This is a genomic window from Acinetobacter sp. YH12208 (genome assembly GCF_013418055.1).
Classification (GTDB): domain Bacteria; phylum Pseudomonadota; class Gammaproteobacteria; order Pseudomonadales; family Moraxellaceae; genus Acinetobacter; species Acinetobacter pseudolwoffii.
Map to the genome: position 1 here is coordinate 1 of NZ_VPCT01000007.1, position 178,249 is coordinate 178,249.

Consider the following 178,249-nt stretch of genomic DNA (forward strand, 5'->3'; position numbering starts at 1 on the left):
TGTACACGGTGCACTGGGTTATGTATCGCCTTTTGAGTTTGAAGCAATGTACTATGATAAGATTAATCCGTTAGGTCAGGTGGCCTAACTTAAATAAAAAAGTCTCCGACAAACCCGGTACGGTTCAAATCTTGCCAATTATTTCTAAATAGCCCGCTACCTTGAAAACAATCTTTAAATCTATGTCCATCTTCATTTCTATTTCCATACATTAAAATCCAATACAGGATTAAATCGTAATTAAGGGAGACTACTGTTCTAAATTGTTTTGTAAATTGATATAGCTGAGGTAATTGATCCGCGATATCAGAATGTTCACAATGAACTTCCTTCACCACTTTAATAAGAGCTTCTTTTATATTTTCGTAAGCTGAATCAATTTTTTGATCAATTATTCCCAAATGCTTATTTACTAACTTCGCATGCCAAACCAATCGTAAAATTAATTCAAAATCAGATGTATCAAACTCAATAAAAAGTTTAGATATATCCTCATTAAAAAGTCTTAATTTTTCAGCCTCTTCTTTTAAAGAATCAAAACGAAATTTTTGATGCAAAGCAACACTCGCCCCATTACCAATAATTAAATTGCCATTCTCATAATCATCCTTAATTTCAGCCCAGTCTTTGATTGCATACTCAAAACCATCATTCATAGTTTATTCTCAAAATTTTCTTATTAGTCAGATAATAATCAATTTAAGATTGGAACAAAATCAATTTCCAAGTACAATACTGCGCTAGTCGAGGGATGCTGCGACGTTTTACAGGCACTAAATGTAAAATCGCTAGGCTCGACCATCGGTCAGACATTCGTTCTGATCAACAACGGCATCCGCGAACAGAACGATCCAATCTATTTTTTCCTAGGAGATCCTGATGAACGCGGTTACTGCTTCATTTACAGATTACAAAGTTGCTGATATTTCACTTGCTGATTACGGCCGTAAAGAAATTAAACTTGCAGAAGCTGAAATGCCAGCCCTAATGGGTCTGCGTAAACGCTATGCTGCTGCTAAACCACTTGCTGGCGCGAAAATTCTCGGCTGTATCCACATGACTATTCAAACCGCTGTTCTTATTGAAACACTGGTTGAATTGGGCGCTGAAGTTCGCTGGACTTCATGTAACATCTTCTCTACTCAAGATCACGCTGCTGCTGCAATCGCGGCTGCGGGTATTCCTGTGTTTGCCTGGAAAGGCGAAACTGAAGAAGAATACATGTGGTGTCTTGAACAACAGATCAATGTCAATGGCACGCCTTGGGATGCCAACATGATTCTTGACGATGGCGGTGATTTAACGCTACTTGTTCATGAAAAATACCCAGAAGTGATTGCTAAAATCCACGGTGTCACTGAAGAAACAACGACAGGTGTTCAACGTCTGTATGAAATGCTTCGTGATGGCACTTTAAAAGTTCCTGCAATCAACGTAAACGATTCAGTAACGAAATCTAAAAACGACAACAAATACGGTTGCCGCCACTCACTCAATGATGCCATCAAACGCGGTACAGATATGCTTTTATCTGGCCGTCGTGCGCTTGTAATTGGTTACGGTGACGTAGGTAAAGGTTCTGCTCAATCACTTCGTCAAGAAGGCATGATTGTACGCGTCACTGAAGTTGATCCAATCTGCGCAATGCAAGCATGCATGGACGGTTACGAAGTTGTTTCTCCATACAAAAATGGCGTACAAACTGGCAAGAAAGAAGACGTGAATCTTGATCTTCTTCAAAACACTGACCTGATCGTGACTACAACGGGTAACTACCACGTGTGTGACTCAGCAATGCTTGATTCATTAAAAGCGGGCGCTGTTGTATGTAACATTGGTCATTTCGATACTGAAATTGATACAGCTTACCTACGTGGCTACAAGTGGGTTGAAGTGAAACCTCAAGTACACCAAGTGTATCGTTCAGAAAATGAAAATGATTACCTGATCCTTCTTTCTGAAGGTCGTTTGGTAAACCTTGGTAATGCGACTGGTCACCCATCACGTATTATGGATGGTTCATTTGCCAACCAGGTATTGGGTCAAATGCATTTATTCGCTGAGAAATTTGCTGATCTTCCAGAATCTGAAAAAGCTGCGCAAATTCGTGTAGAGCTTCTTCCTAAGAAATTAGACGAAGAAGTCGCTGCTGCAATGGTTGCAGGTTTTGGTGGTGTTCTGACTCAATTAACTCAAGAGCAAGCGGATTACTTAGGCGTTGCTGTTGAAGGTCCGTTTAAATCTGAGACTTATAAATACTAATTGCCCTCACCCCATCCCTCTCCTGAGCGTGCTTCAAGCACAGCTTTGAAGTTCAGCGCAAGAGAGGGTGAATCTCTCAAGCCATTTACATGACAAGCTTAAGTTTGGTATGTAAAGAATTTGAGTCAAAAGCCTGCGTTATTCAGTAATGGATACTCCTCTCCTGAGCGAACTTTAAGCACTGCTTTAAAGTGAAGCGCAAGAGAGGACAGGGAGAGGGTGAAAATTAAAACAGTATTTATAAAAAAAAGGATTTCAACATGTCTAAGCAAATTCCAATTTCATTTGAATTCTTCCCGACCAAAACTGATGTAGGTGCGGAAAAACTCAAAGTGGTTCATCAAGAACTACAATTGCTCAATCCAGAATTCTTCTCTGTGACCTATGGTGCAGGCGGTTCAACTCGTGAACGCACCCTGTCTACCATCAACGATTTTAATGGCAAAGGTGCACCGGTTGCCCCTCACCTGTCATGTATCGGCGATGATAAAGCGCGTATTGCAGAACTGCTTGATCTGTACAAATCACAAGGCATTGACCGTATTGTTGCCCTCCGCGGTGACTTGCCATCAGGTCAGGTTGGTTTGGGTGAATTACCCTATGCCGCTGATCTGGTTCGCTTTATCCGTGAATATTCAGGCGATCATTTCAAGATTGAAGTCGCAGCTTATCCGGAAATGCATCCTCAGGCAGAAAGCTTTGATCAAGACATCCAGCACTTTGTTGAAAAAGTACAAGCTGGTGCCAATGCAGCATTAACCCAGTTTTTCTTCAATCCAGATGCTTATTTCTACTTTGTAGAGCGCATCCAGAAAGCCGGAATTGATATTCCTGTGGCGCCGGGCATTATGCCAATCACCAATGCCAGCAACCTGATCCGCTTTGCGGACGGTACCGGTGCCGAGATTCCACGCTGGATTCGCAAGCAACTGGCAACCTATGGTGATGATACTGCCAGCATCAAAGCCTTTGGCCACGAAGTTGTGGTTAAATTCTGTGAGCGTCTACTTGCAGGTGGCGCACCAAGCTTGCACTTCTACACCATGAACACCACTGATCCTACACGCCAACTTGTAAAAGACTTAGGTCTAGCATAAGTTTTTAGGCTGCATTGATCTCACCCATTTTCTCCCTTTGAGAGAAACACAAAGAGGGTGTAAATGCAATGCAGTCTTGTTTTGTTCCATCTGAGAGTAATCCTTACATGCCACGTTTTTTTATTGAAGCAGACTTAAATGTTGATACTACGGTTGAGTTAACGGAAACCGTTTTTCATCATTGGGTAAAGGTATTACGCGCTCAAGCGGACGAAGCCGCGACCCTGTTCAATGGACAGGGTGGCGAATATGAAGTGACCTTAACTGAGGTTGCTAAAAAATCAGCCACAGTATCGGTCAATGCATTTAATCCCGCCAATCGCACACCCAAGTTCCAGGCCTTGCTCGGTCAGGTGATGAGCAAAGGCGACCGCATGGATTATGCGATTCAAAAAGCTGTGGAATTGGGCGTTTCCGAAATTCAGCTGCTGACTTCGGATCGTTGTGAAATGCGCTTGAAGTATGATCGTGACCAGAAAAAACTGGATCACTGGCAAGGGATCGCGATTGCAGCATGTGAACAGTGTGGACTGAATATTGTGCCTAAAATTTTAGCACCAATATCACTTGAAAAATGGTTGGAAACCGAGCTACCCAAGACCAAACTGGTTTTGGCGCCCAATAAAGATGAAACAGATGTACTGGCAGATGCGACCCTGGATATTGCCCTGCTGATTGGCCCTGAAGGCGGTCTCAGTGAGGCAGAAATTACAGCAGCAAATGCAAAAGGTTTTCTAAACTGGTGTATTGGTGAACGCGTACTACGTACCGAAACAGCTCCTGTCGTGGCCCTTTCAATTTTGAACTATAATCTCTAGTTCATCAGGCCAGTAAAAATTTGTCTTTAATTTTGTTGATTTTTATTCCTAAGACCTCTAATCTCGACGAAAGAATAATAACTATTGATGAGTTAATTTTACACATTTCCTGGAGTTTTTTTATAAGAACAATACATAGGGAAAAACGTTTAGGATGAATACAGGCATTGAATCACATGGTTGATAAGCAAGACGACTATATCCAGCAGCATTTGCATCATGCCCAGATTGCGAACACACTTCGCCATAGTCGCTATTTTTTAATCAGTATAATGGTGATTTGCCTTTATATTTTTTGTATTTATCACCTTCAATATCGTCCTTCCAATACCTATTTTAATACCTGGTTTATTCTGACCGAGCTACTGGTCAGTATGTGCTGGTTGATGAGCACACTTTATTTTAAGCCTGAACAATATGATTTGAAAGGCGCACATCGCTGGTTACAGATTCAGAGTCTTGCTGTCGGGAGCTGTATTGCTGTCGGTATTTATACAATTTATTACTATTTGCCGCAGGCCAATCCCGCATTCGAAGATATTGAAGCACTGACCTTGTCTGCTCTGCTCCTGATTGTGACTCAGGCATTTGGGCTGACCTATCTGACCCAAAAACTCAGTTATTTCTGCCTGGTATTTTTACCCTCTTTATTCCCTTTTTTATTGTCGCAAATTTATCATGTCAGCCTTTCCAATCCCTTCTTCGGTCTGGCCTTAAATTTTGCGGTGATTGTCATTCTGCTGTGTGCCAATAGTAGTTATCGTATTCATCGCCGGACATCGCGCTTGTATGCAGAAAACAGTCTGCTGGTTAAAAATGCCGAACAGCAAGTGGTCTGGACTGATGAGCTGTGCCAGCAACTGCAAACTGAAGTCAATAAATCCAAAGATATTGAATTACAGTTACAGCTCAACAATCAACTGCTGGAACAAAAAGTACGGGAACGTACCTATGATATTGAACAGATTAATTATCATTTGAAAAATCAGCAACAGAACCTGGATCTTGCCCATGAGATTGCCGGCATTCGCCCATGGGACTGGAATATCAAAGACCGTCTCATTACATTAACCAATCATAAAGATGAAAAAATTCTGCGTGATTCCAAAGATCATCATCTGCAATTAGAGCATCTGATTCACCCTGATGATCTGGACTATTTTAAGCGCAACATGAAACAGCATTTACGTGGTCAGATTGAGCGTTATGATGCCACTTACCGGATTCTGCTCAGTGATGGCAGCTGGAACTGGGTGCATGATATTGGCCGCGTGATTAGCCGTGATCCTAAAAATAACAAACCTTTGCGAATGGTAGGTATTCGTCGTGATATTCAGCAGGAACGTATTTCTCAAGAACATTTAAAACTGGTTGCCAGTGTACTGGAACAGGCCGCGGAAGGGATTTTTATTCTCAATCCTGAACTGTATTATATTGATGTCAATCCTCACTATGAATACCTGAGTGGCTTTGAGCGTGAGCAGATCATCGGTAAGTCTTTATTCGATCTTGTGGCACAAAATAAAGCTGAACAGCGCAGTAACCATGCCAGTATTATCAAACAGCTTCAAAAGATTGGCTCCTATGATGGCGAGGTATACGCCAAATTCATGTCGGGCAAACAATCCGCCTTATGGTTACACATCAATGCCGTCACCGATGATGAAGGCCGGATTACCCATTATGTCGGGATTGTCTCGGATCTGACCGAACGCAAATTACAGGAACAGCGCCTGTCTTATCTGGAAAATTATGACCCACTGACCGATTTACCGAATCGTTTCTATTATAACTATCAGCTGCATCAATATCTGGTCTCGCAAAAAGATTCCATTCAGCAGATGGCCGTGATTCGCCTGAATATTGATCGCTTCCGTCCATTAAATGAATATCTATCCAATAATGGCGGGGATGAACTTTTACGTCAGGTCGCGCAGCGCCTGCGCATGAACAATGCAGAAGCCTTATTTGTGGCGCATCTGAATGGTGATGATTTTGCGATTATCTATGAGATTTCACATATTCGCCCTTCAGTACAGCGACACTGTGAACGCATCGCTCAGGCATTTACCACTCCATTTAATATTTACGGTCAGGATTATGTGATCACGCTTTCCATGGGCGTGGCATTTTATCCAGATCATGGTCGTCAACTCGATTATTTAAACAACTGTGCCGAACAGGCCCTGAACGAAGCTAAAAATCTGGGCGGCAATACCATTCACTTTTATTCTAATCAAAGTGATGGCCTACAAGAAACGGGGATTTTTCTGGAACGGGATTTGCGTAAAGCCATCCAGAATCACGAGCTGATTGTTTATTATCAGCCAAAAATTAATTTCAGTGATCAGCGCATTTATGGCTTTGAAGCCTTGATTCGCTGGAATCATCCCGAAAAAGGCATTATTCCACCCGGCTTGTTTATCCCTTTAGCCGAACAGACCAGCCTGATTTCAGATATTGGCCGTCTGGTCATCCAGCAGACAGCCAAACAGATCCGCCAATGGAATAATCTGGGCTTTAATCATATTTGTGTATCAGTCAACGTCGTGGCGCAGCAATTGCGCCGCGGTCAGTTACTCGATGATCTGGATCAGGCCATTGCCGATAACCAGATTTCAGGTGCCAGTCTGGAACTGGAAATTACCGAATCGTCTTTAATTGAAAATTCGGAAGCAGTCAAAAACCTGCTGAACGAAATCAAACAGCGACAGATCCATATTGCTCTGGATGATTTTGGCACGGGGTATTCATCCCTATCCTATCTTGCTGATTTCCCGATTGATACCCTAAAAATTGACCGCAGTTTTGTGTCCAAGATTGGTGAAAACAAACAGGAAGCCATTGTCAGTGCCATGGTGGCGATGGGTAAAGCCATGGGGATGACCGTGGTCGCGGAAGGCATCGAGACTGAAGAGCAGTTAGCATATCTGCGTGATTTAGACTGTGATATCGCTCAAGGATATTTATTCTCCAAACCGCTGCCAGAAGAGGAAGCCACTGCGTATTTGACACAAAATATGACCAACGATTCTTATACTTATCAAGTCTAAGTTTATACCCTACCCCAATAAGATTGTTGGAAAAACGGCCGTCTTTGGCTGTGCGAACTGGCGAACAAATGGTATATTCGGGGACATAAATAAATTTTTTACCCGCTGACCGGGTAATCTTTACAACGATCGAGAGACTGATGGACGAACAATCTTTAAAGCAACAGGCCCTTTACTATCACGAGTTTCCTACCCCGGGGAAAATCAGCGTTACACCAAGCAAACAATTGGTCAACCAACGTGACTTAGCCCTTGCTTACTCGCCTGGCGTAGCTGCACCATGTCTTGAGATTGAACGCGATCCTTCAACTGCTGCATTGTATACCGCACGCGGTAATCTGGTCGCTGTAGTGACCAACGGTACTGCGGTGCTGGGCCTGGGTAATATTGGTCCTCTGGCTTCTAAACCAGTCATGGAAGGCAAAGGCGTATTATTTAAAAAATTCGCCGGTGTTGATGTATTCGATATCGAAATCGCTGAAAATGATCCAGATAAAATTGTAGACATTATCGCATCCTTAGAGCCGACTTTTGGCGGGATTAACCTTGAAGATATCAAGGCGCCAGAATGCTTCTACATCGAGCAAAAACTGCGTGAACGCATGAATATTCCGGTATTCCATGATGATCAGCACGGTACTTCAATTATTGTCGGTTCTGCGTTACTGAATGCCCTGCAAATTAATGGCAAAAAAATTGACGAAATCAAGATTGTGGCATCAGGTGCGGGTGCAGCAGCGCTATCTTGCTTAAATCTGCTGTGTGCTTTGGGCGCTAAAAAAGAAAACATCATCGTTGCCGATTCACGTGGTCTGCTGACCACGCATCGTGAAGGTCTGGATGAATCTAAAAAAGCGTATGTACAAGACATTGAAGCCACTCAGCTTGGTGATGTGATCGCGGGTGCAGACATGTTCCTCGGTCTTTCTGCTGCCGGCATCCTGACCAAAGAAATGGTTAAGGTGATGGCCAAAGATCCGATCATTTTCGCACTGGCGAATCCGGATCCAGAAATTCTGCCTGAACATGCACACGAAGTTCGTGATGATGTGATCATGGCCACTGGCCGTTCTGACTATCCAAACCAGGTCAATAACGCACTTTGCTTCCCGTACATCTTCCGTGGGGCATTAGACGTTGGTGCAACCACGATTAACGAAGAAATGAAAATTGCCTGTGTACATGCAATTGCGCGTATGGCACACGTCGAAGCGGATGCTGCAACTTATGGTGAGAAATCGGCATCATTTGGCCGTGAATACCTGATTCCGGGTCCACTAGATCAACGCCTGATTCTTGAAATCGCGCCTGCAGTGGCACAAGCAGCCATGGATTCGGGTGTAGCAACACGTCCAATTAAAGATTTCTCGCATTATCGTCAACGTTTGTCTGAGTTTGTCTATAACTCGGCATTCGTGATGAAACCGATCTTTGAACAGGCAAAATCGAATCCTAAGCGTATTGCCTATGCGGAAGGTGAAGACCTGCGTGTACTTCGCGCCGTTCAAATTGCAGTCGATGATGGTTTGGCGATCCCTATTTTGGTCGGTCGTCCAGCCGTGATTGAAGCCAATATCAAAAAATTGGGTCTACGTCTTGAAGATGGCGTGAATATCACGATTGTTGATCAGGAAAAGAATCCGGATTATGAGTTGTTTGCAGACGATTATTACCAGATCATGCAGCGTAAAGGCGTAACGCCTGAATATGCACAGCGTGAAGCGCGTCGTCGCTCTACCTTAATTGCATCGATGCTGGTCAAACATGGCATGGCAGATGGCATGCTCTGTGGTACTTATTCAAGCTACGACATTCATCTGGACTTCGTCAGCAACATCATTGGCAAAAAAGAAGGTCACAACACTTTCTTTACCCTAAATGCCTTGATGCTTGAAGATCGCAACCTGTTCATTGCCGACACCTATGTCAACACCAATCCAACGGCTGAACAGCTGGCGGAAATGACCATTCTGGCTGCTGAAGAAGTGCGCCGTTTTGGTATGACCCCACGTATTGCCCTGCTTTCTCACTCAAGTTTCGGTTCAGACCAGCATGATGCCAGCGCGCAAAAAATGCGTAAGGTATATGACATCCTGTCTGAAATAGCGCCTGAGCTGGAAGTTGAAGGTGAAATGCACGGTGATGCTGCACTGGATGAAAATATTCGCCAGTTTGCCTTCCCGAACTCACGTTTTAAAGGTTCTGCAAACTTACTGATCATGCCGAATCTGGATGCTGCCAACATTTCGTTTAACTTGTTGAAAGCAACTTCAGGCAACAACGTGACGATTGGCCCAATTCTGTTGGGTGCTGCGAAGCCGGTACATATCTTGACTCCGACTGCGACTACGCGTCGCGTGGTGAACATGACTGCACTTACCGTTGCAGAAATCCAGCAAGCGGAACAAGACGCACTTTAATCCAATGACAAGATAACGACGCATCCGCCTCGTTTCTTAACTTGAGAAAACCTCTATTCTGTAGCATGATGCTTGTAAGAATAGAGGTTTTTTCATGCAAGTTTATTTAGTAGGCGGTGCAGTTCGGGATCATTTGCTCGGACACCCCTATCACGAAAAAGATTATGTGGTCGTTGGTGCAACTCCGGCGCAAATGCTTGACTTAGGCTATCAGCCCGTAGGCAAAGATTTTCCTGTTTTCCTACACCCCAAAACAAAAGAAGAATATGCACTGGCCCGTACCGAACGTAAATCCGGCACCGGTTATCATGGTTTTGACTTTCATACCGATATCAGTGTGACCCTGGAACAGGATTTGATCCGTCGTGACCTGACCATTAATGCCATGGCGATGGATGATGCCGGTCAGATTTATGATCCTTATGGCGGTCAGCAAGATTTGAATAACCGGGTGCTGCGTCATGTTTCCGATGCTTTTGTCGAAGATCCATTACGGGTGCTGCGAATTGCCCGTTTTGCGGCCCGCTATACCAGTGCAGGTTTTGTGATTGCGGATGAAACTTTAGCACTCATGCAGCGCTTGACGGAATCCGGTGAATTGAATGCATTAACACCGGAGCGGGTCTGGAAAGAAACTTCACGTGCCTTAACAGAACGTCATGCTGATGTGTATTTTGAAGTATTGCGTCAATGTGGCGCTTTAAAAGTCTTATTTCCTGAGATAGATGCCTTATATGGTATTCCGCAACGCCCTGAATATCATCCGGAAATTGACTGCGGCATTCACACCATGATGTCCTTGCAGCAGGCGTGTCGTCAAAACTATAGCCTGGATGTACGTTTCGCCGTTTTAGTGCATGATTTGGGCAAAGCATTAACCCCGGTTGAAGAATTACCGCGGCATATCATGCATGAAGAACGTGGCATCAAGCCGGTCAATGATCTGTGTGATCGCTTAAAAGTACCGACCTATACCAAGCAACTGGCGTTGGCAGTATGTAAAGAGCATCTGAAATGTCATCAGGCATTTAATCTCAAACCCGGTACTTTATGGCGATTATTGCAGCGTCTGGACGTTTTACGTCGTCCCGAGCGTGTCGAAGCTTTTGTACAGGCCTGTGAATGTGATTCACGTGGCCGTTTAGGACTGGAAGATCGTGCCTATCCACAAGCACAATATGTACTTGATGCCATGCAGATAGTACGTGCCATTAAAGCACAAGACCTGCCTGCCGATATTCAAGGCCCGGATATTGGCGAAATGCTGATTGAACGGCGTATTCAGGCACTGGGTGAACTTAAAGCCCAACAAACTGTATCTATTGAATAAAGACAAAGCACCCGAGGGTGCTTTTTTATTGCTTCAATCATTTAGTGCAGAGACCCAGCCCTCTAAAGAGCTTAAGGAAAATCAAATCCCGATCAGGAAATATCCGCCGGAAAACTAATCACTTGCTCCAGTTTCATCTGATTGGTCGCGATCATGAGCAAGCGGTCAATTCCCAAAGCAATCCCTGAACATTCCGGCATATTCGGTAAAGCCGCCAGTAAATACTCATCAATAGGCATAACATGCAGCCCAAGTCTGGCCCGCTCTGCATTATCCGCCTCAAAGCGTGAGCGCAAAACTTCGGCATCAATCAGCTCATCATAGGCATTAGCCAATTCTAAACCTTCGATATACAACTCAAAACGTGCAGCGACCAGTTCCCCATCTTCATCGATTCGGGTTTTCGCCAGAGAGGCCATTTCAGGCGGAAAATCGGTCAGGAATACTGCTGTATCAAAACCGAGACTTGGCTCCACCATATGTGAAAATAACAGGTCGATATAGCCGAGCCGATCCTCACCCAAATCCAGATTTAGACCGACACGGCGACAGCAGTCTTTCAGTTCCTGCAAGGTCGCTTGCAATGGATTAATATCCAGACGATCCATAAAGGCATGTTTATAGCTCAAAATGGTTGGACGGATTTCAGCAAAACGTGCTTTAAGCGTCACATTAAGCAGATCGGCTACTTCGAACATCAAATCTTTTAAGCTAAAGCCCGGACGATACCATTCCAGCATGGTAAATTCGCTATTGTGCTTACGCCCATGCTCATCATCACGGAAGACTTTACAAATCTGGTAAATAGGCCCGCTGCCACTGGCCAATAAACGCTTCATGGCAAATTCAGGTGAGGTCTGTAAATAATGCGTATGTGCTTTAGCCAGTACATGACGCTGCGCCTGTACTGAAGCCAAATGCACATCGGTCACACCGGCTTGAGATAAAATTGGTGTTTCGACTTCTAATACATCCCGCTCAGCAAAAAATTGACGGATTTGTGCATATAAGGTGGCACGTGCACGCATGGCATTCAGGTCACACGTCGGCTGATAAGTGCTATTCATGCTTTTGGCCCACCATGTGCAGCCCATTCACGACGCAGCGGATAGGTTTTTCTTAAATGATCAAAAGCCTGCTGATCCACTTTGCCATCCTTGACACAAGCACGCAGATTTTGATCATCACGGGCAATATCATAAATTTGCGTTAAATATTGCTTTAGCACCATTTTTAAATCCTGATTTTGGAAAAACTGCTCGCAGACCGGAAGCTGGGTTTCGAACTGTTTATGTGCTGCAAAAGCAAAAGTTTGACAGAAAGCGTCATAGATCATTTGAGTACCACGCGCCTTGCCTTCCAGGCTATAACCGGCAATATGCGGCGTCACCAGCGTCAGCAGATCCAGAAGCTCTGCTGAAATAACCGGTTCGTGTTCAAAAACATCTAAAATCACGGTTCGTTGTGTCGCTTTAAGATCCTGGATCAGGGCGGCCTCTTCAATCACTGGCCCACGTGCAGAATTAATCAGAATTGCATCAGGCTGCATTTGCGCCAATGTAGCCGTATTGAATAAATGGTAAGTTGGATAAAGACCCGTTTGAGTTAAAGGGACATGAATCGAAATCGCATCTGCTTGCTGCAACAATTCATTAAATTCAACTTGATCAACCTGCGTTCTTTGAACCAAAGGATCATAGCCAATCACGCGCCAGCCCAAAAGTTTTGCCATATAAACCAGACGGGTTCCAACATTACCCAAACCGACTATACCCAGGCTAAATGTTGCATTGGCATCTACTAACTCAGGACGTACATGCAGTAATGCGGTAATGACATATTCAGCCACAGCTTGTGCATTACAGCCGGCTGCATTGCTCCACTGAATCCCATGCTGTTCCAATGCAGCAATATCCAGATGATCTGTACCAATAGTGGCACTGCCTACAAACTTGATCGAACTATTCTGTAGCAGTGCTTCATTGACCTGAGTCACTGAGCGTACCAATAATGCATCTGCATCCTGAACATCCTGTGCCATTAAGCTACGGCCTGGACAATGACGAATGTCTGCAAATTCAGAAAAGAAATAATCGGTAAATGCCAGATTTTCATCTGCGACAATTTTCATAATGAGATCCATATGATGCTTGGGCATATGATAGCGCGTTGATGTCTCTGACTCTATATTTGGCACATGCGTCCATTTTTCAAGTTTTAAGCTATGAGCTGGTTATTGATGAATAAAGTATTGAATCATTGCTGCCTAAAAAGAAAAAACCCCAATCTTTCGACTGGGGTTTTTAGAATTTGGCGGAAGCGGTGAGATTCGAACTCACGGAGGACTCACACCCTCGTCGGTTTTCAAGACCGGTGCATTAAACCGCTCTGCCACGCTTCCTTGGCCGCCATCATATAAATAAATCGGATTTTTGGCAATAAAATTTAGCAAAACTTTTAGCAAAAGCTGTTCATTCAGTTAAAAATCAGTCGAAACAAAAGCTGAAATGTATTTTTATTTAAAGAAGTTAATACTTAAACGATGCCAAGAGGTATTTAATTCAAGATAAAGCAACGACATGAATCAGAATTAGCTTGATAATGAATATAAAAATAAAGGCATAAAAAAACCCAGTCAATTGACTGGGTTTTTAGAATTTGGCGGAAGCGGTGAGATTCGAACTCACGGAGGACTCACACCCTCGTCGGTTTTCAAGACCGGTGCATTAAACCGCTCTGCCACGCTTCCATGGCCGACATGATATAAACAAAAATCACGCTTGGCAAATATTTTCATGCTTTCACTGCATCAATTGCACAAAATAAAATCAATTCCATTAATTTGCTGAATTTTCTGGTTTTTCATAACGAATTGAATTGATGAACCAGCGTTTCTTTCCAGAAGGTGTCAGCACTTCAGCCTCATCATCTACCTGCTTGCCCAACAACGCACGTGCCATGGGCGAACTGATCGAGATATGCTGCGGATGATGATCATAAATTTCATCGACTCCAACAATACGTAAATTTTTCTGCTCGCCTTCTTCATTTTCAATCTCGACCCAAGCTCCAAAATAGACCTTGCCTTCCTGCTCTGGAGAAAAATCGATGATTTTTAGCTCTTCAAGACGCTTGCCTAGGTATCTGACCCGGCGGTCAATCTTACGCAAAATTTGCTTGTTATATTGGTAATCGGCATTTTCCGAACGGTCGCCGAGACTCGCTGCCCAGTTCACTTTTCTGGTGATTTCCGGACGCTCTTCATGCCAGAGATTCTTAAGTTCTGCCACCAATTTATCGTGTCCACCACGGGTGATTAAGTTGGATTTCATACGTCGTGCTGATCAAATTTTCAGTGTATTAACTTACAAACAGCTTATTTTGTTTACCATTTCAAAACAATGAAAAAATTCAAAAAAAATCACATTATATTTCAGCATCTTAAAATTATTTTTAATAATAATTTGTGTACAAAATTTGACAATCGTTTTTTAGATCATTAATATGCCACCTACTTCCGGAAATGCTTACTTTTTAATCTATGTAGTTTTTCTACATAATGATGCGTAAATCTCTTGTCATTTTGAATGACGTCATGACTGCCCAACCCTTATTGAATTTATCAAACTGTTAAAATTTCTGGCTATGTTGGCTGTGATTTTTAGGGCATAAATTACTTGTAGCGGAGACAACATGCACAGTAGTTCATCCACTGGGTCGAGGCTTTGCCTACGATCTGTAATTTCTTCTCTCCCTTTGAAAGCACTTGTACTGAGCACTGCATTTATTCCCTTTCACAGTATCAATGCAAGTAAGACCACACTTCAGTTTGATCATGTGGTCAATAGCAATAAGCTGACCGTGGTTGCAGTCGAAAATCCGACCACCGTATTTCAGGATGGACAACATCTGCATGGCTTCGGTTATGACCTGGTGCGCAACTATGCCAACAGTCTGAATGTGAAACTGGATTTTAAAATTGTCCCGAATAATGCCACTGCACTGCAATGGGTTGCTCAGGGCAAAGCCAATCTGGCCATGACCACCACCGATTTAGGTGAAATTGAAAATAAGCGCCTGACTTCATTCTCCGCCACCTGTGGTGATCAGTCTATTTTGGTGAGTAATGGCTTGAATACCAATTTAAATCTGGTATTTAAATCTGCCACAGATCCCTTGAGCCAGACTGCTAGTGCTTTTATCTGTAAAGGCAAACAAAGTGGTGCCATCAAGCAGCTTGCTTCATTTTATAATCAGAATGTGGTGAAAGAGGAATCTTGGACAGCCATTCAACGTGATTTGAGCAACCGGTTACCGATCTATAAAGCAAGCTTTAAACAGACAGCGCAGCAATATGATCTAGATTGGCATTTATTAGCTGCCATTGGTTATCAGGAATCTTATCTGAAACCGAACTCAGTCTCTCCGACAGGTGTTCGCGGTTTGATGATGCTGACCAATAGCACTGCTAAAGCAATGGGTGTGAGCAATCGTACCGATCCAGCCCAAAGCATTCAGGGTGGTGCCAAGTATTATGATCAAATGCTGAGCCGCTATGAGCATATTCCTTATCCAGATCGCAACTGGTTTGCACTGGTCGCTTATAATATGGGCCCAGGTGCAGTGAATCAGTTACAAAAACGCATTCAGTCACAAGGCAAGAATCCAAATAACTGGGTCAACCTCTATGCCTACCTGGATCAGAATAAAGCCAATAACGGCCGCTATCGTCAGGCAGTACAATATGTAACCCGTATTCGTGCTTATCTGGAACACATCAAGACCACACCACAATTGGTGAATATCTAAGGTCTGATGAGCTGGATTTTATTCTATCCGGCGATAAAAAAGCTTACCTCAAAGGTAAGCTTTTTTTGTGCTCATTTCAGCTGATGTTCAGCAAAATTAAGCTGTCGTATTTTCAAGTACTTTCTTGAATAGATCTTTTTGTTCCTGACTCGGTTTGGCAGTTTGAAGTGCCATCAATTGAGACATATCACCCTGTACTTTGATTTTACCGGTCATAAATGCCTGCATGGCTGCGGCCATATCAAACTCCAGAAAAACTTTACGTAACGTTTCGCCGTCCATATTCAAAGTCGTTTTGGCATTTGAAGACAAACCTTTTTTAATTGCTCCACCATCTAAAGATAGTTCAGTATTACCTGTAGTGTCCGCTACAACCAAATTAATCGCCAGGTTCGCCAAAGCTGGTGGCAAGTTTAAATCACCAGCTTGCGCAGTAAGTGTTTCTACAGTTGAAAACCAATCATCAGTTAAAAAAGCAGGCATGATCTTTCCTCAAATTATTTGTTCATTTGTGTCGACTATCCAGACGACATCATGTTGAAGCTATTATGCTCGTGCTTTGTTATATCATGATCATTAGCGCAAAGGCTAACGAATTTTGTACGCGTCGTTCAATTTTTGTAGTTCTATTTTTATTTGTTTTTCATACAGACATCAACCCGAAGGCTGATATCTGTGTGCTGAAATTATTCTGCGGCAAAGCCCAGATTGACCATATTAATCCGGCGTTTCTCGCCTTCCAGCGCTTCTTCAGTCGAACAGCTGTCTTTGAAGTCAAATTCGCGCTGGCTGTCCAGCACTTCAAAGTCAAACAATTCACGATCGACCAGCTGTGATGGCGAGACATTTTGCAATGCACCAAAAATACTGTGCAGACGTTTTGGATGTGCCTTATCCCAATCACGTAACATGTCATTGATAATTGCGCGCTGCAGGTTCGCCTGAGAGCCACATAAATTACATGGAATAATTGGAAATTGACGCATTTCTGCATATTTGATGATGTCTTTTTCTTCCACATAAGCCAGTGGACGAATCAGAATGTTCTTTTTGTCAGAAGACAACAGTTTTGGTGGCATGGCCTTCAAGCTGCCGCCATGGAACAGGTTCAGGAAGAAGGTCGCCAGAATATCATCACGGTGATGCCCCAGCGCAACCTTGGTCGCACCAATTTCCTGGGCAAAGCCATACAAAGAGCCACGGCGTAGACGCGAACAGACGGCGCAATAAGTCTTACCTTCCGGGGTCAACTTTTTGGTGATGCTGTAGGTGTCTTTTTCCAGAATGTAATACGGAATGTTATTTTCTTCTAAATAACGTGGTAATACATCTTCCGGGAAGCCTGGCTGTTTCTGATCCAGATTCACTGCCACGACATCAAAGTTGATCGGTGCGATACGCTTGAACTGCAACATGATATCTAACAGGGTGTAACTGTCTTTACCACCTGAAATACACACCATGACCTTATCGCCTTCTTCAATCATTTTGAAGTCACGAATGGCATGTCCGACCTGGCGACGCAGCTTCTTTAACAAACGATAGTAGGCTGAGCTTGTTGGCAGTTCAGGTTTGAAATTAAATCCTTGTTCGGACTCAACTGGCGAGTACATAGACGAGATTCACCCATAAATAAAAATACCGCGCAATTTTAGCCGATTCAGGCCCGCATCGCATCAAAAGAATTTATTTTCATGCAAATGTCATATTAGTTTCATTTTCATGTTTTATTTAGATTGATATATTGAACGTTTCAGTTCAATTAATCAGCAAGATGCCTAGTTTTTGGACTTTTCCACAGTTGTCCACAAAAGCTGTGGATAACTTTGTGGATTGAAACGCACTTGACAAGTTCTTCGTCTCAAAAGATAAGGCTTTTCTTTAAATTGATCACTTTTTAACCAATTTAATTATTAATAAAAATCAACTAGTTAAACCTGTCAACCCTAAGGTTTTAAATTAAATCATATTTTTTTTTCTAACTCTAAAATGTAAAAAATGGCTTGCACTTACAAACTCGTTTATAAATGCAGCGTACAAGTCTTTCCATTCCGTAATTTTTTGTTAAACTCATCATTAAATTTTTCTCGATTGTGTTTACCTAATATAAACAATGAAAATAAATTTGCGTGTTTTGGGGTGTCATGGGATCAGTGCTGTGCTATTGGCGAGTTGTTGCCAGTTGGTCTATGCTGGTCAAACCATTTATCAGTTGCGCGATAGCAATGGCAGCACCTTATTAACCAATAAGAAAAGTCGCTATAACCATCTTCAGGTTGAAAAGAAGACCTATTATCCAGACAGTAATATTCATAGTTATAGCAATTGGGGTTCCAGTGAAGCTTCGGTCTTGCCGAGCTATAGTAGAAATAAAAATGCTTATGATTCGATTATTCGCCAGGCAGCGCAAACCTATGGTGTCTCTGAAGGCCTGATCAAAGCCGTGATGCATACCGAGTCCGGTTTTAATGTACAGGCTCGTTCTCCAGTCGGTGCACAAGGCCTGATGCAACTCATGCCGGCGACAGCACGTCGTTTTAATGTCAGCAATGCCTATGACCCGCAGCAGAATATTATGGCCGGGGCCAAATATCTGGCCTGGTTATTGAAACGCTTTAATGGCAATACTACCTTGGCACTGGCAGGTTATAATGCCGGCGAAGGCAATGTGGCCAAATATAAGGGTGTGCCACCTTTTCGTGAAACTCAGGACTATGTCCGCCGTGTCAGCAGCCGTTATCAGAACTTGTACGCACAGGGACTGGGCAGCACCAGTGGTACATATACCGCTTCTTCTGATACTGGTCGTGTCATTGCCAGCTCTGCCAATTATTCAACTGAAACCACGACGGCGTCCAATGTTCAGGCAGCAAAATATCAGCGTCAGATCATTGCACGAGCAGATGGTAGCTTCACTGATGCACCGATGGGTTCTTATGCCACTGCCAATGCGACAGCATCTGCAAAAATATATTTAAGTGAGTAATTTTGAAACAGCTTTGTTTTTAAAGACCTATCTTTCAATATGGACAAAAAACATACTGTTTTTTTGTAGCGAATTGCTATTTTTTTCTTGAAATCTTATCGATTTCACCTCATATTGATTTCAATGATTTACATTCAATAATCAGATTATTTTTCTGTAATAAGAGGATTTCTCAATGATGCGGATTGGTTTGTTCTTGCTAACCAACCTCGCGGTACTGGTTGTAGCTGGCATTATCTTGTCACTCTTCGGTGTCGGTAGTTACCATGGCGCAGGTGGCTTGAATCTAGGCAACCTGTTGGTCATCTGTTTCGTGTTCGGTATGGTTGGCTCAATGATTTCCCTGTTCATGTCTAAATGGATGGCGAAAAAGACCACGGGTACTGAACTGATTGACCCGAATGCACCTCGTAACCAAGCTGAAGCCTGGTTGCTCCATGAAGTTGCACAACTTTCTCAGCGTGCAGGCATTAAAATGCCGGAAGTGGGTATTTTCCCATCTTATCAATCCAATGCCTTTGCCACTGGCTGGAATAAAAACGATGCTTTAGTAGCCGTATCGACTGGTCTGCTTGAGCGTATGAACAAAGACGAGCTTCGTGCAGTATTGGCGCATGAGATTGGTCACGTCGCCAATGGTGATATGGTCACTCTGGCACTGATTCAGGGTGTTGTGAACGCCTTCGTCATGTTCTTCGCACGTGTCGCGGGTGATTTTATTGACCGTAACGTTTTTGGTCGTGAAGAAGGTGAAGCACCGGGTATTGCCTATTTTGTAATTACCATCGTACTGGATATCGTATTCGGTATTCTGGCGTCGTCGATTGTGATGTGGTTCTCCCGTCAGCGTGAGTATCGTGCCGATGAAGCAGGTGCGCGCTTGGCAGGTAAACAGGCTATGATTTCAGCATTATTGCGCTTACAGGCAGAGTCTGAAATGCCAGATGCCATGCCGAAAGAAATGAAAGCATTTGCGATTTCTGCGGGTAAAGAAGAAGGCTTTAGCCTTGCTGCCTTGTTCCAGACGCATCCAAGCATCGAACAACGTGTTGCTGCACTACAACAGCTTGATTGTGCTTAAGTAATACTATTCATTGATTGAAAAAAGCCTGCACTTGCAGGCTTTTTTATTGGATTCAATTATTCATTATTTATATAGGCCTTTATGCGCTAATCCACTGATACAACGCCATCGCACCCCACCCAATCGCAAAAACAAATAGAATCAGGAACAAGGCGCCTAAAATATCCGGGATATGAATCCAGATCCAGGCCACTACAGGATTGCGCCAAAATGCAGATTGCTGCTGTTTGCGTTCCAGGCTTTCATGCAAAAAAGGGTGTACCACATGTCGATCACTGTGAATCTGATATTCTTCACGAATATGAACATGCACCACATCAAGCGCCTTGCGACTGGGACGAATAAAAATATCAAAAATGGTGCCTGCCACCGGAATAAATCCAACCACCGCATCCATCACCGCCAGTTTCATGACCGGATTCAGCTTGGCACTCGGCACCCCAATCTGTTTGGCCTTATGAATGGCATAACAGGTCAATACAAAACCGGCGATATCTCCAGCGACCGGAATCGTACTCAGCGCAGCATCTGCCCCTACCCCTTGCTTGGTAAATGGAATACGTACCACTGAATCCATCATGTTGGCAAACTTGGCCAGATCACGTTCCAGACGAATGACCTCTTGTTGACTCAGTTTTGTTTTTTGTCCAGGCTCAGGCATATGTGATTCCAAAAATAGGGCTGACTTTCATCAGCATAAATTATTTTGAGACCAAAGTTGTAGCAATCTGTGAATTAAAACAATAATTTGGAAGCAACAAATAGATAAATAATCACACCGGTGGCATCACAAATAGAGGTCACCAAAGGTGCAGAGGCACTGGCCGGATCCATCTTAAACTTGTTCAGAATAAAAGGTAGACTCATGCCGATCAGGCAGCCCATCAGCACAATGCCGAGCATACTGATCGCCAGAACCACAGCCACCATGATATCCCCTCGGACATAACCCAACACCGAGACAGCCAGTGCCATGGTGCCACCCAGACACAACGCCACCAAGGTTTCCCGGCTGAGCAGGCTAAACCAGTCTCTAAATTCTACATCACCAGTGGCCAAAGCACGCACCATCAAGGTCGCCGACTGCGAGCCGGCATTACCACCACTGCCCACCAGCAATGGCAGAAAAAAAACCAGAACAATATGCGCGGCAATGGTCTCTTCATAATGTGCAATGCCAATGCCGGACAATAGACTGCCAAAGACCAGAATCACCAGCCAAGATACGCGTTTCTGGTACAATGTAAAAATAGGCGCAGTTTTTAAACTTAACTCAGTTAAGGGCTCAACCGCCCCTGACTTTAAAATATCCTCGGTGGTTTCGGCTTCCATGATGTCCATGGCATCATCATAAGTGACAATTCCAAGAATTTTTTTATGCTCATCGACAATCGGCAAAGCCATAAAATCATAATAGGTTAAAGTTTTTGCGACGTCTTCTTGGTCATCCCCAATCTTGGCGTAAATCACATCTCTTTGCATGATCTCGGCAATGCTGGTTTCAGGACTGGCCTGAATCATCTGCCTTAAAGAGACTACCCCGATCAGCTGGTCCTGCTCATCAACAATATAAATCAGATACAGGGTTTCCTGATCTGCGGCCACCACACGCAACATTTGGATAGCGTCATGAATCGACAGATCCTGATGCAAAGAAACAAAACTGGAGCTCATCAGCGCACCAGCAGTCCCTTCAGGATAAATCGCCAGATCTTTTAGGGTTTGCCGACTCGCTTCGGACAATTTTGCCATGAGCTGCTGCTGCAGCTGTGGAGAACATCGTTTATAAACATCGACAAAGTTGTCCGAATCGAGCGCATTTAAAATCGCAATAATCTGTGCGACCGGTAATTGCTCAGCCAGACTGACTTGTTGGCTGAGTGGCATAAACTCGAATACCCGGCTCGGTTCTTTGAGTTCCTGAAAAATCCGGATCTGTTCTTCTAACTTCAAACCTTTTAAAATACTGGCCTGATCGGCGACATTCAGCTCATTTAATAAGCCAATCGCCATAGCATGGTTTTCAGAACGGATCTGTTGTTGAATATGCTGTATTTTTTCTGAAATTTTCGGCATAGGCAGTCCATGGTTATAAGCGCAAAGGCGTGGATTTTAGCATCATCCTCCGAACATTACCCCTGCTCTCAGTGCATCTAAATCATCACAGCCGGATTGAGTCAGGCTATTGATTGTTTTTCTGAGCGCACGATCATGAATCAACCGGTTCTTTTTTAGCCATTAAACTTCGAATCATCACATACATAAAGGGAATAAAAATTAGCACCAGCACGGTTCCGAAAATTACGCCGCCGAATACACTGACACCAATTTCCTGACGGCTTACCGCACCTGCTCCCGTGGCAAAGACCAGGGGTAAAATCCCGGCGCCAAAAGCCAAGGAAGTCATCAGGATCGGACGCAGACGCAGGGAAGCACCTTCCAATGCTGCCTCCACCACCGATTTTCCCTGTTGCTGTGCCAGCGAAGCAAATTCCACAATCAGAATGGCATTCTTACAGGACAAGCCAATGGTGGTCAGCAAGGCAATCTGGAAATAGATATCATTCGGGAAGCCAGCCAAATAACTGAAAATAATATTGCCGCCAATACCAAGAGGAATTGCTGACATTACCGCCGTTGGAATACTCCAGCTTTCATACAATGCGGCCAGACACAGGAAAATAAAACCTATCGAAATCAGATACAGCCAGATGGCCTGATTATTGGACTGTTTTTCTTCAAAGGATAAACCGCTCCAGACCACATCTACACCGTCCTGTTCAGCAATCAGCGCCTCTACATCCTGCATGGCCTGACCGGAGCTGCTGCCTTGAGCCCGATCTGCTTCCATCTGTAGTGCGGTATAGCCCATGAAACGGTTGACCACTTCCGGACCACCACTCCAGTCCACTTGCGAGAAGTTACTAAAAGGCACCATTTGATTCTGGTCATTGCGGACATGCCATTGTGCCAGATCTTCCGGCTTGGAACGAAATTCGGCATCGCCCTGCATGATCACCCGTTTAATCCGGCCGCGATCAATAAAGTCATTGATATAACTGCCACCCCAAGCGCTAGATAAGGTGCTGTTAATTGCCGTTTGGGTCAGACCATTGGCCATGGCCTGTTTTTGGTCAATATTGACGCGTAGTTCGGCTTTTTCAGGATTAGAACGTTTACCCAGATTTTCAAAGCTTGCATAATTGCCAGCCTGAGCTTCCAGTGCCTGAAATTGCTGTTCCAGATACTGCCGGCCATTACCATTGATATCCCGAATCCAGAAATCCAGACCATCGGTTTGTCCCAGACCATTGACTGACGCTGGCATGGATACATTGATTTGTGCATTAGGGTTACTTTGAAAATGCTTCAAAGCCCGTTCACGAATCGCGGATGCGGTATTGTCCTGACCGGAACGTTCATTCCAGTGTTTTAATGCCACAAAACCGGTGGCCAGATTCTGGCCAGTTCCCGAGAAATTGCGGCCATAACGAATCATCACCAGACTGACATTGGCCTGTTCCTGATCCAGAAAATATTTACGAACCTCTTCTCCGACCTGAATGGTATTTTTCATCGGAGCACCTTCCTGCACTTTGATTTGCAGGCTTAAAATCCCCTGATCTTCACTCGGCAAAAAACTGGTTGGCAAAGCACGGTAAAACAGTGCAAAGACACAGATCAAGCCGGCAAAAAGCAGTAAACAAATGACCTGATGCTGAATCGTGACTTTGGAAAGATGCAGATAACGATACTTTAAATGATCCAGCTTCTGGTTAAACCATGCCGCCCATTTTGCCGGTTTCGGATTCGGTTTCAGAATGAGCGCACACAGTGCTGGGGTTAGAATCAAGGCCACCAATAAGGATAAGGACATGGCCGCAACCAAAGTGATGGAGAACTGTCGGTAGATCACCCCGGTAGAACCGCCAAAGAACGCCATCGGAATAAAGACTGCGGTTAGAACTAAGGTAATTCCGACCAATGCCCCACTAATTTCCTGCATGGACTCTAACGCCGCCTCTTTGGCAGACAAATGCTGTTCATGCATCAGCCGTTCCACGTTTTCTACCACCACAATCGCATCATCAACCAATAGACCAATGGCCAGAACCAAAGCGAATAAAGTTAAGGTATTGATACTCATGCCCAGTGCATAAAGCACCGCCATGGTTCCCAAAATCACCACCGGCACCGTTACGGTAGGAATCAAAGTAGCACGCCAGTTCTGCAAGAAAATGAACATCACCATGATAACCAGAATGATCGCTTCGATCAGGGTTTTGACCACCTCTTTAATCGACTCTTGTACAAAGGGCGTATTGTCTCGTGGATAGGCAATTTTATAGCCTTCGGGCAATTGCTGGGAAATACGGGCAACTTCAGCTTTAATCAAGTTTGAGGTGGCAATGGCATTGGCACCTGAGGCCAGAGAAATCCCAAGACCTGCCGAAGGATAACCATTATTGGTGCTATAAGACTGATAACTTTCAGCACCAAGTTCGACCCGTGCAATATCTTTTAAATAAATAAAACTACCGGCACGATCCGATTTGACAATAATATTCTGGAATTCTTCAACGGTTTTTAGACGGGAACCCGAGGTGACTTTAGCATTCAGGTATTGTTCATCCACTGCCGGCAAATCCCCAATCGCGCCCGCAGCCACCTGAGTATTCTGAGCTTCAATGGCGGCACGAACATCGCTTGGCATCAGCTTATACTGTTTGAGTTTTCCTGGATCCAGCCAGATCCGCATCGCATATTGAGAACCAAAAACATCAACTTCACCAATGCCTTCAATCCGGGAAATGTCCTGCTCCAGATGTGTCATCAAGTAATCAGAAAGTTCAATATTGTTACTGCGACCGGACTCATCATACAGGCTGATCACCATATGGGTATCGCCGAGAGATTTAAACACGTTAACGCCCTGGCGTTGGACATCTTCCGGTAAACGGTTCAATACCCCATTAATCGCATTTTGTACCTGAACCTGTGCTGTATCGGGGTCGGTACCATTTTCAAAGCTGATGCTGACCCGGCTGCGCCCTGAAGAATCACTATTCGAACTAAAATACAGTAAATGGTCAATCCCTTTAATCTGCTGCTCCAGCACCTGGGTCACGCTTTCTTCCACAGTTTCCGCAGAAGCGCCACTATAGGTTGCTGCCACCGTTATCCGTGGCGGGGCAATGTCCGGATAACGTTCCACTGGCAGGTTCATCACTGCGAACAGGCCAATCGCCATCACGACAATCGCCAATACCCCAGCAAAGATCGGGCGGTGGATAAAAAATTTAGACAGCATAAGTCCGAGTCACTTTTTAATTAAAGAGGGATGAATTTAGACCAAATACGAGCAAGCTATATCTAAATATTCAGTGACATAGCAGTAGAATGCAAGAATTAAACACATAATAACTGTGATAAAAACCAATCATGGAGAAATTATGGATGATCTCACTTGAATACTTTCTTGAGGTTGCCATTTCCTATTTATTAATAGCATTTTTCCAAATAAAAAACCCTGCAGATGCAGGGTTTTTTGGTGAATCAATTCAGCAGATTAAGCACTGAACTGGTTCATTGTGTTTTTAGCGTCATCACCAGCTTTCAATGCATTGTCACCAGCGAAGATTTCTTTGTGGTCATCACCGATGTCAGAACCAGCCATTGCCTGGTGTTTAACACATGCGATACCGCCGCGGATTTCTTTACGTTGTACGCCAGCAACATAAGCCAACATGCCTTCAGAACCGAAGTAACCTTGAGCAAGTTCATGCGTAGAAAGTGCAGCTGTGTGGTAAGTCGGAAGTGTGATCAAGTGATGGAACACACCCGCTTCACGCGCAGCATCTGCTTGGAAGGTACGAACTTTTTCGTCAGCTTCAGCAGCCAGTTCAGTTGCATCGTACTCAGCGCTCATTAACTTAGCACGGTCGTAAGCAGAAACGTCTTTACCTTCAGCAACCCAACGGTCATACGCTTGTTGACGGAAGTTAAGCGTCCAGTTGAATGAAGGTGAGTTGTTGTATACAAGTTTCGCATTTGGAACTGTTTCTTTCACACGGTTTACCATGTGAGCGATTTCAGCAACGTTTGGTGTCGCAGTTTCGATCCAAAGAAGATCCGCACCATTTTGCAAGCTGGTTACACAGTCAAGTACAACGCGGTCAATTTGCGTGCCTTCACGGAACTGGTACAAGCCAGAAGCAAGACGTTTAGGACGGTGAAGTTTGCCATCACGTTTGATCAGGATTTCATCTTCTTGTGCATCAGCGATATCAATTTCAGATGTTTCCAAGTAGCTGATATATTGAGAAGCGATGTCGCCTGGCTCTTTAACCACTGGGATTTTTTGAGTCAGGTCAGCACCTTCAGAGTCAGTACGTGCAACGATGATACCGTCGTCAAGACCCATTTCAAGGAATGCATAGCGAAGTGCGTGGATTTTCGCGATGAAGTCTTCGTGTGGCACAGTTACTTTACCAGCTTGGTGACCACATTGTTTCGCGTCAGACACCTGGTTTTCGATTTGTAGTGCACATGCACCCGCTTCGATCATTTTCTTAGCTAAAAGATAAGTCGCTTCTTCGTTACCGAAACCCGCATCAATGTCCGCAATAATTGGCACAACGTGAGTTTGGAAATTGTCGATTTGTGAAGTCAATTCAGCTGCTTTAGCAGTGTCGCCTGCTTCTTGTGCTTTTTTAAGTGCACGGAACAAGTCGTTCAATTCTTTCGCGTCAGCTTGACGTAAGAATGTGTAGATTTCTTCGATCAATGCAGGAACAGAAGTTTTTTCGTGCATAGATTGGTCAGGAAGTGGACCAAATTCTGAACGAAGTGCTGCAACCATCCAACCAGAAAGGTAAATGTAGCGACGTTCAGTCGTACCGAAGTATTTTTTGTTCGCAATCATTTTTTGTTGTGCGATGAAACCATGCCAGCAACCTAATGATTGAGTGTATTTGCTAGAGTCTGCATCATAAGCAGCCATATCACGACGCATAATTGCCGCGGTATATTTCGCAATGTCTAAACCAGTTTTGAAACGGTTTTGGATTTGCATACGCGCAGCATCTTCAGGACTGATGTCTGCCCAAGTGTTACCGAATTTCGCTTTCAATTCGCGGATTGCATCAATCGCTGTTTGGTATGTAGTCATGATATTTTCCTGTAATAATATTAGGATTTTTCTGCAACGAACCGTTCAAATCACACCCTCAGTAACTTGTTTAGATTTTCGCCGGTCCGTTGGGATAGCTAAAGATTAGTGGGCTTATGAAAATTAATCCAATAGTCTGCAAGAATCTTCAGTATTTATTTAAAAAATGAGTAGATGAAAGTCTTAGTATAATCCTGTGATGTTAAAATAAGATATTGTTTTATTTTATATTTTACTAAAATAAAACTGATCGTTTTTCACTCATACTGCTTAAAAATACTTCATTAGACTTAAGTCTGGGCTTGGCTCAAATCCACTTTTATTAAAAAATAATCATGATTTTGAATTATTTCTTAGGCTGAAGCATTTATCAAGATAGCATACTTTTCACGCAATTATTCACGCACTCACACCTGTATTTTTAAAGTTTAAAGCTTGGTTATGGAGCTGTTGATCTGCATACATGAAAATACTGAATCTTTGCTTAGCCCGTGCTTCTACTCAGTCGAATAAAATCGTTAATTATTCAGCTTAAACCTGCATAAATTCCCTAGATTTTATCTGCTTTATCATGGCTTTTTTTTCATCGGCGCTTTACACAAAGCCCGGCAGTTATGGCATAATCAGCATAATTTCTTGTATTTATTCTCGGTATTTCTTTTATGAATCTGGAGCGGGTCGATCTCAATCTATTAATTTATCTTGATGTACTTCTTCGCGAAAAAAATGTCACCCGTGCAGCCGAACAATTGGGCGTTACCCAGCCTGCCATGAGTAATATTTTACGCCGATTACGCAATTTATTTAATGATCCTCTCCTGATCCGTTCTTCTGAAGGCATGACACCCACAGAACGTGCACTTGAGTTACAGCCACGTATCCGGGATGCGCTGGCTGACTTGTCCATGATTCTGGAACCGCGTACCGAGTTCCGTCCTTATACGTCAAATCGTGTCTTCCGGATTATGACCTCGGATTATGCCGAAGCGACACTGGTTCCTCGGCTGGTCAAAGCCTTACGTTCAGAAGCACCGAACGTGGTCTTGGACTTTCTAACCCCGAGTGATGTGTCTTATCGCGACATGGAACAAGGCAAAGTTGATCTGGCGATTAACCGTTTTAATGAAATACCGCAAAGTTTTCATCAGGTTCTGGTCTGGCGTGACAGTTTTTCCTGTTTATTAAACAATAAACACCCCGCTGCAACCAACCTGAACTTAAAAAGCTATCTGGATGCACAGCATATCTGGGTCTCTAAAACCGGTATGGGTGTCGGCTTTGGGGTCAACCCGGAGAAACAGGCCGGTTTAGGCTGGATCGATCAGGCTTTGGAACGTATTGGCCAGAAACGTAAAATCTCGGTCTTTACCCGTCATTATCAAATGCCAGGTTTATTGGCCTCCAATGTCGATCTGGTGGCAACCCTGCCTTCACGGATCGCACGCCTGCAAGCCAAGAATCATAATTTAATTCTGAAAGATCCACCATTTTATATTCCCGAATTTGAACTCAAAATGGCATGGTGCCCTCTATTGCATCATCACCCTGCACATCGCTGGTTACGTCAGCTGATTTTGTATGTTGCGCGTCAAATGATTGAGGAAGAAAATCGTGAATTCCTGAGCAATAATTCTCAATTTTCACACTATTAAACTCAAATTCTTCTAAATTCTTATTTTTTAAGATTATACTTTGAAGGCTTGAGAGGTAGTTTTTACACCTCAAGCCTTTTTTTGTGTTAAAAATATCCCAAGATACTATTCATCCACAGGTGGATTTGTGAGCCTCTTACAAAATATCGTGATTATCTTAATACTCATCGCGGGGGCCGGTTTTTTATCTTTAACAGAAATCGCCCTCGCAGGTGCCCGTAAAGTCAAACTGAAAATTCTGGCTGAATCGGGTGAACATCGCGCTCAAAAAGTTTTAGATCTACAAGAAAATTCTGCTGACTTCTTTGCAGCCTCTCAAATCGGTTTAAATGCAGTCGCCATTCTTGGCGGTATTTTAGGTGAAGGAGCCTTCCGTCCTTATATTTTTAATTTTGTTTCCCGCTTTTACCAGGGTCCTTGGGCTGAAAATATTAGCTTTGCACTTTCCTTTACTGTCGTCACTTCTTTATTTATTCTATTTGCAGACTTGATGCCGAAACGTCTGGCCATGATTGCGCCAGAAAAGATCGCAGTCTCGGTCATTGAACCCATTCAGATTTTCATTAAAGTCTGTAAGCCTTTGGCCTGGCTCATTAATGTTATTGCCAACATGCTGTTCCGTCTGTTTAAAGTAAATACCATTCGTGATGATAATATTACCTTTGATGATATTTCCGCAGTGATGGATGCAGGTGCACAGGCTGGCGTACTGCAAAAACAGGAACATCATTTCATTGAAAATGTATTCGAGCTGGAAGAGCGTAATGTACCTTCGAGTATGACTACCCGTGAGAATGTGGTGTTCTTTACCCTAAATGAACCAGAAGAAAGTATTCGGCAAAAGCTGGCGGAATATCCCTATTCCAAGTTTCTGGTGTGTAGCAATGACATCGACAGTGTGATTGGTTATGTCGATGCCAAAGATATTCTGGTGCGGATTCTGAATAACCAGTCGCTGCTACAGTTAAATGAAAATACCATCCGTAATGTCCTGACCATTCCGGATACTTTAACTTTATCGGAAGTTCTGGACCGTTTTCGCTCGACCAAGGAAAAATTTGCCGTCGTCATTAATGAATATGCGCTGGTAGTTGGGGTGATTACCCTCTCCGACATTATGATTACCGTGATGGGCGACTGGGTGACACCAATTGAAGCCGATCAGCAAATTATTAAGCGTGACAATAATTCCTGGTTGATTGAAGGCAGCACGCCAATTGAAGACATGAAACATGCGCTTGAAATCGACTCAATGCCAGATGAGGAAAATTACGAAACACTGGCTGGTTTTATGATGTTCAAGCTGCGTAAAATTCCGCGTCCTGCCGATACCGTCATTCATGCCGGTTATAAATTTGAAGTCGTCGATGTCGATCATTTCAAGATTGACCAGTTGCTGGTGACTCGGATCATTGAAATCAATCCATTAATTCAGGAAGAATCAGAATAATCTGATTCTTCTTCTATTTTAAAATAAAAATCATAAGGATAGAGTGATGTCCATTTCTGCGCTATTGGCTTGTTTTAGTTTTTATTCAGGACTGTATTTAATCTATTTCTTTTTTGCTCAACAACAAAATCCGCTGTTCTTGTTTTTAGCGATCATTTTATTGATTTTTGCTTGCATCATTACCCCTTATGGTTACCAGCGTCACCGTGGCCATTATGACCGAACCATGAGTTGGGGACAGTATTTGGCCATACCTTTGATTTTATGGGGACGACTATTTATCGTTCCTATCAGTTTTATTTTAAGTTTGTTTTATTCAAACCAGTAAATTCAATCATAAAAAAGCACCTAACGGTGCTTTTTTACATCTATTGAGGTGCTTAGATCTTTGTTAACAATGCATCTAAAACAGCTTGATAGTGAATCTGGATATCATCTTCTAGAATCTTGTAAGCATTGTCGAACTGCACCATAGGCCAGCCTTCTTTCCAGAATGGAAAAATATTATGCAGGTCATGGGTAACAATCGCATCTTCACGCAGAATCGCTTGTGCAATCTGGGACAGCACTTGTGCCGTTTCAGCGCCATCAATCGCCATATAGTCGATTCCGCGCGCTTTTAAAATACGGACGCGGTCTTTTTTATAACGGATTTTTTTGATTTGTGCCGTATTCAGGCCCAAAGCCAAAGATACCGCTTCGACAAATTTGTCTTCAAATGACTGATTCAATGCCACTAACGCTTCTTTATGCGCTTCCTGACGACCAGCTTTACCACCCTGACGAATCACTTCTTTCGCCTCAGTATTTAGTTCATCCTTTTTCATGCTTTGCAGGATGTCTAAAATTTCGATGTCGCTTAACGCCTCAGGAGATTGATCAGTCATAAACTGTCCTTAAAAAAATAAATCTTGAATCGGCTATTTTCGCATAATTCGTGGCTAAAAAACTAAAATCTTCGTGATTAAAGCAATGATAAGCGCTGAAAATGGATTTGTCCTGTGATTCTGCGTCAAATCGACTATAGTGCCTGTGTCTATTTCTGAATCAATCTCTGGATGATGCCCACTACCCAAGTGACTTTGTTGCTGCAGCAACTTCAACAACAGTATCCGACTGCATTTAAAGGCAATTACCTGTTCTATAGCCAGATCAAAATCCGTGGGATCTGGGATAAAGCCAAGCTTTTGATTCCCTGGGTCTTGGCGGCCATGATTTTTATTCCCGTCAGTTTGATGTTCGGTGACGTCATAAAGCAATCTTTTGTGCAAGTGAGCGAATTTCAGGCGCAAAGTTATGCCATTTTGGCGATACTGTTGTTCCTGATGTTGAGTCTCACCTTAATTCTGCAACAGGTTCAGCATTCTTCTTATTCGCTATATCAGTTATTACGCCATACCCCAATCAAGATGGCTGTGGTGATTATACTACAAACCTTAAATCTGTTTTTTGTACAAAGTAGCCTGCTGATGTGGAGTTTATTCTTTTTTGGAGTCAGCTTTGGCTTTATCCGTTTTTATCGGGAAAACTTGTTCCGGGAAAACAGCCAAAATACTGAACATTATCAGTTGCAACAATTACGTAGAATCTGCTTCTGGGCTTATAAACAGACCTGTATGCTTCGACTAAAATTACGTTTTTGTTCAAACAATCATCCTCAGCATGCCGAACTAAAACAGCAATTAAATCACTATGCCGAGTTATATATCCAACTGCTGAAACATGAGCATCAATACTGTAAAACCATCAAGCATCTGGATGTCGACAGTTATCTGGACGAGAACTCATAGTTCGCTCTATTATTTTGATTAGCCATCTTGAATATTTCTAATAAGGGGCCTTAAAAACAGATTGATCTGCTAATTTTTTAGAGAGAAGCCACGGAATTGCTTGAAAAGAAAGCAATCATTTAGAAATGTGCTTGCCAAGCTTTATTTCGTCCTCTATTATTGCGCACATGCCCGAGTGGTGAAATCGGTAGACACAGGGGATTTAAAATCCCCCGCCCACAAAGCGTGCCAGTTCGAGTCTGGCCTCGGGCACCATTTTAATCTTTATTAAAATGGTGCAATAGAAAACCCAGCATTAGGCTGGTTTTTTTGTGCCTGAATTTTATTCTTTTAGCGCGAAATCCTCATGTCAGAATTAAAATACTTCGATCTCGCCACATTACAATTACGCCATCCAGACGCTTTTTTCCTGAAGCTGCGTTATAGCCGCTTCAAATTTAATGCCCTGCAAAATCTCCAGTTTGTGATCGCGATTAATTTACTGTCTCTTTTAATCTGCGTGGCCTGTAGCATCAGCTCAGTACTTCTGGAATATTATTTTTTCAAGAATGCCACAATCGCCTTTAATGTCACATTGATCATGTTAATGGCCCTGCTTTATCCCTATATCTGCTATGCACAATATCAGGCGCAATTCAGCTCCAAAGCCTATAGTCAGCGCTTGCAGAACTGTCTGTATCTGCAAATTCCGATTTTTCTGGTTTTATTGCTGAATCTGTATGTAATTCATTCAGATATGCTGGTGATCATCAGCATGATCATTTTAGCGCTTTCCTCTTTTGGCGCTGTCACCTTAGAACCTTTATTTAAAAGTTCTTGTAGTGCGATTGATCAGATCAAACTGCAAAAACTGCGGCAGCTGGCCTTTTGGGCCTACCAACAGTCCAGATCCAAAACACCGCAACCGATTCAGGACCAGTCAAATCTGCAGGCTTATTACCAGAATCTTTATCAGCAATGCATGCATGAAGAGCAAAAATTACTCAGCTCGATTCGCTTTAAAAACTTTAAAGACTATTTCTACAGATAATAAAAAACCCTGCAGTAGCAGGGTTTTATCGATCACCATTCACGGTTGGTAATCAGCTCTTCCATTTCAATCTCGAACAACCCGTGCTCTTGCACCACCATCATCATGGCTTCAGCAATATAATCTGCAGCGGTATCATCCAGAGATGAGTCCAGATCTTCAAACTGCGGTTTCATGGCATTAATATCAGCAACGGTCAGATGGGCAAGCTGGTAAATTTCTTGATCTGACAAAGTTGATTTAGCGACTTTTTGGGCAAAATGTTCGATGTGCTGTTTGATTTCAGCAACCAGAATATCGGGATAATACGCATCATCGAACATGGGGAGAAGTAAATCTGCAAACATTACAGGCACTCTAAAAGATGACAATTTAATCTAAGCGTGCCTATATAGCATATTGTTGCCTGAAAGCCAAACAACATTGCCAGATGCTTACTTTCCCGCCATCAATGTCTACGCCATCTGCATGGCTTGCCAGACTTTAATCGCATCCGCTGTCGCTTTCACATCATGTGCCCGTACCATACAGGCGCCCTGCTGAATACTGAGCAAATGTGCTGTTGCCGACCCCACCGCACGCGCCTGTGGTTCTGCGCCATCTAAAACAGCCCCAATAAAACGTTTCCGTGATAAAGCAGATAAAATCGGATAACCCATTTCTGTCAATTTATAAAACTCTTGAAGCAGCTTGAGATTTTGCTGGGCATTCTTGGCAAAACCAAAACCCGGATCAATCATGATATTTTCGGCTTTTACTCCTACATCCAATGCATCCTGCACACGTTGAGATAGTTCGCCAATCACCTCGGTAGTGACATCCTCATATTGATCCAGATTGTTCATGGTGGTCGGCTCACCACGCATATGCATAATGATTACCGGAATATTCAATTCAGCGGCTGTTACTAAAGCATTGGGGCGGGTCAAAGCACGGACGTCATTCCAGATATGCGCTCCGGCCTGAACCGCTGCACGAATCACTTCTGGTTGTGAAGTATCAATCGAGAGAATAACATCATGTTTTGCTAAGGCTTCAACCACAGGCACCACGCGGCGGATCTCTTCCTCTACGTCTACCACAGCAGCACCCGGACGGGTCGATTCCCCGCCGATATCAATTACGGTCGCACCTTCAGCCATCATCTCCAGCGCACGTGCAACTGCATCTTCTTTTTGATTATGCCGACCACCATCACTAAATGAGTCGGGGGTGACATTGAGAATTCCCATCACATGCGGCTGAGATAAGTCCAGTTTTAACTCACCAAATGTCCATACATGTGGTCGTAAAGGCATCAGCTGCATGTTTCCATCCTCGTTCACAATAATTCGAATATTGTCTTATGGATAGAGCAATAAAGCAAAGCTCGATAAGACATTTGCCCATTAGTTTTGAGTTAAATATAGCATTCAGGAAATTATCATAAAAATGACTGACATAAAAAAACCACCCGAAGGTGGTTTTTTATTTAACTTAGTTGGCTGGCAATGGCGGTGGCGTCAACGGGCCATCATCTGGGGTTACATCAATCACAGGATTTTCTGCAACATAGACTTTTGGCGGTTGAGGCTCACGACCTTCCATAATGTCACGGATTTGATCACGATCAATAGTTTCCCATTCCATCAAGGCTTTGACCATCGCATGGGCAATATCTTTTTTACTTTCCAAGATATCGCGTGCGACTTTATATTGCTCATCCAGAATTCGGCGGATTTCACGATCGACTTCTAACTGGGTCGTTTCAGAAATACTGCGGCTACCAATACTGCCCATAAACGATTGCTGTGCATCTTCTTCATAGACCATGACGCCCATTTTGTCAGACATACCGTATTTGGTCACCATCGCACGTGCCATTTTAGTTGCACGTTCGAAGTCGTTTGAAGCACCTGTCGACATTTGGTTAATGAAGACTTCTTCTGCAATGCGACCACCAAACAAAATAGAAAGTTCATTCAACATTTTGTCTTTATAATGGCTGGTTTGGTCAAATTCAGGTAGCTGCCAGGTCACGCCCAATGCCCAGCCACGCGGCATAATGGTGACTTTATGCACAGGGTCTGTACCCGGCAAACTTTCAGCAACAATCGCATGACCTGCTTCATGATAAGCCGTCGCACGACGCTCTTCATCACGAAGTACCATCGATTTACGCTCAGGACCCATATAAAGCTTGTCTTTTGCATCTTCAAAGTCATGCATATCGACAGTGTTTTTGTTACGGCGTGCAGCAAATAAAGCAGCTTCATTCACTAGGTTGGCCAATTGCGCACCCGAGAAGCCCGGTGTACCACGTGCAAGTACTTTAACATCGACCCCTGTGACTGAAGGCAATTTTTTCAAATGCACATTCAGGATTTGTTCACGACCCTTAATGTCTGGCAAACCAACCACAACTTGACGGTCAAAACGGCCTGGACGAAGTAATGCTTTATCCAGTACATCTGCACGGTTGGTTGCAGCAATCACGATAATGCCTTCATTGCCTTCAAAGCCGTCCATTTCCACCAGCATCTGGTTCAGCGTCTGCTCACGTTCATCGTGACCACCACCCGTACCTGAACCACGGTGACGACCGACTGCATCAATCTCATCAATAAAGATGATACATGGTGCATGACGTTTTGCCTGTTCGAACATGTCACGCACACGCGATGCACCAACACCCACAAACATTTCCACGAAGTCAGAACCTGAAATACTAAAGAATGGCACTTTAGCTTCACCGGCAATGGCTTTGGCAAGCAAGGTTTTACCTGTACCTGGAGGACCGACCATCAAAACACCACGTGGAATACTTGCACCGAGACGTTTAAATTTGGTTGGGTCTTTCAGGAAGTCGACAATTTCAACCACTTCTTGCTTGGCTTCATCACAACCGGCAACATCGACGAAAGTGACTTTAATCTGGTCTTCAGACAACATTTTGGCTTTAGACTTACCAAAACTCATTGGGCCGTTTTTACCACCTGCACCGCCACCCATGTTGCGCATAAAGAACATGAATAACAAAATGATTAAAAGCACAGGGAAACTTGCAATAAGCAACTGCATGAGCAAGCCTTGACGTTGTGGTGCTTCACCTTCGACCACAACATTATTTTTAATGAGGCTTGGCATCAGCTCAGGATCCTGAACTGCCGGACGAATACTTTCAAACTCTGAACCGTTTGATTTTTCGCCACGAATTCTTTCGCCGTCAATAACAACTTGTTTAATTTGGCCAGCATTGACCGCGGCAACAAACTCTGAGTAGTTCATTGTAGTCGGTTGATTGCGGTCACTGACGTTGCTGAAGATTAACACCAGCACACCCAGTATTACGAGCCACAATACGGCATTCTTAAAAAGATCGCTCAAAGCTTTATTCCCATTCCAATCTAATTTGATCATGCCCTGTTCAGGGTGACCTTAATACTTAAGCTGTAAATTAACTTACAATTATCTGAAAACGTACAAAATGCACAATTTTTAACGACTTGGCAAGTAGACTTATTTTAAAGCCTTCTTGCGTCCCTGCCCGATCAGGAAAACTTCTTTAGAGCGAGCACGTGATGCCAAGGGTTTAGATGTTTTCAGAATATCAAAACTATCAACCACTTGCTTACGGAATTCATCAAAACCTGAGCCTTGGAAAACTTTTACCACAAATTGACCTTTGGGGCCTAGCACCTTATTGGCAAAATCCAGTGCAAGTTCACACAAGTAAATCTGACGCGGTTGATCTACAGCCTTATTACCTGATGTATTGGGGGCCATATCTGAAATTACAACGTCTACAGTACGACCATCTAAAATTTCTAGCAGTTTTTGGAAAACTTCTTCTTCACGGAAGTCACCTTGCAGAAAAGTGACATCTGGTAAAGCATCCATTGGTAAAATATCAGATGCAATCAATAAACCCTTATCGCCAACAAGTTTACCGGCAATCTGTGACCAGCTGCCTGGCGCTGCGCCCAGGTCGACCACAGTCATACCAGGTTTAATGATTTTATACTTTTCTTGCATTTCTAAGAGCTTATATGCTGCACGCGCACGATAGCCTTCCTTTTGTGCCTTTTTCACATAAGGATCGTCTAAATGCTCTCTCATCCAATCACGACTACTTTTAGATAACTTTTGGTTGGTAATGCGTGTAGCCATAACTCTCTAAATAAAAAAATGTCTCATTATTAATTGTACGTGAAAAAGACTTATTTTGCAGTATACATGTGTATCTAAATCTAAGGCTTTTGCTCTCTCCGTGGACAGATTGAATATGATTATTTCCTGATAATTTACAGCGTTTATTTTTTGCTTTTGCTATACTAAGCCGTTTTAAAATTCAGGTTATCTCTCATGGCGGCTTTATCTATTCAGGAACGTAAGCGTTTACGTCAAATCGGACATACACTTAACCCAGTCGTGATGCTAGGTGACAAAGGTCTGACGGAAAATGTCATCGAAGAATTAGCGCGTGCTTTAAACGATCACGAACTGATTAAAGTTAAAATTGTCGCTGAAGATCGTGAAGCGCGTGCAGCGCTGATTGCTGAAATTTCAGAAGCGACTGGTGCTGAAGTGGTTCAAACTATTGGTAAAATTGCACTGCTTTATAAGAAAGCGGCAAAACAGAACCAAAAATTGTCCAATCTTGTTCGTTTCGCTCATTTGTCTAACTAAGTACAGGACTTATGGCAAGTTACGAACTTAGCGCATTTGATCGCCGTTTTCAGGCCATCTCTCTGGTTGCTGCCATTGAACAGCAAGGTCCATGTAGTTTAAATGTGGGCTTCTGGATCCGCGATCCCAATCATTACATCCTGTGGCCAGACATGGTAGCTGCACATCCCCGTCAGGATTTCTTGTGGGAACAGACCTGCTTTGAAATTTTTATTGGGGTTCAGGGTGAAGATTTTTATCGTGAGATTAATCTCTCCCCTTCTCAGGCCTGGCAGGCTTATCAATTTGAAGAATACCGCTATCCTGAAGATATGCCACCACAAGCTGCAGATGATATTGAGCTGAATCAGCTCAAACGTACCCATTATGGTCTCAATGTCAGTGTGGATCTGACCGATTTTATGGCAACACATAAACTCAAATGGGAAAACTTGTTCCTGGGGTTATCTGCTGTTTTAAAAACCTCGCAAGGTGACCAGTACTACGCGATGCAGCATAGTAGTCCTCAGGCAGATTTTCATAATAAACGTGACTGGTTGCATGTATTTTAGATCAGTCAAACCTGTATATCCTCTGTCTGAATCTGTAAAAGACTGATAAAACGTGAGACTTGAAGTCTCACGTTTTTGTTTGTCTCTAGACAAAGTAGTTAGCTGTGTATGGTTATTTTGCATTTTCTTGTTTTTGAACATCTTAGAGTAGCATTTTAATGAGGTAACTGATGCTGGCTCCGAATGGCTTTCACTGCAGCATAAAGAATAAAAGTAAAAGTGAGCACCATGAGCAGAATAGTCCCCAAAACCAGCCCCAGTACTTCCAAACATAATACGATCACACCCAGATAAAGTATGTGCCCCAAGCCGCTTTCCAGATTAAGCAGCATAATCAATATCAATAAAACAAGCACACCTACCAAATAATGCTGTGGCATCGTAACCCCTTCTGATTATTATTGTGAGTCCGTTTTGCTACATAAAGACAAAGGAGAACATGTGATTGTTCTCCTTTTAAAGAGCAGCCTTTCAACGCAGCTTAACTTTTCAGCTCAGGCTTTTTGTCTGAGCTTTCTGCTTTCCCCACCGGCTTGACTTTTTTCAGCACTTCAATAGTGCTGTCTTTAGAACGTTTTAAGGTATCGGTCAAATGCTCTTTATGTTTGGTCGAAATCTGACTGACATCCTCTTTCAGTTCCTTGCCCAGACTGGACAAGTCTTCGATCACTGCATTGAATTCTGTTTTGATAAAGCTCTTCAATTCAGTTAATTCTTTTTGTGAACCGAAGATCTGCTCCTTTAAAGTGTCAATTCGCTGCAACACCTCCTGCTTAAATTGGCGCAATTGTTCCTGTACGGTATCGGTCAATTGCTTGGCTTCAACTTCAAGCTTTTCTTTACTTTCTTCGATGCTTTCAAGTGCTTGATCTTTCGCCTCTACTGCTACTTTTTCAAGCTTCTCGGCAGTTTCTGCCACGACGCTCGGGCTGGCTTTTTTGGATTGGGTAGATTTTGATGCTGTAGTCATTTGTCTTGTTCCTATTGTTATATTGACTGAGCTATATTAGTAGACTTGATAAAATTTAAGATTTGATTTGTCTGACAATTATTAATTGCTTACATTTTTTCATCCTGTTTACAAAACAGACTTCCATTCAAAAAGCAAGGCATTTATCTTATACTTTCGCTGCAAAGCCATTGGACTTCAAGCATCATTCTGCGTATAATGCCGTGTTAAGTTCAAGCGAGCAGACATAGGAGGGTAGGTTTAAAAATTAGCCTTCCTTTTTTTTCGTCTTCTCGCTTTTTTACAGCCTAAATTTCAGGAGCTTTGGTTTGAGCACCCCAGCAATTTTAGCCCTTGCCGACGGAACTATCTTTAAAGGTACTTCGATTGGCGCATCGGGTAGTACGACTGGTGAAGTCGTTTTCAACACTGCCATGACTGGCTATCAAGAAATTTTGACTGACCCGAGTTATGCACAGCAACTTGTGACACTGACTTACCCGCATATCGGTAACACAGGCTGCAATGAAGAAGACGCTGAATCAGGTCGTATTCATAAAGTTTGGGCCAACGGATTGATCATTCGTGACCTGCCTTTATTGCACAGTAACTTCCGTTCAACCCAATCATTAGCTGAATATTTGGTACAACACAATGTTGTGGCAATTGCGGATATCGACACGCGTAAATTGACACGTATCCTACGTGACAAAGGTGCGCAAAATGGCTGTATCCTTGCTGGCGAAAATATCACTGAAGCAGAAGCGCTTGAAAAAGCACGTGCCTTTAGCGGTTTAAACGGTTTAGACCTGGCAAAAGAATGTTGCGATCCTGAGGGCTTTGAGTGGACTGAAGGCTCTTGGGCATTAGGCAAAGGTTTCTCTCAACCTGAACTTAAATTCCATGTTGTTGCATACGATTACGGTGTCAAAACCAACATCTTACGTATGCTCGCAGACCGCGGTTGTAAACTGACTGTGGTGCCTGCGCAAACTCCTGCTGCTGACGTACTTGCTCTGAATCCAGATGGTGTGTTCCTCTCGAACGGCCCTGGCGATCCAGCTGCATGTGACTACGCAATTGAAGCTGTAAAAACAATTGTAGAAACCACTGAAATTCCAGTATTTGGTATCTGTCTGGGTCACCAGATCCTTGCACTTGCAAGTGGCGCCAAAACACTAAAAATGCCTCACGGTCACCACGGTGCCAACCATCCTGTGCAAAACCTTGAAAATGGTACAGTGATGATTACTTCTCAAAACCACGGCTTCGCAGTTGATGAAAGCAACCTGCCGGATGTATTGCGTGTAACGCATCGCTCACTGTTTGATGGTACTAACCAAGGTATTCATCGCACAGACAAGCCTGCGTTCAGCTTCCAGGGTCACCCTGAAGCAAGCCCTGGTCCACATGACTGCGCACCATTGTTCGATCATTTCATCGAACTTATCGAAGCATCTAAGAAGTAATTAAGGAAGCATCATGGCTAAACGTACTGACATTAAAAGCATCTTAATTATTGGTGCGGGTCCGATTGTCATCGGTCAGGCATGTGAGTTTGACTACTCAGGTGCTCAAGCATGTAAAGCCCTTCGTGAAGAGGGCTACCGCGTTATTTTGGTCAACTCGAATCCGGCGACCATCATGACCGACCCTGCAATGGCAGACGCAACGTATATCGAACCGATTACCTGGCAAACTGTTGCACAAATTATTGAGAAAGAACGCCCAGACGCAGTTCTTCCCACCATGGGCGGTCAAACTGCATTGAACTGTGCCCTTGCCCTTGATGAGCACGGCATTCTAGAAAAATACAATGTTGAATTGATCGGCGCGACCAAAGAAGCGATTGAAAAAGCTGAAGACCGCAAACTCTTCGACCAGGCAATGCGTAAAATTGGTCTTGAATGTCCAAAAGCAGATATTGCCGAGTCAATGGAAGAAGCTTTAACTATTCAAGCACGCTTCGGCTTCCCTGTGATTATCCGTCCATCATTCACGATGGGTGGTTCAGGCGGCGGTATCGCATATAACCGTGAAGAGTTCATTGAAATCTGTGAACGCGGTTTCGATCTTTCTCCGACCAAACAGTTATTGATTGATGAATCTTTAATTGGCTGGAAAGAATACGAGATGGAAGTTGTTCGTGACAAAAATGACAACTGTATCATCGTATGTACCATTGAAAACTTTGATCCAATGGGCGTGCACACCGGTGACTCCATCACTGTTGCGCCGGCACAAACGCTGACAGATAAAGAATTCCAGTTACTTCGTAATGCATCTTTAGCTGTACTTCGTGAAATTGGCGTAGAAACAGGCGGTTCAAACGTTCAGTTCGGTATCAACCCGAAAGACGGTCGTATCGTTGTGATCGAGATGAACCCACGTGTTTCTCGTTCTTCTGCCCTTGCATCTAAAGCAACGGGTTTCCCGATTGCGAAAATCGCGGCGAAACTGGCTGTAGGTTATACCCTTGATGAGTTGAAAAATGACATCACGGGCGGTACAACACCGGCTTCATTCGAACCTGCGATTGACTACGTTGTAACGAAAATTCCTCGCTTCAACTTCGAGAAATTCCCGCAAGCAGATGCAACTTTGACGACTCAGATGAAATCTGTCGGTGAAGTCATGGCCATTGGCCGTAACTTCCAGGAGTCTATGCAAAAAGCGCTTCGTGGTCTTGAAGTCGGTGCTTCTGGCTTCGATGAAAAAATCGAAATCGGTGCTGAAGGTGCGAAAGATAAAATTCTTCAAGAACTTAAAGTGCCAGGTCCTGAGCGCATCTGGTTCATTGGTGATGCATTCCGTCACGGCTTTACACTTGATGAAGTATTTGCTGCAACCAATATCGACCCTTGGTTCCTGATTCAAATCGAAGACATCATTAAAACTGAAGAACAGATTAAATCTTTAGGTTTTGGTGATTTGAACGCGGACAACATCCGCAGCTTCAAACGTAAAGGTTTATCGGATCTTCGTATTGCAGACTTGATGGGCATTTCACAAAAACAATTCCGTAAACACCGTTGGAACCTGGGCGTAACCCCTGTTTACAAACGTGTCGATACATGTGCTGCAGAATTCGAATCTGATACAGCATACATGTACTCAACTTACGATGAAGAATGTGAAGCAAATCCATCAACGCGTGACAAGATCATGGTGATTGGTGGCGGGCCTAACCGTATTGGTCAAGGCATCGAGTTCGATTACTGCTGTGTACACGCAGCGCTTGCAATGCGTGAAGATGGTTATGAAACCATCATGGTCAACTGTAACCCTGAAACGGTTTCTACAGATTACGACACATCAGACCGTTTGTACTTCGAACCAATCACATTGGAAGATGTGCTTGAAATCGTACGTATCGAGAAGCCTAAAGGCATTATCGTGCAGTACGGTGGTCAAACACCTTTGAAATTGGCTCGTGCTTTGGAAGAAGCCGGTGCGCCAATTATCGGTACATCTCCAGACGCGATTGACCGTGCAGAAGACCGTGAACGCTTCCAGCAAATGATTCAGCGTCTGCAACTTCGTCAACCGAACAACAGCATTGTAAAATCTGCTGAAGAAGGTATGGCTGAAGCAGCGAAAGTTGGCTATCCACTCGTTGTACGTCCATCATACGTTCTTGGCGGTCGTGCCATGGAAATCGTGTATAACGATGACGAATTGAAACGCTACTTACGTGATGCAGTTCAAGCATCAAACGAAGCACCGGTTCTTCTTGACCGCTTCCTTGATGACGCGATCGAAGTTGACGTGGACTGCGTATCTGACGGCAAAGACGTTGTGATTGGCGGTATCATGCAGCACATTGAACAAGCGGGTATCCACTCTGGTGACTCAGCATGTTCGATTCCTCCTTACTCGCTTTCTCAAGAAGTACAGGACGAAATGCGCCGTCAAACTGTTGCAATGGCAAAAGAACTGGGTGTAATCGGTTTGATGAACGTTCAGTTTGCAGTAAAAGGCACTGACGTTTACATTCTGGAAGTGAACCCACGTGCATCACGTACTGTACCGTTCGTTTCTAAATGTATCGGTGAGTCTTTAGCAAAAGTTGCTGCACGTTGTATGGCAGGTCAATCTCTAGAATCTCAAGGATTCACTAAAGAGATTATTCCTCAGCACTTCTCTGTAAAAGAAGCGGTGTTCCCATTCAACAAATTCCCGGGTGTTGACCCAATCCTTGGCCCTGAGATGAAATCGACTGGCGAAGTCATGGGTGTTGGTAAATCATTTGGTGAAGCGTTCTATAAAGCTGTATTAGGCTCGAACGATCGCTTACCAGGTAAACCAACTGAAGGCGAAGTAAAACATGCGTTCCTGTCTGTTCGTGATTCAGATAAGCCGCATGTCGCGCGTATCGCTCAGCAACTGGTAGACTATGGCTTCAAGTTGCTTGCAACGGGTGGCACATACAGCGTGATTACTGAAGCGGGTATTGCATGTGAACGTGTGAATAAAGTAACCGAAGGCCGTCCTAATATCGTGGACCGCTTGAAAAATGGCGAAATTCACCTCATTATCAATACATCTGAAGGTAAACAGGCTCAGCAGGATTCGTTCTCGATCCGTCGCTCTGCGCTACAAGGTAAAGTGTATTACACGACCACCTTGAACGGTGCTGATGCTGTATGCCAAGCTTTAGCAATCAAATTGCCAATGGATGTATATCGCTTGCAAGACCTAACTAAAGGTTAATTAAGTTTCCAAGAAGTCCCGCTACCTTCTTGGTGGCGGGCTTTTTTTTATTTATAGATTTTATATCTTTCAACTGACTTTTGAGGGACAACATGCAACGTTATCCTATGACTCCTGAAGGCAAAATTGCCTTAGAGAAAGAATTACATCAACTGAAAACCGTTGACCGTCCTCGTATCACGGCTTCGATTGCGGAAGCACGTGAACACGGCGACTTAAAAGAAAATGCAGAATATCACGCAGCGCGTGAACAGCAAGGCTTCTGTGAAGGCCGTATCCAGGACATCGAAGGGAAACTGGGCGCTTGCCAGGTCATTGATGTGAAAGAACTTGAGCAATCAGGTCGTGTGGTTTTTGGTGTGACAGTGACAATTGAAAATCTGGATACTGAAGAGCAAAAAACTTACAAGATTGTAGGCGATGACGAAGCAGACTTTAAGATCAACAAGATCTCTGTGAACTCACCAATTGCACGTGGTCTTTTGGGTAAAAACGAAGGCGATGATGTGAAAATTACGACACCAAATGGTGAAGTTGAATACGAAATTGTGAAAGTTGAATATATCTAAGCTTTAGATATTTACAACAATTAAAGCCCCTCAATTGAGGGGTTTTTTATTATCTTTTTAATTGACCCATGGTCTTTGCCATATTCACTTTCCCTGATTCTTGAAGCTTTGTAATTACATTACGAAAATCTTTTTCTTCTCTATTCTGACTCAATTTTGATTTAGCAATTATTTTTTCAATTTTAATTTCAAATGCAACCAAGTGATTGAGCATTTCCATCAAATAATCTTTTGGAGCATCTGACATTTTCCAAGCATTTTCCCCATTAGTGATACTTTCATGCTGTTTAGTAAGTTGACCTAATACAGCAAGCTTAGTTTTCTGATCTTGAAAAAATTTAATCTCTCCATTTATGTGCACGACTTGATAATTCCAAGTAGGTACTTTTTTATGATCTTCAAATTTCGTTGGATAATAGTTTGGTGAGATATAAACATCCTCAGCTTTAAAAATGTATAGAACCTGATTATTAACAATTGAATTTTTAAAAAGTGTGTTTTCCAATGAAATATGACCTCTCAGTGTTTTTTCATCGATTAATAGTAGAGGAATATGTTCAGCAATTAACCCAGTTTGAGTCTGAGCTATCAAAGATGCTAGAGGATATTCATTAATTATTCTTGTTATTTCTTCAAGTCTATCTTCTCTAAATTCTGTTTCAACAAACATAGCTTTTCCATTCTTATAATGCACAATTAATATAAAGGTTTTCATTCAGGATGTAAGTTTTTAATTGGTATATAATGATCAAAATCTTCTCCTTTTATTTCATCATGTCTCAAAAGCTGATTAACTCCCCTGTCAAACACTGGTGTGAGTTCGAATTCATCTCAAAAACGGTGAAGAATCCAAATATTCATATTAAGGGAAACTATTCTTACTATTCTGCTTATTGGGATCAGGGTTTTGAGCGTTGCGTGGTGCGTTATCTACATGACAAGCCCTCTACCCCAGATAAACCCATTGATCAGCTCTATATCGGCAATTTTGTCTGTTTTGGCGCAGAATGCGTGATTATGATGGGTGGTAATCAATTACACCGTACCGACTGGATTTCAGCCTTTCCCTTCGATACACGCAGTTTTGTGCCTGCTGGCGATACATTCATTGGCGATGGTTGCTGGATTGGCTCTCGTGCCATGATTATGCAAGGTGTAACGCTTGGCGAAGGTGCTGTGGTGGCAACAGGTGCCGTGGTCACCAAAGACGTTCCATCATACGCAGTGGTCGGTGGCGTGCCTGCCAAAATTATTAAATATCGTTTTCCTAAAGCAGATATAGAAAAACTGCTTTCTCTTAAGCTCTATGACTTAGATGAAAAGCAGTTTTTAAAAATGCGTGAGCAGTTGCAAACGGATGATGTTAGATCACTGCTACATGCCTTTACTGCGCTTGAATAAAAGGGATTAACGCCAAACTCCGCTGTTTATATTCGTCGATTTTATTATTCTTAAGCCAGTTTATATTCAAATAACTTAAACGCCATTCATAATAAGCCAATCCTACATCTCTATAGCTGATCTTAAGTACGGTCTCCTTCTGATCATCACAATAATTATTCTTTTTATCTTTCATATCTTTGTAGCAGGAAAGTCGATTCTGGTATTCGTAAAAAGGTAAATGCTCGAAGACCAGTTTTGTCTTTCCTTTTGGAAGTAATTGAATAAACTGTGCATTCTGTTCACCTGCATCATTTGAAACCCAGCCATGAATTAAGGCAATAGCATAACTATGCCGATTGAGTGGGTATAAGGCAGGATATATAAATTCTATACCACTCTTATCCTCTTTAAGCGCATAAACCTGTTGATACGTGGTTAGATCCCAATAATCAATGATTTGATATTTTCCAAGATTTTTTGAAAGCTGAATAATTTGTAAATTTTCATCAATTAAATAATATTTTTCAGCTTCAGCAATTTTAACTACCCAAAGTTTTGCATCACTCTCATCACAACTAAATTTTACTTTTTGACAAATTGATCTTATTTCTGCTTTGGAAATATTTTTTTCTTTAAAAGGAAGTGACTTAATTGAATCTGCAGCAAAAACAGGTAAAGCAATAAAGAAAATCAGAGTTGATAGTATTAAATTTTTAATCATCATACATATTCTTGTTATTTGTTTTATTTTAACTATTGTAGTGCTTTTCAGATTTTCCACCAACATCATCATCAAATATCAGACATAAAAAACCCCACTCAATCGGAGTGGGTTTTTTCAGAATATGGTGGCTATGACGAGACTTGAACTTGTGACCCCCGCATTATGAGTGCGGTGCTCTAACCAACTGAGCTACATAGCCTTAAACTGTGCGCGCATTATGAGATTTTCTTTAAAGAGCGTCAACCCCATAATGCACTGTTTGATCAAAATTTGTTGAAGTGAGCCGATAAGCCGGGTTCTGTCGTGAACGATCATTCCTCTAGGCGCACAATCACTCATGCGCTCAAGCGACCTACCCGAATCCAGCATGGGCCATGCCTAATGGATTCCTATTTGGTCTTGCTTCCGGTGGGGTTTACCTCGCCATGAACTGTTACCAGCCATGCGGTGCGCTCTTACCGCACCCTTTCACCCTTACCTCCGATTCCGATTGCTCGAAAACATAATGAAGGCGGTCTTCTCTCTGCTGCACTTGCCGTCGGTTTGCACCGCCCAGGCGTTACCTGGCACCTTGCCCTATGAAGCCCGGACTTTCCTCCCCTGCTTCAATCACGGAGATCTCCACAGCAGCGATCGTCTGGCTCACTTCGAGCGGCATAGTACCAAATATCGCAACTAATTGCTTGATGTTTTTTGAGCAGTCAGTTTTTCATACTTGGCTTGCAGCTGTTCCTGCGTTTCCGCATGGTTCGGATCCAGTGGAATACAATCCACCGGACAGAACAGCTGACATTGCGGTTGATCATGATGTCCGACGCACTCTGTACATAAATCTGGATGAATCTCATAAATGAGTTCACCCATATAAATGGCCTCATTCGGGCATACAGGTTCACAGACATCACAATTAATACATTCATCGGTGATATATAAAGACACGCTACCAACCTTGTTGAAGTTTACGCTCGAAGGCAGCAACCACGTTTGGTGGTACAAACTTGGTCACATCACCTCTTAATCGAGCAATTTCACGCACCAAAGTGGATGAAATAAAAGAATATTGCTCTGAAGGGGTTAAAAATACCGCTTCAAAGTGGGAGTCCAGCTGACGGTTCATATTGGCCAGCTGAAATTCATACTCAAAATCGGACACTGCACGCAAACCACGCAGTACAGCCGTCGCTTTTTGTTCACGAAAGAAATTGACCAGCAAACCATCAAAACCTACAAATTCAACATTGTCCAAATGACTCAATGACTCTTTTGCCAATGCAACACGCTCTTCCAGACTAAATACCGGATTTTTATGATGACCGATGGCAATCGCCACAACGACCTCATCAAACATTCGCGCTGCGCGGGTTACCAAATCAATATGTCCATTGGTAATTGGATCAAAAGTCCCCGGATAAATCACACGAGTTTTAGACATCCATTTGTACTCTGTTTGTTATGTAGAATCTTATTTTAGCAAAAACTTGTTTTTTTGGTGAATAATCCTCATTAATTTAAAAAACTTCACCTTATTTCTAGTTGCGGTACAATAGCAGCACGTTTGGAAGTATCAGATTATGGCGAAAGCATCTATTGTAGTAAAAAAAAATAATGGCGGTACCATTGCACTGAATAAACGTGCCCGCCACGATTATTTTATTGAAGAGAAATTTGAAGCGGGGCTGTCATTAAAGGGCTGGGAAGTCAAATCAATGCGTGCCGGTCGTATGACCATTGTAGAAAGCTATATTACCTTTAAAAATGGTGAAGCTTTCCTGTTTGGTGCGCAAGTTCAGCCTTTGCTGAGTGCTTCAACACACGTGGTGCCTGAAGCGACCCGTACCCGAAAACTGTTGTTGAATCGCCGTGAAATTGAAAAGCTGATGGGCGCGATTAACCAGAAAGGTTATTCCTGCGTGCCACTGGCCTGTTACTGGAAAGGCCCACATGCCAAGCTGGAAATTGCACTGGTCAAAGGTAAGCAGCTCCATGACAAACGTGCCACTGAAAAAGACCGTGACTGGCAACGTGATAAAGCGCGAATTTTCCATAAATAATGGATCAATACTTGAATATAAAAACCTCCAGCATGTGGAGGTTTTTTTATCACTGACTAAGCTGGATGATTTAAGCGCGCCAGTGTCAAAGCAATATATTCGCCAAACCAGAGCGCGGTTTTTAAATCCCCTTCAGGTGGGGTGACTTCTACCGGTGCATTGTCCGACTGGGTCATCAACCCCAAAAAGCTCGACATACGATTCAGATCAGTCACGGCACGACCTGTCGGCATCAAGGGCAAACCGCTCCACAACATACCATGCTGCATCGCAAACAGGTTGATTTGCTGCAACACTGCCAGTTTGTCGCCACTAAGTCCGCCACCATTGGTAAAAGCTGCTGCCAGTTTGCCCTGCCAGCTACGCGCCAGCCAGCGCTTGGAAGACTGCTCCATAAACAGCTTCATGGCAGAGGTCAGGCTCCCCATATAGGTCGGACAGCCAAAGACAATCGCATCTGCGGCATCTAGCACATCCCAATCAATATGTTCGACATTCATCATATGCACCTGAACACCGGTTTCCCGTGCACCATCGGCAATAAAATTTGCCACTTTAGCCGTGTGTCCATAAGGACTGTGATAAACAATCGCAACAGATTTGGAAGATAGGGACATAATGCTCAAAAGCCAAAAAATTCAGTTAAGTTTAACATTTTCATGCCATAAACACGAATGTCGCCATACGACCCGTTTTAGGCTCACGGCGATAAGAAAAATATTCATCTGCTTGACGATAAGAACACTGATCCCCGCCCAATACGGTATGTATCCCATGTTGCTGCAAGATATAGCGCGCAATCGCATACAGGTCGGCATAATATTTACCTGGCTGTTCCCCGGCCTGAAATGCACTATCCAGTTCAGGATATTTACTGCAAAAAGCCACTTTTACCTCTGTGCCAATTTCAAAACAGGGCTGACTGATCGCCGCACCAAGCCAGGCCCAGGTCGGCGGAGTCTGCATGGCCGCAATGGTATTTTCGACAATACCACCGGCCAGACCACGCCAACCGGCATGCAAATTGGCAACTTCCGTACCATCGGCATTACCTAACACCACCGGCAAACAGTCTGCGGTCATCATCATCAAAGCATGCGCTTTGCGCTGCGTCACCAGACCATCGCCGACCAATGCCTGAAAAGTTATCTGTTCATTAATGCTATGACAGATGGTGCTATGGGTCTGTGTCATCCAGGTAATTTTATCTACGCCAAAGGCAGCGAAATCTTGCAATAAAGCCATACGATGCTGTTGTACCCGCTGCGCATCATCCTGCACATGCAAGGCCAGATTAAAACCTGCAAGCTCAGGCTGCGTGGATGGCTGTACTTTCGCATGATGAACGCGGGTCTGACCCACATACACACCTTGTGGAAGTCCTGGTACAAATTGCATCTCGATTCCTTGCTTTGACGCGAGCTAAATAAAAAAATTAATAGGCTTTGTTTTCGGTGCGCAGCACTTCAATCAGATTGGCAAAATCTTCCGGCCACGGCGCTTCAAAGGTCATTTCTTCTTTGCTACGCGGATGGGTCAGACCAAGTTTTGCTGCATGCAAGGCCTGACGTTTAAAGCCACGTAAAGTATCATCTAATAATTGTGATGCACCTGCCGGCATACGTACACGCGGCATATACACCTGATCACCAATCAGACCAAAGCCAATATAGCTAAAATGCACACGAATCTGGTGGGTACGACCGGTTTCCAGACGGGCTTGAACACGGGTGAAATGCTGGAAACGCTCTTTGACGTTATAATGGGTGACCGCATCTTTACCACCCGGAAGCACGGTCATTTTGACACGATCGACCGGATGACGTTTGATTGGCTCATCAATCGTACCACCGGCAATAATATTGCCATACACCACCAGATCATACAGACGATACACTGATTTTTTCTCAAGCTGTTTGCTAAGAGAGAACTGTGCTTCCAGATTTTTCGCTACGACCAACAGACCACTGGTGTCTTTATCAATACGGTGTACCAGACCGGCACGTGCCAGTTCAGCCGATTTTGGATAATGATGTAACAAAGCATTCACCAAAGTACCCGATGTATTGCCTGCGCCCGGATGCACAACCATGCCGACAGCTTTGTTAATGACGATAATGTCATCATCTTCATAGATGATGTCCAGTGGAATGTCTTCTGGCAGGCTGCGTGTTTGCGCTTCAAGCTCAACATTTAAAGTCAGGGTTTCAAAACCATCACTTTTAAATTTCGGCTTAACCGGTTGACCATTCACCAATAAATTGCCATCTTTAATCCATTGCTTTAATTTTTCTCGAGAAAAATCACTCCAGACCATCGCGGCAATCTGGTCGATCCGTTGTCCGATATAAGTTTCATCCAGTTGAAATTGCAACGATAAACGTGTTGCAGTTGCTTCTGAAGTATGGTTATCTGCATCCTCAGAATCTTCAAGTAAATTGAAATCAGTATCAGGGATATTAGAATTGGAAGATTGTGCTTGACTCATTTGCTCATTCAGACAAAAGTGGTTTAATAGTGCAATTGTAGCTCATTGCCCGTATTAACAGAGGAATTTTTATGTCGCTACCACATTATAAAATGACAATGCTTGCTGTGACATTAGGCATTGCATCGGCAATGGTAGGCTGTAGCAGTAATCCAAAAAAAGAAGTCGTGGATAAAGGTCCGGAATCTAGCGAACAGGTTTATATTCAAAAAGCACAGAAAGCGCTAGATCGTAATCAATATACCGATGCAGCAAAACAGTTAGAGGCGCTGGAAACTTATTTCCCGACCAGTCAGTATGCCCCTCAGGCGCAGCTTGAACTGTTGTATGTAAAATTCCAGCAAAAAGATTATGAAGGTGCGGTTGCACTGGCAGAGCGTTTTATCCGTCTGAACCCGCAACATCCAAATGTCGATTATGCTTACTATGTACGCGGTGTCGCCAATATGGAACAGAACTATAACGGCCTGCTGCGTTATACCTCACTGAAACAATCGCATCGTGATGTCAGCTACCTGAAAGTAGCTTACCAGAATTTTGTTGATTTCATTCGCCGCTATCCGTCGAGTACCTATGCAGTCGATGCCGCACAGCGTATGCAGTTTATCGGTCAGGAACTGGCTGAGCATGAAATGAATGCGGCACGCTTTAATTTAAAACGTAAAGCCTATCTGGCTGCGGTTGAACGTGCACAATGGGTGGTGGAACATTATCCACAAACCCCTCAGATTCCAGAAGCACTGGCAACGATTGCCTATGGCTATGATCAACTGGGTGATAAAGCAACCTCTCAGCAATATGTTGATGTGTTAAAGCTGAATTATCCAAATCTGGTGAAATCTGATGGTACGGTCAACTTGCGTGCAGCACGTAGCGAAAGCAGTTTCTTTAACCGTGCCACACTGGGTATTTTTGGTAAAGAAGCCAAGACTGTAACCGACAACAATGCACAATCGGATACGCCAGAAACTGAAAAGCGCAGCATCACCAACCGCATTTCATTTGGTTTGCTGGATCGTCCTAAAAATACCGAAGCAGAGCAACCTGAACCGACTGCCGAATAAGCCGACTGTCACAGGTGCATTTTCTTTAAGGGCAAGGTATCATACTTGCCCTTTTGCTTTGTCCCGGCCAGGCTTGAACAAATCGTGCAAAAGGTATACAAAGGAAGTTAAAAAGAATTGACCTGAATCAGTTCAATCCTATTGATTCAATCACTTAAACCTTAGATACGCAGCACGAGAAGCTCAGCAGATTATGGCAATTCCTCAACATACGATTGATCAGATTCTCGATCGCACCGATATTGTCGATGTGATTGGTCAATTCGTGAAACTGAAAAAAACTGGCCGTACCTATTCGGGCTGCTGTCCTTTCCATCAGGAAAAATCGCCCTCTTTTCACGTCTATCGTGACAAACAATATTTTCACTGTTTTGGCTGTCAGGCCAATGGCAACGCCATCCGTTTTTTAATGGACATTGGTAGCCGTAATTTCGTCGAAGTGATGAAAGACCTGTCCAGTCAGACCGGCATTGAACTGCCAAAAGACAATACTGACTCCAATAAATTAAAATACAAACGGGAATCAGCCAAACCGAAAATAGTCGCTGCGACCAAAGTTGAGAATACGCAAGCTCCGCAACGCCCAGCACAAGAATATTCTGTGTCGGATGCTTCTTTTGATCCATTTGCAGAGTTTCAGGCCTCCGAACAGGATTTCTACGGCGACCCTTTTGCTGCTTTTGAACACATGCCAATGGCCGAAGTTCAGCAAGACGGCAACTTATACGACCTGCTGGAAAATATCGCGCAGTTTTATGAACGCCAGTTACCCAACAGTTCCAGTGCACAGCAATATTTCAAGCAACGTGGCCTGACTGCAGAAACCATTGCCTATTGGCGCTTAGGTTATGCACCTGAAGACTGGCAACATCTGGAAAAAGCCTTTCCTCAGGATATTGAAGGCCTGAAACTACTGGGGCTGATTCGTACCAGCGACAGTGGCCGTGATTTTGACCTGCTACGTGAACGGGTGATTTTCCCGATTCGTGATACCAAGGGTCGTGTGGTCGGCTTTGGTGGCCGTGCGCTCAATGACGAGATCAAGCCCAAATACATCAATTCGCCAGACTCTGAAGTTTTCCATAAGAACCAGTTGCTTTATGGGCTGTATGAAGGCAGAAAGCAGAAAGCCCAGGAATGGCTGATGGTCGAAGGCTATATGGATGTGATTGCATTGCAGCAATACGGCATTCATGGCGCAGTCGCGACACTGGGAACTGCCAGTAATACCGACCATCTGAACATTCTGTTTAAGCAGAACAACCGGATTACCATTGCCTTTGATGGCGATGCTGCCGGTCAAAAAGCCGCACGCCGAACGCTGGACATTGCCCTGCCATTACTCAGTGATGGCCGTGAGCTGAAATTCTTTGTTTTGCCTGCTGACCATGACCCGGACTCCTTGATCCGCCGTGAAGGCATCGAAAACTTTAGACGCTTGCTGGATCAGGCGCCGCTGATGTCGGACTTCGTGTTTGCCCATCTGACCCAAAATCAGGACATCACCACCCCTGAAGGTAAAAGTCAGGTCATGGGTGAACTGAAAAACCTGACCGAATTATTGCCTAAACATGGCTCATTCCGCTATTTGCTGCAGCAATTTTTCCGCGAGAAACTGGGCTTTAACCGTAAATGGCAACCCAAGGTCAATACCGATGCATCCTTAAGTTTTAGCACCAAAATTGATGCTGAAGAATATGTGATTGCAATTTTGATGAATCATCCCTATTTGTATATTCATTTTGAACCCTTGCGTGCGCTGGTGGCGGAAGATCAGCTGCTGTTTAAAATCCTGAATATTCTGAATGTGATTTTTGATGACCTGCCGGATGATCCTGAACTGTCGATCTATTATGTTTTGGGTGCCTGTGCAGTACATCATCATGAATTACAGCATATTCTACAACATGCCAATGTGAGTGATTATACCTCTTCGCCTGAACAGGCCGACAAACTGGCGGCAGACTTCTCGACCAAGCTGCAATATCAGTGTCTGAAAAACAAGATAAAATCGAAAAAATTTAGCAGCATTGCAGAAATGAAGAATCTGAAAATGCAGATTTACGAAATTGATAAAAAACGCTCCATGACCTTATTGGACGATTAACAGTTTTAAATCGCTTCAAATAAAAATAAGGCGTTTATCTCTAAACGCCTTTCTTCAAAATAGCTATTGTTAAAGAGCTCGCTAATGTTTGGTCTTGCGGCGTGTATCAACTACCTCTTGCAAGGTATCGCGCATCATTTCAAAACAGCTTGGATCTTCCGCCTTGGCCGCCTCACGCAGCACAATAGAAGTCGGATGTAAGAGTTTCTGTGTCAGGCGGTGCGAAAACTCAGCCATAACCATTTCTGCTTTTTCACCCTTGGCAATACGTTGCAGCGCCAATGCCAGTTCTTCCTGCCGCAACTCTTCACCATGGTCACGATAAGCATGAATGGTGGCCCCGGCCTGCTTGACCTTTTGCTGGGTCATCAGTTCTGTTGCGAGCTGATTCACCATAACTTCGGCTTCAACCGCAGCCTGACGACGATGCGCCAGATTTTCCTCAATCACGCTTTGCAGATCATCGACGCCATACAGATATACCCCATCAAGTTTTTCAACTTTAGGATCGATATCACGTGGCACGGCCAGATCGACTAACAACATTTGCTGGTAACGGCGTTTTTTCAGTGCCGCTTTGATATCTGCAAAATGAATCACCTGATGCAGACTGCCGGTACAACTGGAAATCACATCGGCGCGATGCAGATTGTCTGCCAGCTGGTCAAAGTCAATAATTTCTACTTCTACCCGATGCGCAATTTCCTGCGCCAGAATGTCTGCACGTTCTCGGGTACGGTTACAGATAATAATCTTGCCCACACCCATTTCTGCGAGATGCTTGGCGACCAGACTGTTCATCTCCCCGGCTGCTACCACCATAATGGTGAGCTTGTCTGGATGACTAAATACCTGTAGGGCCAACTGTGCAACCGCATAGCCCATCGATACCGCATGGCTGCCGACAGCAGTCTCGGAACGAACCCGTTTGGCCGCATAAAAGGCATATTCAAAAATTCGGTTTAAACTGCGTGACACCGTCTGGGAGTCTTTGGCAAGAGAAAGTGCATTTTTGACTTGTCCCAGAATCTGCGGTTCACCCAGCATCAGTGAATCCAGACCACTGGCGACACGCATCAAGTGCGTCACGGCTTGGGCATTTTCATAACGATAGACATGATTTTGCAGTTGTTTGACATCCACCCCATTTTTTTGGGCGAGCCAGTTCAGCACCATGTCGACATTGTCAGACATCGCGTAAACTTCGGTTCGGTTACATGTAGACACCACCACCATGTCGTTTAATTCAGGGTGTTGGCTTTGCTCGGCAAGAATGGCACTTAACTTTTCAGGGTTAAACGCAACTTGTTCCCGCAGTTCTACAGAGGCAGTTTGATGGTTGACACCCAATGCAAAGAAAGACATATCAGGTCATCATTTCAATAAATTTATGCTATTGTGCAATATCGGTGTCATAAAAAGCATTACTTGGATCAAGAAAAATTGCGTCAAACAATCAGCCGTATCAACGGCCCTACAATTAAGCAATATTCTACCACATTCCTATTGGTGGGTAGCATGGCTTCAACTGCTCATCTTTATGCAGCGGAAGCAGTTTACCATGCAAATCAAAATTATGATGCCATAAAACAAAGTATGATGGCCGAGTTTGCCATTGCCGCACATGACATTCCGACTGCTTTGCACAACTATACGGTTCTGGCAATCAAGAGCAATTCCACCACGGTCAAGCAGCGTGCACTGAATGTTGCATTGGAACATGATGATTTACAGGCAGCCCTCGATATCTCGACCCACTGGGTGGTACAGGAGCCGCAGGATGTCCCCGCTTTATTTTATTTATCCCATATTGCCCTGAAAGCGCATGAGTATGAGCTGGCGGCAGAGACCTTAGAGAAAATCCTGCAAATTGATGACAGTGCCGATCTGGAAGAAATTCTCGCTGGGATTTCACCTGAAGGCACAGAAGACCGCAGCTATCTGATTCAGGCTTTAAGCACCACCAAAGCCAGAGACAATCCGTCTATTCTGGTGCTGGTGGCCGGTCTGGAAGCACAAAATGGTCAGCTGGAACAGGCTTTAAATACCATTAACCGTGCTCTAAAAAAACGTCCGAATGCGACTGGTTATATCCTGATGAAAGCCAATCTGCTGAATGCTCTTGGCGATCCAGAAGAAACCCTGCAATGGTATGAAAAATCCAGCCGTAAACACCGCAATAATCTGGATGTGCGTCTGGCCGAAGTCAAATATCTGGTCAAGCTGAACGAAGCGACTTTGGCGCTGAAAAAACTGCAAGACATTCTAAAAAAATGGCCAACGGCTGAAGAAGCCCTGTTCATTGCCGGACTGACCAGTATTGATCTGGAAGAATACGAGAAGGCCGAAAAACATCTGGTCGAACTGCGTTATTCTGCGCAGTATCAAAATGAAGCCTATTATTATCTGGCAGTGAATGCTGAACGCAAACAGCATTATGAAACCGCCAAAGCCTATTATCGTCTGGTCGATGGCAGTCTGTACACCGTCTCGCGTCGTAACATGATCTCGATTTTTGCCCAGCAGGATAAGCTGCATGATGCGCTGCGTTTCTTGACTCAGGAACGGGTGAATTATCCGCAACATGCCAGCTTTTTATATCTGGCCCAGGCAGATATTTTAACGCGTATGCAGAATAAAAAAGCCGCGATCCGCCTGCTAGAAGAAGCCAGCAAAAACCTGCCGGATGATCCGGAACTGGTTTATGCGCAAGTGCTATTGCTAGATCCACATCAGGATCGCAACAAGCTGGATGAATTGCTGGCAAATTTACTCAAGATTGAACCGAATAGTCCGACCTATCTGAATGCCTATGCCTATACCCTGGCAATGCAGAACCGGCGTCTGGAAGAAGCGCGCCGCTATGTCGAACAGGCACTGGAATATGCACCGGAACAGGCTTCCATTCTGGATACTTATGGTTATATCTGTTATTTACAGAATGACTTTGCCACGGCTGCAGATGTCTTATACAAAGCATATCAACTCAATCCAAGCGTGAAGATTGGTGTACGTTATGCGCGTTCGTTGTACATGAATGGTGATATACAACACTTCCATCAAGTGTTACAACAATTACAACAAAACCATCCAAATGACCCCGAATTAAAACAACTTAATTCGCTATTGTTAGCACCACAAAACCAAACGAGTTAATTCTTTTATGCGCAATTTAAGCCAATTGGGCTGCTGTGCCTTTGCAGCAACTGCTTTATTCTTAACTGGCTGTCAGCAGATGATCAATCCGCAAACGCCAGTGACACCTTCTGTACAGGCAGATAATCAATTCCAGCTGCAAGGTAAAATTGGTGTGCGCACACCGCAACAGACCGGCAGTGCATTCTTTACCTGGGTACAACAGCAAGAAGAATTTGATATTGAGCTGAGTGGTATTTTAGGTGTGGGCAAAACCCAGATTTCCGGCACGCCCGGCCAAGTCACATTAAACAGTGCTAAAACAGGTGTGATTCAGGCGGCAAGTGCCGAAGAATTACTGCAACGCGCCACAGGCTGGCAAGCACCGATCAGCTATTTAGTGGACTGGGTACAGGCCCGCCCTGCGACAACGACTGCCAAATTGCAAAAAGATGATACACAGCGGATTAGCCAGATTATTGAACAGGGCTGGACGGTCGATCTCAATTACAATGCGCAGGCCAAAATGCCAAACCGCTTGATTTTAAAGCAGTCACTTGAAAATGGCGCGGAAAACCGTATTACAATGATCATTGAAAACCGTTAATTGACCTGATGTTAGCCCATGATGATTCGTGTTCCCTCGCCTGCTAAACTGAATTTGTTTTTACATATTACCGGTCGCCGTGAAAATGGCTATCACGAGCTGCAAAGCATTTTTCAGCTGATTGATCTGTATGACTGGCTGGAGTTTGAACAAACAGATAATCAACACATCCAGATTGAAGGGCTGGCCTCCGTCGACCTAGAACAGAATTTAATCTATCGTGCGGTACAACTGTTGAAGCCCTATGCTCAAACACTATCCGGACTAAAGATTCGTCTGGAAAAAAATATCCCGATGGGTGCTGGACTCGGGGGCGGCTCGTCTAATGCAGCCACCACCCTGATTGTGCTGAACCAGCTCTGGCAGTGCGGTTTAAATATCGAGCAACTGGCAGATCTCGGAGTCAAGCTGGGTGCAGATGTACCGATATTTGTACATGGTCGAAATGCTTGGGCTGAAGGCATTGGCGAACACTTAACATTCATAGACTTAGATCAAAAACAATTCATTGTGTTAAAACCTGACTGTTTTATCAGCACTCAACTGCTTTTTTCGCAAAAAGCATTGACAAGAGACACGAAGAGCACTAAATTTTGCGCCTATCAGCAAACGCCATCTGATTTTGGAAATAACTTTGAGCCACTGGCTCGATCCTTATATCCTGAAGTCGATGAAGCGATGCAATATCTCGACCAGTTCGGTATTGCAAAACTTACAGGTACAGGTGCTTGTGTGTTTATTGAAGTCACTGAAAATCTGAATATCGAAGATATTCTTGCAAATGCACCATGTAAAGCTTACCTGGTCAACAGTTTACAAGAATCACCTTTAGTTCAGTTTAAAGTGTAGATAGGGGTATCGCCAAGTGGTAAGGCACCGGGTTTTGATCTCGGCATCCGTTGGTTCGAATCCAGCTACCCCTGCCATTTTCACCTGTAGATGTACTGTATTAGGGGTATCGCCAAGTGGTAAGGCACCGGGTTTTGATCTCGGCATCCGTTGGTTCGAATCCAGCTACCCCTGCCATCTTACAGTTCATCAAATTTAGGGGTATCGCCAAGTGGTAAGGCACCGGGTTTTGATCTCGGCATCCGTTGGTTCGAATCCAGCTACCCCTGCCATTTTCTCGAAAAAAGACAGAACACTCATTTGCTGTAAGACTGTTAATTTACCTTGACACTTTACCGTAAAAATATTAAAGTTCTGCCGCATTAGGGGTATCGCCAAGTGGTAAGGCACCGGGTTTTGATCTCGGCATCCGTTGGTTCGAATCCAGCTACCCCTGCCATCTATTCCCATATATCCCAACCGCCAAGGGTGCTTCATGCCCAATCTTGTCGTTTTTAGTGGATCTGCGCATCCACAATTCGCTCAAAAAGTCGTAAGTCACTTACATATTCCTCTAGGCGCTGCCTCTGTAGGTCAGTTCTCTGATGGTGAAATCGCTGTCGAGATTACTGAAAACGTTCGTGGTAAAGACGTATTCGTCGTGCAACCTACTTGTGCTCCTACTAACGATAACCTGATGGAAATCTTAGTCATGGCTGACGCTTTGCGTCGTGCAAGTGCAGGTCGTATTACTGCCGTGATTCCTTACTTTGGTTATGCTCGTCAAGACCGTCGTCCACGTTCAAGCCGTGTGCCAATTACTGCTAAAGTCGTTGCAGACATGCTGACGACTGTAGGTATTGACCGCGTTGTGATGATTGATCTTCATGCTGACCAGATCCAAGGTTTCTTCGATATCCCTGTAGACAACATCTACGGTACACCAGCGCTACTTGCTGACTTACGTCAGCAGTCACATCACAACCTGATGGTGGTTTCACCTGACGTCGGTGGTGTGGTTCGTGCACGTGCTGTTGCGAAACAAATGGGTGATATCGATCTTGCAATCATCGATAAGCGTCGTCAAAAAGCGAATGAATCACAAGTGATGCATTTGATTGGCGATGTGAAAGATCGTGATTGTGTCATCGTCGATGACATGGTAGATACTGCAGGCACTTTATGCAAAGCAGCTGATGCATTGAAAACTTTCGGTGCTCGCAAGGTTGTTGCTTATGCAACGCATCCAGTACTTTCTGGTAAAGCGTTAGAAAACTTAAGACATTCTGTGATTGATGAGTTGGTGGTTTGTGACACCATTCCACTTTCAGATGAAGCTTTAGCACTGGGCAAGATTCGCCAGGTTTCCGTAGCCAGCATGGTTGCCGAAACGATTCGTCGCATTAACAACGAAGAATCTATTAGCGCAATGTTCGATTCTTATCTATAATAGAGCGCTGAATTTTCAAAGCCCTGCCATTTGGTAGGGCTTTTACTCACTAGACTGGTCGCAAGTCTGGTTCATTTAACTTAAATAGGATGTCTATCATGGCAAACTTCGTATTAAACGCAGCAGCACGTGAAGAAGCAGTTCAAGGGAAAGGTTCGAGCCGCCGCCTTCGTCTTCAAGCTAAAGTTCCTGCAATCATCTACGGTGGCGAAGCTGCTCCTGTAGCTGTTACTCTTGAGCTTCGTCAGCTTGTTAAATTCTTAGAAAACAACTCTTTCTTTGAAGAAGTTATCGAAATTGATGTAGACGGTAAAGTTGAAAGCGTGAAAATCCAAGCCTTACAACGTCACCCAGCTAAAAACACGCCTATGCACGCTGACTTTAAACGCGCATAAGTGTTAATGGTGTAATTAGTGTCAAATATTTCACTGATTGTTGGTTTGGGCAACCCAGGTTCTGAGTATGCCCAAACCCGCCATAATGCAGGGGCCTGGTTCGTAGAACGCCTTGCAGAGCAATATGGCATTACCCTCAAGAAAGACCCGAAATTCAATGGATTTAGTGGTCGTGGTAATATCGAAGGTCAAGACGTTCGTCTTCTTCTACCTACAACCTTTATGAACCTTTCCGGTAAAAGTGTTGTTCCTTTCGCCAAATTCTACAATATCGCACCTGAATCGATCCTGATTGCCCATGATGAACTGGATATGAATCCTGGTGTCATTCGCCTGAAAACGGGTGGTGGTCACGGTGGTCATAATGGTCTACGCGATATCGTGCCGCATATTGGTTCAAACTTCCATCGCCTGCGTATTGGAATCGGCCATCCTGGTGCCAAAGACCGTGTTTCTGGTCATGTGCTCAGTAAAGCGCCCAGCAGCGAACAAAAGTTAATGGATGATGCAATTTCACATGCGCTCGCACGTACCAAAATGCTGGTGAATGCAGAAGTACAGCAAGCCATGAATCAAATTAATGCCTATAAGCCTAACTGATCATTCAAAAATCGCTGGACAATTCCGCTTGTCAGAAAGATCATTTAAGCGCAAAATGCGCAAGCCTACCCACTTATCCAGTGTCGTAGAAATTGATTCAACCATATGATGATCAAAGTCTTAGTTCAACTCAGGGGACGCTAGCCATGCTATCTCGTTTATTAAAATGCAAAATTCACCGCGCTCACGTTACACATGCAGAATTACACTATGAAGGTTCATGTGCAATTGATGGCGTTTTGATGGATTTAGCTGGCATTCGCGAATACGAAGAAATTCATGTGTGGAACGTGACCAATGGTAAACGTTTTGCAACTTATGCCATTCGTGGCGAAGATAATTCAGGCATCATTTCAGTCAATGGTGGCGCTGCACATCAAGCCGATGTAGGCGATATCATCATTATTGCAACTTTTGGTGATTTCACTGAAGCTGAAGCAAATGCACATCAGCCACGCTTGGTCTATGCAAATCCAAACAATACCGTCAGCCATACTGCCAACTGTATTCCGGTACAAGTCGCTTAAGTCGATGCGACCAGATTCCCAAAGCTCGCACCTCGCGGGCTTTTTTATGGCCAGAATGACTAAATATAATTAACTGCCCTGCCGCCAGCTTTTAGAACTTTCACAATTTAGGGGCTTTAAATGGGAGTCAACAAGATTAACCAGTAAAGCCTTTCCATTTTCCTTAAGCTTAAGTTCGGCAAATTTGGCATTGCGATAACACGGCTCTAGGCCTTCGGCGAATAAAAAACTATTGGCCGCCGGATATAAAGCTTCAAAACTATTGCGTGGATTCTTTAACAGCAGTTTTGCGGAAGATGCCGGATGAACTTGTAACAGACGCGGATCAAAACTGCTTCGTATCACTCGTCGTTGTGCATCCAAGCGTACATAGCTCACGATCTGAGACCGATCTTTAAAATCCTGAATAGTGATATCTGAACCTGTTTGATTCAGGGCAGTTTCATCAGCATCCAGACCAGCAAAATGCAACTGATAGTTCAGCGCCATATAATCGCCCTGCAAAATCGAACGCGGATCGACGGGCGCCAACTTAACAAAAATACTCTGACTATTTCTTAAATGCCATTCATGCTGGATAATTAAGCCCACAAATAAGGCAATACTAAAAATACTCAGGTGTAGCACCCAGAACTTTTTCATGGGGCTACTCCTGTTTTCGACTGAAATTTCGGTGAGCTCAACACATAAGCCAGAAGCAAAACCAGCAGACCTGAAGCAAAGATACTGACACTCTTAAATAAAAAGCTGAGTCCCAGATTGTAATACAGCAACCATAACCAGAAGATCAGTAACAGAACCAATAAGGCCTGCATCAGTCGCTGTTGATTGACCATCGCCCAGGCCATAAGTACCAGAATGATGAAAATTTCAAAATAGCCCAGTGCAATCAGTAAAATGCCTGCGGCAGGAATCAGCCAGAGTGGTGTCAGCGAAAATTGCTTCAGATGTATTCCGATAAAACTCAGCAGCCATACTGCGGGTAAAATATAGAAAACAATTGCTTCATCTATACCGCGCGGATGCAGTTGCTGCGCTACGCCAAATTGCAACAGACATTGAAAAATAGCCGTTGCTGCCAAAATACTGATCATCCACAGATTCACACTTTTGGCATAAGCTGAAGCAAGCCAGTGTCTTGCAGTGAGTAAAGCCACGGTCAGCACACTGTAATTCAACAGCATGATCCATGTGATCAGGCGATGGTCATGAGAAAATGGGTGCTGCTCGATTAAAACTGCAATTCCCAACGCATGAGCCAGTAATAACTGTAATAGCAGCACCAGCCAATGCATGCGATTCATGATACTTAGCAACGTAATACCGATTTGTATCAGCCAGATCAGCAATAAACTATCTGTCAACAATTCGGTATGAATCAGGACAGCAGCCTGACCGCAAACCCACAAACAATAAGCCAGTTGCCGCAGAAAAACTGAAGGCTTGCTATGAATCAGCCACCAGGCAATCCCGATAAAGATTAGCCCCATCAGGATGGATAAACTTTCCCAATAGGTCAGCAACAGCATGGCCAGTATCACACCAGCAATCCATGCGCCCAGCGCCAGTGGAATGACCGAAAACCGGCTCTGGGGTAACAGCTTTATCAGCAGCGCACTAATCGCCGCAAACCAGCCAAAGATGAGCAAAGCCAGCACCAATAAGCCTGCAGCTGAATTTTGCAAATATTGGTCTGTGAGATCAAAAATCAGAATGCTAAAACTCAGTGCCAGCCCTGCAACCAGCAAACTGGTTTCCAGCTGTTGCTGCCGAGTATAGAAATAAGCACTAAATAACAGTGCTAAGACCAGTACCGAAGCCAAATACCAGATCGAATTCGAGTCGATAAATCGAAACATGCTGAATACCGAAATGAGTACCACCACGGCAATCAACAGATAGCGTAAAACCGGATAATAGCGTAATGCATAGATCAGACTCAGTCCGGTCAACAGATTAAGACTGAGCAGATAGGCAGTTTCAGCACGCACCAACCAAAAGCTTTGTTTAAAATAAAAATAAAGCGCCAGCTGGCTGACCACGCAAAATAATGCAAACACACCAATATTCGGTCGATACAGCCAAGGCAAAAGTAACAATGCCCAAAGCAAAAATAGTTGATAACTGTCCGCGCCAGTCTGATAGATCTGCCCAATCACCGCCAGACTTAAGCCCAGCATTAAACCCGATACAGTATCCAGACTTTGTCTTAACTTTTCTCGCGCAGCAAAATGCACACTCAGCAATGCCGAACCCAGCAATAAAACTTGCGGCATAAACAACTGGACAAATTTCGGCAGCATCCACCAGTTTGCTGCCAGCAGATACACGATACTGACAGCGATCAGCGCGAGTCCAATGATTTGAAGAATCTGAATAACAGCAGGTTGAATAAATAACAGCGGTGAGAATGGATGATCGGGCTTGGTTACTGTTTTAGACATGCTGATCTGTTCAATTTTTATTTGATTTTACCTTAGCATGATTTTTAGCGCATATGCCAGGCAGGAACCTTACAACTGTGCAGTACTTTTTTAAATCAGGATCTGATAAATGCCGTAAAGAGCAATGATCAGCAGAATGAGACCACACAAGGCCAGCAAATGCGGATACAACCGAGAACGGGATAAACGGTTAAAACCCAAATACACCACCGACAGGGTCAGGAAATCCAGCACGATCCAGCTCAAGGTTAAGATTATGAGACTCAAATCGAGATCAGATGTAATACCAATAAACTGCGGGAAAAAAGCCGCAAAGAAAATAATATCTTTGGGATTGGAAATACCGACCAGAAAACCCTGCTGAAAGCCGCCACGTACCGGAGATAACTTCTTTTGAGCTGACTCTGCTTGCTGAAAAATCACCTCCCGAAATATTTGCAGCCCCAGATAACCAATATACAGACAACCCAGCAACTTGATGGCATACAGCCACTGTTCATTAATGACCAGCAAACCTTTCAGGCTTAATATCGATAAAGCAATCAATATCAATGAAGCGAAATTGGTGCCAAAAATAGTTCTTAAAGCCGCAGCATAACCGCCTTTTAGACCGGAACTGGCCACCAGCAACATCACCGGACCAGGCGTGGCGATCATTACCACAACAGCCAGACAATACAAGAGATACTCACTGATATTCATGCTCTTCCCTCAGCTGTTGTTATTTTTTTGCATAAAAAAAGAGGACTTATTCCTCTTCCTGCAGATGAATCAGATGCTGACTAATGCCATCCGCCCGCAGAAAAGCCAGATCATAACTGGCAGTGGCCAAAGCCAGAATCCGGCGCTCAAATTCATCCCAGAGTGGACGTACCTGCTTATAATGAATCCCCAAACCACTATCATCGGTAAAATGCCGATTTTTTTCACAGAGCTTTAAAGCATGATACAGCTTACGCCCTTTGGAGGCATCGTCACGTAAACGTACCCGTTTTGACAGCACAAAGGCTTGAACCTTGACGATATCTGCATGTGGCAACAACGGCACTAAAATCTGATCCAGCTGTGCATCCAGACGCCGCCATACGGCATGATGCTGATCAGCGCCATAAGTGTTCCAGTGAATCACCTCATGATTGAAACGGCGGCAACCACGACATACCGCATCACCAAATACGGTCGAGCAACGCCCAGCACACGGGGTTAAAGACGCAATACGACGATCTGAACTCAAAACACACTCCAAAGATACTGCAACTTCCAGTACCTGCATCACTGCATAAAACTTTACAAAATTCCGGGTCGGGCATGACTATACACGCTCTCCCCCATGAATTGAAGCCTGTTAAAAGGCAAGTGTTTTACTCGCTTATTCACTCGAATCACGCTAAAATATGCGCCTTTAAATTATCATGCTACGTTGGAGTATTCCATGAACGCTACTGTAGAACAGCTTGCACCTGTAGAACAGCAAGCGACCTCAGGTTGGGTTGTTGCCGCACTTTATCAATTCAAAGAAGTTCAAGATCCTGCCGATCTTCAACAACGTCTTTTAGACTTGGTAAAAACAATCAACCTTTGTGGAACACTCATTGTAGCGGGTGAAGGGATTAACGGTACGGTTGCAGGTGACCGTGCATCGATTGATCAAATTCACCAGTTCCTTCTCAATGAAGGCTTTGTTGAGATGGAATATAAAGAGTCAGACAGCTCTGACAAGCCATTTCGTAAAATGAAAATTAAATTAAAAAAAGAAATCGTGACTTTAGGGGTAGAAGTGAAACCACGTGATCTGGTCGGTCACTATCTTGATCCTCAGGAATGGAATGAACTGATTGCGCGTGATGACGTGATTCTGGTTGATACCCGTAACGATTACGAATACAAAGCAGGAACGTTCAAAGGCGCGATTGACCCGAAAACTGAAAGCTTCCGTGAATTCCCTGAATATGTGAAAAATAATCTGGAACAGCACAAAGACAAGAAAATTGCCATGTTCTGTACCGGTGGTATTCGCTGTGAAAAATCAACCTCTCTGCTTCTGCAAGAAGGTTTTACAGAGGTGTATCACCTGAAAGGCGGTATTTTAAAATACCTGGAAGAAACTCCGGCTGAAGAAAGTATGTGGGAAGGCGAATGCTTCGTATTTGATGGCCGTACAGCAGTAACACACGGTGTCGAAGAAGGTCAAAACACCAAATGCCATGCCTGTGGCTGGCCTTTGCTTCCTGAAGAAGTGGCGCTGCCAAGTTATGAACATGGTGTCTCTTGCGTGTACTGCATTGACAAGACCACAGAGAAACAAAAAGACGGTTTCCGTATGCGTCAGTCCCAAATTCTGGCAGCAAAACGTAAACGTCTCTAAGCCAGCCGCTTTGTAAGAAAATATATAAAAACCCTCTTCGGAGGGTTTTTTATTTACATAAAAATTACAACAGTAATAAAACTCTCACCAATTCATTACCAAGAACCTTATTTTTTTCCAAGCAAGATTGCTAGTCTATTGAAAAGTCTATCTTAAGCCAAGTCTTTCATTATTAACTTAAATTTTAAAATGAAAAGGAATATAACATGACCAGTTCACTTGCTCGAGATCCAGATAATCTGGTTCAGTTTCAACCCAAAGAGAATATAAAACAACAACGACTTCATCAGGTTAATGACGAGCTTGAGAGCCAGTCACATGTGTTTGTGGTCATCTTGGGAACTGTGATTGGCGCGATTTTAGCGCTGTTTATTGGTTATCATCTTAATACCAGTGTCATTCATTTTATGCTGCTGAGTGTTTTACCTGTCTGTTTGGCCTATGGCTTACGCAAAGTCTATATTTATACGCTGACACATAGCTGATTCTGCCTGCTCATTTATATTCCAAGACTTTACCGCATAAAAAATACTGCTTAGGATACAGGCAGTATTTTTTATTTTGACCATCTTATGAATTTAACTGAATGGATTATTTCCGTCATGGAACAACTGGGCTACTGGGGTATTGCCCTGCTCATGTTTCTGGATAATGTCTTCCCACCCATCCCTTCCGAAATCATTATGCCTTCTGCGGGCTATTCAGCCTCTCAGGGTGAGTTAATACTGGCCGGGGTGATCATGGCCGGTTGCATTGGCTCATTACTAGCAGCAGCCTTGCTGTACTGGGTGGGTTATAAATTCAATCACGATTCCATTTTCAAGTTTGTCGACCGTTATGGCAAATATCTGTTTATCAAATCCAATGATGTGAAAAAATCACTGAGCTGGTTTGAACATTATGGACATCGGATTGTGTTTTTTGGCCGCATGGTTCCTGCCGTCCGCTCACTGATCAGCATTCCTGCCGGCATGAGCCGTATGCCCTTCTGGAAATTCATGTTCTATAGCACACTCGGAACCATCATCTGGACCACGTTTTTGGCCTGTGTCGGATTTTACTTTGGTGAAAACCAAGAGTTGATGCAGCAAATTTTCAGTAAAGTCAGTTATGTGATTATTGCGATTGTTATAGTCATTATTGCCTGGGTTATCTACCGTAGACAGCAGCGTAAAAATCGTCCATCCTGAATAGACCTCAGCATGAAGGAGGCTAAAACGATGTCGCACTATCTTAAATATTTTACCACCGTTTATCTTAGCTTGGTTCTATTCGTGGGCGTACTCATTTATGTATTCAATCTGGGCGCGATTCTCCTGATCCCGGCCCTGATCGCGTCGGCCTTTCTCAGTGCCCGATACTTTGTGAAGAGAGAACAACGTTTACCCAGCAAGGAAGAGAAAAGCAAACTGGTATGGGGTTCTACCATCATTGCGATTACATTTGGGTTTATTTTTATATTTGTTGTGATCTGGATGCATCCACAGACTGAAGCCATCTTCAACAACATGGCTTATACCGGAAGGGGCCCGAATTCATTTCTGATGGCCGCTGTGATTGCGGTACATGGTTTGATCTTTCATATTGCCTATAATGGCTATGCCCGCTACAGTCTGAGCAAACGGGTCGGTATTGAAAGAAAATAAAATCCCTTCGATGCTTTGATAAAAGTCCAAAGCTAAAAAAAGCACCGTGCGGTGCTTTTTTTATGAATTATTCTGGAGTGTGATACATCAGATACAATTCATTTAAGTTGTCTGGAATTTCTTCTGCAAGTTCGTCCATTAACTGGCCATTGCGACGGAAAGTTTCCATTTGCGGATCTTCATCATCAATGCCGCTGAAGACCATGATTGGCAGAGTTAAATCTACCAGTTGCTCTTCAAATTCTTCAGTAAACCAAGCTTCTTCGTTCAGGAACATGGCATCGACAAAGCCCACACTCCAGTCACCCAAGCTTGATTCGGTGTCTGCTTCTTCAATTTCAAATGGGAATGTAATCCCTTCTTCATTGGCTAAGCTTTGACGGATAGACTCTAACCATGCTTGTACCTGAGTGCTGATTTCTGCAGGCACTTTCTTTTGATTGCTATCAAAAAGCTCGTCTAACCATTTGTCGAATTTTGGGCCTACTGCAATAGCACATAAGAAACCATGGGTTGCTGCGAAATCTAGACCATGTTCATTTTGGTCACCATCTAGATATTCACTCAACAGGTCTAAATCTAAAGCACTCATCTAACATCCAAACTTAGAAAACCGAAAGGTTTAGCATAGCATTTATTCAGGCCATGCTAAATCCGAATTCGTTAATCTTCGTCATCAAAATCGTCATCATCGTCGAAGTCATAGTCAAAATCTTTGAGTTCGCGTTCCAAGCGACGTTGTGAAAGTAAGTCATCAATCAGACGACGTTTTTCCAACGACTCTTTAGCGCTCAGCTTGCTGGAAGCTTCATCGAAATTAACATCATCCTCACCGAAGCTATCATCTAGTTCAAAATCTGTAGAAGACACTAAAACTTCCTCATAGTGAAAAATGTAAATGGTTTTAGCGCTATTTATCTTGCCTAAAACCACAAGTCAAGTTTTATTTAAATTTTCGTATTTTAAAGTTGTAAATAGGGCTTTTTTTTAAGGACATTGTGTGACATGATATAATCCACCCTGCGTCCTTATGTTTTTTGACTACACATTTTTTGGTCAAATACACAGATGCCGGGGTTGGACTTGAAAATAACAAATTCATCCCCATCTTAAATTACTGAATTTCATTTTAAATATTTTATCAGACAGCTTGAATGCTGAATACTCTGATGAAATACGTAGGCTATTCACTAAATTTAATGAGCTTAAATCGTGCATAAGTTGTACGGTTTTTCCTGTCACAGATTCAACGAAGAGTAAGCAAAAGATGAGCGATATGACTTCCCCTACTTCACAAGTAGCGGCTCTGATTAGCCGAGGCAAAGAACAAGGTTACTTAACCTTCGCTGAGGTTAACGATCATCTGCCGGACTCCATCACAGAAAGCGAGCAGATTGAAGATATCATTCAGATGCTGAATGACGTGGGTATTCCTGTACATGATCGCGCGCCTGAATCTGATGATACGATGTTCGAAGATACTACAGAAGCTGCCGATGAAGTTGCAGAAGAAGAAGCTGCAGCCGTACTGGCCTCTGTAGAAAATGAGCCAGGTCGTACAACTGACCCTGTGCGTATGTATATGCGTGAAATGGGTACCGTTGAGCTTTTAACCCGTGAAGGCGAAATTAGCATTGCAAAGCGCATCGAAGAAGGTATTCGTGATGTTTTGCACTCGATTGCTTACTGGCCCAATGCGGTAGAAGTTGTACTCCAAGAATATAAAGATTATGAAGCGGGCGAACGCCGTCTTGCTGACCTGTTATCGGGTTATTTAGATCCTGAATCAGACGAAGAAATTCCTGAAGTACTCGAAGAAGAAGTCGAGATCGCTGAAGACAAGACTGACTCGAAAAAATCGACCAAGGATGTAAAACTGGACGATGATGAAGAGGAAGAAGCTGAAACTGAAGATGATTCAGAAGCTGATTCTGGTCCAGATCCTGAAATTGCCAAAGCGCGCTTCACTGAACTTGAAAATGCATGGTTGAATACCAAAACAGCCATCGAAAAACATGGTCGTGACAGTGAAGAATCTGAAGCTGCGCTGGAAGCACTGGCGACCGTATTCATGATGTTCAAATTCACGCCGCGTCTATTCGATATCATTTCAGAAATGATTCGTGGTACGCATGACCAGATCCGTGGTGCAGAACGTGAAGTGATGCGTTATGCCGTGCGCCGTGGTCGTATGGATCGTACCCAGTTCCGTACTTCTTTCCCGGGACAGGAATCGAATCCAGCCTGGTTAGATGAACAGATCGCGAAAACACCTGCAGACCAGAAAGCCTATCTGGAAAAAGTACGTCCCGATGTATTGGCCTTCCAGCAAAAGATTGCCGATATTGAAAAAGAGTTGGGTCTTGATGTTAAAGGCATTAAAGACATTGCCAAACGCATGGCCGTTGGTGAAGCTAAGGCACGTCGCGCCAAGAAAGAAATGGTCGAAGCCAACTTGCGTCTGGTGATTTCAATTGCGAAAAAATACACCAACCGTGGCTTGCAGTTCCTGGATCTGATTCAAGAAGGTAACATTGGCTTGATGAAAGCGGTGGACAAGTTTGAATATCGTCGTGGTTATAAATTCTCGACTTATGCAACCTGGTGGATTCGTCAGGCGATCACCCGTTCAATCGCCGATCAGGCACGTACCATTCGTATTCCGGTGCACATGATCGAGACCATCAACAAGATCAATCGTGTATCGCGTCAGCTTCTTCAAGAAATGGGGCGTGAACCGACACCTGAAGAGTTGGGCGAACGTCTGGAAATGGACGAAGTCAAAGTACGTAAAGTGCTAAAAATCGCCAAAGAACCGATTTCGATGGAAACACCGATCGGTGATGATGAAGATTCGCATCTGGGTGACTTCATTGAAGACAGCAACATCACGTCACCAATTGATGCTGCGACTTCAGAAGGCCTGAAAGAAGCGACACGCGAAGTTCTGGAAAACCTGACTGAACGTGAAGCCAAAGTTCTGAAAATGCGTTTTGGTATCGACATGCCGACCGACCACACCTTGGAAGAAGTGGGCAAACAGTTTGATGTGACACGTGAACGTATTCGTCAGATTGAAGCTAAAGCGTTACGCAAGCTTCGCCATCCATCACGTTCAGAACACTTACGTTCATTCCTCGAGAATGATTAAGATTTGATGCTTATTCTGGAGACTTGAAATTTAATCATCAGTCTCCACTTAAGTAGCCAAGACAGACCCAAACGCCTGCATGATTGCAGGCGTTTCAAATCAGGGGGACTACCATGTTAGACCGTACACCATCTCGTGAACTTCAAGAACATCTTTGGGTTTTCCCTATGGATTATCCGATTAAACTGATTGGCCTTGCTGGCATTGAACTGCGTCAGGCCGTGAATGATATCTTTGTAAAACATTTTCCTGAATTTGATGGCAGTGAGATGACCATCACACCGTCGCGTACTGGCAAATATCATTCCATTACCGCACAACTGCGCTTTTTGGAACTGGAGCAGGTACATGCAGTATATGCAGATTTGGCCGCCTGTCCGCTGATTAAAACCGCACTGTAATCAAAAATACAAAAGACACGCTTTCGGGCGTGTTTTTTATGCCTGTACAATGACTGAGCTAGCGCTTAAATATTTGTAGGTCTCGCCCCTATTTCATGCCGAAATCATTATAATTATGACCAGTTTTTTATAATTACCAAGGACACTCCCTGTGACTGATGTGCTGCAAAAGCCCGAGCTGATCATTCGTCAATATCACGACCTTACTCCTTATGAAGATCGCTTTCTGGAAATGAAAACATTTACGGAAAACCGTGATGAATATAGTCCGGATCAGCTGTGGATTCTGCAACATCAGGATGTATTGACTCAAGGTCAGGCCGGTAAGCCAGAACATATTCTGATACCGAGCAATATCCCGGTAATTCAAACCGATCGTGGTGGTCAAGTGACCTGGCACGGCCCGGGCCAGCTGGTGGCTTACTTCATGTTTGACCTGAATCGCCTGGGCTGGAATGTGCGTACACTGGTGTCCTATGCTGAAAACCTGATGATCGATCTGCTGAAAAAATACGGCATTGATGCTTATGCCAAACCCGATGCACCGGGGGTCTATGTGGCTGAACGAAAAATTGGTTCACTGGGTTTTAAAATTCGTAAAGGCCGTAGCTATCATGGTCTTTCCTTAAATCTGGATTGTGACCTGAGCGGATTTAATACCATCAACCCTTGTGGTTATGCGGGACTGGAAATGGTTCGCATGAGCGACCTACTGGAACAACCGCCACAATTCAACCAGTTATGTCGTGAAATTATTGAAACTTTGCGCCACAGCGGTTACTTTAATCAAGTCACTGTCGAGCAAAGATAAAGCCTTTGCATTTCACCCCCAAATAAATTAGAGTATTTACTCTAAACCAATAATATTGAGATAGGGATCATCACGTGATTGCAACTAAATCCGTAAAACCCGCTTTGCAGCTTGCCTATGTCAAACTCATGATGGATGTGATTGGCCGCGGTCTGGTCATGGCAAGTCAGGTGGATGAAGAAATCAAACAGGAAGTTGCCCAATTTCCAGTCCATTTCACTCTTTCCATGAAAGTCTTTCCGCATGGCCCAGCCTTTGTGGCGCGGGTCACTGAGGACAAGCAATTGGAACTGGTGAAAAATCTGGAAAAAGCACCTGATCTGACTATTACCTTTAAACATCTGCACCATGCTTTTTTAGTTTTTTCCTTTCAGGAAAGCACCTCTCAAGCCTTTGCCAATGACCGCATGATTGCCGATGGCGATATTTCCAATGCCATTCGTCTGGTGCGTTGTCTAAATAAAATGGAAGCACTGATTTTGCCTAAACTGGTGGCGCAACTGGCTGTCAAAGAATATCCAAGCAATCTCAGCCTCAAAGAAAAACTAAGCGAAGCGAGCAGTATTTATCTAAAAATCGCTCAATCTTATTTAAAACGGAGTGTATAACATGGCTAAACCTTATTATGAATTTTTCTGTCCGGTTAAAGTCATTGCCGGACATGCCGCGTTAGAACATATTCCGTTTGAACTTGCGACTTTAGGTGCAAAACGTCCACTCATCATTACCGACAAAGGTGTACGCGCCAATAATCTTCTGGCACCGATTGAAGCTGCATTTGAAATGGCGGATGCTGCAATTGTAGCCATTTTTGATGATGTACCACCCGATTCTAGCTTGGGTACAGTACGTAGTGCGGCGAAACTGTATCGTGAAAATCACTGTGACGCGATCATTGCTGTAGGCGGTGGTTCAGTCATTGATACGTCCAAGGCCACCAATATTCTGGTGTCTGAAGGGGGTGATGACTTGCTTAAATATTCTGGTGCCCACAACCTGCCTAAGCCACTGAAACCATTTTTTGTGATTCCAACAACTTCAGGGACAGGTTCAGAAGTCACCATGGTGGCTGTCGTCTCAGATACCGAGAAGAATGTTAAAATGCCTTTCGCATCGTATTATTTGATGCCGCATGCTGCGATTTTAGATCCGCGCATGACCCAGACTTTGCCGCCGCATTTAACCGCCATGACCGCAATGGATGCACTGACCCATGCGGTCGAAGCTTATACTTGCATGGCAGCCAATCCAATCTCAGATGCTTATGCCACCGCAGCAGTCAAGAAGATCAGTAGCCATCTATTCAATGTGCTGGATAATCCCAATGATGCGCAAGGCCGTCTGGAACTGGCTCAAGCATCGACCATGGCCGGTATTGCATTTTCTAACTCGATGGTCGGGATTGTGCATTCACTCGGTCATTCACTGGGTGCAGTGGTGCACTTGCCGCATGGTTTATGTATGAACCTGTTCCTGCCGTATGTGCTGGAATACAACAAAGAGGTCAATGGTGACAAGATTGCTGATCTGTTGCTACCTTTGGCAGGTGCCGATATTTATGCGCAAACACCAGCACATTTACGCGCAGACAAAACCATTGCCACTATTCTGACCATGCGAGATCGGATTTATAGTCTGACCAAACTGCCACGTACATTACGTGAAACCGGCAAGATTTCTGAAGCGCAGCTGGATGAAGTGGCAGAGAAAGCCCTGAACGATGGTTCCATCATTTATAACCCGAAAGAAGCCACCTTGGAAGATTTAAAATCTATCTTAAAAAAGGCTTGGTAATTACTGAAAAATAAGCCAATATAGCGAAAATTAAAGCCTGATGTTTTTTTAGACATCAGGCTTTTATCTTGCATAAAGAAATCATTGCGCTAATTTGAATGGCATACTTTATGCACCTCAAAAGTCAAAAAAATAGCTAGCAAAAGCCCTTCTTTTCAAGTAGATTGGCGGGCTTTTATAGAAAACTGTAGGGGGGATCGTTCGTCTCAAACGATCCTTATAAATATGACTGATCCTTGATCAACGATTAAGAGGATAACGCCGTTGACTAATATCTCTGGGACTCAATCGGCAGCTAAACTGCAAAAAACGCTGGGACTCTGGCACATCATTATTATTGGTTTGGCTTATATTCAACCCATGACCTTGTTTGATACATTCGGTCTGGTATCTGAAGAAAGTAACTTCCACGTTCCCACCTCTTACATTTTTGCGCTGATTGCAATTTTGTTAACCTCTTTGAGCTATGGTCATATGATTCGTCGCTACCCTTCTTCGGGTTCGGCCTATACCTATGCGCAAAAATCCATTCACCCGAATGTGGGTTTCATGGTGGGATGGTCATCTTGGCTCGATTATTTATTGTCGCCAATGGTCAACATCATTCTTGCCGTCATTTACCTAGAAGCCCTGTTCCCTGATATCAATCATTGGGTTTGGGTCGTGGTATTGACTGCATTCATGACTGGCATCAATTTACGTGGTGCGCGCTTTGTAGCAAACTTCAACAGTATGATCGTGTTCGTGCAGTTGATTGTCATTGCCGTATTTACCTGGATGGTCTACAGCAAGTTACAGGCTGGCTTTAATGCGGATGGTCCAATCACAGCTGAGCAACGCTATCAGCTCTGGAGTCTGGAACCGTTCTGGAATGAGTTAACCTCAGTAGGCGCCCTGATTACTGGTGCGACTTTACTGTGCTTCTCTTTCACTGGTTTTGACTCTTTAAGCTCGCTGGCTGAAGAAACCAAAGATACTGAAAAAACTTTGCCTAAAGCGATTTTCTTGACCGCTTTAATTGCCGGTATTATTTTCATTATCAGCACTTACTTCATGCAGATTTACTTCCCGAACAATCCAGGTTCATATTTCCAGAATATTGCTGAAACTCAGCCGGAAATTTTGATGCTGGTGGGTGGGTCCTTGTTCCAGGCTTATGTACTTGGTTTTGCAATCATTACCGTCATGGCATCAGGGATTTCTGCACATGCAGGTGTATCTCGCTTAATGTACGTCATGGGCCGTGATGGCGTGATCAACAAGAAAATCTTTGGTCATATCAGTCCGAAAAACTACACACCGTCATACAACATTATGATTGTCGGTGCTGTAGCCTTAACAGCTGGCTTCATGGATCTTGATTTTGTGATTTCACTGATCAGTTTCGGTGCATTGACGGCGTTCAGTTTCGTAAACTTGTCTGTCATTTCACGCTATGCTTTACGTGATGGTCGTACCAAAACTGCGAAAGAAATTCTGAACTTTGTGGTGGTACCACTTGCAGGTTTCATTGCAGTGTTTGCCTTATGGCTCGAAGTTGATCAAACCTCATTGAAATATGGTCTGATCTGGGCATTTGGCGGTATCTTGTACCTGGGTTATAAAACCAAAGGTTTCAAGCATCCTGCACCTCAGCACAACGAATTTGACGATAAATAATATCGTTCCAGTTCAAATAAAAAAGGCGCTTAAAGCGCCTTTTTTATGGTTTTGATTTTATTTAAAATAAACGACAATCAAAACCCATCTGGGTATTGACCCGATTATTTTCATAGCCCAGTTTTTCAATGAACAGACTTCTATTCAACAATAATTTTTGCTCTTCCGGATTTAGCCTGGCTTTATTCTTGACCGCCAGCTGATACATTTCATTGACCACATCCTGAAAAATATCACAGACTTCCTGACGTTTGGCCTGTTTCAATTTACGTCCACGCCAAGTCCATTCAAAATCATCGGAATTCAGACTCTGCCCCCAGTTGTCGATCCGCGCATCCAAGCGTTTTTGCATGTCGGCCAATCCTTGCTGTATTTCCGCTTGCGTAATTGGCTGAACTTGTTGCGTTTCCCCCATTACATCACTTGCTTCTTGCGCACCGAGGTGTAAAGCAGTCATTCCGATACAACAGGCCAAGGCAAATTTTAATATCGGCTTCACGCGTATATCCTTCTTATTCCAATCAGTTGTCTCTCTATCCTAGCAAATAAAAAAGCCACCCAAAGGCAGCTTTTCAAATTATTGTAAATTTAAGCTTAGAGCGCTTTAAAACCCTGCTGACGCCAGGCTTCATATACAATCACTGCCGTGGCATTCGAAAGGTTTAAACTACGAGAGTTCTCTGCCATCGGTAAACGAATCCAGTGCTGCTGCGGGAACATCATCCGAACATGTTCAGGCAGACCACGCGTTTCCGGCCCCATCAACAATGCCACAGAACGGTTCAAGTCCGAGGTATGTGGCGTTTCAGTCCCTTTGGTGGTCAGCGGATAGATCGCATCCAGAGCAATGCCTTTACTTGCCAGATCGGCCAGACAGTCTTCGATATTTTCCCAAATCTGCATATTGGCATATTCGTGATAATCCAGACCGGCACGTCTCAGTTTTTTATCATCCAGTTCAAAACCCAGTGGCTTGACCAGATGCAACTGTGCTCCCGTATTGGCACACAGACGAATAATATTGCCTGTATTTGCAGGAATTTCGGGCTCATATAAAACAACGTGGATCACTTATTTCTCACTTTATACATTTCATTCAGATATAGCTTTCAACTTATAGATCAAACAGCAACATCAGTGCTGTTATCTAGATACAGCTTTTTCCTGTATTCGGACCATGAGATTAATCGTCATATCCTTTTATTCAGGTGTAATTTTCGTCTTGCATTCAGATAAAGAGTATCAACTATTGCTATCCTCTTACTCAGGCATGGCCTTCGTCTTGCATTCAGACAAAGAGTATCAACTATTGCTATCCTCTTACTCAGGCATGGCCTTCGTCTTGCAGTCAAACCAAGAGACAACTTTTGCTGATCCTCTTACTCAGGCATAGCCTTCGTCTTGCGGTCAAACCAAGAAACAACTTTTGCTTATCCTCTTACTCAGGCATAGCCTTCGTCTTGCGCTCGGGCAAAGCAGTGCTTTGCTTATCCTCGCTCATGCCATTGCAGTTGTTCACGCAAGCGAACCACTTCACCAATAATGGTTAAAGTCGGTGCCTGAATTTGATGCTCAGACACTTTAGAGGCGATGTCAGCAAGGGTTCCCACCACAACTTTTTGCTCAGGAGTCGTGCCTTTAGAGACCAGTGCCACCGGCATATCTGCGCGTTGACCATGAGCGATTAACTGCGCACAGATTCTTTCCAATCCCACCAGTCCCATATACAGCACCAAGGTCTGGTTTTCATAGACCAGCTCACGCCAAGGCAATTCAGGCGAACCTTCTTTTAAATGACCTGTCAGGAAACGCACACTTTGTGCATAATCTCGATGCGTTAATGGAATACCGGCGTAGGCGGAACAACCTGAAGCTGCGGTAATACCCGGCACCACCTGAAAAGTAATACCTGCCGCAAACAGTTCTTCAATTTCTTCGCCGCCACGCCCAAAGATGAAAGGATCACCGCCTTTCAGACGACAAACCCGCTTGCCTTCACTGGCATATTTGACCAATAAAGCATTAATCCCATCTTGTGGAACTGCATGATTGGAACGCGCCTTACCAACATAGATTTTTTCCGCATCACGGCGACACAGATCCATAATCGGTTCAGACACCAGGCGATCATAAATCACCACATCGGCTTGCTGCATCAACCTTAAAGCTTTCAGGGTCAACAGTTCTGGATCACCTGGACCTGCACCCACCAGATAGACTTCACCTTTCGGCTGTTGCCACTCTTGTAATGCTTGCTCGATCAGACGGTCTGCTTCAGCCATATTGTCATTAAACACCTGCTCTTTCAGCGGACTGGCGTACAGATCTTCCCAGAAAATACGGCGCTGATCCGGATTGACAATTTTTGCTTTAACGTGACTGCGCCATTTGCCTGAAAACTCAGCCAGCTTGCCCATGCCATGTGGAATCGTTGCTTCCAGTTGAGTCCGAATCTGGCGTGACAACACCGGCGACGTGCCATTCGATGCCACCGAAATCACCAGCGGTGAGCGGTCAATAATCGCAGGCACCATAAAACGGCAATGTGGTGGATCATCGACACTGTTGACCAGTACATTTTCAGCTTCGCACAGCTCGAAAACCTGACGATTCACATCAGCATCATCTGTTGCTGCAATCACTAAACGATAATGACGTAAAGGAATCTGTGTACTGAATGGTGCCTGATCATATTGCCCTTGAGACTGCTGAACAATCCCAAGTAAATTGGCATCAATTTCAGGTGCAATGACATGAATCACTGCTCCGGCTTTTGCTAATAATACCGCTTTACGGTAGGCAATATGTCCACCACCGACAATCAGACAAGGTTGCTGTTGCAACTTTAACGAGATTGGAAAGATATCCACGAACTACCTCAAAATTTTAAATCTGATTGTCTATGCAATTTTCATGCACATTTAGCGATGCTGATATCAAGCATTAGTCGATATAAGTCGCACCACCCATATATGGACGCAATACTTCAGGAATCTCAATCGAACCGTCTGCACGCTGATAGTTTTCCATCACTGCAAGCAAGGTACGACCAACCGCCAGACCCGAACCATTCAAGGTATGTACAAATTCAGTTTTTTTCTGGTCGGCACGGTAACGCGCTTTCATACGACGCGCCTGGAAGTCACCCATGTTTGAACATGAAGAGATTTCACGATAAGTATTCTGGCTTGGCACCCAAACTTCAAGATCATAAGTCTTGGTCGCGCCAAAGCCCATATCACCGCCACAAAGGATGATCTTACGGTATGGCAGACCTAATGCTTGCAAGATGCCTTCAGCATGGCCGGTTAAATCTTCCAGTGCCTGCATAGACGTTTCAGGTTTAACAATCTGAACCATTTCCACTTTGTCGAACTGGTGCTGACGAATCAGGCCACGGGTATCACGGCCATAAGACCCTGCTTCACTACGGAAACATGGGGTATGTGCTGCATATTTTAATGGCAGACGATCTGCATCAATGATTTCATCACGCACGAAGTTAGTCACTGGCACTTCAGCAGTTGGAATTAAATAGAATTCTTTTTCGCCTTGAAGTTTAAACAGATCTTCTTCAAATTTAGGCAATTGGCCTGTACCACGTAATGAATCCGCATTCACCAAATACGGTACATAGGCTTCGGTATAACCATTCTGATCTGTATGCGTATTCAGCATGAACTGTGTCAATGCACGTTGTAAACGCGCCAATGGGCCTTTCAAAACACTGAAACGAGAACCGGTCAATTTGGTTGCGGTTTCAAATTCCAGACCGCCCATCATTTCACCGAGGTCAGTATGGTCTTTGATCTCAAAATCGAATTCACGTGGTGTACCCCATTTCAGGATTTCCACGTTATCGCTTTCGTCTTTGCCTTCAGGCACAGCTTCATCTGGCAAGTTTGGAATAGACAGTAATTTTTCTTCAAGCTCCGCTTGCAGTTCAGCCAATGCTGCTTCAGCCGCTTTGATTTCATCACCAATCGCAGACATGCGTGTCATGATTTCAGAGGCATCACCGCCTGCTTTTTTAATTTGACCGACTTGTTTTGCACCGGCATTACGTTCAGCTTGCAGTGTTTCTGTCTTGGACTGAATTTCTTTACGGCGCGCTTCTAGGGAGGCCCACTCTTCAACATTGAGTTGAACACCACGTTTTGCCAAGGCCAAATTTACAGCCTCAATATTGTTTCTGAGTAATTTCGGGTCGATCATAATCAATCTTTGCAGAAGAAAAAAACTGGCTATAGTGTAAGCTCTTAACGTCAAAAAATACAGTGACTACGACCACAGCTGTGCCTTATTAGCACAATATTTAGGAAGTCTTGGACTGTAAAATGGCTAAATATTCAGGCCAAATCACTTCACCCAAATCTGCATAGGACACTTTTAATTCAGGCGTTCCTGCTGCTTTAGAAGTTAATTCACCTGCCGGGTACACCAACACCAGACCCGACCTGTCAAAATAATAGTTATCACTCAGTTTTAACTGCTGTGCTTGTATCCCCTGTGTGCGTAGCCATCGAGTATTGGTTCGATATATCACATTGAGTAGTTTCTGCTCACCGCCCTTTAACATCAATTGATGCAAAGCCAGACGCTTTTTCTGTTTCATATCAAAATTGATATATTCCACATGTTCACTTGATGCAGTGTGATTCTTCACCAGATTGGAACTTATTAAGGCAAAAGTCGCCAGATGATCACGCTGAGCGATAAATAGTACCTTGATAAAACGCTGATCCAGATAATGGGGCTCATCGGCTTTTTTAGGATTTTTCTGAGTCACTTTGGTGAATGCAACCGGCTCGGTATGCTGAATACGTTCTATAAAATATTGATCAATCCAGTCGAGGTTGGTATCCACCGTATGAAGATCAAAGCGTACACAGCCTTCTATTTCACACACCACTTTGGCCACCCCTTTGACGGGAATACTCTTGGCTTCAATCTGCACCCACGGATCTGTTTGGGTAACAACTGAATTGGATGGCGGCTGACAACCCAAGATATATACAGTGATTAATAAGACAGCATAAATTTCAGCAGTTTTAAACAGATTGATCTTCATCCTGAGCTCCCAAAATTTTGCAATTTCATTGACTCGACTTTTATTTATTTTAAGATGCTCTTGTGTCTAGATACAGCTGAACCTTGTAGCCTGCTCAAAGCAATCCTGATAATCGGCAATAAAAAAGCAACCTGAATCGGTTGCTCTTTGATTTACTTGATACTTCTGATTATTGATCAATAATGTCCGTACCTTTTGGCGGGGTAAAGTTAAAGGTAGAAGCTGGAATACTGCCATTCACTTTCACATTACTAAACTTAATATTTGTAGTTTGGCCAAGTGAATCCTGCAGGATCATCAAGCTAGGTGCTTTATTGGCGCCAAAGCTAATGGTCAGGCTCTCAAAGACACCATCGGTATTTTTAGGATACAGCGTGTAATAGGTTTTACCCTTATTTGGCTGAGTGACCCGGTAAGACTGCATAATCTGACTGGTATTTCCTGACAGAAGCAAAGCCGGTGTATTGGCAACTTGCTCATCCAGGTTTTGACGAACCGCTTGCTGCAAATCCGGATCATAAATCCATACTGTTTTACCAGTCGTTGTAATGGTTTGCTTCGATGGTGCTGTCGTTTCCCAATAGAATTTACCCGGACGCTCGACTTTCATCACCCCTTGAAAGGTCTGATTCATATGTTGTGCGCTCAAGCCTTTTTTCTGGGTTGCTCTCGGATTGGTCACCTTGGTGCTTTGCTCAAAATTTGCCGTCATGCTACGCACATAATTCAGCTGCTTCACCAGACTGGCAGTTGCCTGTTGCTCCGACGCTGCCACAGGTGCAGCAAACACGGTTGTACTCATCACCGGTGCTAAAGTCACTGCACCCAGAGCCATAGCACAGACGGTTTTACGAAGCATATTCATAATTTCACCTTTATATTTTGTGTCATCGCAATTTATTTGATGTCTCATCTTAAACGAAAATTAAAAGCTAAAATGATAGAAAATAAGAACTTTTGTATGGTTATTAATTCGAAATCTATTTTTTTGTTCATCATGATGAAGATTTCAGCCGTTTTTTTACATAAGCTGGATCAGGCGTTCATTACAGTCGATTTTCAGGCATAAAAAAGCCCACAGAAACTGTGGGCTTTTTTTCTATCTCAGCGAATTACGCTTCAACAGATACGTAGCGACGACCGAATTGGCCTTTCACTTCGAATTTGATTACGCCGTCAGCAGTCGCAAACAAAGTATGGTCACGGCCCATACCTACGTTTTGACCAGCGTGGAATTCAGTACCACGTTGACGAACGATAATGTTACCAGCAGTCACAGATTGACCGCCGTACATTTTAACACCTAACATTTTAGGATTCGAATCACGACCGTTTTTAGTCGAACCACCGGCTTTTTTAGTTGCCATGTCTATTTACTCCTCGTAATTAGCCTGAAATAGCTGTAATTTTCAACTCAGTGAACCATTGACGGTGACCTTGTTGTTTACGGTAGTGTTTACGACGACGCATTTTGATAATGCGGATTTTGTCGTGACGACCATGGCTAACTACTTCAGCAGTTACAGTAGCGCCAGCAACAACTGGAGCACCGATTTGAATGCTTTCACCGTTTACAAGCATCAATACGTCATCAAACGTAATAGTTGAGCCAGTTTCAGCTTTCAATAATTCTACTTTAAGGGTTTCACCCTCGATTACACGGTGTTGTTTACCACCGCTTTGGATTACTGCGTACATAATGTACTCCAAACAAGCCCGTGTCGTCGTGCCGATAAAGGAAGATATCGATCTTAAGACGTACGCCACTGGGGGATATCTAAGGGCGAGGATTTTAAGGGATATTCAAAAAAACAACAAGCCATTTTACTGAAATAATAATGGCGAGTATGTGCTAATTATTTAACACTTAAATAATTTCTATCAAATCAGACACTCAAGATATATTCAGCAACAAAATAATACAGCAGAAATTCGGCCAGTTTGATTAATATACTCAGCCTGATGAAGAGAGCGATATCGCTGACCTTTCCTGATTTTTTGTAGCGCAGAATATAGATCGAATCTGAATAAGATCTATAAAAAGCTGATTTTTAGTGGAGTTTATGCATTTCTTAGGTTTCACTCATGTTATAAATTGTTAAACTACGACCTGCGATTTACCAGACTAGAGGTTTTCTTTCACATGACCATCGACTTTAAGCAAGACATTCTCGCTCCTGTTGCTAACGACTTTGCTGCGATGGACACATTCATTAATGAAGGAATTACTTCAAAAGTTGCACTGGTGATGGCCGTCAGCAAACATGTGGTCGAAGCGGGTGGCAAACGCATGCGCCCGATTATGTGTCTTCTGGCTGCCAAGGCTTGTGGTGCTGAAGATTTAGAACCGCATCGCAAGCTGGCCGCGATTATTGAAATGCTGCATACGGCGACGCTGGTGCATGATGATGTGGTCGATGAATCTGGCCTGCGTCGTGGCCGTCCGACTGCCAATGCGACATGGAATAACCAGACTGCTGTTCTGGTCGGTGACTTCCTGATTTCACGTGCATTTGATCTGCTGGTCGATTTAAACAATATGGTCTTGCTGAAAGATTTCTCGACCGGCACCTGTGAAATTGCTGAAGGTGAAGTGCTGCAATTGCAATCCCAGCACCAGCCAGAAACCAGTGAAGCGACTTATTTAAATATTATTCATGGTAAAACGTCGCGCCTGTTTGAACTGGCGACAGAAGGCGCAGCGATTCTGTCGGGTAAAGATGAATTCCGTGAGCCTTTAAAAACTTTCGCCGGTCATTTCGGCAATGCCTTCCAGATTATTGATGACATTCTAGATTACACCTCCGATGCAGAAACCCTCGGCAAAAATATTGGTGATGACCTGATGGAAGGCAAACCTACCCTGCCATTGATTGCTGCGCTAAAAAATACCTCCGGTGAGCAGCATGAAATTATCCGTCGCAGTATTGCCACTGGCGGTACAGAACATCTCGATCAAGTCATTCAAATTGTCAATGCATCTGGGGCACTGGACTATTGCCGTCAACGTGCGACTGAAGAAACGGAAACCGCCATTCATGCCTTGCAGGCATTACCTGACTCTGAGTATCGTCAAGCTCTGATTAATCTGGCCAAACTGGCCCTACACCGAATTCAGTAATCTTTAAACTCGCCTATGCATATTAATTTTCTTGATCTTTTCCAAAACATGCAGCATCAGCTTGAGCAACCTCAGGCGGTGCTGGATGAAAATCTTCTCATTGAACTGATTGAAAGAATCAGACCGGAAGACAGCAGAAATACCGAAGAAATCGAAGCAAAGTTCAATGCATTTATCCAAGCTTTATTATTGACGCCGAATGCAGTTTCAGCATTACAGACATTTACCCTGCGGATCATTAACCGTTATAAACAGACCAGTCTGTTTTCCGATACCGGTATTTTGTCTCTGGATGGTTTCTGGAATCAGCTCAATCAGCGTATTGGCGCGCATATCCTGCCAGTTATTCCGGATCATCAGCAATTACAAGAATTATTTCGCAAGGTTTTTTATCAGCCGACCGATAAATACTGGCTCGACTATTTTGATGAAGATGACTGGCAACGCTTATTTTCAGTTCTCAATCAGGGTCACTCCAATCAGCCTGAAAAGACCCGCATTAAAGATCAACTGATCAAGGCACTGACCATTTTGTCGTATCGGATCAGTGGTATTGGTCTGCATCCTGAATTTATTAATGCACAGCCGGAACTGATGGAATATGAATCTCCTTTTCTGGTGCAGAACCGTGAGATTAACGAATTTATTCAGGAATACAAAAAACGCTATAACACGGTCACGCTGGTCGATTCGATCACCCCGCCAGATGCTTCGCAAGCACTGGTGATGCTGGAACAGTGTCATGATGTCGTGGCAAAAATTCGCCGCTCTACCAAACGGATTGGGGTCAGCGTGAGTCTGACCTATATGCTGGCACTGCTGGAGCAGTGTCTGGAGCGGGTTGAAATCCTGCTCAACATGGTCATGGACGAGGATGACCTGCGCTACCAGTCCATCGGCCTGTTTATTGCAGATATCACTGAAGCGATTTATAGCGAACGCAGTGTACGTGCCCTGCTGGCGACCAATAGTGAACTCCTGGCCTTGCAGGTGACTGAGAATGCTAGTAAAACCGGCGAGCACTATGTCAGTACTGACAAAAAAGGCTTTCTGGCCATGTACAAATCGGCCGCCGGTGCAGGTGCAATCATCGCGACGATGGCCACCCTGAAAATCCTGATGACACGCCTGAGCATGGCGCCTCTCATGCAGGCCTTTAGCTATAGCATGAATTATTCGCTGGGTTTTATGCTGATTCATGTGCTGCATTTTACCGTGGCGACCAAACAGCCAGCGATGACAGCCGCTGCACTGGCGGCCACAGTCCAGCAACGCAAAGGCTCAAAAATGGCGCAAATTGCCGAGCTGGCCGCGCTGATTGTGAATATTATCCGTACCCAGTTTGTGGCAATTCTGGGCAATATTTCGATTGCCATTCCGGTGGCGGCATTGATTACCTTAATGTGGGACGTTGCTCTGCATGAACCCTTAATGAATCATGCCAAGGCAACCAAAACCTTACATGACCTGAATCCCTTTACCTCTTTGGCAATTCCGCATGCTGCAATTGCCGGGGTATGTCTGTTCCTGTCCGGGTTATTGGCCGGTTATTTTGACAACATGGCCGTCTACCGCAAGGTAGGCCCCCGCCTGAAAGCCCATATACGTTTATCGCAATTGATGGGACAGGAACGGCTGTACCGGTTTGCAGATTATATTGAACGTAATCTGGGAGCGCTGGCAGGTAATTTCATGTTTGGCATCATGCTCGGCAGTATGGGCACCATTGGTTTTATTCTGGGGTTGCCGCTCGATATCCGTCATATTGCCTTTGCCTCGGCCAACTTTATTCAGGGCCTGATCAATATTAATGGCCCGGATATTGGCTTGATTGTGGTGTCTTTCCTCGGTGTGTTGTTGATTGGCCTGACCAACTTATTTGTCAGTTTCAGTTTGACCATTATTGTGGCCTTACGTGCACGACGGGTACGTTTTGAACAGTGGAAACCGTTGGCAAAACTGGTCATGACTCACTTCCTGACCCGGCCAAGTGATTTCTTCTGGCCCCCCAAGCAAAGCATTGAAATTGACGAAAATCATACATCGACAAAATCTTAAAACTGCGACAATTACAGTATATTTAGCAACAAATTCCTTACTAAAAAAATGGAATTCGCATAAAATACGCACACTTGAAAAAAAGTGTACTGACAAGTACACTTCTACTCCAGACAATTAACCGATCTGCGAACGGTTAAAGGGACAAGGATTTTTGGCATGCATTACTTGTTACTTTTTGTCGGTATTTTATTTTTAATTTTCAGTGTGTTCATCCTGAATATCCCTGCTTTAAGCAAGCTTGATTTGCACGCAGTGGAAAGGATGAGTCTGTATCGCACCGAGTTTTGGAATCGAATTACTCTGTCCTTATCAGTGATAGGTGGCATGCCATTTGTATTATTTTTATCCACACTATGGTGTATTGCCTTGCTGTGGTATAAAAAGCATACAAGCGTAATTTTTATATGTATCGGAATTATCGGAGGAATACTCCTAGCTTGGCTGTTAAAGTTTGCAATTGCCCGACCCCGACCACCAGAGTCCTTGCATCTGGTTGAAAGTTTTGGAAGTTCCTTTCCAAGTGCGCATAGTCTGTATGCGGCATGTCTGGCTTGTCTGGCAATTTACATGTATCGGCAACATTCTCGCTTTACCATCATCATGATCGGTGCAGGCTTATGGATGCTGATGATGGGGATTTCAAGAGTTTATCTAGGCGTACATTTTCCTTCAGATGTCATATCCGGCTGGAGTATCAGTTTTATTTGGATTTCGTTGTGGTATATGGTCTGGATCAGATATTGCGCGGCGCACAAATAAGAAAATTTAGATAAAGATCTAATAGAGGTGAAACAATGATGTCTGCAAAGCTTTGGGCACCTGCCCTGACTGCTTGCGCATTAGCAACAAGTCTTGCACTTGTTGGTTGTAGCAAAGATCCAAAAGAGGGCCAGCAAGCTGGTGCTCAACAACAAATGCCACCGACTGAAGTCGGTGTTCTTGTTGCACAACCACAAAGTGTAGAGCAGTCTGTAGAGCTCTCGGGTCGTACAACAGCATTTGAAATTTCAGAAGTACGTCCGCAAGCCAGTGGTGTGGTGCTTAAACGCTTGTTCACTGAAGGCAGTTATGTGCGTGAAGGTCAGGCTCTGTACGAAATCGATTCAAGCACCAACCGTGCGACCGTGGATAATGCTCGTGCAGCAATTGCCCGTGCTGAAGCCAATCTGGGTGTATTACGTGTGAAGGAAGGCCGTTACCGCCAGCTGGTTGGAACCAATGCCATTTCTAAACAAGAATATGATGACATCGTGGCACAGGTCAAACTGGCTGAAGCCGATCTGAATGCCAACCGTGCCACCTTGCGTAATGCCGAAATTAACTTGGGCTATTCGACTGTACGTGCACCGATCTCGGGCCAGACCAACCGTTCGTCTGTCACTGCGGGTGCATTAGTGACGGCGAATCAACCAGAGCCATTGGTTACCATTCAGCGTTTAGATCCAATTTATGTGGATATCAACCAGTCCAGTGCTGAGCTTTTACGTTTACGTCAGCAGCTCAACAAAGGCGATTTGAATAGCTCAAACAACACTAAAGTGAAGTTAAAGCTTGAAGATGGCAGCATCTACCCGATTGAAGGCCGTCTTGCATTTTCGGATGCCAGCGTAAATCCGGAAACAGGTACGGTGACTTTACGTGCGGTATTCCCGAACAAAAACCATTTACTCCTGCCAGGTATGTTTGCGACTGCGCAAATCGTACAGGGTGAAGTGCCCAATGCCTTCCTGATCCCACAAGCGGCGTTGACCCGTACTCCAACAGGTCAGGCAATGGCGATGCTGGTCGGTGCTGATGGTAAAGTAGCACCACGTCCAGTCACGACCACCGGCTCTCAAGGCAACAACTGGATTGTGACTGAAGGTCTGAATCCAGGTGATAAAGTGATTGTGGACGGGATTGCAAAAGTGAAACCTGAACAGCAAGTTGTAGCTAAACCTTATCAACCTCAAGCTGCTGCGCCACAAGGTGCTGCACCGCAGCAGCCTGCAGCAAGCGAGAAAAAGGCAGATGATGCAAAGAAAGAACAACCTGAACAAAAACCTGCTGCAAATGCATAAGGAGTAATGGTTCATGGCTCAATTCTTTATTCATCGCCCGATTTTTGCATGGGTGATTGCATTGGTTATCATGCTGGCCGGTATTTTAACCATCAGCAAAATGCCAATTGCACAATATCCAACGATTGCTCCGCCAACCGTGACCATTTCTGCGACTTATCCAGGTGCATCTGCTGAAACTGTTGAAAATACAGTCACCCAGATCATCGAGCAGCAGATGAACGGTATGGATGGCTTACGTTATATCTCGTCTAACAGCGCGGGTAACGGTTCTTCTTCTATTTCCTTGAACTTTGACCAGGGTGTTGATCCTGATATCGCACAGGTTCAGGTTCAGAACAAATTACAGTCTGCCACTGCACTTCTTCCCGAAGATGTACAGCGTCAGGGTGTGCGTGTCACCAAATCCGGTGCCAGCTTCCTTCAGGTATTGGCTTTCTATTCACCTGATGGCAGCCTGACCGCCGATGACATCAAAGACTATGTCAACTCGAATATTTCTGAACCTTTAAGCCGTGTGGCCGGGGTTGGTGAAGTTCAGGTCTTTGGTGGCTCTTATGCGATGCGCATCTGGCTAGATCCGGCCAAAATGGCCAGCCTGCAAGTAACACCGAGCGATATTGCGACTGCAATTCGCACCCAGAACGCACAGGTTGCGGTCGGTCAGCTTGGTGGTGCTCCTGCTGTTGAAGGTCAAGTGCTGAATGCAACCGTAACGGCTCAAAGCCTGTTACAAACCCCAGAACAGTTCAGCAATATCTTCCTAAAAAATACCACTTCGGGCGCGCAAGTTCGTCTGGGTGATGTTGCACGGGTGGAACTCGGTGCAGATAACTATCAGTTTGATTCGAAATTTAATGGCAAACCGGCTGGTGGTGTGGCAATTAAACTTGCCACAGGTGCTAACGCGCTTGATACAGCAAAAGCGGTTGAAGAACGCTTAGAACAGTTACGTCCGAACTATCCGCAAGGCATGGTCGATCAACTGGCCTTTGATACAACACCATTTATTGAACTGTCGATCAAGAGCGTAGTCAAAACGCTGATCGAAGCGATTATCCTGGTGTTCCTGGTCATGTTCCTGTTCTTGCAGAACTGGCGTGCCACGATCATTCCAACCATGGCCGTTCCAGTCGTGGTCTTGGGTACCTTTGCCGTGATTAACGTCTTCGGCTTCTCGATTAATACCCTGACCATGTTTGCCATGGTGCTGGCGATCGGTCTTCTGGTCGATGATGCCATTGTTGTGGTCGAGAACGTAGAACGGGTCATGGTGGAAGAGCATCTGGATCCGGTTTCTGCGACTGAAAAGTCGATGAAACAGATTTCTGGCGCACTGATTGGTATTACCTCGGTGCTGTCAGCAGTATTCGTTCCTATGGCATTCTTCGGTGGAACCACCGGGGTTATTTATCGTCAGTTCTCGATTACGCTGGTCACAGCAATGGTCTTGTCGCTGATAGTGGCATTAACCTTTACCCCTGCCCTGTGTGCGACCTTGCTGAAACAGCATGATCCGAACAAGCCGCAAAGTAACGGTATCTTTGCCCGCTTCTTCCGCTGGTTTAACCGCAGCTTTGACAATGTGGCGGTGAAATATCAGGGCGGCGTAAATCGCATGACCCACAGCAAGATTTTCTCAGGCATTGTCTATGCAGTAGTGCTGGGTGTTATCGTGCTGCTGTTCCAGAAACTGCCGTCTTCATTCCTGCCGGATGAAGATCAGGGTGTGGTTATGGCGCTGGTTCAGCTACCGCCAAATGCTACCCTGGAACGTACCGACAAAGTGGTCAACACCATGACCAACTATTTCTTGGAAAACGAGAAAGATCATGTCGAGTCGGTGTTTAGTGTGGCAGGTTTCTCCTTTACCGGTGTGGGACAAAACGCAGGTCTGGCCTTTATTAAACTGAAAGACTGGTCTGAACGTAACAGTCCGGAATCTCAGGTCGGTGCCATTATTCAACGTGGTATGGCGCTGAACATGATTGTCAAAGATGCCTCTTATATCATGCCATTGCAGCTTCCTGCGATGCCTGAACTGGGTGTGTCGGCTGGCTTCAACTTACAGCTCAAGGCTGCAAGTGGTCAAAGTCATGACCAGCTTCTGGCAGCACGTAATGCAATCCTGGGCATGGCAGCACAAGATTCGCGTCTGGCAGGTGTACGTCCAAACGGTCAGGAAGATACTCCTCAGTACCGTGTCATTGTGGATCATGCGCAAGCAGGTGCACTGGGTGTCAGCGTTGCCGAAATTAACAGTACTATGGGTATTGCTTGGGGCGGTTCGTACATCAATGACTTCATTGATCGCGGTCGGGTCAAGAAGGTATATGTTCAGGGTGAAGCTGGCTCACGTATGATGCCGGAAGATCTGGACCAGTGGTATGTGCGTAATAATCGCGGTGAAATGGTGCCTTTCTCGGCCTTTGCCACAGGCGAATGGACCTATGGTTCACCACGTCTTGAACGTTATAACGGCGTATCGTCGATGAACATTCAAGGTACACCGGCTCCGGGAATCAGTTCGGGTGATGCCATGGTGGCCATGGAAGAAATTGCGGCGAAGTTACCAGAAATGGGCTTAACCGGCTTTGACTTCGAATGGACCGGTCTGTCTTTGGAAGAACGTGAATCTGGTGCACAGGCGCCGTTCCTGTATGCCCTGTCACTCCTGATCGTATTCCTGTGTCTGGCAGCCCTGTATGAAAGCTGGTCGATTCCGTTCTCGGTTCTGCTGGTGGTGCCATTGGGTATCGTCGGTGCATTGCTCATGACTTATGGCGGGATGGTGCTGCTGCAAAACCCGAACCTGTCGAATAACATTTACTTCCAGGTGGCGATCATTGCCGTGATTGGTCTTTCTGCGAAAAATGCGATCTTGATCGTGGAATTTGCGAAAGAGCTACAAGAGCAAGGTGAAGATTTATTCGAAGCAACCTTGCATGCGGCGAAAATGCGTTTACGTCCAATTATCATGACCACTTTGGCCTTTGGTTTTGGTGTATTGCCGCTTGCCCTGGCTTCAGGTGCAGGTGCAGGTAGTCAGCACTCAGTCGGTTATGGTGTACTTGGTGGCGTGATCAGCTCGACCTTGTTAGGTATCTTCTTTATCCCGGTATTCTACGTGTGGATTCGAAGTATCTTTAAATACAAACCAAAACAACAAAATCAGGAGTATAAGTCGTAATGCAAAATGTATGGTCTATTACAGGTCGTAGCATTGCGGTATCTGCCCTTGCGCTTGCTTTGACAGCCTGTCAAAGCATGCGTGGTCCAGAGCCGGTTGCACAGGCAAATATCCCGAGCAGCTATACCAATGCGTCTGGTACTTCTGTAGCAGAACAAGGTTATAAAAACTTTTTTGCCGATCAGCGCCTGTTACAGGTGCTCGATCTGGCATTAAACAATAACCGTGATCTGCGCACTGCTGCCCTGAATATTCAACGCGCCCAGCAACAGTATCAGATTACTGAAAACAATCAGTTACCGACCATTGGTGCCAGTGGCAGCGTGTTACGTCAAGACACGGGCAGTAGCAATCCTCAAAGCCGCGGTGCTGTAACCACCTATAATGTAGGTCTGGGTGTAACCGCATTTGAGCTGGACTTTTGGGGGCGTGTACGTAGCTTAAGTGACAATGCACTGGATAACTTCCTGGCGACTCAAAGTGCGCGAGATGCGACGCAAATTGCACTGATTGGTCAGGTGTCTCAAGCCTGGCTCAGCTATTCATTTGCCAATGCCAATCTGGCTTTGGCTGAACAAACGCTAAAAGCACAGCTTGAATCGTTTAACCTGAACAAGAAACGTTTTGATGTCGGGATCGACAGCGAACTTCCTGTGCGTCAGGCCCAGATTTCCGTCGAAACGGCACGCAATGATGTCGCGAATTACCGCACTCAGGTGGCACAGGCACAAAACCTGTTAAACCTGCTGGTCGGTCAGCAAGTGCCTGCGACTTTATTGCCGGCACAACGCGTAACCCGCATCACATCCAATACGGCACTGGGTGCAGGCTTGCCAAGTGATCTGCTGATTAACCGTCCAGATGTACGCGCTGCCGAGTATCGTCTGTCTGCAGCGGGTGCCAATATTGCAGCAGCACGCGCACGCCTGTTCCCGACCATCAGTTTGACCGGTTCAGCAGGTTATGCATCGACCGATTTAGGCGATCTGTTTAAATCAGGCAGTTTTGGCTGGTCCTTTGGCCCAAGTCTGGATATTCCAATTTTCGATTGGGGTACCCGTCAGGCCAATATCCAGATTTCTGAAACCGATCAGCAAATTGCATTATCAGATTACGAAAAGTCGATTCAAGCCGCTTTTCGTGAAGTAAATGATGCGCTAGCAGTTCGCCAAAACATTGGTGATCGAATTGCTGCACAGCGCCGTCTGGTAGAAGCCACCAATACCACCTATCGCCTGTCGCAGGCACGTTTTCGCGCCGGGATTGACAGCTATCTGACGGTACTGGATGCACAGCGTGCCTCTTATGCCGCAGAACAAGGCTTGCTCTTGCTTGAACAGGCCAACTTGAACAATCAGGTTGAAGTCTACAAGACCCTCGGCGGAGGCTTAAAAGTCAATACCACGGATACCCTGCCGAATCAGCCGTCCGTGACTGAACAACGCCGCGCAGCAGAACAGCAGGCGAAATAGATTTAAAATAGAAAAAGAAAAGCTCACTTCGGTGGGCTTTTTTATTGCATTTTCAAGGCAGTTTTCCTATTGTCATAGACCAGCAATTTATTTAGAAAACATACGCATGTTACTTAGCAATCTGGAATCTGTACCGGGACATACTATTCGCCAACAAATTGATGTGGTTTATGGCAGTACGGTACGCAGCAAACATGTCGGGCGTGATTTACTCGCTGGCCTGAAAAATATTGTCGGGGGTGAGCTTACTGCTTATACCGAGCTGCTGGAAGAATCCCGTCAGGAAGCGATGAACCGGATGGTTGAAAAAGCCCGTAGCATGGGTGCCAATGCGATTGTCGGTATTCGTTTCTCGACCTCCAATATTGCCCAAGGCGCCTCTGAACTGTTTGTCTATGGAACGGCGGTCATTGTTGATCCAGTCATGCCAAAATTACCCGACCCTTTTCCACAGGCAGAATAATTCATGGACGGTTTAATTTTTCAGATCGTCATTTTTGTCATTCTGTTTAGCGTCGGTTTTGGCTTTGGTCGTTATAATGAACGCAAACATTTTCGTTATCTAGACGAACAGGAACAACGACTGGCTTATATCCAGGTCAACAACAGCCGCTTTATCTTATCTGAACATTCCGGACAGATGATCAGCAGTAATGTGGTCATTTCCCATGATTATTTTAAATACGCAATTGCCAATGTGCAGAACATGTTGGGAGGTCATTTGACCAGCTATGAAAGCGTGGTAGAGCGGGCACGGCGTGAGGCGATTGTACGTTTAAAACTTGAAGCTGAAAGAATCGGAGCCACCCAGATTATGGGGATTCGGCTGAGCACTACGGAACTGGGCATGCAAGGCGGTATGGTCGAAGTCTTTGCTTATGGCACTGCAATTCAGCAATCTGTTTCACCAATCAAAAATATCTATACAAACAATAGCATGCAGATGGTTAGCTCATGTTGCGCAGTACGCGCAGATAATTACTGAATGTGGATCAACTCGCTTATCGACTGGCGATGCAATATCATAGAAGAAGTGATTAAGCTCAAAGTTAGCGGCATAAATATAAATAATATGATGCCGTTTCTTCAGTCGATCAAACGGCACTCAATCCCATCTGTATTGCCTTATTATTTTTCTACGTCTTAAGCCGCATTGCTTAGAGAACGGCAGCAAGCTAAATGGCTATACATTGCCGAATTGACCGCCACCACCCAGCTTAAAAGTGCCCTTTTTAAATATTGGTGAACGAGATGGGTGCACTAATTCAGGCTGTTAGGCTCTTGCGTAATTCATCTTCAACGATACTGAGTTCAATTTCACTAAATTTACGAATCTCGCCTTCTGCATGCTTTTCCAGCATACCGCCGAGCAACGGCACTTTGACCTTTACTGTCCAGTTGAGCTGAAACTGGATCTGGTCTTCATCTCCAGTGACTGCACGCTGACAGGTCGCCTCGATCGGTAAATTTGCCCCGAGTTGTACCGTCGATGTCATTTGATTCAGATCGCTGATATCGGTACGCTGCAAACGGAATGCATCCTTGAGTAATTTTTTTGCCATATCCGGGATGTTGACATCCAGATTATAGGCACGTTTCAAGGTATACATATGCCCCTGCTTTTCCGAGACCAGAATTTCTAAATTTTGCGCAGGAATTCGATGACAGACTGCCTCATGCAAACGAATATCATTGGCCAGACGTTTAAATTCATCAATAGACACGCCATTGATAATTGCTTTCACAGTGAACTGATGTGCCATGCTATTTTTCCTTATTTTTATTGCATTATTCGCTTAGGTCACTCCGGACTATCGCAAATAAAACCAAACACAGAGATGATTCTGCAATTTATATCAACTTTATAGCATCTGTCATTATTCTTTTATCGGGAAATAGCGGCAATTCGGTCAATCTTTGCAAGATAGTTTTGCAGACAACTGTGTCTGGCCACAACTGATCTGTAGCTGCGCTGTGGCATAGTCAATCACGACATGAAATTCATCGGCGCCATCGTCTAGACCGGACACATACCATGTGGTTCCGTTTGGAAAATCCCGCAGCCAGTCTGCTTTATAAAAGTCTGAAACCGAATCAAACTGCACATACAGTTCAGGCTGCGCTTCGATCTTCATTGCCAGAGCCATAAACTTCTGTAATTTCGCCTGCTGAAAATCAATAATCATACTATTTCCCCCTGTTTAGACATGATGATAGCGCAGCAATCTTCATATATGTTTAAAGGGTTCTTCTCGCTATACGACTGCCGAGTTTTGACATCTGGCCCATTATTGGATTAAACATAAGCTAGCGCACAAAAAACAAGATCTCATCCAATATAACGAAGGATATACTCATGGTGCAGGGAAAAATGCAGGTAGAAAGTGTCCAGTTTCTGGCAGAAGATGGTTATAGCTTAAGTGGCAAACTCTACCGGACACCGTCTGTGGCGAAGGCCAATATTGTCGTTGCCTGTGCAACGGGAGTACCGCAAGCGTTTTATCGCCGTTTTGCAGAATATGCAACTCATGCCGGTTTTCAGGTGCTGACCTTCGATTATCGAGGGGTGGCCGCTTCCGCACCGAAACAGCTCAAAGGCTTTAAAATGTCTTATCTGGACTGGGGAGAATATGACCTGAGTGCGGCAATTGAATATTTGGGCCGGACAGGACTGGATATTTATATGATTGGCCATTCCTATGGAGGTCAGGCATTAGGTCTGTGTAAACATCATGACCGCATCGAAGCGATGTACTGTTATGGCACAGGCGCCGGCTGGCATGGTTATATGCCGCTCAAGGAAAAAATCAAGGTTCAGATGATCTGGAATATTGTTTTCCCTCCACTCGTAGCAATCACCGGCTATTTGCCATGGAGCAAATTTAACATGGGTGCAGACTTGCCACGTGATGTCTATCGTCAGTGGCGTAAGTGGTGCAAATATCCGACCTATTTCTTTGCCGATCCGGATTTGAAAGACTTACACACACGTTATGCTGCGGTAAGTACTCCGATTTATGCGGTTGCTGCTCTCGATGATACTTGGGCCCTGCCTAATTCCAGACATGCTTTTATGCAATATTACCGTCAAGCAAACGTGCATTATATTGATCTTAAAGCTGAAGATTATGGTTTAAAGGACATTGGTCATATGGGCTATTTCCGTCAGGGGGCAGAAAAAATCTGGCAAGATGCCTTAAATACCTTTTCCGAATTACATCGGCTTAAATATGCAGCTTGATGTTTAACGCCTATCGTCTCCTGCAAAACTTACAAGCTTCCTGAGCAGAGAGATCAAGCACAATCTGACTGTAAAAGATCGGTACGAATTTCCTGACGATGCTCTTGGCCAAAACGGTCGACATGCGTATAAAACACGCCATAGCGGCCGACATAATATTCCAGTGACTGATGGTAAAAATTCCAGAAAATCGACCACTCCCCTAAATCCATCTGACGAATTTGTGTACTGCTTTGCATGGGCATTTTTTGCAAGATTTCCTGCTGTAACTGCTCTGCCTGTGCCCTGTCCTGAATAGCTACATGACGCTGAAAAAACAGCTGAGCCACATCATCAAACAGTTCCAGTTCATAAGCATCAACCAGATGCACCTGTTCCTCATGCGTAGTCATGACATGTTCTGAAATACTGGCAATTTGTTCAGGTTTTTCTGCACGCTGCGCAGAGAGATAAGACTGGGTTTTATAAATTTTCCGCCCCACGATCCAGGCGGCATTGAACAGCAAAAAAATACACAGCAAGAGCAACAATTTAAACATAGTAGATCATCTCGTGTGGCTGATTTTATTTTTATTACCGAGCACTTCATATTCATTTGAATAATGGCCTAACACCTAGCATACGTCTATTTTTTAGACAGTGCAAACTCCTGCACTATTTCGATGATGGCATCCTTGACTCGATTTTATGGGGATTTAAAGTAAGCACGGCGATTCTAGCAAAGCTTGCTGTAAATTTGAGCACCCGCTCCTGAGAAGCGTTGATTTTAGAAAATCAGATAAACAAAACCGACAGATCAGCAACATAAGTTATCTTCACCTACTGGTTTTTAAGAAAATCCTCTCAAAAAACTACAAGATTGTTATTTTGTTTCAACCTGCATTTCTCTTCCAATGAAGCCTTCCTGTAAATGTTCGAGAAAATGAATAACATGGTGATTCGTGAAGGGAAGATTCAGGATATACCTCAAATTATTCAGGTGATTCATGACAGTATTCAATCTTGTGTTTTAGATCATCAACGTGAGGACAGTCGCATCCAAAGCTGGCTGGAAAAATTTGATCACGCCAGCCTGATTGTCGATATGCTTTATAACGATTGTTGGGTTTGCCTTGTGCACGACAAAGTAGTCGGGTTTTTATTGGTCAGTGATACTGGAGAAATCCGGATGCATTATGTCGCCCCACATTGCCAGAGGCTTGGATTTGGCACCAAATTATTTAATCAAATGCATGCAGCATTAGTAGAGAAAAAAATCTATCAGATTGCAGTCAAGTCGACTCAAACAGCCCTCAGCTATTATCAGCGATGTGGATTTGATTCCAGCCCTGCACATTCACAAGATGATGGATCATATCTGTATAAATACGTTTTTTAATCCGCGCCCTGCTCAAAGTTTAATTGATCACGCCCGGTGTGTTTGGCCAGATACAGCTGCACATCTGCAGCTTTCATCAAGGCATGAATATCGGCATATTGATGTTGTGGGCTTATCCAAGCCGCGCCCACACTGACCGTGATCCAGGCTTTGCCATCCGGCCGGTTTAGATGTTCAAATTGTTGTTCCCGAACCTGCTGAATGACACGTTCCAGATATTGCAGGGCAACCGGAATCGGTATATCACCAAGCAGAATGGCAAATTCCTCCCCGCCATAACGCGCCAGATAACCCGATTGAGGCAAGCTGGCCTGAATCACCTTAACCAGGTTTTGTAGAATCTCATCACCCTTTAAATGGCCATAATGATCATTATAATTTTTAAAATAATCAACATCCAGCATGGCAAAAAGCAGTGTGGCATGTGAATGTTGCTGGCTTTGCAAAAACTTCTGCTGGATTTCACTATTTAAAGCACGCCGGTTAAAAGCACCGGTCAGCGCATCAATCTTCATCTGATGTTCCAGTTTGGCATTTAGTTGATGCAGTTGCTGGGTACGCTCTTTGACTTTTTGATCAAGCGAACTGTTGAGCTCGATGAGGTTAAAATTTAGCTGTTCTGTCTGATAAGTTTGATGCGCATAGTGTCTAGACTGCTGAAACATAATCAACAAGGCATATAAACTGGTGGAAATGAAAGACAAATGTGTGGTTTGAATGACATTAATCAGCAAGAGATAGTCATTTAAAAATGTCAGACACAAGAAAATAATGGCAAACAGATTCAGGCGTGAATACGGTTGCTTATCACGTAGGGTCTGATAAAACCCGTACATGAAATTCCCAATAATCACCAGACCATAAATCGCACTATAGAGCGCAAGACGTTCAAATAACTCTGGGGTAGAAAATAGCGTCACACTGATATTCAAAATCAATAAGACGATCGCAATATAATAAATCAGCGGTTTTAAATAGCGCTGATTAAACAGATGCATATAACTGAGGAAAAACAATACCGCCAGAAACGTAAACAGATACTCTAAACGTGTTCCCCATAACCAGTCGATATTGGTAAATACCGAATAAGCATAGGGCGCTGAAAACATATTATGCAGGGCCAGAAAGATAATAAAACAGCCAAACACAAAAATGCTTTTGCTATTACGCTCTTTCGATCCTCGAAATATTGAAAACAGGATATTGAAAACACCCACCCCGAGTACTGCGCCACAGGTCATGGCAATACTCATCATCAACTGCTGGAATTGACGATTGACTGTACCTGCGACCCCAATCTGCATTGGGCGTTCCAGCCCTCCATGCAAATGAGTGTAATTCGAGGCCTGAATGCTTAAGGTAATGTATTCACTGTCTGCAACGAAATAGCCAATCCGGGGGGCTTTTTCAGTGATCTGCTGTTCAGGTGTTTTACTGATTTGCCCAAGCCGGACAATAAACTCGCCATTTACATAGACCCGATAAGCGCCATATTGAGCAGGAATCCGAATGGCAATCCGGCGTCCGATAAATTCTTTAGGAATTTTATAATGGCTAATAAATGTGCCATAACCAATATTTGAGTTGGTCAGTATTTTAAAAGAAGCCGGCAATTCCACTGTTTTTGATAACAGTACGGAACTTGGCTGGACAATAAACTGGCTCGGATAAAATAACCATTTCCCCTGCAAAGGGCTGCTGCTGTGTTCGCTAAAATGAATTTCAGAGATATGATCACGGAACTGCTGCTGCACCCCGGGGGATGTGGCAGCGATCTGGGCAGATACTGAAGTGCTCATCAAGATGCCCCAGCTTATGGCCCAAACCCACATTACAAAATAGACATTCCTTATCACGTTTTGCAAAGACAGTAGTTTCCTGAAAAAGAGCTTTATTCTTCTTATAATCTACTTGGAATATCAGGGAGTTCAAATATTTTTTTGTAGTTTATCGGAAGAAGCCCCCAATACTGAGACTTCTCCCGATCAGCATTCACTCATGATACTGAATGAATCTTATTTCAATGAATTAATTACGTGTTTTTACATCAAACAGTTCAATTTCAAAAATCAGGTCTGAATTGGCTGGAATCACTTTGCCCATTTTACGTTCGCCATAGGCCAAATGTGCCGGCACCAGCAGTTTACGTTTACCGCCCACTTTCATGCCCAAAATGCCCTGATCCCAACCTTTGATCACACGGCCTGTTCCGATCACGGTTTCAAAATAATTACCGCGATCAATCGATGAATCAAACTTGGTTCCATCTTCTAGCCAGCCGGTATAGTGTGTGGTAATCAGCGCGCCTTTTACCGCCTCTTTCCCTTCGCCTACTTTTAAATCAATAATTTCAAGTTCGTTAATCATACTTATTTACCTGAGATTGGCATAAATTCAAAAACCAGTATAAACCGGATTGATTGATTTTTTTAGGCTTTAGTCCTTGATGGATTAAAAGCTGAGTTCCTGAATATTCTGATCATTGAGTAAATGCAGGGTGAGTTTTTGATGGTTTTTGGCCGATCCCATCAGCACCCATCTTCCGCTAATCTGCTGCTCAACCTTGCGCTGTGAAGAATGCATGACTTTTAGCTTATATTGTTTGAAAAGCGATTCATAATGGTTGAGCTCATGTTTCTCAAAAGGACAGACAATTTCGTAATTACGTTCCTGATTCAGCGACTCGATCCCGCGCTGTACATACATCAGTAGAACCAGTACCACCATGACCATTAAAGTGGCCCAGATACTCAGGATTTCATAACCCGCACCGGCTGCCATGCCCAGTGCTGCGGTCATCCAGATGGTGGTGGCCGTGGTAATTCCTGAAATACGGTTCTCATCTTTGAGAATGACCCCTGCCCCTAAAAAGCCTAGCCCCGTCAGGACATTGGCCGCCAGCCGGTCAGGATTTTCCACGCCTATTTTCAGGGAAATGATAGTAAACAGACAGGAGCTGAGACTGACCATGATCATGGTACGCAGTCCGGCAGATTTACTGTGATATTCACGTTCTGCACCAATAATGGCCCCGATCGCGACGGCCAGCAGTAAATCATAAAGTTCATGGTACATGACACAACCCTGAGTATTTTTATTCCTCAGGTATACGCAATTTAAGCGACAGGATACAAGTCCAGACGTGCATCCTTATGCGTCCTTATTGTAACTGTTCCCACTCGACCAGCACCTGCCCCTGATCGCCAATCAGAGTCCATTCACCATCCATCACATTGAGCTGTAACTGCATGGTGCGTGCACATAATTGTGGCAATGCATCGGTGGTTGTAGTCGATAATTTCCACACCTCCACATTCTTTAACGTCTTTAATTTGCTGCTGCGCTTATACCATTCATCTACCGCAGAACCATAGGTCACCACAGCCACTTGCTTACAGCGCGCACTGGCTTTTTTGACTTTATCTTCATCCGGGCTACCGACTTCAATCCATTTCACCAATTGACCAGTGAGGTCTTTTTCCCACAAGGCCGGCTCATCGGTTTCAAACAGATCCTTGGTAAATTCCAGCGCTTCATCGGCATAACGCGCATACGCCAGAATACGCACCATCAGGCGTTCAATGGTTTCTGAAGGATGCAGCGCCATCGTCAACTGATAATCTGCATAACGGTGCGTATCCATATCTGCAATATTCAAATCAACCTTATAAATCGTCGCTTTTAACGCCATAACACAATCCTCAAATTTGGCGCCTAGCATATAAGATTTAGCAGTATTTTGCTGAACAGATTTAGGTCAATAACTCATTCAGCGCCTTAGCAACAGTACTATTATTTTTCCGGATCAATACGGCATTGCATCAACGCGCTTTCAAACTCCAGCCAATCCCGTGACTGTTGATAAATCACTTCGATCCGGTTATCAATACCTGCCTCAACCGACTGATAATTAAACTGCTCCGGATTGAAATTAAAGCTTTTCCAGTCCTGATCGGTATTAAAAATTCCTTTGATTCTGAGCCAGTCTTTTTGTTCACACAGCAAGTCGAGCAAATCATAAAAATGAAATTGCCAGCGTTTTGGCAACTTCCAGCCCGCAACCTGATAGCCCTGCGCGCTTTCCACATAATGATAAGGCAGCTGCTGAATCAGCACGGGTGCCTCTGGGGAAGGATTGATCTGTTGCTGTTTTAATAAAGGCTGGAGCTGACGTACAGAACCTTGATAATCCTGTTTAATCTGCTCAATACTCAGCTGTCCCTGCTCTGTGCACAACCACTGCTGGGCATAGACTTGATATTCCGCCTGAAGCTGCGTAAGCGCAGCATGATCTTCGGCTGTCATTAAATCTGTATGTGAAATCACCACAATCTGCGCGGCCTTAAGCTGATCTGCATACAGATTTTGCTGTGACCAATCCTGATCATGCAAACGTGAACCATCAACCACAGTGACCAAAGCCTGCATGTTTAAATGACTGTGCCAATGCGGTTCCGTCAACTGTTCTAACAATTGTGCAGGATGTCCCAGCCCGGTCGGCTCGATAAACAGCCGATCCGGTTTCACTTCGGACAGTAAACGTGACAAGGCAATCTGCATCGGCAACTGACTACTACAACATAGGCAGCCACCCAGTAATTCCTTTACCGCATAGCCTGAATCTTGTGGTAATAACTGCTGGTCGACCCCGATCTGACCGAACTCATTCATCAGTACGGCCCAGATTTCCTGTTCAGGTTTCTGCTGTAATAAATGTTTAAGCAGTGTGGTTTTACCCGCCCCCAAAAATCCAGAAATGATATGGACAGGAATCGGCTGTGCTGCGGACAGAATTTTCAAAATCGGTTCTCAAGAGATTAAATAGACAAGATCATGCCCTGTATTATAGGACACAGCATGGTTGTAGAGACATTTTCTTGCTCAATGGCGACTTGAAACCATCAGTTTATAAGTTAAGAGAATTATCTCAAATAGAGAATCTTGATGTTTATTCATATTTAAAATTTAGCTTTTTGAAACATTCATATACATTTTCATTAAATAGAACACTGCATAATTAACAGTAATTAAACAACTTTCTGCATTGTGTATATGCTGAGTTATTCACTCCGTGTCGCTTTTGTTAATTGATTTGCTCATCAAAATTTCAGTGCTTAGGATGAACTCCTGTCGAATTGATGTGATGGTCAGCTCGGCAAATTATATGACATAAATAAAGGATGCCAAAAATGAAATATGCACAAATCTTACTTGCAACAACGCTTACTGCTGCTGCAGCCACCAGCTTTGCCGCGACTGAAACAACAAATGCAAATACAAACACTGAAGAAAAAGTGATTGTCAGTACCCAGGAATTGCCTGAGTCAAATGCTCCGGTTGCTGGCGCAAATGCAGAACAACCAGCTGCATCTGAAGCTGCAACAGAAAGCGCAACACCTGCAGCACGTTAAGTGATTTAACGACGGGTTAAATGATCAAAGAAAATATCAGGGCAGTATTTCTCCAGTAGGCTTAGCCTGTACTGCCTCATATTGATCGATGCTGAATCATGCTTGCTGCGGGTTCAGCATTTTTATTGACTAGATTTAAATGCCCATCATAGTTAAAACTGATCACAGGATTGAGAATGACTATTGAATTATTTTAAATTTATCATTTAAATTCAATTATTTAAATAATAAAAATCCACTTAAGATTAATATTATTCATATAGCTCAACTACTATCGCCTAACTTGTTTACAGCTCAGAACTGTCCCTTAATAGATTGAAATGCAAGTCGATTGAATGGACATTCACTATGAGCAATACCAATTACAGCACTGATGTAGCAATCCTCGGCGCTGGGCCTGTAGGCTTAACCATTGCCAACTATCTGAGCAAGCAAGGCGTGAGCGTCACGATGGTCGAGCAACTGGATAGTTTGATTGATTATCCACGTGCCATTGGGATCGATGATGAATCTTTGCGTACCATTCAATCCTTAGGTTTGGTCGATCAAGTCTTGCCCTATACCACGCCCAATCATGCCATGCGCTTTTTAACACCTAAGGGTCGCTGTTTTGCAGATATTCAACCTTTAACCCGTGAATTTGGATTTTCGCGCCGTAATGCCTTTATTCAGCCACAAGTCGATCAGGTTCTGCTTCAGGGCTTAAAACAATATGAAAATACGCAGGTGCTGTTCTCACGTCAATTGACCCAGTTTAGTCAGGATGCCGAGGGTGTAACGCTTAACCTGCAAAATGAACAAGGGAATACAGAAACAGTCCGTGCCCAGTACCTGATTGCCTGTGATGGCGGTAACTCTTATGTACGCCGTAATCTGGGCATTGCTTTTGAGGGTGAAACTGCGCCGAATCAATGGATCGTAATCGATCTTGAAAATGATCCGCTTGCGACACCGCATATTTACCTGTGTTGTGATCCGGTACGTCCTTATGTATCCGCCGCATTGCCCCATGGAATTCGCCGTTTTGAATTTATGGTTATGCCGGGTGAAACTCAGGAAGAACTCAGCAAACCGGAAAATATTGCCAAATTACTGGCCAAAGTGCTTCCAAGTACCGACGGCATCGAAGTGATCCGTCAGCGTGTTTATACCCATAATGCCCGTATTGCGGACAAATTCCGGGTAAACCGTATTTTACTGGCAGGTGATGCTGCGCACATTATGCCGGTATGGCAAGGTCAGGGTTATAACAGCGGGATGCGGGATGCCTTTAACCTGGCCTGGAAAGTCGCACTGGTGGTTCAAGGCAAAACCGGCCCCGCACTTTTAGATTCTTATCAGATTGAACGTAAAGACCATGCCAAAGCCATGATTGATCTGTCCGTGATGGCCGGTCATGTATTGGCACCACCAAAAAAGTGGCAAGGTTTTGTCCGTGACGGTATCGCCTATGCCCTGAACTATATCAAGCCGATCAAACAGTACCTGCTGGAAATGCGCTTTAAACCGATGCCGAAATATCATGATGGTGTGCTTTTGAGCAACGGCGCCAAAAATTCTCCAATTGGCAAGATGTTCATTCAGCCTCAAGTTCAGCTTGCATCAGGTGAAACAGTGTTACTGGATGAAGTGATTGGCAATGATTTTGCCATTATTGCCTGGGGTGTCGATCCAAAATGGGGCCTGAGTCCAGAGACACTGCAACAGTGGAAAACCCTCGGTGTGAAATTTATTCAGGTCATTCCGGCAGTACAGTTACAAAATACCCAGCGCCAACAGTTTGAAGATGTCATCACCATTGGTGATAGCGGCACAGAAATTCGCTCCTGGTTTGGCAATACTTCCGATTCAGTGGTGATCTTGCGTCCTGACCGTTTTGTGGCCGCACTGGCCATTCCACAATCACTGGAAAACACCAGTCAGCAACTGTTTAAAAAACTGTACCTGAAATAATTTTAAGGTCATTTTTTACCACGCTTCGGCGTGGTTTTTTATTGTGATGAGATATCCAGATCAAGTGATACAGAGCGATGAACTAAACTCGATAGTCTTGAAACCACGGCATGTCTTTCAGGGAATCACGAGAGGCCATCTGCTGCAAATAGGGTCTGAACTCGTCAAATGGCGGTAAAATTTTTGCAGAGATCGCAAAGACTAAACAATAAGCCGCATATAAGTCTGCTGCGGAAAATTCTTCACCCAGCAAATAGGGATTGGCCTGGCTTATGCCCTGTTTCAGAAAATCAAATACGGCTGCTTCATTCCCGAAACTTAAACTTCTGCGGTTCTGTTCAATATTTTCTGGCGAGACCTGCAAATTTTTTATATCGATATATTCGGTGAAGGGCCCATGACAGAACAATATCCATTTTAAATATGCCCCACGCTTGGGTTCATCCAAAGCAGGTGCCAAGCCTTGGTCAGAATACTTATCTGCCAGATAGATAAAAATGGCGGCCATTTCTGAAATGACAATCTCCTGATCGACCAGACAGGGAACTTTTCCCATCGGATTAATCTGTAAATATTCAGCTTGATGCATATATTCATAGGACACTTCCACCTGCTCAATCTGGTCTTCAATCTGCAATTCTTTCAATAAGGGCAACAGGGTCAGGCCCCGTGATTGCGGATTGTTATAGAGCTTCATCATATTGCTTTAACCATTTTTTATTTTTAGAGCTTCAGTATAAAACGGTTTTCTGTGTCAATTTACACAGATGTGCTACAGATCATTTCTGTCGCACAGCTTTTAAAATATAGGCAGACCAAAGATGTAAATCTTAAAAAAGATCGACACAAAACTTTTCTTTTAAGACTTTTAAAATCAGATCAATCACCACATGTTTTTGGTCTTTACGATAATTGGCATATAGCCCAATCATGGGCAAAGGTTCAAGGGTCTTTTTGACCACGATATTATCGCCGAGTAATGGAATCACATAGGCCGGCACCAGACTCCAGCCCACGCCCATCCCGACCAGATTGACATTGAGCAGGATATTGGTCGAATGCTGCACCACATTGACCTTCAATTTGGACTGTTTAAAAAAGTCTTGAATAATTCGATGCAATTGTGGTGAAGCCTGTTCATCACTAATGACAAAATCCTGATTTTCAAAGCTCTTAATACTGACATGTGGCAGGGTCGCAACCGGAGAATCTTTAGGCACAATCAGGGTTAAAGGTTCATCAAAAATCCGGATCGAATCAAACTCGCTCGACTGTCCCGGATAGCGGGTAAAAGCAATATCGATCTGGCCTTTTCTTAAAGCACTAAACTGCTCAGCGTCGGTCAAACTATGAAATAGTGCTTTCAGTTCAGGAAAATGTGCGCGGATATTGGGCATGATATAGGGAAAGACTTTCATTTCCGCAACCGGTACAAATCCGATATTCAGCTGATCCTGATGTGCATTGGCAATCTGTCTGGCAGCGTGGATCGCACGTTCTGCATGTTCCAGACTGAGCAAAGCTTCTTTTAAAAAAACCTGTCCGGCCTCGGTCAGGTTGACCTTACGGTTATTTCGCTCCAGTAACTGTACGCCTACCTCACGCTCCAGATCCTTGATTTGCTGACTTAAGGAAGGCTGTACAGTATTCAATTTTTCCGCAGCCCGGGTAAAATTCAGTTCCTCGGCCACAGTGACAAAATAACGTAAATGTCTTAATTCCATTTTATGCTTCCTGATTTTCCGGTACGTGTATTGGTCTTTTGGCCACATACTGACGATAAACCAAGATCGTCACAATGACGAGTGCAGCACTCGACACATACATCGCTTCAAAGCCCCAATAGGCAATCAATAGGCCCATCACCACGGAACCTACCGCCAAACCCAGATCAAACAGGGTAAAGAAGGTTGAAATCGCATGTCCCATACGCTGCTTATCGACAGATTGAATTGCGAGTGTCTGCAGACATGGAAATAATGAACCATAACCGATCCCCACAAAGACCGCTGATAACCAGAGCGTCCATTGATTGGATATCAGACTCACCATGACTAGGCCAATCGCAAAGAAAATAAAGGAAGGATAAATGACAGCACTTGGCCCCTTACGATCATAGATTTTCCCGACCCACGGCCGTACCAACAGCATCGAAGCCGCAAATACAATAAAAAATACACTGGTATAAGCCAAAAGCTGCTTGCTTTCACTAAATGCCGTGATAAAACTCATGATGCCCGAATAAGCAAACGCCGTCAGCAACGCCACACAGCTTACCGCCAGGACTTTCACTTCCAATATATCTTGTAGACTCAATTTGGTTTTTTCTGTGCCGATCCGCCTTGATTTTGGCAGTTCGGTAATTTTCAGCATCCAGCAGAAAATCAGTCCCAGAGAAATAATAATAGCCAGAATCCCAAATAAGCTTTTAAAGCTGGTGAATTGAATGACGGTCAAGGCCAGCAATGGGCCAAATACCACCCCCAGATTGGTCGACATGACAAAATAGCCCATGCCCTCGCCTTTACGCTGTTCTGGAATAAATTCATTGGCCACCGGAACCGCCACCGTGGTCAAAATACTGAACCAAATGCCATGTAGAAATCGCACCAGCAACAGTGACCACAAGCTATCAATGAGCAAATAGCCAAAGGCAAACAGCGCAAAAATCACGCCTGCACCGCGCATCGAGATTTTCTTGCCCAGTTTTTCGATGATCATGCCGGAAAAAGGCCGAACTGCAATTGATGATGCCAGAAACAAGGTCAGTGCCAGACCCGCTTCTTTGACTGAGCCCCCCAAATCTTTCATGATGTAAATCGGCAAGATGGTCAGTAAGGCAAAATAATAAACAAACAGAAAAAAGTTATTGAATAAGCACAGGATAAATGAGCGATTCCATAAACGCTCGGGGCTGAGAGACATAAAAACCAACTTTAAGAAAAATAGACCAGGCTCAGGCTTGAATTACAACAGGATGCAGCACTAACCCAACCAGCGCCCGGATGTAATTTTCATCCGGCATACGATTGAAAAAAATAATCTGGTAATGGATCGGGCCGTACAAACTGTCCAGCATTAAATCAAAAGGATAATCCGCGCGAATCTCGCCACGCTCAATCGCTTGCTGAATCAGTTGATGAGTCTGCTGTCGACGCGGCAATAAATATTGCTGAAAGAATTCACCGGCCAGCTCACGATGATTGGCGATTACCACCAGTAAAGCCCGACCAATCGGATGGTTGAGCGCCTGAGACAACAAGCTTAGCTGTCGAATCAGATTACTTTTCAGGTCATTTGCAGGATCAGGCTCAAAGACTGAGACCGTATGCTGTTTGAAGGTATCTAGCACCAGCTCCGATTTATGCTTCCACCAGCGATAAATCGTAGATTTTCCCACCCCAGCTCGTGCTGCAACAGCCTCAATAGTCAGTTGATGATACTCTCCCTCTGCCAATGCATCGGCAACCGCCTGCAAGATACATTGCTGTCGTCGTGAGCTTTTTTCGTCATGATTCATAAAGTCTACTTATCTTCAAACACAATCGATACGATACGATACGTATCGTTTTATATTAGAGCAAAAAACGATAAAGCTCCAGACATAAACTGAAATTAAGGCAAAAAAGACTCTCTTATAAAGTAATGCTGATCAGTTAAAGAATTTAAAAATAGACGCTTTAACTGCTTAGTCGTTCATGATGGAGTCTGAAGGTTTTAAATCAAATATTTTCAATATCATTTGTTACTTTGGTTTCATTCAAATGAGCAGCGGAACTTCGCAAGGAAGGCATCTTGCAGTCATATTCCTCACCGCAAAACTCGTCAGCCACCCTCGACTCGTCAATTTGTCATGGAGACCATCATTTTTTTAATCTTGCGGTGCAATACACCTCATGCCTCAAACAGTTGCGGATGACTTTTCCACCTATCACATATAATCCTCAATTTAAAAAAGAAAATGCCAGTCAATTGGTTAACTGACTGGCATTAGTCTTATGAAGATGTTTTTAAATCACCGCTTAACTCTGTGCAGTCTTTTTATAAATACTGCATGAAGGATGATGATTCTCTTGCAAACGCGCGACTTTACGCTGTTCGGCTGCTTCAAAACGGCAACGTTTCCAGTCATTGTCCAGGTTCAAAGCCGGAATCTGTTTCGGTTTGCCATTTTCATCTACGGCCACCATAGTGAAATAACAGCTATTGGTATGGCGTACCGTTCTTTTTTGAATATTCTGCGCTTCTACACGAATCCCGATTTCCATCGAGGTGCGACCAACATGGTTGACACTGGCCAAGAAAGTTACCAGCTCACCCACATGAATTGGTTCCTTAAAGTTTACCTTGTCTACCGATAAGGTCACGACATAACTGCCCGAATAGCGACTCGCACATGCATACGCCACCTGATCCAGTAATTTCAGAATAGTTCCACCATGAACATTTCCTGAAAAATTTGCCATATCTGGCGTCATGAGAACTGACATCGTTAACTCTGACTGGTCATCTGACACTGCTGCAATTTGATCTAAAGGGGCCATCGTTTTCTTTGAACTCTTTGAATGACAAGGTTATCGCTTATTATTATAGCGTTTTTAACATGAATAAAATGTTCAATTCGGCAAATGAAGCATCATAATTATTGATATAGAAACTGCACTCATACAGAAAAAAATATATTTAACAGATCTCAAGGCTCAGCAAGAAGCTAAGTTCCAAACAAATAAACACTTATTGATCCAAAGCATCTGCTTACCCAGCTCAAGTTTTTTTCGGGCCGCTCTCATTTTGCAAAAAATAATTCAAGATGTTGGATAAATCATTACTGATTTAGCGCATGAGTGGTTTTAACATTTCCTGGGCGACATTTTCATAGCTGAGAATTTGCTGACCATCCAGTGTGGTAGTGACCGTGAAAGAACCATCTTGATGTGCAGCTGTCACTGTAAAAATATAGTGTTCAAATTGCGCCAACTTGACCTGATGTCCAATTTTAATCTGATTCATTGTCGTTACATCTATTCATTAATCTTTCAAAGCACATTCTGTCATGAACAATATTTAAATATTTGATCAACTTAAGTATAGGAATAATAATATTAAAATTTCGACTTAGAAAAGCAACACTTATTTCCAAAAAAATATAATTTATAATTCAACAACTTATAGTCAAAATAAAGTTTATCTCTCCTGAAAATTCTGGCCAATTCATATGCAGAAACAATGATTTAATCTTTTATAACGATCAGCCAGTGTTAAGATCAGAATCTGGAAAGCATAGGGATGCAATAGCTTTGCCTACCTGGTTCGATCTCATAAAAAATGAACAAAAAAATTTAACCGCAATATGCTTTAGGGCTGCTGCTGTTCCTGAGCCACAAAGAGCGGAATATGATGGCCGCGAGCATAATTATATTTTTGATAAGCGAGAGAAATATCCATCAGTTTTAACTGTGCAGCATCAATGCCGGCCTGCATGGTTAATTCTCTGCCACGTACATCAAAGATATGTCCTTTTTCCCGTAAATCGGGCTGGATCACCACATCGGCATGCTTTAATTCTTCTTGTGCCAAGTGTTGCTGCATAATATTAATATTCTGGTTAAACAGTCCCCAGACATTACTGGTTTCCGTATGAATAGGCTGTGCCAGAATATCAACCGCAATCACAATATCTGCTCCCAGCTCACGTGCCACATTCACCGGTACCGGGCTGACCAGCCCGCCATCGACATATTCTTTTTCTTCAATTATTGTTGGAATAAACATACTCGGAATCGACACTGAAGCACGTACTGCCTGTCCAGTATTGCCATAATTAAAAACGACTTTCTTGCCTTCTTTTAGTGCTGTGGCCACCACAAACATCGGGATTTTCATGGCTTCTAGTGGAGTTTGATCGACTTGTAAATTGACATAGTCTTCTACTTTTTTGCCATCAAAAAAACCTTTTCGATCCAGTTTGATATCGCGTACATCGGTTGCTCGCATGCTCAAGGCAATATTGCGCAGCTCAATCGCCGGTTTACCACTGGCATAAATAGATCCGACGATGCTGCCCGCACTGGTTCCAACAATAAAATCCGGACGAATACCGGCCTGTTCCAGTACTTCGAGCGCACCGATATGTGCATAGCCACGCGCACCACCACTGCCTAAAACGAGAGCAATGACCGGACGCTGTTCAGTTTGCTTGATCTTTTCAAAATCAATTTGATTCGGACGTGCCTGAGCTTCTCCGCGTTGTGCAGCAGGTTGCAAATGACTGGTTGCCGCTTGGGCTGTCATTGGAGTCGTTTGGCAAGCACTTAGGCCAAATGTACCCAGTATCACCATACTCAACACATATTTCTGCATGCAGAGAATGTCCTCATTAATCTAAAGCAGCATAGTGTATAAACACATGCATAAATAGTCTGTAGAATTTCGTAAAACTGTCATACAGTTCAGCTACTTTATCTTCATTTTTCCCCATAACTGTATGCCTTCAATCTCACTGTATCGGATTTTCCTGATTTTCCTGCAACTGGGCTGCATTTCATTTGGTGGTCCGGCGGCGCATCTGGTGTTTTTTCACCGAAAATTTGTGACCCAGCTGCAATGGCTGAATGACACACAGTACAGTCAGCTGGTCGCTTTGGCGCAACTTTTACCCGGGCCGAGCAGCAGCCAGGTGGGCCTGTCGATCGGTTATCTGCAACGGGGCTATACTGGTGCCGTGATCGCATGGCTGGGTTTTACCCTGCCCTCGGTTATTCTGATGACCTTGGTGGCGCTCTTGGGTCAAAGCTATTTTCATATTTTAAACTCAAACAGCTTTCATACCATCCAGTTAATTGTATTTTCTGTAATCGCCTGGGCTTTCTGGCAAATGCTGAGAAGCTTCTGTAAAACCGCCTGGCAATACGCTGTCTTAATCCTCTCGGTGGTATTACTGATGGTGGTTTCAGTAAGTTTTAATCAAATTCTGGTGATTATGCTGGGCGCAGTCTGTGGACTTTTGGCGGGACATTTTTATCAATCAGATTCGAAACCCAAAGAAATTAACAAAACGGCAATCAGCTCGCCGTATATTCGATCTGCCGCTGCACCCTATTGGTTACTGGCATTTATCTTGCCGTTTATTCTACTCCCCTTAGCAGGGAAATTATGGGGTGAATCAGACCTGCAATTTTTTTCCAATTTCTATCAGACTGGCTCGCTGGTGTTTGGTGGCGGTCATGTGATTTTACCTTTGCTGCATCAGGACTTTGTCACAACCGGTTTAGTGAGTGCACAATCTTTTGATCTTGGCTATGCATTTGCCCAGCTCATGCCGGGACCTTTATTCAGTTTTGCCAGTTATATTGGTGCTTTGCTGCCTTGGTCGCCTTATGTCTGGCTAAATGCAATTTTAGCGACCTGTGCAATCTTCTTACCTTCATTTTTTCTGATCTTTGCAACCTTGCCCTACTGGTCATGGTTGATGCAACAGCGCTATATCCATCAGGCGGTAATGGGCATCAATGCTGCAGTGGTGGGTCTGTTACTGTATTTATTGCTGGATCTGTCACAACATTATTTTAACAGTATCTCCGACCTGCTGTTCGTTGCGGTAATGATTGCTTTACTCCGTTCAAAATTACCAGTCTGGTTCAGCCTGATTCTGGGTTTTATCCTTTATCAAAGTTATTTGAATTTCTTTTAAAATACTCCAGTCATAAAAAAGCCCTGAATGATCAGGGCTTTTTGCTTTTCAGGGTTACCAGATATCAGATTTGACCTTGTCTTTAAACTTAGGATGATTATCCAGTTTAAACTCAGGTTCTTTCACGCCACGCTTCAACTGACCGGTATAGTCTTTGAGTAGCATGAGCAGGAATGGCATCAGCAACAGGATCGCAATCAAGTTGATACTTGCCATCACACCCATGAACAGATCCGCCATATTCCAGATCAATGGCACGCTGGCGATGGAACCGAAATACACCATCACCAATACAAATAAACGGAAAATCAACATAACCCGGCTATTGTTATTGATGAACTGGACGTTTCCTTCGGCATAGGCATAGTTACCAATAATCGAAGAATAGGCAAACAGGAACAGAATCAAAGCCAGGAAGTCATCACCCCAGGCACCAATCTGGCTTTCGAGTGCCATCTGGGTCAAGGTCACGCCTTCAAAGCCTGCATTTTCATACAGACCCGAAACCAGAATAATAATCGCGGTACATGAACACACCACAAAGGTATCTACAAATACTCCGAGCATCTGTACCAGACCCTGGTTGACTGGATGTTTGACATCCGAGGCTGCAGCAGCATTCGGTGCCGAACCCATCCCTGCCTCGTTAGAGAACAGACCACGCTTGATCCCCATCATCATGGCCATAGACACCATGGCACCAAAGAAACCACCCGCGGCAGCTTCAAACTCAAAGGCTTTACTGAAAATCAGCTGAAAAATGGAGGGCAAGACATCGTAGTTGATCACCGCAATATATAAAGCCACCGCCAGATACAGTAGCGCCATAAAGGGCACTACCTTTTCTGCCACTTTGGCGATACGTTTAATACCGCCAAAAATGATTGTAGCTGTAATCAATACTAAGACTAGCCCGATCCAGGAAACTTCAAAATCCAATCCGCCTAAAGGCAAAATGATATTGGCCTGATCCCAGCCCCATGCATGTGACGTTGCACCAGTAATGGCATTGGCCTGAACCGCATTAAACACAAAGCCATAGGTCGTGATCAATGCAATTGCAAAGACAATCCCGAGCCATTTCTGTTTTAGACCCTGAGTAATGTAATAGGCAGGGCCGCCACGGAATTGCTGGTTTTTATGATCGCGCACCTTAAACAATTGTGCCAATGAGGATTCCACCAAAGCAGAGCTCATACCCAGAAATGCAGTAACCCACATCCAGAACACCGCGCCCGGTCCGCCAATCGCAATGGCAATCGCCACACCGGCGACATTGCCCACCCCAACCCGGCTTGCCAGTCCGGTGACAAAAGCCTGGAACGGAGTAATCCCGTGCGTATCCTGAACCTTGCCACGGCTATTTTTCATGACTTTCATGCTGTGCCAGAACAAACGAATTTGTACTGCACCCGTCATGATCGTATAGAAAATACCGACTGCGACCAGAAACACTACCAGAAAGTCCCATAAAGGGCCATTCAGGGCATTAATCCAGCCGAGTAAGGTTTCATTTAACTGATCATTCATGTCACATCCTTATGAGCCTATGACTCATCGTATCAGGCATAAAAATTATGCAAAAAACTTCAAAATCATCTGAATAACAGTAGCATTGATTAAGTCAACGAAGAACGCCCCACATAATGGAACGATCAGGAAGGCCTTATGCGACGCACCATACATATTGGTAATCGCCTGCATATTGGCAACCGCTGTTGGCGTTGCTCCCATACCAAAACCACAGTGACCTGCTGCAAGTACCGCAGCATCATAGTTTTTACCCATCAAACGGAAAGTGACAAATGCCGCATATAAACCCATCGTAATGGTCTGCGCACCCAGAATCACCATCAGCGGGCCTGCAAGGTCAGCCAATTGCCACAATTTCAATGACAATAGAGCCATTGCCAAATACAGCGACAATGACGCATTACCAAACACATCAATGGCACGATCAAAGATCTGGACTTTGAAAATACCTTCCAGTACATTACGCAGAATGACACCACCCGCCAATGCCCAGACAAATGTTGGCAGTTCAAACGCAGTACCTTTACTGAAACCCGTCATAAACTCTGCAAAAGCCAAACAACCTGCGAACAGGCCCAAGGTCGTGATTGCATTATCAGCGGTAATTAAACGCACCTGATGCGGATATTCAAACGGTACATATTCGTTGGTCGTGCTATCCATTGGTGTATTGTCACGCTTTTCGATCTGCTGATCGGTACGTGCAGTAGCCAGGTTATGACGATTGATCAGTAATTTGGCCAAAGGTCCACCAATGATCCCGCCGATGATCAGACCGAAAGTCGCACTGGCCATACCCAGTGCCAAAGCACCCTGAATGCCATGTTCAACTTCAAAAATCTCCCCCCATGCACCCGCAGTACCATGACCGCCGGTTAAGGTAACTGAACCTGCAATCAGGCCAATCAGTGGATCAATACCAAGCAGTGTTGCCAGACTCATACCGACTGCATTTTGCAAAACAATAAAAATCGATATAGCAAACAGGAAAATTACCAGACCGACACCGCCTTCACGCAACTTGGAAAAGTTGGCACTCAGACCGATCGAGGCAAAGAAGATCAGCATAAAACTGGTTTGTAGCTCTGAACTGGTGGTGATGCTGTATCCCCACAGTGAATGCACCAGTAATGAGATAATCGCAGCAACCAAACCGCCTGCAACCGGCTCAGGAATATTGTAGCGCTTTAAAAAATCGATTTTATTAACCAGGAATCGGCCGAGTAACAAAACAATGACTGCGGCAATCAAGGTATAAAATGCGTTAAAAGTAAAATCCATAATTTTTTGCCCAAGATGATTTTGAATTTTTTATTTTTCTAAAAGTTATGGAGTGCGCTAGATTTCTAGCTCGCTCATTAGATGTTCATCTGGAAATATCCTGATTTGATCTATCACCTTTAGAAAAACAAACCGATTTATCATCTCTTTCAAACTTATGAATATCATCATCACGATCATATTCAACAAATGAGAGATTTATAAAAGCAACACCTTTTCTATTCCGATACTCAGTCTGTTGTAAAATTGCAGACAATTTTCAAACAGATGCGCATGCTGGTAAAAAAACTGTGTTTTAAGCTCAAAAAAAACATTCAGTGCTTGATGAGTGCTTTCAACCTAAAGACTTCATTCAAGCCATCTGGAATCGCGTTATTTAAAACAGATCTTAATCACGAAATGCATGAATTAAGATGAAAAGTCGTACATTATGCTGTTTCTTCGTATCAGGTTTTATTTCTTTTTATTAGCAATAGTTAATTTACCTATAAAAAATAATTATAAATTCTCATTTTTATATGAAGATTAATCTATATTTTAATTCAAAAAAAATATTAATCTTTTACTCGACACAAAATGAAACAGGGATCTTGAAATTAAATTATCTTGATTTTCAGTCAAAATAAACCAGTTCTCTGTGTGAAATTGTTATTGTTGAATGGTTCAAGCACTTGGGTTTTAAGCCATTTTTTAAATCAAAGACCAACTTTATGACTAAATCCATTGCTATCACTTAGGCGATTTATGCTCAGCTAAAAGAATGCGAAATTTCATTATTCAAGTCATTTTGCTGATAAATTGTTTTTTCAGCTGGCGAAGAATTAAATTTTCCTATCCCCCGTTCTGTTTGTTTAGTTTATAGTCATTGCAAACTCAATAAGGATATTCGACTGGACCCCATAATGGATCAAAATCTTGTTCATGCTGTAGATCACACCATCACTTCTCGCCATTCAGTGCGTGCTTTTTTAAATACCCCCGTTAGTACAGACACCTTAAAAGAGATTCTGGCGGTGGCCAGCCGCGCACCTTCAGGAACCAATACCCAACCCTGGAAAGTGTATGTGGTAACAGGTAAAAAGCGTGATGAACTCGTGCAGCAGGTTTGTCAGGCACAAATGCAAATCTATGCAAATCCGGAATTGTCGCAGCAGTATCAGGAAACTTTTGCCTATTATCCTGAACAATGGATCTCGCCATTTATTGAACGTCGTCGTGAAAATGGCTGGGGTTTATATGGCTTGCTGAATATTCAGAAAGGCGAAAAGGAAAAAATGGCGCGTCAGCAGCTGCGTAATTTTGAATTATTTGATGCGCCTGTCGGCCTGTTCTTTACCGTCCATCGTTCTTTGGCGATTGGTTCCAAAATGGATGTTTCGATGATGATCCAGAATGTCATGCTGGCAGCAAAAGCCCGCGGTCTGGACACCTGTCCGCAGGCTGCCTGGAATCATTTTCATCCGATCGTGCTTGATCTGGTCGGCGCACCTGATGATGAAGAGCTGGTCTGCGGTATGGCACTGGGTTATGCCGACCCAGAGCAGATTATTAACAGCTTTATTACCCCGCGTGTTCCCGTAGAGGAATTTGCCGTATTTATCGATGAGTGATGCAAGCAGGGCTAAGCCAACTTGCTTAGCCCTCTGCTCAATCCAGCATTTTTAATATATTAGAGAACGCCCAGCATCTATGCATTTTTCAAGATTGGCATCTTGATTTTAAAAATCGCCCAAGCGGAAATACCTACAAAAACCAGCATGATCAATGCCATATTTAATAAGGCATGCCAGATCAGAAAATTCAGTAATACACCGCCCAATAAGCCACAGACAAATTGCATACTGCCCATAATCGCACTGGCGGTTCCCGCCCGCTCGCCCTGTTCAGCCATTGCCAGAGCCATGGCATTCGGACCAGTAAACCCGATAGATGCCACCACAATAAACATGCCTAACAACACCCAGAACACAGAATCGACGTCCAGACAGCCCAGCAAGATTAACCCTAATACACCGGTAAACTGCAGACAGGTGCCGATTTTCAAGCGCTGTAATATCGAGAATCGCCCAGCCAGACGTTTATTCAAGGTCGAAAACAGCATGATCCCGAAGGCATTGGCACCAAAGGCATAAGCAAACTGCTGCTCAGTCAGCTGATAACGATCCATCAGAATGGTAGAAGAAGCACTGATATAACAGAACATCACTGCACCGGAAAAACAGCCAGCATAGAGCGGGCGTCGAAAGCTTGGATCCTGAAAAATAGTACGGTACAAACTTAATACCTGCTGGAAGTTCAGCTTGAGACGACGTTCTGGCTCCAGGGTTTCTTTAAATAGAAAATGTACACAGGCCAGACTCAACAGACCGCAGCCCATCAGCACCAAGAAGATCACATTCCATTCATAAAACATCAATACCCAGGCCCCCAGACTCGGAGCGATGATTGGTGCAATCGCAGTCACAATCATCATGCTGGAAAAGGCCTGAGCTGCTGAATGCATATCCAGGCGATCACGAATTGCAGCACGTGCCATGACCACCCCGACACAGCCACCTAAGGCTTGCAGAATCCGTGCAGCGATCAGACTCCATTCATCCTGCGCAAAGACACACAGCAAACTTGCCACAATGTATAAACACAGCCCAAAATACAGTGGCGGTTTACGCCCAATCCGGTCACTGATCGGACCATAAATCAGTTGCCCGATCGCCAGACCGAAGAAATAAGCCGGCAGGCTGTTAGAAACCATCTGGGTGCTGACACCAAAATCTGCTGCCATGGCCGGCAAGGCCGAAAGATACATATCAATGGATAAAGGCCCGAGTGCACTCAGTGTTGCCAGCAAAATAATCCAGGACATGGCATAAGGTTGTTGTACTATTTTATTCGATGTCATAAGCATGAAGATTTAAAGCGCTAATATGCAGACAAATTAACACAGTGCATAGTATGATTTAGCCTGAAATGAAGATTTATAAATATACTATTTTCATTAGCCTATTCAGATTCAGCTCTAAGACTGCAGTATAAAGGACGACCTTTGAAATCTTGGCTCACTCGTCTCAAGCAAACCACCTATAATACGACCTTGATGTATAACCTGCGCATGATGACGGCATTTGCAGGTACCGCCTTTGTTCCCTATTTTATGGGACAACAATTGATGACGATTCCACTGACTTTAGGCGTGGTCGCAGCCGGTTTAAGCGATATTGATGACCGCTTTTCGGTGCGGATTTTAAATCTGCTCTACACCTACATTGGCTTCTTTATTACGGCAGTGGGCGTATATCTGCTTTTTCCTTATCCCTTGCTGTTTGCCTTGGCCTTAATTGTGTCCTGTATTGCCCTGATTTTGCTGGGTTCACTAGGGCGACGATATGCCACGATTTCCTACGGCTGTCTGGTGATTTCCGTTTATTCCATGCTTGGGGTGGAGCTGTTTGATGAATGGTATAAACAGGCTGGTTTATTGGTCATCGGTGCGATGTGGTACGGCATTCTGTCGACGCTCAGCTTCCTGGTCTTCCCTGCCCGGTTGGCACAAGACAAGCTTGCCACCTCTTATGCTTCGCTTGGTGACTTTTTATATGCCAAGTCCAATCTGTTTGATGTGGACATGACCCCGACCAGTTATCAGCAGAGCATGATTGATCTTTCTCTTGAAAATGGCAAACTGATTGCCATTTTTAACGAAATGAAAACGGCGCTCTTGACCCGTCTAAAAGGCGACCGTGGGCAAAAAGATACCCGTCGCAGTCTGCAATATTATTTTGTGGCGCAGGATATTCATGAACGTGCCGATTCAGCCCATATTGATTATCAGAAACTGGCCAAGATTTTCCAGCACAGCGACATCCTGTTCCGCTTTCAGCGCATCATGTCGATTCAGGGCAAAGCCTGCAAGGACCTGAGTGAAAGTTTGCTGCTGCGCAAGCCTTATGTACATAACAAACGCTTCAAGCATGCTTTTGACAATCTTCGGCTGTCTCTGGAGAAATTACGTCAGGATCAGCATTATGATCAGGTCTGGATTAATGCTTTATTTTCACTATTTCAGAACCTGAAATCGATTGATGCCCAGTTACGTAACCTGGAAACCGAGCAAAGTATCAAAGCCGAGCGTTTTAAACATATTGAAAACCAGCTCAGAGATGATGACCTGAAAGGCTGGGACGACATCAAGGTTCGAATTAAACAGCATCTCACTCCAGAATCGGTGCTGTTCCGGCATGCCATCCGCCTGTCGATTGTGCTGCTGATCAGCTATATCTTTGTACAGGTCAGCAATATTGAATATGGTTACTGGATTTTATTAACTGCATTGTTTGTCAGCCAGCCAAACTTTAACGCCACCAAACGCCGTTTACGTCTGCGTATTGTCGGTACGTTGGTCGGTATTATTCTAGGTTATGCCATTTTGTATTTTGTGCCTTCCATCGAAGGACAATTATTGCTTCTGGTATTCAGCGGAATTCTGTTCTTTGAATTGCGCAGTAAACAGTATGCACAGGCCACCGCCTTTATCACGATTTTAGCCTTGATCAACTTCAATCTGGATGGTATGGGCTTTGCTGCGGCTATCCCGCGGATGATTGATACCCTGATTGGCTGTGCCATTGCCTGGTTCGGGGTCAGCTTTATTTTCCCGGACTGGAAGTTCCGACGTTTGCCGCGCAGTATCAAACGCAGCTTGCAGGCAGAAGCGGACTATTTAAGTGAAGTGATCGAGCAATATAAATCGGGGCGTAATAATGGCCTGAAATATCGGATTGTGCGCCGTGCTGCCCACAATACCGATGCCGAGGTGGCTTCACTCATTTCGACCCTGGCCACTGAACCGGATATTGATCCTGTGCAAAAATCGCTGGCCTTTGAGTTCCTGTGTCTGAACCATACCTTTATCAGTTATATCGCAGCGCTGGGCGCACACCGGGAAAAAATTGAGGATCAGGACATCCTGAATTTACTGGATCAATCGTTGGAGAATATTCGTGGTGCCTTACTGCGAGATGAAATGCCCGATTTAAGCGCACAAAATCTGATTGTCAGTATTCGACAGCGCCTGTCTCATGATCAGGAACAGGATCAGAAATCTCTGATCATTTTGCAGCAGCTGTCTTTAATGTTCAGTATTTTAAATCAGTTAAGCCAGTTGAAACAAAGTTTGAGTCATGAGCGTGATGAACAGGCGACCGAACTCGGTTCATTATAATTTGGATGATTTTGGAACAATATACTCACTGAATTGGTACAATTAGTGCTAAACTTTTTACAGTTTTAAATCTGCTAGTTTCACTATGACCGCGAAAAATTTATACGCTTATACCTTACAGCCTGTGAACTATGAAATTTCCGAAGCCGAGCAGCGTCATGCTCAGCTGGTGATCTGGCGTAGTACCAATAAAATAGGCATGAAAGCCTGGCTGATCATGGGTGCTGTTGTTGCACTTTCTATTCTGGGCCTTCTGCTTCTTAAGAACTATTCAACCGTGTTCTGCTGGGTGGCGATTGCCTGTGTGGTGTTGTATTACCTGATCCGTACCTTTGGTCTGGAATGGTATGTTAAACGCAAGATGAACGAATTTCCGGTACAGGAAATCAAAGGTGTTCGTCTGGGTGTTCAACCGCACGGCATCATAATGCGCCAGAAAATGGGCCTGCAAGAAGGTGTGGGTGCGATCAGCTGGAAAGACATTTATGAATGGTACAACACACCAGAATTCATGTTGGTCAATTTTAAAGTAAAAGGCCAGCAAGGTGCTTATATCCTGCCTAAACGTCTGGACAGCAAAAACTTTTCTTTCAATACGATCCGTAAGCATCTAGAAGCAGAAGTTGGCGCAGCCAAACAAATCTAAACCGTACCCGTTTCAACAAAAAACCTCCTGCCCCGGCATGGAGGTTTTTTTTCATCATAAAAAGATAAATGATAATGAGAATAAATATTATCCTCAACATCTATAATTCAGTATTAAAGTTCAGTTATAATTTGCCCACTTTTATCAATCTCACCCTTGATCTGACGCCCATGTTTAAAAAGACATTTTTCCAAATCCACTGGTTTCTGGGGATTACAGCAGGTTTAATCCTATCTTTGATGGGGGTCACTGGCGCAATTTATTCATACGAACAACAAATCCTAAAATGGATAAATACCGACAGTTATACGGTTCAGGTTCAGCAAGGTGACAAGCTTACGCCGGCCCAGCTGTATCAGCATTTTCACAGGACTGTCCCTGAGATGAAGATTAACAGTATTAGCGTGGCACAAGATCCAAGTGCTTCAAGTACTGTAAATATTGCCAAAGAGGGAGCACGGCGTGGTCATAACATCCTGATCAATCCCTATACTGCCGAAGTTTTGCCTGAGATTAAGGGTCGAGAATTTTTCCAGTTTATTCAGCAACTGCATCGTAATTTAACGGTTGGCCCGGTCGGCAAACAGATTACCGGTGCTTGTACTTTAATGCTGATCTTTTTCGTCTTGTCCGGTCTTTACCTGCGCTGGCCAAAGCGTCATTCGATCAAGCAATGGTTCTTTGTAAAACCCAAGCTGAAAGGCCGTAATTTTATCTGGGATCTGCATGCTGTTGTGGGAACCTGGGTGGTGATTTTCTACCTGATTCTGGCTTGTACCGGCCTGTACTGGTCCTATGACTGGTGGCGTAGCGGGATGTTTAAAGTTCTCGGTGTTGAACGTCCACAGCCTACCATGCAAGCCAATGCGGGCAATAATCGTGGTGAAGGACGTCAAAGTGGCGAACGCGGCCCACGTGGTGAAGGACGCGAAGAAGGCATAAATCCAGAACAGATTGGCCGCGCGCTAGATTTGAGCTGGACTGGCTTTAATACTGAATTTTCAGATAAATATTCCACAGTAACCTTTAATCTTCCCAAAAAACCCGACGGCAGCATGCAGCTCAGCTTTGTCGATCCGGTTGCCCAGCATGAACGTGCGCGGAACAGTGCCACTTATAATTACCAGACAGCCGAATTCACAGAAGTTGAATTCTATGAAGATAAAAAGCTCAATGAAAAGATCATGAGCAGCATGTTACCGGTGCATCGTGGCAGCTTCTTCGGCCCGATCTACCAGTTCTTTGCCATGGTCGCAGCCTTGTTAATGCCATTATTCTTTGTGACAGGCTGGATGCTGTATCTGAAACGTCGTAAACAGAAGCGCTTAACGCTGGCAGCGCGTCAGGGTGTCACTCCAGTTGACTTAGATGAAAATGCCAAACCTTGGCTGATTGCTTATGCATCACAAACAGGTGTCTCAGAACAACTGGCTTGGCGTACAGCAACTGCCCTGCAGGAAGCGCGTCAGCCAGCAACAGTAAAAGCGGTACAACAACTGACGCTTGCCGATTTACAGCAAACCGAGCAGGTATTATTTGTTGCCAGTACTTATGGCACAGGTGAAGCACCTGATCTGGCCTCTTCTTTTGAGAAAAAAATCCTGTCCGGCAAAGCTGATCTGCGGCATTTAAATTATGCGGTGTTGGCGCTCGGTTCTCAAGAATATCCGGATAGCTATTGCAGTTTTGGTCACCGTATTGACCAGTGGTTGCAGCAAAATGGTGCCCAGCAGTTATTCACCACCATTGAAGTGGATAATGCCAATAATGAGCACATCCAGCAATGGAATACTGCACTGGCACAAGTAACTCGCCTTGAACTGCAAGCCATGGGTATCGATAAAACCTTTGATCAGTGGACACTGACTCAACGTGAAATCCTCAATCCAGGTAGTCTGGGTGCTCCTGCCTTTAATATCGAACTGATTCCTGAGCATGAAGCAATCTGGCAAGCAGGTGATATTGCCGAGATTCAGCCAGCTAACAGTCCGGAACGTATTCAGGCATTTATGCAACAACACAATATTGCTGCCGGCACACAAGTGCCTTCTATGCAGCAAAGCATTGAGCGCGCGCTTTGGGATCGTGATCTGACTCAGGCTGAACCTTTTGATTCACTGGATCAGCTCCTCAAGCAATTACCGGCTTTGGCATCACGTGAATACTCGATTGCCAGCATTCCAAGTCAGCAAGTCCTGCGTCTGGTGGTACGTCAGCAAGCTGATGCGAATGGAAATCTAGGTCTGGGTTCAGGCTGGTTAACCCAGCATGCCGCACTCAATGCACCGATTGCGCTACGCATTCGCAGCAACGAATCGTTCCACCTGATTGATGATAACCGTCCGATCATTTGTATTGGGAATGGTACCGGTATTGCTGGTTTAATGAGTCTGCTCAGCTCCCGTAACCGTCAGGAATACACCCAAAACTGGCTGATCTTCGGTGAACGTCAGCGTGAACATGATTTCTTCTTTGCAGAAACCATTCAGGCCTGGTTGCAAATGGGAACCCTGAAACGGCTGGATCTTGCGTTCTCTCGTGACCAGCAGGAAAAAGTCTATGTGCATCATAAATTACGGGAACAGGCTGAAGAGCTGAAAACCTGGGTTGCCCAAGGCGCAGTGATTTATGTCTGTGGTAGCATCAATGGCATGGCCAGTGATGTCGATCAGGCCCTGACCGAGATACTTGGTGAAACGCTGCTCGATCAATTACGTCTGGATGGCCGTTATCGCCGTGATGTATATTAAGATGAACTGATATACTAAAAACCGGGCGCAATAGCCCGGTTTTTGAAAATACAAAAGTAATAATAAAAATATGAATAAGAAAAAAGGAAACTTGGATGCTCAATCAACTTAAACGAAGTCTCAGTCTGATCTTTGGCTTGATCCTCTGTATCAATAGCGTCTGGTTACTGAATCAGGACCAAAGGCATTTTGGTATCATGCTGTCTATCATCATTGGTGTGGCACTGATCCTGTATGCCCTGCTTTTTTCATCTATTCAGCGCTGGAAACAAAATTCTCGACTCAGAACATTGTTCTGGAACAGTCTCTGGGGCGGATTTTTACTCTGGATGATCAGTGTTGCGATTTTTTTCGCTTATATCCAGATGTCGATCAACTCGAATATTCCTGCACAACCGGCTACAGCGATTCTGGTATTAGGTAGTGGGATTAACCAGGGTCAACCCTCACCCATCTTAAAAAATCGTCTGGATACTGCAGCAAAATATGCAGAACAATATCCAGATACGTTGATGATTATGACCGGAGGACGAAATTTCCGGGAAAGACAAAGCGAAGCTGAAGTCATGCAACATTATATTCATACGACCTATCCGCAGCTCAAAAACCCGATTCGCGTAGAAGATCAAAGCAGAAGCACCCAACAGAACCTGCAATATTCTCAGGCGATCTTGCAACAACAGAATATTGGCCGAAATGAGCCCATTGTGATTGTGACCAATGATTTTCATAGCCCGCGTGCCCGTGCTATTGCCAGACATCAGGGCTATCAGCAAGTGATCAGTCTGAGTGCCAGCACTCCTCAGAATGCTCGCTACCATTCATGGCTACGTGAATATTTTGCGTTGATTAATGGCTGGCTGCTGAATGAATATTCACTGTTCCAATAAACAAGCTGCTTAACAACAAGAAAATTAATTTAAACGAATGTGTCTTGGCAAAGGCATATCCGGATTTTTAAAAAGTTCCGGCTTTTGCACATAGATCTGATACAGATAATTTTTGATATCCAGTAATAATTTTTCCGGTGCCACCAGAATATTCTGCCCTTCTGGCGTCAGATCAAGAGACACAATGGTACTTTCCTGACGTAAAAACGGAATCACTTTCTCTACAAAATCCTTGAGACCAATTTCCTGAATATCGTAATTCACCCAATTGTCTTTAATCAGCAGACGAGCCAGACCTTTACTGTGCCAGCAAGCAAATGCACGCTGTCCAGTAGGGGTCGCACACAAAGCCCAGCCATCCTGATAAAGCGCAAAAATGCCGGCATTCGCGACAATCGATTCAATATACTGTTTATAAAGGTGTTGGGGGTCGTATGTAGTTTGAGATTTGGTCGCTGCCTTGCGCTGATATGGATTTCTCATCGTCGTGAAACCTTCAAATTATTATAGACTTCAAATTCTATGAAATGTTCAGTGTTTAGGCAAGAAAGATATGGTGGGCGCTGACGGGATCGAACCGCCGACATTCTGCTTGTAAGGCAGACGCTCTACCAACTGAGCTAAGCGCCCTGAGAAAAACAACAGCGTTGTTTTTAATGACGCAAGACAAGGAATGTCTTGGTATATTGAACACTCAGATCTCAGGAATCCAAGCTTCTCATCTTAGGATGGCGCAGCGGACGGGGCTCGAACCCGCGACCCCCGGCGTGACAGGCCGGTATTCTAACCAACTGAACTACCGCTGCATCGTAAGAATCTGGTGGGCGCTGACGGGATCGAACCGCCGACATTCTGCTTGTAAGGCAGACGCTCTACCAACTGAGCTAAGCGCCCTGATAAAGAGTGTCAATCTTTAGTTTAATCAAATTTAAGCTCAGGGACCTAAATTTAATTTCTTTTGAAATGGCGCAGCGGACGGGGCTCGAACCCGCGACCCCCGGCGTGACAGGCCGGTATTCTAACCAACTGAACTACCGCTGCATCGCAAAAGATTATGGTGGGCGCTGACGGGATCGAACCGCCGACATTCTGCTTGTAAGGCAGACGCTCTACCAACTGAGCTAAGCGCCCTCAAAAGGTCTATTGTATAAATGGCGCAGCGGACGGGACTCGAACCCGCGACCCTCGGCGTGACAGGCCGATATTCTAACCAACTGAACTACCGCTGCATTTACACAATGTCGCTATTGTGGCAAACGAGAATCAAGATCTTAAAGTGGCGCAGCGGACGGGGCTCGAACCCGCGACCCCCGGCGTGACAGGCCGGTATTCTAACCAACTGAACTACCGCTGCAACTATAAGGTCTCAACATGAAAGAGCTTGGTGGGCGCTGACGGGATCGAACCGCCGACATTCTGCTTGTAAGGCAGACGCTCTACCAACTGAGCTAAGCGCCCTTTCTAAACGTCTATCATCGTTTGATGGGTGCATTATAGAGAATCTGCACAGCCTGTCAAACGCTTTTCGGAATGTTTTCCACTTTTTAGGTGTGAGTGATTAAAAAATAGGTTGTTTGTTAAAAAAAACAACACTTTTTGTTTATTTTTTAAGTCTCTACCGAAATTTTTTAATTTCCAAAATGAAAATCACAACAAAATTTCCTGTCTTCTCTTGCGAGATTTCAGACTCACTCAGGCAGTATGCTTTAGTTCCGATCAAGAATTATACAAAGCTTTAAAATTACTCGGCGTTGTGTTCATGTAATCTTTCAACTGTCATTTATTTTTATGTGAAAAATAGCGATAAAGTTTAGCTTTAGACGATGATTCAACCCGTTTCATGCTGTAAAAATAGGATCTGGATCAGATTAATAAATGTCTTAAACTGTATTAAATCATCTCATCCCGCCCGTAAAAACAAAATCATTTTCACATGACATTAAAGATCGATTCATTATTCAGTATGCACACCCTTCAGCATTTTTGAATCTAATGCATGTTCCGAGATATACACCAAGGCATTCTCACCCACCAGGTCAAAGAGTTCAGCGACCTCCAGATTACGCATACGAATACAGCCATGAGAAAGTGGCTCTCCCATCATTTCTGTTTCTGGCGTGCCATGAATATAGATATAACGTTGATAGGTATCGCAGCCCTCGCCTTGATTAAAACCGGCTTCAAGCCCACTCAACCATAAAATACGGGTCAAGATCCAGTCACGTTGCGGAAACTCTGCTGCCAGTTCAGCATCATAAATTTCACCCGTCGCCTGACGTGCAATAAATACACTGTTTAAAGGTGCATTCTGACCAAACTTTTCAGCGATCTTGTGCCAGCCACGTGGGGTCTTGCCACTATTTTCAGTTTCACCAATGCCATTTTTACCAGTGGAAATCAGATATTGCTTGTTTAGACGTGGCAAATACAGCTTTTGTTGGGCGAGATCAATCAGGATATCTGCTTGATCCAGATGCAAGGTACTCATGACTTGTTATTCTCTGAATCTACTTTATTTGACTCTGTTTTCTTTAACTTTATCTCTGTTTTTTCAATATGAATCGTTTCTTGATGAAGCATCACCTGATCCGGTTCAGGACGTCGCCATAACCAGATGGCCACAATCAGCATGGTGATATTGGTAAAGGCTTTTACTGCCAAGGGTGCGGTAGTAAACAGCATGATAATCCCGCTGATCAGCATCATGATACTGGCCAGCCATTTGGCCTTACGCGGTACAGTACCATGCGCCCGCCAATCTCTTAAAGTCGAGCCATATTTGGGATGGTTCAATAACCAATTATCCATTTGTGGCCAACCTTTAGATGCCGCCCAAGCAGCCAGAATCAAAAAGACCGTTGTTGGCATACCCGGCAGGATTGCACCGATAAAGCCCAGGATCACAAACAGCACCACCAGACTCCGCCAAAACAACACTTTCATACATCAACCCTAACCGCAGAATTCAGGTAGTATAAAGCGTTTTCCGATACTGTCCGTTGTATTTCTGCACTTTTCACAGGTTGTACCATGTCTTTTTCCAGTTTAAACCAAAATCTTGTAGAAGCATGGCATCGTTATCAACATCCTCTGGTACGGCAACTGGCATTTGCTGTCGGCAGTCCGAATATCCTGTCCGGTATTCCCGAGGAGCTTGAACTCATACATCGCTTTGAGCTGCATGACAGCCAGACTTGGCAGCAATATCTTAGCCAGTATCATCCACGTTTGGAATTTCTCGATCAGCATCCAGAAGAATTAATCGAATTTGTGCAGCAACTGAAAAGCACGCGTTTGGGGCTGCGCTTTGAAATGCTGGTCTGGTTCTGGTTACTCGACGATGCTTATCATCCCTATCAGCTACTCGGTCATAGTATTCAGCAAATTGAGGGTGCAAAAACCTTGGGTGAACTGGATTTCCTAGTCCTTAATACCGATACCGGACTGGTTGAACACTGGGAAATTGCCCTGAAATATTATCTGGCCGAAGCAGATTTTAGTCTGCCGCATTGGTACGGCCTGAACCGCACCGATACCTTAATCAGAAAAATGAACCATTTCACACAAAAACAGTTCCAATTTGATGAAGCTTTAGCACATTCTATTCAAAAACGTTTTTGTGTGATGAAGGGACAGTTGTATCTGCCGACCCATCATGCTGACCAGCCTATTCCCACCTGGATCAATACCGAGCGTCGCCTAGGTCTATGGGGACAGCATATTCCTGCTGCACAAGATGCGTTCTATCGCCTGCAACGGCATGAATGGATTTATCCGCAAGCCCAGCCAAGCAGTTTGACTGCGACCTGGTGGACGGATGGTCTCTATAAAAAAATCGATCGCAATGACTTCTATATGTATCGCCAACCGGTACTAAGCCAGTATCCATCACATAAGCCCCTATAAAGCATTACATTTATTAACCGAAGCACTATGAAAACCACATATTTTTTAGTGCGTATATTTTCTACTCTAAGTTCCACATCATAATAATTTTATTATTGATTATACGGAGATGATGATGAAAAAAATTCTTGCTGCTTCATTAATGATGGCTTTTGTATTAACTGGCTGTAACACCGTAAAAGGTATGGGCAAAGACGTGTCTAAGGCGGGCGATGCGGTAACCAATACTGCTGAAAAAACCTCTGACGAAATCCGTCAAAACTAGTTTTTTCTTAAATGCTCATAGAACCCTATCTCAGATAGGGTTTTTTTATATCGATCGTTCACATTCAAGCCGATATTCGCCTATTATAGAGCCGAGAAAATTATCGACTGTTGAAAACCGCATGAGCTCTTCCGCTACTCTCGATTTAAGCCTGCAACTATTACGTCAGCCTTCTGTCACCCCCATTGATCATGACTGCCAGAATATTATGGCGGAACGTTTAAAAAAGATTGGTTTCAATATTGAATCCATGCGTTTTGAAGATGTCGATAATATCTGGGCACGCAAAGGCACAGAAGGTCCGGTCTTCTGTTTCGCTGGCCATACCGATGTGGTGCCAACGGGCAACCTGGATGCCTGGAACTCAGATCCATTTTTACCCGAAATCCGTGAAGGTAAACTTTATGGTCGTGGCAGTGCCGACATGAAAACGGCTTTGGCAGCTATGATCGTAGCGACAGAACGTTTTGTAGAAAAATACCCAAATCATAAAGGTTCAATTGCTTACCTGATTACGTCAGATGAGGAAGGCCCATCAATTAATGGTACAGTCAAGGTCATTGAAACCCTGGAAGCGCGTAATGAAAAAATTACCTGGTGTCTGGTCGGTGAACCGTCAAGTACCCATAAACTGGGGGATATTGTCAAGAATGGCCGTCGCGGTTCTTTAAATGCCAATCTCACGGTAACAGGCAAACAAGGCCATGTGGCATATCCGCATCTGGCAGTAAACCCGATTCATAGCGCCTCTAAAGCGATTGCCGAGCTGTGTGACACCGTCTGGGACCATGGCAATGAATATTTCCCGGCAACCACTTTCCAGATTTCCAATATCAATTCAGGTACAGGCGCAACCAATGTTGTTCCGGGTAACATGAATCTGCTATTTAACTTCCGTTATTCAACTGAAGTGACCGCCGAAGAACTTAAAGCACGTACTGTGGAAATTCTGGATCGTCACGGTGTGGACTATGACATTTCCTGGACTTTGTCGGGCTTGCCATTTCTGACCCCGGTCGGCGAGCTGGTCAATGCAGCTAAAACCGCTATTCTAAATGTCACCGGTACTGAAACCGAGCTTTCTACTTCTGGTGGAACCTCGGATGGCCGCTTTATTGCACCTACAGGCGCACAGGTACTGGAACTTGGCGTATTGAATGCCACCATCCACCAGATCAATGAGCATGTTGATATTGCCGATCTGGAGCCACTGGCTGAAATTTATGAGCAGATTTTGGTAAATTTACTTGCCAATTAAGTAAATTCATAACGCAATAAAAAAGGAACTCCATGGAGTTCCTTTTTGATATTTAATAGTTTGCATTACAGCCCGATTGTAGCCTGAATATTCGTCATATTCGGAATATGAAACAGCTGTTCATTCATTCGTACATATTGAAAGATGGCAGGATCATTCACCGGCTGATCGACATCGACCACTTCAGAAATACGAATCCGGATGGTTTTCGGCATTTCATTGCACATTAGGGCAAAACGCTGATTGATCTCATCACCTTCAATCACCAATGCCACGCCATGTTGACGTGAAGGCTCATTGATGGCATAGACTGGCAATTGTGCTTCATGCCATTCCACTGTCTTGACCTGGGTATTGCTGTCCAGCGCTGACAGCACAATGTTTTGTGGCAATAACATCGGATCTTTGCCATGACAGTCAATAATATAGGCATCAATAAATCCGGTCGATACCGTAATCAGATGCTGAAGTTCCTGCTGGCTAATCTGATCAGCCATCTTGCTCGTCGAATTGCTCTGACTCATCGATTACCCCTGTTTTTCGGCAATTAATTGTTGAATATTGGCCAGCAGTTCAGCTTCCTGGAACGGTTTACCCATATAGTGGGTCACGCCCAGACTGAATGCACGTTCACGATGTTTCTCACCAGTACGCGACGTAATCATAATAATCGGCAAGTCACGGTGAATATCATGGTGACGAACCAGGTTGGTGACTTCAAAACCATCCATACGTGGCATTTCGATATCCAGCAGCATCAGATCTGGTCTGACATTTTCTAGCTGCTCGATCGCATCTACACCATCTTTGGCGGTCACAATGTCATAGCCCTGACGTTCAAGCAGACGCGAAGTTACCTTACGTACTGTCACCGAGTCATCGACAATCATCACCAGACGGCGTGCGTTAGAATGACGCGAACCATCACGCTGATCATGCATCTGTTTCACACGCTGTGTCGCCTGAATCTGACGCGCAATATTCTGGCCATCGAGAATCAGACAGACCTGACCATCACCCAGAATCGTAGCACCCGCCACTACCCCGATGTTGGCAAACTGCTGTCCAATCGGTTTCACCACAATCTGTGCACGTGAACCCACCAGTTGATCGACCAGCAAGGCAATGGTTTGGCCACTGTTGCCCTTAATCAGAAGCACCGGCAATGAATGACCGACATTATTCAGACGTGGAATCGGCTGAGTACCGACAAATTCCGACAGATAACGCAGCTTGTAGTTTTCACCATCAATCTTGAAGTAATCATCTTTACTGTTAAAGTAAGTTTCCAATGTGGTCGGCGCAATCCGCACGATTCGGTCAATCTGCGCCAGAGAAATTGCATATTGCTGATCGCCCGCTTTCACCATCAAGGCATCACTGACGGCCACTGTCGTCGGTACGCGAATCGTAAAGACCGTGCCCTTACCCAGTTCCGAGCTGACCGAAACATGACCGCCGAGCAACTTGATTTCACTTTGTACCACGTCCAGACCAACGCCACGACCAGAAATCTGGGTGACTGCTTTTGCGGTAGTGAAACCAGGATGGAAGATATATTGTAGTATTTCATCCTGATCAATCGGCTGGTCGGCTTTGATCAGATCCAGACTGAGGGCTTTCTCACGAATTTTCTCCGCATCGATCCCCTTGCCATCATCACTGAAAGAAACGATGACATCGGTTCCTTGGCGGCTGATGTTCAATACAATAGAACCCACTTCCGGCTTGTTCAATGCCAGACGATCTGCGGTATCTTCCAGACCGTGGTCAATCGCATTACGCAACATATGTTCAAATGGCGTAACCAGACGTTCCAGAATATTACGATCCAATTCACCTTCAGTATTCTGCACAATCAGTTCGGCAGGACGGTTCAAGGTGGTTGAGGTTTGACGCACAATACGTTGTAAACGCGGCAACATCCGGTCAAACGGCACCAGACGGGTACGCATCAGGCTTTCCTGAATCTCGGCCTGAATACGCGATTGTTGTAATAATAGACCTTCAGTTTCACGAATCTTGTCGGCCAAGGTGCTCTTGAAATCGACCAGATCCGATGCTGATTCTGCCAGAGATTTGGATAACTGGTTCAACGATGAATACTGGTCCATTTCCAGCGGATCGAAGTCGGCATAGCGCGAATTTTCTGAACCATGTTTGGCAATAATCTGTGATTCCAGCTCGCCTTCCATTCGACGCAACTGGTCGGCAAGTCGTTTGATCGCCAGTTCCATCTCGTTCAGGGTATTGCCAAGCTGACCCAGATCCATCTCGATCCGCGAACGGTTAATCGAGTTCTCACCCGACAGGTCAATCATCTTCTCGACCAGATCAGCAGAGATACGAATCATCTCGTTATTGCTATCGCTACTGCCTGTATTCGCCCACTCACCCATCATCTGTGGCGGTTCAGTACCATCACCCTCAACAAAACCAAAGTCGGTACTGACCACCAGATGTTCTGTTTTTGCCAGACGCTCAGGCAATTGCGCAGTGACGTCCACATAAGCAATCTTTTTCAGACTGCTTTGAAGCTGCTCAAAACCGCTATAGTCGCGCTGGAAAATTGCCTGTTTTAACCAGGCCAGTGTTTTCTGCAATAAGCCATCATAGGCATTCGAGTTAAATTGATAAACTGCAAACTGCTCGAAAGTGGTTTCCAGTTCATAGGCAATGCTGGCCACCTCTTCAGTTTCAATCATGCGTGCACCACCTTTAATACTGTGGGCAGCACGTTGTAACTGAAGTAATAAACTACGGTCACTACGCTGATCAAACCATTGATTGAGCAGCTTCTCTGCATTGGCCAGAATTTCTTCAGACTCTTCGAGGAAGGTTTCTTCAACGATTGATTTCAGCTCATCTTCTTCAGAGCGTTCAACTTGATTTTCAGTAAATCCAGGGGTTTCAACAGTTTCAACTAATTTTTCTGTTTCAGCCAGACCAATTGCAGGCTGCTCTGTCGCCACTGATTCTTCGAATGGCACTTCAGGAGTTGATAGCGTCTCTAACGCGGTCACGTTGAATGCAGCAGTTGTGCTTTCAACAGCAGCCAGCGTTTGCCCAGAAAGTAGTGCCTGAATATTTTGTAAAATTGCCACCGCTTCTGTCGCCGGATAATCAATGCCATCATCTCGAATGGACTGAATACGGTCGGACACATTGTCCTGTACCAGACGGACAATCTGGATTAAAGCAGGTGTTACGGCAATCTGCTGACGGATCACCCGTTCATAAATACTTTCCAGTTCATGGGCAATCAAACCGATATGCGAAGCCGCAATCATGTTTGCACCACCTTTTAAGGTATGCAAATGACGCATCAGATTGTTCAGTGAAGTCGTATCATCCTGTTTTTTGCTCCAGGTATTCAGATCTTCATCAATACCTGCCAGCAATTCATCGGCTTCTTCCAGAAAGATACCTAACAGTTCTTCATCGAAATCACGGTTGGTTTCAGCACTCTCGCGCTGTTGACGATCGGCTGCAATACGCTGGCTCAAGGCAGCGAAATCTACGCTGCCTGTGGTTAAGGTGTCAGCCGTTGGGATAATATCTGTGGTCGGCTCAACGCCTGACTTTTCAGTCTCTTCAGCAAAGATCTCAAGATCCTGTTGTACAAATGCCGACAGTTCACTTAAAGTTTTTTGAATGTCATCATTTAGAATGACGCGCTGTCCTGCAGCCAGGGTATCAAATAAATGAATAAATTCCTGATGTGCCTGTGCAAACAGTTCATAAGCATAATTGCTGTTTAACAGCACCGGCTTTTTAAGCAGGGCATCATAAGCCGATTTCAGATCTGCCGTGAATTCATGAATTCCTTTGGCCGCGCGGCTATCAGTATGCGCCAGTAATTCTGCAGCCTGTTGACTCAGTGCCTGGATATATTCCGGATAATCGACTTGTGCGCGTTTATCGAATTCAAACTCAGCATCGAGCAACAGGTCAATATCCAGTTCAACCAGTTTGGACACCAGACCTTGGGTTTGAACCGCATCTGATTCAGTGACCGCAAAGCCATAATCACTCCAGACTGCTTCAAAAGTGGCATAGACCGCATCTAGTTTTTCGGTATCCCCCTGACCTAATAAATGCACATAATCACTGATAAATTCGGCATATTGAATCAGTAAGGCTGTTTCTTTTGAGGTCGAGACAATTTCATCTTGTAACAAGGTCTTAAATAACTGTTCAACTTTAGAGCTGGCTTCAAAAATCTGTTCAATCTGCGCCATCGATGAACTGCCACGCAAGGTATGAATGGCACGAATCAGGGCATTATAATCTTGTGATTTTTCATCTTCAGTACGCAGGAAGGTGGCAATCGTTTCCAGATGCTCTTCGGCTTCTTCAATGAAGATGGCCACGGTTTCTTCAATATCAGTGCGAACCGCTACTTCTACCGGCGCTGTTTCGATAATAGCAGCAGATTCACTTAGGTCATGATCTGCAATTTCCAGCCCTGTGGTCTGACCTTCGGCAGTCAAATGATCGGCCAATGCTAATAATTCTTCTAACGCAGGTTCAGGTGAAAGGTTTTGTTGTAATTGTTGTCCCAACAGCAGCATTGGACGCAGGTCGAGATCCAATTCCTGTACATGTTTGAATTTTGGATATAAAGCATATTGATAGACATTCAGTACCGCTTGGGCAAATTTTTGCACCATCGCTGTCAGCTGAATTGAACCGGACAAGACCCGGTTCAGGGTATCTTCAACTGCCCAGGCCATTTCCCCTGCCGATTTTGCACCCACCATACGACCTGAACCTTTCAGGGTATGAAAATGGCGGCGAATGGTCTTCAGATTTTCCTGATGATCCGGATTGACCAGCCATTCTGGAAATAAAGCATTTAACTCAACGAAGATTTCTTCGATTTCCTCAACAAAAATTTCAAGAATTTCTGCATCTTGATCAAGATAACTATCTTCAGGAAGCGTTGTCGTTTCAACTAAATTTTTTAATATTTCTTTCATAGCTTATGCTTCTTACGTTATGCCGCCAAGAAGGGCGCTCAAACTTAATTGTGACCGTCACGCAATACCTAACATTTGAGGTTAAGTACATCTTGTCGAGGCTTTATCTGTATTTTTTGAATGTGCCTCAATCGTAATCAAGGCACATTCTCCCCATCATCGCTAACTTTATTCTGGTAGTTTAAAGTCAGCTACAGATTCACGTAATGCATCGGCCATATTTGCCAGTTCAGATACCGAACGTGCTGTATCGAAGGTGGCACTGGTGGTTTGCGAAGTAATTTCCTGTACGACATTCATCGTGGTCGCAATATGACCTGCAGATGCAGACTGCAGTTTTGCTGCATCAGAAATGTTCGCAATCAGTTTCGCCAGGTTATTCGATACGGTTTGAATCTCATCCAGTGCCACACCGGCATCTTTAGACAAGTTCGCACCACGTACAACCTCGGCTGTAGTTTGCTCCATCGAAATAACCGCTTCGTTGGTATCGGTCTGAATGGTTTTTACCAGGCCTTCAATCTGCTTGGTTGCAGACGCAGAACGCTCTGCAAGACGCTGTACTTCATCGGCTACAACTGCGAAACCACGACCGGCTTCACCCGCCATCGACGCCTGAATGGCTGCGTTCAATGCCAAAATGTTGGTTTGGTCGGCAATATCGTTAATCAAGGCAACGATGTTACCAATTTCCTGAGAAGATTCACCCAGACGTTTAATACGTTTTGAGGTTTCCTGAATCTGTTCACGAATCGTGTCCATCCCCTCAATCGAGCGTTGTACGACATCCGCACCATTTGCAGCAATTTGTACCGAACGGTCTGCTACCACAGCAGATTCATCGGCGTTGGCAGATACCTGATCAATCGACATGGCCATTTCGTTAATTGCCGCAGAAGCACCGGCAATTTCCTGAGCCTGATGTTCAGAAGCTTCAGCCAACTGGTTGGTAATGCCCTGTGTGGTCGCGGTATATTGCGCAACTTCTTGCGAAGTTTCAGTAATACGCGATACCAGGTCACGTAACTGGTCGATTGCAAAGTTAATCGAGTCGGCAATCGCACCGGTAAAGTCTTCCGATACTGTTGCGTATGAACGTAAATCACCATCTGCAAGATCGGCGATTTCATCCAGTAAACGTAAAATCGCATTCTGGTTACGGTCATATTCTTCTTGTAAACGGCCTACACGCTGCTTATCCGATACACCACGTAAAGAAAGCAATTTGAATACACAAAGCAAGAAACCAAGTAACAAGGCAATCAACAGGATGGCTGGAATAACGGTTTTAAGACCTGAGTTACCTGATAATTTGTTCAGGTTATCTAAAAGCACATCAGACTGGGCAAAAATAGATGCAGCGGCCTGACGAACTTTTACAATTTCAGTCGAGTTCTTCAGAATAATTGCTGATGCTGATTCGAGTACTTCATCATATTCAGCCTTAATACCTTCTAGAGATTCACGCATTGCTGGATCAGCAATACGCTGTACGCCCAGTTCAACAGAACCATTCAATTGTGCATTTAAATAAGAGCCGAAAGTTTCGGTATCGGCACTAAAGTCATCCGCCGATTCACGAGAGCCATCACTACCCGTCAATACCAGACTGATTGAACGTAAAATACGTTCTGCAATAAATACCTGGTTCTTGGCAATCACCACCTGGCTCGATGGCATATCTTGACGCGCCATCTGGTCAACCATCAAGTTATATTCCGCCTGAATCCCGGGAATTGCTTCACCAATGGCAATGTTGGTGTCGTATAACTGGTTAATGATTTTTTGTTGCGAGGTAATCAGATCAATACCGCTAGAAACTTCTGTCCACTGTTTATCAACAGCTTGTAGCGCCTCATTATCTGAATGAATATTTTTAACTGTTTCAAGGTTCTCAGCAAAAGATTTTTGCGAGTCAGTTAGGTTTTTCATTGCCTCCGGTGTACCCGAAGCGGTTGCTTCAGTTGCTTGGCGCGAAATCGTTTGCGAGAGGAGACGTAAATCACCCAGACTTTGAGTGAGTTCGTTGCTACGTGGCACACTATAAAAAAGATATAATAAAGTGATCAGTGCGGCTAAAAGACAGCCTGCTGCCCCATAGATCAGCGGTTTTGACTTTTCACTATCACCAAATACACGTGATAATTGATCTATTTGCGATTGAATCTTAGTGAAAAAAGCATTACCGCCTTTGCGGCCAGTGCTTTCACCTGTATTTTTCTTTTTAAGTTTAAAGCCCATGCAGCCTCTCCCCGGTTGACGCCTTGATCACTTTCGTGCGCGACATTTAATTTATAAATTTTATAGATGCGTTCATAAAATTTGGATTTTGCAACAGACGACTGAATAAGAACACATGCCACTGCTGGTTGTGCTGATGAAAAAATCCTTGACAGTATTCTTGTAAGTTTTCATCTAATTCAGATTTCTTCGAAAAGAAACTTTTCTTATTGAAATGTTGTATACCCAAAACTTGATCTACGACCAAACCGACATACTGGTCATTATGGTTGATGCACAATACTTTTTGAGTCGGTGAAAACTGACTGCTATGCCCTGATACGTATTGAGTGAGATCAGAAACGGATAACAATCTTCCCCGGATATTCGCCAGACCCAACACCCATGCTTGTGTCTTGGGTACCGGCGTATATTTTGGGGGATAAATCACTTCTGATACTTCCCCCAGCGGAGCAACAAAATATTGCCCCATCATCTCAAAAGCAATGCCCGACCATCGGTTCACTTCATTGTCATTGGAAACGTAGTTTTTATTTCCCCGTTTCGCAATGCGAAGCAATTCGATAAATCCATTTGCTGCCATAGAGCTTATCCTGCATTGAGGTGTTGCTTAATTACTTCTATTAATTGTTTTTCATCTACTGGTTTTGTTAGATAGTCTGCTGCACCCTGACGCTTGCCCCACACGCGGTCAGTGGCCTGATCTTTGGTACTGACAATCACAATTGGAATGTGTTTGGTGGTCGCCCCACGCGCAATCTGACGGGTCGCCTGGAATCCGTTTACGCCCGGCATCACAACGTCCATCAGGACCAGATCAGGCAATTCAGCCTGTGCCATGGTGACGCCATCGGCCCCATTGGCTGCTTCAATCACCTCAAAGCCATGTTTAGAAAGAATTTCTCTAAAGCGAAAAGTTTCTGTCGGTGAGTCATCCACAATTAGGATACGTGCCATGCCAATTCCCCAAAAAAAAAATCAAATATTAAGCACTAATATGGTTACGGATTGCGTTCAGCAATTCATCTTTACTAAAAGGTTTGGTCAGGTATTCATCTGAACCCACAACACGACCTTTGGCCTGATCAAATAAACCATCTTTACTTGATAGCATAATCACAGGAATATTCTGGTAATTCTGAGAATTTTTAATTAACGCGCAAGTTTGATAGCCATCTAGACGCGGCATCATGATGTCTACAAACACGATATCTGGATTTGCTTCGGCAATTTTTGACAAAGCTTCAAATCCGTCGACGGCAGTAATCACTTCATAACCTTCGCGCTGAAGAAGAGTTTCCGCGGTACGACGAATGGTCTTTGAGTCATCAATAACCATAACTTTTAGATTTTGGAATTTATCGTCCATTTGTTTAACCCTTCCCATTTTAGAAACTATTATGCCATAAGGCTCATAGGATTATTTTATTACGATCGATAAACATTTTTAACATAAAGTCACTTGTATTATCAACGAACATTTTCTACACAAGTAGACAAAATCAGTTATTTTTAACAACAGCTTCACATTTTACCCACGCCGATGTTTTTTTTTTGACTAACGGTAGTTTTTAATTCGTAAATTTAAGTCTAATATAACAAGATTATTACTTTAAAATAAGTAATTTAGTCAACTTTAAATTTAGGGAGCCAATGATGGGTCAGTTTTCAGAAAAACTTGCTGTCATTGATAAAAATAAAATGACTGGTCAATTCATTGTTGCTGTGCTGTTACTATTACAGGTGACCTTAGCTTGTGCCAACAATAACCAAATCCAGCAAAAGGCCACTTGGTACCGCTATTATGATAGTAAAGGCGTGGCCAATATCAGCACTAATGTGACGCCCAATCATATCCGTTACGGTTATGAAGCGCTTGACCAGAATATGCAGGTCATTAAACGTGCTCGTCCTTATAATGCCGAAGCCGATATCAGACAGGCTCCCCAACGTGCTCAACAGGCCAAGCGGATCGCCGAAGACAATAGACTGAAGCGAGCGTACAATAATAGTCAGACCGCCTTACAGAAAAAAAATGACAGTCTGCTACAGTTGAAAAAGCAAATTGATTTTCAGCAAGAACAAATGAAGCAATTGCAAAAAGATCGAGTGATGTTTGTACGCCAAGAACGTGAATATTTACGTAAAGGTAAGGCTCCACCGGCACACCTGAAAACCACACTTGAGAATAATCATAAAAATCTCATTTCCCAAAAAGAAAATATTCAATCTTTACAAAGTCGCTATCGAAATCTGGAAGCAGAATACGACAAAATTATCGCCCGTTTAAAAGCACTTGAATAAATACAGATAGCTTGTGTTGGTTTTAAACCACAGTAAGCTACAAGGACTCTTATGCAAACTGCACCACATGCTCATGGTTTAAATATGCCTTCTCCGCGCTCTCTCCTGATCATGAGTGCACTTTGCTTAAATATGTTATTAGTGGCTTGTGATAAAAATGAACCCGTACAGCAAGCCGAAACACCCACATCCATTGAACTGATTCCTCAAGACCTGATTGCAGTACAGTCCGGCAACTCAGTTCAAAAAACTGCGTTTACCGGCACGATTCGGGCTGTCAATCAAAGCAGTATTCAGGCGCAGGTGTCTGCCACCGCCACCAGTGTCAATGCCCAAGTCGGTCAGACCGTCTCCAAAGGTCAGGTGCTGGTACGGCTAAACAATCAGGACAATGCTGCCCGACTGGCACAGGCACGTGCCAATCTGGCCTCTACTCAAGCTCAGGCCAATCAGGCTCGAAACATGATGCAACGTAAAAAGCGTCTGCTCGATCAGGGCTTTATTTCAAAAGTAGAATATGAACAGAGTCAGGTCGATTATCAGGCACAGCTGGAAAATGTACGTGCCCAGCAAGCCAATGTCGATATTGCCGAGAAAGCAGATCGTGACGGAACCATGACCAGTCCGATCAGTGGCGTGATTACCCAGCGTCAGGTGGAACCTGGCCAGACCGTATCGATTGGACAAACCCTGTTTGAAATTGTTGATCCTAAACAGCTGGAAATTCAGGCACGCGTGCCTAGTGACCTACAATCAAACTTAAGGCTAGGCAGTCAAGTCGAATACAGCATTCAAGGCAATCCCAATCGGCTCACTGCAGTGATGAGCCGGATTTCCCCGATCGCCGATCAGGCCAGTCGCCAGATCGAATTCTTTGCTACGCCGAATGAAACAATTCCCTCTTTAAGTATCGGTTCCTTTGTAGAAGGCAATATTTTGAGTTCACGCCAAATCAGTGGGCAGATTATTCCCCTAGATACGCTGCAGGATATCCAGAACAAACCCTATGTCTGGGTGATTCGCCAGAATAAACTTATCAAGGCCAATGTGCAGATACTGGAACAGCGCTATAACGACAATATTGCAGTGGTCAAAGGATTGGAAAGCACCGATCAGGTCAGCCGAATTAAATTTAGCGAAGCCGATCTACAAAAAACTGTCACACTTCGCTCGAACTAAAGCGCCTCACACAGGATCATTGACATGTGGTTTACCCGAATTAGTGTGAAGTATCCAGTTTTCACCATCATGATGATGTTCTGTCTGATGGTATTGGGACTGGCTTCCTGGCAGCGGATGGGCGTTGAAGAATTTCCCGATGTCGATTTTCCCTTTGTGGTGGTGTATACCAACTACCCGGGTGCTTCTCCAGAAACGGTCGAGTCAGAAATAACCAAGAAACTCGAAGATCAGATCAATACCATTTCTGGTTTAAAACAGGTGATTTCACAGTCCAGTGAAGGCCTGTCGATGATCACGACTGAATTCAACCTAGATGTACCTTCTACCACAGCCGCTCAGGATGTGCGGGATAAAATTGCCTCGGTAACTGCTGAATTTCGTGATGAAATTCAGGATCCGATTGTCGAACGTTATGATCCAACCGCAAATGCGGTCATGTCGATCGTATTTGAATCCAATAACATGGATATCAAAGCACTCAGTTCTTATCTGGATCAGCGGATTGTACCCCAACTGCGCACAGTTGCTGGCGTGGGAACGGTGAATTTACTCGGCGATGCACAGCGCCAGATCCGGATTCAGGTAGAACCGCAAAAACTGCAAGCTTTTGGCCTTGGTGTAGACAGTGTCATCAATACCTTAAAGGCTGAAAATATTGAAGTTCCAGGCGGCACACTCAGATCTGGCAACTCGGAACTGGTGATTGAGATCAATTCTAAAGTGCTGCATCCCTTGGCCTTCGGCGATCTCATCATTGCCAATAAAAATAGCGTACCAATTTTCCTGAGACAAGTCGCAGAGATCCAAGACAGTCAGGCAGAACTAGAATCTGCCGCCTTTTTAAATGGCAAAACCGCAGTTGCGATTGATATCCTGCGTAGCTCGGACTCTAACGTGATTGAGGTCGTCGATAGAACTTACAAAATTTTAGAAAATATCGAGACCCAGCTTCCTCAGGGGACGACCTTGCAGGTTGTGGTGGATTCTTCCAAAAGTATCCGCGGCACCATTGGCGATGTAGCCCGCACCATTATTGAAGGTGCGGTACTTGCCGTGCTGATTGTTCTGCTATTCCTTGGTTCATTCCGCTCCACTGTGATTACCGGTTTAACTCTGCCGATTGCATTATTAGGTACTTTGACCTTCATCTGGGCCTTTGGCTTCAGTATCAATATGATGACCTTGCTGGCGTTATCCTTGAGTATTGGCCTGTTGATTGATGATGCGATTGTGGTCCGAGAAAATATTGTCCGGCATGCCGACATGGGCAAAGATCATGTGACTGCCGCACTGGATGGCACCAAAGAAATTGGTTTAGCTGTTCTGGCCACCACCCTGACCATTGTCGCCGTGTTTCTGCCGGTGGCCTTTATGGGCGGGATTATTGGTCGTTTCTTTTATCAGTTCGGGGTTACAGTTAGTGTGGCTGTGCTGATTTCGATGTTTGTTAGTTTTACTTTAGATCCGATGCTTTCTGCACATTGGGCCGAAAAGAAAAAAGATCCAAATAAAAGACCCGGACGGGTGAAACGTTTCTTTAGATGGATTTCTGGCAAGCTGGACAATTTAAGCCATGTCTATGAAAAGCTGCTCAAACTGGCGCTGCGCTTCAGATTCATTACCTTAATGATTGCCGTAGCTTCATTATTTGGTGCCTTGGGATTATCGAAACTGATTGGCACCGAATTTGTACCGGTTCCTGACAAAGGCGAAATCCGCATTAAGTTTGAAACACCGGTAGATTCTTCGCTTGAATACTCACAAGCCAAACTGCAACAAGTCGATCAGATTATCCGTCAACACCCTGACGTTAAAGCAACTTATGGCGTAATTAATGGTGTAACTGACCGTGGTAAAAACCACGTCAGCCTGCGAGTGACCGTGACACCACGGATCGAACGCGAAAAAAGCCTGACCGAGCTCAACAATGAGTTTCGACAACGCCTGCAATCGGTTGCCGGGATCAGTATTACCTCGGTTGCATCTGCCGATGAAACCGTTTCGGGTGGTCAAAAGCCAATTATGATCTCGATCAAGGGCCCCGACCTGGATGAACTGCAAAAAATTTCCGATCGTTTTATGACAGAGATTGCCAAGATTGACGGTATTGTCGATTTGGAAACCTCACTGAAAGAACCCAAGCCGACACTCGGTGTACAGATTAATCGTGTCTTGGCCAGTGATTTAGGATTATCCGTGAATCAGATTGCCAATGTGGTTCGTCCACTGATTGCCGGTGATGATGTCACCACCTGGCAGGATGAAAAAGGCGAAACTTATGATGTGAATTTGCGCCTGACAGAAGACCAGCGCAGCTTGCCACGTGATTTACAGAACATGTATATCACTTCAAATAAAACCGATGCCAATCATCAGCCGATTCTGATTCCACTTTCGAGTGTGGCCAAGTTTGAAGAAAAACTCGGTGCTTCACAAATTAACCGCCGTGATTTGGCACGTGAAGTTCTGATAGAAGCCAATACCGCTGGTCGTCCTACAGGAGATATCGGCACGGATATCAGCCGGCTACAAGCCAATTTTGATATGCTGCCAGGTTATAGCTTTGATACCCAAGGTTCAAATGCCGATATGGCAGAATCCGCAGGCTATGCCCTGACCGCCATCACCCTGTCGATTGTGTTTATCTACATTGTGTTGGGTTCACAGTTTAATAGCTTTATCCATCCTGCGGCGATTATGGCCTCCTTGCCATTATCCTTGATTGGTGTGTTCCTGGCGCTGTTCCTGTTTAATTCCACCATGAACCTGTTTTCGATTATCGGGATTATCATGCTAATGGGACTGGTGACCAAGAATGCGATTCTGCTGATCGACTTTATTAAAAAAGCCATGGATCGCGGTGAAGAGCGTTATGATGCGATTATTGCCGCGGGGAAAACCCGACTGCGTCCCATTTTAATGACCACCAGCGCCATGGTCATGGGTATGGTGCCCTTATCCTTAGGGCTGGGTGAAGGCGGTGAACAAAGTGCGCCGATGGCCCATGCCGTGATTGGCGGGGTGATCACCTCAACCCTGCTCACTTTGGTGGTTGTCCCCGTGATCTTTACTTACCTGGATGACTTTAAGAATTTTATGCTGCGTCAGATGCGTAAAATCATGGCATAATTTAATGCAACACAATGAGGTGACATTCCCAAATGCTCATCTCATTTTTTATTGTATAATCTCTGCTTTAACGCTTAATTTTTTAGGACAGTTTCCATGCGCGCGAGTCGCTTTTTATTTGCAACGTTAAGAGAAACCCCGAACGATGCTGAGGTTATTTCCCATCAGTTGATGCTTCGTGCCGGTATGATTCGTAAGTTGGCTTCAGGTCTGTACACCTGGCTGCCGATGGGCGTTCGCGTATTAAATAAAGTTGAAGCGATCGTTCGCGAAGAAATGGACAAGGTCGGTTCACTTCAGGTCTATATGCCAGTGACTCAACCTGCGTCTTTATGGGAAGAATCAGGTCGTTATGTACAATACGGTCCTGAACTGTTACGTTTCAATGACCGCCACGGTAACCCGTTTGTACTGGGTCCAACCCATGAAGAAGTCATCACTGATTTAGCACGCAATGAACTAAAAAGTTATAAGCAGCTCCCTGCCAACTTCTATCAGGTGCAAACCAAATTCCGTGACGAAATTCGTCCGCGTTTTGGGGTAATGCGTTCACGTGAATTCATCATGAAAGATGCCTACTCTTTCCATGCCAATCAGGAATCATTGCAACAAACCTACGACGACATGTATGCAGCCTACTGCAAAATCTTTACTCGTCTTGGTTTAGATTTCCGTCCGGTTCAAGCAGATACCGGTTCGATTGGTGGTTCAGGTTCACACGAATTCCATGTACTGGCTTCAAGCGGTGAAGATGATATCGCATTTTCGACCGAATCAGACTACGCCGCCAATATTGAAATGGCTGAAGCCGTTCTGGTCGGCGAACGTGCGGCACCAACTCAAGAACTTAAACTGGTTGATACGCCAAATCAAAAAACCATTGCGGATGTATCTGCCTTCTTGGGCACGGATCCAGCTCACTCAGTAAAAGCATTGCTTGTTCAAGGCATTGCAAAAGAGGATGGTTCTGTTCCTGTGGTTGCTTTATTCCTTCGTGGCGATCACGAACTGAATGAAATTAAAGCCGAGAAGCATGCACAAATTGCAGCTCCACTCACTTTTGCAACCGAAGAGCAAATCGCAGCACTTGGCTTGACAGCTGGTTTTGTAGGCCCACAAGGTCTGGTTGAAAAAGGTGTCACCGTCATTGTTGACCGTGCAGCATCAGTATTGTCTGACTTTGTTGCAGGTGCTAATACAGCTGACAAGCATGCAACCGGCATAAACTGGGAACGTGATGCACAGTTCACTGAAGTTTATGACTTGCGTAATGTAGTTGAAGGTGACCCTTCTCCAGATGGCAAAGGTACACTGCAAATCAAACGTGGTATCGAAGTGGGTCATATCTTCCAGTTGGGTCAGAAATACTCTGAAGCATTGGGCTGTAAAGTCTTAGGTGAAGATGGCAAACCATTCACTGTGACCATGGGTTGCTATGGTATTGGGGTAACACGTGTGGTTGCGTCTGCCATTGAACAAAACTTTGACGAGAAAGGCATTATTTGGCCAACTGCCATTGCCCCGTTTGAAGTGGCCATTGTACCGATGAATGCACATAAATCACCACGCACAGTAGAAGCAGCTGAAGCGCTTTATGCTGAACTCACTGCTGCGGGTTATGACGTAATTCTAGATGATCGTAACGAACGTCCAGGCGTTAAATTTTCTGACCTTGAGTTGACCGGTATTCCACATCGTATTGTGATTGGTGAAAAAGGCTTGGATGCAGGTACTTTTGAATATAAAGGTCGCCGTGATGCTGAATCTGTAAATATTTCCAAAGAAGAGTTGTTGGCTAAAATCGCGAAATAATTTTGCTTTCTTAATAAAAAAATCCCGTCAAGTGCGGGATTTTTTATTCTTTTTAACTTAACAGAATTTATGTCCACCGAAGCAGTTCGGTTGAAAGTTCTGGCCTTTAAGCTCTAAATTTTTCAAAGGAAAATCAAGAAGTGCCGGGTTTTTAATTTCTTTCACATCTAAAGCTCCATCAAATACACAATTCAAAAGACTTCCACATGCTCTGGGTTTTGATGTTAAATCATGATTAATCCCTGCAATGGTTTGTGCTAATACCGCATTAGTAATATCCACACCTTTATTTGGACTAATATCACCAAGATTTACCTCATCCTCGATTGCCATCCACCAACCTTGATTAGCAGCAACGGCAGCACCCGGCCAAAGTATTTTTTGCGATTGTAATGATAAAGATGCTGGGTTATTCAAATACAATGCATGGATTAAGCCAAGATCTTGATCCACTGTAATATCTGTTCTAAGGCCTGTCATATAGCCTGTAATTTGTTTATCCAGTGTAAGCTCAAATAAATCCAGTGGCTTTAAAATGGCCTTTAATGGGCCACTAAAATCAATTCTGTCAACTGTACCAGTCCCCTTTAATTTAACTTCACTCATTCGTGTTCCTGAAACTATAGTGGCTGGAATCACAAATGGCGCATTGGTACTTGTTAAATTAAAAGTATAATCATTCGATTTATAATGAAGTTCCAGATCCTGCCCCAATATTGTTCCCGTAACAGCACCTTCAATATATTTATTGCCAGTTGATGCATAGGTCATTGTTCTTGGATTAGTTACAGCTGTTCCTTTGGCTTCTTTAGTCTTCATATATCCACTAAAACTATTAATACCATTTGGTGTGGCCGTATTTTCTGTACCCATAGTCAGTAGACCTGAAATCTTTTCTGCACTTAAACGGAAACCCAAAACTTCACGTGTAGATGCCTGATTTGGATTTTTTATAGCAAATTGAACAAAAGGATTAGTAATCAAGGCAGAGGTCGCAGCACGATCCATTCCATTTGCAGAATTACCACTTAAGGAAATATGATCAATATCAATATCACAACCAGTTGCACCATTAATTCCTCCACAACCAAGTTGCAGTTTTTTAATATTGGCATTAATTTCCATTTCAGCTTCTAGACCCAATTTATAAAATGAGATATTTCTCTGGTCATATGCCTCTCCCAAATTATCAACTTGGTTAAATCCGGCCTGAACCTCCATTGACAATAAAGCTTGTCCATTAATATTTGAAAGCTCCTGATCTTCTAATGAGGTTAATGCAGATACATGACCACTCAATCCCACCATCGCCGCAACTAGACTCTTTAATATTATTTTTTTCATTTTTCTCATCCTGAATTTAGCGTGGTGTGATTCCCAGCGTGCTACGAATAGTGCCACCAGTCAGTGCAATACTTGCCATGTTTTGCATATTGCCATTGGTCGCCATCGCAAAATTGGTTTTAAATGGTGTCGCGATATTATTTTCATAATTGAGTTTGACCTGATTATCCAACGTTACGGTATCAGCACTGACACGAACTTTCCCATTAACACCCAAATGACCTTCCATCCGGTTAAAGTTGATCGAAGAAACGTTTAATGCTCCTGTTGTTAAATCAATATCTTCATTGGAGATACTAAAGTAGCTACCCAGATTAGCTTTATCTGCACTTTCTTCTGATGTGAGTGGCCTAAATTTAAAGTTTGCATCAAATGACAAAAAGTTGGTATCTGGTGAACTTGCGGTTGGATCTACCCCAGGAATAATCAGAAGCTCACCATTTCCATCGAGCTTAAAGGCAATATTGGTCAGTACATCATCACGTTTAGAAAAATTATCGTGAGGCACATAGCCTCCGCATTTACTGACTGATGCAGTGCTACAGTTATATTTAGATCCTGGTAATTGCCCCATTGCGAGCTCTGCTTTTGCTGCAATCAGTAATTTATCGGCACGAATATAAATCCCTTCATCTTCATAGCCAATAATCCCTTCAGATTTAATTAAAGCATCGATATTTCTAAAGCCGGCATAATAATTAACTGCCTCACCATGATCGCCATTCTTGCCATCAATCAATATTATTGAGGTAGTGCTTGGCAAACCGGTTTTTTTGTCAATTCCGTAACCTTCAGTCGATGCCATGATGTTATAGGCAATTGCCTGCTTATTATCTGTTCCATAAGTTGTTCCAGACAACGCGACATTGGCATTTAAATTATAAATAGGAATACCAATCCCCCATGAACCGCCATCCCCACCAAGTTCTGTCAAGGAGTTATCTGAAATAAAACGTGCTTTCGCAGCAATTGCCTGAAAGTCCATTCCTCGTACTGCAATAAAAGCAAAATCCTCTCCATCTCCTGCTGTACTCAGTGTCTGTTTCAGTACATCACTACTATGCCCCAAGGTTTTTCGCATATTTTCATTGATGATAAAATCGAGACTTTTAGCCGTAATAGTATTTATATAAATATCACCAAAATCGATATAGGCATTTTTACCATGTAAATTTTCATCAGCATTCCGTGTTGTCAGGGGCCTAATATTGGAGAATTGGACTGCATAGCTTCCATGGCCAGTATGACCAATTTCAAGCACGGTAGGCGCGATGTTGCTTGGGTGACCACTAGCAGCACCAGTAAAGTCGGCAGATAAGCCCAGATGCAAACCCCCTTCACCCACCAGATCGCTATATCCTGCTGCAGTTTTGTCTTGACGCTGTAAAACACCATTTAACTTGTTACTTACATCAAAAGTACCAATCTGGGTTTGATCGGCATTCATGGATAATCTGGCATTGGTCACCGCACCTGAAGCCCCAAGACGCATAATATTTTTACGTTCGTTATTTGGCGTGTTATAACGCAAGTCAATATTAACGCCAGGATTGGTCGGATTAACCCGGCCAATAGCAATATCAGTGGTATCTTCAACACGTTTTAAATCCACGTAATGGTCTTGATTGCCATTTCGGGTAGTGAGTACAACACCTTCATTGGGGTCAATGTACATATAGCCCTGACCCGCAAAATTAAAGTTAAAGTCATTTAAAATCAGGCTATTTTCACCTAGTTTATGACTAATGGTGGCATTTTTAAGTTGAAAATCGATACTGGCAATTGCCTCTTTATTAAATAAACCTGCAGTAGTTTGTAATAGAACACTAAGCGGCGTAGAGGTACTAATCCCTAATGCACCTAGACTTTGACTAGATTGTACGCCAGCAGTCCGAATACTATTCGCAGACTGGCTACATGGATTGGTCGTACAGGCTGTCTTTACCAGTTTTAAATCTGCAGTGGCTTGAAATGGTGAAACACTTGCAGCAAGCCGAAGTCCTGCCCCTTGTGAAGTAGCACCTACATCTATTTCAAGTTGACTAATAATTGGCTTATTATCTTTTCCAATAATTTCAACATTATGTAGACCTAAACCCATTTTAGTACTGGCAGTTGGATTGGGATCATACCAATTGACTTGAGCAATGTTGGCTTTAGAAATTTCATGAGTAATCACCATACCATCTTGTCCAGTGACTTCGCTCAATTCCTGCTCTTCAATGGTTTCAAGTGCATAAGCTTGCTGTATAAGACACATGCATACCGTTAGTAACTTCAACTTTATTGTTGTTTTTTTCATTTTTATATCCTTATGCTGTACTTGACGCTGCGATTAACAACGACTTTGTGCCCCACCTGTACAGTTATAACCAAATATTTTCAAATTACCGGACATATGCAGATTTCCATGAACATTCAATCCCATAAAACCTTTTTCGGCCCCCTTATCAAATGAAGGCACATCTTGTGTCGAGGTAGAAAAACCGCCTTCGGTATTATAGGTGCGTGCTGTATAAGTGTCATAAGTACCTGTATTGGCATAACCTTCTAGTGCACCACCCCCTGTACCCGTTTCAATCGACACTGTACTGAAACCCAAGTTTCTGATTTTCAAAGGTTTGTCATCATAAAAGCTGACTTTCATCGCTGTTTGCGGTTCATTACGATGATTAATGATGGTTGTTCCATCGATAGAAAACTTGTCAATCTGAATCGTGCCCTGAATACCTTTAAATACTAACCATTTTTTATTCCCATTGGCATCGACATGATTATTTGGGGCTATTGCCAAACGGCAAAACTGTTTTGTTGCACCACATGTTGTCGGATCTAAAACATAAAATACTTCTAGTGGATTATCATTTCCATCAAGTCGAGAAATTGTATCTTTGGTTAAATCTGTGGCGTAAATATGATTTAAGGATAAAGTCCAGTTAAGGTCTGCTCCGCCCTGTCCTACTGTCTCAGTTAACTCTTGCTGATTAAGGACTTCCAATCCGGCTTGACTGAGCATAGAGGTACATATCAATGCGCAGAGGGTCAATAATTTGGACATTTTTATACTCCCTTACAGACCAGTTGTTCTAATTTTTAAATGCTGAATCAGTACGCCATCAATGACTGCAGACCCAAAATTCTTACTTATACCATCAGTACTCTTGAATACGACTCCCGTGGAGTTGGGGCCATCTTTGGCGCGCAGCAAATTTGTTCCTGGGATACGCTCTGTAGTCCCTATTGAAATACTACTGTGAGTGGCGTTACGGCCTTGATAAAGCACGGTCGCATCTGAAGCATTATTTTTAATCGGCGTACCACAACTATAGACATTACAGGTTGAACCTTTTAAATCAGATTCTCCTAGTCCACCCCCATAATTCTGATAAATTTGATTATAGATAGCAGGAATATTTGGAATACGTGTCACTTCTAAAATAATATTATTGCCTTCTGAACCGACCACAAAAGGCTGATACATATTACCGAGCACCAGGTTAATATTTGGACTATATAAATATAAACCCTCAGAATCATGAAATATGGGAGCAGCACTTCCGTTTAAGGCTGGGGTCGGGACATTACCATCAAGTGCATCTGTTTTTGCTGCGGTACTTAGACGAATACCTTTACTGTTAAGATTGCTATCGCTACTGCTTAGAGTTTCTGGCCGATCATTGGTATTTAAACGAACGATACTTGCCATTCCTAAAGTTTGATTATAGTCCTTATTATCCGATTCCAAGGTTTGGAATAACCGAACTTGCGAACCATTTAAACTGAGACCATTGGCAACAAATTGCGTTCTTAATCGGTAATTTGTATCAAGCCCTGAAGTGGGCCCACCTGTTATAGGATCGACAACATTAGAGGAATTAAGCTCACGTGCAAAAATATCACTCCAAAACCCCAATTTAATATTATTATCACTTTCATCTGGAGCAATCTTGGCAAGAGGCGCTTCTAGAGCAATATAGCCTACATCTTTAGCAGCGTCCTTAAACTGTTTGACGCTTTCAGTTCCTGCCCGGAATAACCAAGGATTATCTGCAGATCCCCAACTAAAACCCTGATTACTGTATCGCGTGCTCAGCGAGTCATCACTTTTTGATAATGCCAGACCATAAATGAAAACATCTGCCTTGGTACGCAGGCTTCCAATATTGGCATTTTGTGCAGCAGCTTTTGCCATATTTATTGCATTTCGTACAACTTCATCATGCACGGTATTACTGGCTGTTGTTGCCTGTTCTTTCGCATAATCTGCAGCCAACTGATTTAGCATTTCAGTGGTCTTGGCTGCAAGCTGACTATCTACTGTATTTTTAATGACATTTGCACGAACATAGCTTGGAAACTGCTGTTTAAAACTTTGGTAAAAAGGTGAATTTGGAAGATTCGCTTCATAATTGTTTCCATACAACAACTCAATCATCTCAAGCGTATTTCTTAAAGCATGCTGAGATGATTTTTCCTTATTATGCCAAGTTCCACTTACACCATTTGTATCCGTTCCATCATTTATAATGGAATATATACCTGTTAAACCATCCCAATAATCTTCATAACGTTGATCATAATACTGTTTCATAATGGGGGTTTCTAAGATATCTTGCACCTTTTTAGTACGGTATGCAGTCGTATATTCAGTAGCAATTTCACTAGCTATACGCGTGCGATTGTCCGTAATATAAGTATCTCGGCTGGATGTATACGTATCTCCATATACATGGTTATAGATTCTCGCACGTTCAGCTAGATAAGCATTATGGTAAGTATTGCTATAAACTTTATCGTATAAACGCTCCCCTAGCTTTTCATAGTTTTCACCAGTTGGAATAATGCGAATAAAACCCGTATCCGCCTGTCCCGGATTTTCAATACCTCTGGCATAACTGGAACCAGCAGAAATATCTTTAGGGCCTTGAAACACCATTTTAAAATCATCAAGTACGAGCGCAACCCCCTCACCCGTGGTGTCAGAAAGAGAAGAATCTGATAATTCCTGCATCGCATGCGCAGAAGGCAACAGGATTAAACCAATTGTCATTGCTAAATAATTTTTGCGAAATTTAAATAGATCTTTTATCTGAGTCATCTCACTCTTTCCTTTTTATCCGATGCTCCGCATCTTTATGTTTCAGCTTCCCAGCCGCTACATTTTGTTTTTTATGATGCATTGCATCTTTTTTATGGTTATTCGGAATCTATTATGCTGACTTTTAATACAGATGCCAAAGTCAATTGAAGTAAAAACCTGAGTTTCCGATGAATGAAAATCTCAAAAAAATAAACGGGACATATAGTCCCGTTATTCAATATTTTAAACTGCTTAGGTCTTCGGCAAAGTAACGCCAGTTTGGCCTTGATATTTTCCGCCACGATCTTTATATGACGTTTCACACACTTCATCAGACTCAAAAAATAGCATTTGTGCGACACCTTCCCCTGCATAAATACGCGCAGGAAGGTTGGTGGTATTTGAGAACTCTAAAGTTACATGACCTTCCCACTCTGGCTCAAGCGGAGTGACGTTGACAATGATACCGCAACGCGCATAAGTCGACTTGCCCAGGCAAACCGTCAGTACATTACGTGGAATACGGAAATACTCGATGGTACGGGCCAATGCAAATGAGTTCGGTGGAATAATACAAACATCCGATTCAATATCAATAAAGCTGCGTTCATCAAAGTTCTTCGGATCGACAATTGCAGAATGCACATTGGTAAATACTTTAAATTCCCGTGCACAACGCACGTCATAACCATAGCTCGATACGCCATACGAAATCAGCTTTTGACCATTTTCATCCAAACGTACCTGGTTTTCTGCATACGGTTCAATCATGCCGTGTTTTTCGCTCATTTCGCGAATCCAACGATCAGACTTAATTGCCATTGATATAATCCAAAAATCTTAAGAACAAGTTATTGCGACGTACTTTAACTGAAATTGCCCCCAATGAAAATAAGTGAAGCGCTTGCAGCCACAGTGGATAAAAAATTGCTGATAGATATCAGCTTATAAACTTAAAAGTGCAGAATAGCTTAAAGGAATCGAAAAGCTCATTAACACCAGTGATGCGGTTTTTTGCAGGTTTTTTTGATTGAGCCAGCGACTGTTTTTTCTGGCCAGTATTGAGCCGAGGAAAGTCCAGAAGAATGCAATCGGAATCAGCAAAACCAGGAATACTAACATATGAGTCACATAGTGCTGACTGCTTTTCCAGACAATCACCGGAAAGATCGCTGAAGCAAATAAAAGTGCTTTAGGATTTAACAAGGTTGCCAGAAATAGTTCTCGTGCACGAATCGAGACATTTTCAAAATTTTCACTGAGTTCTGCCGTGCGCCATAATTTCACAGCCAGAAAAAGGATATAGCCGGCACTAAACAGCTTGAGAATGGTCGGCAAAAGCGGAAGATGAACGGAAATTTTTCCGATCAGAATGCCCCAAAAGCTAATGGCAATCAGATAGCCAAAGGCTTCAGCAGGAATTAAACGAAATGTTTTTTTAAATCCGACCTGTATGCCTGAAGATGCCAATAAGGTATTGGTTGGGCCTGGTGTTAAAAGAATGGTTGCCACTAAACCAATAAAAAACCATGAAATCATAGTTTGACCTCGCTCTAATCCGCGTAGCATAGAATAGTTCGGTCAATGCTGCAAAAAAATAATTGTAAGAGAACATATAATCAGAATTCACACTGAATTAAATCAATTTAATTCAATCACTTGAAACCATTTTGGGAACCAATACGCAACAGTCATTTCAGTCAATTTTCTTAATTTAAAGCTGTTTATTTCCGTGAATTATTAATAAAAAAGCCCTAACTTGAATTAGGGCTTAAATATGTGAACTCTCTATTTAATGGGTCAATTAGAAAATTCGGCTCTGATCTTTTTCGGCCTTAGGTAGCTGCGCTGCAATTTTTTCTGCAATCAGCATATAGCTTTCGGCTGCATCATCTCCGGCAATGACTGAAGGTGTGCCAGCATCGGCATTTTCACGAATTTCAGCATCTAAAGGTAAGCGACCCAATAATGGAATATGATATTGCTCAGACAGTTTATCTCCACCGCCTGTGCCAAAAATCTGTTCTTCAAAACCACAATTTGAACAGATATGGGTCGACATATTTTCAATCACGCCCATGATCGGAATTTGCACACGGTTAAACAGCTCAATGCCTTTGGTCGCATCAAGTAGGGCCACGTTTTGTGGTGTGGTGACAATCACTGCACCGGTTACCGGAATGCGCTGTGCCAATGTCAACTGAATGTCACCTGTACCGGGTGGCATATCAATCATCAGAACATCAAGATCTGGCCATAAGGTCTGGTTAAATAATTGCATCAATGCACCGGTGGCTTTCGGTCCACGCCAAGCCACTGGAGTATTGTGATCACCAGTTAAATGGCCAATCGATAACACTGCCATTCCATAGGCTTCGATAGGGACAAACTGTTCCGCTTCGATCATCGGCGTTTTGCCCGCATTACCGAGCATGGTCGGAATACTCGGACCATAAATATCGGCATCCAGCACACCGACCTTTAAGCCTAATTTTTGCAGAGCCAGTGCCAGATTCACTGTAGTCGTCGATTTACCTACACCGCCCTTGCCGGATGACACCAGAATCACATTTTGAATACGTGGATGTTTTGGTACATCACGTTGCTGAGGTGCAGCTTTTTGAATCGGTGGATTATTGGGATCAGCTTCTTCTTGTTTTGCAGGCTGAGCGGAGGCATCCACCACAGGAGGAAGATTGGGTTTTGCTTCTGCTTTAGGCTGACTGGAACAGCTTTCACCTTCGGCATGCTTATGCCCGCAGCCATCCGATTTATGACTTTTAGGCCCGGTTTTTTGCTGAATCACATGCATATTCAATTCTTGAATACCACATTTTTGCAAAGCTTGCGCCAGTTCATCATGGATTTGTTGCAGATCTTGTTTTTCTTCAGGATAAGTATTTAAGGTGATTTGTAGGATCTCAGCTTGAACATTGACCTGAGTAATACGCTGTTTGAGCGGATCATTTGAATTTGGCAACAGATAGTTTTGCAATACTTTTTGCACAGCTTCTTCGTTCACCTCCTGTGAAGGTGAAAAGACCGATTTGAGCGAAGAAAGCCACGACATAGGTTACTCCAAAACTATAGATAGATATCCGAATGGCATAGTTTAACGGGGTTTTCGCTTAAGGTTAAGCACTCTGCCGAGAAGATCGAAGAGATATCTGCAATTTCCAACCATTTTACTTGGTTTTGTTGGATTGTAGCGGATAGGCATGCTAAAAGTGAATCAATCAAAGTAAAGCCAACTGGATTCTTTTTGATGTGAAAAGAATTTTTATTGATTTTAGGTGTAGCAAGCCACTTTAACCTTCTTTGATTAAAGTGGCTCTACAATAATCACAGTCTATTTATGATTTTTATTATTTTCAGACTTGTGCTGCTGATCCTTGGCATTTTTATCCTGATCTTCTTTAGATTCACTCTTGTCAGACTGATCTGATTTCGATTCTGAATTTTGAGCTTTGGCATCTTTTTGCTGATCAGAATCATTGCCCTGAGATTGATTTTCTTTCATTTTATTCATGCTATCAGCCGCCATCTGTTTCAGCTCACCCAGCTTGGTAGAGGCTTCACTGACTAACTCAGTAATCTTTTGTTTTGTATCTTCAAACTTATGTACAGCCTCATCTTTTAAATTGGCCATGCTTGCCTGTTGATCGGTCTGAGCTTCTTTAGCATTTTGTTTATCTGACTGATTCGATGATTTATCTTCAGTGCTATGATCAGCTTTTGCCTTTTTTGCGTCATCTGAACCTTGATCATCATTTTTCTGGCCGTTGGACTTGCCATGTTTTAGCTCATTCAGAAGTTTTTCGCCTTTTTGTAATAGCTCCTCACCAATCGCAATGGCCTTGGCTTTTAAGTCATCCATCTTAAAGCTTTCGGTTTTGTTGTCTGACTGCCCGTCTTTTGAATCATTTTTTTGATCAGATGGCTGCTCTTTAGAGTCTTCATCCTTCGATTCCGAGTCAGTACCTGTATCTTTAGAGTTTTGTTTACTATCAGAATTTTCATCAGTCTGGTGTGGCTTTGTGTCTTGTGTATCATGCGACTGATTGTGCTTCTGGTCATTCTGGTTTTGCTTTTGCTCTTCTTTGGCTTTCTGATTTAATTGTTTCTCATGTTGTTCTTTGTCTTGATTTTGCTTTGAACTATTGCTCTGGTTCTGCTGAGTCATGAGGTACCCTCCTTAGGCATATCATATAAACAATCAGCCATTTTTTAGCACAAAGTGTGGGGCAAATCGGGCGCAGTAAGCAAACTGCAACAAAGCCTGTACATGTTGTTGCTATTGTTTGCAGTCTGTAGCATGAGCTGCGCCCAATCAGTATTGCAAAGATGAATAATCCAACTCTTTTGGATTCTGGCGATTCAAGTCCATCGATTACTTGAGGTTTCGACAAAGCCTGTCAGCACATTTTCTTTGGCTTCTCATTCAAATGCCGTTATAGCATAGTTTCCAAAGCCAAAGAATCAGTGTTGCCAATTCACAGCAGATGTTTATAGGATGCAAATGCATCAGGAGATATTATTTCAAGTCAGACACGCAAGGTGCTCATAAAGCTGAGCGCAGAGAACAACCAGATCAACAGAATGAAGCTGCGTGCTTGATTGAAGTTGTCGACATCTGTGCCATGTAGCATGTTATGACGGCTCATGGTCACATTCGAGCTTGAATCCATTTTATAGGCAGCAAGTTCAGCAAAATACGGATTCAGTTCAATCGCAATTTTAGACTTATGCCACAGGCTTTTAATTTCATTGCCTTTTAAACCCGGTACGATTTTATAGACATCGACAAACTTGGTGCCATTTTGCTTGAGGAAACCTGCTTTGATCAGGATATCTGTCAAAATACCTTCGAGCTGCGCATAAACATTTGGAATACAACCGCTGTAAAAGCCAAGTTTGTACATTTTCAAGCTTTCAAGCAGCACCAAACGGCGCTTGGCTTTGATGTCTTCATCAATCTCTAAGGCATCGAAGGCTTTCAGCATTTCAGTCTGGAAATATTCGCTATTGATCATATCGAGTAGCTTAAATTGCTCAATATCTTCAAGCTGGTGAATGGCCGGCCAAAAATGCATCAAATTTAAAGCATCATTGGCAAACTTTGCGCCAATCGGTTGATCGAGCTGATCTGCCAGCACTTGGAAATAAGCATCTTGCGCGACTAAACCCGATAAGTTTTTGATTAAAAGTGTATGTTCATCTGCCGAGATGTCTTCAAGATAAGCTTCTGCATCTTTTAAAATCTGACTGCCCAACTGTTTTTGACTCGCTGCATTTTGTTTAATACGCGTGACAGGTTGGTCAAAATCAAAATCATCTTCGTCAATCATGGTTTTCTAGCTCAAAGCTTTTAGATCAATGGCCTATTATCACTGTTATTGGCAACGCAATATAGAGAAATCTACATTTCCAAGACATTCTGTAAATACAAAGACCTTTCGACACGAATTAGCGGTGAAATGGAATTGATTCGCTTAAAGGATTGCTTTGTATTCGGACCTGCATCAGGTAAAATCATCCACCTTGCATAATATACGAATGAGAGAGTCATATCCGTGCGTAATATCTTAGTCACTAACGCCCTTCCATACGCCAATGGCCCGATTCATATGGGTCACCTACTCGGTTATATCCAAGCTGATATTTGGGTACGTGCGATGCGTGCAATGGGTCATGATGTGACTTATGTCTGCGCGGACGATGCTCACGGCACAGCCATCATGTTACGTGCTGAAGCCAACGGGATTTCACCGGAAGCACAAATTGCCAACGTGCAAAAAGAACATATTCGTGATTTTGACGGTTTTGCAGTGCACTTCGATCATTATGATTCTACCCATAGCGATACCAACCGCGCACGTGCATCTGAAATCTATCTCAAAAACCGTGATGCCGGCAATATTGCGGTTCGTCCTGTCACCCAGCTTTTCGATCCTGAAAAAGGCATGTTCCTCTCAGACCGTTTCATTAAAGGCACCTGCCCGAAATGTAAAGTAGAAGATCAATATGGCGATTCATGTGAAGTTTGCGGTGCAACTTATAATGCAACCGAATTATTGAACCCACATTCGACTTTAAGCGGTGCAACACCTGTCGAAAAATCATCTGACCATTACTTCTTTAAGTTGCCGAATTTTGGTGAATACCTGCAAAAATGGACACGTGATGAAGGCCGTTTACCAGTCTCGATTGCCAACAAATTAGATGAATGGTTTGAAAATGGCCTGAATGATTGGGATATTTCGCGTGATGCGCCATATTTTGGTTTTGAAATTCCAGACGCACCCAACAAATACTTTTACGTGTGGGTCGATGCGCCAATTGGCTACATGTCGAGTTTTGAAAACTATATCAAAACCAAACGTCCTGATTTAAGCTTTGATGACTACTGGAAAAAAGATTCTAAAAATGAGGTCTATCACTTCATTGGTAAAGACATTGTGTATTTCCATGCGCTGTTCTGGCCGGCAATGCTTGAAGGTGCAAACTACCGTACGCCATCAGGGTTATTTGTAAACGGTTTCTTGACTGTAAATGGTCAGAAAATGTCGAAATCTCGCGGCACATTTATTAAAGCGGAAACCTATTTAGAGCATTTAAACCCTGAATATTTACGCTACTACTTCGCGTCGAAACTTTCAGACAAAGTTGAAGATTCTGACTTGAACCTGGATGATTTTGTGCAGAAAGTAAATTCTGACTTAGTTGGTAAAGTGGTCAATATTGCCAGCCGTTGTGCGAAGTTCATCAATACTAAATTTGATAACAAGTTAAGTGCAAACTGTGCAGAGCCTGAATTGGTTCAAAGCTTCATTGATGCGGGTGATTCAATCGCAGCACAATATGAGTCACGTGAATTCTCTGCTGCGATTCGTGAAATCATGGCACTTGCAGATAAAGCCAATCAATATATCGATGAGAAAAAGCCTTGGGCGCTGGCGAAGCAGGAAGGTCAGGAACAACAAGTACATGACGTATGTTCTGTCGGTATTAACTTGTTCCGTCAATTGGCTGTTTATTTGGCTCCGGTGTTGCCAACACTGGCGCAACAAGTTCAAGATTTCTTGCAATTAGAATCTTTCGACTTCGCTTCTCGTGAAACGATTCTGGTCGGTCACGAAATTGCATTGTTCCAACCATTGATGCAACGTGTAGATCCAAAAGCGGTTGCCGCAATGGTCGATGCGTCTAAAGATTCTTTAGCTGCACCTGCTGAAACGCCTAAAGTGGAAAAGAAAAAAGAGAAGAAAGCATCGACTAAACCTGAACCTAAAGTCGGCGAAGCTGAAATCATTAATATTGATGATTTTATGAAAGTTGACCTGCGTGTCGCTGAAGTTTTAGAAGCAGCTCACGTTGAAGGTTCTGACAAACTTCTTCAATTGACTTTAAATGTCGGTGAAGCTGAGCCACGTAATGTATTTAGCGGTATTCGTGAGTTTTACCAACCTGAAGACTTAAAAGGTAAATTGGTGGTGATGGTGGCGAACCTTGCTCCACGTAAGATGCGTTTTGGTATTTCGAACGGTATGGTGTTAGCTGCGGGTAATGGCGAAGGCGTTTGGGTGATTTCACCTGAATCTGGTGCTCAACCGGGTGATAAAGTGTCTTAATTTTTAGACCTAAATATAAAAATCCCCTCAATTGAGGGGATTTTTTACTGCTGAGGACTTATCGAATTCTGTGAAAAATTCGGAGATCTTGGTCCATATAACAAACCTTTTTGCTGATTCAACCGTGGCGAATACAACAATTGACTTACCGTACCTGATAGTACATACGCCTTATCACTTAAATGATTCGAGATTTGATCCACCAAAGCACCAACCAACATACCCACTAAACCAGCATTATTATTGCTGTTAGCAAGGATCTGCTTTTCTGAACCTTCCCAAAGAAGTTGACCAGTTTTTAAATCAACCAATTTAGCTTCTACAGCTACCGTAGCTACCGTTTGAATCACTTGATACTTCGAACCATACTCTTTTACTTTCACATACAAAGCAGCATCAGCGCCAAAAATCTCTTGTAGCTTTTGAGTGCTTACTGTTTGAGCATCAGAACCGTTATAAATACCATTTTCCTTAAACATCGTATCGACAACGCTAATAGGGAAAACGTAATAACCTGCCTCTGCAACAGGAACAGTTACTGTTGACCAATAACTATAAATTGCACGTGTATCAGGAGATTCATTCACAGGTGGCATCACCAAAATAGACTTTGGCATATGCGCGGTGTAGCTGCTTAAATCACGCGTATTTTTAGGGGCTACTGCACAACCTGTAACTAACAATGTTACTGCAACTAAAGCGAATAAATGTTTTAACTGTTTCATTTTTTCGCTCCTGCAATAATAGTTTGACTTGTCATTTTTTTCAGTAAACGATCCATCAAAACAGTTGATTCTGGATAAACCTGACGCTCTAACTCAAAATACTCTACTGCTCGTGGGCCATTATTAAGATTTAAATTTAATAGCCCTAAATGTGCATATAAACCCGGGGGCACAGCCGCATTTTTAGCTTTAGCCTTCTCTATATCTTTTTCAAGTTTAGCAATCTGCTCTTGAGGAGAGGTTTTTTCAGGAACACTTAACAACAAATAAGTTTGTTGCGGATATGTACCCCAACTATATAAAGATTTAGGACCACTTGCACAACCAACCAAACTTAGTGACATCACAGCACCAAGTAATAAAAAAATATTTTTCACAGAATAATCCTATTACTTGTTTGACCATTTACCAGTCTGTAAATCAAGCACAAGATTATTCACTGCTTCACGTACAGCTAAATCTAAAACCTTACCGTTTAATGTTGAGTCATAAGATGCGGTCGAACCAAAACCAAGCACTTCACGCTCACTTAACGCATACTCACCTGCACCTTGTACTGAGTGAACCACTTCTGCAGTTTTTACATCAACTACATTAAGATTAACTTTTGCATAAGCGATTTGCGTTTTACCACGACCTAATACACCAAATAATTGGTGATCACCTACTTCTTTACGACCAAATTCAGAAACATCCCCTGTTAGTACAAAACGTGCGCCTTTAATTGATTGTGTTGATTTTCCAAATCCTGCTTCTTGTTGCAATTCAGATAAATTATCACGATTTAAAACAGAGAAATAACCCGTTTGCTGCAAATGAGTTTCTAAAATTGTTTTTGCTTGCCCCCCCAGACGATCTACATTGTCAGAAAAAATCCCGCGCATATAACTTGAACGGTTATCAAATTTCCCAATAGAAACTGCAGTTTTAGCGCCCGTATATTTTACTTGTGCGGTTGCAGCTGTTACTTGCGGTGCTTGTATTGTTTTTGAGGTTTCAGTTGTTGAACACGCTGTTAAAGCTAAGCAGGTTAAAGAACAAACGAGTGCTGTTTTTTTCAAAATATTAATCCTTGTGACTTAAAAAAATTTTTATTAATTCAAAATAATCTTAACAATAAATAAACAATATCTCCACATAATAAACAAATTAACAATATTTTTTTATAATTTTTATTCATTTAAATAATTAACTTTACTCTTCTTTATAGTCAATAAATACACCTGTATAACCGAGTAAAACTTGGTAATAACAGGATTTTTTCTATAAAATAATTATAAAAACACTGAGTAAAGTCCTGATATGCTAATTCTTAAAAAAATATTCATGTATACACTCTATTATTAAATTGAGAATTTTTTTATTTATTGCCTATAAGACCCAGTCGAAGCATGCTAAAAAACACGTCTTTATAATAGATAAAAATAACGATGAAAATATTCAATCAAAAAATCGTCATAACAGCATTAACGCTTAGCTTATTTATAGCTCTACCCCAAGCTCAAGAAACCGAATTAATCCCCTAAAAAAACAAGTTGCTGGTTACTACCACCACCAAATCATTGCACTACTTGATGGAACAAACTATCTCAATCCATCTATGCTTTAAGGCTTAATCAATACATAAAAAAGCCTCTATCTCTAGAGGCTTTTTTATTGCTGGGTCACTTAGCCTTGCAACACAAATTCCCAAATCACATAGCCCAGTCCAAAACCAAGTAGTGAATATAAGGTAATAATGAAAAATACAAAGCTGGCATTGTTTTTTCTTTTCCAAAAACTCATCGCGACACCCAAAGCTTGTTCGTAATACCCTATGTTAACGAGCTTTTAATAAAAAGTGAAATACATCTAAGCATTTTATTTATAATAATATTTTTACAAAAAACACATTCTTTACTTTCAAAAAATCAATATACAGATTCACACTGAATTTTTAGTACAGATGCTAAATCGCCATTTCGATTTAAAAAAATAGTAAATATATTCATATTCTTTTTTATCAATATCCATGCTAATACATAGAGTTGACTTTAATTACATAAGAATAGCCATGAAATACCTCAGCTCTTCTCTTGTCGGATCACTCCTTGCTTTAGGTTCATTGGCAGGTATTTCCCCAACACACGCACAAACGCCTTCCACTTTAGAACAACAAAAACAGGTTCCCGGATATTATCAATACAGCTTTGGAGATTACCAGATTACTGCCCTGCTGGATGGCACCAATTATTTAGCCAAAGCCTTGTTTAAGGATATTCCTGAAGCAGAAGTGAATCAGATTTTAAAAAAATATTATGTTGACCAAAGCAAAGGCATCCAGACCTCCGTCAATGCTTTCCTGGTAAATACAGGCAAAGAACTGGTCTTGGTGGATAGCGGTGCTTCTAGCTGTAATGGGCCAAACTTTGGGTCTATTTATTCAAATTTACAGGCATCTGGACAAAAGCCTGAGCAAGTCAATACGATCTTATTAACGCATTTACATCCTGATCATGTTTGCGGCATCAGTAATAACGGCGTCGCCAATTTTGCCAATGCAAATATTTATGTATCGCGAGCCGAACTGGATTTCTGGATGAATCCTAAAAGTGTAGAAAAATTACCAAAAGCAAAACAGGCCGGTTTTTTGGGTACAGTCGATAAAATCAAGAAAGCCATCGCACCTTATCAGGCCAAAGGTCAGTTAAAGACCTTTAAAGCTGGCGATAAAATCCATGGTTTTGATGTGATCAGTTCAGCGGGGCATACACCGGGGCATTTTGGATTTAGCTTAAAATCCAAGGGTCAGGAGATGATATTTATTGGGGATATTGTACACTCCCATACCATTCAGTTTGACCGTCCACAGACCGCTATAGATTTTGATATCGATCCGAAAAAAGCGGTTGAAACCCGCTTAAAGTATTTTGCGGAATATGCAAAGAATGGCCAGACGGTGGCAGCACCACATTTACCATTTCCGGGGATTGGGCATGTCTATTCTAAAGATGCTAAAAGCTACCAATGGATCCCCTTGCATTTTAAAGATTAATTTCAAATGATCAGCTGTCCCTTGGAAAGCTAGCAAGAATGATCACTTTCCAAGGATGAGGACTTCAAGTGTTGAAACTATTTCATTCCGAAAATAAGTTTTAGTCCGAGCACGGTCATCACCGCACCTGCTGCCCGGTCAAACAATGCCTTAAACTTTAAATACACACGGCGCGGCTTTTCAGCAGAAAGTGCGACAGCCACGAGTGAGCACCAGCCAGCATCAATAAAGAAACATAAAATGGGCAAAGCAAAGTAGAAATAGTTCGGAATTTCTTTTGGTAATAAGGCGGTAAAAATACTGGCCAGCACAATCGCAATTTTTGGATTCGACAACTGCGTGATTAAACCTGTGGTAAAAGCGCGACGTAAAGACATCTGTTTGGTAATGCTCGAATCTGCCTCAATCGGATCTTTGGCATGCTTAATAATTTTAAAAGCCAGCCAAAGTAAATATAGACCCCCACAAATTTTTAAGGCCAGATAAGCCGACGGCACAGCCAGCAAAAATGCCTGCAAACCCAGTACTGCCAGCAAACCGAAAATTGCTGCACCTAGACCAGTCCCCAGTGCAGTAAATAAACCATGTTTACGTGAAATCGCAATTGAATTTTTTGCCACATAAATAGAAGTCGGCCCGGGACTCATTGCACCTAACATCAGGGCAACAGCAATTGAGCCTAAAATCCAGAATGATTCCACGAGATAACCTGACTTAAAAATTGAAGGATTATTTTAAGCAAAAACCGGATGATTTGCTTTAAAAATTTCAGTATTGGTCAGGAATTTTAGTTACTGTAATGGCTTACTGTTTTAACTGATCCTGAGCAATGAATTGCGTGCCTAACAGTTGGTAATCCTGATCATGTACCGGTACACCGCCAATAATCATGGTACGGGTCTCTGTTTTAGGTTTATTCATCGCATCATCACAACCCGACAAACTGAGCATTACGCCGACCAAAACAGCATAGGACAATATTTTCATTATTCTACCCTCCTCAGGGTTTCCTGTATTTAGATTAGCATCCCTGCTTAAATAATCAGCAGAATATTTGTGACATTCTGCGTCAATTTTTATCTCATGCCTGAAAATGACTTATTCTCAATCCCTGATCTTTACTGCTTTCGCTATAATGGCCGAATAACTGACTGTGTTAATTTTTATGTTTGCAGAGATTGCCCAAAATATTCCCGATCAACAGATTAATTTTCACGATATTATTTTAACAATACGTCGTCTGGATCTGGTACATCCGCAAATTTCAGGCAACAAGTTTTTTAAACTGAAATACAATTTTCTGGAAGCACAAAGACAGGGTTATCGGCAGATTCTCAGCTTTGGTGGTGCGTATTCCAATCATATTGCGGCCACTGCATTTGCCGCACAGCAGTTTGGTTTTCAAAGTGTGGGGATTATTCGGGGTGAGGAGCTGGCCCATCGGCCACTCAATCCGACTTTAGCCACCGCACGGCAGTTGGGGATGCAGCTACATTTTGTCAGTCGTGAACACTATCGTCGCAAGCAACAGCCTGAGTATCTGGCCGAAATCGCACAACAATTTCCTGAGCATTATCTCATTCCTGAAGGTGGAACCAACGCTTTGGCCATTCAGGGCTGTCGGGAAATTTTAAGCCCGCAAGATGCTCAATTTGATGTGGTTTGCTGCGCAGTAGGCACTGGTGGAACCATCACCGGTCTGATCGAAGCCAGTCAGGCTCATCAGCAGGTTTTAGGATTTTCAGCGCTGCAAGGCTCATTTTTAAAAGATGAAGTCGCGCAACTAACCAGCAAAACCAACTGGACTATTCTGGATGATTATTGCTGTGGCGGCTATGCCAAAACCAGCACAGCCCTCATGCAGTTTATTCGGGATTTTGAAACCGAATTTGCCATTCCACTAGAGCAGGTCTATACCGCTAAAATGTTGATGGGCATCTTTGATTTGATTGAAAAAGATTATTTCCCAGCAGGATCTAGACTGCTGGTGATTCATAGCGGTGGGTTGCAAGGCCGTAACATGGATACTACTTCTACAATTGCTTAAGCCTGAATCGGTTGATTATTATTCAGCGCAATCATCCCTTTGACCAAGCGGTAGATATGCCAGATAAAGACCAAAAATATGATTAGAAATCCGATCAAGATCATAGTTAATAAGCCACCAACAATATAACCCAGCAAACTGACCCAGAAGGTTTTAATCTGCCAGTCCACATGACTTTCCAGCCAGGTGCCGCGCATTTCATCACGTTTAATATAGTTCATGATAATGGCTATAAATGGGGTCACACCCAGAAAAAACCCCAGAATATAAAGAATATAACTGATCAGGTTGTATTGTTTTAGATCCTCTGACGTTGCCATAAGCCCTGCCTTATTATTGTGACTTTTGTAAAACTGTACAAAAACTATGCATGATTTTAAGCCGACTTACAAATATTTTATGTTTAAACTCTAATACGGATTGGCAATCAGCCTGTTGATTGTTCAGGAATAGAGAAAGCGGAAATAAAATTGTCTATAATGCTTTCCTTTTGTTCTCCCTCGAGTGTTTTATGTCTTCCAAGCAATACGATGTTCTCGTCATAGGTGCCGGTGCTTCAGGTTTAATGACGGCGTATATGGCTGCACAACGTGGACGTAAAGTCGTAGTGGTGGAAAAAGCCAATAAAGTTGGCAAAAAAATCCTGATGTCTGGCGGCGGTAAATGTAATTTTACCAATCTGGAGGTCGAACCAAGCCATTATATTTCGCATAATCCACATTTCGTCATTTCAGCATTAACGCGTTATAGCAATTGGGACTTTATTGGCCTGGTCTGTGAATATGGTATTGCTTATGAAGAGCGCAAACATGGACAACTGTTTACCCTCAATGGTGCAAAAGATATTCTGTCGATGCTGTTGGCAGAATGTGACAAGACCGGTCTGGTCGATCTTAAAACCAGCTGCGAAGTAAAGGCAGTCAATCCAGTCGATGATCAAGGATTTCAAGTCGCTACATCACTTGGATATTTTGAGGTTGAATCTGTGGTGGTGGCATCGGGTGGCTTGTCCATCCCGACGCTGGGGGGTTCGGGCATTGGCTATGATATCGCAAAACAGTTTGGACATCATGTTTATCCAACCCGTGCCGGTTTGGTGCCCTTCACTTTCTCTGATGGATTTAAGGAGGTGACGACTCGTTTGAGTGGCAATGCCGTAGAAGCGACACTCTCCAATGAGCTCAACAGTTTCACCGAAGCACTGCTGTTTACCCATCGTGGTTTAAGTGGCCCAAGCTCCCTGCAATTGTCCAATTACTGGAATGTCGGTCAAAGCTTTCAAGTCGATTTCTTACCAAGTGTAGATTTGCTGGATTTCTTTAAAACCAAAAAACAAAGCCAGCCCAAAGTGTTATTGCGCACTTTACTCAATGAATTTTTACCGAAAAGTGTCGTGGCTGAATTACAGGGTCTAATCTGGACTGACGTCGCAGAAAACCCAATTGGCAATATCAGTGATAATCAACTGGAGCAGATTGCGACACGGCTGCATGGTTTTGAAGTGAAACCATCCGGAACAGAAGGCTACCGTACTGCGGAAGTGACTTTGGGTGGTGTGGATACCAGCGAAGTCTCTTCAAAAACCATGGAAAGTCAAAAGCAGAAAGGCCTGTATTTTATTGGTGAGGTGCTGGATGTTACCGGACATTTGGGCGGCTATAATTTCCAATGGGCATGGTCATCCGCGCATGCCGCATCGGAATATATTTAATCAATAGATCATCAAGACTGATATTTAGTTCATTCCAGATAATCTGTCTTAAACAGCTTGAGATTGGCCGTATTTCCTAAACGGTCAATCGTCAGCTGCATTTTTCGAGTGGCTTCTCGCAAATATGGCGGTGCTTCATCTGCTGAAGTGTTCTTGAATGTATATGATAGTGTTTGCCACATGATGTTGATCTCCCTTTTTTATATTTTTAATGCAAGAAGAATACCAAAATCATTTTAGTATTCACCTGAATATTATATATTTCTTAAAGGCCAAATTCTATTGTTTGTTATTCAGCAGAATTCTTTCAGTTAAATTCGTCTGTATCAGGTATTTTCCTATCCAGCGCTCGCTCTGACTGCTCGTCCTGTTTGCTCTTCACAAAAATAAATCGATAGGCAGCGGTAAAAAAGCCAAGGGTAATTCCCGCGATAACCAAAGGAGCCAGAACTTTGTTGGGTTTCTTGCTATTCATTTATTTTTCCTCGTGACTGAAAAAAATCGACCACATGAGCGTGGCCGATTTTGGTTAAAAATGACAGGTTATTTCAGGTCATCTTTTTTCTGAGTGGAACGATCAATATCGACATTTGGTTCTTTTTCTCCGGTTGAACCAAATGGATTATTGACTGGCGGATGAGTCGGATCGACTTTTACTGAATCAGGTACGGCTTGATCCGCATCCGGATTGACCGGATCAATACCCAATGATTCATCATCCTGCGGTGCAGTGGTGAGGATTGCCGGTGTGGTATGCGATAAGTCCGTACTCATTGGCGTAGTACCCTCTGCGTCTGAATCTTGATTTGGCACAATACCTGCTCCTGGCGTAGTGGTTGAAGAATCAGTAGTATCGGTCATGTTTTGTGAACGGTCGGAGTATTGTCCCATTGATGTATCTGTAGAACCCATCCCCATCGCTGCACCTGTCGTGCCTGCCATGTCCGTTGTACTTGAAGTACTCTGAGTACCTAATCCTGAAAATATGCTGTTTTCAGCTTGATCTTTGACTGGATTCGGTTCTTTGGCTTCGCGTTTTGCTTTATCAATCAGATCTGTTAAAACTCGCTCCGCAGGCTGACGACCACCCAGACCAAAAGCCAGAGCAAATGCTACTGCGACAGCACCCAGCGTTAAACCAAATGCCAGGTTCACAATCGAGTCGGCAATACCCATGGCACGTAGACCCATGGCAACGACCAAGCCCATAATCAGGACACGCACCAGATTCGCTAACCAGCGTGAGCTGTTATATTCACCGCGTTGTACGATGTTCGCGACAATATTTGCCAGCCAGAAACCGATCACCAGAATCACGGCACCGAGCAAGATGTTGGCGCCGAAGTAAATAAACATCGCAATCAGGCCGCTCACCTGTTCAAAGCCGAGACGGTCTGCTGCTTCGGACACCGCAAATAACATGGTGAACAATACGATCAGATAACCGACCACACTCGAAAGTTTAGTGGTGCCTAAAAAACGCTGTACATCCAGTTTGGCAGGAATTTCATCAACACCTGTACCCGATACCACTTCAACCACCAGACGTGCGACCAGTTTAGAGACCACATAAGCCAGAATCAGAATTAAGGCAGCAGCGATAATATTCGGAATGGCATTCATGATTTCATACAGCATTGCCGTGGCAGGCTGAGAAATCGCTTCGACACCCAATGCTTCAAAAGCAATAATCAATGCAGTAATGATCACGACGGCGAAGATGAATGAACCAATCACCTGTGCCACATTGGAATTTTTGAAAATACCTACTTTTTCAGCTTGTTGTTGTACATTCAGACTGTTTAATAGGCCTTCAACAATACCGCGAACAATTTTTGCCAGAATATAACCGACAAAAATGATCACTGCAGCAATAAAGATATTTGGTAAGTAGCTTACGACATCAGTCAGCATATTCTGAACTGGTAACAACAGACCGTTGAGTCCCAGAATAGACAGTACGATTGGCAAGAACAGTAATAAAATTAACCAGTAAGCAATTTCACTGATGTTCTGACTAATGGGACTGACACCCACTTCAGCACTGAGTTTTTCATCTAGTTGGGTTCGGTCAAGTAGCTTTTGTAGCCCTATTTTCACCAGGTTGGCGACAATCCACCCTATGAATCCGACTGCAATTGCACCTAGTAACTGCGGGATAAATAACAGGAATTGCTGAATCATATTACTGAAAGGACCACTGATACTGGTCAGGTTGAGTACATTCAGTGAACCAATTACGGCAATAATCAGAATAATCCAGAACACCACCCGGGCAATAATACTTTCGATATTAGAGCGATGGCCTGTCGCCGTATTTAAATGTGTATTGGTTCCAAGTTTTTGCAAGACTTTCTTGACTGCTGCCGAAACCAGTAATGCAATGATCCAACCAATGACTAATATGGCAATTGCACTCAGAATGGGATGAAACTGATCCCAATAATACATGGCGTCGAAGCCGCCACGCGGACTTCTCATATAATCATTCATGTTGTTTTACCCTCTTTGTTATTAAGCTATTTATCTGAAATCGGGAGCCTATCCTTGAAACATTCAGCCCCTTCTTCTTTCGGATTCACCTTCAGATTTGATGTTTTTAGACTTGAGCCAGCTAGCTATCATTAGCTTAAACATCACAATATATTGCAAAAAAGCCCCAGTGGTTTCACTAGAGCTTTTGATATATGTCTGAGTTATCGAGCCGCCTGTGCATCATCTGTCGCAGTTGCTGTTGCTTCTGTTCCATCACCTAGCGTTGCAGTAGCTTCTGTAGGTTCACCGACTGGAGTCGTATTGTTTGGTGTCGCAGGTTGCACACTAGGGTTCGGATGTCCAGCAGGTGCATCATTTGCGTCTGGATTCATGTCAGCAAACATATAGAACAGTAATGCCAGTAAAAAGATACCTACCAAAATCAAGATATAAACAGGAATACGCTTTTTTTGCGTCACTGCTGTCTGATGATCTAAAGGTGGTTTTTTATTGAAATCATCGACCATAACCATCCTCACTCTTTGTTATTCATAAGTAGATTTTTAGCATAACAAGCAGTTAAAACAGCTTCTGTGACAAAACATGGTGAGATGGTGACGGGATGTAAGTTATATGTATGAATAATATTTAGAATAATCTTTAAGCAATCGTGCTCATTTTTAATTCACTGATCGCTACTGGTTGATGGTGAATGGGTTTAACTCAGTATTATCCTGCTATTCATTTTCCCCTCATGTGAATGACATAGAAAATTACTGGCAGATCAACACATCTAATCGCTTGAATAATTGCAACACTATTCGCTTAAACCTTCTTATAGAGCGATATAAAGCGTATCAGAAAAGAAAAAGGCTTTATAATCAATCTGATAATGAGGTTTAGCTTCTCCATTCTTTTCCAATCCCAGTTTGCTTGAGTTGCCTGAGTGGTATGCAGTCCTTTGAAATTCAAGAGCTTCAGTACGCGACCTCAGGGCAGAACCAACACTAAAATTTGCGCTAAACAATAGCACTGCTCAGTTTCTATAAAATGGGCTATAATGTGTCCCTCATTTTTTTATTTCATCGAGCTCTATGGCGTATCGTCAACAAAGTGTATCGTTGGATCTTGACACTGATGTCACCCACCAATGCACTTTGCATCATACTCGCGATCAGCATCTGATCGGGATTATCGAATTCAGTAAACCGAGTTTTGCACTGCGCTGGCAAGACCTGGAGTATTTCCGTCGTCGTACTGAAGAGTTTTCCGTGATGCCTTTCCCGGACTGTGTCAACGCAATGATTATCGATATCCGAGATGTAACAGCATGGCTTGACAATGAAGTGCCAATTATTCCATGGCGTTTATTGGAAGAGGATTGTCCGGTACGCTTAGTCGTCCCTGCGGATCGTCTTGAGCACTACGCTGGATTCTTTGAACCGACCTGGCTCAGCGCCGATGTCGAAACGGCCATTCAAGAAATTCGTGAATCGATGGATATGTTTGTGCATTAAGCTTGAACCGATAAAAAAACCTCCAGTTTGGAGGTTTTTTTGTGACTTTTTCTTTCTTATACTTGTAGTTCAATCTCTTTATTTATTTGCATTCCTTTGAGCATCCCACAGATTTCCTTTTCTGATTCAGTAACATTTCAGCAATAAATTCAGCTTGAGTCATGCTTGAATCATCAACTAAGATGAATATAAACGAATACTTAGACTTTATAGCAATAATCAGAATATTGTCTTAGCAGCGCCTGAAAACAGGCGTACTCATAATAATTGAAAATGAAAAATGGAGTTTCACGATGAAAACAAAGACTCAATTCGCTACGCTGCTGTGTGCCAGTGCCCTGACCTTGGGACTGAGTGCCTGTAGTGATAATCAGGCACCAAGCAATCAGCAAGGCAGCGAGAATACTTCTGGCACGCTCAATAAGATCAAACAGTCCGGCACGATTGTATTAGGTTATCGTGACTCCTCGATTCCATTTTCTTATATCGCTGACAATCCGAATCAGCCAGTCGGCTATGCCCATGACCTGCAATTAAAAGTGGTCGAAGCCGTCAAACAAAAGCTGAATCTTCCTGATTTAAAAATCCGCTACAACCTGGTGACCAGCCAGAACCGGATTCCACTGGTCTCCAACGGTACGGTTGATCTGGAATGTGGTTCAACGACGAATAATAAGGAACGCCAGCAACAGGTCGATTTCTCTGTCGGCTTTTTTCAAGTAGGTTCCCGTCTATTAACCGCAACCAATTCTGGTATTCAAGATTTTAGCGATCTGAAAGGCAAAAAACTGGTGACCACTGCCGGCACCACATCGGAACGCTATATTCGTCAGCATGAAAAAGAATTGGGCATTGGTGAAATTATTTCGGCCAAAGACCATGCAGAATCCTTTTTAATGCTGCAAAGTGGCCGTGCTGCTGCCTTTATGATGGATGACATTTTACTGGCGGGAGAAAAATCCAAGGCTAAAAATCCGCAACAATGGCACATTGTAGGTACAGCGCCCATCAATGAAATCTATGGCTGTATGTTACGTAAGGGAGACCCCGAATTTAAGCAGGTGGTAGATGACGCGATTAAAGCCACATATAGCTCCGGTGAAATCAATAGCATGTACCAGAAATGGTTCCAGTCGCCAATTCCACCGAAAAATATCAACCTGAACTTTGCCATGTCTGATGACTTGAAGGCCCTGATCAGCACCCCGCATGATCGCGATCAATAGATTCTGAATCTTATTCATCTGCTTAAGCATCACCTGTTTAAGCCCATTTTGGAGTGATCATGAATTACAGCTGGAATTGGGGTGTCTTATTACAACCGACCGGGATTGGTGATAGCACCTATCTCAACTGGATCATGACTGGCCTCGGCTGGTTAGCGGTCATTGCGATTGTAGCCTGGTCGATTGCCATGCTCTTGGGTAGCCTGCTGGGCATCATGCGCACCTTGCCCAGCCCAACGGCCCGGGCGATTGGTAGCGCTTATGTCACCATTTTTCGGAATGTGCCTTTACTGATCCAGTTATTTATCTGGTTCTATGTGGTTCCGAATTTTCTGCCGAACAGCATTCAAAGCTGGTGGATCAATGATCTGGGAGCCAATACCACGGCGCTGATTTCAGCCAGTATTGGTTTGGGACTGTTTACCGCAGCGCGGGTTTGTGAGCAGGTGCGTACCGGGATTGAAGCCATTCCACCCGGGCAGATCAATGCCGGCTATGCTATGGGGTTTAGCACCACACAATTATATCGCTATGTGATTTTACCGCAGTCTTTTCGCATGATCTTACCTCCCTTAAGTTCTGAGCTGACCAACTGTGTCAAGAACACCTCGGTGGCCTCACTGGTCGGGGTTGCGGAACTCATTTCCCAGATGAAAACCATCAGCGAATATACGCAAAATACCATTGAGATTTACACCTATGTCACCCTGATTTTTATCCTGATCAATGTCTGCCTGATTGGCTTGATGAACTTTCTGGAAAAGCGCCTTCAGGTGCCCGGTCTGATTGCGGGGACTAAATAATGGAATGGTTCACTGCATTTTTTCAGGATTTACAATTATCCGCACCTGCTCTATGGCATGGTCTGAGTATTACTTTAAAAGTCTTATTTTTTGCCACCATTGGCGGGGTCTTTATTGGCACCTTACTGGCATTGATGCGGCTGTCTTCAATCAAGGTGTTGAACTGGATTGCCAAGGGTTATGTCAATCTGTTCCGTTCGATTCCCCTGCTGCTGGTACTGATGTGGTTCTACTTCGCTGTGCCTTTTATCTATACTGGGGTGACTGGAAAATATCTGACCATGGATACGGCACTGGTGTCCAGTATTGTGGCTTTTATGCTGTTTGAAGCCGCCTATTTTTCCGAAATTGTCCGTGCCGGAATCCAGTCTATTCCTAAGGGACAAACAGATGCGGCCTCTGCCCTCGGCATGAGCTATGGCCAGTCCATGCGCCTGATTGTACTGCCTCAGGCCTTTCGCAAAATGACACCGCTATTATTACAACAGACCATTATTTTGTTTCAGGATTCCACCATGGTGTATGCAATTGGCCTGTTGGACTTTTTCCGCAGCAATTATGTACGTGGTGACCTGATGGGCTTACTCACCCAATATATTATTTTTGCCGGTTTGGTCTATTTCACCATCAGTATGATCGCCACCTATATTATTAAAAAATTACAGCAGAGGTTAACTGTATGAACGAAGCCAAAGTCATGATTGACCTCCAGCATGTCAGTAAATGGTATAAAGATTTTCAGGTACTGACCGACTGCACCACCCAGATTCGGCAAGGTGAAGTGGTGGTGGTTTGTGGTCCTTCTGGTTCAGGAAAATCAACCCTGATTAAAACTGTCAATGGTCTGGAACCTGTTCAGCAAGGCAGTATTCTGGTCGATGGAATTAAAATTAATGATCCGAAAACCAATTTAAATAAACTAAGAAGTCGCGTGGGCATGGTGTTTCAGCATTTTGAATTGTTCCCGCATCTCAGTATTACTGAAAATCTGAGCATTGCCCAGATCAAGGTATTGGGTCGTTCTGAAGCCGAAGCCAAACAGAAAGGACTTGCTTATCTGGATCGTGTCGGCTTAAGTGCACAGGCCAATAAATTCCCGGCACAACTTTCTGGCGGACAACAGCAACGTGTCGCGATTGCTCGTGCGCTGAGCATGGATCCGATTGCCATGTTATTTGATGAACCAACTTCTGCGCTTGACCCTGAAATGATTAATGAGGTGCTCGATGTCATGGTCGGTCTGGCCAAAGAAGGCATGACCATGATGTGTGTCACCCACGAAATGGGCTTTGCCCGACAGGTTGCCAACCGGGTCATCTTTATGGATCAGGGAAAAATTGTGGAAGATTGCAGTAAAGATGATTTCTTTAATACAGCGCGTGGTGAGCGTGCCCAGCAATTCCTGAACAAGATTCTGCACTAAGCTGTCATTATTCACCTTGCAGATAAAAAAGCTCATCCAAGGATGAGCTTTTGACAATCAGCAATTCAGACTTACCAATAATTCTCGACTGCAATATTGCCTTCACCACGCCGGTTCATGATCAGGCCACGGGCTTTTAAGGCTTCTTTGGTATCATCGACCATTTCCGGGTTACCGCAAAGCATGACATGGGTGGTTTGCGGATTGAGCTGCATACCTGCGGCTTTTTCCAGCTCGCCATTGGCAATCAGCACCGGTAAGCGGTCGTGCAAAGGTGCATCAGGCTCACGGGTAATAATCGGAATAAATTTAAATCCGCTATGTCCTTCGCCAAAGGTTTCGGCAATTTCCTGAATCCGTTCCACATAAGCGAGTTCAGCCCGGCTACGCACGCTATATACCAGATTGATTTTTTCGTATTTGCTCCAGGTTTCAAAGTCTTGCAACATACACAGAAACGGTGCCAGACCAGTTCCAGTGCCCAGTAACCACAAGTCTTTGGGCAAGGGCAACTGATAACGGGCCAGCGTCAGATAACCATACGGAATTTTTTCCAGAAACAGCTCATCCCCTACTTTAAGGTGCTGTAAATTGGAGGTAAATTTACCTTCTGGAACCACAATCGAAAAAAACTCCAGAGTTTCATCAAAAGGAGATGACACCACCGAATAGGCACGAACCACCAGTTCATCTCCCACTTGCAGGCCAATACGCGCAAATTGCCCCGCAGTGAATTTGAAGTGTGCCGGGCGTGTCATGGTGAAACTGAATAATGTATTGGTCCAGCGGTGTACAGATAAAACTTTTTCTTGGCTAAATTTTTCAATTGACATGATTTCAACGTGGCATGAAAGACTGTGCTCATGGTAGCATGGCAATATAATTTATTAATATTTTTTAAATGTTAAGGCTCTACTCATGCGCATGACTTTACGCCAATTGGCTGTTTTTGTAGCAGTGGCACAAGAGGGTACCGTAACGAAGGCTAGCGATGCCGTCAAACTTACTCAAAGTGCGGCTAGTATGGCTTTAGCAGATCTGGAAGATGGTCTGGGTGCTCCATTATTTGACCGTCTAGGCAAACGTTTACAGCTCAATGACCTAGGGCGCTTTCTTCTCCCTCAAGCGCTGGAAATTTTAGGTCGATGCGAATCTTTTGAACAGGTTGCGAAAGGTGAGCTTCAAAGTATCGATTTACGTTTAGGTGCAACCCTGACCATTTCAGATTACCTGATTCCTGACCTGATGGCCGATTTTCTAAAAATTCAGCCTCAAGCGCATTTACAGCTGCAAGTTGGTAATACCCGTCAAATGATTGAAGCGGTGAATCAGTTCCAGCTAGATCTGGCCTTGATCGAAGGCTCCTGTCATCTGCCACAACTGCAATGTATCCATTGGCGCGATGATGAGCTCGCGGTGTGCTGTGCACCGGATCATCCCCTAGCGCAATTGAACCGTGAGCTGACCGCGGAAGATTTCAAATCTGTAGAGTGGATTCTGCGCGAAGAAGGTTCAGGTACTCGCGAAGTATTCGACAATGCCATTTTGAAAGATGTGCCGGATGCCAATATCCGTCTGACACTTGGCCATAATGAAGCAATTTTGAAAATCGTAGCCGGCGGAATCGGCATGTCCTGTATTTCCAAACTTGCGATTGAGCCTTTACGCGAGAAAGGTCAACTGGTGATTCTCAATACTCCGTTCTGGTCTCTAACGCGTCCATTGTTTATGCTGGTACATCGCCAGAAATATCAGGGGCCAGGCCTGAGAGCCTTTATGAATTTCTGTGAAGCTTAAATTTTTTTTTCAATCAAAAAGCACCTGAAGGTGCTTTTTTATTCTATCTTAAAATTGGCTTTCACACGGGATACCATCGCCGTCACCATCCATTTTAGTATTTGGACAGTTCCGGATAAAAAATAAAGCCTCTTCGTAAGAACTCATCTGGCTACAGTGTTCTCGACTATCGCATTTGAATTGAGATACAGATGGCGAAGCCGTTTCTGAAGTTTTCGGATTAATAGAGTAACTTTGGCTTGGTAACTCAGCACCGCGATTTTCTAGATTCTTCCTCCCCTGCTCAGATAATCCCTCCATAGCTAAGTGCCGCTCGCTGCTCAACTACAATTCGTTGCTGCTCTACCATCAGTTGTTCAAGCTTCTGCTGTTTTTGAACTTGGTAGCTTTGGTATTTGTTATAAACAAGCCCAACAAGAATCGCAATAATAATTAGTCCCGATATTGTGATTAGTTTGGATCGAGTTGATGATTTTGTCTTTTCATAACGTGGAGAAACATGTACTTCAGGATCTTCATATAAATCATTATTCTGCTTAATAACCAATTTTGATTTAATATCCAGCCGGACAATATGGTCTGCCTTAAACTTTCCATTATCTTCAACCATTAAAAACTTTAATTTTTCCCCAATTTTTAGTGGAATATTTTGATTGGGAAAGTCTTTAATGTGAAAAAATAAGTCTTTAGATTTCCCTTCGATTTGAATAAAACCAAAACCACGCGCTTCGTGATAGGTTTTGATTTTCCCCTCTTGAAACATAATTCACTCTTGTCTTTGATATTTTTAATAATTGTAATAAAAAATACATCAAAAAGCTTTTATGAAATTCTTTAATAGAAAAACCAAAAAAGCACTTATAGGCGCTTTTTTAAATTGAAGAATAGAGAAATACCGAGTTAAAAATAGAAAATTAAAAATTTCTGGTTTAAATTTATACTTCACCCAAAATTATAAAACCAACTGCGGATACCAGTGCCAACCATAGCGTTGGGCTAAAAAGAATTGAACGCTTTAACGGAACAGATATTGTGGGTGCCAAAGATGGTAATGCCACAACTTCCGCTACAAACTCGTCCTGAACCGTACCGGGTTTGTCGGAGAGTCAATATTCTGAGAGACTATCCCGATGACAAAATTAAAATATACCCCTGAAATCAGAGAAAGAGCGATTCAATTATTGATTGAATCTGAAAAAGATTATCCTTCTACTTGGGCTGCAATCACAGCAATTGCTCCCTGAGCAGTATACTGCGCAAGGGTTGTACTCCTGAAACACTACGTGTTTGGTATCAAAAATATTTAGATAAACAAAATCCAGTTAAAGTACAGCAGCTTTCAGACCAAGAACGTATCAA

162 protein-coding genes, 16 tRNA genes, 1 other RNA gene and 2 pseudogenes are annotated in these 178,249 nt (G+C 43.6%); 81 read left to right on the forward strand and 100 right to left on the reverse strand.

What is annotated here, in order from left to right; genetic code table 11:
- Positions 1 to 89: 89 nt before the first annotated feature.
- Positions 90 to 656, reverse strand: coding sequence for a DUF4917 family protein (locus tag FTU95_RS08315; RefSeq protein WP_180078163.1), 567 nt, complete (start codon positions 654 to 656; stop codon positions 90 to 92).
- 223 nt (positions 657 to 879) lie between these two features.
- On the opposite strand from FTU95_RS08315, the gene ahcY reads away from it, so the two are divergent.
- From ahcY to FTU95_RS08345, 6 genes are all read left to right on the forward strand, one after another.
- Complete coding sequence (gene ahcY, locus FTU95_RS08320) at positions 880 to 2,262, forward strand: adenosylhomocysteinase (RefSeq protein WP_159138232.1); 1,383 nt, start codon at positions 880 to 882, stop codon at positions 2,260 to 2,262.
- A gap of 260 nt (positions 2,263 to 2,522) precedes the next feature.
- Complete coding sequence (gene metF / locus FTU95_RS08325) at positions 2,523 to 3,359, forward strand: methylenetetrahydrofolate reductase [NAD(P)H] (RefSeq protein ID WP_005097677.1); 837 nt, start codon at positions 2,523 to 2,525, stop codon at positions 3,357 to 3,359.
- Between the two features lie 107 nt (positions 3,360 to 3,466).
- Positions 3,467 to 4,177 (forward strand): 16S rRNA (uracil(1498)-N(3))-methyltransferase, encoded by a 711-nt coding sequence (locus FTU95_RS08330; RefSeq protein WP_100329084.1) that lies wholly within the window; start codon positions 3,467 to 3,469, stop codon positions 4,175 to 4,177.
- 176 nt (positions 4,178 to 4,353) lie between these two features.
- Positions 4,354 to 7,230 carry a bifunctional diguanylate cyclase/phosphodiesterase gene (locus FTU95_RS08335; protein ID WP_180078165.1) on the forward strand — a complete coding sequence of 959 codons (2,877 nt, stop codon included), beginning with the start codon at positions 4,354 to 4,356 and terminating at the stop codon, positions 7,228 to 7,230.
- 140 nt (positions 7,231 to 7,370) lie between these two features.
- On the forward strand, positions 7,371 to 9,650 hold the full coding sequence (locus tag FTU95_RS08340; protein WP_005097682.1) for an NADP-dependent malic enzyme: 2,280 nt from the start codon (positions 7,371 to 7,373) through the stop codon (positions 9,648 to 9,650).
- A 94-nt stretch (positions 9,651 to 9,744) separates the two neighbouring features.
- The gene (locus FTU95_RS08345; RefSeq protein WP_074383390.1) at positions 9,745 to 10,980 is read left to right on the forward strand and encodes a multifunctional CCA addition/repair protein; all 1,236 of its coding nucleotides are present in this window, start codon (positions 9,745 to 9,747) and stop codon (positions 10,978 to 10,980) included.
- Positions 10,981 to 11,072: 92 nt separating this feature from the next.
- Here FTU95_RS08345 and epmA read toward each other — a convergent pair whose 3' ends face one another.
- The 5 genes from epmA to greB form a co-directional block, all read right to left on the reverse strand.
- Complete coding sequence (gene epmA / locus FTU95_RS08350) at positions 11,073 to 12,047, reverse strand: EF-P lysine aminoacylase EpmA (RefSeq protein WP_005169915.1); 975 nt, start codon at positions 12,045 to 12,047, stop codon at positions 11,073 to 11,075.
- Positions 12,044 to 13,111: a 4-phosphoerythronate dehydrogenase gene (locus FTU95_RS08355; RefSeq protein WP_180078167.1), complete on the reverse strand. Its 1,068-nt coding sequence runs from the start codon at positions 13,109 to 13,111 to the stop codon at positions 12,044 to 12,046. Before FTU95_RS08355 ends, epmA begins: the two co-directional genes overlap by 4 nt.
- A gap of 180 nt (positions 13,112 to 13,291) precedes the next feature.
- A tRNA-Ser gene (locus FTU95_RS08360) sits at positions 13,292 to 13,381 on the reverse strand.
- Between the two features lie 258 nt (positions 13,382 to 13,639).
- Positions 13,640 to 13,729 (reverse strand) — tRNA-Ser (locus FTU95_RS08365).
- An 88-nt stretch (positions 13,730 to 13,817) separates the two neighbouring features.
- Positions 13,818 to 14,312 carry a transcription elongation factor GreB gene (gene greB / locus FTU95_RS08370; RefSeq protein WP_005097688.1) on the reverse strand — a complete coding sequence of 165 codons (495 nt, stop codon included), beginning with the start codon at positions 14,310 to 14,312 and terminating at the stop codon, positions 13,818 to 13,820.
- A gap of 361 nt (positions 14,313 to 14,673) precedes the next feature.
- Between greB and FTU95_RS08375 the strand changes: the two genes are divergently transcribed.
- Positions 14,674 to 15,789, forward strand: coding sequence for a transglycosylase SLT domain-containing protein (locus tag FTU95_RS08375; RefSeq protein WP_005097690.1), 1,116 nt, complete (start codon positions 14,674 to 14,676; stop codon positions 15,787 to 15,789).
- 96 nt (positions 15,790 to 15,885) lie between these two features.
- Here FTU95_RS08375 and FTU95_RS08380 read toward each other — a convergent pair whose 3' ends face one another.
- A complete protein-coding gene (locus tag FTU95_RS08380) occupies positions 15,886 to 16,272 on the reverse strand; it encodes an SCP2 sterol-binding domain-containing protein (RefSeq protein WP_004280536.1) in 387 nt (128 codons plus the stop codon).
- A 203-nt stretch (positions 16,273 to 16,475) separates the two neighbouring features.
- The gene (gene ttcA, locus FTU95_RS08385; protein WP_005097691.1) at positions 16,476 to 17,402 is read right to left on the reverse strand and encodes a tRNA 2-thiocytidine(32) synthetase TtcA; all 927 of its coding nucleotides are present in this window, start codon (positions 17,400 to 17,402) and stop codon (positions 16,476 to 16,478) included.
- 500 nt (positions 17,403 to 17,902) lie between these two features.
- On the opposite strand from ttcA, the gene FTU95_RS08390 reads away from it, so the two are divergent.
- Complete coding sequence (locus FTU95_RS08390; RefSeq protein WP_005097692.1) at positions 17,903 to 18,775, forward strand: lytic transglycosylase domain-containing protein; 873 nt, start codon at positions 17,903 to 17,905, stop codon at positions 18,773 to 18,775.
- Between the two features lie 175 nt (positions 18,776 to 18,950).
- Positions 18,951 to 19,856 (forward strand): protease HtpX, encoded by a 906-nt coding sequence (gene htpX / locus FTU95_RS08395; RefSeq protein ID WP_005097694.1) that lies wholly within the window; start codon positions 18,951 to 18,953, stop codon positions 19,854 to 19,856.
- A gap of 82 nt (positions 19,857 to 19,938) precedes the next feature.
- Here the strand turns inward: htpX and FTU95_RS08400 are convergent, their stop codons facing one another.
- The 4 genes from FTU95_RS08400 to FTU95_RS08415 form a co-directional block, all read right to left on the reverse strand.
- A complete protein-coding gene (locus tag FTU95_RS08400) occupies positions 19,939 to 20,520 on the reverse strand; it encodes a DUF4112 domain-containing protein (protein WP_005097695.1) in 582 nt (193 codons plus the stop codon).
- 74 nt (positions 20,521 to 20,594) lie between these two features.
- Positions 20,595 to 21,935 carry a magnesium transporter gene (gene mgtE / locus FTU95_RS08405; protein ID WP_005097697.1) on the reverse strand — a complete coding sequence of 447 codons (1,341 nt, stop codon included), beginning with the start codon at positions 21,933 to 21,935 and terminating at the stop codon, positions 20,595 to 20,597.
- A 133-nt stretch (positions 21,936 to 22,068) separates the two neighbouring features.
- Positions 22,069 to 25,170 (reverse strand): multidrug efflux RND transporter permease subunit, encoded by a 3,102-nt coding sequence (locus FTU95_RS08410; RefSeq protein WP_180078168.1) that lies wholly within the window; start codon positions 25,168 to 25,170, stop codon positions 22,069 to 22,071.
- A 258-nt stretch (positions 25,171 to 25,428) separates the two neighbouring features.
- Positions 25,429 to 27,030: an isocitrate lyase gene (locus tag FTU95_RS08415; protein ID WP_005169883.1), complete on the reverse strand. Its 1,602-nt coding sequence runs from the start codon at positions 27,028 to 27,030 to the stop codon at positions 25,429 to 25,431.
- 662 nt (positions 27,031 to 27,692) lie between these two features.
- Here FTU95_RS08415 and FTU95_RS08420 point away from each other — a divergent pair.
- From FTU95_RS08420 to FTU95_RS08430, 3 genes are all read left to right on the forward strand, one after another.
- Positions 27,693 to 28,682 (forward strand): LysR family transcriptional regulator, encoded by a 990-nt coding sequence (locus FTU95_RS08420; RefSeq protein ID WP_005097703.1) that lies wholly within the window; start codon positions 27,693 to 27,695, stop codon positions 28,680 to 28,682.
- 127 nt (positions 28,683 to 28,809) lie between these two features.
- The gene (locus FTU95_RS08425; RefSeq protein WP_005097704.1) at positions 28,810 to 30,132 is read left to right on the forward strand and encodes a hemolysin family protein; all 1,323 of its coding nucleotides are present in this window, start codon (positions 28,810 to 28,812) and stop codon (positions 30,130 to 30,132) included.
- Positions 30,133 to 30,178: 46 nt separating this feature from the next.
- Positions 30,179 to 30,460, forward strand: a complete 282-nt coding sequence (locus FTU95_RS08430; RefSeq protein WP_005097706.1) for a hypothetical protein — start codon at positions 30,179 to 30,181, stop codon at positions 30,458 to 30,460.
- Positions 30,461 to 30,512: 52 nt separating this feature from the next.
- Here FTU95_RS08430 and FTU95_RS08435 read toward each other — a convergent pair whose 3' ends face one another.
- On the reverse strand, positions 30,513 to 31,019 hold the full coding sequence (locus FTU95_RS08435) for a hypothetical protein (protein ID WP_005097708.1): 507 nt from the start codon (positions 31,017 to 31,019) through the stop codon (positions 30,513 to 30,515).
- A gap of 174 nt (positions 31,020 to 31,193) precedes the next feature.
- Here FTU95_RS08435 and FTU95_RS08440 point away from each other — a divergent pair, with 174 nt between their 5' ends.
- From FTU95_RS08440 to FTU95_RS08450, 3 genes are all read left to right on the forward strand, one after another.
- The gene (locus tag FTU95_RS08440) at positions 31,194 to 31,922 is read left to right on the forward strand and encodes a hypothetical protein (RefSeq protein WP_100534866.1); all 729 of its coding nucleotides are present in this window, start codon (positions 31,194 to 31,196) and stop codon (positions 31,920 to 31,922) included.
- 169 nt (positions 31,923 to 32,091) lie between these two features.
- Positions 32,092 to 32,177 (forward strand) — tRNA-Leu (locus tag FTU95_RS08445).
- A gap of 91 nt (positions 32,178 to 32,268) precedes the next feature.
- Positions 32,269 to 32,952 (forward strand): hypothetical protein, encoded by a 684-nt coding sequence (locus FTU95_RS08450; RefSeq protein WP_180078170.1) that lies wholly within the window; start codon positions 32,269 to 32,271, stop codon positions 32,950 to 32,952.
- Positions 32,953 to 32,984: 32 nt separating this feature from the next.
- Here FTU95_RS08450 and FTU95_RS08455 read toward each other — a convergent pair whose 3' ends face one another.
- The 4 genes from FTU95_RS08455 to rlmE form a co-directional block, all read right to left on the reverse strand.
- Positions 32,985 to 33,299 (reverse strand): DUF5713 family protein, encoded by a 315-nt coding sequence (locus tag FTU95_RS08455; protein ID WP_074383398.1) that lies wholly within the window; start codon positions 33,297 to 33,299, stop codon positions 32,985 to 32,987.
- Between the two features lie 108 nt (positions 33,300 to 33,407).
- The gene (gene folP / locus FTU95_RS08460) at positions 33,408 to 34,259 is read right to left on the reverse strand and encodes a dihydropteroate synthase (RefSeq protein ID WP_005097712.1); all 852 of its coding nucleotides are present in this window, start codon (positions 34,257 to 34,259) and stop codon (positions 33,408 to 33,410) included.
- 169 nt (positions 34,260 to 34,428) lie between these two features.
- Entirely contained in the window at positions 34,429 to 36,318 is a 1,890-nt protein-coding gene (ftsH, locus tag FTU95_RS08465; RefSeq protein ID WP_034608943.1) for an ATP-dependent zinc metalloprotease FtsH, read from the reverse strand.
- Between the two features lie 132 nt (positions 36,319 to 36,450).
- Positions 36,451 to 37,101 (reverse strand): 23S rRNA (uridine(2552)-2'-O)-methyltransferase RlmE, encoded by a 651-nt coding sequence (gene rlmE / locus FTU95_RS08470; protein ID WP_005097715.1) that lies wholly within the window; start codon positions 37,099 to 37,101, stop codon positions 36,451 to 36,453.
- 195 nt (positions 37,102 to 37,296) lie between these two features.
- On the opposite strand from rlmE, the gene yhbY reads away from it, so the two are divergent.
- Positions 37,297 to 37,620 carry a ribosome assembly RNA-binding protein YhbY gene (gene yhbY, locus FTU95_RS08475; protein WP_005097716.1) on the forward strand — a complete coding sequence of 108 codons (324 nt, stop codon included), beginning with the start codon at positions 37,297 to 37,299 and terminating at the stop codon, positions 37,618 to 37,620.
- A gap of 11 nt (positions 37,621 to 37,631) precedes the next feature.
- Complete coding sequence (locus FTU95_RS08480) at positions 37,632 to 38,171, forward strand: DOMON-like domain-containing protein (RefSeq protein WP_005169863.1); 540 nt, start codon at positions 37,632 to 37,634, stop codon at positions 38,169 to 38,171.
- Between the two features lie 155 nt (positions 38,172 to 38,326).
- Here the strand turns inward: FTU95_RS08480 and FTU95_RS08485 are convergent, their stop codons facing one another.
- Positions 38,327 to 38,551, reverse strand: coding sequence for a hypothetical protein (locus FTU95_RS08485; RefSeq protein WP_180078172.1), 225 nt, complete (start codon positions 38,549 to 38,551; stop codon positions 38,327 to 38,329).
- 101 nt (positions 38,552 to 38,652) lie between these two features.
- Positions 38,653 to 39,141, reverse strand: coding sequence for a hypothetical protein (locus FTU95_RS08490; protein ID WP_180078174.1), 489 nt, complete (start codon positions 39,139 to 39,141; stop codon positions 38,653 to 38,655).
- Positions 39,142 to 39,449: 308 nt separating this feature from the next.
- Here FTU95_RS08490 and carA point away from each other — a divergent pair, with 308 nt between their 5' ends.
- The 3 genes from carA to greA all read left to right on the forward strand — a co-directional run bounded on the left by carA (position 39,450) and on the right by greA (position 44,402).
- A complete protein-coding gene (gene carA / locus FTU95_RS08495; RefSeq protein WP_005097721.1) occupies positions 39,450 to 40,589 on the forward strand; it encodes a glutamine-hydrolyzing carbamoyl-phosphate synthase small subunit in 1,140 nt (379 codons plus the stop codon).
- 13 nt (positions 40,590 to 40,602) lie between these two features.
- Positions 40,603 to 43,833, forward strand: a complete 3,231-nt coding sequence (gene carB, locus FTU95_RS08500) for a carbamoyl-phosphate synthase large subunit (protein ID WP_005097722.1) — start codon at positions 40,603 to 40,605, stop codon at positions 43,831 to 43,833.
- A 92-nt stretch (positions 43,834 to 43,925) separates the two neighbouring features.
- Positions 43,926 to 44,402 carry a transcription elongation factor GreA gene (gene greA / locus FTU95_RS08505; RefSeq protein WP_005097724.1) on the forward strand — a complete coding sequence of 159 codons (477 nt, stop codon included), beginning with the start codon at positions 43,926 to 43,928 and terminating at the stop codon, positions 44,400 to 44,402.
- A 49-nt stretch (positions 44,403 to 44,451) separates the two neighbouring features.
- On the opposite strand, the gene FTU95_RS08510 is transcribed toward greA, so the two are convergent.
- Positions 44,452 to 45,072 carry an FMN-binding negative transcriptional regulator gene (locus FTU95_RS08510; RefSeq protein ID WP_100357865.1) on the reverse strand — a complete coding sequence of 207 codons (621 nt, stop codon included), beginning with the start codon at positions 45,070 to 45,072 and terminating at the stop codon, positions 44,452 to 44,454.
- Positions 45,073 to 45,176: 104 nt separating this feature from the next.
- Between FTU95_RS08510 and FTU95_RS08515 the strand changes: the two genes are divergently transcribed.
- Positions 45,177 to 45,803, forward strand: a complete 627-nt coding sequence (locus FTU95_RS08515; RefSeq protein ID WP_100357866.1) for a CatB-related O-acetyltransferase — start codon at positions 45,177 to 45,179, stop codon at positions 45,801 to 45,803.
- On the opposite strand, the gene FTU95_RS08520 is transcribed toward FTU95_RS08515, so the two are convergent.
- From FTU95_RS08520 to coaD, 5 genes are all read right to left on the reverse strand, one after another.
- Positions 45,787 to 46,578, reverse strand: coding sequence for a hypothetical protein (locus tag FTU95_RS08520; protein ID WP_252146097.1), 792 nt, complete (start codon positions 46,576 to 46,578; stop codon positions 45,787 to 45,789). The two genes, FTU95_RS08515 and FTU95_RS08520, sit on opposite strands and share 17 nt — an antisense overlap.
- Before the next feature lie 53 nt (positions 46,579 to 46,631).
- A tRNA-Met gene (locus tag FTU95_RS08525) sits at positions 46,632 to 46,708 on the reverse strand.
- A 72-nt stretch (positions 46,709 to 46,780) separates the two neighbouring features.
- Positions 46,781 to 47,158: RNase P RNA component class A (gene rnpB, locus FTU95_RS08530), an RNA gene on the reverse strand.
- Positions 47,159 to 47,184: 26 nt separating this feature from the next.
- On the reverse strand, positions 47,185 to 47,448 hold the full coding sequence (locus FTU95_RS08535) for a YfhL family 4Fe-4S dicluster ferredoxin (protein WP_005097729.1): 264 nt from the start codon (positions 47,446 to 47,448) through the stop codon (positions 47,185 to 47,187).
- A gap of 1 nt (position 47,449) precedes the next feature.
- Complete coding sequence (gene coaD / locus FTU95_RS08540) at positions 47,450 to 47,941, reverse strand: pantetheine-phosphate adenylyltransferase (protein WP_004280585.1); 492 nt, start codon at positions 47,939 to 47,941, stop codon at positions 47,450 to 47,452.
- 139 nt (positions 47,942 to 48,080) lie between these two features.
- On the opposite strand from coaD, the gene smpB reads away from it, so the two are divergent.
- Positions 48,081 to 48,560 carry an SsrA-binding protein SmpB gene (smpB, locus tag FTU95_RS08545; RefSeq protein ID WP_004280586.1) on the forward strand — a complete coding sequence of 160 codons (480 nt, stop codon included), beginning with the start codon at positions 48,081 to 48,083 and terminating at the stop codon, positions 48,558 to 48,560.
- A 56-nt stretch (positions 48,561 to 48,616) separates the two neighbouring features.
- Here the strand turns inward: smpB and FTU95_RS08550 are convergent, their stop codons facing one another.
- From FTU95_RS08550 to rluD, 3 genes are read right to left on the reverse strand one after another with little or no spacing between them, the layout of a single operon-like run.
- Complete coding sequence (locus FTU95_RS08550; protein WP_005097730.1) at positions 48,617 to 49,177, reverse strand: flavodoxin family protein; 561 nt, start codon at positions 49,175 to 49,177, stop codon at positions 48,617 to 48,619.
- 40 nt (positions 49,178 to 49,217) lie between these two features.
- On the reverse strand, positions 49,218 to 49,958 hold the full coding sequence (gene pgeF / locus FTU95_RS08555) for a peptidoglycan editing factor PgeF (protein ID WP_180078175.1): 741 nt from the start codon (positions 49,956 to 49,958) through the stop codon (positions 49,218 to 49,220).
- 37 nt (positions 49,959 to 49,995) lie between these two features.
- Positions 49,996 to 51,048 carry a 23S rRNA pseudouridine(1911/1915/1917) synthase RluD gene (rluD, locus tag FTU95_RS08560; protein ID WP_005097732.1) on the reverse strand — a complete coding sequence of 351 codons (1,053 nt, stop codon included), beginning with the start codon at positions 51,046 to 51,048 and terminating at the stop codon, positions 49,996 to 49,998.
- Between the two features lie 71 nt (positions 51,049 to 51,119).
- Between rluD and FTU95_RS08565 the strand changes: the two genes are divergently transcribed.
- Together FTU95_RS08565 and FTU95_RS08570 are read left to right on the forward strand one after the other, a co-directional pair.
- Complete coding sequence (locus FTU95_RS08565; RefSeq protein WP_180078177.1) at positions 51,120 to 52,112, forward strand: outer membrane protein assembly factor BamD; 993 nt, start codon at positions 51,120 to 51,122, stop codon at positions 52,110 to 52,112.
- A gap of 193 nt (positions 52,113 to 52,305) precedes the next feature.
- The gene (locus FTU95_RS08570) at positions 52,306 to 54,219 is read left to right on the forward strand and encodes a DNA primase (RefSeq protein ID WP_180078179.1); all 1,914 of its coding nucleotides are present in this window, start codon (positions 52,306 to 52,308) and stop codon (positions 54,217 to 54,219) included.
- An 81-nt stretch (positions 54,220 to 54,300) separates the two neighbouring features.
- Here FTU95_RS08570 and hemA read toward each other — a convergent pair whose 3' ends face one another.
- Positions 54,301 to 55,584: a glutamyl-tRNA reductase gene (hemA, locus tag FTU95_RS08575; RefSeq protein WP_005097735.1), complete on the reverse strand. Its 1,284-nt coding sequence runs from the start codon at positions 55,582 to 55,584 to the stop codon at positions 54,301 to 54,303.
- A gap of 78 nt (positions 55,585 to 55,662) precedes the next feature.
- On the opposite strand from hemA, the gene FTU95_RS08580 reads away from it, so the two are divergent.
- The 11 genes from FTU95_RS08580 to panD all read left to right on the forward strand — a co-directional run bounded on the left by FTU95_RS08580 (position 55,663) and on the right by panD (position 61,761).
- The gene (locus tag FTU95_RS08580) at positions 55,663 to 57,375 is read left to right on the forward strand and encodes a tetratricopeptide repeat protein (RefSeq protein WP_180078181.1); all 1,713 of its coding nucleotides are present in this window, start codon (positions 55,663 to 55,665) and stop codon (positions 57,373 to 57,375) included.
- A 7-nt stretch (positions 57,376 to 57,382) separates the two neighbouring features.
- Positions 57,383 to 57,961 (forward strand): lipoprotein insertase outer membrane protein LolB, encoded by a 579-nt coding sequence (gene lolB, locus FTU95_RS08585; protein WP_005097737.1) that lies wholly within the window; start codon positions 57,383 to 57,385, stop codon positions 57,959 to 57,961.
- 21 nt (positions 57,962 to 57,982) lie between these two features.
- Complete coding sequence (gene ispE, locus FTU95_RS08590; protein WP_100358238.1) at positions 57,983 to 58,810, forward strand: 4-(cytidine 5'-diphospho)-2-C-methyl-D-erythritol kinase; 828 nt, start codon at positions 57,983 to 57,985, stop codon at positions 58,808 to 58,810.
- 2 nt (positions 58,811 to 58,812) lie between these two features.
- Positions 58,813 to 58,887, forward strand: a tRNA-Gln gene (locus FTU95_RS08595).
- A 25-nt stretch (positions 58,888 to 58,912) separates the two neighbouring features.
- Positions 58,913 to 58,987: transfer RNA gene (locus FTU95_RS08600), tRNA-Gln, on the forward strand.
- Positions 58,988 to 59,007: 20 nt separating this feature from the next.
- Positions 59,008 to 59,082 (forward strand) — tRNA-Gln (locus tag FTU95_RS08605).
- A gap of 92 nt (positions 59,083 to 59,174) precedes the next feature.
- Positions 59,175 to 59,249 (forward strand) — tRNA-Gln (locus FTU95_RS08610).
- Between the two features lie 36 nt (positions 59,250 to 59,285).
- On the forward strand, positions 59,286 to 60,239 hold the full coding sequence (locus FTU95_RS08615; protein ID WP_005097740.1) for a ribose-phosphate pyrophosphokinase: 954 nt from the start codon (positions 59,286 to 59,288) through the stop codon (positions 60,237 to 60,239).
- A 98-nt stretch (positions 60,240 to 60,337) separates the two neighbouring features.
- Positions 60,338 to 60,634, forward strand: coding sequence for a 50S ribosomal protein L25 (rplY, locus tag FTU95_RS08620; protein WP_005097741.1), 297 nt, complete (start codon positions 60,338 to 60,340; stop codon positions 60,632 to 60,634).
- 18 nt (positions 60,635 to 60,652) lie between these two features.
- A complete protein-coding gene (gene pth, locus FTU95_RS08625) occupies positions 60,653 to 61,234 on the forward strand; it encodes an aminoacyl-tRNA hydrolase (protein WP_074383404.1) in 582 nt (193 codons plus the stop codon).
- A gap of 146 nt (positions 61,235 to 61,380) precedes the next feature.
- A complete protein-coding gene (panD, locus tag FTU95_RS08630; protein WP_005097743.1) occupies positions 61,381 to 61,761 on the forward strand; it encodes an aspartate 1-decarboxylase in 381 nt (126 codons plus the stop codon).
- A gap of 69 nt (positions 61,762 to 61,830) precedes the next feature.
- On the opposite strand, the gene FTU95_RS08635 is transcribed toward panD, so the two are convergent.
- From FTU95_RS08635 to FTU95_RS08650, 4 genes are all read right to left on the reverse strand, one after another.
- Positions 61,831 to 62,403, reverse strand: coding sequence for a GDYXXLXY domain-containing protein (locus tag FTU95_RS08635; RefSeq protein ID WP_005097744.1), 573 nt, complete (start codon positions 62,401 to 62,403; stop codon positions 61,831 to 61,833).
- Positions 62,400 to 64,205 carry a DUF2157 domain-containing protein gene (locus tag FTU95_RS08640; RefSeq protein ID WP_180078184.1) on the reverse strand — a complete coding sequence of 602 codons (1,806 nt, stop codon included), beginning with the start codon at positions 64,203 to 64,205 and terminating at the stop codon, positions 62,400 to 62,402. Before FTU95_RS08640 ends, FTU95_RS08635 begins: the two co-directional genes overlap by 4 nt.
- 90 nt (positions 64,206 to 64,295) lie before the next feature.
- Entirely contained in the window at positions 64,296 to 64,907 is a 612-nt protein-coding gene (locus FTU95_RS08645; protein WP_180071803.1) for a LysE family translocator, read from the reverse strand.
- A 46-nt stretch (positions 64,908 to 64,953) separates the two neighbouring features.
- The gene (locus tag FTU95_RS08650) at positions 64,954 to 65,439 is read right to left on the reverse strand and encodes a DUF1289 domain-containing protein (RefSeq protein WP_035337988.1); all 486 of its coding nucleotides are present in this window, start codon (positions 65,437 to 65,439) and stop codon (positions 64,954 to 64,956) included.
- A gap of 198 nt (positions 65,440 to 65,637) precedes the next feature.
- Between FTU95_RS08650 and FTU95_RS08655 the strand changes: the two genes are divergently transcribed.
- The 4 genes from FTU95_RS08655 to FTU95_RS08670 all read left to right on the forward strand — a co-directional run bounded on the left by FTU95_RS08655 (position 65,638) and on the right by FTU95_RS08670 (position 68,216).
- Positions 65,638 to 66,570, forward strand: a complete 933-nt coding sequence (locus FTU95_RS08655) for a rhodanese-related sulfurtransferase (protein ID WP_005097749.1) — start codon at positions 65,638 to 65,640, stop codon at positions 66,568 to 66,570.
- 206 nt (positions 66,571 to 66,776) lie between these two features.
- Positions 66,777 to 67,055: a hypothetical protein gene (locus tag FTU95_RS08660; RefSeq protein WP_005097750.1), complete on the forward strand. Its 279-nt coding sequence runs from the start codon at positions 66,777 to 66,779 to the stop codon at positions 67,053 to 67,055.
- Between the two features lie 87 nt (positions 67,056 to 67,142).
- Positions 67,143 to 67,760 carry a DedA family protein gene (locus FTU95_RS08665; protein ID WP_100355549.1) on the forward strand — a complete coding sequence of 206 codons (618 nt, stop codon included), beginning with the start codon at positions 67,143 to 67,145 and terminating at the stop codon, positions 67,758 to 67,760.
- Between the two features lie 30 nt (positions 67,761 to 67,790).
- Complete coding sequence (locus tag FTU95_RS08670) at positions 67,791 to 68,216, forward strand: ABZJ_00895 family protein (protein ID WP_180078186.1); 426 nt, start codon at positions 67,791 to 67,793, stop codon at positions 68,214 to 68,216.
- A 67-nt stretch (positions 68,217 to 68,283) separates the two neighbouring features.
- On the opposite strand, the gene FTU95_RS08675 is transcribed toward FTU95_RS08670, so the two are convergent.
- Both FTU95_RS08675 and FTU95_RS08680 read right to left on the reverse strand, forming a co-directional pair.
- Positions 68,284 to 68,808, reverse strand: coding sequence for a YecA family protein (locus FTU95_RS08675; protein ID WP_180078188.1), 525 nt, complete (start codon positions 68,806 to 68,808; stop codon positions 68,284 to 68,286).
- Between the two features lie 71 nt (positions 68,809 to 68,879).
- Complete coding sequence (locus FTU95_RS08680) at positions 68,880 to 69,086, reverse strand: PA3496 family putative envelope integrity protein (RefSeq protein WP_005169810.1); 207 nt, start codon at positions 69,084 to 69,086, stop codon at positions 68,880 to 68,882.
- Between the two features lie 346 nt (positions 69,087 to 69,432).
- Between FTU95_RS08680 and rpoD the strand changes: the two genes are divergently transcribed.
- The 6 genes from rpoD (at position 69,433) to FTU95_RS08710 (ending at position 76,032) form a co-directional block, all read left to right on the forward strand.
- Positions 69,433 to 71,367 carry an RNA polymerase sigma factor RpoD gene (gene rpoD, locus FTU95_RS08685; RefSeq protein WP_225554192.1) on the forward strand — a complete coding sequence of 645 codons (1,935 nt, stop codon included), beginning with the start codon at positions 69,433 to 69,435 and terminating at the stop codon, positions 71,365 to 71,367.
- A 113-nt stretch (positions 71,368 to 71,480) separates the two neighbouring features.
- Positions 71,481 to 71,768: a YbeD family protein gene (locus FTU95_RS08690; RefSeq protein WP_005169807.1), complete on the forward strand. Its 288-nt coding sequence runs from the start codon at positions 71,481 to 71,483 to the stop codon at positions 71,766 to 71,768.
- A gap of 151 nt (positions 71,769 to 71,919) precedes the next feature.
- Complete coding sequence (gene lipB / locus FTU95_RS08695; protein WP_005097758.1) at positions 71,920 to 72,579, forward strand: lipoyl(octanoyl) transferase LipB; 660 nt, start codon at positions 71,920 to 71,922, stop codon at positions 72,577 to 72,579.
- Positions 72,580 to 72,653: 74 nt separating this feature from the next.
- Positions 72,654 to 73,187: a hypothetical protein gene (locus FTU95_RS08700; protein ID WP_005097759.1), complete on the forward strand. Its 534-nt coding sequence runs from the start codon at positions 72,654 to 72,656 to the stop codon at positions 73,185 to 73,187.
- A 1-nt stretch (position 73,188) separates the two neighbouring features.
- Entirely contained in the window at positions 73,189 to 74,373 is a 1,185-nt protein-coding gene (locus FTU95_RS08705) for an iron-containing alcohol dehydrogenase (RefSeq protein WP_005097761.1), read from the forward strand.
- A gap of 264 nt (positions 74,374 to 74,637) precedes the next feature.
- Entirely contained in the window at positions 74,638 to 76,032 is a 1,395-nt protein-coding gene (locus tag FTU95_RS08710; RefSeq protein WP_005097762.1) for an APC family permease, read from the forward strand.
- 61 nt (positions 76,033 to 76,093) lie between these two features.
- Here the strand turns inward: FTU95_RS08710 and FTU95_RS08715 are convergent, their stop codons facing one another.
- The 8 genes from FTU95_RS08715 to rplU all read right to left on the reverse strand — a co-directional run bounded on the left by FTU95_RS08715 (position 76,094) and on the right by rplU (position 82,801).
- Positions 76,094 to 76,489, reverse strand: coding sequence for a hypothetical protein (locus FTU95_RS08715; protein ID WP_218944647.1), 396 nt, complete (start codon positions 76,487 to 76,489; stop codon positions 76,094 to 76,096).
- A gap of 137 nt (positions 76,490 to 76,626) precedes the next feature.
- Positions 76,627 to 77,103 (reverse strand): tRNA (cytidine(34)-2'-O)-methyltransferase, encoded by a 477-nt coding sequence (locus tag FTU95_RS08720; RefSeq protein ID WP_180078192.1) that lies wholly within the window; start codon positions 77,101 to 77,103, stop codon positions 76,627 to 76,629.
- Between the two features lie 416 nt (positions 77,104 to 77,519).
- Positions 77,520 to 78,902: a siroheme synthase CysG gene (gene cysG, locus FTU95_RS08725; protein WP_180078194.1), complete on the reverse strand. Its 1,383-nt coding sequence runs from the start codon at positions 78,900 to 78,902 to the stop codon at positions 77,520 to 77,522.
- A 73-nt stretch (positions 78,903 to 78,975) separates the two neighbouring features.
- Positions 78,976 to 80,247 carry a serine--tRNA ligase gene (serS, locus tag FTU95_RS08730; protein ID WP_005097768.1) on the reverse strand — a complete coding sequence of 424 codons (1,272 nt, stop codon included), beginning with the start codon at positions 80,245 to 80,247 and terminating at the stop codon, positions 78,976 to 78,978.
- A 100-nt stretch (positions 80,248 to 80,347) separates the two neighbouring features.
- Positions 80,348 to 81,103 (reverse strand): DUF3298 domain-containing protein, encoded by a 756-nt coding sequence (locus tag FTU95_RS08735; protein ID WP_180078196.1) that lies wholly within the window; start codon positions 81,101 to 81,103, stop codon positions 80,348 to 80,350.
- A 169-nt stretch (positions 81,104 to 81,272) separates the two neighbouring features.
- Entirely contained in the window at positions 81,273 to 81,968 is a 696-nt protein-coding gene (gene lolA, locus FTU95_RS08740; protein ID WP_180078198.1) for an outer membrane lipoprotein chaperone LolA, read from the reverse strand.
- A 247-nt stretch (positions 81,969 to 82,215) separates the two neighbouring features.
- Positions 82,216 to 82,470: a 50S ribosomal protein L27 gene (rpmA, locus tag FTU95_RS08745; RefSeq protein ID WP_005097774.1), complete on the reverse strand. Its 255-nt coding sequence runs from the start codon at positions 82,468 to 82,470 to the stop codon at positions 82,216 to 82,218.
- Between the two features lie 19 nt (positions 82,471 to 82,489).
- Entirely contained in the window at positions 82,490 to 82,801 is a 312-nt protein-coding gene (gene rplU / locus FTU95_RS08750; RefSeq protein ID WP_005097776.1) for a 50S ribosomal protein L21, read from the reverse strand.
- 445 nt (positions 82,802 to 83,246) lie between these two features.
- Here rplU and sdsA point away from each other — a divergent pair, with 445 nt between their 5' ends.
- The 8 genes from sdsA to FTU95_RS08790 all read left to right on the forward strand — a co-directional run bounded on the left by sdsA (position 83,247) and on the right by FTU95_RS08790 (position 93,992).
- Positions 83,247 to 84,224, forward strand: a complete 978-nt coding sequence (gene sdsA / locus FTU95_RS08755) for an All-trans-nonaprenyl-diphosphate synthase (protein ID WP_005097778.1) — start codon at positions 83,247 to 83,249, stop codon at positions 84,222 to 84,224.
- Positions 84,225 to 84,239: 15 nt separating this feature from the next.
- Positions 84,240 to 86,282 carry a site-specific recombinase gene (locus FTU95_RS08760; protein WP_034608441.1) on the forward strand — a complete coding sequence of 681 codons (2,043 nt, stop codon included), beginning with the start codon at positions 84,240 to 84,242 and terminating at the stop codon, positions 86,280 to 86,282.
- 159 nt (positions 86,283 to 86,441) lie between these two features.
- A complete protein-coding gene (locus tag FTU95_RS08765) occupies positions 86,442 to 87,044 on the forward strand; it encodes a phosphatase PAP2 family protein (protein WP_074383416.1) in 603 nt (200 codons plus the stop codon).
- A 35-nt stretch (positions 87,045 to 87,079) separates the two neighbouring features.
- A complete protein-coding gene (locus FTU95_RS08770) occupies positions 87,080 to 88,345 on the forward strand; it encodes an efflux RND transporter periplasmic adaptor subunit (protein ID WP_034608437.1) in 1,266 nt (421 codons plus the stop codon).
- Between the two features lie 13 nt (positions 88,346 to 88,358).
- Positions 88,359 to 91,535 (forward strand): efflux RND transporter permease subunit, encoded by a 3,177-nt coding sequence (locus tag FTU95_RS08775; protein ID WP_005097783.1) that lies wholly within the window; start codon positions 88,359 to 88,361, stop codon positions 91,533 to 91,535.
- Positions 91,535 to 93,007 carry a multidrug efflux RND transporter AdeIJK outer membrane channel subunit AdeK gene (gene adeK / locus FTU95_RS08780; RefSeq protein WP_005097784.1) on the forward strand — a complete coding sequence of 491 codons (1,473 nt, stop codon included), beginning with the start codon at positions 91,535 to 91,537 and terminating at the stop codon, positions 93,005 to 93,007. The genes FTU95_RS08775 and adeK overlap by 1 nt, the downstream gene beginning before the upstream one ends.
- A 106-nt stretch (positions 93,008 to 93,113) precedes the next feature.
- On the forward strand, positions 93,114 to 93,470 hold the full coding sequence (locus FTU95_RS08785) for a YbjQ family protein (protein WP_005097785.1): 357 nt from the start codon (positions 93,114 to 93,116) through the stop codon (positions 93,468 to 93,470).
- Positions 93,471 to 93,473: 3 nt separating this feature from the next.
- The gene (locus FTU95_RS08790) at positions 93,474 to 93,992 is read left to right on the forward strand and encodes a YbjQ family protein (RefSeq protein ID WP_180078200.1); all 519 of its coding nucleotides are present in this window, start codon (positions 93,474 to 93,476) and stop codon (positions 93,990 to 93,992) included.
- A 280-nt stretch (positions 93,993 to 94,272) separates the two neighbouring features.
- On the opposite strand, the gene FTU95_RS08795 is transcribed toward FTU95_RS08790, so the two are convergent.
- Together FTU95_RS08795 and FTU95_RS08800 are read right to left on the reverse strand one after the other, a co-directional pair.
- Positions 94,273 to 94,770 carry a DUF2505 family protein gene (locus tag FTU95_RS08795; protein WP_005097789.1) on the reverse strand — a complete coding sequence of 166 codons (498 nt, stop codon included), beginning with the start codon at positions 94,768 to 94,770 and terminating at the stop codon, positions 94,273 to 94,275.
- A gap of 147 nt (positions 94,771 to 94,917) precedes the next feature.
- The gene (locus FTU95_RS08800) at positions 94,918 to 95,193 is read right to left on the reverse strand and encodes a hypothetical protein (protein WP_180078202.1); all 276 of its coding nucleotides are present in this window, start codon (positions 95,191 to 95,193) and stop codon (positions 94,918 to 94,920) included.
- Between the two features lie 170 nt (positions 95,194 to 95,363).
- Here FTU95_RS08800 and FTU95_RS08805 point away from each other — a divergent pair, with 170 nt between their 5' ends.
- A complete protein-coding gene (locus FTU95_RS08805) occupies positions 95,364 to 96,248 on the forward strand; it encodes an alpha/beta fold hydrolase (RefSeq protein WP_100355556.1) in 885 nt (294 codons plus the stop codon).
- 53 nt (positions 96,249 to 96,301) lie between these two features.
- Here FTU95_RS08805 and FTU95_RS08810 read toward each other — a convergent pair whose 3' ends face one another.
- On the reverse strand, positions 96,302 to 96,787 hold the full coding sequence (locus FTU95_RS08810) for a hypothetical protein (RefSeq protein ID WP_005169777.1): 486 nt from the start codon (positions 96,785 to 96,787) through the stop codon (positions 96,302 to 96,304).
- Positions 96,788 to 97,158: 371 nt separating this feature from the next.
- On the opposite strand from FTU95_RS08810, the gene FTU95_RS08815 reads away from it, so the two are divergent.
- A complete protein-coding gene (locus tag FTU95_RS08815) occupies positions 97,159 to 97,626 on the forward strand; it encodes a GNAT family N-acetyltransferase (protein WP_005097793.1) in 468 nt (155 codons plus the stop codon).
- Here the strand turns inward: FTU95_RS08815 and FTU95_RS08820 are convergent.
- The 5 genes from FTU95_RS08820 to FTU95_RS08840 all read right to left on the reverse strand — a co-directional run bounded on the left by FTU95_RS08820 (position 97,623) and on the right by FTU95_RS08840 (position 102,426).
- Positions 97,623 to 99,425, reverse strand: coding sequence for a diguanylate cyclase (locus FTU95_RS08820; protein ID WP_100357896.1), 1,803 nt, complete (start codon positions 99,423 to 99,425; stop codon positions 97,623 to 97,625). The genes FTU95_RS08815 and FTU95_RS08820 overlap by 4 nt on opposite strands.
- Positions 99,426 to 99,654: 229 nt before the next feature.
- The gene (locus FTU95_RS08825) at positions 99,655 to 99,993 is read right to left on the reverse strand and encodes an FKBP-type peptidyl-prolyl cis-trans isomerase (RefSeq protein ID WP_180078204.1); all 339 of its coding nucleotides are present in this window, start codon (positions 99,991 to 99,993) and stop codon (positions 99,655 to 99,657) included.
- Positions 99,994 to 100,077: 84 nt separating this feature from the next.
- The gene (locus tag FTU95_RS08830; RefSeq protein WP_005097799.1) at positions 100,078 to 100,701 is read right to left on the reverse strand and encodes an MgtC/SapB family protein; all 624 of its coding nucleotides are present in this window, start codon (positions 100,699 to 100,701) and stop codon (positions 100,078 to 100,080) included.
- A gap of 85 nt (positions 100,702 to 100,786) precedes the next feature.
- On the reverse strand, positions 100,787 to 101,317 hold the full coding sequence (locus FTU95_RS08835) for a YaeQ family protein (RefSeq protein ID WP_005169770.1): 531 nt from the start codon (positions 101,315 to 101,317) through the stop codon (positions 100,787 to 100,789).
- A gap of 101 nt (positions 101,318 to 101,418) precedes the next feature.
- Positions 101,419 to 102,426 (reverse strand): GTP-binding protein, encoded by a 1,008-nt coding sequence (locus FTU95_RS08840; RefSeq protein ID WP_100357878.1) that lies wholly within the window; start codon positions 102,424 to 102,426, stop codon positions 101,419 to 101,421.
- A 389-nt stretch (positions 102,427 to 102,815) separates the two neighbouring features.
- On the opposite strand from FTU95_RS08840, the gene FTU95_RS08845 reads away from it, so the two are divergent.
- Both FTU95_RS08845 and FTU95_RS08850 read left to right on the forward strand, forming a co-directional pair.
- Positions 102,816 to 103,037: a hypothetical protein gene (locus tag FTU95_RS08845; protein WP_180078206.1), complete on the forward strand. Its 222-nt coding sequence runs from the start codon at positions 102,816 to 102,818 to the stop codon at positions 103,035 to 103,037.
- Positions 103,038 to 103,385: 348 nt separating this feature from the next.
- Complete coding sequence (locus tag FTU95_RS08850; protein WP_180078208.1) at positions 103,386 to 104,990, forward strand: bifunctional 3-(3-hydroxy-phenyl)propionate/3-hydroxycinnamic acid hydroxylase; 1,605 nt, start codon at positions 103,386 to 103,388, stop codon at positions 104,988 to 104,990.
- Between the two features lie 82 nt (positions 104,991 to 105,072).
- Here FTU95_RS08850 and FTU95_RS08855 read toward each other — a convergent pair whose 3' ends face one another.
- The 7 genes from FTU95_RS08855 to FTU95_RS08885 form a co-directional block, all read right to left on the reverse strand.
- Positions 105,073 to 105,687: a glutathione S-transferase family protein gene (locus FTU95_RS08855; RefSeq protein WP_180078251.1), complete on the reverse strand. Its 615-nt coding sequence runs from the start codon at positions 105,685 to 105,687 to the stop codon at positions 105,073 to 105,075.
- 133 nt (positions 105,688 to 105,820) lie between these two features.
- Entirely contained in the window at positions 105,821 to 106,714 is an 894-nt protein-coding gene (locus FTU95_RS08860; RefSeq protein ID WP_005097811.1) for a LysR substrate-binding domain-containing protein, read from the reverse strand.
- 1 nt (position 106,715) lies between these two features.
- On the reverse strand, positions 106,716 to 107,915 hold the full coding sequence (locus FTU95_RS08865) for an MFS transporter (protein ID WP_159516120.1): 1,200 nt from the start codon (positions 107,913 to 107,915) through the stop codon (positions 106,716 to 106,718).
- Positions 107,916 to 107,946: 31 nt separating this feature from the next.
- Positions 107,947 to 108,510 (reverse strand): TetR/AcrR family transcriptional regulator, encoded by a 564-nt coding sequence (locus FTU95_RS08870; RefSeq protein WP_005169748.1) that lies wholly within the window; start codon positions 108,508 to 108,510, stop codon positions 107,947 to 107,949.
- A 502-nt stretch (positions 108,511 to 109,012) separates the two neighbouring features.
- The gene (locus FTU95_RS08875) at positions 109,013 to 109,534 is read right to left on the reverse strand and encodes an acyl-CoA thioesterase (protein WP_004280680.1); all 522 of its coding nucleotides are present in this window, start codon (positions 109,532 to 109,534) and stop codon (positions 109,013 to 109,015) included.
- Positions 109,535 to 109,823: 289 nt separating this feature from the next.
- On the reverse strand, positions 109,824 to 110,000 hold the full coding sequence (locus FTU95_RS08880) for a hypothetical protein (RefSeq protein WP_005169744.1): 177 nt from the start codon (positions 109,998 to 110,000) through the stop codon (positions 109,824 to 109,826).
- A 345-nt stretch (positions 110,001 to 110,345) separates the two neighbouring features.
- Positions 110,346 to 111,350, reverse strand: coding sequence for a patatin-like phospholipase family protein (locus FTU95_RS08885; RefSeq protein ID WP_180078210.1), 1,005 nt, complete (start codon positions 111,348 to 111,350; stop codon positions 110,346 to 110,348).
- A gap of 124 nt (positions 111,351 to 111,474) precedes the next feature.
- On the opposite strand from FTU95_RS08885, the gene chrA reads away from it, so the two are divergent.
- Positions 111,475 to 112,680: a chromate efflux transporter gene (gene chrA / locus FTU95_RS08890; protein WP_180078212.1), complete on the forward strand. Its 1,206-nt coding sequence runs from the start codon at positions 111,475 to 111,477 to the stop codon at positions 112,678 to 112,680.
- A gap of 54 nt (positions 112,681 to 112,734) precedes the next feature.
- Here chrA and FTU95_RS08895 read toward each other — a convergent pair whose 3' ends face one another.
- Together FTU95_RS08895 and gltS are read right to left on the reverse strand one after the other, a co-directional pair.
- Complete coding sequence (locus FTU95_RS08895; RefSeq protein WP_180078214.1) at positions 112,735 to 114,210, reverse strand: sodium:alanine symporter family protein; 1,476 nt, start codon at positions 114,208 to 114,210, stop codon at positions 112,735 to 112,737.
- A 45-nt stretch (positions 114,211 to 114,255) separates the two neighbouring features.
- Positions 114,256 to 115,494, reverse strand: a complete 1,239-nt coding sequence (gene gltS, locus FTU95_RS08900) for a sodium/glutamate symporter (RefSeq protein WP_180078218.1) — start codon at positions 115,492 to 115,494, stop codon at positions 114,256 to 114,258.
- 902 nt (positions 115,495 to 116,396) lie between these two features.
- Here gltS and FTU95_RS08905 point away from each other — a divergent pair.
- A complete protein-coding gene (locus FTU95_RS08905; RefSeq protein WP_004280692.1) occupies positions 116,397 to 117,104 on the forward strand; it encodes a nitroreductase in 708 nt (235 codons plus the stop codon).
- A 77-nt stretch (positions 117,105 to 117,181) separates the two neighbouring features.
- Here the strand turns inward: FTU95_RS08905 and FTU95_RS08910 are convergent, their stop codons facing one another.
- Positions 117,182 to 118,399 carry a multidrug effflux MFS transporter gene (locus FTU95_RS08910; RefSeq protein WP_180078220.1) on the reverse strand — a complete coding sequence of 406 codons (1,218 nt, stop codon included), beginning with the start codon at positions 118,397 to 118,399 and terminating at the stop codon, positions 117,182 to 117,184.
- 138 nt (positions 118,400 to 118,537) lie between these two features.
- Between FTU95_RS08910 and yccS the strand changes: the two genes are divergently transcribed.
- The 4 genes from yccS (at position 118,538) to FTU95_RS08930 (ending at position 124,998) form a co-directional block, all read left to right on the forward strand.
- Complete coding sequence (gene yccS / locus FTU95_RS08915) at positions 118,538 to 120,712, forward strand: YccS family putative transporter (protein WP_180078222.1); 2,175 nt, start codon at positions 118,538 to 118,540, stop codon at positions 120,710 to 120,712.
- A gap of 85 nt (positions 120,713 to 120,797) precedes the next feature.
- The gene (locus FTU95_RS08920; RefSeq protein ID WP_005097830.1) at positions 120,798 to 121,358 is read left to right on the forward strand and encodes a YcxB family protein; all 561 of its coding nucleotides are present in this window, start codon (positions 120,798 to 120,800) and stop codon (positions 121,356 to 121,358) included.
- A gap of 170 nt (positions 121,359 to 121,528) precedes the next feature.
- Positions 121,529 to 124,108 carry a sulfite reductase flavoprotein subunit alpha gene (locus FTU95_RS08925; RefSeq protein WP_180078224.1) on the forward strand — a complete coding sequence of 860 codons (2,580 nt, stop codon included), beginning with the start codon at positions 121,529 to 121,531 and terminating at the stop codon, positions 124,106 to 124,108.
- A gap of 95 nt (positions 124,109 to 124,203) precedes the next feature.
- Positions 124,204 to 124,998, forward strand: a complete 795-nt coding sequence (locus tag FTU95_RS08930) for a YdcF family protein (RefSeq protein ID WP_005097832.1) — start codon at positions 124,204 to 124,206, stop codon at positions 124,996 to 124,998.
- Positions 124,999 to 125,022: 24 nt separating this feature from the next.
- On the opposite strand, the gene FTU95_RS08935 is transcribed toward FTU95_RS08930, so the two are convergent.
- The 11 genes from FTU95_RS08935 to FTU95_RS08985 form a co-directional block, all read right to left on the reverse strand.
- Positions 125,023 to 125,481 carry a DUF2750 domain-containing protein gene (locus tag FTU95_RS08935; RefSeq protein WP_005097833.1) on the reverse strand — a complete coding sequence of 153 codons (459 nt, stop codon included), beginning with the start codon at positions 125,479 to 125,481 and terminating at the stop codon, positions 125,023 to 125,025.
- A gap of 71 nt (positions 125,482 to 125,552) precedes the next feature.
- Positions 125,553 to 125,628: transfer RNA gene (locus tag FTU95_RS08940), tRNA-Val, on the reverse strand.
- A gap of 99 nt (positions 125,629 to 125,727) precedes the next feature.
- Positions 125,728 to 125,804 (reverse strand) — tRNA-Asp (locus tag FTU95_RS08945).
- A gap of 12 nt (positions 125,805 to 125,816) precedes the next feature.
- Positions 125,817 to 125,892: transfer RNA gene (locus tag FTU95_RS08950), tRNA-Val, on the reverse strand.
- Positions 125,893 to 125,962: 70 nt separating this feature from the next.
- Positions 125,963 to 126,039, reverse strand: a tRNA-Asp gene (locus tag FTU95_RS08955).
- Between the two features lie 14 nt (positions 126,040 to 126,053).
- Positions 126,054 to 126,129 (reverse strand) — tRNA-Val (locus FTU95_RS08960).
- Positions 126,130 to 126,150: 21 nt separating this feature from the next.
- Positions 126,151 to 126,227 (reverse strand) — tRNA-Asp (locus FTU95_RS08965).
- 48 nt (positions 126,228 to 126,275) lie between these two features.
- Positions 126,276 to 126,352: transfer RNA gene (locus tag FTU95_RS08970), tRNA-Asp, on the reverse strand.
- A 28-nt stretch (positions 126,353 to 126,380) separates the two neighbouring features.
- Positions 126,381 to 126,456 (reverse strand) — tRNA-Val (locus FTU95_RS08975).
- A 496-nt stretch (positions 126,457 to 126,952) separates the two neighbouring features.
- Positions 126,953 to 127,486 carry a cell wall-recycling L,D-carboxypeptidase ElsL gene (gene elsL, locus FTU95_RS08980; protein ID WP_100357888.1) on the reverse strand — a complete coding sequence of 178 codons (534 nt, stop codon included), beginning with the start codon at positions 127,484 to 127,486 and terminating at the stop codon, positions 126,953 to 126,955.
- A complete protein-coding gene (locus FTU95_RS08985; protein WP_005097835.1) occupies positions 127,483 to 127,941 on the reverse strand; it encodes a YbaN family protein in 459 nt (152 codons plus the stop codon). The genes elsL and FTU95_RS08985 overlap by 4 nt, the downstream gene beginning before the upstream one ends.
- 87 nt (positions 127,942 to 128,028) lie before the next feature.
- On the opposite strand from FTU95_RS08985, the gene FTU95_RS08990 reads away from it, so the two are divergent.
- The 3 genes from FTU95_RS08990 to dapE all read left to right on the forward strand — a co-directional run bounded on the left by FTU95_RS08990 (position 128,029) and on the right by dapE (position 130,427).
- The gene (locus tag FTU95_RS08990; protein ID WP_005097841.1) at positions 128,029 to 128,904 is read left to right on the forward strand and encodes a DUF1853 family protein; all 876 of its coding nucleotides are present in this window, start codon (positions 128,029 to 128,031) and stop codon (positions 128,902 to 128,904) included.
- Between the two features lie 112 nt (positions 128,905 to 129,016).
- Entirely contained in the window at positions 129,017 to 129,169 is a 153-nt protein-coding gene (locus FTU95_RS08995) for an entericidin A/B family lipoprotein (RefSeq protein WP_004280704.1), read from the forward strand.
- Between the two features lie 121 nt (positions 129,170 to 129,290).
- A complete protein-coding gene (dapE, locus tag FTU95_RS09000; RefSeq protein ID WP_180078226.1) occupies positions 129,291 to 130,427 on the forward strand; it encodes a succinyl-diaminopimelate desuccinylase in 1,137 nt (378 codons plus the stop codon).
- Positions 130,428 to 130,492: 65 nt separating this feature from the next.
- Here dapE and FTU95_RS09005 read toward each other — a convergent pair whose 3' ends face one another.
- The 6 genes from FTU95_RS09005 to pilG form a co-directional block, all read right to left on the reverse strand.
- Positions 130,493 to 130,951: a hypothetical protein gene (locus FTU95_RS09005; protein ID WP_005097843.1), complete on the reverse strand. Its 459-nt coding sequence runs from the start codon at positions 130,949 to 130,951 to the stop codon at positions 130,493 to 130,495.
- A 3-nt stretch (positions 130,952 to 130,954) separates the two neighbouring features.
- Positions 130,955 to 135,409 carry an Hpt domain-containing protein gene (locus tag FTU95_RS09010; RefSeq protein ID WP_180078228.1) on the reverse strand — a complete coding sequence of 1,485 codons (4,455 nt, stop codon included), beginning with the start codon at positions 135,407 to 135,409 and terminating at the stop codon, positions 130,955 to 130,957.
- A 168-nt stretch (positions 135,410 to 135,577) separates the two neighbouring features.
- Positions 135,578 to 137,650, reverse strand: coding sequence for a methyl-accepting chemotaxis protein (locus FTU95_RS09015; protein WP_005097845.1), 2,073 nt, complete (start codon positions 137,648 to 137,650; stop codon positions 135,578 to 135,580).
- A 46-nt stretch (positions 137,651 to 137,696) separates the two neighbouring features.
- Complete coding sequence (locus tag FTU95_RS09020; RefSeq protein ID WP_005097846.1) at positions 137,697 to 138,233, reverse strand: chemotaxis protein CheW; 537 nt, start codon at positions 138,231 to 138,233, stop codon at positions 137,697 to 137,699.
- 5 nt (positions 138,234 to 138,238) lie between these two features.
- Positions 138,239 to 138,607, reverse strand: coding sequence for a response regulator (locus FTU95_RS09025; protein WP_005097847.1), 369 nt, complete (start codon positions 138,605 to 138,607; stop codon positions 138,239 to 138,241).
- Between the two features lie 28 nt (positions 138,608 to 138,635).
- Positions 138,636 to 139,019, reverse strand: coding sequence for a twitching motility response regulator PilG (gene pilG / locus FTU95_RS09030; RefSeq protein ID WP_005097851.1), 384 nt, complete (start codon positions 139,017 to 139,019; stop codon positions 138,636 to 138,638).
- 287 nt (positions 139,020 to 139,306) lie between these two features.
- On the opposite strand from pilG, the gene FTU95_RS09035 reads away from it, so the two are divergent.
- The 4 genes from FTU95_RS09035 (at position 139,307) to FTU95_RS09050 (ending at position 146,077) form a co-directional block, all read left to right on the forward strand.
- A complete protein-coding gene (locus FTU95_RS09035; RefSeq protein ID WP_005097852.1) occupies positions 139,307 to 139,954 on the forward strand; it encodes a hypothetical protein in 648 nt (215 codons plus the stop codon).
- A 51-nt stretch (positions 139,955 to 140,005) separates the two neighbouring features.
- A complete protein-coding gene (locus tag FTU95_RS09040) occupies positions 140,006 to 141,133 on the forward strand; it encodes an efflux RND transporter periplasmic adaptor subunit (RefSeq protein WP_180078230.1) in 1,128 nt (375 codons plus the stop codon).
- A gap of 24 nt (positions 141,134 to 141,157) precedes the next feature.
- Positions 141,158 to 144,265: an efflux RND transporter permease subunit gene (locus FTU95_RS09045; protein ID WP_180078232.1), complete on the forward strand. Its 3,108-nt coding sequence runs from the start codon at positions 141,158 to 141,160 to the stop codon at positions 144,263 to 144,265.
- A gap of 96 nt (positions 144,266 to 144,361) precedes the next feature.
- Positions 144,362 to 146,077, forward strand: coding sequence for a proline--tRNA ligase (locus tag FTU95_RS09050; protein WP_159138278.1), 1,716 nt, complete (start codon positions 144,362 to 144,364; stop codon positions 146,075 to 146,077).
- A 57-nt stretch (positions 146,078 to 146,134) separates the two neighbouring features.
- Here FTU95_RS09050 and FTU95_RS09055 read toward each other — a convergent pair whose 3' ends face one another.
- The 9 genes from FTU95_RS09055 to FTU95_RS09095 all read right to left on the reverse strand — a co-directional run bounded on the left by FTU95_RS09055 (position 146,135) and on the right by FTU95_RS09095 (position 157,849).
- Positions 146,135 to 147,421 (reverse strand): hypothetical protein, encoded by a 1,287-nt coding sequence (locus FTU95_RS09055; protein WP_159516130.1) that lies wholly within the window; start codon positions 147,419 to 147,421, stop codon positions 146,135 to 146,137.
- A 16-nt stretch (positions 147,422 to 147,437) separates the two neighbouring features.
- Entirely contained in the window at positions 147,438 to 149,723 is a 2,286-nt protein-coding gene (locus FTU95_RS09060; RefSeq protein WP_180078234.1) for a DUF6160 family protein, read from the reverse strand.
- 33 nt (positions 149,724 to 149,756) lie between these two features.
- Positions 149,757 to 150,479 (reverse strand): hypothetical protein, encoded by a 723-nt coding sequence (locus FTU95_RS09065; RefSeq protein WP_005097859.1) that lies wholly within the window; start codon positions 150,477 to 150,479, stop codon positions 149,757 to 149,759.
- A 12-nt stretch (positions 150,480 to 150,491) separates the two neighbouring features.
- Complete coding sequence (locus tag FTU95_RS09070; RefSeq protein WP_180078236.1) at positions 150,492 to 152,519, reverse strand: hypothetical protein; 2,028 nt, start codon at positions 152,517 to 152,519, stop codon at positions 150,492 to 150,494.
- 234 nt (positions 152,520 to 152,753) lie between these two features.
- Positions 152,754 to 153,323, reverse strand: a complete 570-nt coding sequence (gene dcd, locus FTU95_RS09075) for a dCTP deaminase (protein ID WP_004280726.1) — start codon at positions 153,321 to 153,323, stop codon at positions 152,754 to 152,756.
- A gap of 123 nt (positions 153,324 to 153,446) precedes the next feature.
- The gene (locus FTU95_RS09080) at positions 153,447 to 154,040 is read right to left on the reverse strand and encodes a LysE family translocator (protein WP_100329137.1); all 594 of its coding nucleotides are present in this window, start codon (positions 154,038 to 154,040) and stop codon (positions 153,447 to 153,449) included.
- A gap of 265 nt (positions 154,041 to 154,305) precedes the next feature.
- Positions 154,306 to 155,571 carry an iron-sulfur cluster carrier protein ApbC gene (apbC, locus tag FTU95_RS09085; RefSeq protein WP_005097862.1) on the reverse strand — a complete coding sequence of 422 codons (1,266 nt, stop codon included), beginning with the start codon at positions 155,569 to 155,571 and terminating at the stop codon, positions 154,306 to 154,308.
- Positions 155,572 to 155,850: 279 nt separating this feature from the next.
- Positions 155,851 to 156,684, reverse strand: a complete 834-nt coding sequence (locus FTU95_RS09090; protein WP_180001851.1) for a hypothetical protein — start codon at positions 156,682 to 156,684, stop codon at positions 155,851 to 155,853.
- A gap of 361 nt (positions 156,685 to 157,045) precedes the next feature.
- Positions 157,046 to 157,849, reverse strand: coding sequence for a hypothetical protein (locus FTU95_RS09095; protein ID WP_100358209.1), 804 nt, complete (start codon positions 157,847 to 157,849; stop codon positions 157,046 to 157,048).
- A gap of 225 nt (positions 157,850 to 158,074) precedes the next feature.
- Here FTU95_RS09095 and metG point away from each other — a divergent pair, with 225 nt between their 5' ends.
- Positions 158,075 to 160,132, forward strand: coding sequence for a methionine--tRNA ligase (metG, locus tag FTU95_RS09100; RefSeq protein WP_180078239.1), 2,058 nt, complete (start codon positions 158,075 to 158,077; stop codon positions 160,130 to 160,132).
- A 44-nt stretch (positions 160,133 to 160,176) separates the two neighbouring features.
- Here metG and FTU95_RS09105 read toward each other — a convergent pair whose 3' ends face one another.
- The 4 genes from FTU95_RS09105 to FTU95_RS15165 all read right to left on the reverse strand — a co-directional run bounded on the left by FTU95_RS09105 (position 160,177) and on the right by FTU95_RS15165 (position 162,642).
- Complete coding sequence (locus FTU95_RS09105) at positions 160,177 to 160,857, reverse strand: GNA1162 family protein (protein WP_005097867.1); 681 nt, start codon at positions 160,855 to 160,857, stop codon at positions 160,177 to 160,179.
- Positions 160,854 to 161,201 carry a DUF4810 domain-containing protein gene (locus FTU95_RS09110; protein WP_171304303.1) on the reverse strand — a complete coding sequence of 116 codons (348 nt, stop codon included), beginning with the start codon at positions 161,199 to 161,201 and terminating at the stop codon, positions 160,854 to 160,856. Before FTU95_RS09110 ends, FTU95_RS09105 begins: the two co-directional genes overlap by 4 nt.
- 45 nt (positions 161,202 to 161,246) lie before the next feature.
- On the reverse strand, positions 161,247 to 161,918 hold the full coding sequence (locus tag FTU95_RS09115) for a CsgG/HfaB family protein (RefSeq protein WP_005097869.1): 672 nt from the start codon (positions 161,916 to 161,918) through the stop codon (positions 161,247 to 161,249).
- Positions 161,919 to 162,525: 607 nt separating this feature from the next.
- Entirely contained in the window at positions 162,526 to 162,642 is a 117-nt protein-coding gene (locus FTU95_RS15165; RefSeq protein WP_086044934.1) for a hypothetical protein, read from the reverse strand.
- Positions 162,643 to 162,910: 268 nt separating this feature from the next.
- On the opposite strand from FTU95_RS15165, the gene FTU95_RS09120 reads away from it, so the two are divergent.
- Complete coding sequence (locus FTU95_RS09120) at positions 162,911 to 163,891, forward strand: MBL fold metallo-hydrolase (RefSeq protein ID WP_100355581.1); 981 nt, start codon at positions 162,911 to 162,913, stop codon at positions 163,889 to 163,891.
- Between the two features lie 77 nt (positions 163,892 to 163,968).
- Here the strand turns inward: FTU95_RS09120 and FTU95_RS09125 are convergent, their stop codons facing one another.
- Together FTU95_RS09125 and FTU95_RS09130 are read right to left on the reverse strand one after the other, a co-directional pair.
- The gene (locus FTU95_RS09125; RefSeq protein ID WP_005097872.1) at positions 163,969 to 164,592 is read right to left on the reverse strand and encodes a LysE family translocator; all 624 of its coding nucleotides are present in this window, start codon (positions 164,590 to 164,592) and stop codon (positions 163,969 to 163,971) included.
- A 103-nt stretch (positions 164,593 to 164,695) separates the two neighbouring features.
- Positions 164,696 to 164,878 (reverse strand): NF038215 family lipoprotein, encoded by a 183-nt coding sequence (locus FTU95_RS09130; RefSeq protein WP_159516138.1) that lies wholly within the window; start codon positions 164,876 to 164,878, stop codon positions 164,696 to 164,698.
- Positions 164,879 to 165,056: 178 nt separating this feature from the next.
- On the opposite strand from FTU95_RS09130, the gene FTU95_RS09135 reads away from it, so the two are divergent.
- Complete coding sequence (locus FTU95_RS09135) at positions 165,057 to 165,938, forward strand: 1-aminocyclopropane-1-carboxylate deaminase/D-cysteine desulfhydrase (protein WP_100534917.1); 882 nt, start codon at positions 165,057 to 165,059, stop codon at positions 165,936 to 165,938.
- Here the strand turns inward: FTU95_RS09135 and FTU95_RS09140 are convergent.
- Entirely contained in the window at positions 165,935 to 166,258 is a 324-nt protein-coding gene (locus FTU95_RS09140; RefSeq protein ID WP_005169649.1) for a hypothetical protein, read from the reverse strand. The two genes, FTU95_RS09135 and FTU95_RS09140, sit on opposite strands and share 4 nt — an antisense overlap.
- Positions 166,259 to 166,449: 191 nt before the next feature.
- Here FTU95_RS09140 and FTU95_RS09145 point away from each other — a divergent pair, with 191 nt between their 5' ends.
- The gene (locus tag FTU95_RS09145; protein ID WP_005169647.1) at positions 166,450 to 167,649 is read left to right on the forward strand and encodes an NAD(P)/FAD-dependent oxidoreductase; all 1,200 of its coding nucleotides are present in this window, start codon (positions 166,450 to 166,452) and stop codon (positions 167,647 to 167,649) included.
- A 29-nt stretch (positions 167,650 to 167,678) separates the two neighbouring features.
- Here the strand turns inward: FTU95_RS09145 and FTU95_RS09150 are convergent, their stop codons facing one another.
- The 4 genes from FTU95_RS09150 to FTU95_RS09165 all read right to left on the reverse strand — a co-directional run bounded on the left by FTU95_RS09150 (position 167,679) and on the right by FTU95_RS09165 (position 170,651).
- The gene (locus tag FTU95_RS09150; RefSeq protein WP_180078241.1) at positions 167,679 to 167,831 is read right to left on the reverse strand and encodes a hypothetical protein; all 153 of its coding nucleotides are present in this window, start codon (positions 167,829 to 167,831) and stop codon (positions 167,679 to 167,681) included.
- A 125-nt stretch (positions 167,832 to 167,956) separates the two neighbouring features.
- A complete protein-coding gene (locus FTU95_RS09155) occupies positions 167,957 to 168,124 on the reverse strand; it encodes a hypothetical protein (RefSeq protein ID WP_171294128.1) in 168 nt (55 codons plus the stop codon).
- A gap of 68 nt (positions 168,125 to 168,192) precedes the next feature.
- The gene (locus tag FTU95_RS09160) at positions 168,193 to 170,142 is read right to left on the reverse strand and encodes a mechanosensitive ion channel (RefSeq protein WP_180078243.1); all 1,950 of its coding nucleotides are present in this window, start codon (positions 170,140 to 170,142) and stop codon (positions 168,193 to 168,195) included.
- 203 nt (positions 170,143 to 170,345) lie between these two features.
- Entirely contained in the window at positions 170,346 to 170,651 is a 306-nt protein-coding gene (locus tag FTU95_RS09165) for a hypothetical protein (RefSeq protein WP_180078245.1), read from the reverse strand.
- Positions 170,652 to 171,218: 567 nt separating this feature from the next.
- On the opposite strand from FTU95_RS09165, the gene FTU95_RS09170 reads away from it, so the two are divergent.
- The 5 genes from FTU95_RS09170 (at position 171,219) to FTU95_RS09190 (ending at position 175,093) form a co-directional block, all read left to right on the forward strand.
- Positions 171,219 to 171,641, forward strand: coding sequence for a hypothetical protein (locus FTU95_RS09170; protein ID WP_100534919.1), 423 nt, complete (start codon positions 171,219 to 171,221; stop codon positions 171,639 to 171,641).
- A gap of 293 nt (positions 171,642 to 171,934) precedes the next feature.
- Positions 171,935 to 172,867, forward strand: a complete 933-nt coding sequence (locus tag FTU95_RS09175) for a transporter substrate-binding domain-containing protein (protein ID WP_180078247.1) — start codon at positions 171,935 to 171,937, stop codon at positions 172,865 to 172,867.
- Positions 172,868 to 172,926: 59 nt separating this feature from the next.
- On the forward strand, positions 172,927 to 173,670 hold the full coding sequence (locus FTU95_RS09180; protein ID WP_074383457.1) for an amino acid ABC transporter permease: 744 nt from the start codon (positions 172,927 to 172,929) through the stop codon (positions 173,668 to 173,670).
- Positions 173,670 to 174,353, forward strand: coding sequence for an ABC transporter permease subunit (locus FTU95_RS09185; RefSeq protein ID WP_180078249.1), 684 nt, complete (start codon positions 173,670 to 173,672; stop codon positions 174,351 to 174,353). Before FTU95_RS09180 ends, FTU95_RS09185 begins: the two co-directional genes overlap by 1 nt.
- Before the next feature lie 14 nt (positions 174,354 to 174,367).
- A complete protein-coding gene (locus FTU95_RS09190; protein ID WP_171063342.1) occupies positions 174,368 to 175,093 on the forward strand; it encodes an amino acid ABC transporter ATP-binding protein in 726 nt (241 codons plus the stop codon).
- 71 nt (positions 175,094 to 175,164) lie between these two features.
- Here the strand turns inward: FTU95_RS09190 and FTU95_RS09195 are convergent, their stop codons facing one another.
- Complete coding sequence (locus FTU95_RS09195; RefSeq protein WP_100329147.1) at positions 175,165 to 175,926, reverse strand: ferredoxin--NADP reductase; 762 nt, start codon at positions 175,924 to 175,926, stop codon at positions 175,165 to 175,167.
- Between the two features lie 85 nt (positions 175,927 to 176,011).
- Between FTU95_RS09195 and gigC the strand changes: the two genes are divergently transcribed.
- Positions 176,012 to 176,890, forward strand: a complete 879-nt coding sequence (gene gigC, locus FTU95_RS09200; RefSeq protein ID WP_005169640.1) for a LysR family transcriptional regulator GigC — start codon at positions 176,012 to 176,014, stop codon at positions 176,888 to 176,890.
- A 48-nt stretch (positions 176,891 to 176,938) separates the two neighbouring features.
- On the opposite strand, the pseudogene FTU95_RS09205 reads toward gigC, so the two are convergent.
- A pseudogene (locus FTU95_RS09205) lies at positions 176,939 to 177,653 on the reverse strand (cold shock domain-containing protein).
- A 367-nt stretch (positions 177,654 to 178,020) separates the two neighbouring features.
- On the opposite strand from FTU95_RS09205, the pseudogene FTU95_RS09210 reads away from it, so the two are divergent.
- Positions 178,021 to 178,249, forward strand: a pseudogene (locus FTU95_RS09210) (IS3 family transposase); the annotation flags it as partial.

Bases quoted from the DNA above. Each gene is read 5' to 3' on its own strand.
- FTU95_RS08315 (WP_180078163.1), bottom strand. From the start codon at position 656: ATGAATGATGGTTTTGAGTATGCAATCAAAGACTGGGCTGAAATTAAG.
- ahcY (WP_159138232.1), top strand. From the start codon at position 880: ATGAACGCGGTTACTGCTTCATTTACAGATTACAAAGTTGCTGATATT.
- metF (WP_005097677.1), top strand. From the start codon at position 2,523: ATGTCTAAGCAAATTCCAATTTCATTTGAATTCTTCCCGACCAAAACT.
- FTU95_RS08330 (WP_100329084.1), top strand. From the start codon at position 3,467: ATGCCACGTTTTTTTATTGAAGCAGACTTAAATGTTGATACTACGGTT.
- FTU95_RS08335 (WP_180078165.1), top strand. From the start codon at position 4,354: ATGGTTGATAAGCAAGACGACTATATCCAGCAGCATTTGCATCATGCC.
- FTU95_RS08340 (WP_005097682.1), top strand. From the start codon at position 7,371: ATGGACGAACAATCTTTAAAGCAACAGGCCCTTTACTATCACGAGTTT.
- FTU95_RS08345 (WP_074383390.1), top strand. From the start codon at position 9,745: ATGCAAGTTTATTTAGTAGGCGGTGCAGTTCGGGATCATTTGCTCGGA.
- epmA (WP_005169915.1), bottom strand. From the start codon at position 12,047: ATGAATAGCACTTATCAGCCGACGTGTGACCTGAATGCCATGCGTGCA.
- FTU95_RS08355 (WP_180078167.1), bottom strand. From the start codon at position 13,111: ATGAAAATTGTCGCAGATGAAAATCTGGCATTTACCGATTATTTCTTT.
- greB (WP_005097688.1), bottom strand. From the start codon at position 14,312: ATGAAATCCAACTTAATCACCCGTGGTGGACACGATAAATTGGTGGCA.
- FTU95_RS08375 (WP_005097690.1), top strand. From the start codon at position 14,674: ATGCACAGTAGTTCATCCACTGGGTCGAGGCTTTGCCTACGATCTGTA.
- FTU95_RS08380 (WP_004280536.1), bottom strand. From the start codon at position 16,272: ATGCCTGCTTTTTTAACTGATGATTGGTTTTCAACTGTAGAAACACTT.
- ttcA (WP_005097691.1), bottom strand. From the start codon at position 17,402: ATGTACTCGCCAGTTGAGTCCGAACAAGGATTTAATTTCAAACCTGAA.
- FTU95_RS08390 (WP_005097692.1), top strand. From the start codon at position 17,903: ATGAAAATAAATTTGCGTGTTTTGGGGTGTCATGGGATCAGTGCTGTG.
- htpX (WP_005097694.1), top strand. From the start codon at position 18,951: ATGATGCGGATTGGTTTGTTCTTGCTAACCAACCTCGCGGTACTGGTT.
- FTU95_RS08400 (WP_005097695.1), bottom strand. From the start codon at position 20,520: ATGCCTGAGCCTGGACAAAAAACAAAACTGAGTCAACAAGAGGTCATT.
- mgtE (WP_005097697.1), bottom strand. From the start codon at position 21,935: ATGCCGAAAATTTCAGAAAAAATACAGCATATTCAACAACAGATCCGT.
- FTU95_RS08410 (WP_180078168.1), bottom strand. From the start codon at position 25,170: ATGCTGTCTAAATTTTTTATCCACCGCCCGATCTTTGCTGGGGTATTG.
- FTU95_RS08415 (WP_005169883.1), bottom strand. From the start codon at position 27,030: ATGACTACATACCAAACAGCGATTGATGCAATCCGCGAATTGAAAGCG.
- FTU95_RS08420 (WP_005097703.1), top strand. From the start codon at position 27,693: ATGAATCTGGAGCGGGTCGATCTCAATCTATTAATTTATCTTGATGTA.
- FTU95_RS08430 (WP_005097706.1), top strand. From the start codon at position 30,179: ATGTCCATTTCTGCGCTATTGGCTTGTTTTAGTTTTTATTCAGGACTG.
- FTU95_RS08435 (WP_005097708.1), bottom strand. From the start codon at position 31,019: ATGACTGATCAATCTCCTGAGGCGTTAAGCGACATCGAAATTTTAGAC.
- FTU95_RS08440 (WP_100534866.1), top strand. From the start codon at position 31,194: ATGCCCACTACCCAAGTGACTTTGTTGCTGCAGCAACTTCAACAACAG.
- FTU95_RS08450 (WP_180078170.1), top strand. From the start codon at position 32,269: ATGTCAGAATTAAAATACTTCGATCTCGCCACATTACAATTACGCCAT.
- FTU95_RS08455 (WP_074383398.1), bottom strand. From the start codon at position 33,299: ATGTTTGCAGATTTACTTCTCCCCATGTTCGATGATGCGTATTATCCC.
- folP (WP_005097712.1), bottom strand. From the start codon at position 34,259: ATGCAGCTGATGCCTTTACGACCACATGTATGGACATTTGGTGAGTTA.
- rlmE (WP_005097715.1), bottom strand. From the start codon at position 37,101: ATGGCTACACGCATTACCAACCAAAAGTTATCTAAAAGTAGTCGTGAT.
- yhbY (WP_005097716.1), top strand. From the start codon at position 37,297: ATGGCGGCTTTATCTATTCAGGAACGTAAGCGTTTACGTCAAATCGGA.
- FTU95_RS08480 (WP_005169863.1), top strand. From the start codon at position 37,632: ATGGCAAGTTACGAACTTAGCGCATTTGATCGCCGTTTTCAGGCCATC.
- FTU95_RS08485 (WP_180078172.1), bottom strand. From the start codon at position 38,551: ATGCCACAGCATTATTTGGTAGGTGTGCTTGTTTTATTGATATTGATT.
- FTU95_RS08490 (WP_180078174.1), bottom strand. From the start codon at position 39,141: ATGACTACAGCATCAAAATCTACCCAATCCAAAAAAGCCAGCCCGAGC.
- carB (WP_005097722.1), top strand. From the start codon at position 40,603: ATGGCTAAACGTACTGACATTAAAAGCATCTTAATTATTGGTGCGGGT.
- greA (WP_005097724.1), top strand. From the start codon at position 43,926: ATGCAACGTTATCCTATGACTCCTGAAGGCAAAATTGCCTTAGAGAAA.
- FTU95_RS08510 (WP_100357865.1), bottom strand. From the start codon at position 45,072: ATGTTTGTTGAAACAGAATTTAGAGAAGATAGACTTGAAGAAATAACA.
- FTU95_RS08515 (WP_100357866.1), top strand. From the start codon at position 45,177: ATGTCTCAAAAGCTGATTAACTCCCCTGTCAAACACTGGTGTGAGTTC.
- FTU95_RS08520 (WP_252146097.1), bottom strand. From the start codon at position 46,578: ATGATGATGTTGGTGGAAAATCTGAAAAGCACTACAATAGTTAAAATA.
- coaD (WP_004280585.1), bottom strand. From the start codon at position 47,941: ATGTCTAAAACTCGTGTGATTTATCCGGGGACTTTTGATCCAATTACC.
- smpB (WP_004280586.1), top strand. From the start codon at position 48,081: ATGGCGAAAGCATCTATTGTAGTAAAAAAAAATAATGGCGGTACCATT.
- FTU95_RS08550 (WP_005097730.1), bottom strand. From the start codon at position 49,177: ATGTCCCTATCTTCCAAATCTGTTGCGATTGTTTATCACAGTCCTTAT.
- pgeF (WP_180078175.1), bottom strand. From the start codon at position 49,958: ATGCAATTTGTACCAGGACTTCCACAAGGTGTGTATGTGGGTCAGACC.
- rluD (WP_005097732.1), bottom strand. From the start codon at position 51,048: ATGAGTCAAGCACAATCTTCCAATTCTAATATCCCTGATACTGATTTC.
- FTU95_RS08565 (WP_180078177.1), top strand. From the start codon at position 51,120: ATGTCGCTACCACATTATAAAATGACAATGCTTGCTGTGACATTAGGC.
- FTU95_RS08570 (WP_180078179.1), top strand. From the start codon at position 52,306: ATGGCAATTCCTCAACATACGATTGATCAGATTCTCGATCGCACCGAT.
- hemA (WP_005097735.1), bottom strand. From the start codon at position 55,584: ATGTCTTTCTTTGCATTGGGTGTCAACCATCAAACTGCCTCTGTAGAA.
- lolB (WP_005097737.1), top strand. From the start codon at position 57,383: ATGCGCAATTTAAGCCAATTGGGCTGCTGTGCCTTTGCAGCAACTGCT.
- ispE (WP_100358238.1), top strand. From the start codon at position 57,983: ATGATTCGTGTTCCCTCGCCTGCTAAACTGAATTTGTTTTTACATATT.
- FTU95_RS08615 (WP_005097740.1), top strand. From the start codon at position 59,286: ATGCCCAATCTTGTCGTTTTTAGTGGATCTGCGCATCCACAATTCGCT.
- rplY (WP_005097741.1), top strand. From the start codon at position 60,338: ATGGCAAACTTCGTATTAAACGCAGCAGCACGTGAAGAAGCAGTTCAA.
- panD (WP_005097743.1), top strand. From the start codon at position 61,381: ATGCTATCTCGTTTATTAAAATGCAAAATTCACCGCGCTCACGTTACA.
- FTU95_RS08635 (WP_005097744.1), bottom strand. From the start codon at position 62,403: ATGAAAAAGTTCTGGGTGCTACACCTGAGTATTTTTAGTATTGCCTTA.
- FTU95_RS08640 (WP_180078184.1), bottom strand. From the start codon at position 64,205: ATGTCTAAAACAGTAACCAAGCCCGATCATCCATTCTCACCGCTGTTA.
- FTU95_RS08645 (WP_180071803.1), bottom strand. From the start codon at position 64,907: ATGAATATCAGTGAGTATCTCTTGTATTGTCTGGCTGTTGTGGTAATG.
- FTU95_RS08655 (WP_005097749.1), top strand. From the start codon at position 65,638: ATGAACGCTACTGTAGAACAGCTTGCACCTGTAGAACAGCAAGCGACC.
- FTU95_RS08660 (WP_005097750.1), top strand. From the start codon at position 66,777: ATGACCAGTTCACTTGCTCGAGATCCAGATAATCTGGTTCAGTTTCAA.
- FTU95_RS08665 (WP_100355549.1), top strand. From the start codon at position 67,143: ATGAATTTAACTGAATGGATTATTTCCGTCATGGAACAACTGGGCTAC.
- FTU95_RS08670 (WP_180078186.1), top strand. From the start codon at position 67,791: ATGTCGCACTATCTTAAATATTTTACCACCGTTTATCTTAGCTTGGTT.
- FTU95_RS08675 (WP_180078188.1), bottom strand. From the start codon at position 68,808: ATGAGTGCTTTAGATTTAGACCTGTTGAGTGAATATCTAGATGGTGAC.
- FTU95_RS08690 (WP_005169807.1), top strand. From the start codon at position 71,481: ATGTTAGACCGTACACCATCTCGTGAACTTCAAGAACATCTTTGGGTT.
- FTU95_RS08705 (WP_005097761.1), top strand. From the start codon at position 73,189: ATGGCTAAACCTTATTATGAATTTTTCTGTCCGGTTAAAGTCATTGCC.
- FTU95_RS08715 (WP_218944647.1), bottom strand. From the start codon at position 76,489: ATGACTGCTTTACACCTCGGTGCGCAAGAAGCAAGTGATGTAATGGGG.
- serS (WP_005097768.1), bottom strand. From the start codon at position 80,247: ATGATCGACCCGAAATTACTCAGAAACAATATTGAGGCTGTAAATTTG.
- FTU95_RS08735 (WP_180078196.1), bottom strand. From the start codon at position 81,103: ATGAAGATCAATCTGTTTAAAACTGCTGAAATTTATGCTGTCTTATTA.
- lolA (WP_180078198.1), bottom strand. From the start codon at position 81,968: ATGAATATGCTTCGTAAAACCGTCTGTGCTATGGCTCTGGGTGCAGTG.
- rpmA (WP_005097774.1), bottom strand. From the start codon at position 82,470: ATGGCAACTAAAAAAGCCGGTGGTTCGACTAAAAACGGTCGTGATTCG.
- rplU (WP_005097776.1), bottom strand. From the start codon at position 82,801: ATGTACGCAGTAATCCAAAGCGGTGGTAAACAACACCGTGTAATCGAG.
- sdsA (WP_005097778.1), top strand. From the start codon at position 83,247: ATGACCATCGACTTTAAGCAAGACATTCTCGCTCCTGTTGCTAACGAC.
- FTU95_RS08760 (WP_034608441.1), top strand. From the start codon at position 84,240: ATGCATATTAATTTTCTTGATCTTTTCCAAAACATGCAGCATCAGCTT.
- FTU95_RS08765 (WP_074383416.1), top strand. From the start codon at position 86,442: ATGCATTACTTGTTACTTTTTGTCGGTATTTTATTTTTAATTTTCAGT.
- FTU95_RS08770 (WP_034608437.1), top strand. From the start codon at position 87,080: ATGATGTCTGCAAAGCTTTGGGCACCTGCCCTGACTGCTTGCGCATTA.
- FTU95_RS08775 (WP_005097783.1), top strand. From the start codon at position 88,359: ATGGCTCAATTCTTTATTCATCGCCCGATTTTTGCATGGGTGATTGCA.
- adeK (WP_005097784.1), top strand. From the start codon at position 91,535: ATGCAAAATGTATGGTCTATTACAGGTCGTAGCATTGCGGTATCTGCC.
- FTU95_RS08785 (WP_005097785.1), top strand. From the start codon at position 93,114: ATGTTACTTAGCAATCTGGAATCTGTACCGGGACATACTATTCGCCAA.
- FTU95_RS08790 (WP_180078200.1), top strand. From the start codon at position 93,474: ATGGACGGTTTAATTTTTCAGATCGTCATTTTTGTCATTCTGTTTAGC.
- FTU95_RS08795 (WP_005097789.1), bottom strand. From the start codon at position 94,770: ATGGCACATCAGTTCACTGTGAAAGCAATTATCAATGGCGTGTCTATT.
- FTU95_RS08800 (WP_180078202.1), bottom strand. From the start codon at position 95,193: ATGATTATTGATTTTCAGCAGGCGAAATTACAGAAGTTTATGGCTCTG.
- FTU95_RS08805 (WP_100355556.1), top strand. From the start codon at position 95,364: ATGGTGCAGGGAAAAATGCAGGTAGAAAGTGTCCAGTTTCTGGCAGAA.
- FTU95_RS08810 (WP_005169777.1), bottom strand. From the start codon at position 96,787: ATGTTTAAATTGTTGCTCTTGCTGTGTATTTTTTTGCTGTTCAATGCC.
- FTU95_RS08815 (WP_005097793.1), top strand. From the start codon at position 97,159: ATGTTCGAGAAAATGAATAACATGGTGATTCGTGAAGGGAAGATTCAG.
- FTU95_RS08820 (WP_100357896.1), bottom strand. From the start codon at position 99,425: ATGAGCACTTCAGTATCTGCCCAGATCGCTGCCACATCCCCCGGGGTG.
- FTU95_RS08825 (WP_180078204.1), bottom strand. From the start codon at position 99,993: ATGATTAACGAACTTGAAATTATTGATTTAAAAGTAGGCGAAGGGAAA.
- FTU95_RS08830 (WP_005097799.1), bottom strand. From the start codon at position 100,701: ATGTACCATGAACTTTATGATTTACTGCTGGCCGTCGCGATCGGGGCC.
- FTU95_RS08835 (WP_005169770.1), bottom strand. From the start codon at position 101,317: ATGGCGTTAAAAGCGACGATTTATAAGGTTGATTTGAATATTGCAGAT.
- FTU95_RS08845 (WP_180078206.1), top strand. From the start codon at position 102,816: ATGAAATATGCACAAATCTTACTTGCAACAACGCTTACTGCTGCTGCA.
- FTU95_RS08850 (WP_180078208.1), top strand. From the start codon at position 103,386: ATGAGCAATACCAATTACAGCACTGATGTAGCAATCCTCGGCGCTGGG.
- FTU95_RS08855 (WP_180078251.1), bottom strand. From the start codon at position 105,687: ATGAAGCTCTATAACAATCCGCAATCACGGGGCCTGACCCTGTTGCCC.
- FTU95_RS08860 (WP_005097811.1), bottom strand. From the start codon at position 106,714: ATGGAATTAAGACATTTACGTTATTTTGTCACTGTGGCCGAGGAACTG.
- FTU95_RS08865 (WP_159516120.1), bottom strand. From the start codon at position 107,915: ATGTCTCTCAGCCCCGAGCGTTTATGGAATCGCTCATTTATCCTGTGC.
- FTU95_RS08870 (WP_005169748.1), bottom strand. From the start codon at position 108,510: ATGAATCATGACGAAAAAAGCTCACGACGACAGCAATGTATCTTGCAG.
- FTU95_RS08875 (WP_004280680.1), bottom strand. From the start codon at position 109,534: ATGGCCCCTTTAGATCAAATTGCAGCAGTGTCAGATGACCAGTCAGAG.
- FTU95_RS08880 (WP_005169744.1), bottom strand. From the start codon at position 110,000: ATGAATCAGATTAAAATTGGACATCAGGTCAAGTTGGCGCAATTTGAA.
- FTU95_RS08885 (WP_180078210.1), bottom strand. From the start codon at position 111,350: ATGCAGAAATATGTGTTGAGTATGGTGATACTGGGTACATTTGGCCTA.
- chrA (WP_180078212.1), top strand. From the start codon at position 111,475: ATGCCTTCAATCTCACTGTATCGGATTTTCCTGATTTTCCTGCAACTG.
- FTU95_RS08895 (WP_180078214.1), bottom strand. From the start codon at position 114,210: ATGAATGATCAGTTAAATGAAACCTTACTCGGCTGGATTAATGCCCTG.
- gltS (WP_180078218.1), bottom strand. From the start codon at position 115,494: ATGGATTTTACTTTTAACGCATTTTATACCTTGATTGCCGCAGTCATT.
- FTU95_RS08905 (WP_004280692.1), top strand. From the start codon at position 116,397: ATGGATCAAAATCTTGTTCATGCTGTAGATCACACCATCACTTCTCGC.
- FTU95_RS08910 (WP_180078220.1), bottom strand. From the start codon at position 118,399: ATGCTTATGACATCGAATAAAATAGTACAACAACCTTATGCCATGTCC.
- FTU95_RS08920 (WP_005097830.1), top strand. From the start codon at position 120,798: ATGACCGCGAAAAATTTATACGCTTATACCTTACAGCCTGTGAACTAT.
- FTU95_RS08925 (WP_180078224.1), top strand. From the start codon at position 121,529: ATGTTTAAAAAGACATTTTTCCAAATCCACTGGTTTCTGGGGATTACA.
- FTU95_RS08930 (WP_005097832.1), top strand. From the start codon at position 124,204: ATGCTCAATCAACTTAAACGAAGTCTCAGTCTGATCTTTGGCTTGATC.
- FTU95_RS08935 (WP_005097833.1), bottom strand. From the start codon at position 125,481: ATGAGAAATCCATATCAGCGCAAGGCAGCGACCAAATCTCAAACTACA.
- elsL (WP_100357888.1), bottom strand. From the start codon at position 127,486: ATGAGTACCTTGCATCTGGATCAAGCAGATATCCTGATTGATCTCGCC.
- FTU95_RS08985 (WP_005097835.1), bottom strand. From the start codon at position 127,941: ATGAAAGTGTTGTTTTGGCGGAGTCTGGTGGTGCTGTTTGTGATCCTG.
- FTU95_RS08990 (WP_005097841.1), top strand. From the start codon at position 128,029: ATGTCTTTTTCCAGTTTAAACCAAAATCTTGTAGAAGCATGGCATCGT.
- FTU95_RS08995 (WP_004280704.1), top strand. From the start codon at position 129,017: ATGATGAAAAAAATTCTTGCTGCTTCATTAATGATGGCTTTTGTATTA.
- dapE (WP_180078226.1), top strand. From the start codon at position 129,291: ATGAGCTCTTCCGCTACTCTCGATTTAAGCCTGCAACTATTACGTCAG.
- FTU95_RS09005 (WP_005097843.1), bottom strand. From the start codon at position 130,951: ATGAGTCAGAGCAATTCGACGAGCAAGATGGCTGATCAGATTAGCCAG.
- FTU95_RS09010 (WP_180078228.1), bottom strand. From the start codon at position 135,409: ATGAAAGAAATATTAAAAAATTTAGTTGAAACGACAACGCTTCCTGAA.
- FTU95_RS09015 (WP_005097845.1), bottom strand. From the start codon at position 137,650: ATGGGCTTTAAACTTAAAAAGAAAAATACAGGTGAAAGCACTGGCCGC.
- FTU95_RS09020 (WP_005097846.1), bottom strand. From the start codon at position 138,233: ATGGCAGCAAATGGATTTATCGAATTGCTTCGCATTGCGAAACGGGGA.
- FTU95_RS09025 (WP_005097847.1), bottom strand. From the start codon at position 138,607: ATGGCACGTATCCTAATTGTGGATGACTCACCGACAGAAACTTTTCGC.
- pilG (WP_005097851.1), bottom strand. From the start codon at position 139,019: ATGGACGATAAATTCCAAAATCTAAAAGTTATGGTTATTGATGACTCA.
- FTU95_RS09035 (WP_005097852.1), top strand. From the start codon at position 139,307: ATGGGTCAGTTTTCAGAAAAACTTGCTGTCATTGATAAAAATAAAATG.
- FTU95_RS09040 (WP_180078230.1), top strand. From the start codon at position 140,006: ATGCAAACTGCACCACATGCTCATGGTTTAAATATGCCTTCTCCGCGC.
- FTU95_RS09045 (WP_180078232.1), top strand. From the start codon at position 141,158: ATGTGGTTTACCCGAATTAGTGTGAAGTATCCAGTTTTCACCATCATG.
- FTU95_RS09050 (WP_159138278.1), top strand. From the start codon at position 144,362: ATGCGCGCGAGTCGCTTTTTATTTGCAACGTTAAGAGAAACCCCGAAC.
- FTU95_RS09055 (WP_159516130.1), bottom strand. From the start codon at position 147,421: ATGAAAAAAATAATATTAAAGAGTCTAGTTGCGGCGATGGTGGGATTG.
- FTU95_RS09060 (WP_180078234.1), bottom strand. From the start codon at position 149,723: ATGAAAAAAACAACAATAAAGTTGAAGTTACTAACGGTATGCATGTGT.
- FTU95_RS09065 (WP_005097859.1), bottom strand. From the start codon at position 150,479: ATGTCCAAATTATTGACCCTCTGCGCATTGATATGTACCTCTATGCTC.
- FTU95_RS09070 (WP_180078236.1), bottom strand. From the start codon at position 152,519: ATGACTCAGATAAAAGATCTATTTAAATTTCGCAAAAATTATTTAGCA.
- dcd (WP_004280726.1), bottom strand. From the start codon at position 153,323: ATGGCAATTAAGTCTGATCGTTGGATTCGCGAAATGAGCGAAAAACAC.
- FTU95_RS09080 (WP_100329137.1), bottom strand. From the start codon at position 154,040: ATGATTTCATGGTTTTTTATTGGTTTAGTGGCAACCATTCTTTTAACA.
- apbC (WP_005097862.1), bottom strand. From the start codon at position 155,571: ATGTCGTGGCTTTCTTCGCTCAAATCGGTCTTTTCACCTTCACAGGAG.
- FTU95_RS09090 (WP_180001851.1), bottom strand. From the start codon at position 156,684: ATGACTCAGCAGAACCAGAGCAATAGTTCAAAGCAAAATCAAGACAAA.
- FTU95_RS09095 (WP_100358209.1), bottom strand. From the start codon at position 157,849: ATGATTGACGAAGATGATTTTGATTTTGACCAACCTGTCACGCGTATT.
- FTU95_RS09105 (WP_005097867.1), bottom strand. From the start codon at position 160,857: ATGAAACAGTTAAAACATTTATTCGCTTTAGTTGCAGTAACATTGTTA.
- FTU95_RS09110 (WP_171304303.1), bottom strand. From the start codon at position 161,201: ATGTCACTAAGTTTGGTTGGTTGTGCAAGTGGTCCTAAATCTTTATAT.
- FTU95_RS15165 (WP_086044934.1), bottom strand. From the start codon at position 162,642: ATGAGTTTTTGGAAAAGAAAAAACAATGCCAGCTTTGTATTTTTCATT.
- FTU95_RS09120 (WP_100355581.1), top strand. From the start codon at position 162,911: ATGAAATACCTCAGCTCTTCTCTTGTCGGATCACTCCTTGCTTTAGGT.
- FTU95_RS09130 (WP_159516138.1), bottom strand. From the start codon at position 164,878: ATGAAAATATTGTCCTATGCTGTTTTGGTCGGCGTAATGCTCAGTTTG.
- FTU95_RS09135 (WP_100534917.1), top strand. From the start codon at position 165,057: ATGTTTGCAGAGATTGCCCAAAATATTCCCGATCAACAGATTAATTTT.
- FTU95_RS09140 (WP_005169649.1), bottom strand. From the start codon at position 166,258: ATGGCAACGTCAGAGGATCTAAAACAATACAACCTGATCAGTTATATT.
- FTU95_RS09145 (WP_005169647.1), top strand. From the start codon at position 166,450: ATGTCTTCCAAGCAATACGATGTTCTCGTCATAGGTGCCGGTGCTTCA.
- FTU95_RS09150 (WP_180078241.1), bottom strand. From the start codon at position 167,831: ATGTGGCAAACACTATCATATACATTCAAGAACACTTCAGCAGATGAA.
- FTU95_RS09155 (WP_171294128.1), bottom strand. From the start codon at position 168,124: ATGAATAGCAAGAAACCCAACAAAGTTCTGGCTCCTTTGGTTATCGCG.
- FTU95_RS09160 (WP_180078243.1), bottom strand. From the start codon at position 170,142: ATGAATGATTATATGAGAAGTCCGCGTGGCGGCTTCGACGCCATGTAT.
- FTU95_RS09165 (WP_180078245.1), bottom strand. From the start codon at position 170,651: ATGGTCGATGATTTCAATAAAAAACCACCTTTAGATCATCAGACAGCA.
- FTU95_RS09170 (WP_100534919.1), top strand. From the start codon at position 171,219: ATGGCGTATCGTCAACAAAGTGTATCGTTGGATCTTGACACTGATGTC.
- FTU95_RS09175 (WP_180078247.1), top strand. From the start codon at position 171,935: ATGAAAACAAAGACTCAATTCGCTACGCTGCTGTGTGCCAGTGCCCTG.
- FTU95_RS09180 (WP_074383457.1), top strand. From the start codon at position 172,927: ATGAATTACAGCTGGAATTGGGGTGTCTTATTACAACCGACCGGGATT.
- FTU95_RS09185 (WP_180078249.1), top strand. From the start codon at position 173,670: ATGGAATGGTTCACTGCATTTTTTCAGGATTTACAATTATCCGCACCT.
- FTU95_RS09190 (WP_171063342.1), top strand. From the start codon at position 174,368: ATGATTGACCTCCAGCATGTCAGTAAATGGTATAAAGATTTTCAGGTA.
- FTU95_RS09195 (WP_100329147.1), bottom strand. From the start codon at position 175,926: ATGTCAATTGAAAAATTTAGCCAAGAAAAAGTTTTATCTGTACACCGC.
- gigC (WP_005169640.1), top strand. From the start codon at position 176,012: ATGCGCATGACTTTACGCCAATTGGCTGTTTTTGTAGCAGTGGCACAA.